Source organism: Bradyrhizobium sp. HKCCYLS20291, assembly GCF_051167715.1.
GTDB lineage: Bacteria > Pseudomonadota > Alphaproteobacteria > Rhizobiales > Xanthobacteraceae > Bradyrhizobium.
The window spans coordinates 56,716-226,540 of the sequence record NZ_JBNPTO010000013.1 but is presented as its reverse complement, the minus strand read 5'-3'; the positions used below and the strand labels follow the sequence as shown (position 1 = coordinate 226,540).

161 protein-coding genes, 1 tRNA gene and 1 pseudogene (1 of these 163 cut by a window edge) are annotated in these 169,825 nt (G+C 64.0%); 70 read left to right on the top strand and 93 right to left on the bottom strand.

Annotated elements, in window-relative coordinates; translation table 11 throughout:
- Both ACQR07_RS26115 and chpT read right to left on the bottom strand, forming a co-directional pair.
- Positions 1–2,561, bottom strand: a 2,561-nt coding sequence (locus ACQR07_RS26115; protein ID WP_434904986.1) for a hybrid sensor histidine kinase/response regulator, incomplete at its 3' end; no start/stop codon positions are given.
- 247 nt (positions 2,562–2,808) lie between these two features.
- Positions 2,809–3,471, bottom strand: a complete 663-nt coding sequence (gene chpT / locus ACQR07_RS26110) for a histidine phosphotransferase ChpT (RefSeq protein ID WP_434904985.1) — start codon at positions 3,469–3,471, stop codon at positions 2,809–2,811.
- 245 nt (positions 3,472–3,716) lie between these two features.
- Here chpT and cysQ point away from each other — a divergent pair, with 245 nt between their 5' ends.
- Entirely contained in the window at positions 3,717–4,553 is an 837-nt protein-coding gene (cysQ, locus tag ACQR07_RS26105) for a 3'(2'),5'-bisphosphate nucleotidase CysQ (RefSeq protein WP_434904984.1), read from the top strand.
- A gap of 1 nt (position 4,554) precedes the next feature.
- Here cysQ and ACQR07_RS26100 read toward each other — a convergent pair whose 3' ends face one another.
- A complete protein-coding gene (locus tag ACQR07_RS26100; protein ID WP_434904983.1) occupies positions 4,555–5,064 on the bottom strand; it encodes a YHS domain-containing (seleno)protein in 510 nt (169 codons plus the stop codon).
- 120 nt (positions 5,065–5,184) lie between these two features.
- On the opposite strand from ACQR07_RS26100, the gene ACQR07_RS26095 reads away from it, so the two are divergent.
- The 3 genes from ACQR07_RS26095 (at position 5,185) to ACQR07_RS26085 (ending at position 7,551) form a co-directional block, all read left to right on the top strand.
- Positions 5,185–5,829 (top strand): DUF1134 domain-containing protein, encoded by a 645-nt coding sequence (locus ACQR07_RS26095; protein WP_434904982.1) that lies wholly within the window; start codon positions 5,185–5,187, stop codon positions 5,827–5,829.
- Between the two features lie 132 nt (positions 5,830–5,961).
- The gene (locus ACQR07_RS26090; protein WP_434904981.1) at positions 5,962–7,242 is read left to right on the top strand and encodes a hypothetical protein; all 1,281 of its coding nucleotides are present in this window, start codon (positions 5,962–5,964) and stop codon (positions 7,240–7,242) included.
- Between the two features lie 234 nt (positions 7,243–7,476).
- A tRNA-Val gene (locus ACQR07_RS26085) sits at positions 7,477–7,551 on the top strand.
- A gap of 144 nt (positions 7,552–7,695) precedes the next feature.
- On the opposite strand, the gene ACQR07_RS26080 is transcribed toward ACQR07_RS26085, so the two are convergent.
- Entirely contained in the window at positions 7,696–7,851 is a 156-nt protein-coding gene (locus ACQR07_RS26080) for a hypothetical protein (protein ID WP_434904980.1), read from the bottom strand.
- Positions 7,852–8,060: 209 nt separating this feature from the next.
- Between ACQR07_RS26080 and ACQR07_RS26075 the strand changes: the two genes are divergently transcribed.
- Both ACQR07_RS26075 and ACQR07_RS26070 read left to right on the top strand, forming a co-directional pair.
- Entirely contained in the window at positions 8,061–8,834 is a 774-nt protein-coding gene (locus ACQR07_RS26075) for a DNA-processing protein DprA (RefSeq protein WP_434904979.1), read from the top strand.
- Positions 8,803–9,438 (top strand): hypothetical protein, encoded by a 636-nt coding sequence (locus tag ACQR07_RS26070; RefSeq protein WP_434904978.1) that lies wholly within the window; start codon positions 8,803–8,805, stop codon positions 9,436–9,438. Before ACQR07_RS26075 ends, ACQR07_RS26070 begins: the two co-directional genes overlap by 32 nt.
- An 8-nt stretch (positions 9,439–9,446) precedes the next feature.
- On the opposite strand, the gene ACQR07_RS26065 is transcribed toward ACQR07_RS26070, so the two are convergent.
- Positions 9,447–9,683: a hypothetical protein gene (locus ACQR07_RS26065; RefSeq protein ID WP_434904977.1), complete on the bottom strand. Its 237-nt coding sequence runs from the start codon at positions 9,681–9,683 to the stop codon at positions 9,447–9,449.
- A 478-nt stretch (positions 9,684–10,161) separates the two neighbouring features.
- Between ACQR07_RS26065 and ACQR07_RS26060 the strand changes: the two genes are divergently transcribed.
- Positions 10,162–11,523, top strand: a complete 1,362-nt coding sequence (locus tag ACQR07_RS26060; RefSeq protein ID WP_434904976.1) for a hypothetical protein — start codon at positions 10,162–10,164, stop codon at positions 11,521–11,523.
- Between the two features lie 81 nt (positions 11,524–11,604).
- Here ACQR07_RS26060 and ACQR07_RS26055 read toward each other — a convergent pair whose 3' ends face one another.
- The 29 genes from ACQR07_RS26055 to ACQR07_RS25915 form a co-directional block, all read right to left on the bottom strand.
- Entirely contained in the window at positions 11,605–11,943 is a 339-nt protein-coding gene (locus ACQR07_RS26055) for a hypothetical protein (protein ID WP_434904975.1), read from the bottom strand.
- Entirely contained in the window at positions 11,940–12,122 is a 183-nt protein-coding gene (locus ACQR07_RS26050; protein WP_434904974.1) for a hypothetical protein, read from the bottom strand. Before ACQR07_RS26050 ends, ACQR07_RS26055 begins: the two co-directional genes overlap by 4 nt.
- Before the next feature lie 19 nt (positions 12,123–12,141).
- Positions 12,142–12,642 carry a hypothetical protein gene (locus ACQR07_RS26045; protein WP_434904973.1) on the bottom strand — a complete coding sequence of 167 codons (501 nt, stop codon included), beginning with the start codon at positions 12,640–12,642 and terminating at the stop codon, positions 12,142–12,144.
- Positions 12,639–13,547 carry an N-acetylmuramoyl-L-alanine amidase gene (locus tag ACQR07_RS26040; RefSeq protein WP_434904972.1) on the bottom strand — a complete coding sequence of 303 codons (909 nt, stop codon included), beginning with the start codon at positions 13,545–13,547 and terminating at the stop codon, positions 12,639–12,641. Before ACQR07_RS26040 ends, ACQR07_RS26045 begins: the two co-directional genes overlap by 4 nt.
- 173 nt (positions 13,548–13,720) lie before the next feature.
- Complete coding sequence (locus ACQR07_RS26035) at positions 13,721–14,368, bottom strand: hypothetical protein (protein ID WP_434904971.1); 648 nt, start codon at positions 14,366–14,368, stop codon at positions 13,721–13,723.
- A 259-nt stretch (positions 14,369–14,627) separates the two neighbouring features.
- The gene (locus tag ACQR07_RS26030) at positions 14,628–15,632 is read right to left on the bottom strand and encodes a phage late control D family protein (protein ID WP_434904970.1); all 1,005 of its coding nucleotides are present in this window, start codon (positions 15,630–15,632) and stop codon (positions 14,628–14,630) included.
- Positions 15,633–15,700: 68 nt separating this feature from the next.
- Positions 15,701–15,910, bottom strand: a complete 210-nt coding sequence (locus tag ACQR07_RS26025) for a tail protein X (RefSeq protein WP_434904969.1) — start codon at positions 15,908–15,910, stop codon at positions 15,701–15,703.
- Entirely contained in the window at positions 15,910–16,281 is a 372-nt protein-coding gene (locus tag ACQR07_RS26020) for a phage tail protein (protein ID WP_434904968.1), read from the bottom strand. Before ACQR07_RS26020 ends, ACQR07_RS26025 begins: the two co-directional genes overlap by 1 nt.
- A 17-nt stretch (positions 16,282–16,298) precedes the next feature.
- Entirely contained in the window at positions 16,299–18,896 is a 2,598-nt protein-coding gene (locus ACQR07_RS26015; protein WP_434904967.1) for a phage tail tape measure protein, read from the bottom strand.
- 159 nt (positions 18,897–19,055) lie between these two features.
- A complete protein-coding gene (locus ACQR07_RS26010; protein WP_434904966.1) occupies positions 19,056–19,343 on the bottom strand; it encodes a phage tail assembly protein in 288 nt (95 codons plus the stop codon).
- 79 nt (positions 19,344–19,422) lie between these two features.
- A complete protein-coding gene (locus tag ACQR07_RS26005) occupies positions 19,423–19,926 on the bottom strand; it encodes a phage major tail tube protein (protein ID WP_434904965.1) in 504 nt (167 codons plus the stop codon).
- A gap of 12 nt (positions 19,927–19,938) precedes the next feature.
- Positions 19,939–21,171 (bottom strand): phage tail sheath C-terminal domain-containing protein, encoded by a 1,233-nt coding sequence (locus ACQR07_RS26000; protein WP_434904964.1) that lies wholly within the window; start codon positions 21,169–21,171, stop codon positions 19,939–19,941.
- 263 nt (positions 21,172–21,434) lie between these two features.
- A complete protein-coding gene (locus tag ACQR07_RS25995) occupies positions 21,435–21,908 on the bottom strand; it encodes a hypothetical protein (RefSeq protein ID WP_434904963.1) in 474 nt (157 codons plus the stop codon).
- A 2-nt stretch (positions 21,909–21,910) separates the two neighbouring features.
- Positions 21,911–22,504 carry a hypothetical protein gene (locus ACQR07_RS25990; protein WP_434904962.1) on the bottom strand — a complete coding sequence of 198 codons (594 nt, stop codon included), beginning with the start codon at positions 22,502–22,504 and terminating at the stop codon, positions 21,911–21,913.
- Positions 22,504–23,409, bottom strand: coding sequence for a hypothetical protein (locus tag ACQR07_RS25985; RefSeq protein ID WP_434904961.1), 906 nt, complete (start codon positions 23,407–23,409; stop codon positions 22,504–22,506). The genes ACQR07_RS25990 and ACQR07_RS25985 overlap by 1 nt, the downstream gene beginning before the upstream one ends.
- A 3-nt stretch (positions 23,410–23,412) precedes the next feature.
- Positions 23,413–26,634 (bottom strand): DUF4815 domain-containing protein, encoded by a 3,222-nt coding sequence (locus tag ACQR07_RS25980; protein ID WP_434904960.1) that lies wholly within the window; start codon positions 26,632–26,634, stop codon positions 23,413–23,415.
- Positions 26,634–27,332, bottom strand: a complete 699-nt coding sequence (locus tag ACQR07_RS25975) for a hypothetical protein (protein ID WP_434904959.1) — start codon at positions 27,330–27,332, stop codon at positions 26,634–26,636. The genes ACQR07_RS25980 and ACQR07_RS25975 overlap by 1 nt, the downstream gene beginning before the upstream one ends.
- Positions 27,313–28,161 (bottom strand): hypothetical protein, encoded by an 849-nt coding sequence (locus tag ACQR07_RS25970; RefSeq protein ID WP_434904958.1) that lies wholly within the window; start codon positions 28,159–28,161, stop codon positions 27,313–27,315. Before ACQR07_RS25970 ends, ACQR07_RS25975 begins: the two co-directional genes overlap by 20 nt.
- Positions 28,161–28,982 (bottom strand): baseplate J/gp47 family protein, encoded by an 822-nt coding sequence (locus ACQR07_RS25965; protein WP_434904957.1) that lies wholly within the window; start codon positions 28,980–28,982, stop codon positions 28,161–28,163. The genes ACQR07_RS25970 and ACQR07_RS25965 overlap by 1 nt, the downstream gene beginning before the upstream one ends.
- A 38-nt stretch (positions 28,983–29,020) precedes the next feature.
- Positions 29,021–29,434 (bottom strand): GPW/gp25 family protein, encoded by a 414-nt coding sequence (locus ACQR07_RS25960; protein WP_434904956.1) that lies wholly within the window; start codon positions 29,432–29,434, stop codon positions 29,021–29,023.
- A 54-nt stretch (positions 29,435–29,488) separates the two neighbouring features.
- Entirely contained in the window at positions 29,489–30,274 is a 786-nt protein-coding gene (locus ACQR07_RS25955) for a hypothetical protein (protein WP_434904955.1), read from the bottom strand.
- Position 30,275: 1 nt separating this feature from the next.
- Positions 30,276–30,803 (bottom strand): hypothetical protein, encoded by a 528-nt coding sequence (locus ACQR07_RS25950; RefSeq protein ID WP_434904954.1) that lies wholly within the window; start codon positions 30,801–30,803, stop codon positions 30,276–30,278.
- A 1-nt stretch (position 30,804) separates the two neighbouring features.
- Positions 30,805–31,155, bottom strand: coding sequence for a head-tail joining protein (locus ACQR07_RS25945; protein WP_434904953.1), 351 nt, complete (start codon positions 31,153–31,155; stop codon positions 30,805–30,807).
- Positions 31,155–31,598, bottom strand: a complete 444-nt coding sequence (locus tag ACQR07_RS25940) for a hypothetical protein (protein ID WP_434904952.1) — start codon at positions 31,596–31,598, stop codon at positions 31,155–31,157. The genes ACQR07_RS25945 and ACQR07_RS25940 overlap by 1 nt, the downstream gene beginning before the upstream one ends.
- 3 nt (positions 31,599–31,601) lie before the next feature.
- A complete protein-coding gene (locus tag ACQR07_RS25935) occupies positions 31,602–32,660 on the bottom strand; it encodes a major capsid protein (protein WP_434904951.1) in 1,059 nt (352 codons plus the stop codon).
- Positions 32,661–32,699: 39 nt separating this feature from the next.
- Entirely contained in the window at positions 32,700–33,062 is a 363-nt protein-coding gene (locus ACQR07_RS25930; protein ID WP_434904950.1) for a head decoration protein, read from the bottom strand.
- A 10-nt stretch (positions 33,063–33,072) separates the two neighbouring features.
- Entirely contained in the window at positions 33,073–34,296 is a 1,224-nt protein-coding gene (locus ACQR07_RS25925) for a S49 family peptidase (protein ID WP_434904949.1), read from the bottom strand.
- 83 nt (positions 34,297–34,379) lie between these two features.
- On the bottom strand, positions 34,380–35,987 hold the full coding sequence (locus ACQR07_RS25920; protein WP_434904948.1) for a phage portal protein: 1,608 nt from the start codon (positions 35,985–35,987) through the stop codon (positions 34,380–34,382).
- On the bottom strand, positions 35,987–36,193 hold the full coding sequence (locus ACQR07_RS25915) for a hypothetical protein (RefSeq protein ID WP_434904947.1): 207 nt from the start codon (positions 36,191–36,193) through the stop codon (positions 35,987–35,989). Before ACQR07_RS25915 ends, ACQR07_RS25920 begins: the two co-directional genes overlap by 1 nt.
- 130 nt (positions 36,194–36,323) lie before the next feature.
- Between ACQR07_RS25915 and ACQR07_RS25910 the strand changes: the two genes are divergently transcribed.
- Positions 36,324–37,043 carry a hypothetical protein gene (locus tag ACQR07_RS25910; RefSeq protein WP_434904946.1) on the top strand — a complete coding sequence of 240 codons (720 nt, stop codon included), beginning with the start codon at positions 36,324–36,326 and terminating at the stop codon, positions 37,041–37,043.
- 22 nt (positions 37,044–37,065) lie between these two features.
- On the opposite strand, the gene ACQR07_RS25905 is transcribed toward ACQR07_RS25910, so the two are convergent.
- The 4 genes from ACQR07_RS25905 to ACQR07_RS25890 form a co-directional block, all read right to left on the bottom strand.
- Positions 37,066–37,326, bottom strand: a complete 261-nt coding sequence (locus ACQR07_RS25905) for a hypothetical protein (protein ID WP_434904945.1) — start codon at positions 37,324–37,326, stop codon at positions 37,066–37,068.
- Between the two features lie 8 nt (positions 37,327–37,334).
- Entirely contained in the window at positions 37,335–39,299 is a 1,965-nt protein-coding gene (locus tag ACQR07_RS25900) for a phage terminase large subunit family protein (protein ID WP_434904944.1), read from the bottom strand.
- A gap of 164 nt (positions 39,300–39,463) precedes the next feature.
- On the bottom strand, positions 39,464–40,039 hold the full coding sequence (locus ACQR07_RS25895) for a terminase small subunit (RefSeq protein WP_434904943.1): 576 nt from the start codon (positions 40,037–40,039) through the stop codon (positions 39,464–39,466).
- Positions 40,040–40,042: 3 nt separating this feature from the next.
- Entirely contained in the window at positions 40,043–40,642 is a 600-nt protein-coding gene (locus ACQR07_RS25890) for a deoxynucleotide monophosphate kinase (RefSeq protein ID WP_434904942.1), read from the bottom strand.
- A 723-nt stretch (positions 40,643–41,365) separates the two neighbouring features.
- On the opposite strand from ACQR07_RS25890, the gene ACQR07_RS25885 reads away from it, so the two are divergent.
- From ACQR07_RS25885 to ACQR07_RS25865, 5 genes are read left to right on the top strand one after another with little or no spacing between them, the layout of a single operon-like run.
- On the top strand, positions 41,366–42,100 hold the full coding sequence (locus ACQR07_RS25885; RefSeq protein ID WP_434904941.1) for a hypothetical protein: 735 nt from the start codon (positions 41,366–41,368) through the stop codon (positions 42,098–42,100).
- 3 nt (positions 42,101–42,103) lie between these two features.
- Complete coding sequence (locus tag ACQR07_RS25880; RefSeq protein ID WP_434904940.1) at positions 42,104–42,337, top strand: hypothetical protein; 234 nt, start codon at positions 42,104–42,106, stop codon at positions 42,335–42,337.
- Positions 42,338–42,353: 16 nt separating this feature from the next.
- On the top strand, positions 42,354–42,914 hold the full coding sequence (locus ACQR07_RS25875; RefSeq protein WP_434904939.1) for an antirestriction protein ArdA: 561 nt from the start codon (positions 42,354–42,356) through the stop codon (positions 42,912–42,914).
- A 16-nt stretch (positions 42,915–42,930) separates the two neighbouring features.
- Positions 42,931–43,398: a hypothetical protein gene (locus tag ACQR07_RS25870; protein WP_434904938.1), complete on the top strand. Its 468-nt coding sequence runs from the start codon at positions 42,931–42,933 to the stop codon at positions 43,396–43,398.
- Entirely contained in the window at positions 43,395–43,730 is a 336-nt protein-coding gene (locus ACQR07_RS25865) for a hypothetical protein (RefSeq protein WP_434904937.1), read from the top strand. Before ACQR07_RS25870 ends, ACQR07_RS25865 begins: the two co-directional genes overlap by 4 nt.
- A gap of 646 nt (positions 43,731–44,376) precedes the next feature.
- On the opposite strand, the gene ACQR07_RS25860 is transcribed toward ACQR07_RS25865, so the two are convergent.
- From ACQR07_RS25860 to ACQR07_RS25850, 3 genes are all read right to left on the bottom strand, one after another.
- On the bottom strand, positions 44,377–45,216 hold the full coding sequence (locus tag ACQR07_RS25860; protein WP_434904936.1) for a hypothetical protein: 840 nt from the start codon (positions 45,214–45,216) through the stop codon (positions 44,377–44,379).
- Positions 45,217–45,341: 125 nt separating this feature from the next.
- Positions 45,342–45,992: a hypothetical protein gene (locus ACQR07_RS25855; RefSeq protein WP_434904935.1), complete on the bottom strand. Its 651-nt coding sequence runs from the start codon at positions 45,990–45,992 to the stop codon at positions 45,342–45,344.
- A complete protein-coding gene (locus tag ACQR07_RS25850; RefSeq protein WP_434904934.1) occupies positions 45,992–46,369 on the bottom strand; it encodes a hypothetical protein in 378 nt (125 codons plus the stop codon). Before ACQR07_RS25850 ends, ACQR07_RS25855 begins: the two co-directional genes overlap by 1 nt.
- A 300-nt stretch (positions 46,370–46,669) precedes the next feature.
- Here ACQR07_RS25850 and ACQR07_RS25845 point away from each other — a divergent pair, with 300 nt between their 5' ends.
- Positions 46,670–47,374 carry a hypothetical protein gene (locus ACQR07_RS25845; RefSeq protein ID WP_434904933.1) on the top strand — a complete coding sequence of 235 codons (705 nt, stop codon included), beginning with the start codon at positions 46,670–46,672 and terminating at the stop codon, positions 47,372–47,374.
- A gap of 494 nt (positions 47,375–47,868) precedes the next feature.
- On the opposite strand, the gene ACQR07_RS25840 is transcribed toward ACQR07_RS25845, so the two are convergent.
- Positions 47,869–48,729, bottom strand: coding sequence for a hypothetical protein (locus ACQR07_RS25840; RefSeq protein ID WP_434904932.1), 861 nt, complete (start codon positions 48,727–48,729; stop codon positions 47,869–47,871).
- Between the two features lie 437 nt (positions 48,730–49,166).
- Between ACQR07_RS25840 and ACQR07_RS25835 the strand changes: the two genes are divergently transcribed.
- From ACQR07_RS25835 to ACQR07_RS25805, 7 genes are all read left to right on the top strand, one after another.
- Positions 49,167–49,580, top strand: a complete 414-nt coding sequence (locus ACQR07_RS25835; RefSeq protein ID WP_434904931.1) for a hypothetical protein — start codon at positions 49,167–49,169, stop codon at positions 49,578–49,580.
- A gap of 11 nt (positions 49,581–49,591) precedes the next feature.
- A complete protein-coding gene (locus tag ACQR07_RS25830) occupies positions 49,592–49,828 on the top strand; it encodes a hypothetical protein (RefSeq protein ID WP_434904930.1) in 237 nt (78 codons plus the stop codon).
- Positions 49,829–49,830: 2 nt separating this feature from the next.
- Positions 49,831–50,058: a hypothetical protein gene (locus tag ACQR07_RS25825; protein WP_434904929.1), complete on the top strand. Its 228-nt coding sequence runs from the start codon at positions 49,831–49,833 to the stop codon at positions 50,056–50,058.
- Positions 50,055–50,399 (top strand): HNH endonuclease signature motif containing protein, encoded by a 345-nt coding sequence (locus ACQR07_RS25820; RefSeq protein WP_434904928.1) that lies wholly within the window; start codon positions 50,055–50,057, stop codon positions 50,397–50,399. Before ACQR07_RS25825 ends, ACQR07_RS25820 begins: the two co-directional genes overlap by 4 nt.
- Before the next feature lie 11 nt (positions 50,400–50,410).
- A complete protein-coding gene (locus ACQR07_RS25815; RefSeq protein ID WP_434904927.1) occupies positions 50,411–50,839 on the top strand; it encodes a transglycosylase SLT domain-containing protein in 429 nt (142 codons plus the stop codon).
- Between the two features lie 244 nt (positions 50,840–51,083).
- The gene (locus tag ACQR07_RS25810; RefSeq protein WP_434904926.1) at positions 51,084–51,482 is read left to right on the top strand and encodes a hypothetical protein; all 399 of its coding nucleotides are present in this window, start codon (positions 51,084–51,086) and stop codon (positions 51,480–51,482) included.
- 392 nt (positions 51,483–51,874) lie between these two features.
- A complete protein-coding gene (locus ACQR07_RS25805; RefSeq protein ID WP_434904925.1) occupies positions 51,875–53,845 on the top strand; it encodes a methyl-accepting chemotaxis protein in 1,971 nt (656 codons plus the stop codon).
- A gap of 108 nt (positions 53,846–53,953) precedes the next feature.
- On the opposite strand, the gene ACQR07_RS25800 is transcribed toward ACQR07_RS25805, so the two are convergent.
- The 9 genes from ACQR07_RS25800 to ACQR07_RS25760 all read right to left on the bottom strand — a co-directional run bounded on the left by ACQR07_RS25800 (position 53,954) and on the right by ACQR07_RS25760 (position 62,180).
- On the bottom strand, positions 53,954–56,461 hold the full coding sequence (locus ACQR07_RS25800; protein ID WP_434904924.1) for a bifunctional DNA primase/polymerase: 2,508 nt from the start codon (positions 56,459–56,461) through the stop codon (positions 53,954–53,956).
- A gap of 11 nt (positions 56,462–56,472) precedes the next feature.
- On the bottom strand, positions 56,473–56,676 hold the full coding sequence (locus tag ACQR07_RS25795; RefSeq protein ID WP_434904923.1) for a DUF6511 domain-containing protein: 204 nt from the start codon (positions 56,674–56,676) through the stop codon (positions 56,473–56,475).
- Between the two features lie 133 nt (positions 56,677–56,809).
- Positions 56,810–57,076 carry a hypothetical protein gene (locus ACQR07_RS25790; RefSeq protein ID WP_434904922.1) on the bottom strand — a complete coding sequence of 89 codons (267 nt, stop codon included), beginning with the start codon at positions 57,074–57,076 and terminating at the stop codon, positions 56,810–56,812.
- Positions 57,077–57,088: 12 nt separating this feature from the next.
- A complete protein-coding gene (locus ACQR07_RS25785) occupies positions 57,089–59,035 on the bottom strand; it encodes a DEAD/DEAH box helicase family protein (protein ID WP_434904921.1) in 1,947 nt (648 codons plus the stop codon).
- Positions 59,035–59,310 carry a hypothetical protein gene (locus ACQR07_RS25780; protein ID WP_434904920.1) on the bottom strand — a complete coding sequence of 92 codons (276 nt, stop codon included), beginning with the start codon at positions 59,308–59,310 and terminating at the stop codon, positions 59,035–59,037. Before ACQR07_RS25780 ends, ACQR07_RS25785 begins: the two co-directional genes overlap by 1 nt.
- Positions 59,303–60,427, bottom strand: coding sequence for a hypothetical protein (locus ACQR07_RS25775; protein WP_434904919.1), 1,125 nt, complete (start codon positions 60,425–60,427; stop codon positions 59,303–59,305). Before ACQR07_RS25775 ends, ACQR07_RS25780 begins: the two co-directional genes overlap by 8 nt.
- A gap of 107 nt (positions 60,428–60,534) precedes the next feature.
- Positions 60,535–61,158, bottom strand: coding sequence for a hypothetical protein (locus ACQR07_RS25770; RefSeq protein ID WP_434904918.1), 624 nt, complete (start codon positions 61,156–61,158; stop codon positions 60,535–60,537).
- A 41-nt stretch (positions 61,159–61,199) separates the two neighbouring features.
- Positions 61,200–61,976 (bottom strand): ATP-binding protein, encoded by a 777-nt coding sequence (locus ACQR07_RS25765; RefSeq protein WP_015664772.1) that lies wholly within the window; start codon positions 61,974–61,976, stop codon positions 61,200–61,202.
- A 12-nt stretch (positions 61,977–61,988) separates the two neighbouring features.
- Entirely contained in the window at positions 61,989–62,180 is a 192-nt protein-coding gene (locus tag ACQR07_RS25760; protein WP_434904917.1) for a hypothetical protein, read from the bottom strand.
- A 385-nt stretch (positions 62,181–62,565) separates the two neighbouring features.
- Here ACQR07_RS25760 and ACQR07_RS25755 point away from each other — a divergent pair, with 385 nt between their 5' ends.
- The 12 genes from ACQR07_RS25755 (at position 62,566) to ACQR07_RS25700 (ending at position 74,449) form a co-directional block, all read left to right on the top strand.
- A complete protein-coding gene (locus ACQR07_RS25755; protein ID WP_434904916.1) occupies positions 62,566–63,249 on the top strand; it encodes a S24 family peptidase in 684 nt (227 codons plus the stop codon).
- An 86-nt stretch (positions 63,250–63,335) separates the two neighbouring features.
- Positions 63,336–64,499 (top strand): DNA polymerase III subunit beta, encoded by a 1,164-nt coding sequence (locus ACQR07_RS25750; protein ID WP_434904915.1) that lies wholly within the window; start codon positions 63,336–63,338, stop codon positions 64,497–64,499.
- Positions 64,500–64,560: 61 nt separating this feature from the next.
- Positions 64,561–64,986: a hypothetical protein gene (locus tag ACQR07_RS25745; RefSeq protein WP_434904914.1), complete on the top strand. Its 426-nt coding sequence runs from the start codon at positions 64,561–64,563 to the stop codon at positions 64,984–64,986.
- On the top strand, positions 64,973–65,176 hold the full coding sequence (locus ACQR07_RS25740) for a hypothetical protein (RefSeq protein ID WP_434904913.1): 204 nt from the start codon (positions 64,973–64,975) through the stop codon (positions 65,174–65,176). The genes ACQR07_RS25745 and ACQR07_RS25740 overlap by 14 nt, the downstream gene beginning before the upstream one ends.
- 374 nt (positions 65,177–65,550) lie before the next feature.
- Positions 65,551–65,952, top strand: a complete 402-nt coding sequence (locus tag ACQR07_RS25735; protein WP_434904912.1) for a helix-turn-helix domain-containing protein — start codon at positions 65,551–65,553, stop codon at positions 65,950–65,952.
- On the top strand, positions 65,859–66,998 hold the full coding sequence (locus ACQR07_RS25730) for a tyrosine-type recombinase/integrase (RefSeq protein WP_434904992.1): 1,140 nt from the start codon (positions 65,859–65,861) through the stop codon (positions 66,996–66,998). Before ACQR07_RS25735 ends, ACQR07_RS25730 begins: the two co-directional genes overlap by 94 nt.
- Positions 66,999–67,072: 74 nt before the next feature.
- On the top strand, positions 67,073–69,169 hold the full coding sequence (locus ACQR07_RS25725) for a hypothetical protein (protein WP_434904911.1): 2,097 nt from the start codon (positions 67,073–67,075) through the stop codon (positions 69,167–69,169).
- 1,222 nt (positions 69,170–70,391) lie between these two features.
- Entirely contained in the window at positions 70,392–71,531 is a 1,140-nt protein-coding gene (locus ACQR07_RS25720) for a four-carbon acid sugar kinase family protein (RefSeq protein WP_434904910.1), read from the top strand.
- Positions 71,528–72,565, top strand: a complete 1,038-nt coding sequence (gene pdxA, locus ACQR07_RS25715) for a 4-hydroxythreonine-4-phosphate dehydrogenase PdxA (protein ID WP_434904909.1) — start codon at positions 71,528–71,530, stop codon at positions 72,563–72,565. Before ACQR07_RS25720 ends, pdxA begins: the two co-directional genes overlap by 4 nt.
- A gap of 55 nt (positions 72,566–72,620) precedes the next feature.
- Positions 72,621–73,028 (top strand): iron-containing alcohol dehydrogenase, encoded by a 408-nt coding sequence (locus ACQR07_RS25710; protein ID WP_434904991.1) that lies wholly within the window; start codon positions 72,621–72,623, stop codon positions 73,026–73,028.
- A 115-nt stretch (positions 73,029–73,143) separates the two neighbouring features.
- Positions 73,144–74,034: a dihydrodipicolinate synthase family protein gene (locus ACQR07_RS25705; RefSeq protein WP_434904908.1), complete on the top strand. Its 891-nt coding sequence runs from the start codon at positions 73,144–73,146 to the stop codon at positions 74,032–74,034.
- Positions 74,035–74,125: 91 nt separating this feature from the next.
- Positions 74,126–74,449, top strand: a complete 324-nt coding sequence (locus ACQR07_RS25700; RefSeq protein WP_434904907.1) for an MFS transporter — start codon at positions 74,126–74,128, stop codon at positions 74,447–74,449.
- Between the two features lie 54 nt (positions 74,450–74,503).
- On the opposite strand, the gene ACQR07_RS25695 is transcribed toward ACQR07_RS25700, so the two are convergent.
- On the bottom strand, positions 74,504–75,436 hold the full coding sequence (locus ACQR07_RS25695) for a LysR family transcriptional regulator (protein ID WP_434904906.1): 933 nt from the start codon (positions 75,434–75,436) through the stop codon (positions 74,504–74,506).
- Between the two features lie 111 nt (positions 75,437–75,547).
- On the opposite strand from ACQR07_RS25695, the gene ACQR07_RS25690 reads away from it, so the two are divergent.
- Positions 75,548–76,099 carry a carboxymuconolactone decarboxylase family protein gene (locus ACQR07_RS25690; RefSeq protein ID WP_434904905.1) on the top strand — a complete coding sequence of 184 codons (552 nt, stop codon included), beginning with the start codon at positions 75,548–75,550 and terminating at the stop codon, positions 76,097–76,099.
- Between the two features lie 75 nt (positions 76,100–76,174).
- Positions 76,175–77,026, top strand: a complete 852-nt coding sequence (locus ACQR07_RS25685; RefSeq protein ID WP_434904904.1) for an alpha/beta fold hydrolase — start codon at positions 76,175–76,177, stop codon at positions 77,024–77,026.
- 131 nt (positions 77,027–77,157) lie between these two features.
- On the opposite strand, the gene ACQR07_RS25680 is transcribed toward ACQR07_RS25685, so the two are convergent.
- Both ACQR07_RS25680 and ACQR07_RS25675 read right to left on the bottom strand, forming a co-directional pair.
- Positions 77,158–78,027 (bottom strand): sigma-70 family RNA polymerase sigma factor, encoded by an 870-nt coding sequence (locus ACQR07_RS25680; protein ID WP_434904903.1) that lies wholly within the window; start codon positions 78,025–78,027, stop codon positions 77,158–77,160.
- A gap of 44 nt (positions 78,028–78,071) precedes the next feature.
- Entirely contained in the window at positions 78,072–78,830 is a 759-nt protein-coding gene (locus tag ACQR07_RS25675) for an SDR family oxidoreductase (RefSeq protein ID WP_434904902.1), read from the bottom strand.
- Between the two features lie 320 nt (positions 78,831–79,150).
- Between ACQR07_RS25675 and ACQR07_RS25670 the strand changes: the two genes are divergently transcribed.
- Positions 79,151–80,293: a hypothetical protein gene (locus ACQR07_RS25670; RefSeq protein WP_434904901.1), complete on the top strand. Its 1,143-nt coding sequence runs from the start codon at positions 79,151–79,153 to the stop codon at positions 80,291–80,293.
- A gap of 2 nt (positions 80,294–80,295) precedes the next feature.
- On the opposite strand, the gene ACQR07_RS25665 is transcribed toward ACQR07_RS25670, so the two are convergent.
- The 3 genes from ACQR07_RS25665 to ACQR07_RS25655 are packed head-to-tail and all read right to left on the bottom strand — an operon-like array spanning position 80,296 to position 84,493.
- Positions 80,296–81,732: a hypothetical protein gene (locus ACQR07_RS25665; protein ID WP_434904900.1), complete on the bottom strand. Its 1,437-nt coding sequence runs from the start codon at positions 81,730–81,732 to the stop codon at positions 80,296–80,298.
- Positions 81,729–82,994, bottom strand: a complete 1,266-nt coding sequence (locus ACQR07_RS25660) for a hypothetical protein (RefSeq protein WP_434904899.1) — start codon at positions 82,992–82,994, stop codon at positions 81,729–81,731. Before ACQR07_RS25660 ends, ACQR07_RS25665 begins: the two co-directional genes overlap by 4 nt.
- 38 nt (positions 82,995–83,032) lie before the next feature.
- The gene (locus ACQR07_RS25655) at positions 83,033–84,493 is read right to left on the bottom strand and encodes a GumC family protein (protein WP_434904898.1); all 1,461 of its coding nucleotides are present in this window, start codon (positions 84,491–84,493) and stop codon (positions 83,033–83,035) included.
- Between the two features lie 173 nt (positions 84,494–84,666).
- Here ACQR07_RS25655 and ACQR07_RS25650 point away from each other — a divergent pair, with 173 nt between their 5' ends.
- Positions 84,667–85,587: a glycosyl hydrolase gene (locus tag ACQR07_RS25650; protein WP_434904897.1), complete on the top strand. Its 921-nt coding sequence runs from the start codon at positions 84,667–84,669 to the stop codon at positions 85,585–85,587.
- Here the strand turns inward: ACQR07_RS25650 and ACQR07_RS25645 are convergent.
- The gene (locus ACQR07_RS25645) at positions 85,584–86,603 is read right to left on the bottom strand and encodes a glycosyltransferase family 2 protein (RefSeq protein WP_434904896.1); all 1,020 of its coding nucleotides are present in this window, start codon (positions 86,601–86,603) and stop codon (positions 85,584–85,586) included. The two genes, ACQR07_RS25650 and ACQR07_RS25645, sit on opposite strands and share 4 nt — an antisense overlap.
- Positions 86,604–86,717: 114 nt before the next feature.
- Here ACQR07_RS25645 and ACQR07_RS25640 point away from each other — a divergent pair, with 114 nt between their 5' ends.
- The 5 genes from ACQR07_RS25640 (at position 86,718) to ACQR07_RS25620 (ending at position 92,069) form a co-directional block, all read left to right on the top strand.
- The gene (locus ACQR07_RS25640; RefSeq protein WP_434904895.1) at positions 86,718–87,572 is read left to right on the top strand and encodes an aldo/keto reductase; all 855 of its coding nucleotides are present in this window, start codon (positions 86,718–86,720) and stop codon (positions 87,570–87,572) included.
- 74 nt (positions 87,573–87,646) lie between these two features.
- Positions 87,647–89,236, top strand: a complete 1,590-nt coding sequence (locus ACQR07_RS25635; protein WP_434904894.1) for a GMC oxidoreductase — start codon at positions 87,647–87,649, stop codon at positions 89,234–89,236.
- Between the two features lie 152 nt (positions 89,237–89,388).
- A complete protein-coding gene (locus ACQR07_RS25630; RefSeq protein WP_434904893.1) occupies positions 89,389–90,492 on the top strand; it encodes a glycosyltransferase in 1,104 nt (367 codons plus the stop codon).
- Between the two features lie 236 nt (positions 90,493–90,728).
- On the top strand, positions 90,729–91,412 hold the full coding sequence (locus ACQR07_RS25625; RefSeq protein ID WP_434904892.1) for a sugar transferase: 684 nt from the start codon (positions 90,729–90,731) through the stop codon (positions 91,410–91,412).
- A 339-nt stretch (positions 91,413–91,751) separates the two neighbouring features.
- The gene (locus tag ACQR07_RS25620) at positions 91,752–92,069 is read left to right on the top strand and encodes a hypothetical protein (RefSeq protein ID WP_434904891.1); all 318 of its coding nucleotides are present in this window, start codon (positions 91,752–91,754) and stop codon (positions 92,067–92,069) included.
- A gap of 34 nt (positions 92,070–92,103) precedes the next feature.
- On the opposite strand, the gene ACQR07_RS25615 is transcribed toward ACQR07_RS25620, so the two are convergent.
- Positions 92,104–92,898, bottom strand: coding sequence for a class I SAM-dependent methyltransferase (locus tag ACQR07_RS25615; RefSeq protein ID WP_434904890.1), 795 nt, complete (start codon positions 92,896–92,898; stop codon positions 92,104–92,106).
- Between the two features lie 376 nt (positions 92,899–93,274).
- Between ACQR07_RS25615 and ACQR07_RS25610 the strand changes: the two genes are divergently transcribed.
- Complete coding sequence (locus ACQR07_RS25610; protein ID WP_434904889.1) at positions 93,275–93,475, top strand: hypothetical protein; 201 nt, start codon at positions 93,275–93,277, stop codon at positions 93,473–93,475.
- A gap of 118 nt (positions 93,476–93,593) precedes the next feature.
- Here ACQR07_RS25610 and ACQR07_RS25605 read toward each other — a convergent pair whose 3' ends face one another.
- Together ACQR07_RS25605 and ACQR07_RS25600 are read right to left on the bottom strand one after the other, a co-directional pair.
- Positions 93,594–94,109: a hypothetical protein gene (locus tag ACQR07_RS25605; protein ID WP_434904888.1), complete on the bottom strand. Its 516-nt coding sequence runs from the start codon at positions 94,107–94,109 to the stop codon at positions 93,594–93,596.
- 138 nt (positions 94,110–94,247) lie between these two features.
- The gene (locus ACQR07_RS25600) at positions 94,248–95,795 is read right to left on the bottom strand and encodes an acetolactate synthase large subunit (RefSeq protein WP_434904887.1); all 1,548 of its coding nucleotides are present in this window, start codon (positions 95,793–95,795) and stop codon (positions 94,248–94,250) included.
- Positions 95,796–96,080: 285 nt separating this feature from the next.
- Here ACQR07_RS25600 and ACQR07_RS25595 point away from each other — a divergent pair, with 285 nt between their 5' ends.
- Together ACQR07_RS25595 and ACQR07_RS25590 are read left to right on the top strand one after the other, a co-directional pair.
- Complete coding sequence (locus tag ACQR07_RS25595; RefSeq protein ID WP_434904886.1) at positions 96,081–96,644, top strand: L,D-transpeptidase; 564 nt, start codon at positions 96,081–96,083, stop codon at positions 96,642–96,644.
- A 131-nt stretch (positions 96,645–96,775) separates the two neighbouring features.
- Positions 96,776–97,519 (top strand): DUF2927 domain-containing protein, encoded by a 744-nt coding sequence (locus tag ACQR07_RS25590; protein WP_434904885.1) that lies wholly within the window; start codon positions 96,776–96,778, stop codon positions 97,517–97,519.
- 196 nt (positions 97,520–97,715) lie between these two features.
- Here ACQR07_RS25590 and ACQR07_RS25585 read toward each other — a convergent pair whose 3' ends face one another.
- The 3 genes from ACQR07_RS25585 to ACQR07_RS25575 form a co-directional block, all read right to left on the bottom strand.
- Positions 97,716–98,864 carry a M48 family metallopeptidase gene (locus ACQR07_RS25585; RefSeq protein ID WP_434904884.1) on the bottom strand — a complete coding sequence of 383 codons (1,149 nt, stop codon included), beginning with the start codon at positions 98,862–98,864 and terminating at the stop codon, positions 97,716–97,718.
- Entirely contained in the window at positions 98,839–100,068 is a 1,230-nt protein-coding gene (locus ACQR07_RS25580; RefSeq protein ID WP_434904990.1) for a YjgN family protein, read from the bottom strand. Before ACQR07_RS25580 ends, ACQR07_RS25585 begins: the two co-directional genes overlap by 26 nt.
- A gap of 205 nt (positions 100,069–100,273) precedes the next feature.
- Complete coding sequence (locus ACQR07_RS25575) at positions 100,274–101,446, bottom strand: isovaleryl-CoA dehydrogenase (protein WP_434904883.1); 1,173 nt, start codon at positions 101,444–101,446, stop codon at positions 100,274–100,276.
- Between the two features lie 224 nt (positions 101,447–101,670).
- On the opposite strand from ACQR07_RS25575, the gene ACQR07_RS25570 reads away from it, so the two are divergent.
- The 9 genes from ACQR07_RS25570 to ACQR07_RS25530 all read left to right on the top strand — a co-directional run bounded on the left by ACQR07_RS25570 (position 101,671) and on the right by ACQR07_RS25530 (position 112,822).
- The gene (locus ACQR07_RS25570) at positions 101,671–102,966 is read left to right on the top strand and encodes a cytochrome P450 (RefSeq protein WP_434904882.1); all 1,296 of its coding nucleotides are present in this window, start codon (positions 101,671–101,673) and stop codon (positions 102,964–102,966) included.
- A gap of 220 nt (positions 102,967–103,186) precedes the next feature.
- Positions 103,187–104,458, top strand: a complete 1,272-nt coding sequence (locus ACQR07_RS25565; RefSeq protein WP_434904881.1) for a cytochrome P450 — start codon at positions 103,187–103,189, stop codon at positions 104,456–104,458.
- A 169-nt stretch (positions 104,459–104,627) separates the two neighbouring features.
- Positions 104,628–105,173 carry a phosphonopyruvate decarboxylase gene (locus ACQR07_RS25560; RefSeq protein WP_434904880.1) on the top strand — a complete coding sequence of 182 codons (546 nt, stop codon included), beginning with the start codon at positions 104,628–104,630 and terminating at the stop codon, positions 105,171–105,173.
- The gene (locus ACQR07_RS25555) at positions 105,173–105,754 is read left to right on the top strand and encodes a thiamine pyrophosphate-dependent enzyme (RefSeq protein ID WP_434904879.1); all 582 of its coding nucleotides are present in this window, start codon (positions 105,173–105,175) and stop codon (positions 105,752–105,754) included. Before ACQR07_RS25560 ends, ACQR07_RS25555 begins: the two co-directional genes overlap by 1 nt.
- A 161-nt stretch (positions 105,755–105,915) precedes the next feature.
- Entirely contained in the window at positions 105,916–107,082 is a 1,167-nt protein-coding gene (locus tag ACQR07_RS25550; RefSeq protein ID WP_434904878.1) for an acyl-CoA dehydrogenase family protein, read from the top strand.
- Between the two features lie 9 nt (positions 107,083–107,091).
- Entirely contained in the window at positions 107,092–108,204 is a 1,113-nt protein-coding gene (locus ACQR07_RS25545; RefSeq protein ID WP_434904877.1) for a CaiB/BaiF CoA transferase family protein, read from the top strand.
- A gap of 2 nt (positions 108,205–108,206) precedes the next feature.
- Positions 108,207–109,055: an FAS1-like dehydratase domain-containing protein gene (locus ACQR07_RS25540; protein ID WP_434904876.1), complete on the top strand. Its 849-nt coding sequence runs from the start codon at positions 108,207–108,209 to the stop codon at positions 109,053–109,055.
- Between the two features lie 122 nt (positions 109,056–109,177).
- Positions 109,178–110,800, top strand: a complete 1,623-nt coding sequence (gene mdlC, locus ACQR07_RS25535) for a benzoylformate decarboxylase (protein ID WP_434904875.1) — start codon at positions 109,178–109,180, stop codon at positions 110,798–110,800.
- 327 nt (positions 110,801–111,127) lie between these two features.
- Positions 111,128–112,822, top strand: a complete 1,695-nt coding sequence (locus ACQR07_RS25530; protein ID WP_434904874.1) for a hypothetical protein — start codon at positions 111,128–111,130, stop codon at positions 112,820–112,822.
- Positions 112,823–114,050: 1,228 nt separating this feature from the next.
- On the opposite strand, the gene ACQR07_RS25525 is transcribed toward ACQR07_RS25530, so the two are convergent.
- From ACQR07_RS25525 to trhA, 3 genes are all read right to left on the bottom strand, one after another.
- Complete coding sequence (locus ACQR07_RS25525; RefSeq protein ID WP_434904873.1) at positions 114,051–115,724, bottom strand: outer membrane beta-barrel protein; 1,674 nt, start codon at positions 115,722–115,724, stop codon at positions 114,051–114,053.
- Between the two features lie 1,331 nt (positions 115,725–117,055).
- Entirely contained in the window at positions 117,056–117,850 is a 795-nt protein-coding gene (locus tag ACQR07_RS25520) for an SDR family oxidoreductase (protein ID WP_434904872.1), read from the bottom strand.
- Between the two features lie 24 nt (positions 117,851–117,874).
- On the bottom strand, positions 117,875–118,570 hold the full coding sequence (gene trhA, locus ACQR07_RS25515) for a PAQR family membrane homeostasis protein TrhA (RefSeq protein WP_434867775.1): 696 nt from the start codon (positions 118,568–118,570) through the stop codon (positions 117,875–117,877).
- Positions 118,571–118,760: 190 nt separating this feature from the next.
- Between trhA and ACQR07_RS25510 the strand changes: the two genes are divergently transcribed.
- Entirely contained in the window at positions 118,761–120,224 is a 1,464-nt protein-coding gene (locus ACQR07_RS25510) for a YcjX family protein (protein WP_434904871.1), read from the top strand.
- Positions 120,221–121,252 (top strand): YcjF family protein, encoded by a 1,032-nt coding sequence (locus ACQR07_RS25505; protein WP_434904870.1) that lies wholly within the window; start codon positions 120,221–120,223, stop codon positions 121,250–121,252. Before ACQR07_RS25510 ends, ACQR07_RS25505 begins: the two co-directional genes overlap by 4 nt.
- Here ACQR07_RS25505 and ACQR07_RS25500 read toward each other — a convergent pair whose 3' ends face one another.
- Positions 121,253–122,800, bottom strand: coding sequence for a glycosyltransferase family 39 protein (locus tag ACQR07_RS25500; protein ID WP_434904989.1), 1,548 nt, complete (start codon positions 122,798–122,800; stop codon positions 121,253–121,255).
- A gap of 179 nt (positions 122,801–122,979) precedes the next feature.
- Here ACQR07_RS25500 and ACQR07_RS25495 point away from each other — a divergent pair, with 179 nt between their 5' ends.
- The 3 genes from ACQR07_RS25495 to ACQR07_RS25485 all read left to right on the top strand — a co-directional run bounded on the left by ACQR07_RS25495 (position 122,980) and on the right by ACQR07_RS25485 (position 126,618).
- Complete coding sequence (locus tag ACQR07_RS25495; protein WP_434904869.1) at positions 122,980–124,716, top strand: adenylate/guanylate cyclase domain-containing protein; 1,737 nt, start codon at positions 122,980–122,982, stop codon at positions 124,714–124,716.
- 242 nt (positions 124,717–124,958) lie between these two features.
- Positions 124,959–125,159, top strand: coding sequence for a cold-shock protein (locus ACQR07_RS25490; RefSeq protein ID WP_315734280.1), 201 nt, complete (start codon positions 124,959–124,961; stop codon positions 125,157–125,159).
- 250 nt (positions 125,160–125,409) lie between these two features.
- Positions 125,410–126,618 (top strand): CaiB/BaiF CoA transferase family protein, encoded by a 1,209-nt coding sequence (locus ACQR07_RS25485; RefSeq protein ID WP_434904868.1) that lies wholly within the window; start codon positions 125,410–125,412, stop codon positions 126,616–126,618.
- A 1-nt stretch (position 126,619) separates the two neighbouring features.
- Here the strand turns inward: ACQR07_RS25485 and ACQR07_RS25480 are convergent, their stop codons facing one another.
- The 5 genes from ACQR07_RS25480 to ACQR07_RS25460 all read right to left on the bottom strand — a co-directional run bounded on the left by ACQR07_RS25480 (position 126,620) and on the right by ACQR07_RS25460 (position 134,114).
- On the bottom strand, positions 126,620–128,173 hold the full coding sequence (locus ACQR07_RS25480) for a hypothetical protein (protein ID WP_434904867.1): 1,554 nt from the start codon (positions 128,171–128,173) through the stop codon (positions 126,620–126,622).
- A gap of 174 nt (positions 128,174–128,347) precedes the next feature.
- Positions 128,348–130,486, bottom strand: a complete 2,139-nt coding sequence (locus tag ACQR07_RS25475; RefSeq protein WP_434904866.1) for a hypothetical protein — start codon at positions 130,484–130,486, stop codon at positions 128,348–128,350.
- Between the two features lie 940 nt (positions 130,487–131,426).
- Positions 131,427–132,290: a class I SAM-dependent methyltransferase gene (locus ACQR07_RS25470; protein WP_434904865.1), complete on the bottom strand. Its 864-nt coding sequence runs from the start codon at positions 132,288–132,290 to the stop codon at positions 131,427–131,429.
- 74 nt (positions 132,291–132,364) lie between these two features.
- Positions 132,365–133,165, bottom strand: a complete 801-nt coding sequence (locus ACQR07_RS25465) for an SDR family NAD(P)-dependent oxidoreductase (RefSeq protein WP_434904864.1) — start codon at positions 133,163–133,165, stop codon at positions 132,365–132,367.
- Between the two features lie 55 nt (positions 133,166–133,220).
- Positions 133,221–134,114, bottom strand: coding sequence for an NAD(P)/FAD-dependent oxidoreductase (locus ACQR07_RS25460; protein WP_434904863.1), 894 nt, complete (start codon positions 134,112–134,114; stop codon positions 133,221–133,223).
- A gap of 212 nt (positions 134,115–134,326) precedes the next feature.
- On the opposite strand from ACQR07_RS25460, the gene ACQR07_RS25455 reads away from it, so the two are divergent.
- Positions 134,327–135,004 carry a TetR/AcrR family transcriptional regulator gene (locus ACQR07_RS25455; RefSeq protein WP_434904862.1) on the top strand — a complete coding sequence of 226 codons (678 nt, stop codon included), beginning with the start codon at positions 134,327–134,329 and terminating at the stop codon, positions 135,002–135,004.
- Positions 135,005–135,143: 139 nt separating this feature from the next.
- Here the strand turns inward: ACQR07_RS25455 and ACQR07_RS25450 are convergent, their stop codons facing one another.
- The 5 genes and pseudogenes from ACQR07_RS25450 to ACQR07_RS25430 all read right to left on the bottom strand — a co-directional run bounded on the left by ACQR07_RS25450 (position 135,144) and on the right by ACQR07_RS25430 (position 140,982).
- The gene (locus tag ACQR07_RS25450) at positions 135,144–136,115 is read right to left on the bottom strand and encodes an NAD-dependent epimerase/dehydratase family protein (RefSeq protein WP_434904861.1); all 972 of its coding nucleotides are present in this window, start codon (positions 136,113–136,115) and stop codon (positions 135,144–135,146) included.
- Positions 136,116–136,472: 357 nt separating this feature from the next.
- Positions 136,473–138,326: a tetratricopeptide repeat protein gene (locus tag ACQR07_RS25445; protein WP_434904860.1), complete on the bottom strand. Its 1,854-nt coding sequence runs from the start codon at positions 138,324–138,326 to the stop codon at positions 136,473–136,475.
- A gap of 118 nt (positions 138,327–138,444) precedes the next feature.
- A pseudogene (locus tag ACQR07_RS25440) lies at positions 138,445–138,555 on the bottom strand (ABC transporter permease); the annotation flags it as partial.
- A 32-nt stretch (positions 138,556–138,587) separates the two neighbouring features.
- Positions 138,588–140,051 (bottom strand): hypothetical protein, encoded by a 1,464-nt coding sequence (locus ACQR07_RS25435; protein ID WP_434904859.1) that lies wholly within the window; start codon positions 140,049–140,051, stop codon positions 138,588–138,590.
- A 286-nt stretch (positions 140,052–140,337) separates the two neighbouring features.
- Positions 140,338–140,982, bottom strand: a complete 645-nt coding sequence (locus ACQR07_RS25430; protein ID WP_434904858.1) for a glutathione S-transferase family protein — start codon at positions 140,980–140,982, stop codon at positions 140,338–140,340.
- Positions 140,983–141,072: 90 nt separating this feature from the next.
- Here ACQR07_RS25430 and ACQR07_RS25425 point away from each other — a divergent pair, with 90 nt between their 5' ends.
- A complete protein-coding gene (locus ACQR07_RS25425; protein ID WP_434904857.1) occupies positions 141,073–142,044 on the top strand; it encodes a helix-turn-helix transcriptional regulator in 972 nt (323 codons plus the stop codon).
- A gap of 36 nt (positions 142,045–142,080) precedes the next feature.
- Here the strand turns inward: ACQR07_RS25425 and ACQR07_RS25420 are convergent, their stop codons facing one another.
- The 5 genes from ACQR07_RS25420 to ACQR07_RS25400 form a co-directional block, all read right to left on the bottom strand.
- Positions 142,081–142,305, bottom strand: a complete 225-nt coding sequence (locus tag ACQR07_RS25420; RefSeq protein WP_434904856.1) for a hypothetical protein — start codon at positions 142,303–142,305, stop codon at positions 142,081–142,083.
- A gap of 70 nt (positions 142,306–142,375) precedes the next feature.
- A complete protein-coding gene (locus ACQR07_RS25415) occupies positions 142,376–143,683 on the bottom strand; it encodes a S8 family peptidase (RefSeq protein WP_434904988.1) in 1,308 nt (435 codons plus the stop codon).
- Between the two features lie 83 nt (positions 143,684–143,766).
- On the bottom strand, positions 143,767–144,264 hold the full coding sequence (locus tag ACQR07_RS25410; protein ID WP_434904855.1) for a TPM domain-containing protein: 498 nt from the start codon (positions 144,262–144,264) through the stop codon (positions 143,767–143,769).
- 14 nt (positions 144,265–144,278) lie between these two features.
- The gene (locus tag ACQR07_RS25405; protein WP_434904854.1) at positions 144,279–145,178 is read right to left on the bottom strand and encodes a TPM domain-containing protein; all 900 of its coding nucleotides are present in this window, start codon (positions 145,176–145,178) and stop codon (positions 144,279–144,281) included.
- 15 nt (positions 145,179–145,193) lie between these two features.
- Entirely contained in the window at positions 145,194–145,805 is a 612-nt protein-coding gene (locus ACQR07_RS25400) for a LemA family protein (protein WP_434904853.1), read from the bottom strand.
- Positions 145,806–146,185: 380 nt separating this feature from the next.
- Here ACQR07_RS25400 and ACQR07_RS25395 point away from each other — a divergent pair, with 380 nt between their 5' ends.
- Entirely contained in the window at positions 146,186–147,532 is a 1,347-nt protein-coding gene (locus ACQR07_RS25395; RefSeq protein WP_434904852.1) for an ATP-binding protein, read from the top strand.
- A 6-nt stretch (positions 147,533–147,538) separates the two neighbouring features.
- Here the strand turns inward: ACQR07_RS25395 and ACQR07_RS25390 are convergent, their stop codons facing one another.
- Positions 147,539–147,859: a hypothetical protein gene (locus tag ACQR07_RS25390; RefSeq protein ID WP_434904851.1), complete on the bottom strand. Its 321-nt coding sequence runs from the start codon at positions 147,857–147,859 to the stop codon at positions 147,539–147,541.
- Between the two features lie 160 nt (positions 147,860–148,019).
- Between ACQR07_RS25390 and ACQR07_RS25385 the strand changes: the two genes are divergently transcribed.
- Together ACQR07_RS25385 and ACQR07_RS25380 are read left to right on the top strand one after the other, a co-directional pair.
- Complete coding sequence (locus ACQR07_RS25385) at positions 148,020–148,727, top strand: response regulator (RefSeq protein ID WP_434904850.1); 708 nt, start codon at positions 148,020–148,022, stop codon at positions 148,725–148,727.
- Positions 148,728–148,730: 3 nt separating this feature from the next.
- Positions 148,731–150,083 carry a sensor histidine kinase gene (locus tag ACQR07_RS25380; RefSeq protein ID WP_434904849.1) on the top strand — a complete coding sequence of 451 codons (1,353 nt, stop codon included), beginning with the start codon at positions 148,731–148,733 and terminating at the stop codon, positions 150,081–150,083.
- A gap of 629 nt (positions 150,084–150,712) precedes the next feature.
- Here the strand turns inward: ACQR07_RS25380 and ACQR07_RS25375 are convergent.
- Genes ACQR07_RS25375 through ACQR07_RS25365 form a run of 3 tightly spaced genes read right to left on the bottom strand, consistent with a single transcriptional unit; the run spans position 150,713 to position 153,425 of the window.
- Positions 150,713–151,726, bottom strand: a complete 1,014-nt coding sequence (locus ACQR07_RS25375; protein ID WP_434904848.1) for an ABC transporter substrate-binding protein — start codon at positions 151,724–151,726, stop codon at positions 150,713–150,715.
- 35 nt (positions 151,727–151,761) lie between these two features.
- A complete protein-coding gene (locus tag ACQR07_RS25370) occupies positions 151,762–152,628 on the bottom strand; it encodes an ABC transporter permease (protein WP_434904847.1) in 867 nt (288 codons plus the stop codon).
- A gap of 17 nt (positions 152,629–152,645) precedes the next feature.
- Positions 152,646–153,425, bottom strand: a complete 780-nt coding sequence (locus ACQR07_RS25365; protein WP_315787059.1) for an ABC transporter ATP-binding protein — start codon at positions 153,423–153,425, stop codon at positions 152,646–152,648.
- 119 nt (positions 153,426–153,544) lie between these two features.
- Between ACQR07_RS25365 and ACQR07_RS25360 the strand changes: the two genes are divergently transcribed.
- Together ACQR07_RS25360 and ACQR07_RS25355 are read left to right on the top strand one after the other, a co-directional pair.
- On the top strand, positions 153,545–154,210 hold the full coding sequence (locus tag ACQR07_RS25360) for a response regulator transcription factor (RefSeq protein WP_011924536.1): 666 nt from the start codon (positions 153,545–153,547) through the stop codon (positions 154,208–154,210).
- On the top strand, positions 154,185–155,561 hold the full coding sequence (locus ACQR07_RS25355; RefSeq protein WP_434904846.1) for a sensor histidine kinase: 1,377 nt from the start codon (positions 154,185–154,187) through the stop codon (positions 155,559–155,561). The genes ACQR07_RS25360 and ACQR07_RS25355 overlap by 26 nt, the downstream gene beginning before the upstream one ends.
- A gap of 261 nt (positions 155,562–155,822) precedes the next feature.
- Here ACQR07_RS25355 and ACQR07_RS25350 read toward each other — a convergent pair whose 3' ends face one another.
- Together ACQR07_RS25350 and ACQR07_RS25345 are read right to left on the bottom strand one after the other, a co-directional pair.
- Positions 155,823–158,153: a xanthine dehydrogenase family protein molybdopterin-binding subunit gene (locus ACQR07_RS25350; protein WP_434904845.1), complete on the bottom strand. Its 2,331-nt coding sequence runs from the start codon at positions 158,151–158,153 to the stop codon at positions 155,823–155,825.
- Between the two features lie 225 nt (positions 158,154–158,378).
- Complete coding sequence (locus ACQR07_RS25345) at positions 158,379–159,254, bottom strand: dihydrodipicolinate synthase family protein (protein ID WP_434904844.1); 876 nt, start codon at positions 159,252–159,254, stop codon at positions 158,379–158,381.
- Positions 159,255–159,607: 353 nt separating this feature from the next.
- On the opposite strand from ACQR07_RS25345, the gene ACQR07_RS25340 reads away from it, so the two are divergent.
- Positions 159,608–160,723 (top strand): DnaJ domain-containing protein, encoded by a 1,116-nt coding sequence (locus ACQR07_RS25340; RefSeq protein WP_434904843.1) that lies wholly within the window; start codon positions 159,608–159,610, stop codon positions 160,721–160,723.
- A 78-nt stretch (positions 160,724–160,801) separates the two neighbouring features.
- Here ACQR07_RS25340 and ACQR07_RS25335 read toward each other — a convergent pair whose 3' ends face one another.
- Both ACQR07_RS25335 and ACQR07_RS25330 read right to left on the bottom strand, forming a co-directional pair.
- Positions 160,802–161,731 carry a CobW family GTP-binding protein gene (locus ACQR07_RS25335; RefSeq protein ID WP_434904842.1) on the bottom strand — a complete coding sequence of 310 codons (930 nt, stop codon included), beginning with the start codon at positions 161,729–161,731 and terminating at the stop codon, positions 160,802–160,804.
- Complete coding sequence (locus ACQR07_RS25330; protein WP_434904841.1) at positions 161,728–163,221, bottom strand: amidohydrolase family protein; 1,494 nt, start codon at positions 163,219–163,221, stop codon at positions 161,728–161,730. Before ACQR07_RS25330 ends, ACQR07_RS25335 begins: the two co-directional genes overlap by 4 nt.
- A 217-nt stretch (positions 163,222–163,438) precedes the next feature.
- On the opposite strand from ACQR07_RS25330, the gene ggt reads away from it, so the two are divergent.
- The gene (gene ggt, locus ACQR07_RS25325) at positions 163,439–165,115 is read left to right on the top strand and encodes a gamma-glutamyltransferase (RefSeq protein ID WP_434904840.1); all 1,677 of its coding nucleotides are present in this window, start codon (positions 163,439–163,441) and stop codon (positions 165,113–165,115) included.
- Between the two features lie 76 nt (positions 165,116–165,191).
- Here ggt and ACQR07_RS25320 read toward each other — a convergent pair whose 3' ends face one another.
- On the bottom strand, positions 165,192–166,526 hold the full coding sequence (locus tag ACQR07_RS25320) for an acyclic terpene utilization AtuA family protein (RefSeq protein WP_434904839.1): 1,335 nt from the start codon (positions 166,524–166,526) through the stop codon (positions 165,192–165,194).
- A gap of 112 nt (positions 166,527–166,638) precedes the next feature.
- Entirely contained in the window at positions 166,639–167,472 is an 834-nt protein-coding gene (locus tag ACQR07_RS25315) for an SDR family oxidoreductase (protein WP_434904838.1), read from the bottom strand.
- A 128-nt stretch (positions 167,473–167,600) separates the two neighbouring features.
- On the opposite strand from ACQR07_RS25315, the gene xylB reads away from it, so the two are divergent.
- Complete coding sequence (xylB, locus tag ACQR07_RS25310; protein WP_434904837.1) at positions 167,601–169,061, top strand: xylulokinase; 1,461 nt, start codon at positions 167,601–167,603, stop codon at positions 169,059–169,061.
- A 136-nt stretch (positions 169,062–169,197) separates the two neighbouring features.
- A protein-coding gene (locus tag ACQR07_RS25305; RefSeq protein ID WP_434904836.1) for a sugar ABC transporter ATP-binding protein crosses the window boundary here: on the top strand, positions 169,198–169,825 show its beginning. 896 nt of this gene lie beyond the right edge of the window; 628 of the gene's 1,524 nt are visible here — the first part of the coding sequence; the start codon lies at positions 169,198–169,200; the stop codon falls past the right edge of the window.

Below are 169,825 nucleotides of genomic sequence, written 5' to 3'. Positions count from 1 at the left end.
GCGAACTCGAAGCCGTTCATCTCCGGCATCTCGATGTCGGTGACGACGATGTCGAAGGTGTGCCCGGAGCGCAGCGTCGCGAGGCCCTCGAGCGCCGAGGCCGCGGTGCGCACCTTGTAGCCGGCCGACTTCAACACCGGCGCCAGCATGTTGCGGAAGAACGGCGAGTCGTCGACCAAGAGCACCGACTGCGTCTGCGCCTCGGTCGCCATCTCCTTGCGGATGAACCAGTCGGCGAACGCCATCGGCAGGAAGTGGCCGACGTCGATGACTTCGGTGGCCTGGCCCTTGATCACGGCCGAGCCGAGGATGCCGTCCTTGGCGCCGGACACCTGGATGTGGAGACGCTCCTCGACGATGTCGATGATCTCGTCGACCACGAGGCCCATCGCGCGGGTCTCGTCGGCGAACACCAGGATCGGCTGCGATCCGGTGGTCTGCACCGAGACGCCTTCCATCTGCACCAGCGGCATCAGCTGATCGCGGTACTGCACCATGTAGCGGCCGTTGCTGATCTCGATCTTGTCGGCCGCGATCTCCTCGAGGCGCGTGACCAGTGCCAGCGGCACCGCCTTGGGCTGCGCCGTGCCGGCGCGGAACACCAGCAGCGAGGTGAGCTGCTCGCCGCCGATGATGTGATGCGACGAATGCTCGTCGGTCACCGCCTGCGAGGCCGAGCCGGAGGCGCCGAGCGCCTTGGCGATGCCGTTCGGATCGATGATCATGATGACGGCGCCGTCGCCGAGAATGGTGTTGCCCGAGAACATGTCGATGTGCCGCAGCTTGGTCGACATCGGCTTGACCACGATTTCCTCGGTGTGGAACACGCAGTCCACCACGATGCCGAAGGTCTGGTTGCCGACCTGGGTGACGACGATGAAGCCGTTCTCCGGATCGGTCGACGAGCCGTCGTCGATCTTGAGCAGCTTCTTCAGGTGCATCAGCGGCAGCAGCTTGTTGCGCAGACGCAGGACCGCGGTGTCCTTGATGCGCTCGATGCGATGCTCGGAATTGGCGCGCGCGCGCACCAGCTCGACGACCGCCAATTGCGGGATCGCGAAGCGGTCGCCGCCGGCCTCGACGATCAGCGCCGAGACGATCGCCAGCGTCAGCGGAATCTTGATGGTGACCGAGGTGCCCTCGCCGGCGACCGACTTGATGTCGATGGTGCCGCCGATCTGGTCGATGTTGGTGCGCACCACGTCCATGCCGACGCCGCGGCCCGACACCGAGGTAATCGCCGCGGCGGTCGAGAAGCCCGGTGCGAAGATGAACTTGTGGATCTGCGCTTCCGTCATCTTCTCGAGCTCGGCCTCGGTGACGAGACCGTTCGAGATGGCCTTGGACTTGATGCGCTCGGTGTTGAGGCCGCGGCCGTTGTCGGCGATGCAGATGATGATGTGGCCGCCTTCATGATAGGCGGAGAGGCGGATCGTGCCCTGGTCCGGCTTGTTGGCCGCGGCGCGCTCGGCCATGGTCTCGAGGCCGTGATCGGCGGAGTTGCGCACCATGTGGGTGAGCGGATCCTTGATCAGGTCGAGCACCTGGCGGTCGAGCTCGGTGTCGGCGCCGTGCATCTCGAGCTCGATCTGCTTGCCGAGTTCGGTCGCGAGGTCGCGGACGATGCGCGGCAGCTTCTGCCAGGCATTGCCGATCGGCTGCATGCGCGTCTTCATGACGCCCTCCTGCAGCTCGGCGGTGACGTTGGAGAGCCGCTGCAGCGGCACCTTGAACTCGGTGTCCTCGTTGCGGCGGGCGATCTCGAGCAGCTGGTTGCGCGTCAGCACAAGCTCGGAGACCATCGTCATCAGATGTTCGAGCGTGTCGACGTTGACGCGGATCGACTGGTTGGCGACCTTGTCGTTCTCGTGCACCTCGCCGTCGGCATTGGCCTTCGGCCGCGCGGCCTTCTTCGGCGCCTCGGCTTTGGCTTCAGCCTTGGGCGGCTCGGCCTTCGCGGGCGCTGCGGCCTTCGGCTCGGGTGACTTCTCGTGCGCGGGCGGCGTCTCGATCGCGGTCTCGCGGAAGGCGCGCTCCAGCTCGTCCAGTGAGACTTCGCCCGGACGCAGCGGACGCTCCAAGGTCTGATCGATCAGGCTGCCCTGCGTGACCGCGGGCGCGGATGGTGCTGCGGGCGCTGCCGGGACGAGCGGCGGCGCGGCCTCGCCGGCGGCCATCGCGGCCATGCCGCGCTCGACCATCGCCTCGAGCTCGCTGATGAGGTCGCGGTCCTCGCCTTCGGGCTCGGCCTCGTTGGCTTCGAGCTGTCCGAGCAGGTCCTTGATGCGGTCGATGGTTGTCAGGATCAGCGTCACGGCCTCGCCGGTCACCGGCATGCCGTCGCGGAATTTGCCCATCAGGGTCTCGGCGGCGTGCGCCAGCGCTTCGAGCCGCGGCAGGCCGAGGAAGCCGCAGGTCCCCTTGATGGTGTGCACCAGGCGGAAGATGTTATCGAGAATCTTGGCGTTGTTCGGCTCCTGCTCGAACCGCACCAACTGATTGTCGACGGTATCCAGGCTCTCGCTGGTCTCCGTCAGGAACTCACGCAACAGGTCATCCATGAAACTGGCCTTCGCACGCAACGGTACGCGACATGACGCGCCCTTCAAACCGTGGCCAGTTTCGGTCCAAAGCGTTTAATATTAGTTGAGTAAGCGCAAATGAACGGACTCAACAAAGAGATAAGATGCATCCGGACAAATTCGGATGCGCAGCTAAGACTTGCTTAACCATCGTAAACGATTTCACACGGCCATTCACGACAGAAGGTCGCAGCATGGCGGCGGAACGACCGCGTCGGACGCGCGATCAGGCCGCCCGGACCACCATCGCATCGCCTTCGGCGGCGAGCGTCACGGTGAGGCCGCAGGCCTCGGCCAGCAGGCGCGTGTAATAGGGCTGCACGGCATGGGCATCGATGGTCGACTGCTGGGTACCGCCGAGCAGGTTGACGATGTTCTGCGGCAGGCGCGCGTTGAGGCCGGTCGCGCCGACACGGAAGCTCATGGTCTCGCCCTCGCCGATCGGATCGACGGTCAGCATGCCACCGCGCGGAATCGTCTGCTGCGCCACCACCATCATGTTGAGCAGCAGCTTGACCCGGTTCTTCGGCAGCAGCAGCCGCGGCAGATTCCAGGTGATGGAGGTCTTGGCATCCTCGATTTGGCCGCGTGCCATGGTCTGCGCGTCGCCGAGATCGATCTGCGCGCCGGCCGAGCCGGCGGCCCCGAAGGCGAGACGGCAGAATTGCAGCCGGGCGGAGGCCGTCTTGGCGCTCTTGCGGATCAGCTCCAGCGCGAAATCGCGATCTTCCGGCTTCGGATTGTCGTCGAGCACCTCGAGCCCATTGACGATGGCGCCGACCGGACTAATCAGGTCGTGGCAGACCTTCGAGCAGAGCAGCGCGGCAAGTTCGAGCGTGTCGGGAGCGGGAATCGGATTGGCGATCTCTGAAGACGACGTGCCGGACATTCGATGTTCCTGAAATCCGCGAACTTTGACGAATCATGCTTGCCTGTTGGCTTGATACACTGCGAGAGCATGAACCGCCACCGAGCTGAGGGGCGGACACGGGAAAGTACGTAGCGGTTTTGCGGGCAGAACTGCCCAATGAGACGTCAAATGGCAGTATCCGGATGCGCCTTCACTGCCGGGCCAGGACCAGGAAGATCGATCATGCAAGCTGAAGACGGAACAGCCTCGCGGAGCGCATCACGATGACGACCGGCCCGACCGCAGGAACCGTCGACGTGGCGGCGGCTGCCGCCCTGATGACGCCCTTGACCGAACTCGTGGTCGAGGCCGCGCACGCGATCATGGCCGTGAACCGGCGCGCCATGACCGTCACCGACAAATCCGACGGCTCGCCGGTCACGGAGGCGGATCTTGCCGCCGACCAGGTCATCGCCGATGGCCTGGCGCGGTTGGCGCCGGAGATCCCGGCGCTGTCCGAAGAACGGGTCGACGGCTGCGCGGCGCCGTTCAGGGGCAGCTTCTTCCTGATCGACCCGCTCGACGGCACCAAGGAGTTCGTCGCCGGCCGCGGCGAGTTCACGGTCAATCTGGCGCTCGTCAGCCATGGCAGCCCGCTGCTCGGCATCGTCTGCGCGCCGGCGATCGGGCTGATCTGGCGCGGCCTGGTCGGCCGTGGCGCCGAGCGGCTGTCGTTCACGGAAGCCGGGCTGGGCGCAGCCGAGCCGATCCGCACCCGGCCGATGCCGCAGCCGGGCGAGGCCTGGATCGCCGCCGTCAGCCGGTCGCATGGCGACGCCCATACCGAGGCCTTCATCGCGGCACGGCCGGGCGCGACCCGCCTGCCGCTCGGCTCGGCCGTGAAATTCGGCCGGCTCGCCGAAGGACAGGCGGACATCTATCCGCGGCTCGGCCCGACCTGCGAATGGGACGTGGCGGCCGGACATGCGGTGGTGACGGCGGCGGGCGGCACGGTCACGGGCGCGACCGGGGAACCGTTGCGCTTCGGGGAGCGCGCCGACAGCTTCATCGTGCCGGCCTTCATTGCCTGGGGCGATCCGGCCGCGGTTCACGCGGCCTGACCTATTGCGGCAGGTCCTCTTCCAGCGCCGGCCAGCGCGCCTCGGCGCGGGGCAGGTAGCGCTCCGGGTCGGCCTTGAAGGCATCCCGGCTCTCCTCGCGGCTGAACAGGAACAGCCGGTCCTCGACGATGGCGAAGAAGCGCGGGTTGCCGGCCACGGTGACGCCGCGCGCCACGTCGGTCGGGTCGTAGCCGCCGAACTGCGGGCCATAGACCTCCGGATGGGCGAGAAAGGAGGCGCGGTTGCCCTCGTTGCGGAACCGCCAGACCACCCCGCCTTGCGCGGCCTCGAAATCCTCCTCGCCAACCAGCGCCTGATCGTCCACGAAGTAGGACACCGGGTCGAAGCCGTCGATGGCGAGCCCGCTGAAGCGGTTGGCGATGATCCGCTGGGTGGTCGCGGCGGGCGCACCGACCGGCAGCAGCTGCGCCGCGAGCAGGATCGCGGCAATAGCGCGGCAAAACAGCGGCTTTGACCAGCTCCAGATCCGTTGTTGCCGTTGTGCGGTCATAGTTACTGCCGATAACATGGGAGTCGCAGGGGCGGATGCCCTTCGTCCGACAATCGCCCCGATGCGGTTGGCGTCAGGTTAAGGCGGCGGTCGGGCAGCCGATAGCAGGGGATTCCTTCGATGAGTTTCGCATCACGCCTCGCCGTCACGACGCTTGCGGCCGTTCTGGGCCTGACCGCGTCGGTCGCCGCGCAGCAGGCGCCCCCGCCTGCGCCGCCCTACCAGGGCGCGCCGCCTTACCAGCAGCAGCCGGCTCCGCCGCCGCGGCCGGCGCCGAGCCCGGACAATTTCGGACCGGACGAGCTGGTCAATGCCGGCCACCGCTTCTTCGGCAACGTCTCCCGCGGCCTCGCCTCGGTGATCGAGCGCGCCGTCAGCCAATGGGGCCTGCCGAACGGCTACATCCTCGGCGAGGAAGGCGCCGGCGCCTTCGTCGCCGGTCTGCGTTACGGCGAGGGCACGCTCTACACCAAGAACGCCGGCGATCTCAGGGTCTACTGGCAGGGCCCCTCGCTCGGCTTCGACTGGGGCGGCGACGGCGCGCGGACCATGACGCTGGTCTACAATCTGCCGGCCACCAGCGCGATCTATCAGCGCTTCGTCGGCATCGACGGTTCGGCCTACATCGTCGGCGGCTTCGGCATGACGGCGCTGACCGCCAACAACATCGTGCTGGTGCCGATCAGGTCCGGCATCGGCCTGCGGCTCGGCGCCAATGTCGGCTATCTCAAATATACGCCGAACGCGACCTGGAACCCGTTCTGAGACCGCCAGCTGATACCAGCACGACACGTTCTCCCGTGACGGATCAAGGTTAACACGGCATTGGGCTGGCGTTGAATCAGCCGGCCGTGCATTGTCATTCCGTTAATCATTCCTGACCGGGAGTTGTGCGTCATGGTCGAGCCGATCATGTATTTTGCGATCGGTTTTCTGATCGCCATGCTCTGTGCCCTGATGGTCGTTCCGCTGGTGCACAATCGTGCGGTGCGGCTGACCACGCGCCGGCTCGAGGCTGCGACGCCGCTGTCGATGGCCGAGATCCAGGCCGACAAGGACCAGCTGCGCGCGGAGTTCGCGATGTCGGCGCGGCGGCTGGAGATGAGCGTCGATGCGCTCAAGAACAAGGCTACCGGCCAGCTCGCCGATCTCGGCAAGAAGACCGACGCCATCAACCGCATGAAGATCGAGCTCGGCGAGAAGAACGCCGCGATCTTCGCGCTGGAGGCGCGCGAGAAGGCGCTCAAGGACCAGCTGCGCGCCACCGAGGAAGAGTTCGCCGCCAAGACCGAGGCGCTGCGCGCCGCCGAGCAGGCATTGAAGGAGAAGCAGGCCGAGCAGGTCCGCCTCACCACCGAGCTCAACGACAAGTCGCTGCTGGCCGACAGCCGGCAGGTCGAGCTGGTGACGGTGAGAACCCAGGTCGAGGAACTACGCACCCGCGTCTCCGACGCCGAGAAGGAATTCTCCGCGACCCAGGCTCGCCTTGCGCTCGAGCGCGACGAATCCGACACCGCCACCAAGGCGCTCAACGACGCCCGCGCGCGGGTGGAAAATCTCAGCCAGCGCGTCACCGAGCTCGACCGCCAGCTGATCGTGCAGGTCAAGGAAGCCGAGATGCTGGCGAGCCGCGTCGCCGACCTCGAAGGCCGGCTGGCGACCCAGGGCAAGCTGCTCGCCGAGCGCGATTTCGAGAACAACCAGCTGCGCGAAGCCAATACGGCTGCCGACCGCGCCCTGAAGGAGCTGCGCGAGGAGCTCGCCGGATTCGGCAGCGGCAAGTCGGCGGCGTTCGAGCGGCTGAAGTCCGAGAAGGCCTCCCTGGAAGAGCAGCTGCAGGCCGCCCGCGACGAGCGCACCAAGCTGCAGCGCGAGATGAACGCGATCCAGCAGCAGGCCGAGAGCACCTGGGCCCAGGAGCGCATGGAGAACGCCCTGCTGCGCGAGCGCATCAACGACATCGCCGCTGAGGTCGCCAAGCTCGCGATGCAGATCGAGGGCCCGAACTCGACCATCGAGGCCATGCTGGCCGCCGAGCCCGCCGCCAAGCCCGCCAACGCCAATGGCGCTCCGGCGACGCCGGCAGCAGCCGCAGGCGCTCCGCAAGGCGGCACCCTGGCCGACCGAATCCGGGCGCTGCAGTCGCACGCCTCGCGGGCACGGCAGATCGGAGCCTGAGGGCTTATCGATCGACGCTGGAACGGCCCCTCCTCGCTTGGGAGGGGATGATCCGACGAAAGGATCGATTTCGGCCTGATAGCGGTCCCCCAGGGCACGGCGTTCTCAGTTTTCCTCACCAGCCGCGCCGCAACGCCTTGACACCCCCTGCCCGCGCTTCGTAAATCGCGGGCTCCGACGGACTGCTTCGGCAGCTGCCTCCAACGGCCTTTCGGCCAGCAGCCACCGGGATCCGGGCGCATAGCTCAGCGGGAGAGCGTTCCCTTCACACGGGAGAGGTCCAAGGTTCGATCCCTTGTGCGCCCACCATTTAAGCCCCTGACATCACTAACAAATTTCTCCTGATACTGGCGTGCCAGGAAGTGCTTATGAGCCTCTGAGGGTAGCTCAAAGCAGGAACATCCGTGCATTCCCGTGCATTATCCGTGCATGGTGTTCGGGCTGCGTTCTCGCCTACGACTTCTTCGGCTGCCCACCATTCAGGGCGGCAGCGACCATGCCGATGACGCCTAGCACCAGGCCGACGAACAGGACCACTGGCCAATATTCGAACGCGCACCATACGGTGAGAGCCGCCGCCGCAGCCACATATTGCGAGTAGTCAGTCACTGCGCCTCCGCACTCGGGATAAGGGCCACCCCCACGGAACTCCCAGCGGGCCATTAAGCGGCCGGACGCCTCTTCCATCCAGTCGTGGCGTCAAGCAGCACTCCAGGGTTCATCCGAACTTGGGCGTAGCCTTGCGCATTAATTAGGGGAAAACCCGGTGACGACTAACGCTACTGACGGTAAACTTTCACATTGAAAGATTCACGCGTATGGCGATGGAAGCCGCTACATCTGGAACCCAAACGAGCCGACGGCGCAGCACCTACGTCCCGCCATCCCAGATGCACGTCTATACACTACCGGCATTGCTGTCGCGCTATGGCAGAGCACCCCTGGATGATCGACAACTGGATTTCCTGAGGGATGCCTCAGGACGGGGAGAGGCCACTCTCTTCTACGCCGGCAATCTTGATCTTCTCGAAGCGCCAACCGTGTCCATAGTGGGCACTCGGGAGGTTTCTGAGGCCGGTTGGCGGCGGTCCGCTCGGCTCGCCCGCGATCTTGCTGAAGCTGGACTGACCGTAGTCAGCGGCCTTGCAAAAGGGGTTGATACGGCCGCGCTCACGTCTGCGATCTCAAGTCAAGGCCGGGTAGCTGCTGTCATCGGCACCCCGCTCGACAAAGCATATCCGGCCGAGAATGCAGCCCTGCAACAAGACATCTATCGAGATCACCTTCTGATTACGCCTTTCCAATCCGGCGAGCGCGTCTACCGGTCTAACTTTCCGATGCGCAACCGGGTTATGGCTGCGATCAGCGATGCCACAGTTATCATTGAGGCGTCTGACACATCAGGCACGCTACATCAGGCGGCAGAGTGTAGGCGCCTTGGTCGCTGGCTGTTTATTGCAAAATCAGTTGTCGAAGACCCATCGCTAACTTGGCCTACACGCTTCTTGGGACAACCCAAAGTCGGTATTTTATCATCAACTTCAGATATTGTTGACGCAATTGCCCCAACTCAAGCTAATCAGCCTCTGTGATTACCTGACCGACACCGACGTGCGATGGCGGAAGGAAGACTTCCGCGCGCACAAGATGGTGAAGGCGCTCAAAGGCGACCCCATCAACGGATATTTCTCAAGCAGAGTCGGAGGCAAGTGGCGCGAGTATGATAAGACAAATGTGCAGCAATTTGTCGATCGCCTTCCGCGCGCACTGTTCGCAAACATCCGACGCTTTTTCGCAGACGATGCGACGATAGTTCCGATCCCAAATTCGCACGTAGTATCCGTCGACACTCCAGAGTTCAAAACGTTAGAAATCGCTGAGAAGATCGCACACAACAGTAAAGGCTTGTTTGCGGCGGTACCCGCCCTCGTATTTAAGAAGGCCCAACAGAAGTCTCGCCTGGGCGGCCCGCGCGACGCTGCACATTTCGAAGAAGCGTATAAGATCACGGCCTCTCTGGAAGGGCCAATTATCCTATACGACGATGTCTGCACCACGGGCGGCCATTTGATTGCTGCCTATCATAGACTGAATAGCAAAAAGAGTCCCGTCGTCCTCGCCTGTACATTTGGTAGATCAACCAAGCAGCAGGCTGAAAACCCTGTAGGGCTACGAGAGGGCTGCTTAGAGGTTTAGGGGCGACCTCACGGGACGTCGCCTGTGCGCCCTCCACCGATGCTATGGGGGCGATTGAGGAAGAAGTCGCGATTTCCAGTTGCAGCTTCTGCGTATTGATCGATGGAGACGATGATCGCTTGAACATGTTGGTAACGCCAGCCTTCGAGCGTCGCCAGACGACGGGCCTCTGCTAAGGCCTTCAGAAACGCGGGTGGGTTGTTGTTCGCCAGATCAGAGTAATACGAAATTGGCGAGCTCACCATGAACGCCCTCCCAGCACTCTACCGGCCGAAGGCCGGGGTTGGACGGCCTTTAGCCTATCGCGCTGCTCGCAAAGCGAGTCCACGCGATCGAGCAGGCGTTGAAGGTCGGTTTCTGTAACCGCCGTTGGCTTCCCGGCCTTCTGAAGCGCCAGGAGGTCTCGGCGTAGCCTAGCCATGTTTTTGCGGGCGCGCTCGATCTCCGAGCGGATTTGGCCCAGGTCCGGCATTGTCTCACCCTGTTCAACGGAAGCGGGAGACAATAGAACAAAACGTGACCTCCGAGTCCACACCCTCTTTTCTCAGGAGGACAATTGGTGACCAAGCGGCCAAAAATGAATCGGTTTCCAAAATCTCGGTGTTGGAGCACCGCCACGCCCGACCGCCGCTACTAGGCCGCTTCACCAGAGCCGGTAAACACTTGTGGCGTATGAGGCGGACTTCTATTTTTAGGGTCGCGGTCCGGCGAAAGGCAATTTGCATGCTCAACCGGCGATATCTATCTGTGATGGACGGGGCTGCAATGGGCTTGCGTAGCCCTGTTCAAATGGAGCTCCATTCAGAACTCCTCCGGGCGATTCTTTTTTCGGAAGTAGTAGTAATTCCTGACATTTTTTTCTTCATCAATTTTGAGCTCTACAAGGTACTCACGTCACCCCATCACCTCGACGTGGCCCTCAAGCAACTCTTCCTCGACGCATTGCGCAGCGGCATTATCCGTCCCACGCTCCGTCTCGGGAAAATAGATGCCAGCTTCTCTTCCAACCTACGTGGGGCGGTAAAGGATGGCTCGAATGGAATCGTCGGAGGAGCCGACGACATCGCTAAGCTTCTTGATGATTCGATCAGGAATAGTCGCTTCGTTTTTGAGACTTGGCCGACGGATGAATATAACGGCGGGCTTCAACAAGACTCATTTCATCGTGCAGTGATCGAGTTCCGCAACCATCCACTAATTCAGAGGAAGGTCCATCTTGCAGATGATATAGATAACGCATTTGATCATGCAATGAAGGTTCGCCCGGACGCGCTTGCGCGAGCGCCGGTATATGATGCAATTGCAAAGAAATACATCGGCAAACGCTATGAGAATGTTGCTGACTTGCTGGCTCGATGCAAGGCTCATGAACGAGAGCCTTGCAGAGAGGCGTTAGCTTTTTTTTCTGAGGCTTATCATCAGAGTCAAGCAGCTCGAATAAAGGCTGTACTTCAAACGCCCGGAAGCGATCTGCAGGACGCTGCCGGAACAATTCCGAACGCATACGAAGTCGATTTCGAAGCTAGTCAGCTTGTCGACTCGAGGGAGGTCCCAACCCCTCGATCTGAACAGTTGCTGGAGATACCGACTCCGAAACTACTGGCGCTCAGGGACACCGACGAAGCCAAAGCATATTTCGCAGTCCTCAGCAGTGCGTCGTCGAAGTCTGCCGACGTCACCGCGCAAGAATTGGCCGAATGTACATATCGCTACCTTGTAAAGATCTCGACGGCTTATCTTGAAACTACCCAGAAGGTTCTCCCGATCAGCATGCAGTATGTCGCCACGCGCGCCGCAAAGCTCCGAGATGACCTCAAGCCGCCATCGTCAGGCCTTTCGAATATTCTCGCTTCTTACGTTGCAGATGGCCTATGCGACTTTTCTTCTATGATCACAAGCCAAGTCATTCGGGTTATAATCAAACACGGCACCAGCAGACGACGCCTGGAGAGGAAGGTAAAAATACCACAAATAAGGATGGACGCTCTGGCGAATCGTATTATGCAAAGCAACCTGACGCGGCAGATTCCGCTTGCGTTCACTCTTCATCAGCTTGGTAAACCTGAAACAAAGGCGGAAGACTAGTTCGAACGGGTTCAAACTTGCCGGCGTCATAGAGTTACCGGAGACGCGCGAGGGTCGCGTCCCTCTTGTCCTTGCCCGCGATCACTTCGTCTTCCCGGTTTGCGTCAACAGAAACTGATCGAAGCGAGCGCCGATGCGATCCAAAGCGCCGACCAGACGCTCTTCGATCCGGTCGATCAGTTGGACGGTCGCGTATTCCTGTGCGACCCTTTCTCGGAACTGCGCAAGGTCGCGCTCGGTCGCGGCAGCGAGCCTTTGCGCCTCGGCGGCTGCCGCCTTCGCCTCGTTGGCAATGGCCTGCCCTGCCTTTGCCGACGCTTCGTTCTTCGTGTGCGACACCGCGTTACGGATCAGAAGCGCGACCACCGCGCCGAAGCCGCTGCCTACCAGGCCCATGAGCCATTCAGGGATCGTGATCATTTGGCTGTGGCCGATGCCTTGAGGCGCACGTCGCGGACATTGGACCGGGAGACGCGAAGCCGATGGTTGGCCTGGATCCGGGCAGCGCGCTCCAGACGCCAAGCCACGCGAGCGTCGTCGCCGGGCTTGATGATCGGAGCGGGCACTTCGTCGAGCACAAGCGTTGTCTCGTGCGGCATAGTGAAGCTCGGCGAGGGCCTAACGCTTTCCGTCGTCTGGCAAGCCGCCAGGAAAGTCGCTAGGAGCGAGCACGCAAGAAGCGTTAGGGCGCGCCTTGACGCGTTGGGCATAGTCATCGATTTCGTCCTGAGCTTCCCTGGCGCGGAGCGCCGCTTGATCACGTTGCTTCTGCGCCGCTTCGGCAGCTTCGAGCGCGAGACGCAGATCGAAGTCCTTCGCGGCGATCACCTCATCTTTCCTCGCGACATCGGCACGCAGCACTTTGGCCTCTGCCCGGTTGTCAGCGGTCCGGAAACCAAGCAGGAAGAGCAGCGCCGCAAGCGCGAGGATGAAGACGAGCTTGGCGACCTTGCCGTAGCCACCGAGCAGCGTACTCACGATCGGGAGGTAGCCGACGACACCGGCCACCGCGATCAGAAGACCAAGGCCGGACAGGGCGATCTCGGAAGTCGCCGCCACCCAAAGGAAGTCGCTGATCGCCGTGGACGCGAAGGTGTCCATGAAGAACTGCCTGATCATTCGCGCTCCAGCCAAATCCAGAGAGCGAGTCCGATCAGGATGAACGTGCCCAGCGCCACGATCACCTTCCAGTCGGTGAGCAGGCCCGTGAAGGACGATAGCGAGAGGCCGGTGAACAGGCCGGTGCCCGCCGTGAGCTTGCTCTTGATGAACGCCTTCAGCTTGCCGGGCTTGGTCGCACTCTCGTCGTGTACGTCGCACTGCGGTTCGAGGTGGACGTGCTCCTCGCTGGACTCGTCGCTGTCCTGCCGCTCGCCGCCTTCCGGCGTCTCCATGAGACCAACCGGCTTGTCGGGAAGCGCCGACGTGCGCAACTCATCGAGGGGATACAGCGGGTTGGTGTCGATCTTCCGGCCGGGTGAGATCATCCAATGCGTGATGATGTCCTCGATCTTGAACTCTTGCGCGAGCGCGAAGCACAGATCGGTGACGACCGCGATCTGCTCGGGGCTGTAGTGCAGCCAATAGCCCGCACCGTGAGCCGCCGTCTTCGCGTACTCGACCTTCAGCGACGGATTCTTGTTGGTGTTGATCGTGCAGATGTCGTTCTTGTAGACGCCGTCCGACACCTTCTGAAGCTTGCCTGGGTTGTCGATCTCGATCCCGATTGCGTAGCTGTTCATGAACTTCAGCCCCTTCCATTGGGACTGACCGGCGTGCCACGCGACCACGTTGAACGGCACGAGCTGAGTGATCTTGCCCTCGCGGCTCACGACAACGTGCGCGGAGACCTTCGCCGCCGGATTGGTGAGCCACGAGATGTCGCCGTCATCCTTGAGGCCGGACGCCGTGTCGTGGATCACGATGAAGCGCGGCTTCAGCGTATCTCCGTGGTTCGGGCTCTCGCGAAACGGAAACTGCGCTCCGTCGCGATAGCCGAGACCATTCTTGATGCTGATCGCCATTGTGCTCTCCAAATGTTGAGAGCATCATCGCCGATCGGTTCGCCGCTGAGAGGACCGTTTGAATAGCCCCCCCAATCGTCATAGGTTCACTCGCCCGACGAAGATCATGACGTAGTCCGTCGTAAAGGTCGTCTTGACAAGATATTCTCAACACGAAGATTTTCGCCCCGACCCTAACCCGAAGCGCCGCCGGTGCAGCCGTCCGTGGCGCCTTCACGCTGCGATACTCTTGTGACTAGCGGTCCGACGCGATGGCTAGAAGTGACACGCACCCAGTGAGCATAAACGTGAATTGCAACGATTAGTGGAAAGATGACCAGCGGAACAATTATATTCAAAACTATCATCCAAGAACAATTTAATCCCACTACCAGAAAATTCTTCGCATTGGCAAATAATTCAAAAAGGAACGGCACGCAAAGAGCAGAGCATTGAGCAACGGTGCGCATCGCTTGGATCACCGTTGTGCTGCTGCGTAGCGTCTCAGAATTGTCCCAATGAACTATGAAAACACCATTATCCAGATTTCGAGGCCATTCGGAAGAGAGGTACTTCGCAAGATCATTAATCACCAGATGATGTTGTATGATGACGAGTGAGAAGAGGAAACAAATGATCGGCACGGGAAAGGTCAACGCGCTCGCCTCACATGTTTGTGGGGGTGCAAATTCGAATCCATACCTATGAATAACAAATCCAAGATACCCCCCAATTACCAGCACATACGCCATTAGTGCCTGATCCCGTAGCGCAATACGTTGGATCAACTCGGCTCTCGCGCTCTCATAGTATCTTGTGTATATTTGATCATCGCGTGCCATTTTTTTTCGGCTCCCTCAAAGAATTTGATTGTTATGCGAACAGGCGACCGCATGTGGCTCAACCAATATACTGTATCTGCCCAAGTAAAGTCACGACGCAGACCGCTGTCCGGCGCTCTATAAAGTATCCGGTCAAGCAACGGTCTCAAGGTCCGTTGCTGGCCACTGCAGAAATTTTCTGCGACGCAAGATTTGGTTGCAAACGGGGGCATTGCAGACATCCAGCGAGGCCTCCCGTCAATTGGGCTAGAGCTGCCGACTACCCGCCCCAGCCGTCTTCGCTTGCCGTCTCACAGGAGATGCGCGTCTTCAGGCCCGAGCTATTGAGCGTGTGCGTGACGGACTTAATCGTGTAGCTGCCGTCACAGTCAGGATCGAAGCCTACCGCCGTCAGGCCAGCACCGGCGAACATCTCAGTCCGTCCGACGAAGCTTGCCGCGAACACCTTCTCGCCGCGAGCAAGCGCGCCCTTTGTCGCCTTGGCCTGGGCTTCGGCCTCCTCTTTCGTCTTGAACAGCTTGCGCACCCGATGCTTAGGCCCGCGGCCGTCGCCCGCTCCGCTCGCCTTGACCCACTCACGCTCGCCCTTCTTGACGTTGTGCCAAGCTGCCTCGACAGACTCGTAGTCGCCGCGCGTGGAGCCCGTGCAGTCCCAATCGGTTTGTCCAGCCTCCGTGAGCGTGAATGTGGGGGCCGCGCCACCGCTCGGGAGCTGGCCCGAGCCCGCCTTGTTGAAGATGACCGTGTCGTTCGCCAGCTTGAAGTTTCCGCCGACGCGGCCAGCGAGGCGCGTGAGGAAGTTGAGGTCGGACTCGTTGGACTGGTCGAGGTGACCCGGCTTGATGCTGCCCAGCTCGCCTGCCACGATCGCACGCAGACCATTGCGCCCCGCGATGTACTGCACGATCTCGTCGATGCTCTTCTCGTGGTATGAGCGCGACTTCGGCGCCTTGATCTCCGTGGTCAGACCGGCGGCTTTGGCCGATACGGTCATGATCTTCGGACGCCCCTTCTTCGTCCACGAGTCGATCTGATACGAGCCCATGAAGTTGATGCCGCTCTCGACGAAGCCGAGCCATATTTGCAGCTTCGAGCCCTTCCCCGGCGAGGGGATGTATTCGCGATTGTCCAACTCCAGCTCACACGAGTCGGATTTCTTGCCCTCGTTGTCCTGAATGGTCAGAGAGAGCAGCGGGCCGCCGCCGTTGCCGATCCCCGGCATCAGCCCACCGGGAATGCCGACGCCGCCGCCGAGCAGCGGCATGCCGAAGGGAGCCGGGATCAGGTTCGCGGTAATGTCATTCCCGTCGAGGACCACGCGTGCCGCTGGCGTCACGACCAAATCCTCGCGGCTGCCGAGACCTTCTTCGGGCTGTAGGCCGGGATGGTGATGACCATGCCTTGGGGCAGCCGCGTCCCGGCTACGGCAAGGCCCTGGTTGGCGCGGAGGATTGCTTCGGTCGCGCCACGCGTGACGCCGAACCGGCTCCAGGCGATCATGTCGACCGTGTCGCCCTCCAAGGTGGTGTACGTCTCGGCCATCAGGAATAGGCCCCCAGCTCAACAGTAAACTCGATCTTGCGCGGCGCGCCATCCGACATGAAGGTCTCCATGCTCTCTTTGACTTTCTCGATGCAGTAGTTGCCGAGATAGCGGCCGAAGCCGGTGATCAGCGGCAGGGGCAGCCCGAGACCGGCCTGGGCGCGCATCATGTCCATCTGCCGAAGTCCGCCGCGATAATGCGGGAAGATCACGCCATCGACGGTGATCGTGTCCTCGCCGGGGCCGACGTACTGTTTCGCGGGCGCCATGCCGATGCGGTCGGTGGCAGGCCACCGCCATTCAGAAGACCGCTCGAACTTCTGATAGGCGGCGGTCGAGACCGAGAAGCGAAACGCGCCGAGCGCAAGCATCACCGAGCTTTGCATGATCAATCACTCAAGAGGCCACGCTGCTCGGACTCGAGCCGAGCGAAAGCGGAATAGACGGCTTCTTCGGCGGCCCGGCGGACTTCGGCCGGATCGCCGCCCTTGACGGTGATGTTGACCTCCGCGCGCTGGGAACGGGAGACCATTCCGCCCGCAGCCGCCGCCGAAGACGACGCGGCGACAGCCTTTGCGCCGTTGGCATTGAGACGACGCAGCGTTGCGTTTGTCTCGATGCGGCCGTTCGCGCCCGGCACGAACAGCTCGGGTCCACGTTCGCCGACAAGGTAGGGCTTGCCGTAGCTCACCGGGCCACCCAGCGCACGAGCGCCAGCGATCGGGTTGGACGGGTCACCCGAGTTCAACCAGCTCTTGGTGCTTCCGCCGCTGTTGAACACACCCTTGATCGCGCTGCCAAGCGCCATCATCTTGTCGATCGCTGTGCCGACCCAGCCGACCAGCGTCGAGATGGCCGAGATGACCTTGTTCACGCCTTCGGCCGCGACACCGCCGACAGTCTCGCCCCAGGTCCGCCATTTGGTGCCGCTCTCGTCGAGCGGACCGAGCAATTGCCCGAGCCAATTGACGACGCTGCCGAGCCCGCTGGCGAGCTTGCCGATGCCCGCCCCCGCCGGACCAAGGCCCTTCATGAAGCCCTCCCCGAAGCCCGCAAAGAAGGATTTCAGACCGTCCCAATTGTTGTAGACCCAGACCCCGAGCGCGGTCAGCGCGGCGACGAGCGCCATGATGATCAGACCGACCGGGTTCGCAACCAGGCCCCACATGGCAAAGCCGATCGCGCGCAGCGCCGTGACGGGGAAGAGCAGGATCGCTTTCCCAAGCGCCATGAGGCCGCCACCCGCAACGGAGAGGCCCGCGAGGGCGATGGTGGACCAACGCAGCATGGTCATGGCCGCCAAAGCTACACGCGTGCGGGCGGCGAAGGCGAGCATGACGACACCGGCCCGAACAAGGCCGCTCGACAGCAGCGCGATCACGCCAACCAGAAGTCGACCTGAGCCAAGCGCCAACATCATGGCCCCGCTCAGGCTGCGCATTGCGAACAGGGCCGCACGGCCGACAGCGCCAAGCACGTAGAGCAGCGGACCGGCGGCGGCAGCTGCAGCGGCAAGATAGACGCTCGCCTTCAGCACACCGGGGGAAGACGCTCCCATGCCCTTCACCAGGTTTTCGAGCCACTTCATGCCGCCGAGGATGTCCGGCATGACCAGCTCGGTCAGCGTGTTCCGAAGGCCCTTGTAAGCCGAGTCGAGTTCGAGGATCGACTTGGGGAGGCCCTGATACGAGACCTCCCAGGTCTTCGCGGCGTACCCTTTGACGTTGTCGGTCACGTCCTTCAGGATCTCTTCGAGGTTCTGCGAAAGCAGCGAAAGCATACGAACCGACTGGCGGCCCTCGAAGATGTTGGCAAGATCACCCTGGGTCGCGCCCTTGGACTTCAGATCCTTTGCGAGCTTCAGCAGATCGATTTCGGAGCCTGCCGTGGTGAAGGTGTCATCGACTGCCTCCATGATAGCGCTCATGTCCTGTGCGCCTTGCGAGCCCATCTTCGCCACGACCGCGTCAAAGATCGCCTTGCGCTGCTTCTCGGGCGAGTCCTTGTTCGCCGCCAGCACCTTATCGATCAGCTTCGGATCGATGTCATATCCCGACGCCGCGAGACCGGCGCTTACGTTCGCGCCGGTGCGCTTGCCCTGATTGACGTAGCTCGAATAGTCCAGGCCAAGCCGAGCCATCGTGGCCCGGCCTGCCTTGGTCGGTTTGACCATGCGGACGTATGCCGAGCGCAGCGCGACGCCGGACTCGGAGTTGAGGACGCCGGCCTTCGCCATGGCGATGATCATGGCGTTGGTCTGTTCGACGGAGTTGCCAGCCGCTGCGGCGGCGGCACCGACATACCGGAACGACTGCGCCATATCCTTGGTGCTCGCGCTGGTCTTCAGCGCGCCGTAGACCAGGTTGTCCACGATGCGCTGTGTGCTCGCCGCCGCGTCCTCCGTGGACTTCATTCCGAGCTTGTATTGCGTCGCGAGCTTCGTGACGTAGCCGCCCAGGTCTGAACCGCTCATATCCTCAGCGGTCGCCGCACCTTGCATCACCGTCTCGATTGCGCCCTTGGCAGCATCCACACTGAAGCCTGCCTTCAACAGCTCGTTGAAGGTCTTCATGATCTCGGTCGCGTCACCATACTTCGAAGCGATCGCGTCGGCGTAGGCCACGATTTCCTTGCGCGCCCTCTTGCGCTGCTCGGGCGTCATGCCGTCGAGGCCGATCGCTTCGAGCGTATTGCCCGCCTTGGCGCGCTCGTTCGCAGCCCTGATTGCCTCGACGCCCAGGAGCCCGGCGGGAACGGTGACGCCGAATGTCGCGTTACGGCCGGTCCGCTGCACCTTCGACAGCCGCTTCGAGGTCTCGACAAGGTGCCTGTTGACGGCCGCGAACGGCGCGTTCATGCGCGCGGCCATGCTGGCGAGCGAAGCCCCGAGGCCGCTAACCTGGGTCTTCGCTGCGCCCACTGCGGCGTTGAGGCTCGGGCTGACCTTGCCACCGATATTGACGAATACCGAGAAGCCGGTCGCCATCCTACTTCGCCTTCATCGCCCGGTTGATGTCGGCCTGAAGCTCTGTTGCTGCCTCGAGCCACTCGTAGAAATCATCAAGGAACATGTCCTCGACTTCACTGATCGTGACGCCGCCTTTGGTCAGCCGAACAAGCGTCAGTATCGCCTTGCGGAGATCGCTTAGCTCGACTGACCCCCACGAAAAGCATCGAGTTGGTCGCCCAGCTTCTTCGCGTCGTACTCGTCCAGCTCCTCGATCACGTTCGGCGCGACGCCGCACAGGTCCGCCAGGAGGAGAATGCCACGGTCCGCATCGTGACCTTTGAACTTGGCGGCCTTCTTGGAGTCCTTTGTCTTCGGCCGACGCATGGTCAGGCCCGAGTACTTCACGCCGTCCACCTCGATCGGGAAGTCGAGGGTGATCGGGGCTTCTGCCCGCATGTCGGGCTGCTTCTCTTCGTCGCTCACTGCTTTGAGTTCTCCCTTTGAAATGGTTCGAAAAGGACTGGCCTGTGCGCTCTCGCGCAGAGGGGCTAGTCTCGTTGCCTTACATGCCCATCGCTGCGCGAATCGAAGCGAGCTGATCTACGCCGTTGACGATGCGGATCATGTTGTCCACGTCGATCTCGATCGCGACGGTGTCACCGATCTGCACCTTGACGTAGCGAAGCGACATCTCGGCTTCGTTCTGCGTCATGTCGCCGGCCTTCCAGTTCCCCAGGGTGTTGCCCTTGAACCCGCCATGCAGATCGACCACCATTGCAACAGCGGTCTCGCCGTCGCGCTGGAGAGCGCCACGGAGCTGCACGCGCGCGGCGTTGCCGTCCATGTTGCCGAAGAGGCCGAGAATCTGCGTGTTGTATTCGCCGAACGTGAACTTGGCGGTCATCACCTCCAGGCCCATGTCGAGCTCTACGGGGGCGTCCATGCCGCCCCCGCGATACTCTTCCGTCTTGACTTGGAAATCCGGCAGCTCGACTTCGGCAACGCGACCGGCCCAGCCGGTTCCGTTGACGAAGGTGTTGAAGTTGCGGAGTACGCGCGGGATCATCTCGTTTCCCCGTTATGCGAAGAGGTTGCGGATATAGTCGGAGACGAGATGCGACCGGAAGGTCACGCGCTCGGCCGGATACGGCGGGGTGAAGTCATACGAGAACGTCACATGACCTTCGGTGATGTCGGCTTCCGCGTTAAACTCGGGGTCAACCCAGCAGTCGCCGCCAAGGATCGCGCCCTTGGTCTTCAACTGCCGCATGTACGCCTTCACGGATGCTACGACATCGTCGAGATAATTCTTGGTGATGGAGCGATCGACCGCCCAGCGGTGCGCCTTCGCGATCGAGATGTCGATCATGTCAGCGGTACGGGATACGGACAGGAACGCGAACTTCTCGTCAGCCGAGCAGGTACGGTTGCCCCACAAATACCAGCCGTCATCGCGGATGAACGTCGAGATCTGGTTTTCGTTGAGGATGTTCGCGCGGCTGTTCTTATCGCCGTAGGCATAGTCGATCGGCCGCGAGATGCCGCCCATGCCATAGACTTCCTTGTTGGACGGCGACTCCCAAAAGCCCGACACGTTGTCCACGCGCGAGATCAGACCAGCCACGCGCGGCGACGCGGGCTCCAGGGCGTAGGTGTTGGTCTTGACCGACCAGCCCGACACCTTCGGATCGACGATGAATACGCGACGCGTGCCGTGATCATTGCGGTAGGCGAACGCGGCGGCGTCCGTGGTCGCCGGACCATCGGCGATGATGTGCGCCTTCATGCCGTCCGCGAGCTGCTTCAGCTCACCGACCACCGGGTTCGCCGCCGCACCGGTCTGGATCGTGATGTTCGCGCCGGTGCCATCGCCGGTGATCTCGGCCGTGATCGGCGACACGATGCCGTACCCGAGCGACGTGAAGTCGAGGCCGGTCACCTTGCCATTGGTCAGGATCACAGTGGCCGCCGGAAGCACCGCACCCACACCACCGCCCGAGAACGCAACTTGGGCATGGGTGTAGCCGTTGCCCTGGGCGAGAACGGTGTGACCGCTCACCCCGATCGGACGCTGATGGGTGAAGCCCGGAGCAATGAAGATCATAGGCGCGACGCCACACTCGGCCTCCGCCGCACGCAGAACGTGAACACCAGTGAACGCGCCGGTCTCGGCATCCACGCCGCCGATCACCTTCGAAAGCTGCTCGTTCTCGTATGCCGCCTCCGCAACGCGGATCACCACGATCAGAGCGCCGCCCTGATCGTAAATGGCGTCGATCGCCTGCGGGAGGGTGCCGGCCTTGCCGATCATCGCGGCGGCCTGCCGGCGATTGACGAGAACGGGGAAGTCGAGGGGGAACGCGACTTCGTTCGCTTCGGGTGCAGTGCCGATCAATCCGATGACGGACGAGCGGACCGTCTGGATCGGCCTGGGGCCGGAGTCGACGACGACAGTCTCGACGCCGTGCAGAAAGTCGGTAAGGGACATTTTGGTGCTCTCAACCCTCGAAGCATTGGGATTGAGAGCACCGTAGGCTTCGCCTGCTTAGCTGTCGGGACCGCTCCGGTAGCCCGTCAGAAACTCTGCGCAAGCAGGAAGAGCGACTTAAGATCGGCCTCGCTCTTATTAAGCTGCTCGGCCGCACCGATGACAAAGGGATGGGTGTTCTCAAACTCCGTTGTCCACTGCCAACTGTCTTGCACGTCGCGCGACTGCGACGCGACGTACTGTTCAATGTCGTCGCGCAGGCCGGTTGCGTTCATTGCTAGGCGCAGCTGGCGGGCGCTCGCCTTCAACACGGCGTCCTCCAAGTCGAGAACCATCTGCACCTTGTCGCCATCGCGGGCGAATGAATAGCCTTTCAATACCTTATCCGCCGTGACGGCCACGCGCGCGACGCGGTAAAGGTTTAGCGACGCCAGTTCTTCATCGGCCCAAAGCTCCGTGATTTGCCACGGGTGCAGGACATCGTCATGCACGATGGTCTGCCCCCACGGGAGTTCTTCGAACAGATTGGGTGAGGTCTCACGGACAATGACGTTGTTCACATTCAACTCCAGGATATGAGGACGGCACCGTTCGCTCCAGCCGTTGGGTACTGGGTAATGCCCGCGGTGTTAGCAACTCCGCCTGCAGCGCCACCAGCACCGACCACGACAGTAACGGTCGCACCAAGGGCTCCTGCGATGTAGGTCTTGACAGATCGACCACCAGCGCCGCCGTAACCAGCATCTCCGTACGCATACGAATCAGAGCCTAAGTCGTAGCTGGCGCTCTTGTAGCCCTGGCCTCCAGCACCGCCGGTGCCAGTGAAGTTGCTGTCACCTCCGGATGAGCCGCCTGGGCTACCGTTGGGGAACTGGTTGTGGATATCACTGTATAGAGCTACACAGACGGCCCCACCGAGACCGCCCTCGGCGGATACGGAGGCGAACGAGGAGTTGCCGCCGTTCCCGCCGTTGTACATTTCGGGGTGGCCGTTAGAGTAGCCACCACCACCCCCGCCACCCGCATTCACTGTGACAGTGAGCGTATTGAAGGCTGGGACATTGAAGGTGTACGTGCCTGGAGTGGTGTAGCTCTGCGAGCCTGGGACGACGATGCGGGGACCGCCGATCCGCTTAAGGAATGGGAGCATTGTCACTAGCTGTTCTTCCAACCGCAGGCAAGCCACTGCGCGAAGTTAGAGCAATAGACACCGGTGAATACCAGCGCCCAGCCATTCGCAGCGGTTGCCACCGTAGGAGCTAAGCCACCTGGGAAACGGACGTTGCTGTTCCAACTCACAGTCCGCCCGCCCGTCCCATCCTGCACCAGCACAACGTCGATGCCCTGGCCATCCTTCGCGTTCAGGAAGTTGATGGTGATGTTCCCAGAGAGGATGGCGCGGAAGCGGATGCCTGCGCCGCAGTCAACGTTGACGGCGCCGGCAACCGTGCCCAGGTCGACGAAAGCGGCCGAGGCCCAGGCCTGATCGGTCGTGATCACGTCCGTACCGGAGTTCGCCCTGATGTTGGCTGAAGCGGATATGTTCTTCGTCGATGCGCTGCCGAGACCGAGGTTGACGCGCCCATTGCTCTGCGACGTTGCGTCCAATCCCTGGGAGGCCGTATCAACGCGAAGCCGCTTCGCGAGCGAGTCGAGGATCGCGTTGATCTGCGTCATGTCGGTGAGCTTCGCAGCGATCTCGACAAGGGTGTCATATGCAGGATCAACACCGCCCTTCAGGTTGTTGATAGCCGTCGCGATCGCCGCGCCGTACTCGCTGACGATAGTCGTGTGCAGCGCGTTAGTGACGGCAGTGATCATGTCCTTTACGCGCTTCACGACGGGCACAGCGTTTGTCGCCGTGCCTGCCGTCGCCTCGCCGGCCGTGGCGAGCCGAACGCCGCCGCATACGGCCTCGCTAGCCTGCACGTCACGCCCTTCGAGCATGGTCAAGTCGTCGCTGATCAGCGTGATCGCATTCCGAATGCGGGTCGCATCCTCGCGCGCGATGTTATCGGGGCTCGGCAGCGGGTATCCCCGCTGCGTCAACTCGTCCGCCATGTTTTACGCCCCCGTGGTGGATTTGACTGCGACAGCGCGGATGTTGCGGGCATTCGACCGAGCCGCCGGGCCGCCGCCGATCTTGACGTAGGCCCGTGTCGTGGCGACCGAGACGTGATCGAGCATGTACTGGCGCTCCTCCCAACCGTCGCCAAGCGACGTCGCCTTTTCGAGGGTGAGCGCGTTCGATGCAGACCAGACCGGCAAGCCTGCGTTGATACCGGTCTGAATCTTTGCCTCGAATGTAGAGGTCGAAGGCAGATACACGTCCACGATCAGGCGGATCTTCGAGTCGGTGCCCGCCTCAAAAGCACGCGAGATGTAATCGCCTGCTGGCTGGATAGCGCCCACAACGACTTGCAGGAACGGCAGTATGAGCGCGGACAGGCTGGGAGTGCCGGTGATCCGCATGCGAACTTTCATTGTGCCGGTGATGGCGACGGGCAGCTCGATATTCACCGCCGGGGCTGTGACGTACTTTGCCCCATTCGGGGCTTCGAACTCGACCTCGATCGCTGTCCCTTCGGGGCGCTCGGCCGCGATCAGTGGCATCAGGTCCGAACAGTTGACCACGTCAACAGTGCCAACCTCGACCGTGCGGGTCGTCGGCGCATACCTGGCGCAACGCAGGCGGAAGCCCAACGAGCGGCCCGGCTTCGGCAGCCAGGTGCGGGAGTCCGAACCGTCGAGGAAGGTGCCGAGCGGGAACGCGTTGCTGGTCACCCATCCGTTGATCTGGTCAAAGCCACCCAGGTCGGCGATGGCGACCGAGTGCGTCGCATCGTCCGTCAAGAGCGTGATCGCGTAGCTGCGATCCTCGCGCAGCGTCACCGGACGCGAGAACTCCGCATAGGTCCAATCGGACTCGACGCGCGGAGCCACCGAGAGCGGGTCGATGACCTTGACCGTGTTCATGTCGATGAGCGACTCGGCGACGACGCGCTCGGTCGGGATGCCCAGTTCGACTTCCCGAATCTGGACCCGAACCGGCTTGCTCTTGTCACCGACCCTGGTGAACTTGACATCGACGCCGAGCGCTTGGCGTGGCTCGTTTAAGCGGAAGGTCTGCGCAAGCGGATCGGCGCTATACCAGAAGGTGGTGACAACCGTCCGCTCGTTGGTGATCGTGGTCAGCCAACCGTATGCCGTATAGAGCGCATCCGCCTTCGAGCCGCCGGCGCCCTCGAACGCGACGTGCTTTACACCGACCGGGACCCCTGCCGGGATCTGGAAGGACGCCACAACAGTTCCATTTCCATCGGCCCGCACCACGCCCGCCGGGGTCACGTCGATGTCGTCGAAGGTGACCTTCTTCAGGACTTCGTTGTAGCCCCACTTATGGATCGTGAACCCGACAGACCGCTGCCGAATAGTCTCTTCCGTGGTCGTCACACTGTTCACGATCCGATCGGTGGTCTCGGTCGAGGTGCCGATCAGCGGTCCGGCCGCGAAGCCGGTGCGCTGCCACGCGACGCGGGAGGTGGACACGGAGGTCCATATGTTCTCCGTGTCCGTCCACAGATCGACGGACGGATCGAGCGTGACATCGGTCGGCGGCGCGGTAAACGACGCATACGGATTGATCTTCGACTCGCCGGTGATCTGGCGCTGCTCGAAGACATTCTCGACCGTATAGGAGAGCGTCGTTGCGGACACCGGCATGATCGAGACGGTCGGCGTCACCGGCAGCCAAAGCAGGCCGCCAAAAATCGCCCCGGTCTGCGGCAGGCCCTGATCCCGCATATCGTCGTCGAGCAACGGATCGACGAACACGCCGCGCTTCGACGAGACTTCCTTGCGATCCACGTCACGCTGAAGCCGCTCTTCGGCAACGAGCGCGTAGAGATCGCCGACCATCGTCTCAAGGCTGCGCAGATCGGCGAATGGCATACGGACGGTCGCGACCTGTTTGACGGTAGGGACCAGCCCCCAATTGTTGTATACATCCGCGAGCTTGTGCAGCGTCGGTGCTACGGTCGCGGGCTGCGCCGCGTAGAGCGAGCTGATGCCCTTCAGGTAGGAGATCGAACCGGCTTGGTCGACCACGATGGCGTCATAGCGCGGCAGCTTGGTATCGTACTTGACAAACGCGGTGGTATCGTCAGCTGCGCCGGTGATGTCGAAGCTGTCACGCGTAACGTTCGTCGGGACCGCGTTCGTCAGAAAGCGGTACGTGACTTGATATGTCGACCCCGGCGCGATCTCGGCACCGCTCGGAGACCAGTCCACCGCCGCGCCGGTCAGCTTGTAATCGGAGGTCGCCGCGTAGACGGTCGTTCCCTGCTTCACCTGCCGGATCGAGAGCACGGTCGGATCGGGGAGCGCATCGGAAACGCCGGTATAGGTGCCGTGCATGAGCGTCACGGTCTTTTCGGCGATGATCGTCACTTCCTTCACGGAGGCGATCGGCGCGAACCGGACCTTGATGGTCTGCGTCCCGGAATTGACGGCGTGCGGCTCGTCATCGATCGACATGATCTCGGGCTCTTCAGCCACACGCAGACGTGCCGATGCAGGCCTGGTCCGCTTGTAGCCGTAGACGTTGATCGTGCCTTCCGAGATGGTGAAGGCTTGCTTGCCCGTATCGTCGATGCCGAGCGCCTTGACGTTGAAGCCCTCGACGACATACCCGCCGTGCGCCTCGCGATCATAGCGCGCGAGCAGGTTGGCCCAAGCATCATCCATGCCGGGTTCGGCCGGCGTGTCGATCACGCCGTCCTTGATCGTATAGATCGGGAAGAAGTCGCCCTCCTCCCCGTCACCCTCATAGCCCCAACGGCCAAGCATCGCAAGCGCAGAAGCGCCGGGCTCGCCTTGGGCGCGCGTGCCGGGGGCCATACCCTTCAGCGTCGGGTCTTCCTCGTAGCTCACGGTGAACGTGCGAAGGCGAATGCCGATGACGACGGTGCCCACGGCCGAGATGACGATGTTGCGGGCCTCGATATCGTGGACGGCGCCGCGAATGTAGACCTTGGCCGCCGCCAAGCGCGCCTCGACGGTGCCGTTGGTGATCGGCCCGAGGACTATTGCGCCGCCAGACACGAGCGAACCATCGCGCCAGAACGCATCGGCGACGCCCTTCAGGCGGTTCGCCTCGATGTCCTGAATCACGTTGATTTCGTTGCTGGTCAGGAAGCGGTCATAGTGCGCAGCGAGACGCTGGTAACCCTTCGCCGGGTTGAACGTGTTGATATAGGCTGGGAGTTGGTCGCGAGCGTCTGCCACTAGATCACCAAGACGTAAGAGAAGCCCTGCCGAGAACTCGGAGACCGAGGGATACCGGCGAAGCGGTCGAGCAGAAGCAAGTATCCGGGTTCGGCGACCTGTTCGGGAGTCAAGTACAGTTGCCCTTCAGGCACGCCAGCGGCGCGGACGCTGTCCACGAAGATGCCGACTTCGCGAATGGTCTCGGTTGCGGCCTCGAGGAACTCGAATTGAGTCGCGACATACAGGTAGCGCGTCGCCGTCATCGAGACCGACCAACGCTCGCCACCCGGCGTGTAAAGGTTGCCATTCGCGTCGGGCACGACGAACTCGACAGACGAAGCGGCACGGCGGCCGATCTCGCCGGTCAATGCGGAATCGGCCGCGCTCAAAGGCGGCGTGCCATAGACGGCCTGCGTCTGGACGGTCGCACCCACCGAGATCGCGCCGCCGTTGACGCGCGTGACGACGCCGGTATTTGGATCGAACAGGTAATCGGCGGGCGATTGGTAGGTCTGCGCGTTCCCTTGGTTGTTCACCACAAGTGAAGCGACCGGCGCGTGATCCAGCGTGAACTTCTCGGGTGAGCCCGCGAAAGTCTTGTTCTTTACGTCCGTCGCTCCCCACCACGACGCCCCGCGTCCCCAGGCGAAGAACATGGGACGCGCTTTGAGCGCGGTGGCCAGACCGGCGCGCCCGCTATTGACCAGAAGTGCCATCAGGGCCTCCGTAAATGATGAAAGGTTCAAAGTTCCAAGCCTGGCCCCAGCGGGTCCTTGGCCAAGGCATGAAGACCGTGTTGGCGAGGTTGATCGTCTGGCCGGACAGCGCCGCCTGGATCGAGACAACGGACGATTCGAGGACAGCGCCGTCGAGCTGCGAACGGTCGAGAACGAAGCCTTCTTCGAAGCGCGCGGTCCCCGAGACCAGGCCGTCCGAGCTGCCCGAGATGCCAGGCCGGAACTCGATCTCCTCGCCGTGCTGGCGGCCGAACGAAAGCTTCGGCTCGATGCCCTCCAGATAGACGCCGGACCAATCATCGAGCAGCGCACCGTCGAGGCGCATCATGTCTAGGCGCATGGGGCGAATATCATAGCCGCCGTAAACGCGCCCCAGGACGCTTGCAGCACCCTTGGAGAGGTCTGCAAGGCCGATCAGGTTAAGGAGCGTCTTCAGCTCGGGCTCGCCGTCCAGCCCGATCTGGAACAGCCCAAAGCGAACGTCGGCGTGCGTGCCGCGCTCATGCACGGCGTAGAGGCCAAGCCACTCGAAGATGATCTGGAACGCCTCCAGTCGGCCCCGGACGGTCTGCCAATGCTTCCCCTCCTTGTAAAGGCGTTGGTGGTCGTCCATGAACGCAGCCGCGTCTTCGAGCCCCCAATGGCGCAGCAGCCACGGGAGCACGTCATCCGGGATCACGTCGCGATAGCGGATGTCCGCGATCTCTTGAACGATCGCCGCATACCGCAAGCGCGCGTCGGCCGTCCGAATGGCCGCCAGATCGAGCGGCGTCGAGTTGCGCGGCGCCAGATCGACAAGATCGGTCATCAGTAGGCCCGACCCATGCAATTGAGCTTGATGGTGCCGAGCGCGACGGCCTCGTTCGACGCCGTCACCACGACACTGTTGGGCGCTGGAGACACCAGCGACACACGCTTGACGCCGATCGTCCGCAGCGCGGCAATCGCGAAGTCAGAGGTGAAGTCCCAACCCAAGCGACGCTCGGCCGCGAACTCGGCGACCAGCGCCGCTTGTGAGGCGGCCATGGTCGAGTCCTTGGTGGCCTCCGGCAGAAGCCAAATGTCGGCCTCGACGTTGACCGTGCGGATCACCGCGCGGACGACGGCGATATGGTCGTTGTCACCACGGACGCCCGGCTGACTGAGCGCAGCGCTCACGGTCGCGAGCTGATCATCGCTCGCCACGCCGCCGTTATCCTTCGAGAGGATCGAGACGATCACGCCGCCCCTTGCGTCGCCTTCCACGCCCACGTCGTCCACGAGCAGCGGAGCAGCCGCGAACGCATGGCGCTTGTACCAGTTCTCGGTGAAGCCACCCTGCCCCTTCTTCCGCTCGCGTAGGCGGCGGCGCAAGTCATCGATCGCCTCGCCATCGGCCTGCTCCAATTCCCAATCGGAGGCCAACGCGATGAGGTCCGCGCCCTGGGCGAAGTCGGTTAGCGTGGCGCGGAAGGTGTCGTTCATGGCCGAGACCATGAGCAGATCGCCAAAGGCTGCGTGACGGCAGAAGCGGTTGAGCGGATCGGACCGCAGCATGTGCGTGTCCCAGTCGAAGCCCGCATCGGCGAGCAGGCCACGCAGTTGCGCAAGGCGATTGTTGAACAGCGTCTCGAACGCGGGCTCGCGCACAATGACAGGCAACGGGATGTTCGGGAGCGGAGCGTCCATTACACGTAGCTCCCCACGAGGACGTTGTTCGAGACCACAACGCGCCCCTGAGCGTCACGCGCTTCCGAGTAGTCGCCAATATGACCGCGCGGGTAATATATTCCCTCGATATCAAACGTCGCGTTGCCTTCGTCCGTCATGTCCGAGAGCGTCATTTGGATGATGCGAAAGCGCGGCTCTTCAGCCATGAGCGCTTCGGAGTTGATGCGATTTATCGCTTCAGGCACGGCTGCATAGAACTCGATCACCGTCACCTGCGACACGGCGCGGTCCACAAGACGCGGCATCTTCGAGCCAAAGTCACGGGCCATCACAAGCGAGCCGATGGTGGTCCCGAGTATGGTCGCGATCGATTGCCAGACATCATCGATGCCTTCCAACTTCTCACCAGTTCTGAGATTGATCGTCGCCATAAAGCGCACCGTGCCGCCGCGGCGCGCTGCTCGACAGTCCGTTCCAATCGCCTACTAGCCGACCTTCGCGAAGGTTTGCTTCGTCGGTCCGGCTTCGGTGACAACCTTGTCTTCCGGCGTATCGTTCTTGTCCTCAAGACCAAGGTAAGTCTTGCCGATGGTCTTGAACGCGTTGGCAGTGTGCAGCGATTGTTTCGTGTTCGACTCGAACTTGTCGCCGGCCTCGACCACGACGTTCTTCGCTTTCAGCGTGATCGTGCCATCCTTCATCACGATCTTGCAGCCCGCGCCTTCGAGCGTGATCGAGCCCTTGTCTTCGATGCCCTTGATCAGCCAATCGCCCGTCTCGCGGTCATAGCTGATCTCGCCAAGGATCTCGCCTTCCTCGCCCTCCAGACCATCCTGGCCGCCTCCTTCACCCTCGCCGCCCTGACTGTCCTCGCTCTTCGGCTTCTGGAACACCTTCCGCCAGACACCCGGCTTGTCTGTCGTCTCCTTCTCATCGTCCTCTTCAGTGTACTGGCCTGCCGGCATGACATAGGCGGTCGCAAGCTCACCGCCTTCGGCCAAGAGCGCAACCTTCTCTCCCTTTTCGAGGTAGTGCGTTTCACGGTCGCCCTTGGCGCGGCCACCCGTCGCGGGAAGCCAATCGGTCAGGATGTAGTTGTCTTCGTCGTTTTCATCACCGATCTCGACGCGGTAGGACGGCGGGCTGCGCTTGTAATCGACTTCCTTGACACGGCCGAACTTCACCACGTCCTGGGCACGCCGGTCGATGTCGGTTGCCTCCGGGTCTGAGACGCCGCCGGTATATGCGGGATCGCGCAGAAACTTGACCATGTCACTCCCCGCGCAGGAACGCGTCCATCGCGTCCTGATCGTTCGCGCTGGAGCGTGCGCGCCAGTTGGTCCGATACTTGATGTTCCAGACGAGCCCGATCGCGCCGACAGGGCGCTTGACTTGCTCGGTCACCACGTCGATGTCGGACTCGATGAGCCTGATCTGTGCCGACTCGAGGCCGGGGATCATGAAGCCGTCGATCGCCGCCTCCATCTCTTCGGCGATGTCATCGAGCGCGTCGTCCACCTCGCTACCGGCGAGAAGCATCGCTTCGGTGACAAGCGTGAGATTGCGCTCGACGTGCGTGGCGTCACCCTCGTCGCCGTAGTCCTGGGGCTTGCGGGTCTCTTCCATCCGCGCGTAGACAAGGATGGCAGGCCCGTCCTCCTTCAGCTCTTCCTCGGTGACCGGAGCAAGGCGGCTCTTGTAGACGCGACCCTGAGCACGCGTGCGGAAGCTCCCGTCGTCGAGCGCGGTCTTGAGCCGGTCAACGAACGCGGTGCGGATGAGCTTCCGGGGATGCGCCATCTCAGTCGTTTGCCATGAGCAAAAGCAGGGTCATGCCGGTGCCGTCCGGCCGCTTATCCTCGATCCGGTACTCCTGCCCCTTGATGATCAGGGTCTCGCCCTTCCGGCCGCCCCGCTGAAGGTCCATCGTCCGGCAGAGAAAGGTCGGCCCGGTTGACGTGACGCTGGCGCCCATCTGCGCCTGAAACTCCGTGCCGCTCCAGCGGTTCGGATTCCAGTTGCTGCCTTCATCGTCGAATATGCCGGGCACCGGGCACGCCTCGTCTGAGCCGCGCGCCCGATACTCGGCTTCGGCTCCGAACTCGTCGGAGTCGAGGAAGATGAGCAGATCCTCATCGCTCTCGACGGGCATCAGACGCCGGCGTCGCGCAACGCCAGCGCGGCGTCGATGTCGTCGTCCGAGATGGCGAACCCGACAATCTCCTCGATCGACTTCTGCTTCGGCTTGCCCGCGCGCGCGCCGGACTTCCAAAAGTCCTTCTTCTCGTCGAGCAGATCGATCGCATGCATGATTTCAGCCACGCGATTGCTCGCGCCGTCCGGCTGTCGAGCGGGAGGGGCATATACAGCGGACGGCGCGTCGCCAGGAGGGACTTTCCCGGCGTTTTCGAGGCCGGACAGATCCCCAGCAGCGACAGTGGCAATCGCCGGGGCCACGGCGGTCTGATCCTCCGCAAGCCGGACACGCGACGGCCCGAGGGCCTTCGCGTCGAGCTCGCTGAAGTCGTGGATCGTGCCTGGGGGATGGTAAATCCCCCCGCTTTTGATTGTCACCAGCCCCTCGTAGAACGGCATGGCTTACAGCACCTTGGCGCCAAGTGTGCCGTTGACGCGGTAGGGCGCGATCAGCGGTGCCGACTGACCCAGGATGTAGCGGACGCTCGGGTCCTCCTCCTCCCAGGACTTGACGAAGAACGCACGCGGCTGCATGCCCGCCTTCAGATCGCGGATCGCGCCGTAGTGGCGGACGCCCTCAATCTCACGCGAGGCCATCACGATCTCACCGGCCGGGAGCACATCCTTCTCGACGCCATCGAGCGCGTCGATGTACTTGTCGGAGTGAACCCAAAGGCGGTAGTCGCCGAACACGCCGACCAGGCGGATGCCCGGCATGATCAGGATCGGACCCAGCTCAGCACGTGCGGCCGAAATGGTTTCCTTGGTGTTGTCGATCTGAAGACGCATCGACTTGCCGACAGCGTCGGTGTCCGGCGTCGCCATCTTCGCCCGGATGACCTTCCACACGTCGGCGGCCATGATCACGTCGCGGCAGGTCAGACCGGACTCGATGAAGATGTCCTGCCCCCACTGCTCAATGTCATCGAGCGGGTTCACGGCGGCGTTGGACCACTTGTCGGTTCCGGTCAGGACGATTGAAAGCTCTGCGGCGCGGCCGAAGTCCACCTCCTCGCGCGGATAGTCGTCGCCTTCGAGGACCAGCTTGCCGGTACGCAGCACTTCGGCCGCCATGACTTCCTGGCGGCGGGTCCACATGTCCAGCTGTTCCGACAGCGAGAACGCGATCGAGGCTTGCAGGCGCTGCTCGGGCGTCAGGCTCCCGCCGATCTTCTCGCCGGCGCGGCGCTTGAACTGCTTGTTCGGGTCGAACACGCGCTTGTCCTTGACGTAGGCCGGCGCGATCGAGGCAGTCTTGTAGCCCTGCTCGCGGATCACCTTGCCAGCCACGATCGGGGAGACGAGCGGCGTGATCAGACGCCGACCCTTCACCTTATCGAACTTGACGTCTTCGGTGTCGGAGGTCTCGACGGTGGTGAAGAAGGTGTTGAGGAAGAAGAATGCCGAAAGCGGCAGCTCCTCCACAACGCGGTTCAGGGCAGTGGTCGAAAAGAGGTCCATAGTGGGGCTTCCGGTTGCTTTCGTGCGTGGTTGGCTCGGTTAGCCCATCGGCCTTACGAGCCAGATCGACTTCGTGCGGAAGACCGCATCCACCGATCCGAGGGTGTGGCCGGTGCCGAGGATCAGCGCTTCCTGATCGAACTCGCCAGCGATGAACACGATCGCCTCCACGTCCTCGCTGGTCGCATCGACTTCGGTCGCGAGGATAGCGTCCGGCGTCTGCGAACCATCGATCGCGGCCTTCAGCGACTTGATGTACTTGCTGTCCGCATCGATCTTGCCGAGCACCGTGGCCTCGCCAAGCCTGCCCGCACCGGCCTTGATGGTGACCTTGCGGGCGCGCATATGACCGAGCGCCCAGGTCTTCTGAATGAACGTGCCTTCGTCCCGATACTTCGCCACGTGCGGTTCCTTAGTTTGCGATTGCGGCCCTGAAGGACGCGAGAATTGCGTTGACGGCGGCATCGTCGCCCGTCGCGGACTCGCTGGCGCCAGCGGGGGACACATGCGCGTTCGCGTTGGTGTCTTCCTTGATGTCAGCAGCGTGCGTGGTGCGCTTGGCCTTTTCAGCAGCCACGATGATTGCCGAAAACCCGTGAGCCGAAGAGCCCGTTTCGATCGCCTTCTGTGCTTCGGCCTCGTAGCCCGGCAGCGTGAGCGACATGATGTCGGTCACACGCTTGCGTTCGGCAGTGCGCGCTTCGGCAGCTGCGTCCACGGTCTCGACGGTCGTCGTCGAGGTCGCGGCGGTCTGCGCGGTTGCAGCCGACGCAGCGGCGGCAGCGGCTTCAGCTTCAGCCGCCAACTGCTCTGGGGTCTTGTCCATAGTCTCACTCTCCATTTGGCCAGTGGCGGCCGGGTTGACTCCGAAGGTCGCCTTCGGGCTATCGCCGCGACAAAGGCTCGCGAGAACCTGTTCGAACGTGGCGATGCCATCGGCCATCCCGGCAGCAACCGCCGCCTGCCCGATCAAGACATCACCCTGTCCGAAGTGTTCGAGGACGTGATCGACGCTCTTGCCGCGATACTTCGCGACGGTTTCGACAAACACCGCAGCCATGGAATCGACGCGCGCCTGGACGCGGTCGCGGCCTTCCTTGGTGTTAAGATCGACGCGCTTGTACGGTGACTGCGACGACACGAACTCGTAGGTCTTGACGCCGCGCGCCGCATCCTGGCCGGACGTGTCCCGATAGCCGGCCACGACACCGAGCGAGCCGACGCTGGCGGTCGGTCCGACAAAGAACTCGTCAGCGGCAACGGCCGTCCAAAGCGCAGCGGAAGCCGCCTGATCGCCTGCGTAGGCCACGATGGGCTTGCGACCCCTGGTGTCGTGGATCGCGCTGGCAAGCTCCGCAACGCCTGCCGCCTCGCCGCCGGGCGAATGGATGTTGAGCAGGATCGCGCGGACCGAGGCGTTGTCCATCGCGGTCTGCAAGTCGCGCCGAACGGTCTCGTATGCCGTCGCTCCGCAGAACGCCGTCATGAGGTTGGCGCGCTTGAACAGCGGGCCGGTCACGTCGATGATCGCGACGCCGTCGCGGACTGTTGCACGCTCGGCCCGCGCCAGCTCCTGGGCGCGGTACGCCTCGAGCATCTGTGCATCGAGGCGATCTTCGCGCGCGGCGATCTCCATGATCTGGCGCAGCGCGCTCTCGTCGATCGCCCAATTGGCGGTCAACGCAGCATCGAAGATCAGCGGATTGCGGACGTGGACGCTCATTTCTTCTCGGCCTTCTTCGGCTTCGCAGGCTCGGCGCTCACGTCTTCCTTGACCTGAGAGCCCATGCCGGACGGCGCGAGGATCTCGGGTTCGAGCTTCGCGGCAGCGCGCGCCTTGTGTTCTTTGGCGCGCTGGGCAGTCGTCTGCTCGAAGTCCTCGCCACCACGCTCGATGATCACGGCCTCGACGGTCCGAGCGCCCAGGTTCACCGCCTCGGTCTCGGCCTTCCATTCCTTGAGCGGATCGAGGATGATCCGGGCAGGCCCGATCCACTGAGCACCAAGCCACGCTGCGCGCTTGACCGGGTCCTCGAAGAAGCCGGGCGCGGTGATGAGACCGGCGTTGATCGCGTCCGTCATGAACCACTCGTAGACGGGGGCGCAGAAGTTGCGGACAAGCCACGTCCGGCGGTCCCGGAAGAACATGGCCGCCATCTCCAGGGCCGCGCGCGAGGCGCTGTAGCTCGCCGTGAAGTGCAGCATGAGCATTTCGAACGGGATCGACAGCGCGACGCCGATCTGCCGCACAACGGACGTGAAGAACGGATCGAAGTTGGCCGTGTTGGCGGGTTGTGCCGTCTCGATGCTCTCGTTGGTCCCGATGTCAACGACGGTCCCCGGCCCCATCGTGACCTCGCCGGGACCGAAGAAGTCCGCGCTGGTCGGATGTTTTCCAGGCGCGATGGCGGGTGCCAGGCCGTCGTCCCCATCGGTCTTCAAGAAGACCGTGAAGAACGACGACACCACCGCCTTCATCAACTCAGCATCGGTGAAGCGGTCGAGCTGCTTCAGAAGCTCGATGACGGGCGCGAGTTGCGGGATTCCGCGGTGAAGGCCGGGCCGCAGCCGCTCGAAGATGTGCAACACCATCTGCTCGCCAGACTTGGCGCCGAACGCGGGAATTTCGCGATAGTTTGTGATGGTGTAGCTGGGATTGTCGCCGGGATGGTCGTCGAGCACAAAATAGGCAACGGGCGCGCCGTCGTCGTCGATCTTGACGCCATCGCGAACGTAGAAATCGCCCTGCTTATCGGTGGGTGTCGCGACACGGTCGGCCTCAACCACGTTGAGGGCGAGAGGGACAATCGCGTTCGGGCGCTTCGGGGTACGCCGCAGGACGAATGTGTCGCCCGACTCGAACACGGTGTTGAACACGAGCGCCTGAAGCTCGTAGAAGTTCTGCGCGAGCGAGATGTCGCAGAGCTTCGAGTTAGCCCACAAATCGAACAGCGTCTCGGTGTAGCGCTCCCACTTGTCGGCCGCCTCTTGGGACATGCCGAGCAGATCGTGGTTGATCTTCGACCGGGCGCGAAGACCAGAGCCGATGATGTTCGCCCGCGAGGTTGATCGCGCGCCGGTGGCGATGGGGTTGTTCCGGTTGAGGTCGCGCGAACGGCTACGCAGCGCCGGGAGATCGCCGATCGAATCTCCATCCGCCGAACCGGCATGCGGACGCCACGCCTTCAGGGCCGCCCGGTTGCCTCTGGCACCGGCATACTGGCCTGCTAGGTTCAAAGCGATCCGGGTTTGATAGCGCCGCGTGGCGTAGGCCGGTGCGACGCTCGCCAGGAGGCGGTCCGAAAATGATGGCGTGGGGAGCTTCATCACAGCGGGATCACCCGCTGACTCTTGATGCCGCCTGCCTTGGCACGAGCGGCCTGCTTCTCCAAGCGCTGGGCGCGCTGGTCTAGCTGGCGCAGGTCGGCGCGCCACAGCTCACGATCCTTGATCGTGTAGCGCTGCCCCTTCTGCTCGATCGCGCTGATCGAGTTTAGGGTCTCTTCAAGTTGCTCTTCGACGCTCTTTGCCATGCCCCGAAGCTACGGGACATGGCTCCAACGAAAGAGATCGTTCCGGTATCCGCTAGCGCGCGCTTTCGCACGGGCTTCCACCGCACGCGGCGGTCTTGTAAAGTACCGATATTATAAGACGGGGGCCAAAATGTCTAACGAAGACGCGCCAGAGACCATTCGCAGTCTGATCGAAAAGGGTGGCCCTTTTGATGACGAGGATCTAGCGGTCATTCGCGACATGGAGCAGTTAAGGGCCGACATCGCTGGGACGACGGAGGACGATATTCGAACTCTGCATGCTGCGATTGGGGTCTCAATCACAACATGGTCATCACTGGAAGGATTTGTTGTAGAGATCGCCTCTTCGATTATTGACGTAAAATCGGACGTTGGAGGTGTGATCTTTTACAATTTTCCATTTGCGAGAATGCTGGATGTTATCGGCGAGATCATTCGCGTGGATGATCGATTCGCGAGTCTCGAACAAGAATGGGACAAGCTAAGCAAGCTTTTGTTTGGCCTCAATGATGTAAGAGTCCGGCTTGCACACCACGGGCTTAGCTCGGGCAAGGACATATACGATTTCCCACCGGACATCGCGGAATTTCCGGTAGATGAGCTACTACCTGGTCTGGAGCCGTATCAAGCGGATTCAAGGAAAAAATGGAAAAAGAAAAAGCGGATGAGCTTTGTAGAGACTGTAGGATTTGTGCGCAGGCTCAAGGACGCAGTTGCACCGACCTTTGATTTTCTAAGGAAGGCTCACGCAATCAGAATGGAGCCTAAGAGGCGGCTGAGTGCGCGGGTGAAATCGCTGCAAGAAACGGTCCGAGACTACGAAAGTCGGCCGACCACCAAAGGTGAATGAATGCAGGCGCAATGTACGTTGTCTAACGCGCACGCGCTCGTTTGGGATCGAACATCTCAACATCGTCGGAAGGCACGGCACCGGCCGGATACACACGCAACAGTATCTCGATCGTGCCGGAGACAGCCGTCTTGCCCTTCTCCATGTTGTAGACGTGGTCGGTTCCGTGCCGCTCCGATAGACCGAGGGCGCGCACAAGCTCGTGCGCGGTGAGCGGGCCGCCGCGCGCCTTCCACATGCGGCCCAGCTCGACGCGAGCCTTTCGAATATCATCGCCGGTCATGTCGCCCCTCATGACTGCACACCACGGCTGCGGATGCGCCGCCTGGGTGCATTGCTGCGCACTGGAACTTCTTCCCTAGTCTGGCACGGCTCTTCCCCCCGGACTCCCTTTGGCTGCACGGGGGCAGCATTCAGGACATGGGCCGCCGCAGCGCGGAGCGCCATCATGCGACGCTCCATGTTGATCCCGAGCGATAGCCGCGCTGCGATGTTGTAGACGCGAAGGTCGAGCGGTTCGTTGCGCTGTTGGACTTTATGCCACTCCTTGACAGTGAAGCCCTTCTTGTCGGTCTTCAGGATTGCTTTCTCGGCCGTCAAACCGTCAAAATACTTGTTGTCAAAATGCTCGGCCAGCGGGAAGTGGCAGTAGCCAGGCCCAGGCTCCTTAATGTCGAGGCGCTTATAGTGCATGTCTTTCGCCTGATCGACGCCAAGGACGAAGACCGTCACGTTCTTTGCCTTGTTCACCGTGCCCTTGACCGGCCAGATCGGACGGCCAGGACCGCCGATGCCCTTGATGGCATACACGCGCCGAGCCATTCGCGTCCGGACGAAGTCGTAGACATGCTGCGTGAAGTGTCCGCCCGAGTCGATGCACGACGCCTCGACCCGCATTTCGACGCCCGCCGGGTGAAGGAAGGTCCGCAGCAGAGCGGCATCAATTACCTCCCAAAATCCTGGTGTATTCGGCACGCCGTAGTGTACCTTGTAATCGAGCGACCATGACTCGTCGTCGGCTCCCCACCCGCACCACTCGATCTCCGCGCGATCGTCTTGAATATCGACAGATGCGGTAATGGTGCCAACACCAAACGGGAGCACGACAGCCGCGTCATACTCTTCTCGGCGGCCATAGAGACTGTCCGGGTTCGCCCGCTCGCCACGCTCCTCCCAAGTCTCGGCAAGCCGGGTGTTGACCCAGGTCTTCAGCCGCTCAGGATGCTTTCGCACGAGAACGAAGTCACGTGCCATCTCGCCCAGGGCGCGCCAAGGCGAGGCAATGCGGTTAAGGTGGAAGCCCGCGTGCCCCTTTATTTCCGGACACGTCGCAATCCATACGCCGCGCGAGATCGCCCTAAGCCGCTCGGCCTCGCTCCAGGCATGATCGCACAGCTCACCGGTCGCGGAGTCCATGTACTCGCAATGATACCGTGCCTCCATCGGCTTGTCGTCGGGCCAACGGACTTGCTTCCATTGCAGATGCTGCATGTGGCCGCACTTCGGACACGGCACGACGAAGCGTCGCTGATCACTCTCCTCGTAAGATGCCTCGATGCGCGACGCGCCCTTGATGGTCGGCGTCGAGACCAGCGCGATCTTGCGGTTCCAGAACGTCGTCGTGCGCTCGATCGCGAGCGAGACCGGATCACCTTCCTTACCGGCGCTCGCCTCGTAGCGATCGACTTCGTCGCAGAGCAGGATGCGGATCGGGCGCGAGGCAAGCGACGCGGGCGAGTTCGCGCCCGCCATCGTGATATGACCGCCAGCATACTTCTTATGGAGGATCGTGTCTTCGGAATCGCGCGCAGCGTTGCCGAGCTTCGCGGAGAGCTCGGGCGTGTCGCGGATCATTGGCGCGAGACGATCCTTGGAATACGCTTCGGCCATTTGCAACGTCGGTTGCAGAATGAGCATCGGGCAAGGGTCCAGATGGACGTGGTAGCCCGCGACGTTGTTGATGACCTCCGTCTTCACCGTCTGCGCGGCGACCATGCACGTCACGATCTCGATGTCGGGATCGGCGAACGCGTCCATGATGCCGCGCGAAGGCTCGACGCGGGTCGTTGACCACTTGCCGGGCTCCGACGACGCCTCCGGTGAGAGCACCCGGTATTCGTCCGCCCATTCGGAAACAGTCAGGTCCGGCGGCGGGCTGAAGCTCTGCGCGATGACCTGGCGTACCTGGGCGCGAAGCCGCGCTTCGTACGCGGCATCGGCTCCGTACTCCGCTAGAACGGCGATTGCGTCAGACATCGGCCTTGCGCTTGTATTCAAAGCAGCGCTGGCGCGCGTCGGTGCGCTCGCCGCAATGGATCGACGATGCGCGGCGGCAGACGCCGACCCAATCGTCTTGCTGCTCCCAGCCCGTACAGACCTCGCAACTATTCGGAGGCCACTTCATCCAAGAGGGCTTGAACTCACCACTCGCCATCGGTCTTCACTTCCGTATCGTCCGAGGGCTCGCCTTGCGGCTCTTCCTCAACCGGCACATCGGCGTAGGATTTGATTTCGTTGAGGGCTTCGAGGATCAGACGCTCGACCTCGTTCACGAGCGCCTTCGTCCCTTCTGGCGAGCCGACCTCGAGCTGGATCGCAGGCCGCAGCTTTGACGGGATGCCGAGCAGCCGGGCGCGAGCGTTCGCGATCTCGTTGCTCAGCACCTTCACGATCATGTCGATCGGCCGAACTAGGCCCATCTCTTGGGCTAGCTCGAGCTCCGAGAGCTTTGCCTTGGCGATCTCGTTGCGGAGCCGCGCCTTGTCCATTGTGATGTCTTCACCCGCCTCCTGCAGCGTCGCGGCCGTCCTCGCCTTGGCCTCGCCGCGCGCGCGAGCGAGCAGCCACTTCACGCATTCGGCCGTGTCATACTCGAATTGCTTGCCACGGCTGCCCTGGGACTTCACGGGCATGCCGTCTTCAGTCCAAGAGGAGATGGTCGGAAGCGAATAGCCGAGGATGTCCGCCAGCTCTTGGCGATTGACGATGCTGCCCATGCGTTACCGCACCGGCTGGGTCTGCATCGGGGGCAAACCGGGTCCTGCGCATTCCGCGATCAGATCGCGGACGACGGTATCGATCTGGCAATAGGTCGAGGCGACGTCACCGTCATAGTTCATGACCACCCGGCCTACCCTTACGTCGGCCTGAGCGCGCTCTGTGCGGTGATCCTGGGGCACCTGGCCGCGACGGATCACCTCGACCACCAAGCCGCCCTGCTCTTCGATCCAAAGGCCTTCGTTGGCTTGCCGGACATCCTCGACGACGACGCGGGTCGGCCTGTCGGCCAGGAGCCGGTCCGCCTCCGTGCCGATCCAGAAGTCTTCGCCCATGTAATCGCGGCCCGAGCCTCCGAGCCATTCCATTGCATGCCGTGGCGTCCGCCCACCCAGCCACGGGGACGGCGTTTCCTTCAGGTCGCCATCGACCATGCGCCCAATAGTCTTAGGGTCGCAGCCGCGATAGGCCAGATAGGCGCGCAGCATGTCCTTCAACGCGCCAGCGAACCGGCCGCGTACGAAGCCGTGGTGCTCGATGAGGTACAGAGCGGCCGTGGTCTTGCCGGACCCGATCAACCCCTTGATGCCGACGATGATCATGAGATCCTGTGCTCCCGTTGGGGGAGTACGGTCTCTCGCCGGGTAGTTTCTTTCGAGGTTGTTTTGATATCCGTTGGCGCCCGGCGGACAGACAACGGACCTTTTGCCTTTTTATCCGCCAGAAATCCGCAAAAATGCTAGAACCGCGCACGGAGGGTCGAACCGCCGAAGAAAGCTGTCCTAGGAACAACAACCGCCTTTTGAAAATCGGCACCTAGAAATGTGTCGCGGTCGCGCGTCACCCGCCCCCTGGGGCGTCCTGGGAGGACCCAAAACGCCATTCTCGGCCACAACTGACGATTTTCTTCTCCCAACGGCATCTTTTGGAGAATATTCCTGCTGTCCGACGATCAAGGCGACCGTTTCGGCTTCAATTTATGGTTGCAGCGTTGATGCATTCGGAGGGCGCCTCATGCTTAGCACCGCACCGCTTTTCGCAATCATCCCAATCTGTTGGGTGAGTTTAGCGCCCAAGCTTCGGTGCCTCGCGCGCCATGGTCCCGGGCCGTTCATTCAACCAGGCCACAATTCAATTAATCCATTGAAATAACAAAACTATCCGTACGCCACGCTCATTAGGGGCGCTGTAGCGCGGTCCTACGCGTCGTGCCTCGCCCGACCCATCCGTTATGTCCGTTGATATCGCTTGACCGTCCGCCACATTGCAGGGCCTATGACGGACAGCCGCGGGACACCCCCGCCAGAGAACGGACAGGCAAGACAATGGCAGTCAACGAAAGCCTCTTGAACGAATATCGCAGAATGCGGCTCTCTTACCCGCACCGCGAATGCGCTTACGCGCTGCATTGGGCGCGCGCCAAAGTCGCCAGCGGCAAGGCATGGGGAGTCGGCTATCCCTCTTTCATCCCCGCCGCGGCCATTGGCGCGCCGTTCAAGGTTGGCGGGAATATATGCCGATGGGTTGAGAGTCCCGAGCAATACGGACTCCGTTTCGTCGGCTATGCCGACATCATCGCGCCGCGCTCCGTCCGTCATACCGGATGGTTTATTGACGATGACGGAGCAGGCGAAAAGGCGCGCGGCGTTGTGTTCCGCCTGCCCTCGCGAAACGGCCGCGCGCTGTTTGTGGCTGGCATCGCGGACCCGTACAACATTGGCCCGGCCATTGTGCCGTTTGAGTCCACAGAAGACGAAACCACGGCCGCGATTTGGGCGGACCATTTGGCGGACCGTTACGCGTGCAAGGAACGGGAGTATCAGCGCGTCACTAGCGCGCGCGCTCGTTATGACGAATTGGCGGACTATATCAGCGGCGAGCGTAAGCAATGCCTCGCTTTGATCAGAGAACTAAAGCCGCGTTCGCACTCGTTTGGTCCTGCAACTTGCAAGGCGTTGCACGGTGCGGTTGCTGAATTGCTCGAAGGCATCGGGCAAGCCCGGCAAAAACGCGCGGACATTTTCGACGCGTTCGGCTCGCATGCGGCATGGGAGTCCTAAGCCATGCCTAGCACTCGCTTTAACGTCACGGTCCGCCGCATTGCCACGGGCACAGACTGGCACATTACACTTTTTGCAGCCGACGCGGAAAAGGCATGCGAGCGCGCAACGGACCGCGCGCGCCTCGCCTGCAAGCTGACACGCGCAACAATCGAGGAACTACACGGCAAGGGAATCGCGGTGTTCCGCGTCGTCTCTTGCGAGGTTTCGCCCGTTCAATCCCGCCCGATTTTTTGAACTAAGGACTCCACCAATGCGATTTTATGCCGCGTGCCTCGCCTCCTATAACAACGGCCGCTTGCACGGTGCCTGGATTGACGCATCCGACGATATCGACTCGATGCAAGAGCACGTTAACGCGATGCTTCGCGCCTCGCCTTTCCCTAACGTGATGGTGACGCATCCCGAAACAGGCGAGTCCGTCCCGAGCGCGGAGGAATGGGCCATTCATGATCATGAGGGTTTCGGCGAGTTGGGCGAATATGCCGGGCTCAACGCTATCGCCGAAGCGTTCGCGGTCAATGAGATTGCCGAAGAGCACGACATTCCGCTTGCCGTGCTGCGCGAGGCAATGCGCGACGCTGGCGCCAGCGATGCCGACGACTTCGTATCGGACCGCTACCGGGGCAAATACGATACGTGGCGCGACTTCGCAGAGCAGTTTACGGAAGAAACGCAGGACATGAGCGCCATTCCGGAATGGCTGCAAGCTCATATCGATTGGGACAGCATCGCGCGCGAATTTGAAATGTGCGGCGACTTCAGCGGCATCCGCCACGATGGTGGGGATCTGTACATTTTTTGGAATCACTGATTGAGAGCGCGGACCTATGCCCCAATTTGTCTTGAACGTTAACGACTACCGCGCCTTTGGGAAGCTCGATGCGTTCACGCGCGGCTACATCGAAGCAATATTTTTCACTGAAACTAGCCCGGCCTATGACTCGCTCGAATGGCACACTCCGAAGTGCCGCAAGGCGCAAGAGGACGGATGCGCCGATGGGACCATTCCAGGGGATGCAGCATTCGATGATCTATCAGCGGACGCGCTCGCCGAAATCATCGCCGATTGCGAGGCGTTCCAGCGGGACAATGAAGCGCTGTTAGAGGCCGCTTACGAAACGGACCGCTATGACGCGGACCGCGCGGGTAACGATTATTGGTACACGCGCAACGGTCACGGTTGCGGGTTTTGGGACCGTGGGCTCGGCGATATCGGCGACAAGTTGAGCGACGCCGCGCGCTACTCGTCCGTTGATTTGTTCTACACAGAAGACGGAAAGGTGTGCATGGCATGACCGGCTTTTCCGTTACCTTTGAACGCTTTCTGCCGCACGATGACGCGGACGACATTTGTGAGGCGGACGAAATCGGCTTTGTAGTCGAGTCCGCTTCGTTGCGCGACGCAATCCGGCTTGGCTTGGGGTACGCGCGTCCCGAATGGTCGGGACCTTGCGAGCCGGACTCCTACCCCGCGCACTCCGTTCGGTGGCTTTCCTTCTATCAGTGGAATGACGGGGCGCGCGAGTATTTCGAGGGGATGCGGGAGTCTCGCGCGCTGCACATTCCCGACCACGTTACAGAGGCAAGCCGTTTCCGCATCTGCCGTTTGTTCGGCATCAAGAGCTAAGGCGCCCACCACACCCTGACACATATCGGATCGGCCGCGCCTCGATTGTGCGGCCGTTTCGCTATGCGCCTTTGGTGCGATCGATAGGAGGTCGTGATCCGATGACGCGCGCCCATATTCGCGCGCGATACGGTCCGCCGTGCTGTTTGCGGCGCGATCGAACGCGCGCGCGTGTTCACAAGGCTGTGACAAGGCGTCGCACCATAGCGACTAATCAGCAACCGCTAGGGCGCTGTGACGTGGTCCCGCGCGCGATTTGCCACCATGGGCAGGAATCCATTAGGAGGCCGCTGGCACGTGTCCCGTTGTGGGGTCGCGTAGTAGCGGCCGTGTGTCGGGACCGCGCTGGACGGCCCGCGCTGGCGCGGCGCGGGGCGTTCGAAAGACCCGTGGTCCGACCGCGCTCTCAGCGTGTGAGAAGGATTTTCCGGGCCGGAAAGGGACTAATAAAGTTGCTGGGCATGTGCCAGCGATCGAAGTTGCCGGATCGAGGAATCGGGAGAGTCGATCTCCCGCGAGAAGCACATGCGAAAAATTTTCTTTCCGCGCGTAGGCGCTATCCCCTGCGAGGCGAACCTAACTTTGCTTTCCGGCTGGACGTTGCCTAACGATCAATGGCGGCCATTTCGAAATGACCTAACGCGGATCAACTGGGCGGTACACTTGGTTCTTGCGGTACTTCAGCCGTAGCAGGGGTCGGCGCGACCTTGCCGCGCTCCTTCATCTTTTCGGTGAGGACGTCATAATGTGTTCTTGAGAGACGAACCCCAAGAGCTATACCAAGAAATATCGGAAATATTGCTTTAGGCGTCTTAAGCGGAGGCAAGGCCGAATGCGCCAACTCGTCCAGATGTTGTTCCTCAGATAGCCACTGGTCAAACTTATTTACCTCGCTGAGAAACATGTATTGAAGGAAGAACCGATCGCCTCCGTCCTTGCTCATTGCGGGCACTACGTTATTCCACAATAGAAGTGCTTGTTGAAAAAAATCCTTTCTTTTGGCCGCATAATCCCACTCTAGATTGTAGACCCTTTGATTATGGGCGAGCTCGCAAACTGCCTGATAAGTTGGATCGTCCTGAGAAGCACTCTCCTGGCGACCGCATCTTTCAACCACCATCGTGGCCAGCAAACTTGCCCTCGCTGCAATGACTTTGTGCTCTACCGATAGCTGCCCCGATAGCAGATCTACTTGTTGTTCCACCGCTTTGAAAAGAGCGAGAACAGAACCGATGATCGCGGATACGAAATAGACATAGTCCGATCGTTTCCAAAGGACGGAAGACGTTACACCGAACACATGTATTAACGTCAGGCAAAGACTAATAGTAATCGCCATGACTATTAAAAATCGTGAAAGGTCCCCCACTACACTAAAATGTATCAGGTCTGTCCATGGTGACGGGACCGCCACGATGATCAGCGCAGCAATCAATATGACATATACGCCAAATACAGCCGCGATCTTGGTTCGCTTGTGTTTCAACCTCAGCCCCCACCGAAGGATCAGATCAAATTTACGGCACAATTCAATGTCGGTAAATTCCCTTTTTGCGATGGACGCCTATCGGGGGTCGAGGTCGGCTACAGCCGCATGCGAACCGCAATGCCCTACCGCTTCGATGCACCGAGGATCGCACGGAAGAAGTGACGGGGGAAGCGCGCCTTGACGACGCCGGACACGGTGCCCTTGAAGTCCCACACCTTCGCGATGTTCGCTTCGTTCTGGAGCACGGCCAGGGTCTGGAGCGGCTTCTTCGCTTTGCCTTGGCGGCGAACGATGAACACCTTCCCATCCTTGCCCTTGATCTGGAACGTTTTCTTCTTCTGCCCGTCCATACGCTTCAACTGGCGACGCACCACCGTATGGATCGGAGCGATTGCGATCGAGCCGTAGGGCTTGATTAGGATGCCGCCGGTGGCGAGTCGTCCGGTTGATGGGTCTCGCCTGCTGCGAACCGACAGCTTGTTGTCGGGATGCTTGTCCGCGCCAGCGCCGACGACATGGCGTTCCATGTACTTGTCGATCGAGCCGACGACAGCGGTGAGCGTGTTGCCGTTGGCAGGCCGAATGCGGATGCCGGTGAGAATCCAGTTACGCCGAAGCACGAACAGGCCGGGCACTTCGGCCTTCAAGGCGGCCTGGGCATCCTTCGCGGTGAACGTGAGCGCCTTCGCCGTTGCCGTGTTGACGCTGCTCGCGCGCAACTGCTCGATACGCTTGCGCCACTCCGCGTCGTCGAGCTTCAGCGTGAGCTGCATCAGAGATATTCCCGCAGGATCTGCTCGACCATGTCGGCCATCTCTTCGGGGCTGTCGGCCTTCAGCGTGACGATGGTGAAGCCGAGCGCGATCAGCTTCTTGTGCCGATCCTTCTGCGCCTTCGAGCGCGATCCCTGGGGTGTCTTCAGCTCGATCGAGAGCAGGCGGCCGCCGATCATGTAGACCCGCACGTCGGCCTCACCGGCGGTCATCCCCGTTACCTTGGCCTCCATGCGCTCACGACGGCTGCGCTTGGCGCGGTTCATGTCACCGGCGCATGTGAAGGGCAGACCACGATCCTCCATGTCGTGAAGGCGAGCAATGACGGCGGCCTGATAGCGCCACTCGGGGATGGTGTTGACGACGCGGGTTTCCATCACCGCAGGGTAAAGCGGATCACGGAGGCGCGAGAGACCGATCGGGTAAGCGTTCTTGCCCCCTTTTACCGATGAAACCAGATGCCGTCAGGGCAGATTTGAATATTCGCGCCGGGCAGTAGCAAATTAGGGAGGTCCCGGATGTAGGCTTGCCGTCGAGATCGCGGGCCGACACAGCCACGCCTGCCGAAAACGTCCCGTTCGCCCAAGTCCGAAAATGCCGACCGTCTCCGTGAAAACTGGTATAAGTTGCCTTGCGAGTTGGGAGGTATGCCCCAACTAGTGCAGAAGAGGTAAGTCATGCATTGGAATGGGCTCATTCAGTCGGTGTTTTTGGGAGCAGCTCTACTTATAAATTTTGCTGCTCCGGCCATCTCCGACAGCTTGCCACTCATTCCCTCCCCAACGGGCTTCATTGAATCCTCGAGCTTGGTGCCGTCCCTGAGGGACCAGGCCCTGTTGGGACACCCAGCCCGTACGCGCCTAATCGGCGTCTATTTGCTGCCGGACGAGCTAGCCGACATCATGCGTGGCGCCCCCCAGCACATGACGATTTTCTGTCGCGCCTACATAAACGATGAGTTCGCATCGCAGGACGAGGCTAAGGCGTTCTTCCGTCGAATGATAGCGAATGCAAAACAGGAAAATTCGTACAAGCTCGACTTAGCTTCCCCTACTACACGCCGGATCATTCAGTCGTATGAGACCGCGACACAAGAGCGTCAGGGACAGTCTGTCAAACTGACCGGATCTACAATACTCGGTTCGATCCTCGAAACTGAAGATATCTTCGCCACCGCGGTGATCGTATCTGCTTCCGCACAGACAAGCCAGGGCCAAATCTTAATTCCCCTCACTGGCGCGGTAGGATGGGTGCGCTGGCGCAATCAGGTTCTGGAACTGTCCAACACCGCACAGTTCACTGGGAGCAAGAGCATCACAGCGACCAGCAATATTTTGCTAGAATGGCTAAATGCGTTCCAATCTGCGAACGGCACCCCTTAGCTTCGCTTTTCGAGATTTGGCAGCGATGATCACCCATACCAAACGATACTGGGTCGTCGAAATCACAAAGGGTCTTGAGACGGTCTTTCGGAAGCGGATACCGGGCCACCTCAGCACTCAGGAGGTCGTCACCATTTTACAGAGATTGGCCTCGCGCGACCTTTCTCCGAGCGAAGTGATAGCGGCCTCAATGCGAAAGTCTCGACGCACCACTCTTTTGGAAGCACGCGTTGATGGTCCTCCTCATGGAAATCGGCAAGTGATTTGGCTTCCAGGGCTACGCGAATACAAGGCGGGCTATTGGCGCGAGGACGAGTTGGTGGGATATCCCGAGATATTGCCGGAGGAATAGCGAGAGCTGGCGATCATTGGGCTTTGCCGTTGGCTTGGATAACGTGAAGGTCCGCCGTTGCGAATAGGTCGGCGCACTGAAATTGCTGGACCCCAGATGGCCGGAGCGACTGCTTGCCACGCAGCAACACCCCCAATCGCGATCACTCGACCAAGACCAGCTGCCCGTCCGGCAGGACGGTCGGCTCACCATGCACAGGATCGAACAGGCGGACGCCCATGCGACCGCGTGAAGCGGTGCGGCACTCGACGACCTTGATCTGCCCGACGCTCTCTAGGGTCGCCACGATGTCGTCGAGCGCCACCCGCTTCACCCTCCCGCCAAAGTTGTAGCTGACATCGGCCACCGTGATCCCGCTCCTCCCCGCTTGGCGGACATAGGCCAGGACGCGATCCTGGGCGCTCAGGCCCTTCGAGACCCGTTTGGCCTGGCGGTCCACCGTTGGCGACGAAGCGGTCCCAGGAACGCCCAGGGCGAGCGCTGGGTGCCTCTCGGCGATCAGGGGCATGGTGTCCGGCTGATCGAGCCACAGGGCCTCACGGAGCCCCGCGAGGTGCGTTCCGTTCGAGGCCAGGAACCTGCGGCAGAGCTTCATGATCCGATCGCTCTCGACCGCGATTCTTTCCGCCAGCTCGGCACGCAGCTCGGGACGATCCCGCCAATCGGTCGGCATGCCCCGGCGCATCTCCTTCACCGACAGGAAGATCGGATGGGCGCGCCCGAGCAAAGCGACAAGCCGGGGGGCGAGCTTCGACTGTTGCGGCACCGAGCGGTTCGGACGGCCACGGCGCCGATCGGTTCCTGCCGGGAGGATGCGGATATGGCCTGCCTGCTCCGAGACTGACACAAGGCGCTTGCGGTGGAGATATCGAGCCGCGCGTTCGGCCCGATCTGGCGAGACACACAGGGCCGCGCCGAAGGCGCTCAGGGTCATCCCCTCCCCTGGCAACACCACCCCGCCCGCCATGGCCACCCACAGCGCCGCCTCTTCTTTCAATTTCATCCGTCGCTGAATCCGTTACCGAGGGGTTTCCGGGGTTTCGGGTTTCTATCTTATAGCTCCACCCTTCTTGGGTATTCTACGGATCTCTATAATAATAAGAATACAAGAGCTTTACATCATAAACCCGAAACCCCGAAAACCCCATTTTTGCGACTCCTATAGCGGGAGGTTTCCGAAGAAACCCCCGAGGTTTTCCGCGAAACCTATTCCTACAATTGTGAATAAAGCCAATTCATACAACGGGCGGGATCGAGGTCACCCAACAGCTTTGATCCGGCTTGCCCGGCATCACATCCCTCAAAAAGCCATTGCGCGACGGACAAGACGGATATATCTCTGGGACCGTGAGCCGCCCAATCGGCGGTAGGTAGGGACACCACCAAACCATCGCCGGTCTGAAAGAACGCGCCTTGTGCGCGAACGGGAGAACTTTGCCTATGGCCTATCCGACTACGCCGGGATCGAAGACCGCAGGGGCGTCCGACGACGCCGCCAAGCTCGCCGCGCCGCGCGCTGGAACGCTCCGCGCGAAGGTCGAGGATCTGATGCTGAAGGGCTACCGCCTGACCAGCGACGAGATCGCCGCGCTCCTGGGTCAGAGCCCCTTCGCGATCCGCCCCCGCTGCACGGAGCTGGTCAATCTCGGCGTGCTCATCAAGACCGAGAACCGCCGCAAGGACTCGTCCGGCGCGACGACGCACCTTCTGCGCCACCGCGACTGTCTGACCGAGGTTCCGCTTCCCGCCGCCGGGCCGAAGGTGCAGCCGACCAAGACCAAGGTCCCGCAAGAGATCGGCCGCATCAAGCGCGCCCCAGCGGTTCACGCCGATCAGAACGCCCTGTTCGGTTGAGGGGAGCACCGATGAAGCTGGACGACTTCACTGCCGTCGCTGAGCTGATCAAGGAGCGCGACTATGTTCGCTCGCTGATGACGAAAGCTGGCTCTGGCCACCCCATCAAGGTCGGCGGCACCGACATTCGCCCCGACATCTGCGCGAAACTTCGGCCCGAGTTGATACTGATCTTCGAGCAGCAGATCGCGATCGTAGACGAGAAGCTGGCCGCCATGGGCGTCATCACCGACAAGGACGCTGCCTGATCATGCGCGTGCTCACCAGCGTCGAAGTGAAGATCATTCCGCGGGTCGCAGCCAACGGCCAACTATTCACCGAACTGCTCCATACGTGGACTGAAGACGGCCTGCCCCGCAATGCGCTCTCGCGCATCAACCACGCGACCGCCAACACGCCGAGCAATCGCGCCTACCACATTCAGATCTTCAAGCAGCGGCAGGCGCGGCAGGAGGTGCATTTGGGGCTGTCCAAATGAGCCCGCGCCGCGACCGCATCCGAGACAAGGTGATGTCTCGGATCGAGATCGTCGACGGGCCTCTCGATACGCCGTGCCACTTGTGGACCGGACCAACTTCGGGAAGCAGCGGGCGTGGAAAGGACTATCCGAGGATGTGTCTCGATGGCGGCACCGTGGCCGTTCATATCGTGAAGTACGTGCTCGAGCATGGCCCTATCCCTCCCCGAAAGCAGCTCGATCATCGCTGCCGGACGCGCCGCTGCGTGAACCCGGATCATCTGGAGATGGTGACGCATAGGGAAAACCAGCGTCGCCGCGACGAAGCCCGCCGCTTCGCTTGCGAAGAGATCGCGGCTTAGGAGAACTGGAAATGAAGCGCCTTATCAGCGCGCTCGCTGCCGCGAGCGTGATCGCCACCGCGATGCCTGCACTCGCCGCGTCCGGGCTGGACGAGTTGGTCAATTCAGCCGCAGATCAGCACGGGCTCTCGCGCAGCCTGGTGCATGCCGTCGTCCGCGTGGAAAGCAATTACAGCTGCGGCCTCACTGGACGCGCCGGTGAGCGCGGAATCATGCAGGTCAAGCCGGCCACCGCGCGGTCCGTTGGCGTCACGGGGAATCTGTACGATTGCAGCACCGGCCTGCGCGCCGGGCTTCTCTATCTGAAGATTGCTCTCAGGCGCGGCGGCGATGGGTGCGCCGGCATCAGCCTGTATCAGCGCGGCGTTTACGGGCAGCCGGTCTGCACCGCCTATGGCCGTAAGGTCTTGCACGCGCTTCAACGTCACCGTCACGATTGACCCGCCGCGGTGGGCGTCTACACGGGATCACGACATGTACGGCTGGTCGCTCTACGAACAGCATCGCAACCATCTGCGTAACGACACCGTTTCATAACCTTCCGGACTGATTCCGGCAGGCTCGAATTGACTAACAACAACCTGCAGAACTAGACCTTAAGTAGTGCGATAACGCAACCACTCGTTGCAGTGTTGCAATCGGAAGATTAGCCGGCACATCGTCGGCTGGAGGAGACGACGTAAAGTGACCAGCAAGGGCGACGCACTGGCCTTGGCCATTGCGCTTAGTAGTTCTGAAGAGACGTTATTGGGGCCGACAGACAGTCGGATTTGCGCCACCGCACTACGGCGATATGCCGAAGAGAAGAGCCGGTTGAGGCTTCTCAGCATTGTGCAGTTCTTCGCGCTGGCATCCGCCGTGTACATGGGAGCGCGCGCTCTCACTTATGAAGCGCCGGAGATCTCGGCCGCGAAAGTCGTTTTGTCGACGAGGGCCATTGCCCTTGGGAATGCGACGCCGGTTCCGCACTTGTGGCTCGATGCGCCCACGCCAACCGAGGCAGGTAGGCTCATATTCAATGGCCTACCGACCAGCATTGAGGTCCAGGCCGCCGTAGCGGCTGCGATTGATGACGATGGTTGATCCCTCTACCGGCCGAGAGCCCGCCGCGGCGGGCTCTTCGTCCGCGAGCATCCAGACTGGCATCATTGCCGTTGCGTCCGCGTGGTGACGTCTGCGTTTAGACCATCTCCGACCGTACGGTGCGCACATTGCTCGTCCGCTCAACGGCTTGGAGCGCTTCCTGCACTGGCGCTGTCGCTCGTGCGGCGCCGCGTTGACTGGCATCACTCAAAAGCATCCTCTTCGAGCATGTCCCGACGGATATTGAACGTCCCTTCGGTCATCGCTGGATCCGGAAAACTACGGCAATGGCGCTTTTTGGGGCGACATTTACGTTCCGTTTCCGCCAGCGGTCTATTTTTAAATGCAGAACCAAATACTTAACTATTTTCTTTACTACTACAGGATGCGCCATGAAGACCTTCTCGCTGCGACTGAGCCACAAGATTTTGCTCATCGGAATCGTAGGCATCCTCGGCCTCGTCGTGTTCGGTGGCATCTACCTGGGCGGAAACGCATCGCAGGAAGCATCGCGAACGTTAGCGGAAGAGGCTCGAAAGGTCTCCGTATCGAACGACAAACTCGGACGCGATCTGCTAGACGCTCGCCGGGCCGAGAAGGACTTCCTGCTGCGGCGCGACGAGGAATCATCCAAGCGTCACGCATCGTTGACCGCGAACATCAATAGCGACATCGATCGGCTCGGCGCATCCATCAAGGAAGCTGGGTTTACGTCCCTCTCCGACAAAATTGGTGCTCTTGCGGAAGGCTTCGGCGACTATCGCAAGCAATTTTCCGCGCTGGAGCAGAATGAGGTCAAGATCGGGCTGAACGAAAAGCTGGGCTTGAGCGGATCCCTGCGCGCCTCAGTGCACGACATTGAAGCGAGACTGACGCAGATTGATAATTCGAAGCTGGTCGCCGGCATGCTGATGATGCGCCGCCATGAGAAGGATTTTATGTTGCGTCGCGACCGTACCTATCTCGACCAGTTCGAGAAGAGCGCGAACGAGTTTGCGAAGGTCATGCAGGCTTCCGATCTCGCACCAACCATGAAAAGCGAGATCGAGGGCAAGCTGCAGAAATATCGCGCCGACTTCATTGCGTGGGTCGACGGCGCCCAGCAGTCCGCCGCCAGCGCATCGGCGATGTCGAAGACCTATGCGCAGATGGAGCCGCAGATCGAAGACATCGCAAAGGACATCGAGCGGCGGTACGAGGCCGCTCAGGTCCAGGAGACGAATACGCTTGCGAGCACCAAGCGGTGGATGCTGATCACGCTCGCACTCACGATCATGGTCGTCTCGAGCCTCGCGCTGACGATCTCGCGAGCTGTCACCAAGGCGATTGTGTCCATGGTCCACGCCATGGTCAGGCTGGCGAGGGGCGATATGACGGTCCAGATTCCGGGAGTCGGTCGTCACGATGAAATCGGAGAAATGGCTGGGGCCGTCGATGTTTTCAAAGCCAACATGATCGACGCCGAACGCTTGCGCGCCGAGCAGGCGGATATCGAGCGTCGGCGGGCCGAGCAGCGCAAGGCGGATATGAACCGGCTTGCCAACGAGTTCGAGGCGGCGATTGGTGGAATCGTAGAAACCGTATCGTCGGCCTCGACCGAGTTGGAGGCATCTGCATCCACGCTGACCAAGACTGCTGAACACGCGCAGGATCTCGCAACCAACGTCGCGTCCGCTTCGGAGGAAGCCTCGACCAACGTCCAGTCGGTGGCCTCCGCGACGGAAGAGCTGACCTCTTCAGTCACCGAGATCAGCCGGCAGGTTCAGTCCTCCGCGCGCATGGCTTCGGCTGCTGTCGACCAGGCCAGGCACACCACCGCGAAAGTCAGCGAGCTATCGAAGGCGGCCGCCAAGATTGGCGACGTGGTGGAGCTGATCAATACCATTGCTGGTCAGACCAATCTCTTGGCCCTCAATGCAACCATCGAGGCCGCACGCGCCGGCGAGGCTGGTCGCGGCTTCGCGGTCGTCGCCTCCGAGGTCAAGGCACTTGCTGAACAAACCGCCAAGGCGACCGGCGAGATCGGCCAGCAGATCGGCAGTATTCAATCCGCGACTGACGAATCCGTGCAGGCCATCAAGGACATTTCCGGCACGATCGAGCAATTGTCGGAAGTGTCCTCCACCATTGCCGCCGCCGTCGAGGAACAAGGCGCCGCGACCCAGGAGATCTCCCGCAACATTCAGCAGGCCGCGCAGGGCACGCAGCTCGTCTCGTCCAATATCACGGGAGTCGAGCACGGAGCCGCCGAGACTGGTTCTGCTTCGGCTCAAGTGCTTTCGGCGGCGCAGTCCCTGTCAACGGAAAGCAGCCGGCTCAGGCGCGAGGTTGACCGGTTCCTTGTTACCGTGCGCGCCGCATAGAGGAAGGCTGAAGTGAATTTCGCAGGTTCGGGCAATGATCGCCGACCGAGCAAGCGAGGTCCGGTACTGCCCATCTCGAACCTCCAGAGCTGGGTTTGTGGCTAGGGCCTAGGCGGCAGCGTAGTAGCGAAACGTTGGCCGCCCTCCCTTCGGCCCGGTCCCCATCCGGCCGGCCACCTGATTTGCGTCCTGAAGCTGCTTAATGATCGATTCGTACCGAGCGTTATCGAAGAGCCCGTTGATCTGTTGCTTCAGCGCGACCGTGGTAATGCCGTTCTGACCGGCTTCCTTGATCAGCCGCCGCACGAAGAGATATTCCGCCTGCTTATCGTTCGAGGCCAGCCGGTCCTTCATTTCGACGATGCAGGACTTGGTTGACAACTCGGTCAGCCGCCCTGCCCAATCGACCAGATCGTCCGTGAGCATCGGCCGCTCGGGGTTGATGCCGATCGCGACGATATGGGCGATCCGCAGCATGATCTCGATCGAGCGGGTCCACAGAACCTTGCTGTCCTCGCTGGCCTCTTCGGAGCACTTTGCGAAGTGCTCGCGATACCATTTGAAGGCTTCGTGGCCGTCACCGCCCCACTCCGCGACGATCGGGTTGACCACCGGCTGCGACGCCATGTCCGGCAGATTGGCCCCACGGCGCGAGAGCTTGAACACCGCGCGGCACGCCTCGACGATCCGATCCGGCGGCTGATACGGCTGCGTCACCGGCTGATCGAGCAACGGCTTGCCCGAGATCGGCAGCACGAGCCAACGCGGCAGGAAGCCGTCGCCGACACCCCGGCCGGACATCGACGGCCAGAAGTCGTGCGGCGTCGTGGTTCCATAGATCGAGAAGCACGGTTGATGGATCGGCGTAGCCTGCTCCTGGGCGGCTGCCGCGCCAGTGTAGACGCTGTTCGAGGTCGTGAAGAGCTGAAGGATCATATGCCGAAGGTTGGACTGATGCGCCCCGGCGCGACGATCCATAATCTTGCCGATGAAGCCGCCGAACTCGTCCATCATCGACATCATGACCGGGTTCTGCTCGACCGTCTTGCGCAGCGCCGAGTCCGACAGGAAGTTCTCCGGCGCCATGAACCTGAACAAGCCGCACTTCGTCGCGAGCCGATAGAGTGCTTGGCGCGCGTGGTCCTTGCCGTAACCAGGCGGTGCCAGGGTCACCACGTTGAGGTTGGTGCGCAGATCGGTTGGCCCGGCCTGATGGCGGCCCGCGATCGTCCCCACCCAAAGCAGAGCAGGCCCGAGGGCGCACGGCCGCGACGGACTGGACGACGAACAGGCCATCCATTCGACCAGCTCGCCGACCAGTCCGGGGATGCCACGGCAAAGTGCCTCCAGCTCGACCATAGACGACGCTGGGGGCGTTGCTGGCGCGACGGCCTCCTCTTCCTCCACCAACTCACCAGCGAGCACCACAGGAGCCGCAGCAGGCGCGCAGGGCCGCGAAGAGACGTACGCGGCGAGGTCGCCACCGGACGGCCGCTGTGCGACCGCCGGAGGGGCCGCAGGATGCCATTCGGGGGCCGATGGCGGCGTCAACGCTTCCTCGATCGCCGAGCGCATCGGCGGCGCGTCGCCGCGCTCACGGGCGCCGCGTTCGGCCAGGAGCGCCAAGGTCTTCGGCCCCATGGTCAAGGTGAGGTTCGGCGAGAAGTCATAGCCAAGGCAGCCGCCCAGCCATTGCACGGCGGCATCCAACTCGGAGTCGGGGATCTGCAACGTCTTCATCACGACGTTGAGCGCGGTGAAGCTCTCGCCGGTGCCGAAGTCCTCAATGCCGCCCGGCGAGATCGAGAGGTTTGCCGAACGGCGGCTCATGGGGCGGCCCGAGCCCGAGGCGCGCCAGGGTGCCACGGCGCGATAGACTTTGCCAAGGAAGCGGCCCTTCGGGAGGTTGAGCTTCGGAGCCCACGCCTCGATCCGCGCAAGCGCGTCCTCGTTGAGCTTCCGGAAGAAGTTGGACGTGTGGCTGCTCAGCGTGTCCGGATGATCTGCACCCGCCGGGGCCGGCGCGCGGTCGCCGTCCGGGTCATAGCCGAAGGCGCGCAGCACATCGCCGATCAGGTCGGCGACATCATTCGGCAGCTCGGTCAGGGCTGCGAGGCCGACATCGAGCAGCGTTTCGTCGGTCCACCAATAGTAGGGTTCGCCGGTGTCTGGATGGATCGAGGGCGGCAGCACCGTTTGCTTGCCTTCGGCCAAGAGATCGACAAGCCCGACTCGATCGGGCGTCCGATAGTTCTTCGAGCGGATGACGTCTGTGTTACCCCGGTAGAAAAGCGAGATGCCCTTGCGTCCCTTCTTCTGCACGTAGGACACCGGCAGAATCGCCAGCAACGGCTCGATGATCTCATCTTGATCGATGTCGATGCAGATCAGCCCACGGCCACAGGCGATGCCGACACCCGCGTCCGGCAATTTGGCCCACTGGTTGATCTGGAATTGCGACGGGCGCTCAACGCAGAACTCATTCCAGCCCTTGAACATGCGCCAATCGTCGCCGACCATGATGCCGGGCACCTTGTTGCCGGGCATGATCGGGATCGGCGAGTAGCCCTTTTCGTACAGCGTCGGGCCAACCTGGGCGAACGGAGAGTCGGACATAACGGCAGCTTTCAGAACGGAGCGGTGTGATTGAGCAGGCGCGCACGCATGCGCTCGCCATAGCTGTTGAGAACAGTCTTCAGGAACTCCATCCACTCAGCCTGAGACAACTGCGTGAGATCGAACTTGCCGATGCTTTCTAGGTATGCGCCAGCGACCTCGCCAGCTTCGTCGAGCGCAAATAGTTCGTGAGCGCTCAGAGACTTCGGTGCCATCTTGAAAACACTCTCCCCCAAGGAGATACAGTCCGAATGGATGCAGAGCCAAAGTACCGGCCTGCCCTGCTGTGGCGCGTACCCGATCCCGTGTGCCAGCCTCTTGCAGACGCCGCAGCACACGGGTTCGGGATCAAACCTTGACGTTGTCATTGCTCGCCTGACGTTCGCGAATGAGGCGTTTCAGCACCGAGAGGGCGTTATTCGCGGCGCGGTGGTCGCTGGCACTGGCCGAGAAGACCATGCGCAAAGGCTTTCCCTCGCCGAAGTAAACCACAATGTAGTGGTGCTTGGTGCCAATCTCGGGCTCATAGCGATACCCCTGGCGTTCGCAGTACTCGGAGAGTTTCAGATAGATTTCGTTGCGTCGAAGAAGCCGTTTTGCCTTGGGTGCGCTCATGTTGATCCCCCCTTAGAATGGAATGTCGTCCTCGAAGTCCGCCCTGCCCCATGTGCTGGCGAACACGTCTTCATCGGCCTTCCGCCATGACCCGGTCGCGCGAGGCTGTGCGACCGCGCGAGCGCGCCCAGGCATCGACGCTTTCGCCATGGCCGCGCGGCTCACGCCCGGCATCAATGGACGCTGGTCGTCGTACGCGCTCGCCCTGGCCGCCATCTCGGCGCGATAGCGCGCGGCCTCTACTGGCTTCCCGTTGAGTTCATAGTTCTGCGCGACGATCTCCTCGCGCGAGGGCTGGACCGAGACGAAGTTGTCCTGCGTCAACACGCCGGACGCTCCCAACTTGCGGCCGATCACCTCATAGTGCCGACCGTTGGCGCTGATCATGATCTCGGTCGTCTCGCGCAGCACCCGCTTGCCCGCGAGCGCGAGCGTGTCGTTGATCGTGAACGGCGCGTCGTCGCCGCCGCCGTGCTCCTTCCACCATTTCTCGAACTTGACGCGCGCGAAGCCCTGATGCTCTGGGCAAATCCATTCCCTGTGGACCGTAAAGCCGCACATGTACTCCACGCGGACGCTCGGGGTGCCACCCGCCTTATCGTGGCGATAGAAGGTCCGCCGGTTGACCTTCACCCAATTGGGCTTCGAGGTGGACAGGATCGGCACCGCGTCGGCGGTTTGCTTGATGTTCTTCTCGACATCGCGCTCGAAGGCATGGCCGCAATCCGGGCACTCGCGCAGACCCGCGAAGATCAGCGAGTGGCACTCGGGGCATTCCTTGACCGGCGCTTCGCCGCCCCCCTTGCCGGCCTTCCGCACCTTGACCTGATCGACCGGGCCATGCCGCCGGACATTGCCCGCGAAGTCGAGAACCAGGCAGTCCGACTTCCCGTTGCGGATCGACTCGTGGATGTCCTTGCCCATGCAGCGCGTGCCACGGCCAACCATCTGCACATAGAGCGCCGTCGACTCGGTCGGTCGCAGCATCGCGAGCAGATCGGTGCGCGGCGCGTTGAAGCCGGTCGTGAGCACGTTCGCGTTGGCGAGCGCAGTGATCTTCCCCGCCTTGAACTCCTTGATCCACCGGTCCCGATCCCCGTCGTCGGTGTCACCGTGGATCGCCTCGCACGAATACCCGTGCCGCCGCACCTCGTCGCGGACGTGCAAGGCGTGGTCGACGCCCGAGCAGAAGAACAGCCACGACTTGCGCGGATGCTCGTTGCTGCTCGCGAAGGCGATCACTTCCTTGACGGCCGCTTCCGTGATCGGGTGCTTGTCAACGGCAGCCTGGAGAGCTCCCGCCTTGAAGTCACCACCGGAGCGACCGACGCCCTTGAGATCGAACACCGTCTGCGTCGCCTTCGAGACCAGCGGGCAGAGGTAACCAAGGTCGATCAGCTCCTTGATCGAGATCTCATAGATGATGTCATCGAAGAGCGCGTCGTCGCCTTCGGTCAACATGCCCGAGTTGAGACGATACGGCGTGGCGGTCAGACCCAGGATCAGCATGTCGGGATTGACCGCGCGCAGCGCCTTGATGAACTTGCTGTACATGGCGGCTTCGTCTGGCGGCACGAGATGAGCTTCGTCGATCAAGAGCACGTCGATGCGCCCGAACTTCTCGGCCACGCGGAACATCGATTGAATGCTGCCGAAGGTGATCTGATTGTGCACCTCTTTGCGCTTCAACGAAGCCGCGTAGACACCGGCCGGTGCGAACGGCCAGATTCCAAGCAATTCCTCGAAGTTTTGCTGCACCAGTTCCTTGACGTGCGTCGCCATAATCATGCGCGTCGTCGGCTCGAAGCTGATGAACTCTTCGCAGATCGTGCCCAGGATCATGGATTTGCCGCCGCCGGTGGGGACCACGATCAGCGGGTTACCCTTGGGTTTCTCGGCCCAATACGCGTATGGGGCATCGCATGCCTTGCGCTGGTATTCGCGAAGATTGACGGACATTAGTCCTTGGCCCCGCACGAGACCAATTCCGTCAGCTCCAGCTCGCTGTCGTCGATCTGCATCTCGCAGACCATCACGTCATCGTACCGTGCAAGCTTGCGGCTGACCGGCGTGATTGTCTTGAAGCATTGCCGGTGGTGGAAATCGCAGAACGATTTGCCCACGTCGACCGACGCGCCACAGATCAAGCCGAACATGCCTTTCTCGCCTGGCAGGAAGAACTTGCAATGGAGATCTGTTGCGTCGATGAATTTGACGCGATGCGGGTCAGTCATTTTGTTCCCCAGTTGCATAGCACTCGGTGAGTTGCTCGAATTGTTCGGCCGAGACTTCCTCGACCAGCGCAGCGTCAGCCCCACCGCCTTCGCGCGGGTCCGGCTCGTCCGATTGCGTGGTGAAGAGCGAGCCGCTTTCGGGATGGTGCCAATAGCGGGTCACGGGCTTTGAACCGTCGCGCCACTCGCGACCGTCGCGCAGCGCGTAAAGGACCCACTCTTCCTCATCATTGGAATCGACCACCTCGCCAGGAACAAGCGTCGGAACGAAAAGATGCGCTGGGCACCCGGCCTTCTGCTCCGCAAGCGTAAGCGGCTTGCCCCACCGCGCGCAGGACCACGCGGCGTCGCCGAAGTGCTCCGGCGTGGCATGGATGCACGAGCGGCATGAGATCCGCGCGAACTCGCCGTCGTGGCAGATAGCCTTGTGGCTGCACATGGTCCGACACTTGAAAGCAGCCTTGGCTTTCGGATCGTTGTGCAGCTTCATCGGCGGATTTGCGCAATTGACTATCCGCTCCGCGCGCTGAAGAAGCCGGATCGCCTCGACGTGGTCAGTGTGGATGCGCTCGCTGTAGACCTCGCCGGTGTTCTTGTTCCGGCAGATGTAGAGGCCGCGCTCGAAGCCGAAGAGATGGCAATAGGTGTTGAGCTGAACCCAATGGGAGAAGTAGCCCTCGCGAACGCCGTGCTTCTTCACCTTGTCCCAATAGGTATCCTTCATCGACTTGCACTCGACGATGTGCCAAGTCTTCGGCGCCTCGGGGAGACCGAGCACCTTGCCGTCCATCTTGCCGCGAACGTGTCCGGCGATGGCGCTGGCGCGATATTGCTTACCGCGACCATCGACCTCATCGACCTCGCAGCCGATCATACGCAACGCGTTAAGCAGCCGCGTCTCTTCGATCTCACCGGTCTCGAACGTTATGGCCTTGAGACCGTCGATCACTTCGGGCTTCGAGGCCCAACGGAACGCATACCAAAGGGCTCGCTCGCACTCTTCGCCGAGCAGCGAGATCGAGATCCCCATTGAGTCCCAAGCCTGGGCGCGGGACTTCGCATACGCCTCATAGATCGCGGCCGTCGTCGGATTGTGGAGGACCGGGAACTCGGCCATCGGGCAAGCCTCTATCGTTCGCGCCGAAGGCACGTTGGGCAAACTGCAGTCTGTTGAGAAAGGGGACGAGAAGCCGGGACCGAAGCCCCGGCTAAGGTCAGCCCGCCTTAAGCGGAGCGCTTCCAGGGCATCGCGCGGCCCGCGGGAGCGCCACCCGTGGACGGGGCCGAGCCACCGTTTTGCGTCTGGCGAGCGGTCGAGGGGTTGGGCTGGGTGGTGTTCGCCGCGCTAGCCCGCGCGCGGCTATTGTCGTTCACTGCAGGTGTCGCCGGCGCCTTCTCCGAGGGCGGCTCAGTGTTGGCGTTGCCCTCGTGGATGAACGCGGCGAACACGTTGCGTTCCTTGTCCTGGCCGTCCTTCTTGTATGTCTCAATATCGATGTCAGCGACGAACGGCTGATAGAGCGCCATGTCGGTATTGGTGAACTCGCCTTTGCCGAAGCCCATCGCCATGCCGAGCGCCTGCAATTGCTGATGGCCGTTATTCTGAGCCCAGGCGCTGGGGTTCGACAGAACGATGGTGCCGTAGACGAACGATTTGAAGTACGGGCCTTCGTCGGTGCACTCGGCCTTGAACGCGTAATTGTCGCCGTTCTTCTTCGCGTTTTGCTTGATCTCGCCCTCGACGATCTGGAAGCCGTAGCGGCCGCGCGGGATGATGGGACCGCCACCGCCCGACGCGTTGCTATTGGCCGCGTCCACGTCGTTGAGGTTTACGCCGAAGTCTGCCACTTGATGCTCCCTTGGATGCTATGGCGTTGGTGGAACGAGTGTTAGGCGGCTTCCCTCGCCGGCGGCAGGTACTTGGCGAGCGCCTTGTATCCCTCACCCTTGCGGTACTGGAGTTCATGCGGCATGCCGAAGCGGTTGCCCGCAATGTGGCTGGGACGCTCTTCGAGGAACATCCAACGGGTGCCGCCGCCCTCGGCGTGCGTGAGTTGCTTGTTGAAGCCCGCATCGACCTTCTTGATGCTGGCCTTGAAGTTGACGAACGCGATCACGTCGCTGTTCGCCTCGACGATATCAGCAGCATCCTTGTGGAGGTTGATGCGATAGCGCGAGTACGGATCGGTCGAGGGCGAGTCGAAGCGCGAGATATCGCAGTGACCGAGCTGCACGATCGACATGTTACGCTCGCGACGGAGGGTCATGATGCCGTCGATGTATTCGAGGAAGATGCCAGCGGCGATCTTGTAGCCCTTGCCGTAGCCGGGGTCCTCGATGTTCTTCCATCCGTTGCGCGCGCACGCCTCCGCGCGGATGATGTTCTCCAGGCCGGTCGTCGAGTCAAAGATCGCCGTTCCGTAGTTGTGCTCGTCCGAGACCAGCACGGTGATTGCCTCGCAGAGCTCCGCATAATTGCGGACTTCGAGAGTTTCGGCGACGACACCAGCCGGGACGCTCTCGCCTTCGGCGGTCTGAATGAAGATCGGGCGCGGAAACTCTGAGGCAAGCGACGACTTGCCCACCTTGGGAACGCCGTAGATCGTGAAGATTGGCTGCAACTCGGCCGCCGTCTTCTTCTTGATACTCTTGAGTGAGATTGCCATTAGGCTCCCCGGTTAGTGCGCGACGGATGTGTCGAGCTTCAAGGTCTTTGCCCACACGAGCCAATCGACCGACCGGTAGCCGGTGCGATTGATGGCCTCGACGGTGACGGAGTGGCCCTCAGTCTTGCGGCTAATGCGCGAGATGAAGACATCAACGTAATGGGCTTCACGTCCGTCCTGATCGGCTCCGTGGAGGGCGACCATCGGCTTCGTGATGCCGCGAGCACTATGCAACGACGCATGTCCTCGATGGTGGCAGTTGGTGCGGCGACCTTAACCACTAGCTCTTGCTTCGATAGCTCGGTCATTTCCATCCGTTGATGCCACTTGACATCCGTCGCAATTCGGGTCTAAGCCGAGTCAGCAAGCACTTCCGACTGACGCGAGCAAGACGTGTCTAACGGACATATTTTGGGCAGTCAACGGATTAAACGGATAAATTTACATCCACGCGCGCGCCCTGTAGGGCAAAAAAGCGAAATAGCGCCGTTAGCCGTTGAAGTTGTTTTGGTTATTGGCAGGCAAGGTCCACAAACGAGGGGCGCCAAGTATGGTATTGAGTACGAGTCATAATGCGGGGGACGGAACTATGGCGAAGTCTGTGCAGCCTGGGCGCAAGCATCGGGTGCATCCGAAATTGGACATCATCAAAGAGCGCGTCGAAGAACGCGTTTTGCAGTTGAAGACTTCGCGGAATGAACTTTCCCGCCGAGCGGGGCTTGGCCTTTCGTATGTGAATGACCTTCTCTCCGGGAAGTCCCTCAATCCCACTAAAGAGGGACTTATGAAACTAGCTCCGATCCTGGATTGCGACTACGCGTACTTGGTCGGTGAGCAAGCTTTCCCAAGCGCGACCGGCGGCAGCGCGCTTCTTCAGAACGTGGAGCCTGTCACCCTCGTGATGAAGTCCATCACGCTCTACCAAACCGGCCTGACGGACCCTGATGGCTTCTTCGCTCTCAACGATTCGCGAAGAGCGCCCTTCGTCATGCCGCTGAGCAATGACGTGTATTGCATTGCGGTGCCCGACGACACCATGGCCCCCCGGTTTCGAGTTGGTGAGGTGGTGATCGTCAACCCCAACAAGCAAGTTGGGCATGGGGGATTCGCCGTGGTCCGTCAAACCGACGACCGCGTTGCGATCCGGGAAGTGGTTACAATCTCGATCGACAAGATCACGGTCCGCATGTTGGGCGATGGCACCGTGTTTGACTTGCCTCGCTCGCAAGTGAAAGCACTCGATCGCATCATAGGAAGCTGCGAACTGGGTTAGCCAGCCAGCCTCCACAATATATCCGTTGACACAACGGATATAAATTGACACTGTCCGTTACGGCCTCACGGGAGGGGCAACGGACCATGTCGCAGATCAAACTGAAGATTAATCGGGACAAACTCGCGGAGATCGTGACACGCGGCGTGTCGAGCGCTCCGAAGAACTCGCCCGCCGTTATCGCCAACAATGCGCGCATCATCGCCAAAGGCGGCGTGCTGCACGTCGCCACGACCGACTTCAACATGCAGGTCGAGGCGTCCGGGCCGTGCACCATGGAGCGCGAAGGCTCGATCACAGTTGACGCTGGCAAGCTGAAGATGGTCGTGGATCGGCTGCCGAAGGGCGTCGAGGTCACGATCGACTATGACGGCTCCAAGCACGAGATGATCGTCAAGGCAGGCCGCTCTCGCACGAGCTTCCCGACTCTCGCCGCCGAAGACTGGCCTGCCCGGCAGTACCGTGAAGAAGGCGCGACCTTTACCATCGACGGTTCGGACTTTGTCAAGCTGTTCGGTCACACCGCGACCGAACTATCAACTGTACCCAACTCGCCGATGCAGGGTGTGTTCTTCCATATTCGCGGCAACCGCCTCGCGGCCGTTGGCACCACCGGCACGATCCTGATCATGACATCGATCCCCGCACCCAAGGGAGCCGAAGACATGCCCGTCGATGGCAGTGGTCGGCCTGGCGTCATCCTGAGCGCCGAGACAGTGTCGCAGATCATCCGCCTATTCCGCGCGGCCGAAGACGTTCAAGTCGTCGTCAACGAGCACTCGATCTTCGTCTCGAATGACACGACGCACTTTTGTTCTTCCTTGCTGCTCGGTACCTATCCGAACTACACGCCTCTCGTCTCCAATCCGAGCGAGACACGGATCAAGTTGGAGCGCGACGCGTGCGCCAGCGCGGTCGCTCTGCTCGAACCTTTCGCGCTCAAAGACCAGGGCTATCGCCTTCAGTGCGCCGGATCTGACGAAGGGTTCGTCGTCGCGGTCGGCGGTCAGACTGGCGGCGGCGTTGACGTGGTAGAGGCTGACATCAATGGAGAGGTGGCGTCGTTCGGCCTCAATGGTCAGTACCTGAAGACCATGCTTGGCGCGTTCAAGGTCGCCGCTATCGCGCTCCATCCCGACCACGCGAATCGTCGCGTGCTGTTCCAGGCCGAGGACGAGCCCGAGCTGATCGGCGCGATCGGCATGATGAACATCACGACCGAGCTGGCGGCGGGGCCGACGCATGACTAGTCACCACCGCGAGCGGGCGAACCGGCGCACAGTCACTATGCCCGATCGCGTTGGACCGCATGTGAAGCTGGTATTCGCCGAGATGGCGCGCCTCCGCTTCACCTATGACGAGACGGAGGAAGGTTCGGGTGTCCGCCGCGCGTCGATCAAGGCGTGGCGTCGCAAGAACCGGCCGGGCCTTGAGAGCCTAGAGGCCGTGCTCGGCTTCTTGGGGTGGGACTTCGTGGCGGTACCCCGTGCAAAGGTGCTGCCCGACGAAGTCCGGGCCGAGCTTCAGCCCATCGCCGACAAGTTGGGCCTCACGATGCCGCAGACGATCACGGCCCTGATCGAGATCGTCACCGGCATCCACGAGCGCTTCCCCTTCCTGCGCGATCCGGCCGCCATCAAGCCGGTTCGCTTTAAAGGGAAGCGGAAGGAATCGCTCGCCGTTCATCCCGACCAACACGCCTTATTGCAGGATAGCCCGACCCATGTCGTCCATTGATCCGACCACTAAGCAAATGATCGACGCCGCCGTGGCGCGCCGTGCGAAGCCGGATATGGACTCCGTCGCGCTGGCGCTGCTCGATGCGCGCTTCCGCCCCTTCGAGATCGACATGCGGCTAGATGCCGTGATTGCCGGTGTACGTGCGGTTGGGGGCACCCTCACCGTCCCGTTCTTGGACGTCGCATAAGTGCCGAACCAGCGCGCGTGGATTGACGGCCTTCTGCAAGTCAGAAGTCGCACTTGACTCCCTGTTCTGAATATCGGAATAAAGGAACGAACGTGGAACGCACCACGCGTTCGCGGAGATGGAGAACCTTCGTTGGCAGATCGAGAAGATGCGCTCGCACTCGCTATCGTGTTGAGTGGTGGGGAAGATACAATGCTCGGACCGAGCGACAGCGAGCTTTGCGCCAAAGCCCTGCGCTTTTATGCCGAGGCGCAGCGGCGGTCCATTCTCGTCTTGGGGCTCAGCGCAGCACACCATCTCGTCAGTTTTGTCCGTCACGTCCCTTGCGGTCGACGGACCGTCTAGCTACAATCGGGATAGCTACCTCCTTAGCGATGCAGAGAGGCTGGTGCGCACGCCCGATTGCGGTGACCGGCTTCGGCCAGCGATATGAATTGGACGGAATCGTGAGGCACGCCAACGACAACACACCGCTCGATACGGTCCTCACGACCGCGGACGTGATGGCGCGCCTCCGCGTCTCCCGGAAGACACTCTACGGCTTGGTTGCGAAGCATCTGCCGAGCGCCGCGCGCGTCGGCCGCGACTATCGGTTCATCGAAGCGGACATCGTCACCATCTTCAACGGAATGAGGTCATCATGCGACTCTACTTGTGGCGGCGGGAGGATCACCACAGTTGGATCATCCGGGGGACGGACGCCCAAGGCAACGAAATCAGGCAATCTACAAAAACTACTAACAAAACGGCGGCCGAAGGTCTCCGCGTCAAGCTAGAGAAGGAACTGCTCGACGAACAGATCCACGGTAAGAAGGCCGTGGTGACGTTCGATCAGGCGGCGGAATCCTATTTAGAGAACGGTGGGTCGCCGCGCTTTCTCGGCACCTTCGATGAAGCGACCGGAAAATGGTCCGGCCTCATGTCGCACCTTATGGGCGTGCCGCTGAAAAATATCACGCAAGCGCAGCTGAATGAGATCGGCAAGACGCTCTATCCGAACGTCCGGCCCGACACACTCAATCGCCAGCTATGGACACCCTTCATCGCGATTTGGTCCCATGCCGAGCGGATGGAGTGGGCACAGCCGAAGCGCTGGATCAGGCCGAAGAAACCGAAGGGGACGAACGTCGTGAGCTTCGGGCCGAAGCGCGTCGGCTCCTATCCAGTACCCTACGGGATAGCCTGGGAGTTCATTAAGGGCCTGGGTGTCGCGAACGCAACCGTCTTCACGATCCTGTTCTACAGTGGCATGCGGCCGATCGAACTGTTCACCATGGACACGTCGCAGGTCAATGTGCCGAACCGCTGGATCACGCTGCCGACGTCTAAGATCGGCGAGCCGCGCGGCGTCCCTATCCATGAGGCGCTTGTCTCGATGCTGGCGGACATGGTCGAGAACCGACCGGGGCGATTGGTGCGTACCTGGGAGAATGAGCCGTTCACCATCTACGACGACAACGGCGGGCAGATGAAAAAGGGGATCGCCGCCGCACGGCTGCGGACACATATTTTCGACGTGGCGCCGTACACCGCCCGGCACACCGTCTCGACCCAGCTAGTGGTCGAGGGCGTCCACCCGCACAAGAAGGATCAGATTCTCGGCCACGCCGCCGACGATATGAGCCGACACTACACGCACGTCCCGCAAGCCACGTTGATCGAGGCGATCAACAAGCTGCCGACCATCCAAGAATGGCTTGATCAGGAGTGGATGCGCGAGCCGGTTAAGCTCGTCGGCCGCCGGGCGAAGACCCTTAAGAAGACCGAGCGCGAAGCGGGAATAAACGCCCATGCCGAGTGGCAGGCGCAACGGATAGCGTAAGGCGGTAGCGCCGTTTACAACTCTGCCCAATGCGTGCATGTTAGGTCAACCGCACGCACTGGGATCTTTTTACCGTGGCCACCCTTACGCAAAACATTGAGAACCGTGTTCGAAAGCTCCCCAAGCCTTCCAATGCGGCGCAGGGCTTACAGCCCCTTTTCGAGGCTGTGAGCAATTCGATCTACGCGATCGAAGACTTACGAGCGGCCGATCTCGCAAAGGGAAAGATTTCCATTCGCGTCAAGTCACTATCCGATCCTGACAAGGTCGAGATTGTTGTGGCGGACACCGGGATCGGTCTAGATGCTAGACGCTACGAAGCTTTCTGCGAAATCGACACAGACTTCAAACGTGCGAAGGGCGGCAAAGGCGTTGGACGCTTGTTTTGGCTTGATGCTTTCAACTCGATTCTTGTCGAGAGCGTATACAACGGCCCCTGGGGACCGCTTCGTCGCGTTTTTTCCTTTGTTTTGCAGCACGATGAACAGGTCAAACCAAGTAGTGAAAACGAGGCAGCGCCAGGGGCTTCAACTGGTACGACCATAACTTTCCGTGGCCTACGCACGAAGGAGTATGCAGATACATTTCCGAAGAGGACGGACACGTTCCTTCGTTACTTCAGCGCGCACTTCATTTCAGACTTTCTAATTGGCAGTGGACCGACTATCACCGTCGATCTTGACGGTGATGTTACAACCTACCCGAATGCAGTTGCAGATTTGGTAGTTGGAACTCCGCTCGAAACTGGCTCCTTCGAGTTGAAAGAGTTCGGCGCCCTATCAATCATCGGATTTACGTGCAAGTCCGAAGCCAGTACCGGGCTCGATGGAAGGCATCAACTGCACTTACTTGCGAATGGACGAACGGTCGAAACTCGCAAGGTTGATGGATTGCTTGGCGTTACCGATCTTACGCGCGGTGCGGAAAGGGACCTTGTCTTTCACGGCTGTGTGTCCGGCGAATACCTCGACTTGCGTGTCAATGAAGGCCGAACGGCATTCAATTTGACTGAAAAGACACTCGGCGAGATCAGCCGCAATTGCATGGAGCAGGTTCGGACCAAGCTTCTGCCAGCTCAGGTCGAAGCGTATGTAGAGGCGCGCAAGGAAAACTACCAAGCCTTCGTCTCACGATACCCAACGTTCGGCTTTGATGATGACGAAATTCAGCTACAACGGGTCCCGTTCCATGCGACGACCGCAGAGGATTTTGCTGCGGGGCTGGTGAAGTATCAGATTCGTCGTGAGGAGGATCGCCAGAGAACGTTGCAGGCGCTAATCGATACGCTCGACCTACAAGACATTCCTGAGAACTTTGATAAGGCCGTAAGCGACGCAGCGAGGGGTATTCAGACATCGGAACAACTGGCATTGGCTCAGCATGTCGTTCGTCGAAAACTTGCGCTTGAACTGATGGAAAAGCTGATAAAGCGTCTTCGCGCCAGGGAAGACAAGGAAGACGACCACTTTCTTGAAAAGACTCTGCACTCCTTCATCTGTCCAATGAACATTCGGGGGGATGACCCGACTGAAGTTAAGAGCCGCGCTCACGAACTCTGGATCGTAGACGAGCGTCTGGCTTTCACACGAGCATTCTCGTCCGACAAGCGCCTTGACGCCATCATTGCGAACGGCGGGTCGTCAGAGCGACCGGACCTGTTGGTTTGGAACTTGGCGTATGGCTTAGGTGTGACCGAGACCGACTCAGTGGACACGTCTAAACCGCTTCGCTCGATGATGATCGTTGAGTTCAAGAGGCCAGGCCGTAGAGAGTACAAGGCAGCCGAAGATCAGATCGAGGCACAAATAGTGAAATACTTGGGGCAACTGCGAGGTGGCGAACTTGAGTCCTTCGACCGGACCCGGATTAGAGTTGCAGAAGACTGCATTTTCCACTGCTACGTGGTAGCTGACATCGTCGGAGATTTGGAGCAACAATTGTCCAATTGGGAAACTACAGCAAATGGCGAGGGACGCATAAGACCGCTGAAAAATCAGTACCGAGGCTCTATCGAAGTCATCCAATGGCAGGACCTCGTAAACGACGCGTGGGATCGCAATAGGGCGACGCTTCGCGCGGCTGGTTTGAGCAGGTCAAGGCCAACCCCTGTCCAGGCACCTACGAATAGAGATCAGGCAGATCAAGTATTCGATCCGGCCTACCTCGCTTAGGACGGTATCCAACGACAAAGGGCACCCGGTTTCCCGTGGTGCCCCTCTCGTCAGAACAGCCGCGACAAGACGGCTACAATCCAAGCCAGGGGCAAATTGCACCCGAAGCCGAGACGGTAACTCGTACCGCCGGGCCTGCTGGCTTCGAGAGTGAGCAGCACGGTCATGTGCCCTCCTTCCCGTTGCTTAGTGCGGCTCGGGCGATCGAGATCATCACGAACCAGAAGGTAAACCTTCGGTGACGAACACTAAGCGGTTGACCAGCGGCGGCAGGGATTTCGAGCTTTTTGATAGACTCCGCGACCCTACCCACGCTTCGTCTAATCCCACAGGTAATGCGGGCACCGGCCGAACGCAAGACCGCTCCGTGCATGAGCCGTGCACAACCGTTTCGGTACCGCCCAAATCATTGAGACTATTGATGATATGCAGAATCTCCGCACCCTTCACACGGGAGAGGTCCAAGGTTCGATCCCTTGTGCGCCCACCATTAAGCCGGTTATTTCAACGACTTAGCAAACCGCCTCCCTGACGAAGTGCCGCGTTCCGCCGGGGCACAAGCTGGGCACGCCATCAATTTCAGCGCTCGGCATCATCTCGTTGGCCTCAGCTCACGAGAGCGCACCCGCTGGACGGTCAAGCAGAGGCGCTCCGCTCGCAGCCATTGTATCGGCACGGGCAAGCTATCGGCAGGGGCAAGCTGGAACAGCGGATCTTCTTGGTGGGCGAGATCCACTCGGGGTCACGGGACTGATCATGCATTCCGGCTCTTACGACAACCCCCTCGAATGGCGAGCCGCCGCGACCTTCGCAATTACTTCACAGAATGGATCGCTGCTATCGACCAACTACAATCGAAGAACTTATTTCATGAAGCTTGTGAGGACGTGCCCTCACTCCGGGTATACGATACTTTTTCACCGATCCAGTCCTGTCAGTCTCAAGCCAAGAATATCGCGAGGAGTTAAGGCGAGGCGTGCCGCGACCTTACCCTCGCGCGTTCACGTCAGCGTGTCTCCAGCAGATGCGTGACGAACCATTCGCGCGCTGCGGATGGCCCTGCATCGGCTCGAGTGCCGAAGCGATCTCCTCGAGCGCCGCCGCATTCCAGCGCAGCGCTCCCCAATAGTCATGATCGGGATATTGATAACTTTGCGCGGCGTGGTTAGTGGCTCGTCGAGAGCGGCCGATCGGGAGCTGCTCAGCACCAGGGAGACGCGCCTTGCCATTCGCTGCATCGTCATCGTCTCGCCGCCATCTCCATCTGATCGCCGACGACCTGACCGGCGCGCTCGATACGGCCGCACAATTCGTCGGTGTCTGCGACACCATCCGCGCGGATTGGCGCAACCGCGCGGGCTCCGGCAGCGTGGCGCTGGACACCGGAGCGCGCGAACTTTCCGCCGCCGCGGCCGCCGCGGCGCTGGTGGCACGACTCGCGCAGCAGCCGTTCGACGCCGATGCACTGCATTTCGCCAAGATCGACACGCTGTGGCGTGGCCACCCTGCACAGGAGATCGCCGCCTGGCTGCGCAACGGCGCGTTCGCGCGTTGCCTGATTGCACCGGCTTTTCCGCATCATGGCCGGGTCACGCGGGATGGACGCCAATTCCGCCGCGGCGAGGCCGGCTGGACGCAGGTCGAGACCGACCTCGCCACCGACCTGCAGCGGCTCGGCATCGCCGTGACGCCGCGCCGACCGGGTGCGGCTGCGCCTGACGGCGTCAGCCTGTGGGATGCCGAGTCCGATGCCGATCTTGATGCCATCGTCGCTGCCGGACGCCGCAATGATCGCCAGACGTTGTGGTGCGGCGCCGGCGGCCTCGCCGCGGCGCTCGCCCGCTCGCTCGGCGTGACCCCGCATGCGACAGCTCAGTTGCGCGGCCCGGTGCTCGGGCTGTTCGGCAGCGATCAGCCCACGACTGCAGCCCAGGTCGAAGCCTGCGGTCAGCTTGCCCTCGCGGTGCCGGACTCCAGCGAGGCCGGCATCGCCGATATCGCGGCGCGCCTGGAGCGCGAGGGCGCGGCCCTGGTCCATCTCGCACTGCCGGCCGGTCTGCCGCGCGACGCCGCCGCGTCACGCATCGCTGACGACTTCGCACGCATCATCCATGCCCTGCCGCGGCCGCAGACCCTGGTGGTTGCCGGCGGCGAGACGCTGCGGGCAATCTGCACCGCGCTCGACACCGACCATCTCGAGCTCGTCGGCCAGATCGAGCCAGGCGTGCCCTGCTCGATCATGCGCGGCGGCGCCCGCGACGGTCTCACCGTCGTCTCGAAATCCGGTGCCTTTGGCGACCGCGATCTGCTCAAGCGCCTGCTGGCGCGCATCCCGCTTCCTGCGAACGGAGTTCTGACATGACGCCGCAACTGGCAATCACCATGGGAGACCCGGCCGGAGTCGGCCCGGAGATCATCGTCAAGGCCTGCCAGCGCCTCGATAGCCGCATTCGCGCCGGCGAGCTGAAGCTGCTGGTGATCGGATCCAACGCCTCGCTCGAGGCCGCACGCGCCGCACTCGGCGCCGACGTCGCCATCCCCGCCGTCGAGGCGACCGGCGACTGGCCGGCGCTCGCCTGCCTGCAGGCCGCGACCGAGGGCGCGCCGATCGTGCCCGGCGAACTGTCCACCGACGGTGGGCGCTTCGCTTATGCCGCGGTCGAGCGCGCGGTGCAGCTGGCGCAGAGCGGCCGCATCGACGGCATCGTGACGGCGCCGCTCAACAAGAAAGCGCTCAACAAGGCCGGCTATCACTTCGCGGGCCATACCGACATGCTGGCGCATCTGACCGGCGCCCGCGGCTCGGTGATGATGCTTGCGCACGACAACATGCGCGTCAGCCATGTCACCACCCACATCGCGCTCGAGGACGTGCCGAAGAAGCTGACGCCGGAGCGGCTGCGCTACGTGGTCGACCTGACCGACGAGGCGCTACGCGGCCTCGGCCTGCAGCGGCGGCGCATCGCCATCGCCGCCCTCAATCCGCATGCCGGCGAAGGCGGCCTGTTCGGCCGGCAGGACATCGAGATCAGCACGCCGACCATCGCCAAATGCGTGGCCGACGGACTCGATGTCGTCGGTCCCGTGCCGGGCGACACGGTGTTCGTGAAGCTGCGCGCCGGGCAGTTCGATGCCGTCGTCGCGATGTATCACGACCAGGGCCACATCCCGGTGAAGCTGCTCGGCTTTCACGTCGATCCCGCGACCGGCATCTGGAACGCGCTGTCCGGCGTCAACATTACGCTCGGCCTGCCGATCATCCGCACCTCGGTCGATCACGGCACCGCCTTCGACATCGCCGGCAAGGGCATCGCCAGCGAGACCAGCCTGATCGAGGCCATCGACTACGCCATCAAACTCGCCGCCGCGCGGCTCAGCACCAGGACTTCGCCATGACCGCCTCTCTGTCGCAACCGATCGACCTGCCGCGCCCGGCGCAGATCCTGTTCGGATCCGGCGTCGCCGCACGCGTCGGCGACTGGGTCGCCCAGCGCGGGCTGCGCAAGGCGCTGGTCGTTCCGACAGCTTCAACGCGGCGCGCGGCGCGGCGCTCAAGCTGGCCCGCGAGACCATCGTCTTCGACCGCATCCGTCCCGAGCCTGATGCCACCGACCGCGCCGCGCTGCTCGCAGCCGCCGAGGCGGCGAAGGCCGATGTCGTGATCGGCTTCGGCGGCGGCAGCGCCATGGACCTCGCCAAGCTCGCGGTGCAGAGCGCGCACATGATCGCCGATCTCGCCGCGGTCGATCCGGACCTCACGCTCAGCGTGCCCCGGGGCGATCACGGTGGCGACGGGCGCCGACGCGCTCGCCCATTGAGTCGAGGCCTACACCAACAAGAAGACGCATCCGGCCATTGACATCTACGCGCTGGCGGGCATCCGCCGGCTGCTCGACAACAACCCGCGCGACCTGACGCGCGACGACATTCTCACCATCTATCGCGCCGCGGCCTGAGCGGAAGGGCACCTTATCATGACCAAGATCACCGGACCATTCGTCGCCATTGTCACGCCGTTCGACGCCGACGAGGAGCTCAACGCCGCAGCGCTCGCTCGCCAGGTCGATCGTCAGGCCAAGGCCGGCAACGGCGTGTTCTGCTCCGGCACCAATGGCGAGTTCTACACACTGTCATTCGAGGAGAAGGTCGCGGTCGCGCGCCACTGCGTCGCGGCGGCCGCCGGCCGCGTCCCGGTGCTGTCGCATATCGGCGAGGTGTCGACGCACCAGACCATCGCGCTCGGCAAGGCGATCCAGTCGCTTGGCGTCAAGGCCGTGTCGGTGGTGACGCCCTCGTTCATCGCCTGCGCCCAGGACGAGCTCGTCACCTACTACACCCGTGTCGCCAATGCGCTGGCCGTTCCCATCTATCTCTACAACATTCCGGCGCGCACAGGGAACACGATCGAGCCGGCGACCGCGCGCAAGCTCGCCGATCATCCCAACATCATCGGCATCAAGGACAGCGCCGGCTCGCAGGACAGCCTCGACGGCTTCCTCGCGATCGCGCGCGAGCGCAGCGATTTCGACGTGCTGGTCGGTCCCGATCACCTGATCCTGTACGGGCTGAAGACCGGCGCCGCCGGCTGTATCTCGGGGCTCGGCAACATCGCGCCTCTGACCTTGAACGCGATCTGGACGGCCTTCTCGGCCGGCGACATCGCCACCGCCGAGGCCCGGCAGGCGCACTACGGCGAGTTGCGCAAGGCGCTCTACGCCCACGGCTTCCCGCCGACGATGGTCAAGCGCGCGCTCGCCATCGCGATGCCGGAGGTCGGCAGGAGCCGCGGTCCGGCGCTGGTCTCCGACGAGGTGAACGACAAGGTCGCCGTCGTCTCCAAGGCCTTCGTCGAAGCTGCGATCTGAACGAACAACGACACGAACGAGAAGGAAAACATGGTCGACGCGTCGCAAACGCGGAAACACGGTCTTACGACCGACGACTGTTCGCTGGATCGTGGCCGCGCTGATGTGGCTGGCGATCGCCATCAACTACATCGACCGCACCATGCTGTCGGCGGCGGCGCATCTTAGCACGGAGCTGTCGATCCCGGCCGACCAGATGGGCTTCATCCTGTCGGCGTTCTTCTGGTCCTACGTTCTTCTGCAGATCCCTGCCGGCTGGTTCACTGACAAATTCGGCCAGAAGATCGCCTCGGCGCTGGCAAGCCAGTTGTTCAACTTGCGCTTTCACCTGGCCCGGATAGGGCCCGCAGGCGCGATCGACATCCGAGCTGAGCTCCCAAGACTGACCACACTCCGCAGGTTGATAGGGCCGTGACGACCAAGGCCGAGCCCCTTCTTGACTTTGGAGACCTGAAGAAGATCACAGACTTCACCCGCGGGTAGAGGCCTTCCCAAGGGATTCTTCGATTTTGGCCAAGGCAAGGCTCAGCCTTGGTGCGACGAAGTCGAGAAAGGCCCGGCGCTTGAGCGGCTGGACCGGTTGCGGCTGGTGCACGAGATTCACCGGGGTTGGACGATCGTCCCGGCGGTGCAGGATCGGCACCAGCCGGCCATCAGCGATCGCCGGCGCGACCTGGTATGACATCAGGCGCGCGACCCCGAGGCCAGCAGCTGCCGCCTCCACCACTGCGTCGGCCGTGTTGACCGAAAACCGCGGCTTGATAGGCACCGTGTGTTCGCCCGCGCCGCTGCCAAACGTCCAGCTCCGATACGTCTGCAAGCCTTCGAAGGCGATGCAATCATGATCACGCAGAGCCTCGAGGTCGGCGGGTTCGCCGCGACGGGCAAGGTAGTCCGGACTGGCGCTGAGGATCCAGCGGACAAGCCCGACCTGGCGGCTGATCAGTTGGCTATCCGGCATGCGGCCAATACGGACCGCGACATCGACATGCGCTTCGACGAGATCGATGACGTGGTCGGACAGGATCAGCCGCACGCTGACCGGCGGATAGGCAGCAAGGAACGCATGGACGAGTGGCGCGACGTGAAGCTTGCCGAACATGATCGGCGCCGTCACCAGCAACTCGCCGCGCGGTTCGCGATATTCGCCGCTCGCTGCGCGCTCCGCTTCGGCCAGATCATCGAGCAGACGCCGCGCCACAGCCACGAAGGCTTCGCCGGCCTCGGTCAGGATCAGCTTGCGGCTGGTCCGCACCAGCAGCCGCGAGCCGAGATGCGCTTCCAGATCGGAAATCCAGCGACTGACCGTCGGCAGAGGCACGACAAGGGCGCGCGATGCCGCCGAGAGGCTGCCGCCATCCACCGCCGCCACCAGCGTGCGCATTGCTTCGAAGCGGTCCATCGTTCTTCCAAAAAATGAAACATCGGCTCTCGAAAATACCGCCTTATGTCTAAAAATGGAAGAACGTAGATGAGGGCCTCAGCCACACGGCTGGCATGAAAGGACCCTCCGATGACCCGTATCACGACGCCCGCCACCATCGCCGACGCACCCGAAGCTTCGCGTTCGCTGCTCGAAGGTGTCGCCAAGCAGCTCGGCCGTACGCCGAACATGTTCCGCGCCATCGCGCTCAGCCCGCAGGCGCTGGCAGGCTATCTCGCCTTGTCCGGCGCGCTCGGCAAGGGCTCGCTGCCCGCCGCCACGCGTGAACGGATCGCCCTGGCGGTGGCAGAAATAAATGGCTGCAGCTACTGCCTGTCGGCTCACAACTATCTCGGCCGCAACCTTGCCAAGCTGGATGACGCGGAGATCACCGCCAACCGCAACGGCGCGTCGAACGATCCGAAGGCCGACGCCGCCGTTCGCTTTGCAGCCGTGGTCGCCACCCATCGTGGCCATATCACCGACCAGAATTTCGCCGCCGTGAAGCTGGCCGGCTATACCGACGCGCAGATCATCGAGATCGTGCAGCACGTCGCGCTGAACAGCTGGACCAACTTCTTCAACGAAGTGTTCGAGACCGAGATCGACTTCCCTGTCGTCGAAGCCAGCAAGGCCGCCTGACGTCCAAGGCGTGACGACCTCACCGGTCCTGCCCACGCGCTGCCGTCTCTTCATCACTGTATCGGAGCTTTCGCCTTGACCCACTACAAGTTCGCCACCGTCCATGATCGCAAGGTGTTCTATCGCGAAGCCGGCGATCCCGGACGTCCGACCATCATCCTGCTGCACGGCTTTCCGACGAGCAGCTTCATGTTCCGGGACCTGATTCCTTTGCTGGCGGATCGGTTTCACGTGATCGCGCCCGACTACATCGGCTTTGGTCATTCAGATGCGCCATCGGTTGCGGAGTTCGACTACAGCTTCGAGACGCTGACCGCGCATGTGGCAGGGCTGATCGAGCAGCTCAGACTGAACTCCTACATTCTCTACATGCAGGACTACGGCGGCCCCGTCGGCTTCCGGCTGTTCACGCGCAATCCGAAGGCCGTCGCCGGCTTCGTCATCCAGAACACCAATGCCTACATGGCAGGTGTGGGCGAGATGCCGGCGCAGATCTTCCTGCCTTTGTGGGAGAAGCGCGATGCGGCCAGCGAGGCCGCCGCCCGCGGGCTCCTTATTCCCGAAACGACCAAGTACCAGTATCAGGTCGGCGCCCGCAACGTCGAAGCCATCAGTCCCGACAATTGGACGCACGATCAGGCGCTGCTCGACCGGGCCGGCCACGATCGGGCGCATCTGGACCTGCTCGAGGACTACAAGACCAACGTCGCGCTCTACGAGAGCTGGCACCAGGCCTTCCACACCCACCGCCCGAAGACGTTGATCGTGTGGGGCAAGAACGATCCGTTCTTCATCCCTGCTGGTGCCGAGGCCTACCTCGCCGACCTGCCCGACGCCCGACTCGTCTGGCTCGATGCCGGCCATTTCGTCCTCGACGAGAACGCCGCCACCGTCGCTGCCGAAATCAAGGCGAGCTTCGCCAGCTGAGATCATTCTCAGCTGTGCTCGAATTCCTGTGATCCGAGTTCCCGCCCCCGCTTCTGCCTGAACGACACCAGGTTGTTAGGCGGGGGCTGTTCGACAAGATGCCGCCCGGGATGTGACCCACCAGTCGCTGGTCAAGCGATGTGAGCAAGCGGTCCGAGCACCAGCTCGGCGTCGGCGATGACATAGCGGACGTAGCGATAGTCGCGGATGTAACTGATCTTGCCGTCGCGCCAGTCGAGCCACATGACGTAGCCAGGCGTCTGATCGTCGCTGCGTTCGAACACGGCGATCACCTCCCGGCCCTCGAGCCAGGCGGACGCCAGCCACACGCCCTCAACTCCGGCATAGATGCTGAAGAACATGCCGACATCCGCCGAGCCGACCCGGATGGGATGACCGGACTGCTGCAGCTTGACGTCGTGGGCCAGCAGCGCGCGAAGGCCGTCCCAGTCGCGCTGGTTGAACAGGGTCACATACCGGGCCACGAGCTCGGAACTCGTTCGCGACGCGGGCCGCACCGCTGCGGTGGCGTTGATCTCCGAGAGCCGCGCACGGGCGCGGGCGAGATGAGCCTTCACCGAGTCCACCGTGAGATCGAGCAGAGCCGCGATCTCGGCGAGCGGCTCGTCCAGGACGTCCTTCAAGATGAGAACGCTCCGCTGAGGGATCGGAAGCTCCGCGAAACGCGCGACTGCCGTCCTGATCGCTTCGTCGCGCATCATGCGCTCCAGAGAGTCGATCGCAGCGTGATCGGCGATGTCGTCGGCCGCCTCGATGGTTTCGGCAGCCCGGACCGCGCGGCTTCTCAGCAGGTCCAGCGCGCGGTTATGCGCGATCCGGAACAGCCAGCCGCGCAGCATCGTGACCTCCTTGATATCGTCGATGGCGACGAGCGCCTTCGCCAGGGTATCCTGCACGACGTCCTCACCGTCGATCACCGAGCCCATCAGGCGCGCGCAATAGCGATGCAGCTCGGGCCGGAGCCCTTCTGCCATCGCCATCAGTTCGGTTCTCCGCGCAGCGTGCGACACCTGAGGACCGCCGCTCAAGATGTCGCTCCTTCCATCACCGTCACGCCGGCGTCGCCATTGAGACCGAACACGATGCCGTCGGCCAAGCGCGGATCCTCCAGCACCGAGACGACGTGGTCGCCGAACGCCCGCGGAGGCATCGGCGCGCCGAAACGTGCGACGAAGGCTTCCGGCGTGATGCCCATGGACCCGGCGTAGGCGACCGCGGCCGTGTCCCCCACCCCGGTGCCGAGGATCATCATCCGCGGCACGATCGCCTGGAAGCGGATGCCGAGCTTGGCCTCCTGCGACACCCCATTGGCATATTTTGCCATGAACAACAGCATGCGCTTGGCGCCTCCGTAACCGCCCGACATCTGCGATCCCGTCACCGCAGCGCCGCTCGAACCGACCAGCACGCGGCTCCCCGGCCGGAGTGGAAGCTTGAGCGCTGCCTGGATCCAATACAAGCCCGCCTTGACGTCCGTCTCCCAGGCGGCGGAAAACTCTGTCCAGCTCAGCTGATCCAGCCGGCCCATCGGCGGCGTGGCGCCGGCATTCAGCACCAGAATGTCAGGACTGATATCGCCCACGATGCGCCGCGCGGCAGTCTCGTCGGTGACGTCGGCCGCGATCGTGACCACACCCAGACGCGCGGCGACAGCGCTCAGCGCGTCGGTTCCGCGCGCCACCACGGTCACCCTGGCGCCGCGTTCGACCAGGGCCTCCACCAGGCCGAGGCCGAGACCGCGGCTTCCCCCGGTGACGATGACGCGCTTGTCTTGCAGGCTCATGATGATGCTCCACTCTCCAGATGAAGAGAAGACGATCGAGCCGTGTGAAAAGAGTCAGGCCACCGCCACCGCAATCGTCCGTCGACATCGAACGCAAGGGAATTTGCTTCAATTCATCAAGGTGAAACGATAGCGCCTCTGGCTAGGCAAAGCTGTCGATCGCGCCGGAGTTGGCTTCCCGGATCCGGAGGCGTGAGCAGCGCGCCAGGCAGGAACAGAAACCCGTCTCCCGAGTTGCGTCGCAGCACAAGAACCTCGCACGACCTGCGAGATCAACATGATCCGTAGCACCGGGGCAAAATGCGAGGCTCGACCTTGACGTGGTCTGTTCGAGAGACGCCTCGACCACAGCGGAAGCTGCTTGGCTCGAGCTGCTCGCGGGACTCTCGCGCGAGTCGTCGACCTGCGGCCCCCTGGAGATCGACGCGATGAAGCTCGTCTGGCATGCCGATAACCTGCTCGAGGTCGACTGGCTGCGCGAGATCCTTGGTGATCTCGTCGATGATGAGAGCACTGACCTCGATCTGACCTGTTTCGACGACGACTGCATCCATGTCGTCAGCAGCAACTGGCACCCTTTGCCGGCCTATGAAGCCTATTTCCGGCAATGCCGCACCAGGTGCCGACGCCTCGTTCTGCTGCACACCAGTGACGAGTGGTTCTCCGGAGGTTATGCGCTCTACCGGCACTTCGATGCCGTGATCCGCAATTTCGCGACCGGCCTCGCGCGCCACCGGGGCATTTGGACGATCCCGGAAGGATATGCCAACGGCACCCGTACGGGCTCCGTGATCCGGCCCGCGACCGAGCGACGTTATGTCTGGTCGTTCACCGGCGAGATCAAATCGTCCCGCGCCGACATGGCCGCCGCCCTTGCGCCGTTGACGCCGCACTACCTGACGAGCACCGCTTCCATCCATCGCGGGACCGGCAGAAAGCTGAGCAAGGTGGAATTCGACGACATGCTCGAGAACACGATCTTCTCGCCATGTCCGATGGGCAATGCGATCCTGGAAACGTGGCGCCTCTATGAGAGTCTCGAACTCGGCTGCATACCGCTGGTCGAGACGCGGTCATCGCTGGACTATTTCACAACCCTGCTCGGACCGCATCCCATTCCATCCTTCGGCAACTGGGAACAGGCGCAGCGTTACGTCCGGGCGATGCTTCAAGACCGATTGTCCCTGCTTCGAACGCAATCCGAGATTTCCGGCTGGTGGCGCGCCAAGAAGCACGCCGTGCATGCCGAGATCCGTGCGGCGGTGACCGGCCCCTCGCAGCACCACGCGCTGCAGCGCTTCGGCGCTCTTGCCCGCAACCGCCATCCTCCCCTGCACGAGCCGTTGCGCCTCGTCGAGCTCCTCCGTCACCAGAGCAGCGCAAGCCTGCTGCGGCGGATCAGGCGCCCGGCCGGCCCCATCCGCCGCATCGCCCGCGAGAGCCTGCGCAACCTGCGCGCCTGATATCAAGACGTGTCGCGGACGCCTGCGTCCGCTTTCCGCTCGCGCAAGGAGCGGATGACGGAATACAAGGCCTGCGCATAGAGCAGCGAGCCCAATCCATAGACGATGACATAGGCCACGATGAACGTGTCGGTCGTCCAGCCGAACAGCAGCATCAGCACGCTGATGCCCATCATGCCCGTCAACGTGAGACATGAGCGGCGGGCGAGAGCCTCGAACTTGCCGATCCCGATCAGCACGATCTGGCAGGTCGTCTGGACCAGCATGAAGACGAACATGACGCAGATCGCGATGCGCATGACGGGCGAGACGATTCCGGCATGATTGAGGATGACGCCAAAGATCTGCTCGCCGAACACGGCGACGGCAACGATCCCGGACACCATCGGCAGGACGCCGATCATCACGCCCTTGACGGTCGCGCGGGTCAGGCCTGCCGCGTCGGCATGGTGCATCGCCCGGGTCTGTTGCGGAAGGACGGATTCCGCGCCGATCAGATAGCTCATCACGGCAAAGCGCGTCACCTTGTAGAACATGTCGAAGGTGACGACCGCTGCCGCATCGCGCGACGCGGCGAGCAGGTAATAGGGGAACACACCGATGAAGAAATCCGCGAGTGACAGCAGCACTGTCGCCCCGACACCACGGATCTCGGCGCGGAGCAGACGAAAGCCGTTCCGCAGCGCGCCGCGCCTCGGCGCGAAGCCGTGGCGTCCCGCCAGCCACAGCAGCGCGCCGATCGCCACGATCCAGATCGACAGGCTGACCGCGCTGTAGGACGTGAACGAGAGGCCGAGCAGCATGGCCAGCGTCACGACCAACGTCGCGAGGCGCCGCATCAGATCGACGGCTTCCGTCGACACGAAACCGTCGCGGGCGTTGATCGCCACCCGCAGCGCCATCCGCGGCAGCGCGCAGAACGCTCCGGCAAAGATCAGGAGATACGGAATCGCATAGAGGCCGACTCGGACGATCCCGGCCGCAAGCGCAAGCCCCAGCAGCAGGATCGCGACGAGGCCGATGGCGATATACAGCGTCACGATGGTCGCGACGAGGTCCTGGTCGTCCCGGCTCGCGGCACGGGCGCCGGATTCGCCGAGATAGTGCGACCTCAGCTTGAAGAATGTCAGCCCGGTGATTCCGAGATCACTCTGAACGACCAGGGCGGCGATCGCGAGCAGGCCGGCAATGACCGCGTAGGATTCGAGCCCGATCGATCGCACCAGCACATAGGCCAGCACGAAGTTGGTGATCGCCGTCAGCGCGGAATTGACGCCTTTCAGCGCGACCAGCACGAGCGAACCACTGGACAGCCGCTTCAGGCGGGACATCGCGCGGCCCCGGCGGTCGGCGTCGACTGTCGCGCGAAGCTTCATGCCGCCCTGAGTCGTTGCCGGAATCTCCTTGCGCACGAGTGCATCGTCGCCGTGCGCCGTCATCTGCTGGCAATCATCCCGCTTCGCAGCTCCGGCAAAGCATCTGTCGCGCCCCCTCGACTTTCCTCGCGTCCGTCCTTTCCGAGCCAGACCACGACGGCAGCCAATTGCATCAAGACCGACGGGTTCAGCAGATAGCCGCCGAGAAACAGATACGTATACCCGACGGCGAACCGCACACCGCGGGGCGCGCGGCCGATCGTGATCTGGAAGAAGCGGGAATAGATCAAGGCGCCGAGCAGTCCGTACTCATAGATGATCTTTCCCCAGGTCGGATCGAACGCGTAGAACGACAGCAGGCGAAATTCCTCCTGGACGGTGCCCGGCCCGCGCCCGAACAGGAACGTCGAGTCGGTTGCGAACACCACGCCCTGCAGCACCCGGAACATCGACAGGAAGCGCGCCCATCCACTCGACTGCACGTCGGAGAACTCGCCGAGTCGCCGGGTGAACGCATCGAGCGACAGGACATCGCCGAACACGACCACGATGAAGCCGAGCACGGCTGCAACCACGAACAGCCGCGAATGACCATGACGCACGAAGTAGAACGGCAGGAACAGCGCCAGCATCGTGAGCCCGGTGCCCGAGTAGCTGCATAGCAGGCCCGCCGCCAGCAGCCCCATGCGGGGCGCGCGCGAGCCCACCGTCAGCTCCGCCACCAGCGCGATGGCGAGGAATTGACAGAAGAACGACGGCTCCAGGAAGAACACTCCATTGCTCTTGTAGACCGGAGACGACCAGTAGAGCGGGATGAGCGAATTGTATCCGGAGACGGTGACGCTCTCGGGCAGATGCTTGTCCACGAAGAACGCGATGTCAGCGCCCACCGCGAACTGCCCGACGAACTGCGCCACGCCGATGGCTGCGCTGATGCATCCGATCGTCGAGAGCAGGCCAAGGATGCGAGCATAAGGCAGCTCGGCCGCCGAGATCCGGAACACCAGAGGCGCCTGCGCGACCACGAAGAAGCCCAGCGACAACGCCGAGACATGTGCGCTCGGTGACAATGCCGTGCTCAGCCCTCCGAGGATGATGAAAAGAGCGTACCACGCGAACGCCGACGTGTTGACCTCGAGCCGTCCTGACAGGAAGCCTGCTGCCGTCAGGGCCGGGAAGATCACGAGGTTCAGCGGATAGAGGCCACCGGTGCCCGGCAACGCCACCTTTTGCAGGAAGACGGATGAGAGAAGCGCCAACGCGCAGATCGCAAAGCCTGCTTTCGCATTCGAACCGGCTGCGGACGCAACCGCTGACTTCGCCATCACCATCAACCTTGCTCCGGACTGCCGCCTTGCGTGCGCTACGCGATCGGTGCCTGCCGGCGCAGCCGATACTCCGCCATCGCTGGAGAGGGATTCCAGTTGTCCGGCTCGGCGCTCGGGGCATCATCGAAGCGGTCGTCCTCCTCGGCAAAATACCGGCGCTGCTGCGATCGACGCCGGCGGTCGCTGATCGCCGCGAGCATGACGCAGGTGGCCGCACCGCCGACGACACCGATGACGGCCCCCAGGGCCAGGAAGAGCGGCTTCGGAGGAAACACCGGCTCGGTGGGGCTCGTCGCGGATTGCGCGACCTTGACGTTGGAAAGCTTCTCGCTCGCATCCCAATCAGCGTTGAGCTGGGCTTCGGCCGCGCGGCCGACATGCGCCTCCATCACTTTGGAGACCTGATCGAGCTGATCCTTCAAGCGATTGAATTCGGCCGCGATCGAGGACAGATCGCTGAGCTTGCGGCCGACATCCGCGACCGCCTCGGCCTGCGCCTTCTCCAGGGATCGCAAGCCGACGATCTCCGAGTTCAGGTTGACGAGCGATTGCGCGGTCTCCTGGAACACGCGCACCAGCAGCAACGGCGATTCGTTGGACGGCACCTTGTTGGCATCGGTCAACGCGTCGGCATTGCCGTTCGGCACAGCCTGCTTCGGGCCGGTGATCTCGCTCGGCAGCGAGATCCGCCGGCGCAGCTGGGTCAGCGTATTCTGGAACGTCGCGGCCTGGGCTTCCTTTTCCGCGATCGATCCGCGCGTCTTGGCCAGCGCCGCAATGGCGTTGTCGCGCCGTGCCAGCGCGAGCTCGGTTTCCTGGCTCACCGAGTAGGTGGAATGCTGAGCAGCGAACGCGCTCAGCTCGGCCGAGGCCTGCTTGTATTCGTCGCGATAACGCGACGCCTGCTGGCGGAAGAAGGCCGGCGCTGCGGCGTTGCCGCTGAGATCAGCCTGTCGTTGCAGGAAGTCGCGCACGACCAGCGTCAGGAACTGCTCGGCGACCTTGGGATCTTCATGGCGGAAGGTGAGCGACAGGATCTGGGAGTCCTTTTCCAATGTCACCGCAAGCCGCTTCTTGACCTTCAACAGCGCGCGATCGGCATCCGTTGTTTGATCCTGCGACGGTTGCGGGCGGAACGGCGCGATCACCTTGCGGACCTCATCCATCAGATCGGCGGGGATCATGGCCTGCCACGCCGCCGGCTGCTTTTGTTCGGGGAACAGGCGTTGCGCGCCGAACTCCCCGATCGCCTGCCGGAGTACATCCTCGCTGTTGATAATGTAGATTTGCGAATTCAGCTGATAGCGTAGCGTGTCAGGGAACTGCGACTGTTGCCGCTGAGCGCGGTCGAGCGTGGTCATCAACAGGGCCTGCGACTGGTACATCGGCGTGACCGTCATGGTGAAGGCAGTCACCCCGGCGACGATCAACATGAACACCGTCAGGAATGCGAGCTTTCTCTCCCACACGATCTTGCCAAGTGTGTTGAACGACATGCAGGCCTCGCTGTTGTTGAAGTCCCGGGCGGGTGGCCGTCAGGCATGTGGCAAGTGCGAGATGATGGCTTGGTTCCAATCCTCTGCGCATGTTTGACCGAACACGTCTGGGTGAAGCAGCGAACCGGCGCCATTCACATCACTTCATGCTCCTTCAATGGATCGGACATTCGATGCCGCTACGCGCCATGCTCACAGCTCTGTTGCTGCTGTGCTCGACCATTGCCTGCTCCGCAGGCAGCCCCGCAATCGGCGCCTATGTCGGGAACAGTCCGTCCGACCTTAAATCCTTCGAGAACTGGCTTGGCCGGCCGGTCGATCAGATCGTCGCGCATACGGGACGGGCCAACTGGAAGGACTGGGTCGACAGCATCCGATGGTCGGTGTCGCTGTGGTCGCCACTCGACAGGCCGATCTGCTGGACGATCCCGATGTTCGCCGACGGTGGTTCGTTGTCGGACGCCGCAGCCGGCAAGTATCAGGCCTTCTACGATCGGGCGGCCCGGATGCTCTCCGGAACTCGGCCCGGTGACGCCGTCATCTACGTGCGGATGGGAGAGGAATTCAACGGCGATTGGATGCCCTGGGCAGCCGCGGCAAAGGAGAACGACTTCATTCTGGCCTATCGCAATTTCGTGAAGGCATTTCGTGCCGTGTCAGATCGGTTCCGTTTCGAATGGAACGTGAATATTCGCGAAACGCGCATGAACGCTGCGGACGCATATCCCGGCGATGACTACGTCGATGTGGTCGGAATGGATTTCTACTACAATACCAAGTGGAATCCGGCAGATCCCGAGAAAGCATGGACCGAAATGGTGGACGGCCCCTACGGCCTCAAATGGCTGGAAGACTTCGCCGCGACCCACAACAAGCCGACGGCCTATCCAGAATGGGGCATCAATTCCGACCAGGCAGGACTCTACATTGCCAAAGCCGCGGAATGGTTTGCCAGCCATCATGTGCTCTATCAGAGCGTCTGGAACTCCAATGATGCATTTCCGGGCAAGCTGAGCGATGGTCAATATCCCGCAGCGGCGGCGGCCTACATCCGTGTCTTCGGAGCCTCGGCATCTCCGCAACACTTCCCCTAGGGCAGCGCCCGGCGTTCGACTTTGATCCGCGCCGTTCTCGAGCGCCAGGAGCGAAGGACGCGATACCCGAAGCCGGCTGCCCAGCTCTGATGCATGATCATGGCAGCAGGGCCCGCTGCACAGCCGGCCACATCGCGGTTGACGACGGCGAGCCAGGCGCCGGCAGCGAGACAGCCGCCCGCATACAGCGCCGACGGAAGCAGAAACAGTCCGCCGAATACGCAGCTCAACGCAATTCCAGTGACGTTCATTCCAAGCGCGCCCAACGGCAGCATCTGTCGAAGCTTGGGCTGCTGACGGTGCTTGAGCATCGTTTTCGCGCGGCCAGAGCCGTGATTGAAATACTGTCGCGCAAGCGATCCGAAGGAGCTGCGCGGAAAGTAGGTGACGGCCAGTTCGGAACATAGCCACAGTTTGGCGCCGGACTTCCTCAGCCGGATGTCGAGCTCCGCATCCTCGTTGTGCGTGAAGCTTTCGTCATATCCTCCGACCGCCAGGAACGTCTTGCGCAGAAAAGCGGCATGATGGCCATGCTCCACGTAGCGCGACGTCGTTCCGATCCGGTGCAGCGCGCCGCCATTGCCAAACCGGCTGTTCTGCGCAGCCGCGATGCCGCGCTGAATGAATGCCGTCCCGCGCGTGCGCATCGGCACCACCACCGATCCAGCCTCGCGCTCGCGCAGTTCCCGAATCAGGCCGGCGACGAAACTGGGCGGATATTCGGCGTGGGAATCTGCGCGCAGAATGATCTCGGATTCCGGGTGCGCGATCATGGCGCCCCGATTGACTGCGGCCGATTGGTAGCGCTGCGGGTTCGCTTCCAGTCGAATTCTCGGATTTGACGCTGCGAGCTGCGCGACGATGGTGGTGGTGCGATCGGTGCTGCCGCCATCGAGCACGATCAGCTCGTACGCGACGTCTTCGAGCCCAGCGATCAGCGAGTCGATGGCCCTCGCGATGTATCTCTCCTCGTTCAGCGTTGGAACGATGATCGTCACGAAGGGTTGCGCTGGCATGGAACGATCCCGGACTGGAACTCAACTGGATATGCGCAACGCGCACGGATGCGCCGCCCGAAGCGGGCGCGATACGCATGTGCCAATCCCGAGCCGCATTGCAGGTTCCTATCCATGAGCGGCGTTGATGTGATTGGAACGCGGCTCGGCTTGGGCTGCGCGCGACTTGGCTCGGTGCTCGGTTGCGATCGCGCCGATGCGCTGGCGCTCGTGCAAACTGCCTACGATCGCGGCATACGCTTCTTCGACACCGCCAATATTTATGGCCAAGGCGAAAGCGAGCGGATGCTCGGAGCAGCGCTCGGCAGTCGGCGCAAGCAGACCACCATCGTCACCAAGGCAGGGCAGTATTTTCCGATGTGGATGCGCGCCGCACGACCTCTCAAGGGCGTGATCGCGCCGCTGATCCGGCGCAGCGGCGGCGGTCGTCAGCTGCTGGCGAAAACGCGAGACGCGGCGCTGCCGCAGGATTTTTCCCAAGGCTATCTTCAAGTCTGCATCGACGCGAGCCTGCGGCGGCTGAAATCCGACTACGTCGACCTGCTGCTGCTGCACAGCCCCCCTGCCGACATCATCGTCCGCGGAGAAGCCGTCGGCCACCTCGAGAAGATCAAGGCGGCCGGAAAAGCCGTTTCCATCGGAATTTCCTGCGAGGACACGGAATCCGCGCTGCTCGCGCTGAACGACCCGCGCATCGGCGCGATCGAGCTCCCGCTGTGGCCGATGACGAAGGAGATTGAAGTCGCTCTCGATCGGGCGCGGCAACGCGCCATTCTCGTGATCGGCCGCGGACTGATGCAGGCGGCTGCACCGAACTCGGATGGAGACCGATGGCCCGCCGCCCGCGCCACGCTCAGTGAAGCGATGGCACGCGGCGATATCGGCCGCGTTCTGGTCGGAACGACGCGTCTGACGCATCTCGCTCGGGTGCTGGATGCCTTTCAGGAACAGGATGAAACGTGTTCATAGACGGACGCCGTATCGCCTCGGGCACCGCGCTCGACGCGGAGGTCTGCATCATCGGCGGCGGTCCTGCCGGCATCGTGATCGCGCGCGAGCTGATGGCAACGTCGCGCTCGGTGATCCTGGTGGAGAGCGGCGGCTTCCGGCCTGACAAGCTGATCCACGGCCTCAACGCCGCGGAGCTTGCTGCGGGCAGCCGCCATCCGCCGCCGGAGATGTATCGCGAACGACGGTTCGGCGGCTCGTCGACAATCTGGGGTGGCCGCTGCGTCCCGCTATCGCCAGACGATTTCGTGAAGCGACCTTACGTCGCCAACAGCGGATGGCCGATCGCCTACGATGATGTCGCCGTGTATTATGCGCGAGCCTTGACCTATTGCGACGCCGGTGCGTTCTCGTTCGACACCAGCTCGCTCAAGGGATCTGGCGAGATCGTCGAGGGGCTGGCGGACGCCGACGTGACGGTAGGGCTCGAGCGTTTCAGCCCACCAACCAACTTCGGACGCCGCTTCAAGGCTGATCTGATCCGCTCGTCGCTGCACCGGATCCTGATCCAGACGACCGTGACCCGTCTGCACACCGACAGCTCCGGCCACAGGGTGGATGCGCTCGACTGTGCCACCGTCGCCGGAAACACGTTCCGTATCCGTGCGAAGTACGTTGTTCTCGCGGCCGGCGGGCTGGAATCGGTTCGTCTTCTCGCGGCATCGAACCAGACGAACCCTGCCGGCCTTGCGAATTCGAGCGGGACGCTCGGCCGATACTACATGTCGCACCTGGAAGGCACTCTCGGGTGTCTGCAGGTCGCCAGCGGCCGTCGCGTGGCCTGGGACTTCGCGAAGACGTCGGACGGCGTCTATGCAAAGCATCATCTTCGGCTCTCCGAGCCGGCTCGGCGCCGCAACGAGTTGCGGAACATGATCTTCCGCCTCCACCACGCCAATCCGATGAACCCCGAGCATCGCGACCCCGTGCTGTCGTTGATGTACATCGCCAAACGCTTTGTGCTTCCCGAGTACAGGCGGAAGATCACCGCGGTGGAGCTGGAATCGCTCGATCGGCTGCCCAGCGGCGGCGCCCTCGCCGCCCGGCATATCGCCAACATCGCCGGCAAGCCTTGGCCGCTGGCCAGGTTTCTAGGCTCGTGGGTCTACAAGCGTCACGCCCGCTACCGGCGCATCCCCTACGTGGCGCTTCACTCGAACACCGGACGCTATCCGCTCGACTACAATGCCGAGCAGACTCCGCTGTACGACAGCAGACTGTCGCTGACCCGCAACTGCGATCGCTTCGGCATGCCCAAGCTGCACATTGATTGGCGCGTCTGTCCTGAGGACAAGGCCTCGATCGCGGCGAGCTACCGCGAACTGCAACGTGTGATGGACCGGACGGGTATAGCGAGGGTGCTGTTCGACGAAGCCGCGCTGGACGAAAGCGTCGGCCAGACCATCGCCGTCGGCGGCCATCACATCGGCACGGCGCGAATGAGCGATGATCCGAAACAGGGCGTCGTCAATCCGGACTGCCGCAGCCATGACCTCGAAAATCTGTACATCGCCGGAAGCGCTGTTTTCCCGACCAGTGGCTCGGCCAACCCCACCCTGACGATCGTCGCTCTGGCCATTCGCCTGGCCGAGCACATGTCAGCTGCGATGCGGAGTACCAAATGAAGCCGTCGATCCTCTGGCTGGCGCGCGCGCTGCCGACCCCGCTCAATGCCGGTGATCGCATCTACTCGGCGCACCTCGCCGGCGCGGTCGCGCGCCAGGGCGGCCATGTCGTCTTCCTCGGCCTGCAAAACCCCGACGACTCAACCTGCAGCGTGGCCGAACTCGAGCCGCAGGTGCGCTGGACGCTCGTGCCTGGCGCACCGAACGCGAAGCTGCTCGGCCTTGCGAGTCGGCTGCCGCTGGTCGGAGCACGGTTTGCGACCAGGGACTATCGCGATGCCATCGCGCGGGAGCTCGCCACGCATGACTACGATGCCGTCGTGCTCGATCAGTACGGAATGAGCTGGGCCATTCCCCTTGTCCGCAGCTTTGCGCGCCGCCGCCCCGTGTTCGTTCACGTGTCGCATGATTTCGAGACACGCGTTACCGATCAGATTGCCCGCAACTTCACCGGGGATCCGGTCCGAAAATATCTGCTCAAGCAGAATGCACGCAAGACCGGCCTGGCCGAGGTGGACCTTGCCCGATCTTGCCGCCTTCTCGTGACCCTGACCGAAGAGGACCGGGACTCGTTCGCCGAAATCAACCCTGCGCTTAGCTGCGTCGTGCTGCCGCCCGGCTATGCAGGGCGACGCGCGCCGCCGCGTGTGATCGATACCGGAGTTCCCAGACGCGCCGTCATCGTCGGCTCCTTCAGCTGGATCGCCAAACAGATCAATCTCGAGCGCATGCTCAATGCGGCGGCAGGCATTCTCCCACCGAATTCGATTGAGCTGCATGTCATCGGCCTGGTCCCGGCCCCCCTGCTGTCACGGCTGAAGCAACGCTTTCCGTGGGTTGCGTTCCGAGGTTTCGTCGATGATCTCGCGGAAGAGCTGAGCCATGCGCGCGTCGCGCTGGTGCCGGAGGAAATCGGCGGCGGCTTCAAGCTGAAGATTTTGGACTACATCTTCTCCCGTGTTCCCGTTGCCGCCGTCGAGCCGGCGCTCGGTGGAATTCCAAGGCGAGTGAAGGATCATTTTCTCGTCGAAGCCGATGTCACCGAACTTCTTCAGAACGTTGCCGCAGTGATCGACGACGTCGGTCGCCTGGATCATTTGCAGAACGGCGCGTTCGCGGAGGCTGACGGCCTGTTCGATTGGAATCTGAATGGGCAGCGCCTGCTTGAAAGCCTGGAACTGATTCTCGGCGAGAGCTCGCTGCAAGGCGAGACCCGCATGCGCGCTGGGCGGCCCGCGACAGTGCACGCGACGTAGCGAGGGATCGCTGCTGCATGGATGTTCCGATTACACAGCGCAGGTCTTCCCCTCGAGGTTCTCAACTAATACATGCCCGCGCGCAATTCGTAATGCGGCGCCCTGGTGGCATTTCCTCGGCAACACGAAGAACATTTGGAACAATCCAGCAAATTCGAAAAAGATTGGAACGATGACAATCAGATCGATTTTGTTCGCATTGCAACAATAAATGCCTGTGCGTTGGAGCTTTAGACATGGACGGAATTGCCAAGGTCACTGGTGCAGATGAACAACCGCTGTTTGTCTTCCTCACAACCGACCGTCCGATTGGACTTACAACAAAGCGAGCAGCTGACGTCGTGCTGGCCTTGTGGGGCATCATCCTACTCTCCCCGCTCCTCGTTCTGTGCTGCCTCGCGACGGCCTGCTTCGCTCCCGGTCCTATCATGTTCCGTCACCAGCGGATCGGCTTCAACGGCAAGCCGTTCGGCTGCCTGAAGTTCAGGACGATGGCGATCGATGCGTCGGAACGGTTGCGCCGGCACCTGGAATCCGATCCCGTTGCTGCTGCCGAATGGCACGCGACGCGGAAGTTGCGCAGGGATCCGCGGGTCACGGCGGTCGGCGCCTTGTTGCGGAAATCCAGCCTGGATGAACTGCCGCAGCTCTTCAACGTCCTCAAGGGCGACATGAGCATCGTCGGCCCCCGTCCGGTCACTGAAGAGGAACTGGATCGCTATTCCGACGCCGTCCGCGCCTATTTTTCCTGCCGGCCCGGCATCACAGGGCTTTGGCAGGTCAGCGGCCGCAGCACGACGACGTTCCAAAGGCGCGTGGTCCTAGACAGCTACTATGCCCACAACTGGTCGATGATCCTTGACGCCAAGATCATCATGGCGACGCTTCCGGCTGTCTGTTTCTCCAATACAGCGTACTGATCGTCGATCATTCGCGAGAAACGCGCGCAATAGGTCATCGCGAATCGCGTGAATGATGCTAAATGTGGCACATCCATGATCCGGAGATGAGCATCGGGCGCTCGTCTCCAGTTCCCGGTGGATGCCGCAATTTGCTGATCAGCTGAAGCAGGTTCGCCTCGGGCCGATGCCGCCTTGCGGCGTTGCTTCTGATCCGACAGTTCCTGGCACGAGCCGGTATTGTGAACCCTCACTTGCCTCTCACCTGCGCCGGAGCAGTTCCGCCTTGAGAACCGAGTCCGTCTCGACCACCGACGACGATCGCAGCGAGCCGCTGATCCGCGCATCCGGGGCATCGCGATGACGTACCTCGCCGTCGGATTGGCGCTGTCGGGAACCGCGATCGGTTTTGCGTTCCGCTGGCAGGCGCTTCTCCCGGTCATTCTCCTCGTGCCGATCATCGTCATGATCTTCTCGATGTCGCGCGGAGCAGGTTACGAGGCGACAGCGGTCCGCATCCTCATGGCCGAAGCCGCGCTCCAGGGCGGCTATTTTCTTGGGCTGTTGTTGCGCCTCCTCGTGTCCTGGGCCATGGCCATCGGAGGCCGCCGCGACAGCCAAGGCGCGGCCAAGACTCCGGATAACGACCATCACCCGGCACCGCCAACCGAGGCTTGAACGCCCGCGCCGGCCTCGCGCAACAGCAACGCCGTCATTTCCAGGCGTAGAGCTTGAATTCCGGCAGATCATCCCCGCCCGGCTTCCGGAGCACCCACAAATTATAGGCGGCGAGATCCCTCAACCCGACCGCATGCAGCACGCTGTCGTAAAGATAGGAGGCCAGGTAGAACGGAACGAAGAACTCGAGATAAGTGCTGCTCGAATATCCGGGCAGATGGTAGACGGTCTGGAACCCGGACTGACACACCATGTTGCGGAACGCCGAGTAGTTCGTTCTGTCGTAGTGCGCCGTGAAGCCGAGATGCTCGGCCGTCTCTCCCATTGACGTTTTGAGCAATTTCTTCGTGACCGCCTTCGGCAACAGCCGGTTGACGACGGCAAACGGCGCGTAGCGGCCGGGAAACTGCGCAATGAGGTAGCCTCCAGGCCGCAGCGCCGCGAAGGCGTTGTCGAGGAAGCGCTGGTTGTCGCTGAAATGCTCGATGCCGGAGCTGATCATCACGAGATCGACGGAACCCGGCGCGACGGCAATGCCTTCGCAGGCGTCGCCCTCGATCTTCTCATCGAGCAGCGGATTGCCGGCCATTTCATCACCGTCGATATCCAGCCCGATCAGCCTGATGCCGTGCCAGCCCTTATAGTGATGCGGAAAGTGCCACTGCTTTCCGGCGCCGACGTCGAGCACCGTTCGCGTTTCCGGATGCGAGAGCAGGATGGCACCGATCTTGTGATACGCGGCAAAGACGTTGGCTTCGTGATAGTGATCCGGAGTGATCGCGCGCGACAGCCGCCGATTGAGCGCAAAGAACGAGGATGCTTTTGCCACGTGGCTCTCCTTGATGCCGGATGAGGAACACTCAACGTCCGACGCGCGCGGAGGCTCCGAAATTTTGTTCCTGCTTGTCCGGGCGTTTGGGGCTTACGCCGACGGGAACTGCGCAGTCGTTGAGGGAATCGAGACGTCTCCCCACGGCCGGCCGCTGGGTCCGACAGCACCCGGCCAATTTGGCCTCGTACGCCTCCGCATGGGTCTCCTGCGTCGACTGCACGCGCCACAGAATGCGCCCGTCTCGCTCCGCGCGGGCGGCGCAAGTCGGCTTTTGCAGGGCGGAACTCTCACGTTTTCCTGATTCCTGCGTCAGAACGCCGCGCGTCGAATTCGCCTATGGTCCGCGCGTTTCCAACCCACGGAGGTTTTCCGCATGCGTAAACTGATCATCGCCACCGCCGCCTTCGCGTTCGTCTCGTCGGCCGCTCTGGCCCAGTCCACCGAGAAGCCGATGACGACCACTGGCCAGGCGGCGAAGGGCGGCGACGCCATGGGCGCGGGCGACGACATGAAGATGAGCAAGACGAAGAAGAAGTCGGCGAAGAAGACCTCCGGCGACGCCATGTCGAAGTAAGCCGGCAGCGTGGGCGTACCGCGAGGGCACGCCCACGCCCGCCAATTGCGCGGTGGAGTTGCTAGGTCGAAGCGGAGCGTCGCCTCAGCGCGCCCGAGCAGCGCTCCCCTGAAGGCCCCTATCCTGCCCCCAGTTGCAGCTGCTGCAACCGTGCCGCGAACCAGGCGGACAGCGCCGGGTCGATCCTTGCGCCGACATAGACCTCCGGCGTGATCACCCTGCGGCGGTCGAGGATCACCAGCACGCCGATCCAGTAGGCAAACCATAGATGCGGGTCGGTCAGCGCCATCAGCTTGTGGCGGTCATGCGCCAGCGGCTGGTGATTGCTGGCCTTGCGCACCTCGATGGCCAGCAGATTGTCGGGCACCGCGCGCTTGTGCACGACGATATCCGGGTAGACCGACTTGGCCAGCTCGTCGTCGGTCGAGACGATCGAGCCGCGCGGCAGCAGCATGGCGCGGTCGCCGAGCCGGTTGTAGTCGCAATCGACGTCCCAGCCGAGGAAGTTGCGCTCGACATGCACCGACAGCCGGTGCGTCAGGGCGCGCTCACCGAGATCGCGGTCGAGGATGAAGCGCTCGCGCGCATAGAACTCCTGCAGCGCTGAGATCAGCCGGTTCAATTCGCTGTGCATGCCGCCCAAACAGAACAAACGATGGAGACGTCACCATCAACACGCGTTCGTGCTGAGTCGCCAACCATCAAAATGCGGCAATGACGCTGCCATCACCCGGCGGCCGATTTGCGGCCGTCGGGTGCTCGGCGCAAAGACCTACATCTGCACTTCGATCAGGCGCGGGCCGTATTCGGCATTGGCCTCGGCCAGCGCCGCGTTGAACTCGTCCGCCGTGGTGACGGCGCGGCCGGGGACGCCCATGCCCTTGGCCATGGCGACGAAGTCGAGCGTCGGGCGGTCGATCTTGAGCATGTCCTGGGCGCGCTGGCCGGGCTCACCGGCGCCGACGCCGTCGAACTCGCCGCGCAGGATCTGGTAGATCCTGTTGGCGAACACCACGGTAACGACGTTGAGGTTCTCGCGCGCCTGGGTCCACAGCGACTGGATCGTGTACATCGCGCTGCCGTCGCCGACGAGGCACATGACTTTCCGATCGGGACAGGCCACCGCGGCGCCGGTCGCGACCGGGGTCGAGAAGCCGATCGAGCCGCCCATGTTCTGCAGCCAGTCATGCGGCTTCGCGGCCGCGGTCGGCGGGAAGAAGCCGCGGCCGGTGGTGATCGATTCGTCGACGATGATGCCGTTTTCCGGGATCGCATAGGCGATGGCCTGGGCGATGGTGGTGTGGTTGAGCGCCCCTTGCGGCTTGATCAGTTCGGCGAGCGGCTGCGGCTTCACGTCCGCGGCCTTGGCGCCGAGATGGCCGGCCAGCGCCTCGAGCGCGGCGGCCGAGTTCTCGCCCCAGGCGGTCATGCGGTGCACCTCGGTGCCCTCGGCCTTCAACTGGCTCGGCTTGTTCGGATAGGCGAAGAAGGCGACGGGGTCGTTGGCCTCGACCAGCACGATGTGCTTGTAGTTCTTCAGGATCGGCAGCGCCTGCTCGATCACATAGGGGATGCGGTCGATCGAGAACCGTCCCGCGCCGCGCGCCATCCGCGGGTGATAGGTCTGGCCCATGACCCGGCAACCGGTCTTGCCGGCGATCTGCTGGGCGAAGGTCAGCGCCTGCTCGGTCAGCGCACCTGCCGTCATCAGCACCAGGGTCTCGGGGCCGTGGGCATGCAGGATCCTGGCGGCCTTCTCGACGGCGTCGGCCGAATAGCTCGGGCGCTGCGCGTCTGCCGGAACCTGGGCGATGCCGTCGGCCTCGTTCCAGGCGGTGTCGGCGGGAAGGATCAGGGTGGCGATCTGCGGCGGTGCGCTCTTGGCGGCGGCGATCGCCGCGGCGCCGTCGGCAGAAACGGCCTGTGCGCTCGGCGAGGTTCGCACCCAGTCGGACATCGGCCGCGCCAGGCCCTCGATGTCCGAGGTCAGCGGCGCGTTGAAGCCGATGTGGTAGGTGGCGTGCTGGCCGACGATGTTGACGATGCCCGAGCGCGCCTTCTTGGCGTTGTGCAGGTTGGCGAGGCCGTTGGCGAGGCCGGGGCCGAGATGCAGCAGGGTCGAGGCCGGGGTGCCCTTCATGCGGAAATAGCCGTCGGCGGCGCCGGTCACGACGCCCTCGAACAGGCCGAGCACGCAGCGCATGCCCTCGACCCGGTCGAGCGCGGCGACGAAGTGCATCTCGGAGGTGCCCGGATTGGTAAAGCAGACGTCAACGCCCCCCGCGACCAGGGTCCGTACCAGGCTTTCCGCACCGTTCATCATTTGCTCCCGTGACACCGCGCTCTGTCTTGCAAGACGCCAGATCAATCATTGTTCGCTGCCTGCGTCAAAGGGGCTGGCCGCATTGCTGCCATCGGCATGATGCTCGCCCGCAGGTTTGGCTAACGCGGTATTGGCAACGGCCCCAGCCGCAGCATTTGGAATGTCCGTGGGATTTGCATCACAGCCGCCGCTCGCATGCGCCCGTCACGCTGCCGTGGGTTGCGAAATCGGGCGGATTGTGGCCTGTCTTCGACGTAATTTGATTTATGCCAGGGGATGGAAATGAAGCGGTATTTTGCTGGGGTGGTTGCTGCGTTCGCCTTGCTGTCGAGTGCCGGGATGGCACAGGCTCAATGGACGGACCCGTTCAGTGCCGTGACGAACAACTATCGGACCGGCGTCAGCCCGATCCCGCGCCAGACCGTGATGTTCCAGGGCGAATATGCGCCCGGCACGATCGTCGTGAACACCGGCGAGCGCCGGCTCTATCTGGTGCTGCCGAACGGCCAGGCGCTGCGCTACGGCATCGGCGTCGGCCGCGACGGGTTCCGCTGGAGCGGCGTGCACCGCATCACCGCCAAGAAGGAATGGCCGGCCTGGACGCCGCCGTCGCAGATGCTGCGCCGCCGTCCCGACCTGCCGCGCCACATGGCCGGCGGCGTCGAGAACCCGCTCGGGGCGCGCGCGATGTATCTCGGCTCCACCCTGTACCGCATCCACGGCTCCAACGAGCCGGAGACGATCGGACAGGCGGTGTCGTCGGGCTGCTTCCGCATGACCAATGACGACGTCGCCGACCTCTACGACCGCGTCTCGGTCGGCACCACTGTCGTCGTCAAGAACTGACAGGGTCGCGCCGGGGGATCATGTCGCAACGCCGGAGCGCTCATCCTGGCCGGGAACATGACAGATGCTCCCGGCGGTCGCTTGGAACAGCGGCCATCGTTCTGTCCGCCGCGCTCGGCCAGATCGTCACGATGCTGCAGCCGCAGCCGGCCTTCGCCACCGAGATCCCCGCGATCGTCGCGCGCCAGCGCGCCGAGAAGAAGAGCTTCACCGACGCCGAAATCACCGACGGCTTCTACAAGACTGCATTCGGCGCCGAATATCATCTCGCCGGCCGGGTCGACCGCATCAGGAAATACAGCGCCCCGGTGCGGGTCTATGCCGACAGCCGCCGCGCCGACCGCAAGGCGCAGCTCGCCAAGGTCGTCGGCGACATCGCCGCGCGCGTCCGCAACCTCGACATCGCGATGACCGACAGCGACGGGGACGCCAATGTCCGCGTCAAGCTGGTGCGCGACCGCGACCTCTATCATACCATCAGCCAGGCCTATGGCAGCGAGCGCGCCCGCGAGATCAAGACCTCGCTCGACCCGCAATGCCTGTCCGGATTCCGTAAGAACGAAGCGTTCGAGATCGAGCATTCCGACGTCATCCTGACCGTCGACAATGGCGACTTCGTCTTCCTCGACTGCGCCTATGAGGAGCTGCTGCAGTCGCTCGGGCCGATCAACGACACCTCGAGCGTGCCCTGGACGATGTTCAACGACAACGTCTCGATGGGCTATTTCGACATCTACGACCAGTACATCCTCAACCTGCTCTACGACCCCCGCGTCAAGGCCGGCATGACGCTCTCCGAGGTCAAGGCGGTGCTGCCGGACGTGCTCACCGACGTCAGAGCGTGGGTGAAGAAGGTGAACAATCTGGCGGAGTGAGCAGAGCACGGGGCCTGGCGGTCTGCCCGACTCGCGCGACATCTCCAGTGTCGTCCCTGCGAACGCAGGGACCCATACCGCGGATGCTATCGAGGGACGAGGCTGGCAGTTGCCTGCCTCAACAGGGCCTGTGGTTATGGGTCCCTGCGTTCGCAGGGACGACACCAGTTTTGGCGAAGCAGCTGTGGGAACTCAGCTACCTGCAAATCCCCTTCAGCGCCTTCCACTCTTCGGCGCTGAGCAGCGGCGGGCCGCTGGCGGGGCGGTCTTCGGCGCGCATGCGCGCCAGACGGTCTTCGGTCAGCGGGTGGCTGCCCCACAGCGACGGACGCTTGCCGTCCTCCTTGCCGGTGATGCGGAACAGCAATTCGCCCATCGGCCGCGTCGGCCGCCCGAGCTTGTGCATGACGTCGATGGCAAAGCTGTCGGCCGCCTCCTCCGCCTCGCGCGAGTAGGACGCGTCGATCATGGCGCGCGAGGCGAAGATCGCCGCGCCGGCGCCGGTGACGTCGCCGAACAGCAGGCCGATCAGGAATGAGCTCGAGCCGTTGTGGATCACCTGGCGCAGATTGTCGCGATGCTTCAGATGGCCGAGCTCATGCGCCAGCACACCGGCGACCTCGTCGGGATCGTTCGATTTGTCGAGCAGCCCACGAAACAGGAAGAAGCGGCCGCCCGGCAGCGCGAAGGCGTTGGGGATCGGCGTATCCAGCACCTCCGACGCGATGCTGTCGTCGAGGCCCGCAGGCTGGCGCAGCGCCGTGACCAGCTTGGCGAACGCCGCCTGCCCGGCCGCCTCGCTGCATGCTTTTTCACCGAACAGCGCGTGGATCTGCACGACGGCAGCCTCGCCGAGATGCCGCTCCATCGCCGGCGGCACCAGCGGCGTCAGCCGCTCGGCGGCCCGCGGAAGCACGACGAGAACGAGCGCGACGATCGAGGCCGCGGCCGCGAGCGACCAGCCGACGATCCGGGCAATCCCGCTCCGCGTCAGCCGGTTTTCGTCGATCTGGACGCAGCGCGCGATCAACGCGTCGGCGAGCGCCGCGTCGCGAATCTCGAGCCGCGCCAGCGGAGATGCGGACAGACAGCTGACCCGCAGCGTGCCGCTCGGACCATCCACCCGCCGGATGTCGACATACGGCCACGACACGAAATTGTCGGCGCTGCGCATCACCAGCTGATTGGCCAAACTGATCGTCACCGTCTGGCGCCGGTTCGACAAGCCGTCGAAATAGGTCGCAGGGCCGCCGGGCGGTGCGGCCGGCTCGGTCGACGTGCCGTCGAGCGAACGACCTGCGCCGCCGCCGGGCTCGGATTCAGAATCCGGCGACGTCGAGTCCATCGGCAAACCCTTCACCCAGCGCGCTGGCCAGATCGCCCTTGGCGCCGACGTTGGCCATGGCCTCGATGCCATGCACCTCGACCGTATCGAGCACCGTCGCCCACATGTCGCGCACCAGATACATCCGCATCGCGACGTTGGCTGACAGGATCAGCGCTATGTATCCGAGCCCCAACCCGACCATCAATCCCACATGATTCATGACGGCGTCTAACTGCGGCAGCCCATCGGCGCCCTTGCCCACCAGCCGCTCGAGCAGCGCGAACACGCCGATCATGTACGCGACATAGATCACCAACAGCAGGGTCATCCACCCGATCAGTTTCCAGTACAGGCCGAAGAACGCGTTGCCCGGCAATGTCGAATCCAGACGAACGTCGCCGACCCGGATGCCAGACAACCACCAGCGCCATTCGACGGCCTTGAACCACGCGTAGATAAACGGCAACAGCGGCAGCAAGACCAACGAGAGAATACCGAAGATCCCGCTCGCCAACATCCAGAACGACGCCACCCGATCGGACTGCATCGTGGCAACGACGAAAAGTCCCAATATCAGGGCGACGATAGACGGCGCCGACCAAAGGTACTTGGCCTTCTTGAAGAATTCCCAGCCACGTCCCTCGAAGTCGCCGCTGAGGTCGCCATAATGCGAGTGTCGCATCTTGTAGCGCTCCAGCGCGGCGGCGCGCCACGGCCACGCCAAGCCGAGCGTCAGCACCGCCAGCAGCGTCCACAGCATCGCTCGCCCGGCATAGGCCCATCCCGAGCCGTCCATCCAGAACCGGATGCCGCGCCAGACCGTCCGCGTCAGCCGGTAGCGCCGCGCGCGATAGATCGCGAACTGGCCGAACGCATAGAAGGCGATCACCAGCGGCACGCTGGCGAAGCCCTGGTAGCGCTCGGCCTCGACGCCGATCAGGAAATAGGCCAGGTAGATCGGGACCAGGATCGCCATCGCGAACAGGAAGCCGATCAAGAGCTCCTTGCCGCGTCCGGTATACTCGGCCGCATCGCCGTCGATGGCCGTATTGACCCACAGATGCCGCCGGATGTCTGTCGCCAGCCAGAATCGGTAGAAGCCGAGCGTGATCAGTTCGATGGCCGCACCGCGGCTGACCAGCCGGAAAAACTCGCCGCGTGCCCCGGAGAAGGTCGCCGTCAACGGCGGAAGCGGCGGAGGCTGCCCCGGAACGTAACTCATCTGGTTCACGGCTCACGCCTCCGACACGCGAAAAAGACTAAAATATGCCCCGGCTATTCGTCGCTGGGTCGATTCCGAGGTTCGACGCTATTTGTACGCAAGTCGGCCGGAAAAAAACACCGGCCTTGGCGAGACTGAATAAAATATGTGCTTCTGGCCGGTGCGCGAACACGCTGCAGGCGCGCGCAGCCGGCCAATTCGCGTTCTATGATGTCTTATCGAACAGCTCACGTCCGATCAGCATGCGCCTGATTTCGCTGGTGCCAGCGCCGATCTCGTACAGCTTGGCGTCACGCAACAGCCGTCCGGTCGCATAGTCGTTGATGTAGCCGTTGCCGCCCAGCAGCTGGATTGCGTCGAGCGCGCACTGCGTCGCCTTCTCCGCAGCGAACAGAATGGCACCCGCCGCGTCCTCGCGCGTGGTCTCGCCGCGGTCGCAGGCCTTAGCGACCGCATAGACATAGGCGCGCGCCGCATTCATCGTCGTATACATGTCGGCGACCTTGCCCTGCACCAGCTGGAAGGTGCCGATCGGCTGGCCGAACTGCTTGCGTTCGTGGACGTAGGGCAGCACCGCGTCCATGCAGGCCTGCATGATGCCGAGCGGACCGGCGGCGAGCACCGCGCGCTCGTAGTCGAGGCCCGACATCAGCACGTTGACGCCGCGGCCGACCTGCCCGAGCACGTTCTCCTCCGGCACCTCGCAATCCTCGAACACCAGCTCGCAGGTGTCGGAGCCGCGCATGCCGAGCTTGTCGAGCTTCTGTGCGGTCGAGAATCCCTTCATGCCCTTTTCGATGATGAAGGCGGTGATGCCGCGCGGGCCGCCCTGCGGATCGGTCTTGGCATAGACCACCAGCGTCTCGGCGACGGGGCCGTTGGTGATCCACATCTTGTTGCCGTTGAGCACGAAGCGGTCGCCCTTCTTGTCGGCGCGGGTCTTCATCGACACCACGTCGGAGCCGGCCTGCGGCTCGGACATCGCCAGCGAGCCGACATGCTCACCCGAGATCAGCTTGGGCAGGTATTTGCGCTTCTGCGCCTCGTTGCCGTTGCGGCGGATCTGGTTGACGCAAAGGTTGGAGTGGGCGCCGTAGGACAGGCCGACCGAGGCCGAGGCGCGCGAGATCTCCTCCATCGCGATGCAATGCTCGAGATAGCCGAGCCCGGCCCCGCCATACTCCTCCTCGACCGTGATGCCGTGCAGGCCGAGCTCGCCGATCCTCGGCCAGAGATCGCGCGGAAACTGATTGGAGCGATCGATCTCGGCCGCGCGCGGCGCGATCTGTTCCTGCGAAAAGCTGGCCACCGTCTCGCGGATCGCGTCAGCGGTCTCGCCGAGATCGAAGTTGAACATGCGCTGCGCGTTGGCGATCATGGGGGCGGCCTCCTGCTAGTCTTCTGCTCTGCAACAATTGCGTTCAGCCATATTCCGTGGCGCGGCGCTTGTCACGTCCAACCTCCGGCCGAACACCAGCGCCGCGACGCAAGACCGGGTGGGCGGCCCCGTCAAACTCCGCGCTTGCCGTGCGCTGCCGGGCAGGATGTAATCGCGCAAATATCGCCGGACCGACCGAGAATCCGGCCATCAGGGAGATGTCCATGCACGGGACCGCCAACACGGCCGAGGCGCGCCGGCACACCGAAACAGACACGCGCGCGATCGACGAGGCCGCCCGCCGCGCCGCATCGCTGCCGCTGGCCGAGTTCGACCCCGGCCATCCGGAGCTGTTCCGCACCGACACGCACTGGCCCTATTTCGACCGGCTGCGCCGCGAGGACCCGGTGCACTATTGCAAGGACTCGATGTTCGGCCCGTATTGGTCGGTCACGCGCTATGACGACATCATGGAGATCGAGACCAATCACGCGGTGTTCTCCTCGGCGTCGGCGCTCGGCGGCATCACCATCCGCGACATCGATCCCGACCTGCGCCGCGAGAGCTTCATCGCGATGGACCCGCCGCGTCACGCCGCCCAGCGCAAGACGGTGGCGCCGATGTTCACGCCGACGCATCTCGACGAGCTCGCGATCAACATCCGCAAGCGTTCGGCCGAGTGCCTGGACAATCTGCCGGTCGGCGAGGTGTTCGACTGGGTCGACCGCGTCTCGATCGAACTGACGACGCAGATGCTCGCGGTGCTGTTCGACTTCCCCTGGGAGGACCGCCGCAAGCTGACGCGCTGGTCCGACATCGCGACCACGATCCCCGGCCCGGACGGGCTGGTCGCGACCGAGGACGAGCGGCAGGCCGAGCTGATGGAGTGCGCCCGCTATTTCGCGCGGCTGTGGCAGGAGCGGCAGAGCCAGCCGCCGAAGAGCGACCTGCTGTCGATGATGGCCCACAGCGAAGCCACACGGAACATGGATCCGAAGAACTTCCTCGGCAACCTCGTGCTGCTGATCGTCGGCGGCAACGACACCACGCGCAACACCATGTCCGGCAGCATCTACGCGCTCAGTCAGCATCCGGACCAGTACCGCAAGCTCAAGGATAACCCGGCGCTGATCGACAGCTTCGTGCCGGAGGTGATCCGCTGGCAGACGCCGCTCGCCCACATGCGGCGCACCGCGCTCGCCGACATCGCGTTCCGCGGCAAGCAGATCAAAAAGGGCGACAAGGTGGTGATGTGGTACGTCTCCGGCAACCGCGACGAGGCCTCGATCGAGCGTCCCTACGACTTCATCATCGACCGCGCCCGGCCGCGGCAGCACCTGTCCTTCGGCTTCGGCATCCACCGCTGCGTCGGCCTGCGCCTCGCCGAGCTGCAGCTCAAGATCATCTGGGAGGAGATCCTGAAACGATTCGATCATATCGAGGTGATGGACGAGCCGAAGCGGGTCTATTCCAGCTTCGTGAAGGGATTTGAGACATTGCCGGTAAGGATTACGGCGTAGGTTGCATTTGAGGACGAGTCGGGCCTAAGCGATGGTCCCGTAGGGTGGGCAAAGGCGGTCGCGCAGCGCGCGAACGCCGTGCCCACCATCTCGCGACTGGCGCGAAAGACGGTGGGCACGCTTCGCTTTGCCCACCCTACGCATCCTGCTCGCGACGACGGACGAGTAGACTCATGACTTATCTCGATTGTTGAGCGACCTTCCAAAAAAGGACCACCCCATGACCGCCCAGGCCGCGCTTCGTTCCGACCATGCCGATCTGCTGCGCGACGCGCGGCTGGAGGCCTATGCGACGCCGATCGAGGACTTCCACCCGGGCGCGCCGCGGCTGTTCCAGAACGACACGCTCTGGCCGTGGTTCGAGCGGCTGCGCAAGGAGGCGCCGGTGCACTACTGTACCAAGGCGCCGATCGAGCCGTATTGGTCGGTGACGCGCTATCACGACATCATGCATGTCGACACCAATCACGCGATCTTCTCGTCGGACGTCAGCAATGGCGGCATCATGATCCGCGATGTGCCGCCCGGCTATGAATGGCCGAGCTTCATCGCGATGGACGAGCCTGTTCACGGCGAGCAGCGCAAGACGGTGCAGCCGATGTTCACGCCCGATCATCTCGACGAGATGGCGGTGCTGATCCGGCAGCGTTCTGCCAAGGTGCTGGACTCGCTGCCGCGCAACGAGACCTTCAACTGGGTCGAGAAGGTCTCGATCGAGCTGACGACGCAGATGCTGGCGACCTTGTTCGACTTCCCATTCGAGGAGCGCCGCAAGCTGACGCGCTGGTCCGACGTCTCGACCGCCTTGCCCAAGAGCGGCATCGTCTCATCGGAGGAGGAGCGCCTGCGCGAGCTGGCCGACTGCGCCGAGACGTTCGGCCGGATCTGGAAGGAACGCCAGGCCAATCCCGGCCGCGACCTGATCTCGATGATGGCGCATAGCGAGGCGACGCGGCACATGACGCCGGACAATCTGATGGGCAATCTGATCCTGCTCATCGTCGGCGGCAACGATACCACGCGCAACACCATGACGGCGTCGGTGCTGGCCTTGAACGAGAACCCGGCCGAGTACCAGAAGCTGCGAGACAATCCGGCGCTGATCGAGACCATGGTGCCCGAGGTGATCCGCTGGCAGACGCCGCTCGCGCACATGCGCCGCACTGCGCTGGTCGACACTGAACTGGGCGGCCAGAAGATCAGGAAGGGCGACCGCGTCGTGATGTGGTACATCTCGGGCAACCGCGACGGCGAGGTGATCGAGAACCCCGACGCCTTCATCATCGACCGCAAGCGGCCGCGCATCCATCTCTCGTTCGGCTTCGGCATCCACCGCTGCGTCGGCATGCGGCTCGCCGAGCTGCAGCTGCGCATCGTCTGGCAGGAAATCCTCAAGCGCTTCGACCGCATCGAGGTGGTCGGCGAACCGAAGCGCGTCTACTCCAGCTTCGTGCGCGGCTACGAGTCACTGCCGGTGCGAATTCCGGGATGATCGCGCAGGGGGGCCTCATGGTTCGAGACGCGCCGAAGGCGGCGCTCCTCACCATGAGGGGCGATCGCCCATTCGGCGAGAGATGTTTCCCCTCATGGTGAGAGCCGCGTAGCGGCGTCTCGAACCATGAGGCCACCGCGCTCCGCAACTTCGTGAGCTACAGGACGTCATGCCCGCTTCCGACACACTCACCTCAGGCCCCGACTGGCCGCTCGCCATCTACGACGCGCTGAAAGCGGCCTCCGTCCGCCAGCTCTGCTACGTGCCGGACGCCGGCCATTCCCGCCTGATCCGGCTCGCCCACGACGATCCGGCGATCGCCACGACCGTTCTGACCACCGAGGAGGAAGGCGTCGCGCTCTCCGCCGGCGCCTGGCTCGGCGGCCAGCGCGCGGTGCTGCTGATGCAGTCGAGCGGTGTCGGCAATTGCGTCAACATGCTCTCGCTGCTCCAGAGCTGCCGCTTCCCGTTCCTGACCTTCGTGACCATGCGCGGCGAATGGGCCGAGTTCAATCCGTGGCAGGTACCGATGGGCAAGGCGACGCAGGCCGCGTTCGAGATCATGGGCGTCACCGTGTTCCGGCTGGAGCGTCCCGAGGATGCCGGCGAGATGGCCGCGGCGGCCGCAAGGCTCGCCTATGACAGCGATCAGCCGATCGCGGTGCTGATCTCCCAGCGCATGATCGGCGCCAAGAAGTGGACGGAGGACAAGTGATGAGTCCGGCACTCGACCGCCGCACCGCCGTCAGGGCGCTGCTGCACGACCGCGGCGATCTCCTGGTCGTCAGCGGCCTCGGCTCGTCGTCCTACGACGTGTTCGCCGCCGGTGACCACGATGCGAACTTCTACCTCTGGGGCGCGATGGGCGGCGCCGCCATGATCGGCCTCGGCCTCGCATTGGCGCAGCCGTCGCGGCCGGTTGCCGTCATCACCGGCGACGGCGAGCAGTTGATGGGGCTCGGCAGCCTCGCGACGTCAGCGGCCAAGAAGCCCAGGAACCTCTCGATCGTCGTGCTCGACAACGCTCATTTCGGCGAGACCGGCATGCAGATGAGCCATTCGGGACTCGGCGCCAATCTCGAGTTGATCGCCACCGGCGCGGGCTTTCCCTCGGTGACGACGATCCTCGATCACGACGCGCTCGCCAGCTTCCGGCCGAAGCTGCGCGATCTCGCAGGCCCCCATTTCGCCCGCGTCGCGATCTCGACCGATCACGTCGACCGCGCCCTGCCGGCGCGCGACGGCGTCCATCTCAAGAACCGCTTCCGCGGACACCTCGGATTTCCCGTCAGCTAGAACGGGACCGCAGGCCGCCCTGCTCTGTCGCCCCGGCAAGGCTGCACGGCAGCAACGCTGGCATTCCAAGCTTGCCAAGCGGGACCCGCTTGGTCATAGGCTATCAGGAACGAGTTCAGGGAGAGAGCCCAGGCTGCGTCACGCGGCCCGCGGAGCAACACATGACAGACCACCATCAGCACGACGATTACGCCGACATCCGCGACGCCGTCGCCAAGCTGTGCGCCCAGTTCCCCGGCGAATACTGGCGCAAGCTCGATCGCGAGATGGCCTATCCGTCCGCCTTCGTCGATGCGCTGACGCAGGCCGGCTATCTCTCGGTGCTGATCCCCGAGGAATATGGCGGCGCCGGGCTGAAGCTGTCGGCGGCTGCGGCGATCCTCGAGGAGATCCAGCGCGCCGGCTGCAATGGCGGCGGCTGTCACGCCCAGATGTACACGATGGGCACGGTGCTGCGGCACGGCTCGGCCGAGCAGAAGGCCAAGTGGCTGCCGAAGGTCGCCAGCGGCGAATTGCGGCTGCAGGCGTTCGGCGTCACCGAGCCGACCTCGGGCACGGACACATCGTCCCTGAAGACCTTCGCCAGGCGCGACGGCGACAGCTACATCGTCAACGGCCAGAAGATCTGGACCAGCCGTGCCGAATATTCCGACCTGATGATCCTGCTCGCGCGCACCACTCCGAAGGAGCAGGCGCAGAAGCGCACCGATGGTCTCTCCGTCTTCATCGTAGATATGCGCGAGGCCAAGAAGGCCGGCCTCACCATCCGTCCGATCCGGACGATGATGAACCACGCCACGACGGAAGTGTTCTTCACCGACATGCGGGTGCCGGCGGAGAACCTGATCGGCGAGGAAGGCAAGGGTTTTCGCTACATCCTCTCCGGCATGAATGCCGAGCGCATCCTGATCGCGGCCGAATGCGTCGGCGATGCCAAATGGTTCATCGCCAAGGCGACCGCCTACGCCAAGGAGCGCGTGGTGTTCGGCCGCCCGATCGGCCAGAATCAAGGCATCCAGTTCCCGATCGCCAAGGCCTATGCCTCGATGCGCGCGGCCGAATTGATGGTCAAGGAGGCCACCCGCAAATACGAGGCCGGGCTCGATTGCGGCGCCGAGGCCAACATGGCCAAGATGCTCGCCGCCGACGCCTCGTTCGAGGCGGCGAACGCCTGCATCCAGACCCATGGCGGCTTCGGCTTCGCCGAGGAGTACGACGTCGAGCGCAAGTTCCGCGAGACGCGGCTGTACCAGGTGGCGCCGATCTCGACCAACCTGATCCTGTCCTACGTCGCCGAGCACGTGCTCGGCATGCCGCGCTCGTACTGAGGCTTGTCGATGCTGCCGCTTGAAGGGATCACCGTCGTTGCCGTCGAGCAGGCGGTGGCCGCACCGTTCTGCTCGTCGCGCCTGGCCGACGCCGGCGCCCATGTCATCAAGATCGAGCGGCCCGAGGGCGATTTCGCACGCGGCTACGACGCCGCCGCCAAGGGGCAGAGCAGCTATTTCGTCTGGCTCAACCGCGGCAAGGATTCGCGCGTCGTCGATCTCGCCAAACCGGAAGGTCGCGCCGAGCTGGAGACCCTGATCGCAGGCGCCGACGTGCTGCTGCAGAACCTCAAGCCCGGCTCGATGGACAAACTCGGCTTTGCGCGCGAGCGGCTGCGCAGGGACCATCCGAAGCTGATCTGCTGCACCATCACCGGCTATGGCGACACCGGACCGTACGCCGATCGCAAGGCCTATGATCTCCTGATCCAGGCCGAGAGCGGCCTCGCCTCGATCACCGGCGGTCCCGAGGGTCCATCGCGCGTCGGCATGTCGATCGTCGACGTCGCCACCGGCGCGACCGCGCATGCCGCGATCCTGGAGGCGCTGATCAAGCGCGGCCGCACCGGCGAAGGCGCCGATATCCGGATCTCGATGTTCGACGTGATGGCCGACTGGCTGACGGTGCCCTTGCTCAACGCGGAAGCCGGCAATGCGCCGAAGCGCATCGGCCTCGCGCATCCCTCGATCGCGCCCTACGGCGTGTTCACCTCCAAGGACGGCAAGGACATCCTGATCTCGATCCAGAGCGAGCGCGAGTGGACGGCGTTGTGCGCCAAAGTGCTGGACCAGCCCGGCCTGCCCGACGATCCGCGCTTCGCCAACATGGTCGAACGGGTGCGCAACCGCGCGCTGACGGACGGCATCGTGGCCGAGCGCTTCGCGGCGCTGTCGCGCGATGAATTGCTCGCCAAGCTCGCCGCGGCCGACATCGCCTTTGCCGAGGTCAACAGCATGGCCGATCTCTCGACCCATCCGCATCTCCGGCGGATCGAGGTCGACACGCCGAACGGCGTCGTGAGCTATCCGGCGCCGGCCGTTATCGTCGTCGGCGATGACAGACACTACGGCACCGTGCCGGCGATCGGCGAGGCCGCCTCGCCGCATCAGCGAAAGGGATGATCATGACGGAGCCCCTCGATCTCGATCACCTCAAGCAGTGGGTCGGCCGCAGCGCCGAGGCTGTCGACATCGTCACCGCGCAGCTCACCAAGGGCCTGCGCGCGACGCTGTTCCAGGACATCGGCGAGCCGGCCACTGGCGACATCGCGCCCTACACGGTGCATTGGTGCCTGGGCCAGCCGGTGTTTCCGCACGATCAGCTCGGCCCCGACGGCCACCCGACCCGCGGCGGCTTCCTGCCGCCGGTGCCGCTGCCGCGGCGGATGTGGGCCGGCGGCGAGGTGCAATTCATCGATCCCTTGCGCGTCGGCGACGTCGCCACGCGCGTCTCGACGATCACGGACGTCAGCTTGAAGAGCGGCTCGACCGGCCAGCTCTGCTTCGTCGCCGTCGAGCATGTGGTCTCGACGCCGCGCGGTGTCGCGATCCGCGAGCGGCAGGACATCGTGTACCGCGACATGGGCGGTGCGCAGCCCGCGCCGGCCAAGGCACCCCCGCCTCCACCGGCCGCGCAGCACAGCGAGAGCCATGTCTCCGATCCCGTGCTGCTGTTTCGCTATTCGGCGCTGACCTTCAACGGCCATCGCATCCATTACGACCGCGACTACGTCACCAAGGTCGAGGGCTATCCGGGCCTGATCTTCCACGGCCCGCTGCAGGCCGCACTGCTGGTCGAGTTCGCCGCCAAGCTCAAGGGCAAACCGCCGGCCAAATTCGCCTATCGCGGCGTGCAGCCGCTGTTCGAGGGCTCGGAGTTCTCGGTGAATGCCAGCGCCATCGAGCGCGGCCTTGAGGTGTGGACCGCGAATGCCGAGCGGCAGCCGACCATGAAGGGCACCGCGACGTGGTGACATGGGTTTCCTCATTGCGAGCGTAGCGACGCAATTCGGAGTCCCGACGACTCTGGATCGCTTCGTCGGTTCGCTCCTCGCAATGACGAACATCAGTGATGACGGCAATCGGGGAAACGCCTTTGGCCAAAGCAACGAAGACAACGACCAAGCCCGTCACCGTCAAGCAGGCCACCTTCGCGCTGCTGCGCTCCTTCGGCATCAAAAAGGTGTTCGGCAATCCCGGCTCGACCGAGCTGCCGTTCCTCAGCGACTGGCCCGATGACATCGACTACGTGCTCGGCCTGCAGGAGGCTTCCGTGGTCGGCATGGCCGACGGCTATGCGCAGGCCACGCGCAATGCCGGCTTCGTCAACCTGCATTCGGCGGCCGGCGTCGGCAACGCGCTCGGCAACATCTACACCGCGCACCGCAACCAGACGCCGCTTGTCATCACCGCCGGCCAGCAGGCGCGCTCGATCCTGCCGCTACAGGCGTTCCTCTATGCCGAGCGCCCGAGCGAATTCCCGCGTCCCTACGTCAAATACAGCGTCGAGCCGGCGCGGCCGGAGGACGTGCCCGGCGCGATCGCGCGCGCCTACTACACGGCGATGCAGCCGCCGTGCGGGCCGACCTTCGTCTCGATCCCGATCGACGACTGGATGCATCCGGCGCAGCCGGTCACGGCCCGCAGGATCAGCCGCGAGCTCGGCCCCGACCGCGCCGCGATGGACGAACTGGCCGGCGCGCTCGCGGCGGCAAAAAATCCCGCGCTCGTCGTCGGCCCCGGCATCGACCGCGCCAGTTGCGTCGAGCTGATGGTACAGGTTGCGGAAAAGGCCAAGGCCAGCGTCTGGGTCGCCCCGTTCTCGGCGCGCTGCTCGTTTCCCGAGCGCCATCCGCAATTCGCTGGATTCCTGCATGCCGCGCCGGGACAATTGTCGGACGCGCTGAAGCCGCATGATGTCGTGGTGGTGATCGGCGCGCCGGTCTTCACGTTCCATGTCGAGGGCCACGCCGCGATCTTCGACGGCGGCACCGCGCTCTATCAGATCACCGACGATGCCGACGGCGCTGCGGTGCCGCCGGTCGGCACCAGCATCATCGCGACGATGCGCCCCGCACTGTCGCTGCTGCTGGAGCTGCTGCCTGAGACGAAGCGCGCCGCGCCGAAGGGGCGCGCTCTGCCCGACACGCCGAAGCCGGCGGATCCTATTCCCGTCGACTATCTGCTGCACACGCTGTCGCAGGCGCTGCCGGCCAGCAGCGCCGTCGTCGAGGAGATCCCCTCGCACCGGCCGCTGATGTACAAGCACATGCCGATGCCGGGCGCGGATTCCTTCTACACGATGGCGAGCGGCGGGCTTGGCTACAGCCTGCCGGCCGCGGTCGGCATGGCGCTCGGCCGCGAGACGGGCCGCACGGTCTGCCTGATCGGCGACGGCTCGGCGATGTATTCGCTGCAGGCGCTGTGGACAGCGGCGCAGCGCAAGCTGCCGATGACGGTCGTCGTCATCAACAATTCCGGCTACGGCGCGATGCGCTCGTTCAGCCAGGTCATGCAGGTGCGCAACGTGCCCGGGCTCGAGCTGCCCGGTCTCGATTTCGTCAAGCTCGCCGAGGGCATGGGCTGCGACGCCGTGCGTGTCACCCGATCCGCGGACTTGGCCTCCGCTCTCGCGCGCAGCCTGTCTCACAATGGCACAAGCCTGGTCGAGGTGATGGTCGACTCCGCGGTGCCGCTGCTCTACGCGCAGAAGAACTGAGCCCCGTTCGATTACCGGACGGCCTTGTCAATCACCGATGATGCGACAATGCGTCGCACTGCGGCGGCGACAATGTGTCCTGCCGCGAATTGCGCATCGGCCCGCCGCAACGGTGCAACCGGCGGTTCAGCCGCAACCAATTGTTTCGAAAGCTTTCTGCCGAGTTGCGCTGTCCTGCCGCAGGCGCTCCGCCGCAAACATCGCGAAATCCTGCCGTCACCTTGCAAGCGGACGCCATGCTGCTTGCAAGGTCCGACCACGCTGCAAGCAAAAATCATTATCAGAAGGTTCCATCATCCAATCCAGCGTACCAATGGAGTTGAGCTGATGGCGGACAAGAAGAACCTTCAAACGGCGACATCGAAGACCCACCTCTATCGCCACGTCAGCGCACTTGCCCTCATGTCCGCGCTTGCCGTGGCCGCCTTGCCGCATCAGGCGAATGCGCAGGCCATGGCGCTCGCCACCACGACCACCACGAACAATGCCGCCGCCAACGCCGCCGCAAAGGCCGCCCAGGAGGCTGCGGCCAAGGCTGCCGCCAAGGCCGCACAGGATGCGGCTGCCAAGGCTGCTGCCGCCGCCGCGGCCAAGGCCGCAGCGCAGGCGGCCGCCAACGCCGCCGCGAAGGCCGCCGCCAGCGCGGCTGCCAAGGCTGCCGCGAGCGCGGCTACCAAGGCTGCGACGACCGCCGCCACGGCCGCGGCGAGCAGCGCCGCCAAGAGCGCTGCGGCTGCCACCACCACTGGCGCGGCGACCAAGCCCACCGCCGTTGCCACCGCGGCAACGCCGACCCCCGTTGCCAAGCCGGCCGCCGCCGCAACCACCACCGGCATCGCCAAGACCGCCGCTGCGGCCGCCACCAGCACGACGGCAGCAGCCAAGCCGGCTGCGGCCGCCACCACCGTTGCTGTCGCGAAGGCCGCCGCAGCGCCGGCCGCCGCCGCAGCCACCCCGGCCAAGGCCGCAGCTGCTGCAGGCGCAGCGAACAATGATGCCGTCGCCAAGGCCAACGCCGCTGCGGCCGCCGCTGCGCAGAAGGCCACCGCGGCCGAGGCCCAGGTCGCCGCCGACCGCAAGGCCATCGACGTGGCACGCCAGGCCGAGCAGAACGCGAAGGGCGCCGCAATCGAGGCCCAGGAGCAGGCCGAGAAGAACCCGACGGCCGCCAACCAGGCTGCGGCCACCGCGAATGCCGCGAAGCTCGCAGCGGCCTCCGCCGCCCTGCAGGCGGCCTTCCAGAAGCTCGACAAGGACATCGACGTGTCCAACGAGGCCAAGGAGGCCGCCAACGCCGCCAAGGATACGGCGCGCGAGACCGCGGAAGCCGCGGCAAAGGCCGGTCAGGCCGCCGGCAACGCCGCCAATGGCGGCAATGCCAACAACGGCGGCAACGCCAACAATGGTGGCGGCGCGGCGGCCGGCAACGGCGGCAACAACAACAATAATAACAACAACCAGCAGGCCAATGAGGCCGCCGAACAGGCCGCGCTGCAGGCGGCGCTGAAGACCGGCGAGCAGGCCCGCGCCGTCGCACAGCAAAAGACCCAGGCCGCCAACGCCGCAGCATCGGCGAACCAGAAGACGGTCGAGGCCGCGCTCAACCAGAAGATCGGCGTGATTGATGCGACGGTCGAAGCGGCCGAGCAGAAGGTCAACGCCGACCGCCAGGCGCTGGAGCAGGCGCGCCAGGTGGCACAGCAGGCCAAGCAGGACGCCCAAGAGGCGGCCGAGGTGGTCGAGCGGGCCAATAACGCCGCCAATCAGGCCGCGCTCGCCGCCGCCAACGCCAAGGCGCAGACCACCGCCAACGCGTTCAACGCTGCCAACAATCAGTTGAACGCCGACAACCAGGCGCTGACGCAGGCCCGCGACACCGGCGAGCAGCAGGAGCAGGCGCTGCGGGCCACCGCCCAGCAGCAGATCCAGGCTGGCTACACCGCCGCACAGCAGGCGACTCAGGCCGCCTGGGCCGAGGCGCAGCAGATCGGCAACGCTGCGCTGGCCGCGCTCGAGCAGTAAGGCCCCGGCACTCCGCGCCGCCCCTTTTGGTTCCCCTGAGGGCGGCGCGGGTCCGATAACGACAACAAGGCCACCACCAGCCGCATGCCGAACGGCCGGGGATGATCCCGAGACAGGATTTAACCTCACCCCGTCGCGCGATCCGCTCCGGCTCCCATCCGCCGGACATGCATTGCCTCAAGCCCCGCCCCCCACGCGGGGCTTTTTTCTACCGATGTCGCAGAGCACGCTGCACTCCCTCTCCCCGTTCTTCACGGGGGCGCGACGAGCTTCGCTCGCGCTGAGAGGGTTGGCGTGAGGGGCAGCCGTACGGGTGGTATAGGTTTCGTGCTACGAACTGACTTATTAGCTCGCAGAATGACGGTGAGTACACCCTCAGGGTCGTCCACCGCTAAAGGAACCCTGCCCGTCCGATAGACTACGATCTGAGCCACTTATGCGCCATGCCCCTCACCCGGATTGCTGCGCAATCCGACCTCTCAGCGCGAGCGAAGCTCGTCGCGCCCCCGCAAAGGGCGGGGAGAGGTTGCAGCACCCGCGACGGACGAGATTGCCTCAACGCGACAATAAAACTCCTAATCAGCTGGATGATTGAGACTTTGATACTGATGAGACACGAACCCCCAACACGAGCACGCTGCACTCCCTCTCCCCGTTCTTCACGGGGAGAGGGTCGGGGTGAGGGGCAACGGCACGGGTGGTATAGCTTATGGATGACGAACTAATCCCGTCAGCTCGACAGAATGACAGCGAGTACGCCTTCAGCGTCGTCGGTCGCTGCGGAGTCGTCGTACCCGTCCGATGGACCACGATCTGAGCCACATGAGTGCCATGCCCCTCACCCGGATTGCTGCGCAATCCGACCTCTCCCCGCAAAGGGCGGGGAGAGGTTGCAGCACCCGCGACGATAGAGATTGCCTCAACGAAATGACCAGGATTCCAATCCTAGTAGAACAACTAGGGTCCCTTTCGATCAAGACCGCAAATATTCCAAGACGGATAAGAAACGCGTCTTCGCTACGAGCACGCTGCGCTCCCTCGCCCCGTTCTTCACGGGGTCGCGACGAGCTTCGCTCGCGCTGAGAGGGTTGGCGTGAGGCGCAGCGGCACGGGTGGTGTCCAATTTGCGCGACAAGCCGACGTTCTGCCAGCTCAGCAGAATGATCGCGAGTACGCCGTACGCTTTATCCAACGATGCGGCGGAGGAGCGAGAGCTCCCGCGACGCGCTCAATACTGAACGCGCACGCCGACGACGCCGACGACGGCCATGAAGTTGTTGATCGGAACGTTGGAGCGGGTCCATTCGGTGCGGACCTCGCTCTTCAGCTGGATGTTGCGGTTCATCTTGTAGACGCCGCCGGCGGCCACGAACATGCGCTGGTCGGTCCGGCCGGCGCCGACGAACTGATCCTGGCCGTAGCCGCCGCGCAGCGTGCCGATCAGCCAGGGCTCGAACTGATGATCCATCTGCAGGATCACGTCGCGCGACAGGATGCCGGAAACGTTCATCGCCGGCGTCTCCGACGCTTGCGACCGCGCCACCAGCACGAAGGTGGTGGCATCGGTGGCGGCCCAGGCCAGCGTCGCATCCGCAATCACGCCACTGATGTTCGGCATCAGCGGCGAATCCATGCGCCGCGTGAGATAGCCCACCGAGGCCTCGCCGGTCAGCGATCCCATGTTGACGACGGCGCCGGCGCGACCGGCGATGCCGCTGGAGTCGCGGCGCTGACCGTTGAAATCGACCTGCAGATCGTGATTGCGGCGGTCGAAGCTCATGTCGATGAACGGCGAGATCGTCGGCGTCAGCACATAGGTGACGCGCACCTGCGCGCCGGGCTGGGTGTAGTTGCGATCCTGCGTGCGCAACGGCACGTTCGCCGTGATCATGGCATCGTTGAACACGACCCGGTCGGCCGACGCCTTGAACGCGATCTCGGTCGGGCCGATCTTCTGCAGCACGCCGGCGCTGCCGCCGAACGTCGTGGCACGCGGCAGCTTGAGCGCGCCGGGCAGCGCCAGCGCATCGTTGACGACGCGCGCCTCGCCGGTGAGCGCGGTGCCCTCGATGACGTCGTAGCGCCCTTGCGCGCGCCCCTCGAAGGTCGGGTGGCTGAGCGAGCGGACGTTGGTGTCCTCGGTATAGGCACCGCGGAAGTCCGCGTTGAGCTGATGCCGCTCCCATTGCGAGCGCACCGAGACCTCCGTCGCCACGATCGCGACCGGCGATCCCGGCCCGCCGGTTCGCCGCGTCGGATTGCTGTCGTATCCGGCCTGGATCTCGACCGCCGGCTTCACGAGAAATGATCCGACGGTCAGGCCGGTCGGGTCGTAGGGCTTGGCATCTGGCGTCACCGGCGGCGGCTTCACCGTGTCGAGATTGCGGTCGGGCAGGACGTCGCGATTACGCAACACGGCCGCGGGCTGCGCCGCCGTCACCGGCGCCTCGGGCTTGGCAACTGCCGCCGGCGCAGCGACCGGTGCCGCAATCTGCCTGGCGGGTTGCGATGCCGGCAACGGCGCGGCCGCGGCGACGAGCGCGCCACGAGCAGGTTGAAAGGTCGCGGGTCCGAATGCGAAGCCACCGCTCGCAGCATTGGGCCTGCCGGGCGCAGCGAGAGCCGGCGCTCCCGCCTCGCGCACGGGGCGCAGCAGCGAGGTGATGCTCCGCGGATCCTGGCGCATCATCAATGTCCGGCTGTCGGTCGCGACGCGCGGCACATTGTAGTAGATGCTGCGTGCGGTGACATGGCGGAAGAACAGGCGATCGGCGCGACCTGGGACGATATCGGTCGGCTTGGCCTTGATGATCTGCTGCGCGGACGCGGCATCGACCACCATCACGGTCAGCAGCACCTCGACCAGCGCAAGCGTGACCCCTCGCTGGGAGCGCGTCACCATGAGCCGCTTCGTCCGCACGGCGAACGCGCTGGTCTTGGGTGGTGAATGATCTGGCAATTGGGCGCCGGACTGTGCAGAGATGGCCGATGACGTCAGGTCGCCGCCGACACCACGCGCAGCATGTGCACGACCAGCTCCCCTTGCCTGCCAGATGACCGGCAAAGGTCGGCGGAAGTTTTGCCGAGCTGGGGAGATTTCATGCGACAATTAAATGAAGTCGCAAGAGTGCAAGCTGACGTCTCACCAGGCCGTGCGCTGAATGGACTAATTGGTCGGAATTCCAGCCGAACGTGACGCGGCCCCACTTGTGCCCCAAAGCGAGCACGTGAGCCGCGCAATTCCGGCTCTGCCGACGATGATCCAACCGGAGACGGCGCGAGCAACTGCACGACGGGCATTTTTCGCATGAGGGCCATGCGGCAACTGCCCGTCGTGGTGAATTGTCGCAGCCGCACGCCTTGCACCGTCGGGCAAATCACGACGATTGTCCCGCGTATCCCGCCTCACCACGGAGGGGCGTTGCGCGCGATCGTCACGACACGCGAGGCGGGGATGCGGTGGCCGCGGCGGCTCGCAGCGTTTCTTCAGGAGGCGCGGACGAACGATGCCGTTGCGGACGTGAAGTTGCGTGGTCCCGACGCCCCGACGCTGGCGTCAAGTTCGCGACGATGCCTCGCGCATCGCGCTGATGACGGTGGCTAACGAGCCGGACACCGGGGAGAGCGCAAAGTAAGCGTGAAAACCATCGCGCAGGGAATGCCGGGCTGATCCGGCTGCACCTGTGCTACCTGCCGCCTGCATTTTTTTCGCAGGCGGGCCATGGGTGACGCCGTCACCCGGCATTCCCTGCGCCCTTCGTAGTTGAGAAGGGACATGTTCGACTCACAACTCGGGCGTGATGCGCCGCGAGAGCGCGAGGTCATGTCCAACGTTGTTGGATCAATTCGATTGTCGATGGCATGTACGCGATCTCTCCCCATCGTCATCCCGGCGAACGCCGGGATCCATACGCCGCGGCCGAGTTCGTGGAGCGAGATGGTCGACGCGTGTGCCTCGAACCGCTCTCTGGGGTTATGGGTCCCGGCGCCGCGTGCGCAATTGCGCACTAGGCCGGGACGACAGCGGTGCGTGTCGATGCAGTCGCAGCAAAGCGTCCGCCGGAGCGATGCTGCCGTAGGGTGGGCAAAGGCGCCATGCATACTGCCTGCAACAGGCTCCGCTCTTTCGTGCGCCGTGCCCACCATTCGCGCCGAGTATGCAGATGCACGGTGGGCACGCGGCCGCCCTGCGGGCCTCCGCTTTGCCCACCCTACGCGCTCGCTTGTAAGGATCTACTTCCCGAATTCTTCGCGCATCTTGGCCTGGATCTTGGCCATGCCGCCGAGCCAGCGGTCGTAGTTCTCGGTCTTCTTGCGCATGTAGCCGAGCACCTGGGGATGCGGCAGGATCAGGAAGCTCTCGTCAGCGAGACCTTTCAGCACGTCCTGCGCCACCTGCTCCGGCGACAAATCGCCGTCGCCGGATTGCGGGCCCTTCGGGATCCCGCGCAGCATATCGGTGTCGACACCCTGCGGGCACAGGATCGAGACCTTGATGTTGTCGGCCTTGTGCGAGATTGCGAGGTTCTCGGCAAATCCCACCGCGGCATGCTTGGTGGTCGAGTAAGGCGCGCTGCCGACCTGCGACAACAGGCCGGCCGCCGAGATGGTGTTGAGGAAAGTGCCGCCGCCGCGCGCCTTGTAGCGCGGAATGAGATGCCGCGCCGCCCAGACATGGGCCATGACGTGAATCGCCCAGCTGCGCGCCCACGGCTCGTCCGAGGTGCCGCCGACATTCACCGACAGCGGATCGAATCCGCCGCCGATGCCGGCATTCGAGCAGAACAGCGCGATCGGTCCGAACTGCCGCTCGGTCTCGTCGATGACGTGCTTGATGTCGGCTTCACGGGAGACGTCGCATGTGAAGGCCGCGCCGCCGATCACGTCCGCGACCGCCTTGGCGCCCTCGCCATCGAGATCGGCCACGATCACCTTGGCGGCGCCCTCGCGGGCGAATGCCTCGCACAGCGCCTTGCCAATGCCCCGGGCTCCGCCGGTGACCACTACAATCTTGCCGGTCACCTGCATGCAAAGCCCTCCGCGCGGAATATTCTATGTCAGGACGAGATCGAGCACCGCCGTGTAATGGAAGCCGGCGCCGAGCAGGACGAAACCATGCCAGATCGCGTTCTGGAAGCGCAAGCGCCGCCACGAATGAAAGATGACGCCGAGGCTGTAGAGGATGCCGCCGGTGAGCACGCAGGCCAGCACCGAGGTCGGCATGACCGCAATGACGCGGTCATACATCATGATGCCGCTCCAGCCGAGCGCCAGGTACAACCCGATCGACAGCGCGTCGAACCGGCCCGGCCAGCGCAGCTTCAGCACGATGCCGAAGATGGCGACGCCCCAGACCCCGAGCAGCAGCGCCACCGAGAACACGGTATCCTTCAGGGCGGCGATGAACGGCGTGTAGGTGGCCGCGATCAGCACATAGATCGCCGAATGGTCGAACCGGCGCAGCACCCATTTGGTCGGCGACACCGGCCAGAGATTGTAGGTCGCCGACAGGATCAGCATCGACAGCAGTCCGGCGACATAGATCGACACCACGACGACGTCGATGGGGTTGGCATAGATCGACGTCAGCACCACCAGGACCGTCGTGGCCACGAGCCCCGCGGCGATACCCACGATGTGGACGATGCCGTCCGCGATCATCTCGACCTTGTCGTAATTCCAGCGGACCGCACCAGTGGCGGCATGAACCGAGGACGAGGCGAGCTGCTTCAGTTGAAATACGGTCATGGAGAAACCTGGCGCTGGTTGCCCGGGACAATGTTGCAAGGACGATTATGGTTTCCGATGGTCAACGTTCCGTTCAAGCTGTGAATCTACCCGGAACGGGCCGCGAATGTGAGCTTGAATCCGGCGTTTTGCATCGCCACCTTTCAAAAATCACTCACGGCCTTTTCAATAGACGAATCTCCTCCCCCTCATGGCGTCCTTTTCCGAACTCATCGAGGAAGCGCGGCTTTCCGCCCGCGCCCTGCTCGATTATGGCGAGAGCTTCTTCAACCCGACGATCCGGCTCGGCGTCACCGGATTATCACGGGCCGGAAAGACCGTGTTCATCACCGCGCTGATTCATGGCCTGGTGCGTGGTGGACGTCTGCCGGTGTTCGAGGCCCAGGCCTCCGGCCGCATCGCCAGGGCCGCTCTGGCCCCGCAACCGGACGACGGCGTGCCGCGCTTTGCCTATGAAAGCCACGTGCGCGCGCTGGTCACCGAGCGGCGCTGGCCGAGCTCGACCGTCGACATCAGCGAGCTCCGCCTGGTGATCGAATTCCAGCGCAGCAATGGCGCCGAGCGCACGCTCACGCTCGACATCGTCGACTATCCCGGCGAATGGCTGCTCGATCTGCCGCTGCTCAACAAGAGCTATGAGGACTGGGCCCGCGAAAGTCTGGCGCTGTCGCGCAGCGAGCCGCGGGCCAACCTGGCGGCGGCCTGGCACGCGCATCTGGCGACCCTCAAGGCGGAGGGCCGCGAGGACGAACCGGCGACGCTGGAGGCGGCGCGCCTGTTCACCGACTATCTGCGCGCCTGCCGTGACGACCGCTTTGCCATGAGCCTGCTGCCGCCCGGCCGTTTCCTGATGCCCGGCAATCTCGCAGGCTCGCCCGCGCTGACCTTCGCACCGCTCGACGTGCCCGCCGACGGCCACGCGCCGGCCGGCTCGTTGTGGGCGATGATGGCGCGGCGCTACGAGTCCTACAAGGACATCGTGGTCAAGCCGTTCTTCCGCGACCACTTCGCCCGGCTCGACCGCCAGATCGTGCTGGTCGATGCGCTCTCGGCTTTCAACGCCGGGCCGGAGGCGCTGCACGATCTTGAGGCCGCGTTGACCGGCATTCTCGACTGCTTCCGCGTCGGGCGCAGCTCCGTGCTGTCGAGCTTGTTCCGGCCGCGCATCGACCGCATCCTGTTCGCCGCCACCAAGGCGGACCATCTGCATCACACCAGCCACGACCGGCTCGAAGCGGTGCTGCGGCGCGCGGTCAACCGCGCGCTGGCGCGCGCCGAGAGCACCGGCGCCGAGATCGACGTCGTCGCGCTCGCGGCCGTCAGGGCCACGCGCGAGGCGCTGGTCGCACGCGGCCGCGACAAGCTGCCGTCGCTGCTCGGCACGCCGGCTGCGGGCGAGAGCGCCAATGGCGAAATCTTCGACGGCAACACCGAGGTGGCGACCTTTCCGGGCGAACTGCCGGCCGACCCCGAGGAGCTGTTCAAGGGCGGCGCCTATCGCGGCCTGTCCAGCGCCGAAGCGGACGGTGCCGACTTCCGCTTTCTCCGCTTCCGCCCGCCGCTACTGGAGCCCGACGCTGGCGGCGAGCCGGCGCTGCCCCATATTCGTCTGGACCGCGCCCTTCAGTTCCTGATCGGAGACCGGCTGCAATGAGCGAGCGACCCAAGCACCGCCGCCCCCAGACCTTCCGGCTCGACGATCCCGATGTCGTGGTGGTCGATGCCGACGACAACGCACGACCCGGCCGCGGCACCATCCAGATCACGCCCGAAGCCGACCCGGCGCAGTTGCCCGTGCCGGTCGAGATCGCGCTGCCGGCCCGCCGCGGCTTCCGCTGGGGCGCGGTTTTTTGGGGATCTGTCGCCGGCCTCGTCCTGCTCGGCCTCGGGCTCGGCGTCACACGTCTGATCGAGGACCTGTTCGCGCGCAGCGAGGCGCTGGGCTATGTCGGTGCCGGCTTCGCCGCGGCGGCGGCGATCGCGCTTGCCGCCGTGATCGGCCGCGAGACCTATGGGCTGGTGCGGCTGGCCACGATCGAGAAGCTGCACCAACGGGCGGCTGCGGTGCTGCTGTCCGACGATCGCGTCGCGAGCCGCGAGGTCGTCGCGGAATTGTTGCGCATCGCCCATGCCAATCCCCGGCTCGCGCGTCCTCGCGCGGAGCTGGCAGGCCATGCCGACGACATCATCGACGGTGCCGACATGATCAAACTCGCCGAGCGCGAGCTGATGACGCCGCTGGACATCGAGGCGCGGCAGCTGGTGTCGACGGCGGCGCAGCGCGTCTCCGTCGTCACCGCCGTCAGCCCGCGCGCGATGATCGACGTGCTGTTCGTGTTCGTCGCGAGCCTGCGCATGATCCGCCAGCTGGCCATGCTGTATGGCGGACGACCGGGCGCGCTCGGCATGATCAGCCTGCTGCGCCACGTCATCGCCCATCTCGCCATCACCGGCGGCATGGCGGCGAGCGACAGCCTGATCCAGCAGGTGCTCGGGCACGGCATCGCCGCAAAACTGTCGCAGCGGCTCGGCGAGGGCGTGCTCAACGGCCTGCTCACGGCGCGGCTCGGACTCGCGGCGATCGACGTGACACGGCCGATGCCGTTTGCCGCGCTGCCGCGTCCGGCGCTTGCCGACCTTGCCAAGGATCTGCTGCGCAAGCAGGAGGACGACGACAAATGATCAGCCGCGCGGCGTGCCGTCGAGATCGCCGGCGAGCCAGCGCCATTGGTACAGCGGCGAGTCCGGCGGCGGCGACAACTCGGGCGTCCAGCCGGTCAGTTTCTCCAGCGCGTAGCTGTCCATGACCTGGCCGCGCCAGACCCGCTCCACGCGTTCGAGCGGCTCGCGGCGTGCGCTGGTGTCCGCGAGCAGCCGGCCGGTGTTGTCCGGCTCGCGCACGACATTGAGGCCGGCATGACCTTCGATCATGCTCATGCCGGGATCACGAAAACCGATGAAACGGGCGCGCTCGTTGATCTGCACCACGGGCACGCGTCCCCTGAAGAACCAGCGCATCATCGCATAGGTGCGATAGTCGGAGGTCGCGATCCAGGTAGCGCCGGTCTTTGCGAGTTCCTGGTCGACACGCGCGGCCACCTGCTGATAGCCGGCCTCGGCGCCGATCGGATCGCTCCGGCCGAGGAAATTCCAGGGCGCGGCGACGTAGTAGAGGAAGATCAGCACGACCATGGCAATGCCGGTGACCACCGCAATCCGCGCCCAGCGCACGGTCGAGCGGATGAACCAGGCCGGCGCGCCGTCCTGCTCGAGCTTCACGATGTTGATGGCAACCGCGGCAAAGCCGACCGGCCACATGAACATCGGCCAGGTGTCGCCGATCCGCAGGGTGAGCGACTTCCAGAGAAAATACAGGAACGGTACCAGCACCGCAGTCGACAGCAGGATCGCAACCGGCTCACGCGTGCGATAGCCGCGCCACGCCGTCAACGTCAGCGCCGTCAGCGTGACCGGCAGCAGAACGAAGCCGACCTGTCCAAACTGAAGACCGATATAGTCTCCAAGAGTCCGCAAGGAGACATCGCGCGGAGCAGTCGCGCGGACGAGCTGGAATCGGAACGAGGCCCAGTCGTGCTGCGCATTCCAGATCAGCACCGGCGAGACCACGACGAGCGCGATCAGCGCGCCGCACCACGGATAGGGACTGGCGAGCCAGCGGCCACGCCAAGCGGGCACGAGCAGGAACGCGGCAACCGCCGGCAGCAACATGACGACGGTGAATTTGGACAGCAGCGCCAAGCCACCGAACAGACCGGTGGCGAGCCACCAGCGGCCGTCATCGCTCTCAGCGAGCCGCACCAGCGCCCAGATCATCGCGAGCGCAAACGGGATCGCTGCGGTATCCGGCGCGACCTTGGCCATCAGCAGCCCGTAATACAGCGCAGCCTCCGGCAGCAGGATCGCGAGCAGTACCGCGCGCACATCATGCGTGACACGTCGGACGATGTCGGCGAGCAGGAGCTGCGATGCGGCCATGGCGAGAATGCCGGCGAAGCGAACGCCGAGATTGGTGTCGCCGAACAGCGCGGTACCGAGGCGGATGAACCAGGCGATCATCGGCGGATGATCGAGAAAGCAAAGCTGCAGCTCCTTCGACCAGGTCCAGTAATAGGCCTCGTCGGTACGCAGATCGAGCACGCCGGCATAGACCAGCCGCATGATCGTCATGCCGGCGATGATGGCCGCCGCGGTCAGCCACGCGGCGCGCATGGACCGTGGCTGCGGATCGTCGATGCTGGGGGAAACGGCCGTCACGCGGTGCTTTTCTCCGAACCTGCCGGACGAGTCAACGCTTCCACCCGCCGGCCTCACCCGCTGCGCGCGGGCTGCCCCTCTAGGCCGGCAGGGAATAAATCTCTAGCATCGCGGTTCATGATCAAACGGACCGCATGACCCTCTCGTTGTCCCATCGTCTCAAAACTGCGTTTCGCGGCATCGGCATCCGCCAGCTGCGGCTGATCTGCGGCCTCATCCTCTTCAGCTACCTGCTCAGCCATTTTCTCAACCATGCGCTCGGCAACGTCTCCCTGCAGGCGCTCGCCCAAGGCGTGGCGTACCACATGGCGTTCTGGCAGTTCCTCCCGGTGGCCGTGCTGTTTTATGCTGCCGTCCTCACCCATGGCGGCCTTGGCCTGTGGGCGCTCTACCAGCGCCGGCAATTCGGCCGCAACAATCTGGAGCCGCTGCAGCTCGTACTTGGGCTGAGCATCCCGGCACTGATCTTCAGCCACCTCGCCGGCGTGCGCCTCGGTCAGACGCTCTACGGGCAGGAGAAGCTGTATCCACAGGTTCTGTATTCCTACTGGGCCGGGCCATCCTGGCGCGTCTGGCTGATGTCGGCCGCGCTGCTGACGTCGTGGACCCATGGCTGTATCGGCCTGCATTTCTGGCTGCGCCTGAAGCCGTTCTACAAGCGGGCCGCGCCATGGCTGCTCGCCTGTGCGGTGCTGATCCCGACACTGGCGCTGCTCGGGTTCTACCGCGGCGGCCGCGACGTAATCGCCGCGAGCGCGACGCCACAGTGGCGTGCCGAGAACCTGTCTCAGAAGCAAACCGGGACGGCGGCCGAACAGGCGAAGCTCGAGACCATCATGAATGGTTTCCTGATCGGTTATCTCGGGCTGATCGGTATCGTGCTCGCGGCACGAGGCGCGCGGGCCTTGCATGAACGACGTGGCGGCCTGCTGACGCTGTCCTACAACAATGGACGCATCATCCAGGTGCCGAAGGGCCTTTCCGTGCTCGAGGCCAGCCAGCGCAACAACGTGCCGCATTCCAGCATGTGCGGTGGCCGCGCACGCTGCTCGACCTGTCGCATCCGGGTGATCGGCGATGCCAACGCCCTGCCCGCGCCGTCGCCGCGCGAAGCATTCGTGCTGGCGCAGGTCGGCGCCACCGATCCCTCGATCAGACTGGCCTGTCAGTTGCGTCCGACGGCGGACATCTCCTTCTTCCAGCTGTTCATGCCGAACCTCGCACCGGGCGAGCACGGCAGCGCGCGCACCGGCATCGGACAGGAACGCTACCTCGTCAGCCTGTTCGTCGACATGCGCGGCTCGACGAGCCTCGCCGAGAAGCGGCTGCCGTTCGACGTCGTCTTCATCGTCAACCGTTTCCTCGGCGCGGTATCGCAGGCCGTCATCAGCAATGGCGGTCAACCCAATCAGTTCATCGGTGACGGCATGCTCGCGCTGTTCGGGCTTTCCGCCGGTCCGCAGGCCGCCTGCACTCAGGCCATTCAGGCGGCCCGAGACATGGCGGCGAACATCGCCGAGCTCAATGCTCTGCTCAGCCACGATCTGCCCGATCCGATCCGCTTCGGCATCGGCATTCACGGCGGCGAGGTGATCGTCGGCGACATCGGCTATCGGGACCACATGGTCTTCACCGCACTCGGCGATGCCGTCAACGTCGCGTCGCGACTGCAGGACATGACCAAGACCCTGGGCTGTCAGGTCATCATTTCGAATGAGGTCTACGCGCGGGCCGGGCTTGCTCCCGATGCATTGCCGCAGCAGGACGTGGAGATCCGCGGCCGTGCCGAGCCGATGCGCGTCCGGACGGCAACGGAGGCCGCCGATCTCGGCACGCCGTCGCAGGCAACCGTGGCGAGCGAGACAGCATGAGGCGGCTGGTTGAACCTCATCGCACGCTCCATCGTCATACCGAAGCGGCCGCAGCGGACGCGGGACGGCGAGCGATGCGGCGGCCAAAAGCCGCAAAGCCGCCACGATGTCGATCATTTCGGGCCAGTCGCGCCCGCGGTTTGAGCTATCAAGCCTGTCCTAACCGCAGTAGTCTGAAACGGAGTCCGACAGTTTGGCGGGGACCGGCGGCTCGAACTGGATTGATCCCGCGGAGGCAACGTATGGCTAAAGGTACGGTCAAGTGGTTCAACCCGACCAAGGGCTACGGCTTCATTCAGCCGGCGGCCGGGGGCAAAGACATTTTCGTCCATATTTCTGCAGTTCAGAAGGCCGGGCTCACCACTCTCAACGAAGGCCAGACGATCGAGTATGACGAGATCGCCAACCGCGGCAGAAGCTCGGCCGAGAATTTGAAGGTGTAGCAGACGAGCCGCGTCATTCCGCCTCACGGCTTTTTCGGCGCGCAACGCTGCTCTCACCGAGCCAGCGTGACACGAGGCACCAAGAGACCAGACAGGAGCGGTGCCCGCTCCTGACCATACTTACGTTTGTTTGTAGTTGGAGCTCCCTCCCCGCCATTGCCTCAGCTGCCCGCCCGGGGTCAAATGGCCGTCGAACCGTGCAAATCATCGAATTCCAGCACGCGGAAACACGTATCGGGAGCGACGCCTCATGGACGACAAGGGCATTTTCCACGGCCTGAAGGTGCTGGATTGCGCCAGCTTCATCGCCGCCCCCGCCGCCGCGACCGTGCTTTCCGATTTCGGCGCCGACGTCATCAAGATCGAGCCGCCCGGCGCCGGCGATCCCTATCGCAACCTGCCGAACCTGCCCGGCTATCCGCGCAGCGAGCACAACTACGCCTGGTATCTCGAAGCCCGCAACAAGCGCAGCATCGCCCTCGATCTGTTCAAACCCGAAGCGCAATCGGTGCTGCAGCGGCTGGTCAGCGAGGCCGATGTCTTCATCACCAACTTCCCGCCGTCGGTGCGGGCCAAGCTCGGCCTGACCTACGAAAAGCTTGCGCCGCTGAACCCGCGGCTAATTTATGCGTCGTTCACGGGGTATGGCGAGAAAGGTGAGGAAGCCGACAAGCCCGGCTTCGACAGCAACGCCTATTGGGCGCGGTCCGGCCTCATGGACCTGGTGCGCGCCGACGAGAGCACGACGCCGGCGCGCTCGGTGGCGGGCATGGGCGACCACCCCTGCGCGATGGCGTTCTATGGGGCGATCGTCACGGCGCTGTATCAGCGCGAGAAGACCGGCAAGGGCAGCCACGTCGCCTCCAATTTGATGGCGAACGGGGTCTGGGCCGCGTCGGTGCTGGCTCAGGCCAAGTTGTGCGGCGCGACGTTCGTCGAAAGGCGGCCGCGCGAGCGGGCGCTGAACGCGGTGGCCAATCACTACAAGTGCCGGGACGGCCGCTGGATCATGCTGTCGCTGCTCAACGAGGAGAAGCAGTGGCCGATCCTGTCGCGCTGTCTCGGCCGCGAGGACCTGATCGATGATCCGCGCTTCGCCACCAAGGCCGATCGCCACGCCCGCTCGGTCGAGCTGATCCAGGAGTTCGACGCGGTGTTCGCGACCAAACCGCTGGCCGAATGGCGCAAGATCCTCGACGGCAGCGGGCTCGTGTTCGGGGTGGTCGGCATTCTCGACGACATCCCCCACGACAGGCAGATGATCGAGAACGAGGTGCTGGTGCCGTTCGAGAACGACACCATGCTGACCGTCAACAGCCCGATCTTCATCGACGGCCAGCGCAAGGTGGCGCCGCGCAAGCCGCCCGAGGTCGGCCAGCACAGCGACGAGATCCTGCGCCAGGCCGGCTTCGATGCCGACGCCATCCAGGCGCTGCGCGCACGCGGCGCGGTGGCCTGAGCTAGCGCGTCGCGATGAAGCACATCCCGAACCGCGTCGCCGGGCCGGCCTGACAGGACAGGTTGGCTGCGCAGGTCCAGGCCGAGAAGCTCTTGTCGTTGCCGGCGGCCGTGCTGCTTGCCGCGTAGCAATGCCCGCCCCAGCCGTCATTGTAGACGGAGCCGGCGAGCTCGTCGCTGCCGCGCAGCTGCGGACGGCTGGCGAATCCGCGCGAGAAATCCGGCGTCCGGCCCTCGGCGATCGCGGTGAGGATGTCGCGGCGGCGGACCTGGTCGCCGAAGAAGTGTGGCGAGCCCGGCACCACGACGGTGTTGGACGGCTTCTCCGCCATCCAGTCGACGCCGGGGAAGTGGAAGCCGCCGATGCCGCGGGTCTGATGGCAACCGCCGCAGCTGGAATCGTTGAGGCGGCGCTCGAAGCCCGCGACCGACTGGATGTTCTGCAGCCGAATGCCCTGCGCCGCGGCCTTCGCCAGCGCCCCGACCACGTCGCTTTCGCTGAACACAGCCGTCGCCCCGCCGCCCTCGCCCTGCACCAGCCCATGGGCCGGCAGCATATCGGACTCGACGAAGCCGGTCGGCGTCGGCGCCACCGCGACCTTGGCCAGGAACTTGTCGGGGATGACAGCCATGCCGCGGTCGAGCTCGCCGAGATGCACGGGATCGAGCAGCCAGGCCTTGAACTCGCGCGCCAGCGCGCCGTCCGCCAGCAGCCGGTCGCGATCGATCTGATCCTCGAGCACCGCCTCCTCGAAGCTTGCGCTCGATGCCTGATAGTCGAACACCTTCATCATGTAGTCGGTGCGGAAATCGCGGATCGCCGATTTCGGCGCATGCGCGATCTGCAGGTTGGTCTCGATGCGGTGGATGTTGCCGGGCGCGATCAGCGCCAGCGGCCCGTCCGGCGCCATCAGCTTCTCCGCGAGCGCGGGGCCGGTCAGTTGCAGATCAGCGGTCGCGAGCCAGCGTTTGGCGATCTCGGCGCAACTCGGCGCGTTGGCCTTGGCCTGCGCATCGCTGCGCGCCTTCAGCACGATGTTGAGCGTCATCGGCAGCCGCGGCGATGCCACCTCGCCGTCCTTGGTCTCCGGCGGCGTGGTCCGCGTCAGCCGATACAACAGCCGCACCTCGCCGCAATGCTCGGGATCGACGAAGGCGCGGTCCATGCGGTTGACGACGCCAGCCAGCACGAAGCGTGCATCGGCGGAATCGAGCACCGTACGATCGAACAATTGGAAGGCATGCGGCGGCCCGACACCGATGCTCTCGTTGGGCAAGGTCGCCTTGTGCCGCGCGACGTAGCGATCGAGCTCGGCATCCAGCGCCTTGCGCGCCGGCTGCATCGAGGGCAGCGCGAACAGCGCCGCATCCGTCAGCGGCGCATTTGCGGCTGCCGGCGCCAGCATGCGGGCGAGACTGAACGAGCCTTGGTCAAGATCGCGCAGCGCAAACGGCTCGAGGATCGCAGCACCGCGCTCGATCGGCGCGCTCTCGTCGGCCTGCGCGAGCGGGCAGCAACACAGCATGGCCAGGCCAACTAGCAACGGTCGCAACATGCGTCTCCTCATTCGCAACTCACCGCGCGCGCCAGACGGGCGGCTTGCGCGGAGCGCCGGCTTGCTACCGAACGAAGATAGCCGAAAGGCGGCAGTTGCGGGCCAATATGCGACGAGGCGCCTCACGTCGCAGTGAGGCGCCTCGCCGGAAACGTTCACGATAGACATGGTCGCTCAGCGCGCGACGACAAGCCCCTTGGTGGTGTAGACGACCCAGCGGCCGTCCTGCTTCTTGATCGCATCGACCTTGCCGAGCCCGGGCACAGGATCGCCGGCATAGACCTCGTAGAGCCCGCCGCGGCCTTCGATCAGCGCGCCGCCACGACCGACGTCGCGCAGCACCCAGCCCTCGACGACCTTCGGCCGGTTGGCGTCGGCGCGCGCCGCATCGGCCCGAGCCGCTGCTTCGGCACGGGCGGCCTCGGCCCGGCTCGACTCGGTCCTTGTGGCCTCCGCGCGAGCCTGTTCGGCCCGGCTCGCCTCTTGCCGGTTGGCGTCCTGCCGGCTGGCGACGCCGACCGGCGGCGCGGCGGCATTGATCGCACCCACCGCCTGCGGGACGGACCCTGTCGTGTCGCGCGAGGCCGCGTTGCCTTGCGCCGAGGCCTGCGCGGCGCGCAGCCGCTCCACCGCGTCGCTGAGCCGCTGCAGCTCGCTCGGCTTGCCCGACGCCTTGGTCGACAGCTCGCCGAGAATCTTCTCGAGCCGGTCCAGACGCTCGGCGGATTTGTTCAGCTCGACGAGGCTGGTCTGGTTGGTCTGCTCCAGGCTGGCCTTCAGCGAAGCGACGTCATTCTCGATCCGCGACACCGTCGCGCTCAGCGTCGCGTCCGTGGCGGCGCCTCCGGCGTCAGCCGTGTCGGTGCCGCGGCGGTCGACGAAGGTCGCCGTCACCAGGCTGCCCGCCACGCCGCCCACCACCATCGCCAGCAGCACGGTGGCTGCAATGGTCGGCAGGCCGCCGAGCCGGCCCACAAGGGGAATCCGGGATGGCGCGGCTCTACCTGGCTGCTGCGGCGGCCGTCCCGCTGCCGGGCCCGTCGTCCCGGATGGCGGCGCTGATGGCTTCTGTGACGTCGCCGCGGCCGCAGCAGCAGCAGACTTGGGCGGCTCGGCCGCGACCTTGGGCGGCTCGGCCGCGAACTTGGCCTTGGCCCAGGCCGTGGCCTTATCGACGACGGCAGCGGCCGTAGCCGCCTTGCTCGCCGGATCGAACGCCGCCGCGGGCGGTGCCGCCGGCGGCCTCGCCACAGCCTCGGTCTTCACGGCGGCCTCGGGCTTCACGATCGGCTCGGATTTCATCGCCGGCTCCGGAGTAACCGCCGGCTCCGGCTTCGCAACACTCTCCGCCTTCGCAGCCACCTCGGGACGCATGGCGACCTCCACCTTGGCGACGGGCTCCGGCTTCACGACGGTCTCCGGCTTGACCGGCGCGTCCGGCTTCATGGTCGCCGGCTTGCTCGACGTCTCCGGCTTGACCGCCACCTCGGACCTCACCGCAGGCTCAGGCTTTGCCACCGGCTCAGGCTTGACCGCGGGCTCAGGCTTGGACGCAGGCTCAGGCTTGGCCGACCCCATCGGGCCGATCTTCGGCGCGTTGGCGGCGAGCGCCGACAATTTGGGTGTCTCGACCTTCAGCATCTCGCCCGCGGAGACGACCGTCTTGATCGCGTCCGACCTGACCGGCTCGGTCCTGATCAGGTCGAGGATCGTCGAGGGCTTTGACGCAGACTGGCGCGGCGCGCCCTGGCCTGGAACGGCCTTTGACGGGTTCGGCTTGGCAGCACCGGCCTTGATCGCATCGGTCCTGCTGGTCTCGGACTTAGCTACGTCAGGGCTTGGCTTGTCGGACTTGACCAGATCGAGCCGCTTCAGCTCCGGCTTGCCGGCCTCGGGCTTGCCCGGCTTCAATGCGGCCGTCTCAGCGGCCATCGGGTCGGCCTTGACGGCCTGAGGCTTGACGTCTTGAGGCTTGATGTCTTGAGACTTGATGTCTTGAGACTTGGCGTCCTGCGGCTTGCCGGCGTCGACCTCGGGCTTCGCTTCGACCTTGGCGTCCTCGACCACGACCAGTTCGGGCTTGGCGTGAGGCAGCACGGCGGACGCCTCCGGGGCATCAGCCTTGGCCACGATGGCCGGCCGGTCGGCGCTCGGGGCTTCGTGATCGGGCGAGATCAGACCCTGCGCGACCGGAGCGATCTCCGGTGCAGCGACGTCGACGACGTCGGGGGATACAGAGGTCTTCAGCACCGGCTCAGCACTGGCCATGCCATGATCGGCAAGGCTGGTCGGTTCGGCCTTTTGCTCGCTCACGTTCAAGTCTCCAGATGACGTTCAGCCCTTGGTAACCTTAGTTAGCGTTTGATTGATTGCCAAAATCTTACTTTTGAAGGGCTTACCTCGGTTTTAGGGATTCATCCGGGGCGGATTTGCGCCGACAAAGTGGAACAGATGTGGCAAGCGGTGCTCGAATATTCCTTGCTTAAGGAAGCGCGCCTCCTGACCCCAACCGGGCACCGGCGGCCGGGCTTCCGGCTCATCCGAACAGCACGCGACGGCCTCGCGGCGCGATCCGCGCCCGAGCCTTTGCAGGTCGTTTCCCCTCTCGATGAGAGGGTGCAGGGAAGACCGAGCCTCGGCTGAGGCCCGTGGCCCCCGTGCGGAAAGGATGCACGGGGCAGGAACCACAGGTTCAGCCGGAACGACCCGGCCTTCCCTGCGCGATGGTGTTACGGCTGCTTCGTAGTCTCCCCGGTGCGCCGGGCTTTCTGGTCACCGTCATCCACAGCGGACCAAGGCCCGGCTGCGAACTTGGCATCGGCTTCGGGATGCCAGGACCCTACGACTTGACCGTCCGCATCCGACCTGCTCGCCGGCCCGCATCTGCAGGCCCCAGGTCCGACACGTCCACCGCTCCCCGCCGCTACGCCTCGTGACGATCGGCCGACACGCCCCTCTTCATCGCGACGGGATGGCCGGGATCATCGATGTGATTTGCCCGACGGTGCAAGGCCGGAGTTGCCCGACGGAATGCGACAAACTGGCTCGACGGGCAATTTGCGCATGACGGCGATGCGGGAGTTGCCCGTCGGGCTGGAGGGGACGACGGGTGTTTGTAGTTGCGTCCGGCGTCATGCAATGTCACCGCGATCCGGTAGTTGGGCGCAGCATCTGCCGCACCGGCTGCGCGACAACTATCACGGTGACCGTGCTTGATGTCACCGTCACGAGGCGTCTCTCCCACCAATCGCTGTCAGCTTGCAGGATTGTGCGCGGTGACGATCCACGTCGCGCTGTCGATCATCACCGACCGCTCGCCGGCGCGGCCCGCGAAGGCGGCACGAACCGCGACCGAGGCGCGGGCGCGGATGTCATCGGGCTGACCGATGAGCACGCGCGACAGCGGGCCGACCTCGAGCGCCATCTTCACCGCGTTGTCGATCGCCGCGTCCCGCGTCGCGCCCTCGCCAAACGGGACAGAAACATCGAATGGCGCGAGAGTAATATCGGTGAAGCCGGCCGCCGTGAGGATTCGAGCCACCCGCCCCCGGTCGCCGAACGAAAATGGACCGGGCGCTTCGGGATCGGGCGGCGCCATCGGTGGGACGATGCCTTTGATCGCGCTCATCGGCAGGCGCATCCAATCGTTCTCGGCTACGCCGCGCCAGCAGACGAACGCGACCCGCCCGGCCGGCCGAAGCGCGCGGCGCATATGGGCGAACGCCGCCGTCGGATCGTCGAAGAACATCACGCCGAAGCGCGAGAACAGGATGTCGAACGCCCCCTCGGGCAGTTCGGCGCTGCTGGCATCGGCCACCCGAAACAGGACCGGCGTATCCTGTGGCGCAAGCGCGCGCGCTCGAGCGATGAGCGGATCGGATATGTCCACGCCCAGCACCTGGCCCCCAGCGCCGACGCGGGCGGCGAGAGCCAACGATGACGCGCCCGCGCCACAACCGACGTCCAACACGCGCTCGCCCACCGCGGGCGCAGCGGCTTCGATCGCGGCCTCGCCGAACACCGCCAGCCTGGCGTCGAGCCGGGCCTGGTGGACGACCCAGCGCTCCCCGCTTTGGCTATCCCAGTCGGTGACCCGATCGGCATTGTGCTCTGCCATGACATATCCTTGTTCTGGTTCGTTCTTGACCAAGCTGTCCGATGCCGAAGCGCACACCCCGAGCGCTCCAGGTGCTAAGCGTCCACTATTCTCTTCAACGTGGCCCTTTGCATTGATCGCGTCGTCAAACGATTTGAAAAGGCTGCCAGCTTGTTCGACAGGCCCGAGATCACCATCGCCTTTCCTCGCAACAACGCCCGAATGCCGCTCTCGGCGACCGGACGAGGCTTCATGGTGAGGAGGCGCAGCAAGGCCGATGGGGTTGCGCCGGCTGCCGCATCGAAGCCTGTCGCGGTGTGCCCCGGGCACAGCGTAGTGACCACCACACCATGCGGGCGGAGTTCGTCGTGCACGGCCTCGCCAAGGGCGAGTACATAGGCCTTTGTCGCCGCATAGGCCGCGTAACTGGGAACGGCTTGGAAGGCCATGAGGCTGGCGACGAGAAGAATATGTCCAGATCGCCGCTCGGCCATGTCGCGGCCGAAGAGATAGGTCAGCTCCGTCAGCGTCGTGATGTTGAGCTGGATCATGTTCGCGGTGCGCTCGATCGGCGTTTCCAACAAGTCGCCGTGCAAGCCGTATCCGGCATTGTTCAGCAGGATGTCGACGGTCACCGACTTCTCGTCGAGACTGCCTTTCAAGCGGCTGGCCGCGCCCGGCGAGGCAAGATCGATCGCCTCGACCAGCACATCCACCGCATATTTGCGGCGGAGATCGGAGGCAAGCTGCTCCATCGACTCCTGCCGTCGGGCCGCCAAGACGAGATTGACTTTCTGCGCCGCCAGGAGATCTGCGAATTCAAGGCCGAGGCCACTCGAAGCTCCGGTGATCAGAGCCCATTTTCCGGCGAAGCTGTTCATTGGCTCTTTCGACATCGTTCTAATCCGCGCCTCCAATTTGATAGCCAGCGGCAAGAGGAGAAGAGCACTCTCAGACCACCATCGACTGCTGGGCGAAGATGCCCGCCATCGCGCCCTGCCATGATGCCTGGGTAACCGAGGGCAAGAAGGGCGTAGCGAGGTCACCGGCGGCGTAGATGCCGAGCATGCTGGTTTGGCGGCGCTCGTCGACCTTGAGGACGATGCCGACGGGCGTATTCACGGTAGCGAGGCCCAGCGTCTCATGCAGGCTTGCGGACGGCTTGGTGCGCGGATTGGCGAACAGGATGTCGACCGCGACATTGCGGCCGGTATCGAGATTGACGGTGGCAATATGGCCCTTGTGATGAGCGATCTCGACGATCCGGCCATCGACGACAGGGACGTTGCGGCCAGCCAGATCGGCCTGAATATCGGCCGGAATGTCGTGACCATCGGCGAAGAGCGTCAGCTTGTCGGTCCAATCGTGGAACAGCCTGACCTGATTGTGCGACTGAGGGCTAGACCAGACGAGGCCCCAATGCTGGCCGGCGACTTCAAAGCCGTCGCAATATGGGCAGGGCACGATGGATGTGCCCCAGCTTTCGGCGTAGCCCGGAACATCGGGCATCTGGTCGGCGACGCCATAGCTCAGGATCAGACGACGCGCCGCAAAGCGTTCGCCATCAGACGTGAGGACGTTGAAATTGTCGATCTCGCCGGAGACATTTTCGGCCCGGGCACTGACCAGCTTGATCGTGGCATAGCGCGCCAACTGCTGCCTCACCTCGGCCAGGATGTCCAGCGGCGGCTTGTGGTCGTGGCCAAGCAGGCCGTGCGAGTGGCCGGCGAAGCGGTTGCGCTGCAGGCCGGTATCGAGAACGGTGACCTTGCGGCGGGCACGGCCGAGCTGAAGGGCAGCGGCGAGACCAGCAAAGCTGCCGCCGATGATGAGGACGTCATCCATGGTGATGGGCTCCGGATTGTGGATCGAGGGCGACGGGTTGAGCTTTCCGGCGGCCTGGGCGCGGGCGAGGCCGAATGGTGGGAAGCGCGGCCAACTTCAGCAGGGCTCGTCGTTGCATCGAAGAAGTCACCCTACCCGTTGGCTTGCGCATTTCAGATACTTCATGGTATCGTAATTCACGAATTAGGATACTGTCAAGTACTGGAATTTCCGTGACCGAAAACAGCCAGGGCCGGCGCGGCCGGCCCGCCAACGAGGCGCTTGGCCAAACGATCGTCGACGCCGCACGCGAACTCTTCGTGGAGTTGGGTTTTCAAGCGACGACCTTGGACAAGGTCGCCCAGCGAGCGAAGATATCCAAGCTCAGCATCTACAGGCACTTCGAGAACAAGGAGGCGCTGTTCAGCGCGGCCATCGCGACCGGCTGCCAACAGTTGTTTGCACCACAGACCCTTCTTGAAGGCGGATCGGTCGAAGATCAGCTGATCGCGGTGGGATCATTACTGCTTCGCACGCTGTTGAGATCAGACGTCCGCAGTGTCGAAGCCATGGTCATGGCCGACAGAACGAATCAAAATTCGTTAGGCAAGCTCCATTTCGAAGCCGGCCCCGCTCATGTCATCGCCCAAATCGAGGCCCTGTTGCGTCAGTTGCACGCGAGGGCGGTTCTGAAGGTGCCTGATCCTCTGCAGTCCGCCCGTTTGTTTGCCGCGCTTTTCAAAGGATCCGATCTCCTGATGATCGCACGCTTCGATCCGGCGAGAGCAGAGGACGACAACGAAATCGAATCCTATTGCCGGTCGGCCGTCGCCATGTTCATCGCCGCGCACGGTGGCAACGACCACGCAGGCGGATCTTTGCCCGCTCGAAGGTCAAAAGACAAAATCTGAATCGCGCGAGCGGTGATACACGCCTGACACCTACTTGGCAGGCATCAGGCAGACGCGCTTTGGCGACGTCATCGGCATAGAGCCGTTTCCAGCCGAGATTTACGGTGAGGTGCAGTCCAAGACCGAGTACCCCGGCCCCTCAGCCGGGATACCATATCGTTCTGGGGTCCGCGGGGTCGCGCCTGTAGTCCCATGCGGCATCGACGAGGCGCGCGAGATCGTAGGTGGGGCGCCAGTCGAGCGCGTATTTCGCGGCGCTGTTGTCCATCCAGTTGGACTGGTAGCTGCTCGGAATCCTGACCGAGTTCAGCCCGCGCCGTTTCAGCAGATAGCCGGCCAGCGCGCCATAGTCGACCGGCTCGTCCATGCTGATGTTGAAGGTCCTGCCGCGAACGCGGGGATTGTCGAGCGCGAGGATGATGGCGGCGACGAGATCGTCGAGATGGACGAAGTTGCGCTTCAGCGGCGCGCCCTCGGCGTCGAGCAGCAGCGGCACCGTGCCGTCGGAGGCATATTGCCGGGCGAGATCCGGAGCCACCAGGTCCTTCCAGACCGGGCCGCCGAACACGTCATCGCCGAACGACAGGCTGAACTTGAAGTCGTCCTTCTCCATGATCCACGGCGCGCGCAGGCAGCAGGCGTTGATCCCATACTGGATGCAATACTGCTCGACCATCACCTCCTCGAGGACCTTGGACAGGGCGTAGCAGCCGGGATAGGCCATGTGGCGGGTCTTCTCCGTCAATGGACCATCATGCTTGTAGAAGAAGTGCCCCACGGCGGCATCGCCGCCGAGCAGGATGAACTGCTGTGCCGTCGGGCTGATCCGATACTCCTCCAAAAGCCAGAACAGGCCCTTGACGGCAACGTCCATGACCGCCTCGGGCGTCTCCTTGCAGGTCGCGAGGTGAATGACGTGCGTCACCCCCGTCAGGGCCGAGCTCACGCAGTCGCGGTCCGAGATCGATCCCCTGACAATTTCGATGCCGCTGAGCTGGCGGTTGTGGCAGAGCGCGCGCAGCGCGGCCGCGCCCAATGTCTCGTGCTGCCCGAGAGCCTCGATCAGCCTGGTCCCGACCTTGCCGGTGGCGCCTGTGATCAGGATCTTCATGGGTCTCCCCTTCGCTGCTGCGGTAGACTGGGTTTCGCTGGTCGCGCAATCCAACAAAGCCGCAAGCCGCAGGCAAGGGGGATCCGCGAGACTCGGCCCATTTCAGTGCCGCGGGAACGCGCCGGACGCATCAATCGCAAAGCCCGACCGCGCTTGCACCTGGCTTTCGCCCGGCTCGGGGCGACTGACGTCGGACGCCCGCGCCGTCGTGGGCTCAGGCGGCGCTCCGCACGGTCTTTCCCGGCCGCGCGACTCTCGCCGTCTTGCGGGACCGGGCCGGACCACGAAAGCATCATCAGCGGCAGGCGTTCGTATATCCCGCTGTGCATCCAGCCAATGCGTGTCAGTTAGGCGCACTCACCGCGACATCAGCTCTTGGATCATCAGGGGCTCCCTCTGGGTGATCACTTGCTGAAGAGACGCTCTGACCTGCTCGACCACTTCAGCCCAATCGCGTTTCCCGCTCTGCCGGAAAAGGCGCATGGTCGGATACCAGACGCTGTCTTCACGCTCGAGCAGCCAGCGATAATCCGGAGTGAATGACAGAAGCATCCAGGTGGGACGACCAAGGGCACCGGCGAGATGGGCGACACTGGTGTCGACCGTGATGACGAGATCGAGGCACGAGATCAGCGCGGCCGTGTCGGCAAAATCGGTGAGCTGGCTCGTCAAGTCCAAGACATGGCCCACCTGTTGAAGTGTCGCCTGATCGACGGCCTTGGGCTCCTTCTGCAGACTTATGAAGGTTGCTTCTTCGGCGAGCAGGCTGGAGAACATGCGCAACGGGATCGAGCGATTGTGGTCGTCCGGATGATTTGGGTTGCCTGACCAGACCAGGCCGACACGCATTTTGTCATGCGCGCCGAGCAGATCCTCCCAACAGCGGATCCGGTCCGGATCAGGCGCCGGCAGATAGGAAACGGGTGCAGGAATGGTCTCCACCGTCGTTCGAAACACGAACGGGAGGCTCATGATCGGGCAATGGAAATCAACGGCTGCCAAGCCGGCGGCCTCGGACACCGGAATACATTGCGAAATCCCAGGCGTACGCGACAGCAGCGTCATCAACGACTCTTGGACGGCGAGAATGACGCGGGCACCCAGCGCCGCAACCCACGGCACATAGCGCACGAACTGTAGCGTATCGCCCAGCCCCTCGTCGGCTGTGATGACGATGGTCTTTCCCGCGACATCCTCCTGGCCATCCCACATGGGCTGCTGGAACCGGGGATAGAAGTGCGGCACCCTCCAACGAGCTTCCCGCCCCCGCCAGCCCGCATCGAAATCCCCTGACAACAGCTTCAAATGAGCTATCCCGAGCTCGGCCAAGGCGTCGCTTGGGTCGAACTCCTTCAGCCGCCCATAGATCTCGAAGGCTTCGTCGAACCGATGAAGCTTGGTCAGGACTGCAGCGCTGTTGTGGAGCGCGTCTCTGGAGCCTGGCTGCAGAGCCAGAGCTCGCTCGAACAATTTCAGCGCCTCTTCGTCCCTGCACATCGTGCGCAAGACGATCCCCGTCTTGACGCAGATGTCGGAATTGCCGGGCTCGATCTCGTTCGCTCGCCGACAGATCAAAAGAGCCTCGTCAAGGCGCTTCAGGGCCGTGAGAAGCGCGCCGCGCATCAGCAGGGTGGGCACATGGTTGGGCCGCAGAGCATCGCTCAGGTCGAGACAGGCGAGAGCTTCGTCGATCCGCCCCAGCCGCTGAAGGACGATCCCGCACTGATTTGCAGCATCCCAGTTCTGCGGATTCAGTTCCAGAACGCGTTGAAAGCTCGACACGGCTTCCGTCAGCTGCTGCAGATTGACCAGGGCATTGCCCCTTAGCATCCACAGATCGGGGCTTTCAAGACCGAGCGTGCTTGCCTTATCGACGACCTTGATCACCTCATCGGAGCGTCCCAGGACCTGCAGCACCGTCGCGAGGGTCAAGAAGTATTGCGGCTGAACGTCCTGCCGGAGCGCGCGGGATACCCACTGCAGCGCCGCATCGTATTGCCCTGCCTGCAGCGCGAGGATGCTCAGCAGGTTGAGCGTCGGCGCATGCCCTCCGTCGATCGCAAGCGCCAACTGGCAACACGCCTCGGCGTCTGCGTGGCGCCCATTGGCGATATCACGCAAAGCGGACTCAAACAGGAGCGCAGCATCATCGGATCGAACGGGCTTGGGCTTGGTCGTCGTCTGCGAAGCGTGACGCTCTCGGCGGCTCATTGCTACATGTTGCTCCAGCTCCGCTCCTCGACTAAGTGATTCTCCCTGTGGTTGATAGTCGACGTTCCATTTCAAATTGCAGCTACACACGTGATAGTTGCAGCCCCCTCTTCGTCCTCAGGATGTGCCAGAAGCGCGATGGCGCCTTAGCTCCAAGCGTGGCGGCAGCCTGCTCGATCGCGGGGTCGATTCCGGTCAGATACGACAGCACGAGCGGGAAGGTGAACGGCGCGAATGGCCTGAACGCTCCGGCGCGCGACGCTACTTCGCAGGCGTCACGCGGACGTGCGCGACCGCGACGTCATCGGCATAAAGCCGTTTCCAGCCCGGCATCTGGTCGAGGAGCTGTGCTGCGGGCCGGTCCGGGGCGAGCAGCGTGGCGTCGACCTGATATTTGTCGAGCAGCGCGGCGGTCTGATCGGGGCTGCGGCCCTCGGCGGCCTTGAGATAGCTCATCATGAAATCCTGGCCGTAGAGCTCGGCCCGGCTGTCGATGAAGACAGGGACATCGTTGGCGATCAGGTAGCCGCCGAACTGATAGTCATTGAAGATGCGCGCGGAGTTGTGCTGGCGCAACGCCTCGAGCGCGGCCACCGGGGCCTGCGTCCGGACGAATGCGAAACTGTGGTGCGCCGCGTAGAGCAGCGAGAACGCCAGCGCGCCGGCAATGATCGCGAAGGCCGCCGACGCCGCGACGAGTGGCGAGGCGCCGTTGGTCTCGGGATCCGCCATCGACGCATGAGAGCGGTCGCGCATCGGCGCGGCCAGCGCCAGCGGCACCAGGAACGCGAAGATCTCGAGGCAGCGCACATGCGACAGCGCCATGTGCGTCAGCAGCAACAGCAGCGCGATGCGCGGCAGCGACAGCACGACGCCGCGAAGCAAGGCCACCGCGATCAGGCCGAGCAGCGCGGCCTCGAAGGGGCCGAAGCTGGTGAAGTCGGCCGGCCGCCATTCCGAGACCAGCGACAGCACCGGCCCGAGCGCCAGGATCTTCAGCGCCGCCATCAGCGTGTTGTGCAGATAGGGCGTGCAGCAGCTGGCGAGCAGCGCCGCGCCGGCAAACAGCGCCCAGCGCTTCGCGACAGCGACGCGGTCGCTGGCCGCGCTCTGCCAGACGGCCTCGAGCGCGAGCGGGGCGATGAGGGCAAGGCCGAGCACGAAGCCGCCATGCAGATTGGCCCAGGCGACCATCAGCGGCAGCAGCATCCAGGACGGCGCCGCGCGCTGGTCGACCGCCCTGATCAGTCCGCCGACCCATGCGACCATGATGGGCAGAGCCAGAACATGCGGCCGCGCGAGCAGATGCGGAGCGGACACCACGAGCGCCAGCAGCGCCAGCAGCACGCGGTGGACCGGCTTGAAGCAGGGCTCGATCAGATCGAGAAAGATCACCAGCGCGGCCGCGACTGCCAGCGCGGCCAGCGCGGCGACGCCGGCCCAGCCGGCCTGCGCGTAGGCCGCGGCATACAGCACCTGCGCGAGCCAGGAGCTCGACATCCACGGGTTGCCGGAGCGCGTGAACGAATAGACGTCGACATAGGGCATCGCGGCGCGGTCGATGATCCACTGCCCGACGCTGATGTGCCAATACGTATCGGCATCCTGCAGCAGCAGGTCGCCGACGACGAACAGGAACAGATAGGCTCCCGCGCCGACGCAAAGATGCAGCAGGCCAGGCGTCATGCGGGCGGCGGTCACGCGATCGGCAACGACGAGCGACATCTGGATGGTCTCGATCCAACGACGGGAGTGAGCGAGCCGGCCTGGGTCTCGAGGACGGTTGAATCGCGGGTAGTCCAGTAAGTGGCGCAGGCGGCTAAAATCGTCTTAAGGGACCGGACGGATGCCTCACCGGGCAGGATGTGATGAACAACCGGTTAATGGCTGGACGAGAGGAGCTGCGCCTCGATCGTCGCTTGGTGCAATTCGGTTCTGGCGATCCGGCGGCGCCGGATCGCATCGCGTGAGCGGCTCGCTCGCTGACGCAGCAGCTCGCGCCGGCTGGCGATCAACCGCCCGCCGCAGCTTCGTGCTGCGCAGCCATCTCGGCATCGGCGGCCATGACGCGCTGGAATGCGTCGCGCGAGGTGATGCGCTCGGCATAGCGCGTGAACACGTCCTTGCGCGGCACGATGCCGAACATCATGGTCCAGTTCAGCGCGATGCCCCACAGAACGTCGGCGGCCGTCATGCGTTCGCCGAACAGATAAGGACCCTTGGCGAGTTGCTGCTCCAGCGCTGAAAGCATCGTGTCGTAATCGGCGTAAGGCGACTGCGTGACCGGGGCCGGCTCACGCTTCATGAAATGATCGATCACCGCAGGCTCGAACGAGGCGCCGTAATAGGCGATCCAGCGCAGATAAGGCCCGCGCATGGGATCATCGAGCGCCGGCGTCAGGCCGGCCTGCGGAAAGAGATCGGCGAGATAGATGAAGATCGCGACCTGCTCGGTGACGATCTGGCCGCGATGGCCGATCGTCGGCACCTTGCCGAGCGGGTTGATGGCGAGAAACGCCGGTTGGCGCTGCTCGCCCGCCTTCATGTTCAGGACGTGAAGCTCATAGGGCGCACCGAGCTCTTCGAGCAGGACGCGGGCGCCGGCGGCGCGGGTCTGGGGCGAATAATACAGCGTGATCTTGTCGTCGGCGGCCATGATGATCTCCTCCCGGGACGGTTCTCGGATGCCGGTATTGTTGCACGGCATACCTGACAATCCATGTCAGGTATGTTTTGATGATGGCCCATGCGCGCCAGCCGTCTGCTTTCCATCCTCACCACCCTGCAGGCCAAGGGTCAGGTGACCGCTCCCGAGCTCGCGGACGCCTGCGAGGTCTCGGTGCGCACGATCTATCGTGACATCGACGCACTCGCGGCCGCCGGCATCCCGGTCTATGCCGAGCGCGGCGCCGAGGGCGGTTACCGCCTGCTCGACGGCTATCGCGTCCGGCTCAACGGGCTATCGCCGGCCGAGACCGATGCGCTGTTCATGGCCGGCCTGCCCGGCCCGGCCGCAGCGCTCGGCCTCGACGATGCGATGAGCGCGGCGCAGACCAAGCTGGTGGCGGCGCTGCCGCAGAGCCTGCGCGCCAATGCCGGCCGGATGCAGGCGCGGTTCCATCTCGATGCGCCCGGCTGGTTCGGCGAGGCCGAGGAGCCGGAACATCTACGCGCCATCGCCGATGCGCTGCTCACTGACCGCATGATCGACATCCGCTATCAGACCTGGCGCGCGGAGAAGCGCCGCCGCGTCGCGCCGCTCGGCCTCGTGCTCAAGGGCGGCAGCTGGTATCTCGCCGGAGGCGTCGAGCGCAGCGTGCGCACCTACCGCGTCGCGCGCGTCCTCGATTGCGCGGTCACCGATGAGAATTTTGCGCGGCCGGCCGATTTCGACCTCGCCGCCTATTGGCGCGCCGCGACCGAGCGGCTGGAAGCGGAGATGCATCCGAACGCGGCGACCGTGCGCCTGTCCCCGCTCGGCGTGAAACTGCTGGAGGTATGGAGCCAGCCCTACGTGCGCGCCCGCACGCGCCTCGCCGACGAGACAGATGCCGAAGGCTGGCGTATCGCCACCATCCCGACGGGGACGACGCTATGGCACGCCGCCGGCGAACTGCTGCGCTTCGGCCCCGAAGCCGAAGTGCTCGCCCCGCCCGAGCTGCGCGCGAAGATGGCGGAGCTGGCGGCGGCGATGACTGTACACTATCGTGGAGCCTAGGGGACGCCGCGTAGGTGCCGCTGCGGCACCGGCGAACTACATCGCCTGAAACTTTACGTCGTCAAATACCTTCACGTCGGCACTGAGAAAGGGAGACAGCTCGGAACGCAGGCCCTGCTCACTGATCCCATCACGGCCGCTGACGACAACCACTGTGGGCTGGGCAAACATCGGCCGCAGGTCGATCGGGCCGACTGAAGCGCTCTTCATGCGGTGCAAGAAGTCTTCTCTTGCGGATGAGCTTGGGAACTTAAGAATCACCGCCCGTCTCCACTGACCGTCTTGCGACAGCTTAACGCCATCTTGGCAAATAAGCAAAACGCCTCTGAAATCAAGAGGATAAAGACAAAGCGGCAGCTCTCTCGACGGCGTCCCGACAATCGAGCAACCCATGCCCGACACACGTTTTACCCTCTGGGAGTAAACAGCAAGTGTCCCGGATCACATCAGCGACTTCAGTAGGGGATAGCGTTGGATACACGGAAAGTACTAAGGCGGCAGCCCCCGCAACCTGCGGGCAGGCGCCCGACGTCCCCCACCAACGCATCCGCCGATAGCTCGTTCCCCAGGCGACTTCCCCATAAGTCGGCGCCACACAGTCCGGCTTGACCGTCCGATTTGCCCACTCGCCGGGGCCACGGCTTGAGTTAACATGCGGGCTCATTGGATCGCAATTCGTGAAGTCGCGATTGACCGTGCCGACGCTGAAGACGTCGTCATGAGAATTCGGGCCCCAAATGCTATTCGGTCCGCACGAATAGGGGTCATGCTTGCAGACATCAGTGTGATTATTTCCTGCCGCGAAGCAAACGAAGACTCCGCTGGAGATCAGCGCGAGAATCCCGGTCATGTACGGATGATCAATCGGCAGGACGTTCGCAGACGTGCAGTCTTCGAGACCATAGGAGTTCGACACGACCAGCGGTCCCTTCAAGCGCCCCTCGGCACGTGCCCGCGATAGCTCATCATAGACAAGAGCGACATCGGACGCGAAAAGCGTGCTTCGCGCGGCGAGAACTGTAGCGCCGGGCGCAACACCGTCATAGCGCCCACCATCAGCGCGAGAGCCCGCCGCAATTGCCGCGCACATCGAGCCGTGCCCCTCCGGATCACACCAATGTCGACCTGCGTAGTGGCTGTCCAAATCGAGAGATGAACGTCGTAACCGTGAAATTTCGCGAAGCCGGTCGGCAATCCCCGTATCCACGATTGCGATTGTGACACCTTCCCCTCGCGTCCGCCTCCAGGCTTCAGGAGCACGCACCTGCTCTGCGACATCCTGCATAGAATAGCCATCGGCCAGATCGAGTTGCGGGGCAAACGGCCAAGATCCCGCGCCGCTCCGCTCCTCACCACCGTCGTCATCGTCATCATCACCAGCGAAAGACTTAAACTGAACGTCCTCGAATATCTCAGCGCCCGACCGTGCAAGTTGCGCGCGCATCTCGTCCGTCGCGCGCACCTGAAGAACATCTGGCTGTGCGAAAAGAAAACGGGCGTCGGCTCCATCCTGCCGGAGCAGTGCAGACCTTTGCAGGGCATCCACTTTCTGCTCCTCCGACCCGAATCGCGCAAAAAGCCTGCTCACACGCCTTCCCCATGCAATTAAAAATTGCATAGTCAGATCAAACAGCTTCACTGTCAACCGAGGCTTCCGTGCTGTGCTCCCGGGAGGGACGGCTCAGTACATGCATCTCTCGTGGCAAGATCTTTTCAGGGCCGCTACATCGTTACCGGCTTGTCCGGCAGTTCGTTGCACTGAACAGCCTGCGGCGGATAATGCTTCGCGAGCTCGCGCGACACCGCGGCGATGCCCTGCATCGCGCCCTGCGCGAAGCGGCCGGCCTGGAACTCGGCCTCCATCGCGCGGCAGATCGTCTCCCATCCCGCCGCGCCGACGCGGTCGTGGATGCCGCGGTCGGCGATGATCTCGACGTCGCGGTCGGCCAATAGCAGGTAGATCAGGACGCCGTTGTTATCAGCGGTGTCCCAGATCCGCAATTGCGAGAACACGTCGAGCGCGCGCTCGCGCGGCGACTGGTTGCGCCACAGCGGCCGGCCGTCGAGCGCGCCTTCGACCACGAAACGCAGCTGGCCGGCATGGGTGCGCTCGCCGGCCGTGATGGCCTGCTCGATCCGCGCGAGCACGTCCGGCGTGAAGATCCGCTTCAGCTGCCAGTGATGGTGCAGGAGATGCCGGCCGATCCGCCTGATGCTCATCGTCGCGCGCCTCCTCACCAGCTGCCCGAGGCGCCGCCGCCACCGAAACTCCCGCCGCCGCCTGAGAAGCTGCCGCTATCGCTCGAGCTGCCGCTGCTCCAGCCTGAAGAGGACGATCCACCAGACCAGCCGCCGCGGCGGCCGCTGCCCGGGCCTGACGTCGACGCAATGCTGTCGGCGATGAAGGCGATGATGAAGCCGGCGACGGCTGACAGCGCAGCCAACCCTGCCGATCCCACCATCAGCCAAGCGATGGCGCCCATCGCGCCGCCGGTGGCCAGCGATCCCAGCAGGCGGCCGAGCAGCGCACGCAGGATGCCGCCGATCACGATTGCGCCGAATAGCGCCACCGGGGCGAACGAGGTGATGGAATCGAAATCGAGGTCGTTGCCATGCGAGGCCTGCGGCTGCGGCACCGGCAAGGTCTCGCCATTGATGACGCCGATGATCCTGTCGACGCCGGCATCGATGCCGCCGGCGAAATCGCCGGTGCGGAATTTCGGCGTGATGACTTCGTCGATGATCCGCCGCGCGGTGACGTCGGTGAGACTGCCCTCGAGGCCGTAGCCGACCTCGATGCGCAGCTTGCGGTCGGTCTTGGCAATCACCAGCAGCGCGCCGTCATCGATCTTCTTGCGGCCGATCTTCCAGGCTTCCGCAACGCGGATCGAGAACTGCTCGATGGTCTCGGGCTGCGTGGTCGGCACGATCAGCACCGCAACCTGGCTGCCCTTGCGCGTTTCCAGGTCCTTCAGCTTCTGCGTCAGGCTTGCGATATCAGACGACGACAGCGTGCCGGTCTGGTCGACGACGCGGCCCGTGAGCTGCGGCACCGCGACATCGGCCAGCACCATCGTGGCGAGGCAGACGAGCAGCGTCGCAAGCAGCGCCTTGACGGCCGAGCGCGCGCGCACGATCGCGTGCTCCGGCTACTTGGCGGGCGCAGGCGACGGCGCGTTGAAGTCGACCTTGGGCGCGACCGAGATCTCGCGCTCGTTCTCGACGGTGAAGTTGGCCTTCTCCTTGTAGCCGAACGCCATCGCGGTCAGGTTGTTCGGGAAGGTGCGGATGCCGACGTTATACTCCTGCACCGACTTGATGTAGCGGTTGCGCGCCACGGTGATGCGGTTCTCGGTGCCTTCGAGCTGGGACATCAGGTCGCGGAACAGCTGATCCGATTTCAGCTGCGGATAGTTCTCAGTCACGACCAGCAGCCGCGACAGCGCGCCGGTCAGCTCGCTCTGCGCCGCCTGGAACTTCTGCAGCGCCGCCGGATCGTTCACCACGTCCGGCGAGGCCTGGACGCTGCCGACCTTGGCGCGGGCGTTGGTGACGCCGAGCAGCACGTCCTTCTCCTGCTGCGCGAAGCCCTTCACGCTGTTGACGAGGTTGGGCACCAGATCGGCGCGGCGCTGATACTGGTTGACCACCTCGGACCAGGCCGCCTTGACCTGCTCGTCATTGGTCTGGATGGCGTTGTAGCCGCAATTGGTGAGGCTCAGCGTCATCAGCGCGGCGAGCACGGTCAGGATTCGGCGCATCGCAATCTCCCATTGGTCGGCTCGCATGGATCAGCTCGCACCGCGGCGAGCCCGATCCGCTTCGGTCGGCGGTCCCAGCTTGGATATCGTTCGCGGTTCGCCCTGACAAGGTCACCGCCGCCGAACCGCGGCGACCAGTCTCGTCAGCGCGCCAGCGCCAACGCCGGCTATCAGCCGGCCTCGCCTACAACCATTCGCGGACTTTCTCCACTGCGGAGGCATCTGCGTGGCCGCGAATGGTCGTCCGGGCTGGACAGGCATGGAACAATTTGATCCAGATATAAATACCATCGCGATACGACCGGGCAGGCCGCGCAGCAAAAGGGGGGCCGAAGTGATGGACATGCTGTTCGACGGCGGCTCCGCAACGGAGGCCTGAGGTGTTCCGCAGACTTGGCTTTGCCGGCCGGCTGACCGCGATCGTGCTGTTCGCATTGATCGCGCTGTGGGCCTCCGGAGTCGGCTGGCTTGCCGCAGAGGACAACGCCGAGCAGATGCTGTCGTTGCCGGAGCATGTCGGCAGCATCATCAATCTGGTCGAAACCATCGAGCCGTCGCAGCAGACGGTCGTCCTGCGCGCGCTCAGCAGCCCGCGCGTGAGCCTCGCGGTGGTCCAGGCCCGCCCGGACCCGGAGCCCAACAGCTGGCGCCGGCCGTTCGTAGAGCGCATCCTCTCGAACTATTTCGACGCCACCCATCCGCGCGAGGTGATCGCGTTCACCGATCCGATGCCCTCCTGGCGCGACTGGCATCCGGGCGACTACCGCCGCATTGTCCGGCACAGGACGCATCTGGCGGTGTCTCTGACCGGTGGCGACTACCTGCTGCTCGATGTCCAGGGGGCCATCCGCGGCCGGTTGTTCGGCGTCCCGCCGGGGATCCTGGTGGGCCTGCTCGGGGCTCTGATCGGCATCGGCGCGGTGATCGTCATCGAGCGCGAGGCGCGCCCGTTGCGCGCCCTCAGCAAGGCCCTCGCCGGCTTCGCCGGCGACACGACGCTGCCGCTGCCGCCGCCGAGCGGCGCCCCGGAAATCCGTCAGCTGATCATCGCGGCCGACAAGATGCAGACGCGCATCTCGGAGCTGATCCGCGGGCGGACATTGCTGCTTGGTTCCATCTCGCATGACCTGAAGGGCTACATCATGCGGATCCGAATCCGGGCCGAGCAGCTTCCCGATCCGACCCAGCGCGCCCGCCTGGCGCACGATCTCGAGGACATGACGACCCTGCTGGACGGCGCGCTCGCGGTGTCGCGCGGCCAGTTCAAGATTTCAGAACGCAAGCTGGTCGACCTCCGAACGGTTCTCGCGAGCGTCGCCAACGACGGCGAGCCAGGCGGCCAAAGGGTGCGGACCGAGTTGAAGTCCACGCCCATCGTCATCCGCGCCGATCCAGTGGCGCTACGCCGGCTGTTCACGAATCTGGTCGGCAATGCGCTGAAATACGCGCCGCATTGCGTGATCCGAATCTGGCGCGAGGCCGGGGCGGTCGTTGCGATCGACGATGATGGTCCCGGCATTCCGATCGAGGCGCGGCACGCCGTGTTCGATCCGTTCTTCCGGATCGAAGACTCGCGCAGCGCCGGCATCAGCGGCACCGGCCTCGGACTTGCGATCGTCAAGCAGATTGCCGACGCTCATGGCGCCGAAATCCGGCTGGACACGGCGCCGGAAGGCGGACTGCGGGTCGCAATCTGCTTCCCGCCGTCCTCGGCCGCGGCGGCGTGAGTTTCCTCAGCGCGTGAAGGTACTGCTGCGATTGATGGTCCCGCCATACGGCCCGGTGGTCGTTCCGGTATGGGTGCAAGTACCGCCCGCGCAGCTGGTCTGGCCGGTATTGGTCACGACGCCGCCGCGCGGGCCGGTGTAGGTGCCGCCATGGCTGCGGCTGCAGCTGCCGCCGGCACAGCTGCCGGACGCCGACGATGACCAGGTGCCGCCGCGCGGGCCGACACCGCCGCCGCTGCGCGACCAGGCCTGCGCGCCCGAGCTGCCCAGGGCCGTCACCATTGCGCTGATCGCGACCGCCGCGATCGAGGTCCGAACTGAAACCATCTGTCTCTCCTGTCCACATCGACACCGCCTGACGGCGTGAACAGAGCTTCGCCCACGAAGTTTGCAGGCGGTTTGCAGGACAGAGCGGCCATGTAACGTTTTGTAACGGTGTCAGAGCCCGGGTTGCCCTGCACGGCCGGGTGTTCTTAAAACGATGGCCATGGACACGCGCTCGCATATCCTGGTCATCGAGGACGACATCGAGATCCGCAGCCTGTTACGCGATCACCTCGCGCGCGAGGGCTTTCGCGTCGATGTCGGCGACGGCGGCGCGGCGCTCGACCGCTTTCGCAACACCTTCGGTGATCCCGATCTGGTCGTGCTCGACATCATGCTGCCCGGCGAGGATGGGCTGTCGATCTGCCGCCGGCTGCGTGCGGCCTCGCGGGTGCCGATCCTGATGCTGACCGCCAAGGGCGACGAGATCGACCGTATCCTCGGGCTCGAGATGGGCGCCGACGACTATCTGCCGAAGCCGTTCAGCCCACGCGAGCTGGTGGCGCGAATCCGAGCCATCCTGCGCCGCGCCGAGCCCGCACCGCTCGAGAACCGCCGCTTCATCATCAATGCGAAGCTCACCGTCGATCTCGACAAGCGCGAGATCGCGCACACCGAGGACGGGCCGCTGCCGCTCACGAGCGCCGAGTTCGAGCTGCTCGGCTGCTTCCTGACGCGGCCGAACCGCGTTCTGTCGCGCGATCAACTGATGGACTGGACCCGTGGAAGGCAAGCCGATCCGCTCGACCGCACCATCGACGTGCAGGTGAGCCGGCTGCGCAAGAAGATCGAGCGCGAGGGCGAAGGCGAACTGATCAAGACCGTGCGCAGCGCAGGCTACATCTTCACCGCCGCCGTCAGGGAGCTGTGAGACGTGCTCGGTCGGCTCGGCTTCGCTGGTCGACTGATGGCCATCGTGCTGTTCGCGCTGATCGCATTGTGGGCGGTCGGGCTTGGCTGGCTGGTCCTGAGCGAATCGCGCGAAGACATATTCAGGCGGTTGTTTCCGCTGCCCGAGCAGGTCAGCGCCATCGTCCAGCTGATCGAGAGTGCCGGGCCGACCGAGCGCCCGCTCGTCCTCAAGGCCGTCAGCAGCGAGCGGCTCGAGGTCACGCTGACGCAGGAGCGCCCTAAAGCGTCCGCCGAAGCCATCCGCCGGCCGCTCGCCGAGCAATTTCTCACCTTGTACCTGCAGTCACTGCAGCCGCGCGACGTGATCGTGCTGAGATCACGCACCACCTTGCCACGCTGGCGCGACTGGCACCTCGGGGATTATTGGCGCAACGCCGGCCGCTCGGTGCGCTTTGCGGTGTCGCTGCGCGACCGCGATTACGTCGTGTTCGAAGCCAGGGGCGCCGCAGGCCCGCGCCTGTTCGGGCTGCCGCCGGGCTTCGGCGTCGGCCTGCTCGGTGCGCTGATCGGCATCGCCGCCGTCATCGCGATCGCGCGCGAGGCGCGGCCGCTGCGCCAGCTCAGCCGCTCGCTCGGCCAGTTCAGCAGCGATGCCACTGCGGTGCCGGTGAAGCCGTCCGGCGCGCCTGAAATCCGCAACCTGATCACGGCCGTGAACGACATGCAGACCCGCATCTCCGAGCTGGTGCGCGGCCGCACCCTGCTGCTCGGCGCGGTCTCGCACGACCTCAAGACCTACATCACGCGGCTGCGGCTCCGCGTCGAGCGCCTGCCCGAGGCGGAGCAGCGCGACAAGGCGGCCGGCGATCTCGACGAGATGACGCACCTGCTCGAGGATGCACTGGCGGTGTCGCGCGGCGGCTTCGCGGCGATCCAGCGCCAGCCGGTCGATCTCGCGGCGATGCTCGCGGGGATCGTGGACGACCGGCGCCAGAGCGGCGCTGACATCAGCGCAGAACTCGGCCGTGCGCCGTTGACCGTGCTCGGCGAGCCGACCGCGCTGCGCCGGCTGTTCATCAACCTGATCGAGAACGCGCTGCGCTTCGCGACGCGCTGCACCGTGCGGGTGCTGCCGGACAAGGCCATCGTGATCGCCATCGACGACGACGGCCCGGGCATTCCGCCCGAAGCCCGCAACGCCGTGTTCGAGCCGTTCTTCCGGCTCGACAGCTCGCGGAGCCGGAGCACCGGCGGCAGCGGGCTGGGGCTAGCGATCGTCAAGCAGATCGCCGACGCCCACGGCGCGCGCCTTGATCTCTCAACCTCGCCCGAAGGCGGCCTGCGGGTGCGTGTTGCATTTCAGCAGACGGGCTGAAAGTCCAAGCGGCTTCATCATTGAGCCGATCTCCATCGGCAAGCGCGCTGCAACCTCTCCCCGCTCCTTTGCGGGGAGAGGTTGGATTGCGTAGCAATCCGGGTGAGGGGCATGGCACATGCGGCGCTCAGTTGGCGGTCCATCGGACGGGCACATGCTTAGAAGGCAGCCAAACTGATTATAATGTAAATAGGAGAATTAGTTCGTTGCCCAACAGATGCACCACCCGTGCCGCGGCCCCTCACCCCAACCCTCTCCCCGTAAGAACGGGGCGAGGGAGCGCACCGCTCGTGTCGCTGACAGATGCCTCAACTATCCACCCGCGCCCAGAGTGATTCAGCCCGAGTACCGGCCTCTCCAAACCTCTCCCCGCCCTTCTGCGGGGAGAGGTCGGATTGCGCAGCAATCCGGGTGAGGGGCATGGCACACGCGGCGCTCAGATGAGGGTCCATCGGACCGGCACATGCTTACGGATAGCGGGCAGCCAAACTAACTATAGCGCAAAAAGGAGAATTAGTTCGTTGCCCAACAGCTGCACCACCCGTGCCGCTGCCCCTCACCCCGACGCTCTCCCCGTAAGAACGGGGCGAGGGAGCGCACCGTGCGCGCAGCTAACCTATCCCAAACAATCAACTGCCCTTGCGGTCGCGCAGCTGGGTGACGAACATGTCCTGCCAGTTGGCGGGCTTGACCTTGATCGAGCCGACGCCGTGCATGAACTCGGCGATCTTCAGCACGCCCTCCGGCGTCGAGGAGAACCAGGTGTCCTTGTCCTGCAGCATCTCCAGCACCTCCTCCTTGGTGGTCTTCACCTTGGCGGTGCGGGCGTAGATCTCGGCGGCGGCGGCCTTGTCGTTGGCGATCAGAGTGCAGGCCTCGTCGAGCGCGTCCAAGAAGGCCTGTACGACCTTCGGATTGGCGTCGACGAAACGCTTCGGCGCGAACACCACGTCCATTGTCAACCGTCCGAGCACGTCGGCCGAATTCGCGACGCGGCGGATCTTGGAATCCTTCAGCTCGATGTAGGAGAACGGCGGCGAGGTGAAATGCGCCGTGATCTCGGTCTTGCCCGAGGTCAGCGCCGCCACGGCTTCGGGATGCGGCAGGCCGACGGTCATCGGGTCGAGCTTGGCGTAGTTCTCCTTGCCGAACTCCTGGGCCGCCATCATCTGCAGCATCACCGCCGACAGCGAGGTCTTGATGCCCGGCAGCGCGATCTTGTCGCTCGGCTTGAAATCCTTCAGCGACTTGATGTCGGGATTGTTGGTGTTCATCCACAGCGACGTCGAGCTCAAGCCGCTGACGCCGACGACCTCCACCGCCGGAATGCCCTTGGCCTTCGCCCACAGAGTGATGAAGCCGGGCGCGCCGGTGCCGGCGATGTCGAGCGAACCGGCCATCATCGCGTCATTGATGATGTTGCCGCCATCGAGCAGCTGCCAGATCACCTTGAACGGACCGAGGCCGGCCTTCTCGGCCTGCTTCTCCATCAGCTTCTGATCCTCCATCACGATCAGCGGCAGATAGAGGATGCCGTAGCCCTTGGAGAGCCTGATCTCCTTGACCTCGGCCTGCGCGGCGGTGGCGCCGAGCAGCGTGGCGAGGCCGAGCGCAGCAGCGGCGAGTGATTTGCTCCAGGACATTGTCGTCTCCCTTGTTGTTTTGCTTATAGCTGAATTCAGTGCTGCATGCCCCAGCGCCGCACCGTCTTGCGTTCGATCGTGGCAAACACGACGTTCTCGACCACGAGGCCGATGATGATCACCGTGAACAGGCCGGCGAACACGTTCGCCGTCTCCAGCTGGTTGCGGTTCTCGAAGATGAACCAGCCGAGGCCGCCGGAGCCCGAGGACACGCCGAACACCAGCTCGGCTGCGATCAGGGTGCGCCAGGCGAAGGCCCAGCCGACCTTGAGGCCGGTGAGGATGGCCGGGAACGCGGCGGGGATCAGGATGAAGCGGACCAGCTTCAGCCCGCGCAGGCCGTAGTTCAGGCCGACCATGCGCAGCGTGTTCGACACCGAGCGGAAGCCGGAATGGGTATTCAGCGCGATCGCCCACAGCACCGAATGCACCAGCACGAAGATGATGCTGCCCTTGCCGAGGCCGAACCAGATCAAGGCCAGCGGCAAGAGCGCGATCGCCGGCAGCGGGTTGAACATCGAGGTCAGCGCCTCCAGCAGATCAGCGCCGATCCGCGAGCCGATCGCGATCGTGGTCAGCACGGCCGCCAGCGCAATGCCGACGCCGTAGCCGATCAAGAGCGTCTCCAGCGACACCAAGGTGCGCGCCGGGATCACGCCATTGCCGATGTTCTCGAAAAAGGCCGACAGCGTGTCGGTGAAGGTCGGAAACAGCAGGGGATTGCCGAGCCATAGGCCATAGGCCTGCCACAGCGCGGCCAGCGCCACCAGGATGATGGCCTTGCGCACCGCTCCGAAGCGATAGATGCGTTCGAGCCAGGACAGGCTCGCCTCGACCTTGACGTCACCGAGGGGCGTGTCAGCATTGACGATTTCGGGGCGCAGCGCCAGCGTCTCGCTCATGATGCTCTCCTGTTGTCTCAGTGATGGCCGAACAGCATGTCGTTGATGCGCCCTTCGAGCGCGACCTGCTCGGGCGAGCCCATCGTGCCCGGCGGCACGCTGTTGAGCTCGGCGCGGACGCGCCCCGGATGCGGCGACAGCAGCAGGATGCGTGAGCCGATCTTGATCGCCTCCTCGATCGAATGCGTCACGAACAGCACCGTGAAGCGCGTGTCCTGCCAGAGCTGCAACAGCTCGTCCTGCATCTTGCGCCGGGTCAGCGCGTCCAGCGCGGCGAACGGCTCGTCCATCAAGAGCACGTCCGGCTCCATCGCCATGCCCCTGGCGATCGCGACGCGCTGCTTCATGCCGCCGGAGAGCATGTGCGGATAGGAGTCGATGAACTTGGTGAGGCCGACCTTGTCGATGTACGACTTCGCCCGCTCCTGCGCCTCGGCCGCACTCAGCCGGCCGCTGGCCGTCAGCGCGAACACGACGTTCTCGCGCACCGTCTTCCAGGGCAAGAGCTGGTCGAACTCCTGGAAAACCATCATGCGGTCCGGGCCGGGCTCGGTGACGTCATGGCCCTTGAGGCGGATGCGGCCTTCGGTCGGCTTCAGATAGCCGCCGATCGCCTTGAGCAGCGTGGATTTGCCGCAGCCGGAGGGCCCGAGCAGCACGAAGCGGTCGGAATCGAACACCTTGAAATCGACGCGATAGGTCGCCGTGACCAGGGTGTCCGGCGTCTTGTACTGAAGCGTCACGCCCTCGACCGAGAGCAATGGATCGAACTGAGATGGCGTCTGATGGACGGTCATGCGTCCTCCCCTCCGTTATATTGCAGTGCGAAAATTCGCCTGGTGCACTTCGGCGCCCTTATTCGAAGTGATAGAGGAGGAGACTGACGCGAACCTGACTCCGGGACCGAGACAAGACTTTGCGCATCCTGCTGGTGGAAGACACGCCCGAGATCGGCGCCGCCGTGACCAGCCGGTTCGAGCGGATCGGCTATGCCGTCGACTGGGAGAAGGACGGCCGCACCGCGAGCGAGCTGATCGAGGTGCAGACCTATGACCTCATCGTGCTCGACGTGATGCTGCCGAACATGGACGGCTTCGCCGTGCTCAAGCATTTGCGCAAGCGCGGCCTGCGCACGCCGGTGCTGGTGCTGACCGCGCGCTCGGCGGTCGACGACCGCATCGGCGCGCTCGACCTCGGCGCCGACGATTATCTGATCAAGCCGTTCGACTATCGCGAGCTGGAGGCGCGCGCCCGCGCCCTGCTCCGCCGCGCCGCCGGTCAGTCCGACAATCTGCTGACGCTCGGACCGCTGGTGATCGACCGCGCCGGCCGCACCGCGAGCGTCGCCGGCCAGCCGCTCGACCTGACGCGGCGCGAGCTCACTGTGCTCGAGATCCTCGCAGCCCGCCCGGGGCGCTACGTCGCCAAGGAGGAACTCGTCGAGCAGCTGTTCAGCTTCGACCAGGACCCGAGCCCGAACGCCGTCGAGCAGTTCATCGCACGGCTGCGCCGCAAGCTTGCGGCGACATCCGTCGAAATCAAGACCGAGCGCGGCCTTGGCTATCAGCTCCACGCTTCGTGAAATCAGGGCGTCGCTGCGCGCGCGGCTCTTGATCGCGATCGGCGCGATCCTGGCCGTCGGCGCCGTCGTGCTCAGCCTCGCCGCCTGGCAATATGCCGCGACTGCTGCGCGCGATGCCTATGACAAGCTGCTCGCCGGCGGCGCGGTGCAGATCGCCGAGAACATCTACATGCAGGGCGGCGTGGTGACGCTCGATCCGCCGGCTGCCGCGTTCGCGACGCTCTCTGCTTATGATCTTGTGTTTTATCGCGTGACTGATCCGCGCGGCGTGGTCATCGCGGGCTATGATGATCTCGCCATCGCCGCGCCCGCTGCAACGTTGCGCGACGGCGTCGTGCTGCGTGACGGCGTCTATCGCGACCAGCCCGTGCGCATCGCAGCGGTGGCGCGACGGCTCGACGGCGCGCCCGGCGATGGCTGGAGCCAGATCGTGCTGGCGCAGACCCTGCGCGCCCGCGACGGCCTGACCTGGGATCTGGCCTCGAAGGCGATCGGCCTGATCGCTGCGATGAGCCTGCTGGCGCTGGTCGCGACCGCGCTGTGCCTGCGGCTGGTGTTCGCGCCGCTGACCCGGATCGAAGCCGAGATCGTCAAGCGCCGGCCGGATGATCTGAGCCCGATCGCGATGACGCCGCCGCGCGAAGTGCGCGCGCTGGTCGGCGCCATCGACGGATTCATGCAGCGGCTCGCCGAGCGCATCACGCTGATGCAGCGCTTCATCGCCGACGCCACCCACCAGTTGCGCACGCCGCTGGCGGCGATCGACGCGGAGGTGGAGCTGCTGAGCGATCAGACCAGGGATCCGAAGGCGCTCGACCGGCTGCGCGGTCGCATCGCCGACCTCGCCCGCCTCACCAGCCAGCTGCTCGATCACGCCATGATCCAGCACCGCGCCCAGGCGCCGCGCTTCGTGGCCACCGACGTCAATGCCCTGGCGAAATCGGTGCTGTCGCAGAGCGTGCCACTGTCGCTCGACCGCGAGGTCTCGGTCAGCTTCGTGCCGTCGGAGACCGAGGCGGTGGTCGACGCCGACACGATCAGCCTGCGCGAGGCGCTCGCCAACCTGATCCACAACGCGCTGGCGCATGGCGCGCGGACGCGGCTGATGGTGAAAGTGGAGTGGACGGCGTCGCAGGTTGCGATCGTCGTTTGGGACGACGGCCCGGGAATCGCGGCGGAAGCGCAGGCGAGCCTGCTGGTGCCGTTCCAGAAGGGCGACGGCTCCCACGGCTCGGGACTCGGGCTTGCGATCGCCAACGAGGTCGCGCTGGCGCATGGCGGGGACTTGCGCTTCGGTGGCAATGCGGGCGATTTCAGCGTGGCGATCGAATTGCCATTGGACAAACAGTAGCAGCGCAAACGGCGGTGCGCCCCCTCTTCCCGTTCTTCACGGGGAGAGGGTCGGGGTGAGGGGCAGCGGCACCGGCAGTGTGAGTTGTTAGATCACTTCCTATTACATCTCTCATGTAGTTGAAGTGAGAGATCACTGGCCCTCACAGACACTTCCCGTGTGGCTGCCCCTCACCCCAGCCCTCTCCCCGTGAAGAACGGGGAGAGGGAGCGCACCGCCGTTGCGGCGTGAGCGCCGCGTCAAAGAAGTAGCTCAGCCGCCTCACGCAGCCTTGTTCGCCTTCGCATCCCGGATCGCCGCCCACACCTTCTCCGGCGTCAGCGGCGTCTGCAGGTTGGTGATCCCCAGATCGAACAGCGCGTCCATCACGCCGTTGGTGACGCAGGGCGGGCCGCCGATGGCGCCGGATTCGCCGCAGCCTTTGGCGCCGAGCGGGTTGGTCTTGCACGGGGCGGAATCGTCGAGCGTGACCACGATCGGCGGCACGTCGTCGGCGCGCGGGATGCAGTAGTCCTGATAGGTCGCGGTCAGCAACTGGCCATCGGCATCATAGGCAACGTTCTCGTACAGCGCCTGGCCGATGCCCTGGGCGACGCCGCCGTGGATCTGGCCTGCAACGAGCATCGGGTTCACCGCGACGCCGACGTCATCGACGGTGGTGTAGCGCACCACGCGGCTGATGCCGGTGTCCGGATCGATCTCGACCTCGCAGACATGCGTGCCGTTCGGCCAGCTTGGGCCGTCGACCTCGCCCTCGCTGTCGACCGACAGCTTGGCGCCCTGCTCCTTCTGCGCGATCTCGAACAGGCTGATGCGGCGGTCGGTGCCAACGACGGTCAGGACACCGTCGCGATACTCGATGTCCTCGACCGCGGTCTCCAGGAGGTTCGACGCCTTCTCGCGTGCCTTGGTGATCAGGTCGTTCGACGACACGGCGACCGCCGTGCCGCCGACGAACAGCGAGCGCGAGCCGACGCTGCCGAAGCCGGTGGCGAGATCCGTATCGCCCTGCACGACGTCGATCTTGTCCAGGGGAATGCCCAACGTGTCGGAGATCATCTGCGTGTAGGTCGTCTGCAGCCCCTGCCCCATCGCCATGGTGCCGGAATGCAGGATGACGCGGCCCTCGGAGGTCGCATGCAACGACACCTTCTCGGTGTGGGCGCGGCCGCCGGTCCATTCGATGTAGGAGGTGAGGCCGCGGCCGTACAGCATGCCGCGCTTCCTGGCCTCGCGCTTGCGCGCGTTGAAGCCGTCCCAGTCGGCGAGCTTGGCCGCGCGCTCCAGCATGTGGGCGAAGGCGCCGGAATCATACACCTGGCCGACGGCGTTGGTGTAGGGCAGTTGCGCCGGCTTGATGTAGTTGGCTTTGCGGATGGTGCGCGGATCGATGCCGATCTGGCGCGCGGCGGTGTCGAACAGCCGCTCGACGATGAACACCGCCTCGGGACGGCCGGCGCCGCGATAGGCGCCGACCGGCGCCGTATGCGTCATCACGGTCTTGACCTCGAAGTGCACCAGCGGCAGGTCGTAGACGCCGGTCTGCACGAACGGGCCGAGCACCAGCGGGATGATGTTGGCCGCGCCGGACGAATACGCGCCGGTGGCGCCGATCGAGCGCACGCGATAGGCCAGCACCTTGCCCTTGGCATCGAGCGCGAACTCGGCGGTCGAGGTGAGATCGCGGCCATGCGTGCCGCCGACGAACTCGTCGGTGCGCTCGGCGCGCCAGCGGATCTTCTTGTTCAGCTTGGTCGCGGCATAGGCGACGATGCCGTCCTCGGGATAGAGGTTGGTCTTCTGGCCGAATCCGCCGCCGATGTCGCCGACCAGCACGCGGATGCTCTCCTTCGGCCGCTTCAGCACGGCGTCAGCGAGCACGTCGCGGGTCGAGGCCGGCGTCTGCGACTGTACGTACAACAAGAGCCGGCCAGTCTTCTTCTCAATCTCGGCAATGGTCGAGCGCGGCTCCATGGCCGACGGCACCAGCCGCTGGCTGTTGATGTCGAGCGAGACCTTGTGCGGCGCGCTGGCAAACGCCTGCTCGACCTTGGCGGCGTCGCCATAGCTCATCGCAGCGACGATGTTGTCGGGCGCCTCGGCCCACACCACAGGCGCGCCGGGCTCGAGCGCCTTGACCGGGTCGGTCACCGCCGGCAGCACCTCGTAATCCACGGCAATGGCTTCCGCAGCTTCCTGCGCGATGGTGCGCGACGTCGCGACGACGGCCGCAACGGCCTCGCCGGTGAAGCGGACCACCTCATGCGCCAGCAAACGGCGCGGCGGCACGGTCATCGGCTTGCCGTCCGGACGCTTGAAGATCGCGAGCGTCGGGATGGTGCCGATGTCGTCGGCAACGAGATCCGCGCCGGTGTAGATCGCTTCCACGCCAGGGATCTCGCGCGCGGCAGCCGCATCGATGGACACGATCTTCGCATGCGCATGCGGCGAGCGCAGCACGTAGAGCCACAGCGCGCCGTCCTCCGGCTTGTCGTCGATGAACTGCCCCTTCCCGGTCAGCAGCCGCTGATCCTCCAGACGCTTGACGGGCTGCCCCGCACCAAACCGCATGTTGTTGGGAAGAATGTTCATTGTCAGTCCTTGGTGAGTTCAATGTAATTGCATGCTTTTTAGCGGATTAGTGCTCCGCTGGCCAAGCCGAGATTGTGCTGGTGCGGCATACCACACCGTCATGCCCGGGCTTGACCCGCCTGCGCGGCCGTAGCCGCTTCGGCGCGGCGAAGGCCCGGGCATCCAAAACCCCGTTTCCGCTCGGGATGGGATGGCCGGGTCAAGCCCGGCCATGACGGCCTGGGTTCACCCCAGGCTTTGCAGCACCTCTTCGACCACCTTGCGCTGCTCGGGGGTGAGCGCGGCCTGCGGCGGCACGGGATCGCCGACGTCGTAGCCCTGGATCGACAGGCCCGCCTTGATGCAGGCGGCGAGATTGAAGCGGGCGAACGCCTCGTTGACGCGCCACAGCTTCCGCTGCAGCGCCAGGGCCTCGTCCCAGCGCGACGCCTTGCAGAGATCGTAGAGCTCGACGCTCTGCCGCGGAATGATGCAGGCGGGTCCGGCCATCCAGCCCTTGCCGCCGATCAGCATCACCGCCGCGGGGATGTGCGACGACGCCGCGAACACCTTGATGGCGTCGCCGCAGCGGTTGATGATCGACAGCAGCCGGCCGGTATTGGTCGATGCGTCCTTGATGTAGTTGATCCGCGGGTGCTCGGCGAGATCAGCGATGACATCGAGCGACAGGTCGGAACGCTGGAATTGCGGGTTGGTGTAGATGACGACGGGAATGTCGACGGCATCGGCGATCGCCCGAAAATAGGCTTTGACGCCGGCATCGTTCACCGGGAAATAGGCCTCGAGCACCGCCAGGATGCCGTTTGCGCCGCGCTTCTGATAGGTCCTGGCTTGGTCCACCGCATCGGCGATCGCAGTCGACGCCACGCCGGCAATGACAGGCACCCGGCCCCTCGCCGCATCGATCGTCGCCTCCACCACCTTCAAGCGCTGAGCGCGGTCGAGATAGGCGAATTCGCCGGTCGAGCCGAGCGGCGTCAGGCCATGCACGCCGGCATTGATCAAGTCATCGCAGAGCCGCCCGAGCACGTCGGTGCGGATCGTGCCGTCCGCGTCGATCGGCGAAGCGAGATAGGGGAAGACACCATGAAATTCGGTCATGCCATCGGTATAGCGGCCGGGCTGCCGCTCCTGCAAGCGAACCAGCTGAGCTGGTGATCGCAGCGGAAGCGGCGTTAAACGCTGCTTCAAATTTACCGCTCATCATAGGCGCGGGCCTGAATCCAAGGCGATTACCTGTCGAAATTCAATCCAAGATTGCGGTCACGTGCGGGGACGCTCAAAATGGGCTTCAACTCGGCAGAAATGGCTCAGCACTTCGCCACTTTAAGTCATTTTTCCGCCGAATTGCCCGCTCATCATGTCAGGTGGAACGAGTTAGTACGAGTGCTCCAGCGTAAAATCGCCGTGGGATTTTCGGTCGGAGACGAAGGAAACCTGCAGCGAGCGCGACGATGAAGACGCTTTACGATTTGCTCGGAGCTCTTCCCGACGATGACGCTGAGGACATCCGGGCTGCCTTTCGCAAGGCCGTGAAAGAGAGTCATCCCGACCTCAACCCCGGAGATCCCGACACCGCATTGCGGTTCCGACAGATCGTCCGCGCCAACGACATTCTCGCCGACAAGGATCAGCGCACGGCCTATGATCGCCTGCTCGGTGCTGCGCAGGACGAGCAGCGGCAGGAATCCAAGCTCGCGGTCGTCGCCAGGGTTCACAAGGTGGCTTCCGGCGTGATGGCGCTCGCCGGGGCCTCTGCGGTCGCGCTGACCGGCTATCTGCTGTTCACTCACATGTCCTCGGCCTCGATCGCAGCGGTGGAGCCGATCGTGGTCGCGACCAACAAGGTCAAGCCGAGCGAGGTTCCCACCAAGCCGATCGAGAGCGCGTCGGCGGCACCGGAGGGCGTGGTCGCTGCCGGGTCGGCTCCCGCGGCCGGCAGCGATACCGCAGCCGGTGCGTCGTCAACGACGCCCAACGCGCCGTCTGCGACCGAGCAGCTGCCGTTGCGCGTCAGCAAGGTCGATGCGGTCTATTCGGCCGAGCAGGAGCGTCCCGGCTGTGGGCCGAGCGCGCCGGCGGCGTGCAATGCGGAGGGCGCGTTGGCCGCCAATACGCCGTCGAACGGTGCCCGCGCCCTGCGTGATCGCGGCATGGCGTCGTTCCAGAAAGGCGATCTGACCGCGGCGCTGACTGATCTCGACGCGGCCGTCCAGCTCGATCCGCGCTATCAGGAAGCCTATATCGACCGCGGTATCGTGTTCTATCGCATGCGCAAGTTCGACCGCGCCTTCGCCGACGTCGCCGCGGCCAAGCGGATCGAGAAAGCCAACAGAGCGGTCATGGATGCCATGGCGAAGCGTCAGCCGCTCCGGCCGCTGAAGCTCGAGCCGCCGAAACACGATTCGGCGAAGGCCGATGCCCCCAAAGCCGATCTGCCGAGGGCTGACCAGGCCAGATCCGAACCGCCCAGAATCGAGCCGCGAAATGTGGCGACGGCGGCTCCGGTCTCGGCGCGAATGTCGGCCTCAATGCGGATGTTTCCGGGCGACGTCGGCCGCGGACAATGACGTGGTGAGCGCAAGCGAAGGTATTCGATAACTTCCAAGCTCACCTGATCAATCACACACCGCGCACGGCCGGCATGGTCAGGGCGCCTCTATCGAACGCAGCAACGCATCGACCTCATCAGCATCGAGCTCTCCCTCGCGCCCGATCACGACGAGCTGCGCCGTCAGTCCATCGGCCGGCGGCAGCGGCGAAGGAGCAAGGGTGCCGCGCGTCGCGACCGACTGGAACACGACCGGCCGCCCTTGGTGGTCGGTGAACGTCAGGATGCCCTTGATGCGCAGGGTGCGGCGTGCGAGCTGGCCGATCACCTCTTGAAAGCGCGCCAGCGACAGCGGCGCCTGCGAGGTCCAGGTCAGCGTTGCGAACGGCTGCGACATGGCCGGGACCTGACGCGGCAGCTCGCGTGCCGCGCCGACATCGCGGCTGAACAGCAGGTCGGGCGCGACGACACCATGCGCCATCTCGAAGATCGCCGAAGCCGGCTTGGTCCGGCCGACGATCGCGCGGGCCCGGTCGAGAGCATCGCGATCGAGCAGATCCGCCTTGGTCAGCAGTACGAAGTCGGCAGCGCGCAGCTGCGATCGCCACAGCGCATCCTGCGCGATCTCGGGATCGTCGAGCAATCGCTGCGGATCGACCAGCGTCACCACCGTCTCCAGCGGCGCGACCTTGAAGATCACGGGATCCATCAGGTTGCGGATGATCTCGGCCGGATCCGAGATGCCGGAGGTCTCGATCGCGATCGCGTCGGGCGCAGGGTCGCGCTTGATGACAGACGACAGCGTGCGCAGCAGATCGCCCTGCAGCGAGCAGCAGATGCAGCCGTTCTTCAGGCTGATGACCTCCTCGGTCACCGTGCCCAACAGTTGCGCGTCGATGTCGACGGCGCCGAAATCGTTGACGACCGCGGCGATCCGCCGTCCGCCCGGATTGGCCAGCAGGTGATTGAGCAAGGTCGTCTTGCCGGCGCCGAGCGCGCCGGCGACCAGCAGGACGGGAACGATCATGACAGCACGGGCCGGCGCACCGCCCGCCCCGGCCTGGCGTCGCGGATCAGCTGTCCCCCGGCGATCACGGCATGGCCGTTGACGAGCAGATGCCGCACGCCTTCCGATGGCCGGTTCATGTTGAGGAAGTCGGCGCGGTCCCGCAAGGCGGCGAGATCGAGCACCGCGATGTCGGCGTCGCAGCCGGCCTGCAGCCGGCCCTTGCGCCGCATCGCCGGCGTCGACGGCTCCAGAATGCGGGCCGGGATCAGCGTGCACTTTGCAAGCCCCTCTATCAGCGGCACCGTCTTGCGTTCCAAAACCCATTCGCGAAGGAATTTGGTGAAGGTCGCCGACGAGCGCGGATGCGACACCGCATCGTCCGGCAGCGGCCACGCATCGCCGGTGTAGTCGGTGCCGTTGGACAGGATCCACGGCATCGCATCGGAGGCGATCGCGCCGCCCGGAAACAGCACGGAAACGTCGAGCAGGTCGCGGTGGCGCTGATTGACGGCGACATCCAGGAAGTGGATCAGCACCAGCGCGCCGGGATCGTCCTGCTGCCGCGCGAGCAGTTCGTCGCGGCTGCCGAGCCGGTGCCGCTCCGCCACCATCTCGATCGCGTCATAGCCGGTGCCCATGCGCTGGCAGAAGGCGGGATCGGCGAAGAAGCCGGCGCCGACCACTGTCGAGCCGGTGCCGTAGGGATAGGCCTCCGTCGTGACCTTGAGGCCTTGCGCCTGCGCGGTCTGCACCAGTTCGGCGCAGCGCTCGACGTCCTGCAGGCTGGTGCTGTTGAAGTGACAGATGTGCATGTGCGCGCCGGTCGAACCGGCGAGCCCGATCAGCCGTGTATAGGCGTCGACCGAGCTGCGCGGATCGATGTTCGACATGTAGGCGATGTGCGTATAGGTCGGCGCATTGTGCCGGGCGGCGAGGCTGCACAGCTCCGACAGCTCCTTCATGCCGGTGCCGGGCGCGTAGGCGTTCGGAAAGGCGATGCCGAGGCCGCCCTGCTCCAGGCCTTGCCGCGTCCGCTCGACGATCTCGGCGGTCTCGGCCGCGGTCGCCACCTCCTCGACCCAGCGCTTGTCGCGCGTCGCCTCGCCCATGCCTGCGATGTTGGAGGCGGTCTGCTGCGTCGTCATCGTCGCGATGCGCGCGAACACCCAGCCTGATGCTGCGCCGTAATTGAGCGTGCGGCCGATCGCCTCCTGCTCATCATACCAGCGCGCCACCGGCATCACGCCGATCTCGAGCTCCAACGTCGTTGTGACGCCGTCGAACGCCTGCATGCGGTCGGCCGGCAGCGACTGGCCGTGCGCGTGCAGGTCGATGAAGCCCGGCACGACCGCCAGCCCGGCCGCATCGATCATCCGGTCCGCGCTGCCTGCGACGTCGCCGACGGCGACGATCGCGCCATCCTTGACGGCGACGTCGGCGGTGGCGTCGAGTTGCGTCTCCGGGTCGAGCACGCGGCCGCCGCGAATGATCAGGTCGTAGTGGGTCATGCCGTCCACACGCTCGCTAAATGGAACTGATGGCAGGCCTAACACAGATGATCGCCGATGAGAACGAGGCGACGAGGAGCGACGCCCTCCGTCCAACGCATGGCGCGCACTTGTCAGTACGCTTCAACCGCAATCCCCTTTCCTCGATGCGGGGGATCGGTCAGGATCAGAGTCCTCGCGCGGCGACTGCCGCGCCATGGCACAGCGGAGATCCTGCATGACGTCGACGGGCTCGCGGCGCATCGCCGAGTTCAGTTGCGAGAAGCGGCCGGCGACCGGCTCCCGCGGCATGGTGGTGACCAACCATCCGCTGGCATCGAGCGCGGGCGCCGAAATGCGGATGCGCGACGGCAACGCCATCGATGCGGCCGTCGCGGCCTTGTTCGCACTCACCGTGGTCGAGCCGATGATGGTCGGCATCCTCGGCGGCGGGCTGTCGCACATCCGCCTCGCCGACGGCCGCCACGTCGTGCTCGACGGACTGAGCACGGCGCCGCGACGGGCCACGCCGGGCATGTACGATCCGGTGTCCGACGAGATCGCGCTGGCGCGCGAGACGCGTGGCCGCCGCAACGCCGTCGGCGCGCTCGCCGTCGCGGTGCCGGGCGCACTGAAAGGCTGGTGCGAGGCGCTGGCGCGCTACGGCAAGCTGCCGCTGGCCGAGGTGATGGCGCCGGCGATCCGGCTGGCCGAGCATGGCTTCGTCGCGAGCCCCTATCTCAACGACTGCGCCCGCCTGGTCGCCGGCGACCTCGCGCGCGATCCCAACCTTGCGGCGCTGTTCCTGCCTGGCGGCAAGCCGGTGCAGGCGGGCGCGCGGGTGATCCAGAGCGACTACGCGGCATCGCTGCGGCTGATCGCCGAGCACGGCCCCGCCGCGCTCTATGGCGGACCACTGGGCGCCGCGCTGGCCGCCTACATGGCCGACCATGGCGGCCTGATCGACACCGCCGATCTCGCGGCCTACGACATCATCGCGCGCGCACCGATCCGCGGAACCTATCGCGGCTATGAGATCGTCGGCCCGCCGCCGCCCTCCTCCGGCGGCGTGCACATCGTGCAGATGCTGAACATCCTCGAAGGCTTCGACATCGGCGCGCTCGGCTTCGGCTCGGCCGACGGCGCCCACCTGCTGGCGGAAGCCCTGAAGATCGCGTTTGCCGACCGTGCAGTCGCGACCGCAGACCCCGCCTTCGTCGACGTGCCGGTCGAGCGGCTGACGTCGAAAGCTTATGCCGGCCAGCGCCGCGCACAGATCGACATGGGACGCGCGCAGGGTTTCGGTCCGGGTCTGTCGCCGTCCGAATCCGCCAACACCACCCATGTCACCGTGGCCGATGCCGACGGCAATGTCGTGGCTTCAACCCAGACTATCAACGGCCTGTTCGGCGCCTGCGTGCAGATCCCGGGCACCGGCATGACCGCCAACAACTACATGTACAATTTCGACCCGCATCCCGGCCGCGCGCTGTCGATCCAGCCCGGCAAGCGCGTCTTCACCTCGATGGCGCCGATGATGGCGCTGCGTGACGGCCGTCTGCGCTACGCGCTCGGCCTGCCTGGCGGATTGCGCATCTTCCCGTCCGCGTTCCAGGCGCTGGTCAACCTGATCGACCACGGCATGTCGCTGCAGGAGGCCGTCGAAGCACCGCGGCTGTGGACGCAAGGCGGCGTGCTCGAGCTCGAGCCGGTCTTTCCCGATGATGTCGCGCAGCAGCTCGCCGCGCGCGGCCACGAGATCAAGCGCGAGCCGGTGGTGGCCGGCGGCATGAATGCGATTGCCTTCGGCGACGATGGAACGATGACCGGCGCGGCGTGCTGGCGTGCCGACGGCACGCCGATCGCGATCTCCGGCGGCCGCGCCCGAGCCGGACTGCGCTTCACGATCGGCTGAGGCTCAGGAGACCGTTCGCATCGTCGTCGCGTGCAGCCACTCTGCAATGCCGGTGCGGCGTGAAGCTGTCGTCGACTCAGGCCTCCAGCATCGCGACGCAGGGCTTCGCCGCATCCTCGCGAACGAGGCATGACGCCACGGCGATGACCTCCCGGGCCGATTTCCACGCGCCGCCGCCGCCAGCGGGGCCATTGGTGTAGAGCGTCTCGACCTCGTTGCCGATCCTGATCGCCTCGGCCATCGTCTCGGTGCGTCCTGCGACGCGAACACGCACTTCGTACGGCTCGCTGCCCTCGGCCCGCGCATCGCCATGCAGCGCGTTGAGCCCGATCAGATCGCAGCGGAGCTCGCTCACCGCCACGCCGGTCAGCGCAAGCCGCTCGCGCACGATGTCGAGCGCGAGGCGGCCGCGCGCGACGGCACCTGGGCCCGCATAGGAGATCTGGCCTTCGCCAACATAAGAATCGAGATAGCCGACCGAGGTCTTCAACAGGCAGGTCTTCGGCTTGCCGCGACCGCCGACCACCCTGACGCGATCGGGGCCAAGCTCGTCGATATGGACGTGTGAAAAATCCGCCACCACATCGGGCTGAAAATATTGCGTGGGGTCGTGGATCTCGTAGAGCAGCTGCTCCTTCACCGTAGCCGGCGTGACGCAGCCACCGGAGCCTGGAACCTTGGTGACGATGAGCTCGCCATCTTCACGCACCTCGCCGATCGGGAAGCCGAGCCGCGCGAGACCGGCGACGTCCTTCACTCCGGGATCGGCGAAATAGCCGCCAGTGATCTGACCGGCGCATTCGAGCAGATGACCGACAACGGTGCCCTGCCCGAGCCGGTCCCAATCGTCCATCGCCCAGCCGAACTCATGAACCAGCGGCCCGAGGAACAGCGCCGGATCGGCGGCGCGTCCGGTGATGACGACATCGGCACCGGCGGCGAGCGCGTCGGCGATCGCACGGGCACCAACATAGGCGTTGGCCGACACGATGCGATTGCCGAGGCCGGTCACGCGGTCGCCGGTGTCGAGCGCAATGTCGGTCGTCTTCAGCTGGTCGAGCACATCGTCACCGGTCACCGCCGCGATCTTCAGTCCGGCAAGCCCAAGCCGGCGCGCGATCGCGCGGGTGGCCTCCGCAGCGGCAGGCGGATTGGCCGCCCCCATGTTGGTGACGATGCGGACGTTGTTGGCACGGCAGATCGGCAGCACCGCTTCCATGCGTGCCGCCAGCAACGGATCATAGCCGGACTGCGGGTCCTTCAAGCGCGCCTGCTGCGCCAGCGCGATGGTGCGCTCGGCGAGACATTCGAACACCAGATAGTTCAGCCCGCCATGTGCGGCGAGCTCGACCGCCGGCTCGATGCGGTCGCCGGAATAGCCCGCGCCGGCGCCGATCCTGATGCTCCGCATCGCGGCTCCTCCTCTGCATGCGACGTTTGCACCGAGGATAGCCAGTCGACCGGCACCTTGCCAACCGACGCGTGAGATTGGTGGCTCACGTGGCCCTCTTCGGCTACCGCGGCTAGCTCGCCCAACTGTCGCGGAATTCGCCGAACAGCGTGATGCCGCCGCACGCATAGATCGTCTGTCCGGTGATGTAGCTCGCCTCCGACGAGGCGAGGAAGGCAAACACGCCGGCAATTTCCTCGGACGACGCGACGCGTCCCATCGGGATGTGCGATTCGACGACCGCGCGCTTGTCCGGATCGCCGGTCCAGGCTGCGTTGATCGGCGTATCGACCGCGCCGGGACCGACGGAATTGACGCGAATGCCGCGTCCGGCAAACTCCAGCGCGAGCGTCCGGGTGAGACCGGCCATCGCGCTCTTGCTGATCGAATAGGCCAGATAGCCGGGCTTCGGAATGATCTGGTGGACGCTCGACGTATTGATGATGTTGCCGCCGCCCCGGGCGACGAAATGTTCGAGCGCGTGGCGCGCGCATAGCACGGCGCCGTTGAGGTTCACCTCGAGGATCTTGCGATAGGTCTCGACGTCGAGCGCCTCGCTCGGCGATTCCCGCTGGAAGCCGGCATTGTTGACGAGACAGTCGAGCCGCGGCCAACGCTTCAGCAAATTGTCGAACATGCCCGCAATGTCGGACTCGACGCCGATATCGGCTCTGACCGCAACATGATCGCGCTGATCGTGGCCATGCGCGGCGGATGCTGCCTGCACCAGCGCCAGGGTCTCGTCACCCGATGCCGACGGCCCACCAAAATTGACCGCGACGTGCGCGCCCTCCTCGGCGAAGCGCACCGCAATCGCGCGGCCGATCCCTTGCGCCGCGCCCGTCACGAGCGCGTAGTGTCCGGCAAGGCGCGGCGAACGTCGGGCGGATGGGTCGGATGGCTGCATGTCTCAACTCCTCGCAATGATCTCGCCTCAGCGCCCCACGGCATAGCCCGCCTCGCATGGCAAAGCCATCGGGAGTCTGGTATCGCTCGATGCCTCATCCCTCGTTGCGCATGCAAGCGTGAGGCGCCATGTATCTCGGCATCGATCTCGGCACCTCGGCGGTCAAGACCGTACTGGTCGACGCGGCCCAGCGCGTGATCGCGAGCCGGAGCCAGGCGCTGTCGATCGAGGTGCCGTGCGCCGGCTGGGCCGAGCAGGATCCCGCCGCATGGATCGCGGCCGTGTTCGCGACGCTCGATGCGCTGAAGGCTGATCATGCCACGGAGATGGCGCAGGTCGAAGGCATCGGCCTGTCCGGCCAGATGCACGGCCCGGTGCTGCTCGACGCCGGCATGACGCCGCTTCGGCCATGCATCCTCTGGAACGACGGCCGATCCGCCGCCGAATGCAAGGTCCTGGAACAGCGCTGGCCGGAGTTGCGCGCGATCACCGGCAACAAGGCGATGCCCGGCTTCGCAGCGCCAAAGCTGCTGTGGATCGCCGATCACGAGCCGGAGATCTTCGCGGCGACGCGCCTCGTCCTGCTGACGAAGGCCTATGTCAGGCTCGTGCTGTCGGGCGAGGCGATCGAGGACGTATCCGATGCGTCCGGCTCGCTGTGGCTCGATGCCACCAGGCGCGACTGGTCCGACGAAGCGCTCGCCGCCACCGGTCTGACGCGCGCACAGATGCCGCGGCTGGTCGAAGGCTGCGCGCCGGCTTGCCGGCTGCGCAGCGAGCTCGCCGCGCGCTGGGGCCTGTCGAAGCGGCCGGTCATCGCCGGCGGCGCCGGCGACAATCCGGCCGGTGCGATCGGCATCGGCGCGATCCGGCCGGGTGCGACGTTCATCACCTTGGGCACCTCGGGCGCGGTCATCACGCCGGTCTCATCCGTCACCGCCAATCCCGACCGCATCGTTCACACCTTCTGCCATGCGATCCCGGCGATGTGGCTGCAGGCCGGCGCGATGCTGTCGGCGGGCTCCTGCCTGGCCTGGATCTCGCGCCTGCTCGGCGCCTCCGAGGCCGAGCTGCTGGCCCCGCTGGGCGCGCAGCCCGCAGCGCCTTCGCCGGTCAGCTTCCTGCCCTATCTCGCCGGCGAACGGACGCCGCATGACGATCCCGATGTCCGCGGCCGGCTCGACGGTCTGAGCCACGCCACCGACCGCAGCGCCATCGTGCAGGCCGTGCTCGAAGGCGTCGCCTTCGCGCTGGCCGATTGCCGCGATGCGCTGACGGACACGGGGCTGGTCATCGCGGAAGCGGATGCGATCGGCGGCGGCTCGCGCTCGGATCTCTGGCTCGCGATCCTGGCCAGCGTGCTCGACATCCCGATCCATCGCCTCGCCGATGGCGAGACCGGCGCGGCCTTCGGCGCAGCCCGGCTGGCGCGCCTCGCGGTCACGGGTGAAGCGATTGCGACCGTCTGCACGCCGCCGGCCCGCATGCGCACGTTTGCGCCGGCCCCCGGCCTGGCGGCCGATTATGCCGAGCGACTGCTGCGCTGGCGCGGGCTCTACCGCCCGCGCAGCGAAACGGGCGGTGCATAGCAAGGGCTCTCGCGAGGACGTGCTGTCCTGGTTTTTCTTTCATATTGTATTCGGCAGCAGCCTCTAGTTTAATGGCTTCCCCGCGCCAGACTTCAACGAGCCGCGGGAAGTAATACGGCGTGCAATGGGAGGCACGATGAGCGGTCCGATCCTCGAGATGCGCGGGGTGTCGAAGTCCTTCTTCGGCATCAAGGCCCTGCAGAAGGTCGACCTCACCGTCTATGCCGGCGAAGTCCATGCGCTGATGGGTGAAAACGGCGCCGGCAAATCCACCTTGATGAAGATCCTGTCCGGCGCCTATCGGTTCGATCCCGGCGGCGAGATCCGCATCGAGGGCAAGGTGGCGCGCATCGAAGGACCGATGGGTGGCCGAAACGCCGGCATCTCCATCATCTACCAGGAGTTGTCGCTGGCGCCGAACCTGACGGTCGCCGAAAACATCTATCTCGGGCGTGAGCTGTCGCAATCCGGCCTGCTGGCGCGCGGCACGATGCGCGAGGGTGTCGGACCGATCCTGGACCGGCTCGGCGCCGACTTCACACCATCGACCCTGGTCGCAGAGTTGTCGATGGGCCAGCGCCAGCTCGTCGAGATCGCCCGCGCGCTGCATGCGCGCTCCAAGATCCTGATCATGGACGAACCGACGACGTCGCTGTCGGCCGGCGAGAGCGAGAAGCTGTTCGCATTGATACGTCAGCTCCGCAGCGAAGGGCTCGCCATCATCTACATCTCGCATCGCATGGACGAGGTCTACGCGCTGGGCG

Excerpts from the sequence above, each read along its gene's own strand:
- ACQR07_RS25450 (WP_434904861.1), bottom strand. The coding sequence starts at position 136,115 with ATGAAGATCCTGATCACAGGCGCCACCGGCAAGGTCGGGACCAGGCTG.
- ACQR07_RS25340 (WP_434904843.1), top strand. The coding sequence starts at position 159,608 with ATGAAGACGCTTTACGATTTGCTCGGAGCTCTTCCCGACGATGACGCT.
- ACQR07_RS25645 (WP_434904896.1), bottom strand. The coding sequence starts at position 86,603 with ATGCCAGCGCAACCCTTCGTGACGATCATCGTTCCAACGCTGAACGAG.
- ACQR07_RS25320 (WP_434904839.1), bottom strand. The coding sequence starts at position 166,526 with ATGCGGAGCATCAGGATCGGCGCCGGCGCGGGCTATTCCGGCGACCGC.
- xylB (WP_434904837.1), top strand. The coding sequence starts at position 167,601 with ATGTATCTCGGCATCGATCTCGGCACCTCGGCGGTCAAGACCGTACTG.
- ACQR07_RS25660 (WP_434904899.1), bottom strand. The coding sequence starts at position 82,994 with ATGGCGAAGTCAGCGGTTGCGTCCGCAGCCGGTTCGAATGCGAAAGCA.
- ACQR07_RS25695 (WP_434904906.1), bottom strand. The coding sequence starts at position 75,436 with ATGGACCGCTTCGAAGCAATGCGCACGCTGGTGGCGGCGGTGGATGGC.
- ACQR07_RS25785 (WP_434904921.1), bottom strand. The coding sequence starts at position 59,035 with ATGTCCGTCAATCTTCGCGAATACCAGCGCAAGGCATGCGATGCCCCA.
- ACQR07_RS25345 (WP_434904844.1), bottom strand. The coding sequence starts at position 159,254 with ATGACCGAATTTCATGGTGTCTTCCCCTATCTCGCTTCGCCGATCGAC.
- ACQR07_RS25375 (WP_434904848.1), bottom strand. The coding sequence starts at position 151,726 with ATGTCCTGGAGCAAATCACTCGCCGCTGCTGCGCTCGGCCTCGCCACG.
- ACQR07_RS25505 (WP_434904870.1), top strand. The coding sequence starts at position 120,221 with ATGAGCGAGCGACCCAAGCACCGCCGCCCCCAGACCTTCCGGCTCGAC.
- ACQR07_RS25945 (WP_434904953.1), bottom strand. The coding sequence starts at position 31,155 with ATGCCCGTCGAGAGCGATGAGGATCTGCTCATCTTCCTCGACTCCGAC.
- ACQR07_RS25365 (WP_315787059.1), bottom strand. The coding sequence starts at position 153,425 with ATGACCGTCCATCAGACGCCATCTCAGTTCGATCCATTGCTCTCGGTC.
- ACQR07_RS25350 (WP_434904845.1), bottom strand. The coding sequence starts at position 158,153 with ATGAACATTCTTCCCAACAACATGCGGTTTGGTGCGGGGCAGCCCGTC.
- ACQR07_RS25495 (WP_434904869.1), top strand. The coding sequence starts at position 122,980 with ATGACCCTCTCGTTGTCCCATCGTCTCAAAACTGCGTTTCGCGGCATC.
- ACQR07_RS25880 (WP_434904940.1), top strand. The coding sequence starts at position 42,104 with ATGCCTAGCACTCGCTTTAACGTCACGGTCCGCCGCATTGCCACGGGC.
- ACQR07_RS26025 (WP_434904969.1), bottom strand. The coding sequence starts at position 15,910 with ATGGCCGAGACGTACACCACCTTGGAGGGCGACACGGTCGACATGATC.
- ACQR07_RS25370 (WP_434904847.1), bottom strand. The coding sequence starts at position 152,628 with ATGAGCGAGACGCTGGCGCTGCGCCCCGAAATCGTCAATGCTGACACG.
- ACQR07_RS25905 (WP_434904945.1), bottom strand. The coding sequence starts at position 37,326 with ATGACCGGCGATGATATTCGAAAGGCTCGCGTCGAGCTGGGCCGCATG.
- ACQR07_RS25550 (WP_434904878.1), top strand. The coding sequence starts at position 105,916 with ATGACAGACCACCATCAGCACGACGATTACGCCGACATCCGCGACGCC.
- ACQR07_RS25430 (WP_434904858.1), bottom strand. The coding sequence starts at position 140,982 with ATGGCCGCCGACGACAAGATCACGCTGTATTATTCGCCCCAGACCCGC.
- ACQR07_RS25520 (WP_434904872.1), bottom strand. The coding sequence starts at position 117,850 with ATGCAGGTGACCGGCAAGATTGTAGTGGTCACCGGCGGAGCCCGGGGC.
- cysQ (WP_434904984.1), top strand. The coding sequence starts at position 3,717 with ATGACGACCGGCCCGACCGCAGGAACCGTCGACGTGGCGGCGGCTGCC.
- ACQR07_RS25585 (WP_434904884.1), bottom strand. The coding sequence starts at position 98,864 with ATGGACTCGACGTCGCCGGATTCTGAATCCGAGCCCGGCGGCGGCGCA.
- ACQR07_RS25565 (WP_434904881.1), top strand. The coding sequence starts at position 103,187 with ATGACCGCCCAGGCCGCGCTTCGTTCCGACCATGCCGATCTGCTGCGC.
- ACQR07_RS25830 (WP_434904930.1), top strand. The coding sequence starts at position 49,592 with ATGAAGCTGGACGACTTCACTGCCGTCGCTGAGCTGATCAAGGAGCGC.
- ACQR07_RS25570 (WP_434904882.1), top strand. The coding sequence starts at position 101,671 with ATGCACGGGACCGCCAACACGGCCGAGGCGCGCCGGCACACCGAAACA.
- ACQR07_RS25935 (WP_434904951.1), bottom strand. The coding sequence starts at position 32,660 with ATGGACCTCTTTTCGACCACTGCCCTGAACCGCGTTGTGGAGGAGCTG.
- ACQR07_RS25975 (WP_434904959.1), bottom strand. The coding sequence starts at position 27,332 with ATGGCACTTCTGGTCAATAGCGGGCGCGCCGGTCTGGCCACCGCGCTC.
- ACQR07_RS25900 (WP_434904944.1), bottom strand. The coding sequence starts at position 39,299 with ATGTCTGACGCAATCGCCGTTCTAGCGGAGTACGGAGCCGATGCCGCG.
- ACQR07_RS25755 (WP_434904916.1), top strand. The coding sequence starts at position 62,566 with ATGGCGAAGTCTGTGCAGCCTGGGCGCAAGCATCGGGTGCATCCGAAA.
- ACQR07_RS25740 (WP_434904913.1), top strand. The coding sequence starts at position 64,973 with ATGTCGTCCATTGATCCGACCACTAAGCAAATGATCGACGCCGCCGTG.
- ACQR07_RS25555 (WP_434904879.1), top strand. The coding sequence starts at position 105,173 with ATGAGTCCGGCACTCGACCGCCGCACCGCCGTCAGGGCGCTGCTGCAC.
- ACQR07_RS25465 (WP_434904864.1), bottom strand. The coding sequence starts at position 133,165 with ATGTCGAAAGAGCCAATGAACAGCTTCGCCGGAAAATGGGCTCTGATC.
- ACQR07_RS26055 (WP_434904975.1), bottom strand. The coding sequence starts at position 11,943 with ATGATCACGATCCCTGAATGGCTCATGGGCCTGGTAGGCAGCGGCTTC.
- ACQR07_RS26000 (WP_434904964.1), bottom strand. The coding sequence starts at position 21,171 with ATGATCGGCAAGGCCGGCACCCTCCCGCAGGCGATCGACGCCATTTAC.
- ACQR07_RS25915 (WP_434904947.1), bottom strand. The coding sequence starts at position 36,193 with ATGGCAAAGAGCGTCGAAGAGCAACTTGAAGAGACCCTAAACTCGATC.
- ACQR07_RS25410 (WP_434904855.1), bottom strand. The coding sequence starts at position 144,264 with ATGAGCATCAGGCGGATCGGCCGGCATCTCCTGCACCATCACTGGCAG.
- ACQR07_RS25590 (WP_434904885.1), top strand. The coding sequence starts at position 96,776 with ATGCTGCAGCCGCAGCCGGCCTTCGCCACCGAGATCCCCGCGATCGTC.
- ACQR07_RS25675 (WP_434904902.1), bottom strand. The coding sequence starts at position 78,830 with ATGAGCCTGCAAGACAAGCGCGTCATCGTCACCGGGGGAAGCCGCGGT.
- ACQR07_RS25795 (WP_434904923.1), bottom strand. The coding sequence starts at position 56,676 with ATGGCACCGAAGTCTCTGAGCGCTCACGAACTATTTGCGCTCGACGAA.
- ACQR07_RS25460 (WP_434904863.1), bottom strand. The coding sequence starts at position 134,114 with ATGGATGACGTCCTCATCATCGGCGGCAGCTTTGCTGGTCTCGCCGCT.
- ACQR07_RS25425 (WP_434904857.1), top strand. The coding sequence starts at position 141,073 with ATGCGCGCCAGCCGTCTGCTTTCCATCCTCACCACCCTGCAGGCCAAG.
- ACQR07_RS25870 (WP_434904938.1), top strand. The coding sequence starts at position 42,931 with ATGCCCCAATTTGTCTTGAACGTTAACGACTACCGCGCCTTTGGGAAG.
- ACQR07_RS25470 (WP_434904865.1), bottom strand. The coding sequence starts at position 132,290 with ATGGCAGAGCACAATGCCGATCGGGTCACCGACTGGGATAGCCAAAGC.
- ACQR07_RS26100 (WP_434904983.1), bottom strand. The coding sequence starts at position 5,064 with ATGACCGCACAACGGCAACAACGGATCTGGAGCTGGTCAAAGCCGCTG.
- ACQR07_RS25775 (WP_434904919.1), bottom strand. The coding sequence starts at position 60,427 with ATGGCCGAGTTCCCGGTCCTCCACAATCCGACGACGGCCGCGATCTAT.
- ACQR07_RS25680 (WP_434904903.1), bottom strand. The coding sequence starts at position 78,027 with ATGGCGATGGCAGAAGGGCTCCGGCCCGAGCTGCATCGCTATTGCGCG.
- ACQR07_RS26065 (WP_434904977.1), bottom strand. The coding sequence starts at position 9,683 with ATGGTGAGCTCGCCAATTTCGTATTACTCTGATCTGGCGAACAACAAC.
- ACQR07_RS25385 (WP_434904850.1), top strand. The coding sequence starts at position 148,020 with ATGGACACGCGCTCGCATATCCTGGTCATCGAGGACGACATCGAGATC.
- ACQR07_RS25560 (WP_434904880.1), top strand. The coding sequence starts at position 104,628 with ATGCCCGCTTCCGACACACTCACCTCAGGCCCCGACTGGCCGCTCGCC.
- ACQR07_RS25540 (WP_434904876.1), top strand. The coding sequence starts at position 108,207 with ATGACGGAGCCCCTCGATCTCGATCACCTCAAGCAGTGGGTCGGCCGC.
- ACQR07_RS25820 (WP_434904928.1), top strand. The coding sequence starts at position 50,055 with ATGAGCCCGCGCCGCGACCGCATCCGAGACAAGGTGATGTCTCGGATC.
- ACQR07_RS25760 (WP_434904917.1), bottom strand. The coding sequence starts at position 62,180 with ATGGTCGCCCTCCACGGAGCCGATCAGGACGGACGTGAAGCCCATTAC.
- ACQR07_RS26020 (WP_434904968.1), bottom strand. The coding sequence starts at position 16,281 with ATGCTTGCGCTCGGCGCGTTTCGCTTCTCGGTCTCGACCGCCGCCTAT.
- ACQR07_RS25950 (WP_434904954.1), bottom strand. The coding sequence starts at position 30,803 with ATGGCGCATCCCCGGAAGCTCATCCGCACCGCGTTCGTTGACCGGCTC.
- ACQR07_RS25845 (WP_434904933.1), top strand. The coding sequence starts at position 46,670 with ATGCATTGGAATGGGCTCATTCAGTCGGTGTTTTTGGGAGCAGCTCTA.
- ACQR07_RS25580 (WP_434904990.1), bottom strand. The coding sequence starts at position 100,068 with ATGAGTTACGTTCCGGGGCAGCCTCCGCCGCTTCCGCCGTTGACGGCG.
- ACQR07_RS25840 (WP_434904932.1), bottom strand. The coding sequence starts at position 48,729 with ATGAAATTGAAAGAAGAGGCGGCGCTGTGGGTGGCCATGGCGGGCGGG.
- ACQR07_RS25765 (WP_015664772.1), bottom strand. The coding sequence starts at position 61,976 with ATGGCAATCTCACTCAAGAGTATCAAGAAGAAGACGGCGGCCGAGTTG.
- ACQR07_RS25865 (WP_434904937.1), top strand. The coding sequence starts at position 43,395 with ATGACCGGCTTTTCCGTTACCTTTGAACGCTTTCTGCCGCACGATGAC.
- ACQR07_RS26090 (WP_434904981.1), top strand. The coding sequence starts at position 5,962 with ATGGTCGAGCCGATCATGTATTTTGCGATCGGTTTTCTGATCGCCATG.
- ACQR07_RS25490 (WP_315734280.1), top strand. The coding sequence starts at position 124,959 with ATGGCTAAAGGTACGGTCAAGTGGTTCAACCCGACCAAGGGCTACGGC.
- ACQR07_RS25445 (WP_434904860.1), bottom strand. The coding sequence starts at position 138,326 with ATGAGCCGCCGAGAGCGTCACGCTTCGCAGACGACGACCAAGCCCAAG.
- chpT (WP_434904985.1), bottom strand. The coding sequence starts at position 3,471 with ATGTCCGGCACGTCGTCTTCAGAGATCGCCAATCCGATTCCCGCTCCC.
- ACQR07_RS26045 (WP_434904973.1), bottom strand. The coding sequence starts at position 12,642 with ATGATCAGGCAGTTCTTCATGGACACCTTCGCGTCCACGGCGATCAGC.
- ACQR07_RS25610 (WP_434904889.1), top strand. The coding sequence starts at position 93,275 with ATGCGTAAACTGATCATCGCCACCGCCGCCTTCGCGTTCGTCTCGTCG.
- trhA (WP_434867775.1), bottom strand. The coding sequence starts at position 118,570 with ATGACCGTATTTCAACTGAAGCAGCTCGCCTCGTCCTCGGTTCATGCC.
- ACQR07_RS25545 (WP_434904877.1), top strand. The coding sequence starts at position 107,092 with ATGCTGCCGCTTGAAGGGATCACCGTCGTTGCCGTCGAGCAGGCGGTG.
- ACQR07_RS25780 (WP_434904920.1), bottom strand. The coding sequence starts at position 59,310 with ATGACTGACCCGCATCGCGTCAAATTCATCGACGCAACAGATCTCCAT.
- ACQR07_RS25750 (WP_434904915.1), top strand. The coding sequence starts at position 63,336 with ATGTCGCAGATCAAACTGAAGATTAATCGGGACAAACTCGCGGAGATC.
- ACQR07_RS26060 (WP_434904976.1), top strand. The coding sequence starts at position 10,162 with ATGCTCAACCGGCGATATCTATCTGTGATGGACGGGGCTGCAATGGGC.
- ACQR07_RS25805 (WP_434904925.1), top strand. The coding sequence starts at position 51,875 with ATGAAGACCTTCTCGCTGCGACTGAGCCACAAGATTTTGCTCATCGGA.
- ACQR07_RS25595 (WP_434904886.1), top strand. The coding sequence starts at position 96,081 with ATGAAGCGGTATTTTGCTGGGGTGGTTGCTGCGTTCGCCTTGCTGTCG.
- ACQR07_RS25315 (WP_434904838.1), bottom strand. The coding sequence starts at position 167,472 with ATGCAGCCATCCGACCCATCCGCCCGACGTTCGCCGCGCCTTGCCGGA.
- ACQR07_RS25575 (WP_434904883.1), bottom strand. The coding sequence starts at position 101,446 with ATGATCGCCAACGCGCAGCGCATGTTCAACTTCGATCTCGGCGAGACC.
- ACQR07_RS25735 (WP_434904912.1), top strand. The coding sequence starts at position 65,551 with ATGCAGAGAGGCTGGTGCGCACGCCCGATTGCGGTGACCGGCTTCGGC.
- ACQR07_RS25390 (WP_434904851.1), bottom strand. The coding sequence starts at position 147,859 with ATGGTTTCAGTTCGGACCTCGATCGCGGCGGTCGCGATCAGCGCAATG.
- ACQR07_RS25835 (WP_434904931.1), top strand. The coding sequence starts at position 49,167 with ATGGCCTATCCGACTACGCCGGGATCGAAGACCGCAGGGGCGTCCGAC.
- ACQR07_RS25910 (WP_434904946.1), top strand. The coding sequence starts at position 36,324 with ATGTCTAACGAAGACGCGCCAGAGACCATTCGCAGTCTGATCGAAAAG.
- ACQR07_RS25925 (WP_434904949.1), bottom strand. The coding sequence starts at position 34,296 with ATGGAGATCGCCGCGCGCGAAGATCGCCTCGATGCACAGATGCTCGAG.
- ACQR07_RS25655 (WP_434904898.1), bottom strand. The coding sequence starts at position 84,493 with ATGTCGTTCAACACACTTGGCAAGATCGTGTGGGAGAGAAAGCTCGCA.
- ACQR07_RS25530 (WP_434904874.1), top strand. The coding sequence starts at position 111,128 with ATGGCGGACAAGAAGAACCTTCAAACGGCGACATCGAAGACCCACCTC.
- ACQR07_RS26095 (WP_434904982.1), top strand. The coding sequence starts at position 5,185 with ATGAGTTTCGCATCACGCCTCGCCGTCACGACGCTTGCGGCCGTTCTG.
- ACQR07_RS25665 (WP_434904900.1), bottom strand. The coding sequence starts at position 81,732 with ATGACGGCGCACGGCGACGATGCACTCGTGCGCAAGGAGATTCCGGCA.
- ACQR07_RS25825 (WP_434904929.1), top strand. The coding sequence starts at position 49,831 with ATGCGCGTGCTCACCAGCGTCGAAGTGAAGATCATTCCGCGGGTCGCA.
- ACQR07_RS25335 (WP_434904842.1), bottom strand. The coding sequence starts at position 161,731 with ATGATCGTTCCCGTCCTGCTGGTCGCCGGCGCGCTCGGCGCCGGCAAG.
- ACQR07_RS25525 (WP_434904873.1), bottom strand. The coding sequence starts at position 115,724 with ATGGTGACGCGCTCCCAGCGAGGGGTCACGCTTGCGCTGGTCGAGGTG.
- ACQR07_RS25500 (WP_434904989.1), bottom strand. The coding sequence starts at position 122,800 with ATGCGCGCCGCGTGGCTGACCGCGGCGGCCATCATCGCCGGCATGACG.
- ACQR07_RS26015 (WP_434904967.1), bottom strand. The coding sequence starts at position 18,896 with ATGGCGACCGGCTTCTCGGTATTCGTCAATATCGGTGGCAAGGTCAGC.
- ACQR07_RS25955 (WP_434904955.1), bottom strand. The coding sequence starts at position 30,274 with ATGGTCAAGTTTCTGCGCGATCCCGCATATACCGGCGGCGTCTCAGAC.
- ACQR07_RS25605 (WP_434904888.1), bottom strand. The coding sequence starts at position 94,109 with ATGCACAGCGAATTGAACCGGCTGATCTCAGCGCTGCAGGAGTTCTAT.
- ACQR07_RS26005 (WP_434904965.1), bottom strand. The coding sequence starts at position 19,926 with ATGATCCCGCGCGTACTCCGCAACTTCAACACCTTCGTCAACGGAACC.
- ACQR07_RS25985 (WP_434904961.1), bottom strand. The coding sequence starts at position 23,409 with ATGGCGGACGAGTTGACGCAGCGGGGATACCCGCTGCCGAGCCCCGAT.
- ACQR07_RS25920 (WP_434904948.1), bottom strand. The coding sequence starts at position 35,987 with ATGAAGCTCCCCACGCCATCATTTTCGGACCGCCTCCTGGCGAGCGTC.
- ACQR07_RS25400 (WP_434904853.1), bottom strand. The coding sequence starts at position 145,805 with ATGCGCCGAATCCTGACCGTGCTCGCCGCGCTGATGACGCTGAGCCTC.
- ACQR07_RS25940 (WP_434904952.1), bottom strand. The coding sequence starts at position 31,598 with ATGCCGTTCTACGAGGGGCTGGTGACAATCAAAAGCGGGGGGATTTAC.
- ACQR07_RS26075 (WP_434904979.1), top strand. The coding sequence starts at position 8,061 with ATGGCGATGGAAGCCGCTACATCTGGAACCCAAACGAGCCGACGGCGC.
- ACQR07_RS25855 (WP_434904935.1), bottom strand. The coding sequence starts at position 45,992 with ATGCAGCTCACGCTGAAGCTCGACGACGCGGAGTGGCGCAAGCGTATC.
- ggt (WP_434904840.1), top strand. The coding sequence starts at position 163,439 with ATGACGTCGACGGGCTCGCGGCGCATCGCCGAGTTCAGTTGCGAGAAG.
- ACQR07_RS25875 (WP_434904939.1), top strand. The coding sequence starts at position 42,354 with ATGCGATTTTATGCCGCGTGCCTCGCCTCCTATAACAACGGCCGCTTG.
- ACQR07_RS26030 (WP_434904970.1), bottom strand. The coding sequence starts at position 15,632 with ATGCCGCTGCTCGGCGGCGGCGTCGGCATTCCCGGTGGGCTGATGCCG.
- ACQR07_RS25510 (WP_434904871.1), top strand. The coding sequence starts at position 118,761 with ATGGCGTCCTTTTCCGAACTCATCGAGGAAGCGCGGCTTTCCGCCCGC.
- ACQR07_RS25600 (WP_434904887.1), bottom strand. The coding sequence starts at position 95,795 with ATGAACGGTGCGGAAAGCCTGGTACGGACCCTGGTCGCGGGGGGCGTT.
- ACQR07_RS25480 (WP_434904867.1), bottom strand. The coding sequence starts at position 128,173 with ATGTTGCGACCGTTGCTAGTTGGCCTGGCCATGCTGTGTTGCTGCCCG.
- ACQR07_RS25620 (WP_434904891.1), top strand. The coding sequence starts at position 91,752 with ATGACGTACCTCGCCGTCGGATTGGCGCTGTCGGGAACCGCGATCGGT.
- ACQR07_RS25890 (WP_434904942.1), bottom strand. The coding sequence starts at position 40,642 with ATGATCATCGTCGGCATCAAGGGGTTGATCGGGTCCGGCAAGACCACG.
- ACQR07_RS25485 (WP_434904868.1), top strand. The coding sequence starts at position 125,410 with ATGGACGACAAGGGCATTTTCCACGGCCTGAAGGTGCTGGATTGCGCC.
- ACQR07_RS25790 (WP_434904922.1), bottom strand. The coding sequence starts at position 57,076 with ATGAGCGCACCCAAGGCAAAACGGCTTCTTCGACGCAACGAAATCTAT.
- pdxA (WP_434904909.1), top strand. The coding sequence starts at position 71,528 with ATGACGCCGCAACTGGCAATCACCATGGGAGACCCGGCCGGAGTCGGC.
- ACQR07_RS25850 (WP_434904934.1), bottom strand. The coding sequence starts at position 46,369 with ATGGAAACCCGCGTCGTCAACACCATCCCCGAGTGGCGCTATCAGGCC.
- ACQR07_RS25815 (WP_434904927.1), top strand. The coding sequence starts at position 50,411 with ATGAAGCGCCTTATCAGCGCGCTCGCTGCCGCGAGCGTGATCGCCACC.
- ACQR07_RS25960 (WP_434904956.1), bottom strand. The coding sequence starts at position 29,434 with ATGGCGACGATCAATCTCAGAACTGGTGAGAAGTTGGAAGGCATCGAT.
- ACQR07_RS25690 (WP_434904905.1), top strand. The coding sequence starts at position 75,548 with ATGACCCGTATCACGACGCCCGCCACCATCGCCGACGCACCCGAAGCT.
- ACQR07_RS25330 (WP_434904841.1), bottom strand. The coding sequence starts at position 163,221 with ATGACCCACTACGACCTGATCATTCGCGGCGGCCGCGTGCTCGACCCG.
- ACQR07_RS26040 (WP_434904972.1), bottom strand. The coding sequence starts at position 13,547 with ATGGCGATCAGCATCAAGAATGGTCTCGGCTATCGCGACGGAGCGCAG.
- ACQR07_RS25640 (WP_434904895.1), top strand. The coding sequence starts at position 86,718 with ATGAGCGGCGTTGATGTGATTGGAACGCGGCTCGGCTTGGGCTGCGCG.
- ACQR07_RS25435 (WP_434904859.1), bottom strand. The coding sequence starts at position 140,051 with ATGTCGCTCGTCGTTGCCGATCGCGTGACCGCCGCCCGCATGACGCCT.
- ACQR07_RS25970 (WP_434904958.1), bottom strand. The coding sequence starts at position 28,161 with ATGACCGATCTTGTCGATCTGGCGCCGCGCAACTCGACGCCGCTCGAT.
- ACQR07_RS25895 (WP_434904943.1), bottom strand. The coding sequence starts at position 40,039 with ATGGGCAGCATCGTCAATCGCCAAGAGCTGGCGGACATCCTCGGCTAT.
- ACQR07_RS25800 (WP_434904924.1), bottom strand. The coding sequence starts at position 56,461 with ATGTCCGACTCTCCGTTCGCCCAGGTTGGCCCGACGCTGTACGAAAAG.
- ACQR07_RS26035 (WP_434904971.1), bottom strand. The coding sequence starts at position 14,368 with ATGGCACGCGATGATCAAATATACACAAGATACTATGAGAGCGCGAGA.
- ACQR07_RS25625 (WP_434904892.1), top strand. The coding sequence starts at position 90,729 with ATGGACGGAATTGCCAAGGTCACTGGTGCAGATGAACAACCGCTGTTT.
- ACQR07_RS26050 (WP_434904974.1), bottom strand. The coding sequence starts at position 12,122 with ATGCCGCACGAGACAACGCTTGTGCTCGACGAAGTGCCCGCTCCGATC.
- ACQR07_RS25705 (WP_434904908.1), top strand. The coding sequence starts at position 73,144 with ATGACCAAGATCACCGGACCATTCGTCGCCATTGTCACGCCGTTCGAC.
- ACQR07_RS25650 (WP_434904897.1), top strand. The coding sequence starts at position 84,667 with ATGCCGCTACGCGCCATGCTCACAGCTCTGTTGCTGCTGTGCTCGACC.
- ACQR07_RS25885 (WP_434904941.1), top strand. The coding sequence starts at position 41,366 with ATGGCAGTCAACGAAAGCCTCTTGAACGAATATCGCAGAATGCGGCTC.